This is a genomic window from Bianquea renquensis, assembly GCF_014384895.1.
Taxonomy (GTDB): Bacteria; Bacillota; Clostridia; order Lachnospirales; family Bianqueaceae; genus Bianquea; species Bianquea renquensis.
Genome location: NZ_JACRSQ010000001.1, coordinates 1 through 230,686 on the forward strand (window position 1 = coordinate 1; position 230,686 = coordinate 230,686).

The 230,686-nt window shown below is 51.2% G+C and carries 200 protein-coding genes and 2 other annotated features (1 of these 202 cut by a window edge); of the genes, 166 read left to right on the top strand and 34 right to left on the bottom strand.

Annotation, left to right across the window (positions count from 1 at the left end):
• Positions 1–141 (bottom strand): helix-turn-helix domain-containing protein (locus H8730_RS17500; RefSeq protein ID WP_249289791.1); only part of this gene is annotated, 141 nt, incomplete at its 3' end.
• 214 nt (positions 142–355) lie between these two features.
• Here H8730_RS17500 and H8730_RS00005 point away from each other — a divergent pair.
• The 3 genes from H8730_RS00005 to H8730_RS00015 all read left to right on the top strand — a co-directional run bounded on the left by H8730_RS00005 (position 356) and on the right by H8730_RS00015 (position 2,773).
• Positions 356–1,543: a pyridoxal phosphate-dependent aminotransferase gene (locus tag H8730_RS00005; protein ID WP_249289073.1), complete on the top strand. Its 1,188-nt coding sequence runs from the start codon at positions 356–358 to the stop codon at positions 1,541–1,543.
• A 79-nt stretch (positions 1,544–1,622) separates the two neighbouring features.
• Positions 1,623–1,973, top strand: coding sequence for a hypothetical protein (locus tag H8730_RS00010; RefSeq protein ID WP_249289075.1), 351 nt, complete (start codon positions 1,623–1,625; stop codon positions 1,971–1,973).
• Positions 1,974–2,248: 275 nt separating this feature from the next.
• The gene (locus H8730_RS00015) at positions 2,249–2,773 is read left to right on the top strand and encodes a DUF6512 family protein (RefSeq protein ID WP_177719508.1); all 525 of its coding nucleotides are present in this window, start codon (positions 2,249–2,251) and stop codon (positions 2,771–2,773) included.
• Here H8730_RS00015 and H8730_RS00020 read toward each other — a convergent pair.
• Genes H8730_RS00020 through speD form a run of 7 tightly spaced genes read right to left on the bottom strand, consistent with a single transcriptional unit; the run spans position 2,770 to position 10,348 of the window.
• The gene (locus H8730_RS00020) at positions 2,770–4,023 is read right to left on the bottom strand and encodes a cytochrome c biogenesis protein/redoxin (protein ID WP_177719509.1); all 1,254 of its coding nucleotides are present in this window, start codon (positions 4,021–4,023) and stop codon (positions 2,770–2,772) included. The genes H8730_RS00015 and H8730_RS00020 overlap by 4 nt on opposite strands.
• Before the next feature lie 38 nt (positions 4,024–4,061).
• A complete protein-coding gene (gene nspC, locus H8730_RS00025; protein ID WP_177719510.1) occupies positions 4,062–5,189 on the bottom strand; it encodes a carboxynorspermidine decarboxylase in 1,128 nt (375 codons plus the stop codon).
• A 2-nt stretch (positions 5,190–5,191) separates the two neighbouring features.
• The gene (locus H8730_RS00030; RefSeq protein ID WP_177719511.1) at positions 5,192–6,394 is read right to left on the bottom strand and encodes a saccharopine dehydrogenase family protein; all 1,203 of its coding nucleotides are present in this window, start codon (positions 6,392–6,394) and stop codon (positions 5,192–5,194) included.
• Between the two features lie 23 nt (positions 6,395–6,417).
• A complete protein-coding gene (gene speB / locus H8730_RS00035; protein ID WP_177719512.1) occupies positions 6,418–7,272 on the bottom strand; it encodes an agmatinase in 855 nt (284 codons plus the stop codon).
• The gene (gene speE, locus H8730_RS00040) at positions 7,262–8,113 is read right to left on the bottom strand and encodes a polyamine aminopropyltransferase (RefSeq protein WP_249289077.1); all 852 of its coding nucleotides are present in this window, start codon (positions 8,111–8,113) and stop codon (positions 7,262–7,264) included. Before speE ends, speB begins: the two co-directional genes overlap by 11 nt.
• A gap of 4 nt (positions 8,114–8,117) precedes the next feature.
• A complete protein-coding gene (locus H8730_RS00045) occupies positions 8,118–9,572 on the bottom strand; it encodes an aminotransferase class I/II-fold pyridoxal phosphate-dependent enzyme (RefSeq protein WP_177719445.1) in 1,455 nt (484 codons plus the stop codon).
• A gap of 14 nt (positions 9,573–9,586) precedes the next feature.
• On the bottom strand, positions 9,587–10,348 hold the full coding sequence (gene speD, locus H8730_RS00050; RefSeq protein ID WP_177719444.1) for an adenosylmethionine decarboxylase: 762 nt from the start codon (positions 10,346–10,348) through the stop codon (positions 9,587–9,589).
• Positions 10,349–10,923: 575 nt separating this feature from the next.
• Here speD and H8730_RS00055 point away from each other — a divergent pair.
• Together H8730_RS00055 and H8730_RS00060 are read left to right on the top strand one after the other, a co-directional pair.
• The gene (locus H8730_RS00055; protein WP_177719443.1) at positions 10,924–11,784 is read left to right on the top strand and encodes a serine hydrolase domain-containing protein; all 861 of its coding nucleotides are present in this window, start codon (positions 10,924–10,926) and stop codon (positions 11,782–11,784) included.
• Positions 11,785–12,077: 293 nt separating this feature from the next.
• Positions 12,078–12,830: a DUF1266 domain-containing protein gene (locus H8730_RS00060; protein WP_249289079.1), complete on the top strand. Its 753-nt coding sequence runs from the start codon at positions 12,078–12,080 to the stop codon at positions 12,828–12,830.
• A gap of 85 nt (positions 12,831–12,915) precedes the next feature.
• Here H8730_RS00060 and H8730_RS00065 read toward each other — a convergent pair whose 3' ends face one another.
• Positions 12,916–13,560: a cyclase family protein gene (locus tag H8730_RS00065; RefSeq protein ID WP_249289080.1), complete on the bottom strand. Its 645-nt coding sequence runs from the start codon at positions 13,558–13,560 to the stop codon at positions 12,916–12,918.
• A gap of 213 nt (positions 13,561–13,773) precedes the next feature.
• On the opposite strand from H8730_RS00065, the gene H8730_RS00070 reads away from it, so the two are divergent.
• The 16 genes from H8730_RS00070 (at position 13,774) to H8730_RS00145 (ending at position 33,782) form a co-directional block, all read left to right on the top strand.
• Positions 13,774–16,020 (top strand): substrate-binding domain-containing protein, encoded by a 2,247-nt coding sequence (locus tag H8730_RS00070; RefSeq protein WP_249289081.1) that lies wholly within the window; start codon positions 13,774–13,776, stop codon positions 16,018–16,020.
• 3 nt (positions 16,021–16,023) lie between these two features.
• Positions 16,024–16,908, top strand: coding sequence for a hypothetical protein (locus H8730_RS00075; protein WP_249289082.1), 885 nt, complete (start codon positions 16,024–16,026; stop codon positions 16,906–16,908).
• 70 nt (positions 16,909–16,978) lie between these two features.
• Entirely contained in the window at positions 16,979–17,524 is a 546-nt protein-coding gene (locus H8730_RS00080) for a DUF2284 domain-containing protein (RefSeq protein WP_177719857.1), read from the top strand.
• Between the two features lie 30 nt (positions 17,525–17,554).
• Entirely contained in the window at positions 17,555–18,586 is a 1,032-nt protein-coding gene (locus H8730_RS00085) for a GDSL-type esterase/lipase family protein (RefSeq protein ID WP_249289084.1), read from the top strand.
• A 78-nt stretch (positions 18,587–18,664) separates the two neighbouring features.
• Positions 18,665–19,807 carry a sialidase family protein gene (locus H8730_RS00090; protein ID WP_177719855.1) on the top strand — a complete coding sequence of 381 codons (1,143 nt, stop codon included), beginning with the start codon at positions 18,665–18,667 and terminating at the stop codon, positions 19,805–19,807.
• Positions 19,808–19,984: 177 nt separating this feature from the next.
• Positions 19,985–20,614 carry a hypothetical protein gene (locus H8730_RS00095; RefSeq protein WP_249289085.1) on the top strand — a complete coding sequence of 210 codons (630 nt, stop codon included), beginning with the start codon at positions 19,985–19,987 and terminating at the stop codon, positions 20,612–20,614.
• Positions 20,611–21,144 (top strand): hypothetical protein, encoded by a 534-nt coding sequence (locus H8730_RS00100; protein ID WP_177719853.1) that lies wholly within the window; start codon positions 20,611–20,613, stop codon positions 21,142–21,144. The genes H8730_RS00095 and H8730_RS00100 overlap by 4 nt, the downstream gene beginning before the upstream one ends.
• 72 nt (positions 21,145–21,216) lie before the next feature.
• Positions 21,217–22,230 (top strand): LacI family DNA-binding transcriptional regulator, encoded by a 1,014-nt coding sequence (locus H8730_RS00105; protein ID WP_177719852.1) that lies wholly within the window; start codon positions 21,217–21,219, stop codon positions 22,228–22,230.
• Positions 22,231–22,289: 59 nt separating this feature from the next.
• A complete protein-coding gene (locus H8730_RS00110) occupies positions 22,290–24,245 on the top strand; it encodes a pyruvate formate lyase family protein (protein WP_177719851.1) in 1,956 nt (651 codons plus the stop codon).
• Complete coding sequence (locus H8730_RS00115; RefSeq protein ID WP_249289087.1) at positions 24,242–25,009, top strand: glycyl-radical enzyme activating protein; 768 nt, start codon at positions 24,242–24,244, stop codon at positions 25,007–25,009. The genes H8730_RS00110 and H8730_RS00115 overlap by 4 nt, the downstream gene beginning before the upstream one ends.
• A 417-nt stretch (positions 25,010–25,426) precedes the next feature.
• Positions 25,427–27,352 carry a Sip1-related alpha-galactosidase gene (locus H8730_RS00120; RefSeq protein ID WP_177717448.1) on the top strand — a complete coding sequence of 642 codons (1,926 nt, stop codon included), beginning with the start codon at positions 25,427–25,429 and terminating at the stop codon, positions 27,350–27,352.
• A 286-nt stretch (positions 27,353–27,638) separates the two neighbouring features.
• Positions 27,639–30,002 (top strand): YfhO family protein, encoded by a 2,364-nt coding sequence (locus H8730_RS00125; RefSeq protein ID WP_177717446.1) that lies wholly within the window; start codon positions 27,639–27,641, stop codon positions 30,000–30,002.
• A complete protein-coding gene (locus tag H8730_RS00130; protein WP_249289089.1) occupies positions 30,002–30,442 on the top strand; it encodes a GtrA family protein in 441 nt (146 codons plus the stop codon). The genes H8730_RS00125 and H8730_RS00130 overlap by 1 nt, the downstream gene beginning before the upstream one ends.
• Positions 30,439–31,386, top strand: coding sequence for a glycosyltransferase family 2 protein (locus tag H8730_RS00135; protein WP_177717445.1), 948 nt, complete (start codon positions 30,439–30,441; stop codon positions 31,384–31,386). Before H8730_RS00130 ends, H8730_RS00135 begins: the two co-directional genes overlap by 4 nt.
• A gap of 281 nt (positions 31,387–31,667) precedes the next feature.
• Positions 31,668–33,014, top strand: coding sequence for a magnesium transporter (gene mgtE / locus H8730_RS00140; protein WP_249289091.1), 1,347 nt, complete (start codon positions 31,668–31,670; stop codon positions 33,012–33,014).
• A gap of 12 nt (positions 33,015–33,026) precedes the next feature.
• On the top strand, positions 33,027–33,782 hold the full coding sequence (locus H8730_RS00145) for a DUF4886 domain-containing protein (protein WP_177717443.1): 756 nt from the start codon (positions 33,027–33,029) through the stop codon (positions 33,780–33,782).
• 104 nt (positions 33,783–33,886) lie between these two features.
• Here H8730_RS00145 and melA read toward each other — a convergent pair whose 3' ends face one another.
• A complete protein-coding gene (melA, locus tag H8730_RS00150) occupies positions 33,887–35,197 on the bottom strand; it encodes an alpha-glucosidase/alpha-galactosidase (protein ID WP_249289093.1) in 1,311 nt (436 codons plus the stop codon).
• A 155-nt stretch (positions 35,198–35,352) separates the two neighbouring features.
• Here melA and H8730_RS00155 point away from each other — a divergent pair, with 155 nt between their 5' ends.
• The 6 genes from H8730_RS00155 (at position 35,353) to H8730_RS00180 (ending at position 42,399) form a co-directional block, all read left to right on the top strand.
• The gene (locus H8730_RS00155; protein WP_177716377.1) at positions 35,353–36,237 is read left to right on the top strand and encodes an AraC family transcriptional regulator; all 885 of its coding nucleotides are present in this window, start codon (positions 35,353–35,355) and stop codon (positions 36,235–36,237) included.
• Positions 36,238–36,424: 187 nt separating this feature from the next.
• The gene (tgt, locus tag H8730_RS00160; RefSeq protein ID WP_177716379.1) at positions 36,425–37,561 is read left to right on the top strand and encodes a tRNA guanosine(34) transglycosylase Tgt; all 1,137 of its coding nucleotides are present in this window, start codon (positions 36,425–36,427) and stop codon (positions 37,559–37,561) included.
• A 9-nt stretch (positions 37,562–37,570) separates the two neighbouring features.
• Positions 37,571–38,161 (top strand): DUF3267 domain-containing protein, encoded by a 591-nt coding sequence (locus H8730_RS00165; RefSeq protein WP_177716381.1) that lies wholly within the window; start codon positions 37,571–37,573, stop codon positions 38,159–38,161.
• Positions 38,162–38,351: 190 nt separating this feature from the next.
• Positions 38,352–38,825 carry a preprotein translocase subunit YajC gene (yajC, locus tag H8730_RS00170; RefSeq protein ID WP_177716383.1) on the top strand — a complete coding sequence of 158 codons (474 nt, stop codon included), beginning with the start codon at positions 38,352–38,354 and terminating at the stop codon, positions 38,823–38,825.
• A 122-nt stretch (positions 38,826–38,947) separates the two neighbouring features.
• Entirely contained in the window at positions 38,948–40,675 is a 1,728-nt protein-coding gene (locus H8730_RS00175) for an ABC transporter ATP-binding protein (RefSeq protein ID WP_177716385.1), read from the top strand.
• Entirely contained in the window at positions 40,672–42,399 is a 1,728-nt protein-coding gene (locus tag H8730_RS00180; RefSeq protein WP_177716387.1) for an ABC transporter ATP-binding protein, read from the top strand. Before H8730_RS00175 ends, H8730_RS00180 begins: the two co-directional genes overlap by 4 nt.
• Positions 42,400–42,433: 34 nt before the next feature.
• On the opposite strand, the gene H8730_RS00185 is transcribed toward H8730_RS00180, so the two are convergent.
• Positions 42,434–43,489 carry a hypothetical protein gene (locus tag H8730_RS00185; RefSeq protein WP_177716389.1) on the bottom strand — a complete coding sequence of 352 codons (1,056 nt, stop codon included), beginning with the start codon at positions 43,487–43,489 and terminating at the stop codon, positions 42,434–42,436.
• Positions 43,490–43,750: 261 nt separating this feature from the next.
• Here H8730_RS00185 and rpsU point away from each other — a divergent pair, with 261 nt between their 5' ends.
• The 17 genes from rpsU to ilvB all read left to right on the top strand — a co-directional run bounded on the left by rpsU (position 43,751) and on the right by ilvB (position 62,118).
• Entirely contained in the window at positions 43,751–43,927 is a 177-nt protein-coding gene (rpsU, locus tag H8730_RS00190) for a 30S ribosomal protein S21 (protein ID WP_177716391.1), read from the top strand.
• Positions 43,928–44,036: 109 nt separating this feature from the next.
• Positions 44,037–45,323 (top strand): thymidine phosphorylase, encoded by a 1,287-nt coding sequence (locus tag H8730_RS00195; RefSeq protein WP_177716393.1) that lies wholly within the window; start codon positions 44,037–44,039, stop codon positions 45,321–45,323.
• Positions 45,324–45,331: 8 nt separating this feature from the next.
• Entirely contained in the window at positions 45,332–47,491 is a 2,160-nt protein-coding gene (locus tag H8730_RS00200) for a DNA topoisomerase III (RefSeq protein WP_177716395.1), read from the top strand.
• Positions 47,492–47,615: 124 nt separating this feature from the next.
• Positions 47,616–48,677 (top strand): branched-chain amino acid aminotransferase, encoded by a 1,062-nt coding sequence (locus H8730_RS00205; protein ID WP_488153844.1) that lies wholly within the window; start codon positions 47,616–47,618, stop codon positions 48,675–48,677.
• A gap of 14 nt (positions 48,678–48,691) precedes the next feature.
• Entirely contained in the window at positions 48,692–49,366 is a 675-nt protein-coding gene (locus H8730_RS00210) for a P-loop NTPase family protein (RefSeq protein WP_177716399.1), read from the top strand.
• Between the two features lie 123 nt (positions 49,367–49,489).
• A complete protein-coding gene (locus tag H8730_RS00215; RefSeq protein ID WP_177714314.1) occupies positions 49,490–49,696 on the top strand; it encodes a 4Fe-4S binding protein in 207 nt (68 codons plus the stop codon).
• A gap of 39 nt (positions 49,697–49,735) precedes the next feature.
• Positions 49,736–50,797, top strand: coding sequence for a 3-methyl-2-oxobutanoate dehydrogenase subunit VorB (locus H8730_RS00220; RefSeq protein WP_177714348.1), 1,062 nt, complete (start codon positions 49,736–49,738; stop codon positions 50,795–50,797).
• The gene (locus tag H8730_RS00225; RefSeq protein ID WP_177714315.1) at positions 50,798–51,553 is read left to right on the top strand and encodes a thiamine pyrophosphate-dependent enzyme; all 756 of its coding nucleotides are present in this window, start codon (positions 50,798–50,800) and stop codon (positions 51,551–51,553) included.
• On the top strand, positions 51,550–52,098 hold the full coding sequence (locus H8730_RS00230; protein WP_177714316.1) for a 2-oxoacid:ferredoxin oxidoreductase subunit gamma family protein: 549 nt from the start codon (positions 51,550–51,552) through the stop codon (positions 52,096–52,098). Before H8730_RS00225 ends, H8730_RS00230 begins: the two co-directional genes overlap by 4 nt.
• 145 nt (positions 52,099–52,243) lie before the next feature.
• Positions 52,244–52,517: a binding site (T-box leader), on the top strand.
• A gap of 123 nt (positions 52,518–52,640) precedes the next feature.
• Positions 52,641–53,162 (top strand): acetolactate synthase small subunit, encoded by a 522-nt coding sequence (gene ilvN, locus H8730_RS00235; RefSeq protein ID WP_177714317.1) that lies wholly within the window; start codon positions 52,641–52,643, stop codon positions 53,160–53,162.
• A gap of 5 nt (positions 53,163–53,167) precedes the next feature.
• Positions 53,168–54,157 carry a ketol-acid reductoisomerase gene (ilvC, locus tag H8730_RS00240; RefSeq protein WP_177714318.1) on the top strand — a complete coding sequence of 330 codons (990 nt, stop codon included), beginning with the start codon at positions 53,168–53,170 and terminating at the stop codon, positions 54,155–54,157.
• Between the two features lie 121 nt (positions 54,158–54,278).
• The gene (cimA, locus tag H8730_RS00245; RefSeq protein ID WP_177714319.1) at positions 54,279–55,877 is read left to right on the top strand and encodes a citramalate synthase; all 1,599 of its coding nucleotides are present in this window, start codon (positions 54,279–54,281) and stop codon (positions 55,875–55,877) included.
• Between the two features lie 14 nt (positions 55,878–55,891).
• Positions 55,892–57,166 carry a 3-isopropylmalate dehydratase large subunit gene (gene leuC / locus H8730_RS00250; RefSeq protein ID WP_177714320.1) on the top strand — a complete coding sequence of 425 codons (1,275 nt, stop codon included), beginning with the start codon at positions 55,892–55,894 and terminating at the stop codon, positions 57,164–57,166.
• A 3-nt stretch (positions 57,167–57,169) separates the two neighbouring features.
• Positions 57,170–57,667 (top strand): 3-isopropylmalate dehydratase small subunit, encoded by a 498-nt coding sequence (gene leuD / locus H8730_RS00255; protein ID WP_283243804.1) that lies wholly within the window; start codon positions 57,170–57,172, stop codon positions 57,665–57,667.
• 4 nt (positions 57,668–57,671) lie between these two features.
• Positions 57,672–58,754, top strand: a complete 1,083-nt coding sequence (leuB, locus tag H8730_RS00260; RefSeq protein ID WP_177714321.1) for a 3-isopropylmalate dehydrogenase — start codon at positions 57,672–57,674, stop codon at positions 58,752–58,754.
• Entirely contained in the window at positions 58,751–60,421 is a 1,671-nt protein-coding gene (gene ilvD, locus H8730_RS00265) for a dihydroxy-acid dehydratase (RefSeq protein ID WP_177714322.1), read from the top strand. Before leuB ends, ilvD begins: the two co-directional genes overlap by 4 nt.
• Before the next feature lie 14 nt (positions 60,422–60,435).
• Positions 60,436–62,118 (top strand): biosynthetic-type acetolactate synthase large subunit, encoded by a 1,683-nt coding sequence (gene ilvB / locus H8730_RS00270; protein ID WP_346726526.1) that lies wholly within the window; start codon positions 60,436–60,438, stop codon positions 62,116–62,118.
• Between the two features lie 78 nt (positions 62,119–62,196).
• Here the strand turns inward: ilvB and H8730_RS00275 are convergent, their stop codons facing one another.
• Positions 62,197–65,880 carry a multicopper oxidase domain-containing protein gene (locus tag H8730_RS00275; RefSeq protein ID WP_177714324.1) on the bottom strand — a complete coding sequence of 1,228 codons (3,684 nt, stop codon included), beginning with the start codon at positions 65,878–65,880 and terminating at the stop codon, positions 62,197–62,199.
• 129 nt (positions 65,881–66,009) lie between these two features.
• Between H8730_RS00275 and H8730_RS00280 the strand changes: the two genes are divergently transcribed.
• The 3 genes from H8730_RS00280 (at position 66,010) to H8730_RS00290 (ending at position 67,289) form a co-directional block, all read left to right on the top strand.
• Entirely contained in the window at positions 66,010–66,579 is a 570-nt protein-coding gene (locus tag H8730_RS00280) for a hypothetical protein (RefSeq protein ID WP_249289097.1), read from the top strand.
• Between the two features lie 75 nt (positions 66,580–66,654).
• The gene (locus tag H8730_RS00285) at positions 66,655–66,933 is read left to right on the top strand and encodes a hypothetical protein (RefSeq protein WP_177714326.1); all 279 of its coding nucleotides are present in this window, start codon (positions 66,655–66,657) and stop codon (positions 66,931–66,933) included.
• 41 nt (positions 66,934–66,974) lie between these two features.
• Entirely contained in the window at positions 66,975–67,289 is a 315-nt protein-coding gene (locus H8730_RS00290; RefSeq protein WP_177714327.1) for a hypothetical protein, read from the top strand.
• Between the two features lie 59 nt (positions 67,290–67,348).
• Here the strand turns inward: H8730_RS00290 and H8730_RS00295 are convergent, their stop codons facing one another.
• From H8730_RS00295 to H8730_RS00305, 3 genes are all read right to left on the bottom strand, one after another.
• Positions 67,349–70,882: an immunoglobulin domain-containing protein gene (locus H8730_RS00295; RefSeq protein ID WP_177714328.1), complete on the bottom strand. Its 3,534-nt coding sequence runs from the start codon at positions 70,880–70,882 to the stop codon at positions 67,349–67,351.
• 302 nt (positions 70,883–71,184) lie between these two features.
• Positions 71,185–71,574, bottom strand: coding sequence for a hypothetical protein (locus tag H8730_RS00300; RefSeq protein WP_177714329.1), 390 nt, complete (start codon positions 71,572–71,574; stop codon positions 71,185–71,187).
• Positions 71,575–71,635: 61 nt separating this feature from the next.
• The gene (locus H8730_RS00305) at positions 71,636–72,976 is read right to left on the bottom strand and encodes an MFS transporter (protein WP_177714330.1); all 1,341 of its coding nucleotides are present in this window, start codon (positions 72,974–72,976) and stop codon (positions 71,636–71,638) included.
• Positions 72,977–73,131: 155 nt separating this feature from the next.
• Between H8730_RS00305 and H8730_RS00310 the strand changes: the two genes are divergently transcribed.
• From H8730_RS00310 to H8730_RS00320, 3 genes are all read left to right on the top strand, one after another.
• Complete coding sequence (locus tag H8730_RS00310; protein ID WP_177714331.1) at positions 73,132–74,241, top strand: GntR family transcriptional regulator; 1,110 nt, start codon at positions 73,132–73,134, stop codon at positions 74,239–74,241.
• A gap of 87 nt (positions 74,242–74,328) precedes the next feature.
• Positions 74,329–76,014 (top strand): alpha-L-rhamnosidase-related protein, encoded by a 1,686-nt coding sequence (locus tag H8730_RS00315; protein WP_177714332.1) that lies wholly within the window; start codon positions 74,329–74,331, stop codon positions 76,012–76,014.
• The gene (locus H8730_RS00320) at positions 76,014–76,982 is read left to right on the top strand and encodes a small ribosomal subunit Rsm22 family protein (protein WP_177714333.1); all 969 of its coding nucleotides are present in this window, start codon (positions 76,014–76,016) and stop codon (positions 76,980–76,982) included. The genes H8730_RS00315 and H8730_RS00320 overlap by 1 nt, the downstream gene beginning before the upstream one ends.
• A 49-nt stretch (positions 76,983–77,031) precedes the next feature.
• Here the strand turns inward: H8730_RS00320 and H8730_RS00325 are convergent, their stop codons facing one another.
• The 3 genes from H8730_RS00325 to H8730_RS00335 are packed head-to-tail and all read right to left on the bottom strand — an operon-like array spanning position 77,032 to position 79,978.
• The gene (locus H8730_RS00325; RefSeq protein WP_177714334.1) at positions 77,032–77,775 is read right to left on the bottom strand and encodes a DUF1638 domain-containing protein; all 744 of its coding nucleotides are present in this window, start codon (positions 77,773–77,775) and stop codon (positions 77,032–77,034) included.
• 13 nt (positions 77,776–77,788) lie between these two features.
• Positions 77,789–79,321: an ASKHA domain-containing protein gene (locus H8730_RS00330; RefSeq protein ID WP_177714335.1), complete on the bottom strand. Its 1,533-nt coding sequence runs from the start codon at positions 79,319–79,321 to the stop codon at positions 77,789–77,791.
• 15 nt (positions 79,322–79,336) lie between these two features.
• Positions 79,337–79,978, bottom strand: a complete 642-nt coding sequence (locus H8730_RS00335; protein WP_177714336.1) for a corrinoid protein — start codon at positions 79,976–79,978, stop codon at positions 79,337–79,339.
• Between the two features lie 185 nt (positions 79,979–80,163).
• Between H8730_RS00335 and H8730_RS00340 the strand changes: the two genes are divergently transcribed.
• From H8730_RS00340 to H8730_RS00355, 4 genes are all read left to right on the top strand, one after another.
• Entirely contained in the window at positions 80,164–81,441 is a 1,278-nt protein-coding gene (locus H8730_RS00340; protein WP_177714337.1) for an AraC family transcriptional regulator, read from the top strand.
• A gap of 14 nt (positions 81,442–81,455) precedes the next feature.
• Positions 81,456–82,343, top strand: a complete 888-nt coding sequence (locus H8730_RS00345) for a sugar phosphate isomerase/epimerase family protein (protein ID WP_177714338.1) — start codon at positions 81,456–81,458, stop codon at positions 82,341–82,343.
• A gap of 165 nt (positions 82,344–82,508) precedes the next feature.
• On the top strand, positions 82,509–84,020 hold the full coding sequence (gene malQ / locus H8730_RS00350; RefSeq protein ID WP_177714339.1) for a 4-alpha-glucanotransferase: 1,512 nt from the start codon (positions 82,509–82,511) through the stop codon (positions 84,018–84,020).
• Positions 84,021–84,045: 25 nt separating this feature from the next.
• The gene (locus tag H8730_RS00355) at positions 84,046–86,394 is read left to right on the top strand and encodes a glycogen/starch/alpha-glucan phosphorylase (RefSeq protein ID WP_177714350.1); all 2,349 of its coding nucleotides are present in this window, start codon (positions 84,046–84,048) and stop codon (positions 86,392–86,394) included.
• Positions 86,395–86,401: 7 nt separating this feature from the next.
• Here H8730_RS00355 and H8730_RS00360 read toward each other — a convergent pair whose 3' ends face one another.
• On the bottom strand, positions 86,402–87,772 hold the full coding sequence (locus H8730_RS00360) for a hypothetical protein (RefSeq protein WP_249289099.1): 1,371 nt from the start codon (positions 87,770–87,772) through the stop codon (positions 86,402–86,404).
• 154 nt (positions 87,773–87,926) lie between these two features.
• Between H8730_RS00360 and H8730_RS00365 the strand changes: the two genes are divergently transcribed.
• From H8730_RS00365 to H8730_RS00375, 3 genes are all read left to right on the top strand, one after another.
• Positions 87,927–89,480, top strand: a complete 1,554-nt coding sequence (locus H8730_RS00365; RefSeq protein ID WP_249289101.1) for an extracellular solute-binding protein — start codon at positions 87,927–87,929, stop codon at positions 89,478–89,480.
• 91 nt (positions 89,481–89,571) lie between these two features.
• Positions 89,572–90,465 (top strand): carbohydrate ABC transporter permease, encoded by an 894-nt coding sequence (locus H8730_RS00370; protein WP_177714342.1) that lies wholly within the window; start codon positions 89,572–89,574, stop codon positions 90,463–90,465.
• The gene (locus tag H8730_RS00375; protein ID WP_249289103.1) at positions 90,465–91,325 is read left to right on the top strand and encodes a carbohydrate ABC transporter permease; all 861 of its coding nucleotides are present in this window, start codon (positions 90,465–90,467) and stop codon (positions 91,323–91,325) included. The genes H8730_RS00370 and H8730_RS00375 overlap by 1 nt, the downstream gene beginning before the upstream one ends.
• An 87-nt stretch (positions 91,326–91,412) precedes the next feature.
• On the opposite strand, the gene H8730_RS00380 is transcribed toward H8730_RS00375, so the two are convergent.
• Positions 91,413–92,402 carry a D-alanyl-D-alanine carboxypeptidase family protein gene (locus H8730_RS00380; RefSeq protein WP_177714343.1) on the bottom strand — a complete coding sequence of 330 codons (990 nt, stop codon included), beginning with the start codon at positions 92,400–92,402 and terminating at the stop codon, positions 91,413–91,415.
• A gap of 413 nt (positions 92,403–92,815) precedes the next feature.
• Between H8730_RS00380 and H8730_RS00385 the strand changes: the two genes are divergently transcribed.
• From H8730_RS00385 to yihA, 15 genes are all read left to right on the top strand, one after another.
• Positions 92,816–94,582, top strand: a complete 1,767-nt coding sequence (locus tag H8730_RS00385) for a phosphoenolpyruvate carboxykinase (GTP) (protein WP_177714344.1) — start codon at positions 92,816–92,818, stop codon at positions 94,580–94,582.
• 156 nt (positions 94,583–94,738) lie between these two features.
• Positions 94,739–95,929: a MalY/PatB family protein gene (locus H8730_RS00390; protein WP_177714345.1), complete on the top strand. Its 1,191-nt coding sequence runs from the start codon at positions 94,739–94,741 to the stop codon at positions 95,927–95,929.
• 207 nt (positions 95,930–96,136) lie between these two features.
• Positions 96,137–97,621: a DUF1846 domain-containing protein gene (locus H8730_RS00395; RefSeq protein WP_177714346.1), complete on the top strand. Its 1,485-nt coding sequence runs from the start codon at positions 96,137–96,139 to the stop codon at positions 97,619–97,621.
• 258 nt (positions 97,622–97,879) lie between these two features.
• Positions 97,880–100,114, top strand: coding sequence for a RelA/SpoT family protein (locus tag H8730_RS00400; protein WP_346726528.1), 2,235 nt, complete (start codon positions 97,880–97,882; stop codon positions 100,112–100,114).
• Between the two features lie 187 nt (positions 100,115–100,301).
• A complete protein-coding gene (dtd, locus tag H8730_RS00405) occupies positions 100,302–100,757 on the top strand; it encodes a D-aminoacyl-tRNA deacylase (RefSeq protein ID WP_177717566.1) in 456 nt (151 codons plus the stop codon).
• Between the two features lie 17 nt (positions 100,758–100,774).
• Positions 100,775–101,440, top strand: a complete 666-nt coding sequence (locus H8730_RS00410; RefSeq protein ID WP_177717564.1) for an MBL fold metallo-hydrolase — start codon at positions 100,775–100,777, stop codon at positions 101,438–101,440.
• Complete coding sequence (gene hemZ / locus H8730_RS00415) at positions 101,441–102,880, top strand: coproporphyrinogen dehydrogenase HemZ (RefSeq protein ID WP_249289106.1); 1,440 nt, start codon at positions 101,441–101,443, stop codon at positions 102,878–102,880.
• Complete coding sequence (locus tag H8730_RS00420; RefSeq protein ID WP_249289108.1) at positions 102,877–103,722, top strand: hypothetical protein; 846 nt, start codon at positions 102,877–102,879, stop codon at positions 103,720–103,722. The genes hemZ and H8730_RS00420 overlap by 4 nt, the downstream gene beginning before the upstream one ends.
• 81 nt (positions 103,723–103,803) lie before the next feature.
• Positions 103,804–104,028, top strand: coding sequence for an alpha/beta-type small acid-soluble spore protein (locus H8730_RS00425; RefSeq protein ID WP_177715204.1), 225 nt, complete (start codon positions 103,804–103,806; stop codon positions 104,026–104,028).
• Positions 104,029–104,306: 278 nt separating this feature from the next.
• Positions 104,307–105,593 carry a trigger factor gene (tig, locus tag H8730_RS00430; protein ID WP_177715202.1) on the top strand — a complete coding sequence of 429 codons (1,287 nt, stop codon included), beginning with the start codon at positions 104,307–104,309 and terminating at the stop codon, positions 105,591–105,593.
• Between the two features lie 107 nt (positions 105,594–105,700).
• Positions 105,701–106,288, top strand: coding sequence for an ATP-dependent Clp endopeptidase proteolytic subunit ClpP (gene clpP / locus H8730_RS00435; RefSeq protein ID WP_177719137.1), 588 nt, complete (start codon positions 105,701–105,703; stop codon positions 106,286–106,288).
• Positions 106,289–106,302: 14 nt separating this feature from the next.
• Entirely contained in the window at positions 106,303–107,598 is a 1,296-nt protein-coding gene (gene clpX / locus H8730_RS00440) for an ATP-dependent Clp protease ATP-binding subunit ClpX (RefSeq protein WP_177719138.1), read from the top strand.
• A 150-nt stretch (positions 107,599–107,748) separates the two neighbouring features.
• Entirely contained in the window at positions 107,749–109,440 is a 1,692-nt protein-coding gene (gene lonB, locus H8730_RS00445) for an ATP-dependent protease LonB (RefSeq protein WP_249289110.1), read from the top strand.
• Positions 109,441–109,480: 40 nt separating this feature from the next.
• Positions 109,481–111,772, top strand: a complete 2,292-nt coding sequence (gene lon, locus H8730_RS00450) for an endopeptidase La (RefSeq protein WP_249289112.1) — start codon at positions 109,481–109,483, stop codon at positions 111,770–111,772.
• Position 111,773: 1 nt separating this feature from the next.
• Positions 111,774–112,367 (top strand): ribosome biogenesis GTP-binding protein YihA/YsxC, encoded by a 594-nt coding sequence (gene yihA / locus H8730_RS00455; RefSeq protein WP_177719141.1) that lies wholly within the window; start codon positions 111,774–111,776, stop codon positions 112,365–112,367.
• A gap of 108 nt (positions 112,368–112,475) precedes the next feature.
• Here the strand turns inward: yihA and H8730_RS00460 are convergent, their stop codons facing one another.
• Positions 112,476–113,003 carry a DUF4364 family protein gene (locus H8730_RS00460; protein WP_177719142.1) on the bottom strand — a complete coding sequence of 176 codons (528 nt, stop codon included), beginning with the start codon at positions 113,001–113,003 and terminating at the stop codon, positions 112,476–112,478.
• A 179-nt stretch (positions 113,004–113,182) separates the two neighbouring features.
• Positions 113,183–113,387, top strand: a binding site (T-box leader).
• A 43-nt stretch (positions 113,388–113,430) separates the two neighbouring features.
• Here H8730_RS00460 and hisS point away from each other — a divergent pair.
• Positions 113,431–114,690, top strand: a complete 1,260-nt coding sequence (gene hisS / locus H8730_RS00465) for a histidine--tRNA ligase (protein WP_249289115.1) — start codon at positions 113,431–113,433, stop codon at positions 114,688–114,690.
• Positions 114,691–114,707: 17 nt separating this feature from the next.
• Positions 114,708–116,501: an aspartate--tRNA ligase gene (aspS, locus tag H8730_RS00470; RefSeq protein ID WP_249289117.1), complete on the top strand. Its 1,794-nt coding sequence runs from the start codon at positions 114,708–114,710 to the stop codon at positions 116,499–116,501.
• An 84-nt stretch (positions 116,502–116,585) separates the two neighbouring features.
• Here the strand turns inward: aspS and H8730_RS00475 are convergent, their stop codons facing one another.
• Positions 116,586–116,819, bottom strand: a complete 234-nt coding sequence (locus H8730_RS00475) for an HPr family phosphocarrier protein (protein ID WP_177720060.1) — start codon at positions 116,817–116,819, stop codon at positions 116,586–116,588.
• A gap of 237 nt (positions 116,820–117,056) precedes the next feature.
• Here H8730_RS00475 and mtaB point away from each other — a divergent pair, with 237 nt between their 5' ends.
• The 9 genes from mtaB (at position 117,057) to H8730_RS00520 (ending at position 127,121) form a co-directional block, all read left to right on the top strand.
• Positions 117,057–118,403 carry a tRNA (N(6)-L-threonylcarbamoyladenosine(37)-C(2))-methylthiotransferase MtaB gene (mtaB, locus tag H8730_RS00480; RefSeq protein ID WP_249289119.1) on the top strand — a complete coding sequence of 449 codons (1,347 nt, stop codon included), beginning with the start codon at positions 117,057–117,059 and terminating at the stop codon, positions 118,401–118,403.
• Positions 118,400–118,681 carry an IreB family regulatory phosphoprotein gene (locus tag H8730_RS00485; protein ID WP_177720061.1) on the top strand — a complete coding sequence of 94 codons (282 nt, stop codon included), beginning with the start codon at positions 118,400–118,402 and terminating at the stop codon, positions 118,679–118,681. Before mtaB ends, H8730_RS00485 begins: the two co-directional genes overlap by 4 nt.
• Entirely contained in the window at positions 118,678–119,484 is an 807-nt protein-coding gene (gene ruvX / locus H8730_RS17800) for a Holliday junction resolvase RuvX (protein ID WP_177720062.1), read from the top strand. Before H8730_RS00485 ends, ruvX begins: the two co-directional genes overlap by 4 nt.
• A gap of 257 nt (positions 119,485–119,741) precedes the next feature.
• Entirely contained in the window at positions 119,742–121,406 is a 1,665-nt protein-coding gene (locus H8730_RS00495) for a ribonuclease J (RefSeq protein ID WP_283243806.1), read from the top strand.
• Positions 121,407–121,461: 55 nt separating this feature from the next.
• Positions 121,462–122,553: an endolytic transglycosylase MltG gene (mltG, locus tag H8730_RS00500; protein ID WP_177720063.1), complete on the top strand. Its 1,092-nt coding sequence runs from the start codon at positions 121,462–121,464 to the stop codon at positions 122,551–122,553.
• Positions 122,554–122,565: 12 nt separating this feature from the next.
• Positions 122,566–123,237 carry an O-methyltransferase gene (locus H8730_RS00505; RefSeq protein ID WP_249289121.1) on the top strand — a complete coding sequence of 224 codons (672 nt, stop codon included), beginning with the start codon at positions 122,566–122,568 and terminating at the stop codon, positions 123,235–123,237.
• Entirely contained in the window at positions 123,234–124,478 is a 1,245-nt protein-coding gene (locus H8730_RS00510) for a peptidase U32 family protein (RefSeq protein WP_249289123.1), read from the top strand. Before H8730_RS00505 ends, H8730_RS00510 begins: the two co-directional genes overlap by 4 nt.
• Before the next feature lie 87 nt (positions 124,479–124,565).
• Positions 124,566–125,279, top strand: a complete 714-nt coding sequence (gene sigK, locus H8730_RS00515; RefSeq protein WP_177720066.1) for an RNA polymerase sporulation sigma factor SigK — start codon at positions 124,566–124,568, stop codon at positions 125,277–125,279.
• 117 nt (positions 125,280–125,396) lie between these two features.
• The gene (locus H8730_RS00520) at positions 125,397–127,121 is read left to right on the top strand and encodes a glycoside hydrolase family 2 protein (RefSeq protein ID WP_249289124.1); all 1,725 of its coding nucleotides are present in this window, start codon (positions 125,397–125,399) and stop codon (positions 127,119–127,121) included.
• 71 nt (positions 127,122–127,192) lie between these two features.
• On the opposite strand, the gene H8730_RS00525 is transcribed toward H8730_RS00520, so the two are convergent.
• Positions 127,193–128,515: a sensor histidine kinase gene (locus H8730_RS00525; protein WP_249289126.1), complete on the bottom strand. Its 1,323-nt coding sequence runs from the start codon at positions 128,513–128,515 to the stop codon at positions 127,193–127,195.
• Complete coding sequence (locus H8730_RS00530; protein WP_249289128.1) at positions 128,508–129,218, bottom strand: response regulator transcription factor; 711 nt, start codon at positions 129,216–129,218, stop codon at positions 128,508–128,510. Before H8730_RS00530 ends, H8730_RS00525 begins: the two co-directional genes overlap by 8 nt.
• 154 nt (positions 129,219–129,372) lie before the next feature.
• Here H8730_RS00530 and H8730_RS00535 point away from each other — a divergent pair, with 154 nt between their 5' ends.
• Positions 129,373–130,050, top strand: a complete 678-nt coding sequence (locus H8730_RS00535) for a DUF3990 domain-containing protein (protein WP_177720070.1) — start codon at positions 129,373–129,375, stop codon at positions 130,048–130,050.
• Entirely contained in the window at positions 130,031–130,675 is a 645-nt protein-coding gene (locus H8730_RS00540; protein WP_177720071.1) for a helix-turn-helix domain-containing protein, read from the top strand. Before H8730_RS00535 ends, H8730_RS00540 begins: the two co-directional genes overlap by 20 nt.
• Before the next feature lie 111 nt (positions 130,676–130,786).
• Here the strand turns inward: H8730_RS00540 and H8730_RS00545 are convergent, their stop codons facing one another.
• The 3 genes from H8730_RS00545 to H8730_RS00555 all read right to left on the bottom strand — a co-directional run bounded on the left by H8730_RS00545 (position 130,787) and on the right by H8730_RS00555 (position 133,768).
• On the bottom strand, positions 130,787–132,199 hold the full coding sequence (locus H8730_RS00545; protein ID WP_177720072.1) for a flotillin family protein: 1,413 nt from the start codon (positions 132,197–132,199) through the stop codon (positions 130,787–130,789).
• A gap of 64 nt (positions 132,200–132,263) precedes the next feature.
• On the bottom strand, positions 132,264–132,860 hold the full coding sequence (locus H8730_RS00550; RefSeq protein WP_283243807.1) for an NfeD family protein: 597 nt from the start codon (positions 132,858–132,860) through the stop codon (positions 132,264–132,266).
• Positions 132,861–132,904: 44 nt separating this feature from the next.
• Positions 132,905–133,768 carry a DUF6062 family protein gene (locus tag H8730_RS00555; protein ID WP_249289130.1) on the bottom strand — a complete coding sequence of 288 codons (864 nt, stop codon included), beginning with the start codon at positions 133,766–133,768 and terminating at the stop codon, positions 132,905–132,907.
• A 218-nt stretch (positions 133,769–133,986) separates the two neighbouring features.
• On the opposite strand from H8730_RS00555, the gene pta reads away from it, so the two are divergent.
• The 3 genes from pta (at position 133,987) to H8730_RS00570 (ending at position 137,471) form a co-directional block, all read left to right on the top strand.
• Entirely contained in the window at positions 133,987–134,988 is a 1,002-nt protein-coding gene (gene pta, locus H8730_RS00560) for a phosphate acetyltransferase (RefSeq protein WP_346726529.1), read from the top strand.
• A gap of 37 nt (positions 134,989–135,025) precedes the next feature.
• A complete protein-coding gene (locus H8730_RS00565) occupies positions 135,026–136,219 on the top strand; it encodes an acetate/propionate family kinase (protein ID WP_283243816.1) in 1,194 nt (397 codons plus the stop codon).
• Between the two features lie 295 nt (positions 136,220–136,514).
• Positions 136,515–137,471 (top strand): SH3 domain-containing protein, encoded by a 957-nt coding sequence (locus tag H8730_RS00570; protein ID WP_177718546.1) that lies wholly within the window; start codon positions 136,515–136,517, stop codon positions 137,469–137,471.
• A 232-nt stretch (positions 137,472–137,703) separates the two neighbouring features.
• On the opposite strand, the gene H8730_RS00575 is transcribed toward H8730_RS00570, so the two are convergent.
• Complete coding sequence (locus H8730_RS00575) at positions 137,704–138,363, bottom strand: HAD family hydrolase (RefSeq protein WP_177718547.1); 660 nt, start codon at positions 138,361–138,363, stop codon at positions 137,704–137,706.
• A gap of 104 nt (positions 138,364–138,467) precedes the next feature.
• Between H8730_RS00575 and H8730_RS00580 the strand changes: the two genes are divergently transcribed.
• The 33 genes from H8730_RS00580 (at position 138,468) to H8730_RS00735 (ending at position 170,095) form a co-directional block, all read left to right on the top strand.
• Positions 138,468–139,166, top strand: coding sequence for a 4'-phosphopantetheinyl transferase family protein (locus tag H8730_RS00580; protein ID WP_177718548.1), 699 nt, complete (start codon positions 138,468–138,470; stop codon positions 139,164–139,166).
• A 55-nt stretch (positions 139,167–139,221) separates the two neighbouring features.
• A complete protein-coding gene (locus tag H8730_RS00585) occupies positions 139,222–139,740 on the top strand; it encodes a YceD family protein (RefSeq protein ID WP_177718549.1) in 519 nt (172 codons plus the stop codon).
• A 53-nt stretch (positions 139,741–139,793) separates the two neighbouring features.
• Entirely contained in the window at positions 139,794–139,982 is a 189-nt protein-coding gene (rpmF, locus tag H8730_RS00590; RefSeq protein WP_177718550.1) for a 50S ribosomal protein L32, read from the top strand.
• A gap of 273 nt (positions 139,983–140,255) precedes the next feature.
• Positions 140,256–141,542, top strand: a complete 1,287-nt coding sequence (gene hisZ, locus H8730_RS00595; RefSeq protein ID WP_177718552.1) for an ATP phosphoribosyltransferase regulatory subunit — start codon at positions 140,256–140,258, stop codon at positions 141,540–141,542.
• On the top strand, positions 141,539–142,195 hold the full coding sequence (gene hisG, locus H8730_RS00600) for an ATP phosphoribosyltransferase (protein ID WP_177718554.1): 657 nt from the start codon (positions 141,539–141,541) through the stop codon (positions 142,193–142,195). The genes hisZ and hisG overlap by 4 nt, the downstream gene beginning before the upstream one ends.
• Entirely contained in the window at positions 142,192–143,478 is a 1,287-nt protein-coding gene (gene hisD / locus H8730_RS00605) for a histidinol dehydrogenase (RefSeq protein ID WP_249289132.1), read from the top strand. Before hisG ends, hisD begins: the two co-directional genes overlap by 4 nt.
• The gene (hisC, locus tag H8730_RS00610) at positions 143,478–144,551 is read left to right on the top strand and encodes a histidinol-phosphate transaminase (RefSeq protein ID WP_177718556.1); all 1,074 of its coding nucleotides are present in this window, start codon (positions 143,478–143,480) and stop codon (positions 144,549–144,551) included. Before hisD ends, hisC begins: the two co-directional genes overlap by 1 nt.
• A complete protein-coding gene (gene hisB / locus H8730_RS00615; protein WP_249289134.1) occupies positions 144,548–145,132 on the top strand; it encodes an imidazoleglycerol-phosphate dehydratase HisB in 585 nt (194 codons plus the stop codon). The genes hisC and hisB overlap by 4 nt, the downstream gene beginning before the upstream one ends.
• A 10-nt stretch (positions 145,133–145,142) precedes the next feature.
• Positions 145,143–145,874, top strand: coding sequence for a 1-(5-phosphoribosyl)-5-[(5-phosphoribosylamino)methylideneamino]imidazole-4-carboxamide isomerase (hisA, locus tag H8730_RS00620; protein ID WP_177719203.1), 732 nt, complete (start codon positions 145,143–145,145; stop codon positions 145,872–145,874).
• Positions 145,871–146,494, top strand: a complete 624-nt coding sequence (hisH, locus tag H8730_RS00625; RefSeq protein ID WP_177719202.1) for an imidazole glycerol phosphate synthase subunit HisH — start codon at positions 145,871–145,873, stop codon at positions 146,492–146,494. The genes hisA and hisH overlap by 4 nt, the downstream gene beginning before the upstream one ends.
• Positions 146,488–147,303, top strand: a complete 816-nt coding sequence (gene hisF, locus H8730_RS00630) for an imidazole glycerol phosphate synthase subunit HisF (protein ID WP_177719201.1) — start codon at positions 146,488–146,490, stop codon at positions 147,301–147,303. Before hisH ends, hisF begins: the two co-directional genes overlap by 7 nt.
• Positions 147,300–147,623, top strand: coding sequence for a phosphoribosyl-AMP cyclohydrolase (gene hisI, locus H8730_RS17805; RefSeq protein WP_177719200.1), 324 nt, complete (start codon positions 147,300–147,302; stop codon positions 147,621–147,623). The genes hisF and hisI overlap by 4 nt, the downstream gene beginning before the upstream one ends.
• A gap of 68 nt (positions 147,624–147,691) precedes the next feature.
• The gene (gene hisE, locus H8730_RS17810; protein ID WP_177719199.1) at positions 147,692–147,982 is read left to right on the top strand and encodes a phosphoribosyl-ATP diphosphatase; all 291 of its coding nucleotides are present in this window, start codon (positions 147,692–147,694) and stop codon (positions 147,980–147,982) included.
• Between the two features lie 75 nt (positions 147,983–148,057).
• Positions 148,058–148,990: a prephenate dehydrogenase gene (locus H8730_RS00640; protein ID WP_177719198.1), complete on the top strand. Its 933-nt coding sequence runs from the start codon at positions 148,058–148,060 to the stop codon at positions 148,988–148,990.
• The gene (aroA, locus tag H8730_RS00645; protein WP_249289136.1) at positions 148,965–150,269 is read left to right on the top strand and encodes a 3-phosphoshikimate 1-carboxyvinyltransferase; all 1,305 of its coding nucleotides are present in this window, start codon (positions 148,965–148,967) and stop codon (positions 150,267–150,269) included. The genes H8730_RS00640 and aroA overlap by 26 nt, the downstream gene beginning before the upstream one ends.
• Positions 150,262–151,383, top strand: coding sequence for a chorismate synthase (gene aroC / locus H8730_RS00650; RefSeq protein WP_249289138.1), 1,122 nt, complete (start codon positions 150,262–150,264; stop codon positions 151,381–151,383). Before aroA ends, aroC begins: the two co-directional genes overlap by 8 nt.
• Positions 151,384–151,404: 21 nt before the next feature.
• The gene (gene pheA, locus H8730_RS00655) at positions 151,405–152,523 is read left to right on the top strand and encodes a prephenate dehydratase (RefSeq protein WP_249289139.1); all 1,119 of its coding nucleotides are present in this window, start codon (positions 151,405–151,407) and stop codon (positions 152,521–152,523) included.
• A gap of 20 nt (positions 152,524–152,543) precedes the next feature.
• Positions 152,544–153,035, top strand: coding sequence for a ribonuclease HI (rnhA, locus tag H8730_RS00660; protein WP_177720314.1), 492 nt, complete (start codon positions 152,544–152,546; stop codon positions 153,033–153,035).
• A gap of 559 nt (positions 153,036–153,594) precedes the next feature.
• Positions 153,595–154,008 (top strand): hypothetical protein, encoded by a 414-nt coding sequence (locus H8730_RS00665; protein WP_177720304.1) that lies wholly within the window; start codon positions 153,595–153,597, stop codon positions 154,006–154,008.
• Positions 154,009–154,117: 109 nt separating this feature from the next.
• Positions 154,118–155,254, top strand: coding sequence for a hypothetical protein (locus tag H8730_RS00670; RefSeq protein WP_177720306.1), 1,137 nt, complete (start codon positions 154,118–154,120; stop codon positions 155,252–155,254).
• Between the two features lie 119 nt (positions 155,255–155,373).
• On the top strand, positions 155,374–156,144 hold the full coding sequence (locus tag H8730_RS00675; RefSeq protein WP_177720308.1) for a hypothetical protein: 771 nt from the start codon (positions 155,374–155,376) through the stop codon (positions 156,142–156,144).
• Positions 156,137–157,000 carry a hypothetical protein gene (locus H8730_RS00680; RefSeq protein ID WP_177720310.1) on the top strand — a complete coding sequence of 288 codons (864 nt, stop codon included), beginning with the start codon at positions 156,137–156,139 and terminating at the stop codon, positions 156,998–157,000. Before H8730_RS00675 ends, H8730_RS00680 begins: the two co-directional genes overlap by 8 nt.
• Before the next feature lie 18 nt (positions 157,001–157,018).
• Positions 157,019–157,681: an ABC transporter ATP-binding protein gene (locus tag H8730_RS00685; RefSeq protein WP_177720312.1), complete on the top strand. Its 663-nt coding sequence runs from the start codon at positions 157,019–157,021 to the stop codon at positions 157,679–157,681.
• A 333-nt stretch (positions 157,682–158,014) separates the two neighbouring features.
• On the top strand, positions 158,015–158,737 hold the full coding sequence (locus H8730_RS00690) for a M23 family metallopeptidase (RefSeq protein ID WP_249289141.1): 723 nt from the start codon (positions 158,015–158,017) through the stop codon (positions 158,735–158,737).
• Between the two features lie 189 nt (positions 158,738–158,926).
• Positions 158,927–159,736, top strand: coding sequence for a GTP pyrophosphokinase (locus H8730_RS00695; protein WP_177720158.1), 810 nt, complete (start codon positions 158,927–158,929; stop codon positions 159,734–159,736).
• A 31-nt stretch (positions 159,737–159,767) separates the two neighbouring features.
• Complete coding sequence (nrdR, locus tag H8730_RS00700; protein WP_177720159.1) at positions 159,768–160,235, top strand: transcriptional regulator NrdR; 468 nt, start codon at positions 159,768–159,770, stop codon at positions 160,233–160,235.
• 12 nt (positions 160,236–160,247) lie between these two features.
• A complete protein-coding gene (gene addA / locus H8730_RS00705) occupies positions 160,248–163,877 on the top strand; it encodes a helicase-exonuclease AddAB subunit AddA (RefSeq protein WP_249289214.1) in 3,630 nt (1,209 codons plus the stop codon).
• 98 nt (positions 163,878–163,975) lie between these two features.
• Positions 163,976–164,329: a sulfite exporter TauE/SafE family protein gene (locus tag H8730_RS00710; RefSeq protein WP_177720161.1), complete on the top strand. Its 354-nt coding sequence runs from the start codon at positions 163,976–163,978 to the stop codon at positions 164,327–164,329.
• Positions 164,329–164,844, top strand: a complete 516-nt coding sequence (locus H8730_RS00715) for a sulfite exporter TauE/SafE family protein (protein WP_346726530.1) — start codon at positions 164,329–164,331, stop codon at positions 164,842–164,844. The genes H8730_RS00710 and H8730_RS00715 overlap by 1 nt, the downstream gene beginning before the upstream one ends.
• The gene (locus H8730_RS00720) at positions 164,765–166,522 is read left to right on the top strand and encodes an ATP-dependent helicase (RefSeq protein WP_283243817.1); all 1,758 of its coding nucleotides are present in this window, start codon (positions 164,765–164,767) and stop codon (positions 166,520–166,522) included. Before H8730_RS00715 ends, H8730_RS00720 begins: the two co-directional genes overlap by 80 nt.
• Positions 166,523–166,772: 250 nt before the next feature.
• Positions 166,773–168,320: a VanW family protein gene (locus tag H8730_RS00725; RefSeq protein ID WP_177720163.1), complete on the top strand. Its 1,548-nt coding sequence runs from the start codon at positions 166,773–166,775 to the stop codon at positions 168,318–168,320.
• A 132-nt stretch (positions 168,321–168,452) separates the two neighbouring features.
• Positions 168,453–168,935, top strand: coding sequence for an Lrp/AsnC family transcriptional regulator (locus tag H8730_RS00730; protein ID WP_177720164.1), 483 nt, complete (start codon positions 168,453–168,455; stop codon positions 168,933–168,935).
• Complete coding sequence (locus H8730_RS00735) at positions 168,932–170,095, top strand: aminotransferase class I/II-fold pyridoxal phosphate-dependent enzyme (RefSeq protein ID WP_249289143.1); 1,164 nt, start codon at positions 168,932–168,934, stop codon at positions 170,093–170,095. Before H8730_RS00730 ends, H8730_RS00735 begins: the two co-directional genes overlap by 4 nt.
• Before the next feature lie 52 nt (positions 170,096–170,147).
• Here H8730_RS00735 and perR read toward each other — a convergent pair whose 3' ends face one another.
• The gene (perR, locus tag H8730_RS00740) at positions 170,148–170,582 is read right to left on the bottom strand and encodes a transcriptional regulator PerR (protein ID WP_177719727.1); all 435 of its coding nucleotides are present in this window, start codon (positions 170,580–170,582) and stop codon (positions 170,148–170,150) included.
• Positions 170,583–170,673: 91 nt separating this feature from the next.
• Here perR and trmL point away from each other — a divergent pair, with 91 nt between their 5' ends.
• The 25 genes from trmL (at position 170,674) to H8730_RS00865 (ending at position 201,586) form a co-directional block, all read left to right on the top strand.
• Positions 170,674–171,183, top strand: a complete 510-nt coding sequence (gene trmL, locus H8730_RS00745; protein WP_177719726.1) for a tRNA (uridine(34)/cytosine(34)/5-carboxymethylaminomethyluridine(34)-2'-O)-methyltransferase TrmL — start codon at positions 170,674–170,676, stop codon at positions 171,181–171,183.
• A gap of 22 nt (positions 171,184–171,205) precedes the next feature.
• Complete coding sequence (locus H8730_RS00750) at positions 171,206–173,602, top strand: endonuclease MutS2 (RefSeq protein ID WP_177719725.1); 2,397 nt, start codon at positions 171,206–171,208, stop codon at positions 173,600–173,602.
• Between the two features lie 25 nt (positions 173,603–173,627).
• Positions 173,628–174,320, top strand: a complete 693-nt coding sequence (locus tag H8730_RS00755; protein ID WP_177719724.1) for a response regulator transcription factor — start codon at positions 173,628–173,630, stop codon at positions 174,318–174,320.
• 3 nt (positions 174,321–174,323) lie between these two features.
• Complete coding sequence (locus H8730_RS00760; RefSeq protein ID WP_177719723.1) at positions 174,324–175,841, top strand: sensor histidine kinase; 1,518 nt, start codon at positions 174,324–174,326, stop codon at positions 175,839–175,841.
• A 134-nt stretch (positions 175,842–175,975) separates the two neighbouring features.
• On the top strand, positions 175,976–177,550 hold the full coding sequence (locus tag H8730_RS00765) for a trypsin-like peptidase domain-containing protein (RefSeq protein WP_177719722.1): 1,575 nt from the start codon (positions 175,976–175,978) through the stop codon (positions 177,548–177,550).
• A gap of 67 nt (positions 177,551–177,617) precedes the next feature.
• On the top strand, positions 177,618–178,175 hold the full coding sequence (locus tag H8730_RS00770) for a topoisomerase DNA-binding C4 zinc finger domain-containing protein (protein WP_177719721.1): 558 nt from the start codon (positions 177,618–177,620) through the stop codon (positions 178,173–178,175).
• Positions 178,176–178,322: 147 nt separating this feature from the next.
• Entirely contained in the window at positions 178,323–179,276 is a 954-nt protein-coding gene (locus H8730_RS00775; RefSeq protein ID WP_177719728.1) for a 3'-5' exoribonuclease YhaM family protein, read from the top strand.
• On the top strand, positions 179,273–180,973 hold the full coding sequence (gene rlmD, locus H8730_RS00780; protein WP_249289146.1) for a 23S rRNA (uracil(1939)-C(5))-methyltransferase RlmD: 1,701 nt from the start codon (positions 179,273–179,275) through the stop codon (positions 180,971–180,973). The genes H8730_RS00775 and rlmD overlap by 4 nt, the downstream gene beginning before the upstream one ends.
• A 39-nt stretch (positions 180,974–181,012) precedes the next feature.
• The gene (locus H8730_RS00785; RefSeq protein WP_177719719.1) at positions 181,013–183,031 is read left to right on the top strand and encodes an ATP-binding protein; all 2,019 of its coding nucleotides are present in this window, start codon (positions 181,013–181,015) and stop codon (positions 183,029–183,031) included.
• 194 nt (positions 183,032–183,225) lie between these two features.
• Positions 183,226–183,417 (top strand): DUF1016 N-terminal domain-containing protein, encoded by a 192-nt coding sequence (locus H8730_RS00790; protein WP_249289148.1) that lies wholly within the window; start codon positions 183,226–183,228, stop codon positions 183,415–183,417.
• Positions 183,418–183,449: 32 nt separating this feature from the next.
• Positions 183,450–183,641: a recombinase family protein gene (locus tag H8730_RS17815; protein ID WP_346726531.1), complete on the top strand. Its 192-nt coding sequence runs from the start codon at positions 183,450–183,452 to the stop codon at positions 183,639–183,641.
• Between the two features lie 119 nt (positions 183,642–183,760).
• On the top strand, positions 183,761–184,717 hold the full coding sequence (locus H8730_RS00800; RefSeq protein ID WP_249289149.1) for a hypothetical protein: 957 nt from the start codon (positions 183,761–183,763) through the stop codon (positions 184,715–184,717).
• Between the two features lie 303 nt (positions 184,718–185,020).
• Positions 185,021–185,692 (top strand): response regulator transcription factor, encoded by a 672-nt coding sequence (locus H8730_RS00805; protein WP_177719717.1) that lies wholly within the window; start codon positions 185,021–185,023, stop codon positions 185,690–185,692.
• The gene (locus tag H8730_RS00810) at positions 185,689–186,744 is read left to right on the top strand and encodes a HAMP domain-containing sensor histidine kinase (protein ID WP_177719716.1); all 1,056 of its coding nucleotides are present in this window, start codon (positions 185,689–185,691) and stop codon (positions 186,742–186,744) included. The genes H8730_RS00805 and H8730_RS00810 overlap by 4 nt, the downstream gene beginning before the upstream one ends.
• Positions 186,745–186,979: 235 nt before the next feature.
• The gene (locus tag H8730_RS00815) at positions 186,980–187,489 is read left to right on the top strand and encodes a flavodoxin family protein (protein WP_177719715.1); all 510 of its coding nucleotides are present in this window, start codon (positions 186,980–186,982) and stop codon (positions 187,487–187,489) included.
• Positions 187,490–187,528: 39 nt separating this feature from the next.
• Positions 187,529–189,343, top strand: a complete 1,815-nt coding sequence (ftsH, locus tag H8730_RS00820; RefSeq protein ID WP_249289151.1) for an ATP-dependent zinc metalloprotease FtsH — start codon at positions 187,529–187,531, stop codon at positions 189,341–189,343.
• 13 nt (positions 189,344–189,356) lie between these two features.
• Positions 189,357–190,256 carry a DegV family protein gene (locus tag H8730_RS00825; RefSeq protein ID WP_177719713.1) on the top strand — a complete coding sequence of 300 codons (900 nt, stop codon included), beginning with the start codon at positions 189,357–189,359 and terminating at the stop codon, positions 190,254–190,256.
• Positions 190,257–190,292: 36 nt separating this feature from the next.
• On the top strand, positions 190,293–191,867 hold the full coding sequence (pckA, locus tag H8730_RS00830; RefSeq protein WP_177719712.1) for a phosphoenolpyruvate carboxykinase (ATP): 1,575 nt from the start codon (positions 190,293–190,295) through the stop codon (positions 191,865–191,867).
• Between the two features lie 44 nt (positions 191,868–191,911).
• A complete protein-coding gene (locus H8730_RS00835) occupies positions 191,912–193,432 on the top strand; it encodes a phytoene desaturase family protein (protein ID WP_177719711.1) in 1,521 nt (506 codons plus the stop codon).
• Positions 193,419–194,636, top strand: a complete 1,218-nt coding sequence (locus H8730_RS00840; protein ID WP_177719710.1) for an iron-sulfur cluster-binding domain-containing protein — start codon at positions 193,419–193,421, stop codon at positions 194,634–194,636. The genes H8730_RS00835 and H8730_RS00840 overlap by 14 nt, the downstream gene beginning before the upstream one ends.
• A 15-nt stretch (positions 194,637–194,651) precedes the next feature.
• Positions 194,652–196,301, top strand: coding sequence for a DAK2 domain-containing protein (locus tag H8730_RS00845; protein ID WP_177719709.1), 1,650 nt, complete (start codon positions 194,652–194,654; stop codon positions 196,299–196,301).
• A 12-nt stretch (positions 196,302–196,313) separates the two neighbouring features.
• A complete protein-coding gene (locus tag H8730_RS00850; RefSeq protein ID WP_177719708.1) occupies positions 196,314–196,961 on the top strand; it encodes a glycerol-3-phosphate acyltransferase in 648 nt (215 codons plus the stop codon).
• Complete coding sequence (locus H8730_RS00855; protein WP_177719707.1) at positions 196,958–197,686, top strand: lysophospholipid acyltransferase family protein; 729 nt, start codon at positions 196,958–196,960, stop codon at positions 197,684–197,686. The genes H8730_RS00850 and H8730_RS00855 overlap by 4 nt, the downstream gene beginning before the upstream one ends.
• Positions 197,687–197,704: 18 nt before the next feature.
• Entirely contained in the window at positions 197,705–198,520 is an 816-nt protein-coding gene (locus tag H8730_RS00860) for a phosphatidate cytidylyltransferase (RefSeq protein WP_177719706.1), read from the top strand.
• Positions 198,521–198,550: 30 nt separating this feature from the next.
• Positions 198,551–201,586 carry an ATP-binding cassette domain-containing protein gene (locus tag H8730_RS00865; RefSeq protein ID WP_177719705.1) on the top strand — a complete coding sequence of 1,012 codons (3,036 nt, stop codon included), beginning with the start codon at positions 198,551–198,553 and terminating at the stop codon, positions 201,584–201,586.
• A 126-nt stretch (positions 201,587–201,712) separates the two neighbouring features.
• Here the strand turns inward: H8730_RS00865 and H8730_RS00870 are convergent, their stop codons facing one another.
• Genes H8730_RS00870 through H8730_RS00880 form a run of 3 tightly spaced genes read right to left on the bottom strand, consistent with a single transcriptional unit; the run spans position 201,713 to position 204,443 of the window.
• Positions 201,713–202,408 (bottom strand): P-II family nitrogen regulator, encoded by a 696-nt coding sequence (locus tag H8730_RS00870; RefSeq protein ID WP_177718972.1) that lies wholly within the window; start codon positions 202,406–202,408, stop codon positions 201,713–201,715.
• A 6-nt stretch (positions 202,409–202,414) separates the two neighbouring features.
• The gene (locus tag H8730_RS00875) at positions 202,415–203,950 is read right to left on the bottom strand and encodes a DUF1538 domain-containing protein (protein ID WP_249289216.1); all 1,536 of its coding nucleotides are present in this window, start codon (positions 203,948–203,950) and stop codon (positions 202,415–202,417) included.
• A 37-nt stretch (positions 203,951–203,987) separates the two neighbouring features.
• On the bottom strand, positions 203,988–204,443 hold the full coding sequence (locus tag H8730_RS00880; RefSeq protein ID WP_177718976.1) for a MarR family winged helix-turn-helix transcriptional regulator: 456 nt from the start codon (positions 204,441–204,443) through the stop codon (positions 203,988–203,990).
• A gap of 403 nt (positions 204,444–204,846) precedes the next feature.
• Here H8730_RS00880 and H8730_RS00885 point away from each other — a divergent pair, with 403 nt between their 5' ends.
• Positions 204,847–206,226, top strand: coding sequence for an MATE family efflux transporter (locus tag H8730_RS00885; RefSeq protein WP_177718978.1), 1,380 nt, complete (start codon positions 204,847–204,849; stop codon positions 206,224–206,226).
• Positions 206,227–206,504: 278 nt separating this feature from the next.
• Here H8730_RS00885 and H8730_RS00890 read toward each other — a convergent pair whose 3' ends face one another.
• Positions 206,505–207,362, bottom strand: a complete 858-nt coding sequence (locus H8730_RS00890) for an AraC family transcriptional regulator (RefSeq protein WP_177718979.1) — start codon at positions 207,360–207,362, stop codon at positions 206,505–206,507.
• Between the two features lie 126 nt (positions 207,363–207,488).
• Between H8730_RS00890 and H8730_RS00895 the strand changes: the two genes are divergently transcribed.
• Both H8730_RS00895 and H8730_RS00900 read left to right on the top strand, forming a co-directional pair.
• Positions 207,489–209,909, top strand: a complete 2,421-nt coding sequence (locus H8730_RS00895) for a glycoside hydrolase family 31 protein (RefSeq protein WP_249289153.1) — start codon at positions 207,489–207,491, stop codon at positions 209,907–209,909.
• Positions 209,910–209,962: 53 nt separating this feature from the next.
• On the top strand, positions 209,963–211,036 hold the full coding sequence (locus tag H8730_RS00900; RefSeq protein WP_177718981.1) for a uroporphyrinogen decarboxylase/cobalamine-independent methonine synthase family protein: 1,074 nt from the start codon (positions 209,963–209,965) through the stop codon (positions 211,034–211,036).
• A 99-nt stretch (positions 211,037–211,135) separates the two neighbouring features.
• Here H8730_RS00900 and H8730_RS00905 read toward each other — a convergent pair whose 3' ends face one another.
• The gene (locus tag H8730_RS00905) at positions 211,136–211,795 is read right to left on the bottom strand and encodes a Crp/Fnr family transcriptional regulator (RefSeq protein ID WP_177718982.1); all 660 of its coding nucleotides are present in this window, start codon (positions 211,793–211,795) and stop codon (positions 211,136–211,138) included.
• A gap of 91 nt (positions 211,796–211,886) precedes the next feature.
• On the opposite strand from H8730_RS00905, the gene H8730_RS00910 reads away from it, so the two are divergent.
• The 17 genes from H8730_RS00910 to hemC all read left to right on the top strand — a co-directional run.
• Positions 211,887–212,588, top strand: coding sequence for an ATP-binding protein (locus H8730_RS00910; RefSeq protein ID WP_177718983.1), 702 nt, complete (start codon positions 211,887–211,889; stop codon positions 212,586–212,588).
• A 71-nt stretch (positions 212,589–212,659) separates the two neighbouring features.
• Positions 212,660–213,523, top strand: coding sequence for a GNAT family N-acetyltransferase (locus H8730_RS00915; RefSeq protein ID WP_177718984.1), 864 nt, complete (start codon positions 212,660–212,662; stop codon positions 213,521–213,523).
• A 59-nt stretch (positions 213,524–213,582) separates the two neighbouring features.
• Positions 213,583–214,029 (top strand): metallophosphoesterase family protein, encoded by a 447-nt coding sequence (locus H8730_RS00920; protein ID WP_177718985.1) that lies wholly within the window; start codon positions 213,583–213,585, stop codon positions 214,027–214,029.
• A gap of 18 nt (positions 214,030–214,047) precedes the next feature.
• Positions 214,048–214,392, top strand: coding sequence for an MmcQ/YjbR family DNA-binding protein (locus H8730_RS00925; RefSeq protein ID WP_177718986.1), 345 nt, complete (start codon positions 214,048–214,050; stop codon positions 214,390–214,392).
• A gap of 78 nt (positions 214,393–214,470) precedes the next feature.
• Positions 214,471–215,472 carry an NYN domain-containing protein gene (locus tag H8730_RS00930; protein WP_177718988.1) on the top strand — a complete coding sequence of 334 codons (1,002 nt, stop codon included), beginning with the start codon at positions 214,471–214,473 and terminating at the stop codon, positions 215,470–215,472.
• 11 nt (positions 215,473–215,483) lie between these two features.
• Positions 215,484–216,815: a replication-associated recombination protein A gene (locus tag H8730_RS00935; protein ID WP_177718987.1), complete on the top strand. Its 1,332-nt coding sequence runs from the start codon at positions 215,484–215,486 to the stop codon at positions 216,813–216,815.
• Positions 216,816–216,907: 92 nt separating this feature from the next.
• Complete coding sequence (locus H8730_RS00940) at positions 216,908–218,074, top strand: 5-bromo-4-chloroindolyl phosphate hydrolysis family protein (protein ID WP_249289155.1); 1,167 nt, start codon at positions 216,908–216,910, stop codon at positions 218,072–218,074.
• Between the two features lie 63 nt (positions 218,075–218,137).
• Positions 218,138–220,315: a family 78 glycoside hydrolase catalytic domain gene (locus tag H8730_RS00945; RefSeq protein WP_177717792.1), complete on the top strand. Its 2,178-nt coding sequence runs from the start codon at positions 218,138–218,140 to the stop codon at positions 220,313–220,315.
• Positions 220,316–220,539: 224 nt separating this feature from the next.
• The gene (locus H8730_RS00950) at positions 220,540–223,071 is read left to right on the top strand and encodes an AMP-binding protein (protein WP_177717794.1); all 2,532 of its coding nucleotides are present in this window, start codon (positions 220,540–220,542) and stop codon (positions 223,069–223,071) included.
• A 307-nt stretch (positions 223,072–223,378) separates the two neighbouring features.
• Positions 223,379–224,548: a cobalt-precorrin-5B (C(1))-methyltransferase CbiD gene (gene cbiD / locus H8730_RS00955; RefSeq protein WP_177717796.1), complete on the top strand. Its 1,170-nt coding sequence runs from the start codon at positions 223,379–223,381 to the stop codon at positions 224,546–224,548.
• Positions 224,541–225,236 (top strand): precorrin-2 C(20)-methyltransferase, encoded by a 696-nt coding sequence (cobI, locus tag H8730_RS00960; protein WP_177717798.1) that lies wholly within the window; start codon positions 224,541–224,543, stop codon positions 225,234–225,236. The genes cbiD and cobI overlap by 8 nt, the downstream gene beginning before the upstream one ends.
• Before the next feature lie 27 nt (positions 225,237–225,263).
• Positions 225,264–226,019, top strand: a complete 756-nt coding sequence (cobM, locus tag H8730_RS00965; RefSeq protein ID WP_177717800.1) for a precorrin-4 C(11)-methyltransferase — start codon at positions 225,264–225,266, stop codon at positions 226,017–226,019.
• A gap of 47 nt (positions 226,020–226,066) precedes the next feature.
• A complete protein-coding gene (locus H8730_RS00970; RefSeq protein WP_177717802.1) occupies positions 226,067–227,062 on the top strand; it encodes a cobalt-precorrin 5A hydrolase in 996 nt (331 codons plus the stop codon).
• Complete coding sequence (locus tag H8730_RS00975) at positions 227,059–228,093, top strand: glutamyl-tRNA reductase (protein WP_177717804.1); 1,035 nt, start codon at positions 227,059–227,061, stop codon at positions 228,091–228,093. Before H8730_RS00970 ends, H8730_RS00975 begins: the two co-directional genes overlap by 4 nt.
• The gene (gene cobJ / locus H8730_RS00980) at positions 228,053–228,784 is read left to right on the top strand and encodes a precorrin-3B C(17)-methyltransferase (protein WP_177717806.1); all 732 of its coding nucleotides are present in this window, start codon (positions 228,053–228,055) and stop codon (positions 228,782–228,784) included. The genes H8730_RS00975 and cobJ overlap by 41 nt, the downstream gene beginning before the upstream one ends.
• Entirely contained in the window at positions 228,777–230,021 is a 1,245-nt protein-coding gene (cobK, locus tag H8730_RS00985; protein WP_249289157.1) for a precorrin-6A reductase, read from the top strand. Before cobJ ends, cobK begins: the two co-directional genes overlap by 8 nt.
• Positions 229,993–230,686 carry the 5' portion of a hydroxymethylbilane synthase gene (gene hemC / locus H8730_RS00990; RefSeq protein WP_177717596.1) on the top strand. Its footprint extends 191 nt past the window's final position, so only the first 694 of its 885 coding nucleotides appear in the window; the start codon lies at positions 229,993–229,995; the stop codon falls past the right edge of the window. Before cobK ends, hemC begins: the two co-directional genes overlap by 29 nt.

Consider the following 230,686-nt stretch of genomic DNA (forward strand, 5'->3'; position numbering starts at 1 on the left):
GTAAGAGATGGTGGTGGGGTCTTTCTGGACGAGTTGGGAAATGGCCTTGAAGGTCATGCGCTTTCCGAGGCAGTCCTCAATCACCTTGCGCTCCTCCAAAGTAAGATGTTTGTTTTTTCGTGGGTTCGATTTTTTAGCCATATGTGTGGCCTCCTTTCTGAGAAATAATTTCCCAGATTCAATTCAACCACAAATGACGTATCAAAGTAAATCCCATTTTAAATCCCACTGTGGCACTTACTTTGGGAATTTACACATGCGGAATTCCTTCCCTTTTCAATTAAAGTAACCCTTCCCTTTTCTAGGGAAGTGTTGTATAATGTACTGTAGCATAGAAAAGCGGAGGCGATTATACATGATTTCAGAAGAGATGATGGCGCTGGGGAAGAAGCGCTCTGTCATACGAGAGATATTTGAGTATGGTAAGATTCGGGCCGGCGAGATTGGCCGCGAAAATGTATTTGATTTCAGCTTGGGCAACCCCAATGTTCCACCACCGGATTGCGTGAAGGAGGCGATTCTGGATCTGGTCAATACAGAAGATTCTGTGACGCTCCACGGGTATACATCGGCGCAGGGAGATGCCAGGGTGCGACAGGCTATCGCGGACTATATCAATGCTACATATGGAACGCAAGTGGACGCGGATAATCTCTATATGACCGCAGGGGCAGCGGCCTCCCTGAGCATTTGCCTAAAAGCTTTGGCGGTGCCGGGGGATGAGTTCATCGCCTTTACCCCTTTCTTTCCGGAATATCGAGTCTTCACAGAGGCTGCGGGCGGAAAGCTGGTCGTGGTGCCATCCCGAGAGGGAGACTTTCAGATTGACATTCCTAAGTTCGCAGAAGCGTTGACTGAGCGGACTAAGGCGGTTATCGTCAACTCACCCAACAATCCATCCGGCGTCGTGCTGTCGGAGGACAACATCCGTCAGCTCTGCGATGTAATGCGGGAAAAAGAAGCGCAGTTTGGCCATCCCATTTATCTTATCACGGACGAGCCATACCGGGAACTGGTCTATGAGGGCGTCAGCGTTCCCTACTTGCTCAATTATTATGACAATACTTTTGTCTGTTATTCTTTCAGTAAATCTTTATCCTTGCCCGGTGAGCGAATCGGCTATGTCCTCGTCTCCAACAAAATGGAAGCCGAGCGGGATGTGTACGCCGCCGTCTGCGGAGCTGGCCGGGCTCTTGGGTATGTCTGTGCTCCCAGCTTGTTCCAGCAGGTCGCCGCGCGGTGCGTCGGTCAGACATCCGATATATCGGTATATAAGAAGAATCGGGATCTGTTGTATAACCAGCTGACAAGTTTCGGATTTGACTGTGTGAAGCCGGCGGGTGCCTTCTATCTCTTTGTCAAATCCATGGAGCCAGACGCCAATGCCTTCTGTGAGAGGGCAAAGCAGTATGAGCTTCTGTTAGTTCCGGGGGATGATTTCGGTTGTCCCGGATACGTGAGAATCTCCTATTGTGTGAGCACGGAGCAAATCTTGCGGGCTATGCCGGCATTTGAAAAATTGGCGAAAGCGTATAAAGCGTAGTGTGAAAGGCGGTCGCTGTCCATGGAGCAGCGGCCTTTTTTTATTGTAGAAGAAACCGCCGCTAAAAGAGAGACACGGGATGGAAGTAAGCAAAAATGTCGCCGCAAAAAGTCGAGCGAGCGCTGAAGAGTCGGAGGCGAAGAGGAAGAAGAGGAGGAAACCGCCGCTAAAAGAGAGACATGGGAAGGAAGTAAGCAAAAATACTGCCGCAAAAATTCTAGGGAAAGCCGAAGGACCGGGGGCGAAGAGGAAGAAGAGGAGGAAACCGCCGCAAAAACTAAAGACACGGGATGGTAAAAACAAAAAAAACGCCGCAAAAAGTCGAGCGAGTGCTGAAGAGTCGGAGGCGAAGAGGAAGAAGAGGAGGAAACCGCCGCTAAAAGAGAGACACGGGATGGAAGTAAGCAAAAATGTCGCCGCAAAATTCTAAGGGAAAGCCGGAGAGTCGGAGGCGAAGGGAAAGAAAAGGAGGAAACCGCCGCAAAAACTAAAGACACGGGATGGTAAAAACAAAAAAACGCCGCAAAAAGTCGAGCGAGTGCTGAAGAGTCGGAGGCGAAGAGGAAAAAAGGAGGCCACTCCTGAAGAACCAAAGACAAAAAATTGAGCCATCCGCCACTAAAATATTGGGGATGGCCTTTTTTGAATAAAAGTGGATAGTTTGCTGTCCCAGCCGCATAGGATGTTGGCGGAAGGGGGAGTTATATGAATCGTGTAAGACAATGGGAGATAGCCGGCCTCTTTTTGGTGATAGTGGCTGGCGCTGCGCTGCATTTTGTGTATAATTGGACGGGCAAGTCTATTGTAGTTTCAGCCTTTGTTCCCGTCAACGAGAGCACATGGGAGCATCTAAAGCTTCTGTTTATGCCCTATTTAGCGTACAGCAGTATTCAATATCTGGCTGTAGGAAAGAGAATAGACGGATTTTGGTACGCGAAGGCGGCCGGAGTCATACTGGGGATGGCCGCGATCGTGATTTTGTTTTATACCTATACCGGAATCGTTGGACGGAACTTTTTGTGGGTTGATATTGGGATTTTTATTCTGGGTGTTCTAGTGGCATTCCAAGAGTCGTCCAGGCGTTTGCACCGCCACGCAGACCGAATATGGCAAGAACGGGCAGGGATCCTCTGTCTAGCACTTTTATTTCTCGCTTTTGTGATGTTCACCTTTTTTCCACCTCACATCGGGCTCTTTCTCGATCCGGTAACAGGAGGGTATGGGATCTAAGACCGTTTTCCCTCCTGCGTCTGGCGAATAATATCTTCCATAATATCGTAGGTCAGCATACCAACGCCGTAGCCAAATACATTTCCCTGGGCATCAATCATAAAGGTCGTCGGATAAGCGCTGATGCCATAGGCGGCATAGGTTTCACCGGTACGGTCCATAACCACAGGGTAGGAGTAGCCTCCACCGGACAAAAAGGATTTTACAGAGTCCTCCGAAGTGTCCTGATTATGAGGATAGGCATCTGTCTTTGGGTTCGCCACGCCCAGAATAATGACATCCCCCTCGTTCTTCCCATAGGCCTCATACAATTTTTGAATATCGGGCATTTCCTCTTTGCAGGGATCGCACCAAGTCATCCAGAAATTCAGGAAAACAACCTTCCCTTTATAGTCTGACAGGGTATGAGTATTGCCGTACTGATCCGTCAAGGTGAAATCAGGGGCAGAAGCTGAGGAAGTGCTATCGCTTTCCGGCGCGGTGGAGGATTCATCTGCCTCCAGGCTCGAATCCGCAGCGCCAAAATCGGATAAGTAGCTGGTGATTCCGTTCATCCACCCCGTCAACATCATGATCCCCATGAGGATCATCAGCACGCCGCCGGCCTTTACTGTATAGCGGACAATGCGCTGATGGTTTTTGAGAAATGTAAGGAGCGTCCCGGCAAACAACCCGACGGCGAGAAAAGGGATGACAAAACCGAGTGTATACACGCCGATCAGGGCGAATCCAGCGGCAGAGGAGTTCGCGGATGTCGCCATCAGCAGGACACTGGCCAGGGCTGGCCCTACGCATGGCGTCCATGCGAAGCTGAAGGTAAATCCGAATACCAGGGCCAATAGAGGGTTCATGGCGAATCGGTCTAGCCGCAGGGGAAGACGCCGTTCTCGGCTCAGCAAGCGGGAGGAGCCAAATATCCCTAGCTGATAGAGACCGAATAGGATAATCAGGATTCCCCCTATGCGGGCAAAAAGGAGACGGTGTGAGTTAAAAAAGCGCCCGGCCGCCGTAAATCCAAGACCAAGCAGAAAGAAGGCGAAGCTAATCCCAATGACAAAAAAGAGGGTGTTGAGCATGACAGTTCGCTTGCGATACTGAACTTCGCCGTTCGCGTCCACAGTTTTGGCGCCACCCGATAGATATCCGATGTACAGCGGCACAAGAGGCAGCACACAGGGAGAAAAGAAGCTTAGGATTCCTTGTAGAAAAACAGTAATGAATGGAATGCTGGTTTCAATCGTAAAGCCCATCGTGTTCCTCCTTCAGATCACGTAGCCGCAGCCCAGCATTAGGAAAGCCGAGTGCGAAAATCCTCATAGTCAAACTTTCGGACAATGTGACAGTCGCCGCGACTATCCCGCACCGCGATGGAAGGAAGGGCCATGCCGTTAAAGGTATTGGTCTTAACCATGGAATAGATCGCCATATCCTCAAAAAGTAGCCGGCTTCCCAGTTGCAGTGGCTCATCAAAAGAATAGTCTCCGATCACGTCACCTGCCAGGCATGTGTTCCCGCCCAACCGGTAGGTGTGCGCCTTCTCGCCGGCTTCTGCGGAGTGCCGCAGGGGAGGGCGGTAGGGCATCTCCAGCACATCAGGCATGTGGCAGGCAGCGGAGGCATCGACGATGGCAAGATCCATCCCGTTATGCAATACATCCAGCACGGAGCACACAAGGAAGCCTGCGTTCAGCGCCACTGCCTCGCCGGGCTCAAGATACACCTGCACACCGTATCGCTCCTGCACCCGTGCAATGCAGGCCTCTAACAGAGGAAGATCATAACCGGGCCGCGTAATATGATGTCCGCCGCCAAAATTAATCCACTTCATCCGGGAGAGGTAGGAGCCAAAGGAGACTTCCACCGCATCCAATGTCTGAGACAGGGCGTCGGCGTCCTGCTCACAGAGCGTGTGAAAATGCAGACCATCCACACCGTCGAGGCGGTCGGGATCAAAATTTTTCGCCGTAACCCCGAGACGGGAGAAGGGGGCACAGGGATCATAGATCGCATGTCCCTCCTGCGTGGAGCACTCCGGATTCACGCGGAGACCGACGCTGCGCCCTGCGCTGCGGGCTTTTGCCCCAAAACGGTCAAGTTGGGAGAAAGAATTAAAGACGATATGATCGCAGAGGCTGACGACCTCATCAAACTCCGAATCCCGGTAGGCGGGACAATAGATATGGTTTTCCTTCCCCATTTCCCTTGCGCCCAAACGGGCCTCATACAGACCGCTAGCGGTGGCACCACTCAGATATTGACCAATAAGGGGATAGAAATAGAACATGGAAAAAGCTTTTTGGGCCAACAGAATACGGCAGCCAGTCCGCTCCATAAGTTGTTGCAAGATCTCCAGATTCTGAACCAAAAGGCCCTCGTCCACAAGAAAGCAGGGGGTGGGCAGTTCTTCAAAGCGCATGGTCAGTCCACCAAGTCCGGCGCGGCGGATTCCTTCCAGGGAAGGCCCCAGCGATTCAACGCCTCCATAAAGGGATCCGGGTCAAATTCCTCGATATTATGAACACCGGGTGTGTTCCAACGGCCAGTCAGAAGCATCATCGCCCCGATCATGGCCGGTACGCCGGTGGTGTAGGCGACGGCCTGAGAACCCACTTCCCTGTAACATTCCTGATGGTCACAGACATTGTAGATATAATGGACGCGATCCTGTCCATCTTTTTTGCCCTGGAAGATGCAGCCGATATTCGTCTTTCCCTTGGTGCGAGGGCCAAGAGAGGAAGGGTCTGGCAGCACAGCCTTTAGAAATTGCAGCGGAACGATTTTGTGCCCCTCAAAGTCAATGGGCTCGATGGAGGTCATTCCCACGTTTTCCAGGCATTTGAGGTGTGTCAAATAGCTCTGGCCGAAGGTCATAAAAAAGCGAATGCGCTTGATGCCCGGAATATTGAGGGCCAGCGATTCCAATTCCTCATGGTGGAGCAGATACATATCCTTCTCACCAATTTCCGGAAAATTATATACACGCTTGATTTCCATGGGCTCTGTCTCGACCCAGTGGCCGTTCTCCCAATAGCTGCCCTTGGCGGACACTTCCCGGATGTTAATCTCTGGATTGAAGTTCGTCGCAAAGGGGTAGCCGTGATCGCCGGCATTGCAGTCCAGAATATCGATATAGTGGATCTCGTCGAAGTAGTGCTTCAAAGCATAGGCAGAAAAAACACCGGTGACTCCAGGGTCAAAGCCGCTGCCGAGAAGCGCAGTGATACCGGCCTTCTCGAATCGCTCCCGGTAAGCCCACTGCCATTTATATTCAAATTTTGCGGTATCCTCAGGCTCATAGTTAGCCGTGTCCACATAGTGGGTTTTCGTCGCTAAGCACGCGTCCATGATGGTCAGATCCTGATAGGGTAGGGCGAGATTGAGAACCACATCGGGCGATACGGATTCGATCAAAGCGATGAGCGCCTGAACATCGTTGGCATCCACCTCGGCCGTGGTGATTTTCGTTTTCGTCGTCGGCTCGAGTTTTTCCTTCAGCGCATCACACTTTGCTTTTGTGCGGCTGGCGATGCAGATTTCCTCAAACACAGCACTGTTCTGACAGCATTTATGGATGGCGACGCTGGCGACGCCTCCACATCCGATGATCAATACTTTTCCCATAGTTACCTCCATTGTCGTTTTTATTATGAAAGTGCCAACAGCATTTCACGGACGATCTTGCAAGCCGTGGCTGTGGATATGCCGCTTGGATCATAGACAGGGCTGAGCTCATTGACGTCGCAGCCGACAACATGGGCCCTTTGACAAACCATCAAAACCGCATCGAGAAGCTGCCCAAAGGTTACGCCGCCGGCCTCAGGGGTTCCGGTACCGGGAAAGACTGAAGGATCCAATATATCCAAGTCCAAAGTGAAATAGACGGGTTTCCCTTTCAGACGCTCCAGGAGCTGGGGCAGACCGTCAAAGCTAAATTTCTGTGTCTGCACATGTCCCTGGGCTCCCCAGAGGAATTCGCTGCGATCCCCAGAGCGAATGCCAAATTGAAAGATCCGGCCGTCTCCGACCAAATCCCAGCAGCGCCGGATGACGCAGGCGTGGGAGAGGGTTGCACCCAGATAGTCATCCCGCAGATCGGCGTGGGCGTCAAAATGGAGAATGTGGAGATCCGGGTAGAGTTCGACAGCAGCGCGGACGGCCCCTAAGGTGACAAGATGTTCGCCGCCCAGCATGACAGGAAGTTTTCCATCTGCCAGAATGATCTGGCTTCGCTCCTGAATCTGACCGAGAGCCATGGCGGGATCTCCGAAACAGAGCTCCAAATCGCCGCTGTCAAAAATATGAGCGTCGGTCAAATCCGCGTTCTGATAAGGACTGTAGGTCTCCAAACCGAAAGATTCACTGCGGATTGCTTTGCTGCCGAAGCGAGTTCCCGGGCGATAGGACGTGGTGGAATCGAAAGGGGCGCCAAACAGGACGATGGACGCCTCCCCATAGGGCGCGTCGCAGCCGATGAAGGTTTCAATATTGTTATTCAACATCGCGGAGCAGCTCCTCAACATAGGCTGGCAGGGCAAAAGCACCTGTGTGAAGCCGTGTAGTATAATAGCGGGTTGACAGGCCAAGGAGATTCCAGGTCACCGCCTGTAGATCATGAACAGGGTGATACTGTTTGGATGCAAAACCGAAAAGCCAGTGGCCGGAGGGATAGGTTGGAATATGTGCCTGATAGACCCGGCTGATGGGGAAGCTGTCCACGATCCGCTTGTGGGCGCGCTGCATGGCAGCGGCATCCTCCTCATAAAAAGGACTTTCATGTTGATTGACCATAATCCCATCATCCCGCAGTGCTTTAAAGCAGTTTCCGTAGAATTCTTTTGTGAAAAGACCTTCCCCTGGCCCGAAAGGGTCGGTGGAATCGACGATGATCAGATCGTATTCATTCTCCCGGGTTCGGATGTATTTCAGTCCATCCTCAAACCGAATGTGGACTCGCTCGTCGTCCAGGCGGCATGAGGTCTGGGGCAGATATTTCCGACAGACCTCCAACACCAGAGGATCGATCTCCACCAGATCGATATGATCGATTGAAGGATACCGAGTCAGCTCTCGAATCACGCCCCCATCGCCGGCGCCGATGACCAGAACTTTTCGAACAGTGGGGTGCACGGCCATAGGGACGTGGGTGATCATTTCATGGTAGATAAATTCATCCTTTTCCGTGAGCATCATGTAGCCGTCCAGCGTGAGAAAACGCCCAAATTCCTTAGATTCAAAGACATCGATGCGCTGAAACTCACTCTGGCCGCAGTATAGCTGCCGGTCCACGCGGATGGAAAATTTGACGTTGGGGGTGTGGCGCTCAGAAAACCATAAATCCATGGGGCTATTCTCCTTTCAGTACGTTCAATTGTTGGATTGTCGGGTCTTCTGGACCGGTCATGGAGCATCCCTTCTCCTTGGCATATTCGATATAGTCCAGAATTTCCACTGTAATCTGTTCCCCGGGAGCCAGGATAGGAATGCCTGGCGGATAGCACATGACGAACTCACTGCACACCCGTCCGGCCGTATGGCGCAGCGGCAAAGATTCCTTTTCCGCGTAGAATGCGCGCTGCGGCGTGGCAATCACCTTCGGCTCGATGTACTCCTGGGTCAACATACCGGTTTTATCGCGCTGATAGCGGCGACGGATTTCTGCCAGGGCGCTGATAAGCCGCTCCACGTCCTGCCGCCGGTCTCCGATGGAGAGATAGGCCAGGACGTTTCCGATGTCGCCAAATTCAATCTGGATATCATACTCATCCCGAAGAAGATCATAGACCTCAATGCCGGCGAGCCCGATATCCAGCGTATGGATCGCCAGCTTCGTCACATCAAAAGCAAAGATGCTGTCATGGTTGACCAATTCATGAGAGTAAGCATAATATCCGCCAATGCTGTTGATCTCGCCGCGGGCATACTGCGCAAGATCGACGACGTACTGAAAGATCTCCCGGCCTCGAAGTGCGAGATTGCGGCGGGAGATATCCAGACTTGAGAGAAGGAGATAGGAGGCGCTGGTGGTCTGGGTCAGATTGATGATCTGGCGGACGTAACCAGGGTTGACGCCCGGCCCAGCTAGCAGGAAGGAGCTCTGTGTTAGACTGCCGCCGGACTTGTGCATGCTGACCGAAGCCAGGTCAGCGCCGGCGTCCATAGCGGAGACCGGAAGGTGATCGCCAAAATAAAAATGAGTGCCATGTGCCTCGTCCGCCAACACCAGCATGTGATGGCGGTGGGCCAAGGCGACGATGGAGGGAAGATCAGAACAGATGCCATAGTATGTGGGGTTATTGACCAATATAGCCACCGCGTCCGGATTCTCACGAATTGCGCGTTCCACCTGGGATACCTTCATTCCCAGCGCGATTCCAAGATTCGTCTCCACGTCGGGATTGACATAGACCGGCTCTGCACCGCAGAGCACAAGAGCATTGATCACACTTCGGTGGACGTTGCGGGGCAGTATAATTTTATCGCCCTGTTTGCAGGCGGACAGCACCATGCTCTGGACTGCGGAAGTAGTGCCACCCACCATGAGGAAGGCGCTGGACGCGTGGAAGGCCGCCGCCGCCAGTTCCTCCGCCTCCCGGATCACAGAAACGGGGTGGCATAAATTGTCCAGCGGTTTCATGGAATTCACATCGATCCCCACGCACTGCTTTCCGAGAAAATCCGTGAGCTCTGGATTTCCACGGCCGCGCTTGTGGCCCGGTACATCAAAGGGGACGACCCGCATTTTTCGAAACCGCTCCAGGGCTTCAAAGATTGGGGCTCGAGTCTGAGAAAGTGCCGCCATGGCCAGGTCTCCTTTCAATATACGTTTCTCCCGCTGAAAATCTCGATCATCTCGCAGCGCAGGCTGTCGGTGATGGCCAGCCGTGTCCGCGGCGGCAGCTCGTATACATCCGTGTTGAATAGATAATTCTGTAAGTCAATCTCCTTGATCAGCATCTTGGTATGGAAGAGATTGGCTTCATAGATATTGATATCCACCGCGTCATAGCGGTGCAGGGTCTCTTCCGAAATATAGTTTTGAATCGAGGTCATGTAGTGATCGATAAACAGCTTCTTCCCCTCCATATCCCGCGTAAAGCCGCGGATGCGATAGTCCATGGTGATGATATCGGAATCAAAGCTGCCGATGAGATAATCCAGGGTCGAGAGGGGCGTGATCTCGCCACAGGTTGCCACGTCAATATCCACCCGAAAGGTCGCCAGGCAAGTGTCCGGATGATATTCCGGATAGGTATGTACCGTCACATGGCTCTTATCCAGATGCGCAACCACCGCATCTTGCCCGGCGGGAATCATAGAACCCTCCGCGATCAAAAACGTGACGCTGGCCCCCTGTGGATCGTAATCCTGCTGGGATATGTGAAGGACTTTAGCGCCGATCATCTCCACCACGTGGGATAGAATTCCAGTGAGACGGTCCGAATTATACTGCGCATCGATGTAGGCAATATAGTCTTTTTGCTCACGGGACGATTTCGCGTAACATACATCATAGATGTTGAAACTGAGCGATTTTGTCAGATTGTTGAAGCCGTAGAGTTTTAGTTTATCTCCCATTGTTACCTCCGTGCTGCCGCTGCATAAGCGGCATGAATTGAATCCGTCTATCGTGCAAAAAGAAAACGCAAGTGCAAAGCGGTTCGCCGCTCATCACTTGCGCTGGTTCTGATCTTGTTTATCCGATGGGAAGCCGGCAGGAAAAGGCTTCTCCTCTTGTACTCAAACAGAGACTGGGGACTCAGAGTCTATATAGTAAATAGTATTACTAAGCAAATATTTTTACTTTTACTACTCTTATTGACCGTTTCACAAGTTGATGTGCCGCATGCACAATGGTTATAAGTGACCAACTTATAAAATTTGAGCTCTTAACTCAATCAATAAGGCAACAGGCGTTGCCAATCGGCAGTTGACCCGGCTGTCCGTATGGCCCTTGACTTCCTCAAAGAAAGTGGTCAAAAAATATTTGCATGGAATGACTCTGTTTCCATATCTGAATTCCATACTCTATTGGGATTATAGCATAGGGGCAAATAGAAGTCAAGCTTCTTTTTTCTGTAGACATGGCGATAGTAGTTTACAATGGTCAGCATTTATGCTAAACTACATTGGAGAATAGGAGTGAGATGAAGATGGAGTTACTGCAAAAAATGCGGCAGGCGGTTTGGGATAACCGGTGGAATCTGTATAATGCGGCGGTGATGGATGCGGAGGGGATCCACACCCTGCAGTTTCAGCCGGCCAATGCCTGTAATGACAGCTATTCCGTTGCAAAGCTGTTTACCGTGACAGCGCTGGGGATGCTCTGGGATGACAAAAAGCTGTCCTTTGATGAGCGGATCTGCGACATTTTTGCCGGGGAGCTCCCGGAAGGGCACGATCCACGGTGGGAGAAAGTGACGGTGGAGCAGGTGGTCAAGCATCGGTTTGGCACAGGTGAGGGCTACTTAGATATCGATGTGGAGGATATCCGCGATTATGGCACCAACGATTTCCTCCAGGTGGTGTTCCGCCACCCCTTGGCATTCGAACCCGGCACACATGATCAGTATTCGGACGCGGCGTACTATCTGCTTAGCCGTGTCGTGAGCAAAAAATCCGGCGTGCGGCTGGACGATTTACTCATGCAGAAGCTGTTTACACCTCTGCAATTTCAAGAAGTCGCATGGAGCAAGTGCCCCATGGGCTATCCAATGGGGGCGACAGGATTGTATATTCGCGCGCAGGATATGGTCAAGCTGGGTTGGGTCTATCTGAATGGCGGCTGTTATGAAGGTTGCCGGATCCTGTCCGAGGATTTTGTCCGTCTGGCCATTAAAAAGGGATATGAGCTGAGCACGGTCGATAAGCCGGGCCTTTATGGCAAAGGCGGGATGCACGGACAGATGTTGATGTTCTCACAGCAGGACGGAGTGGCTGTGGCCTGGCATGGATTTGATGGCGAGGGAGGCTCAGAGTTAATGCATTTAACGGCTTCGTGGCTGCACGGGTAACACAGGCGGCACTATCGTTTGGCCTGGACATACCAAAAAGGAGACTCACAGGGGAATGAGTCTCCTTTTCGGTTTAGAGGAATTATTAGTAATAAAGAAGGGGATGGTTATATAGTACAAGACCTACGTGAACTCAAGATGAAGAAAAAAATAACGTTCTGTGAAGAATTCATGACCAATTTATAAAATGAATCCACACGGGACAGGGAATTTTCCAGGTTGCAATCAGAGGGAATTGTTGGTATAATAAAGGAAACAAACCGAATCTATAAAACAAGGCAAGGAGATATCCAATGAAGAAACGAGTATGGCTGACAGGCCTGATCCTCAGTCTTTTGGCGTTTGCCGCTGTCGGCTGCGAGCAGCCGACGCCCGTCTCCGACACGGTGAAATGGATCAATACGACATACGCGCTGCTGACCGAAGCCAACCATGGCGACCGCGATTTGATTGGGGGCTTTAAGAAGACGGAGCTAAACGAGGAACAGGTGAAGGCCCTGTTGTCAGAGTGGTGGGGCGTTTCTGACAGGGCCACGGCTGACGAGAATTTGGATTGGCTGTTGACGGAGGGGCACCGGATGGTATTCCAGGAGGACATGGCGAATCTGGAGGAGATCGGATTAGTCGATCTGTCCAGCGAGGAATTGCGGAGCGCGGCTGAGAATTCGGGGTACACGGAAGAGGAAGCGGCGTGGCTTGTGGCCATGGTGGAGCTGTACCGAGACAAGGGCGGCCACGCCATCGACGCGTGGGACTACTGCCGGGCACTCCAAGTTTTGGGGTATTACTACGTGGCCGGATATTATACGGAGGAGGAGACCCTCGATGCCTCTTTGGAGGTGGCAAAGACACTGCAAGGAATGTATGGCTCCTGGGATGAATGCATGGAGAGTTATCTGGCGGGGTACCAATATTGGCAGGAAGACGATGGGCAGGACCCGGATTCCGCAACGGCAGCCCGGCGTAAAATCTACGAAGATCTACAGTCCAGTGATGAGAATCCCTACGAATTGGATTGGAACACGTCCTTAGTCAAAACCTGGTAGACTCCCCGTTAAATTGAAAAGGACCCTCATGTTATTGACAAGAGGGCCCTTTTTCCTGTAGGAAAGTCCGCGAACACAAACTTTTTTATTGTGTGGAGTCCCTGTCCAATAGAAGAACTCGGGCGGGAGCGCCCTCAGCTTGATCCAGCTTCAAGGGCAAACAGAATAGCGTATACATGCCAGGTTGGATGGAATGCAAATTTAAGGCTTCTAGGATTACCATGGAGTTGGTTTCCAGCAGAATCCGATGGGTGCGACTACAATCGGGGCCAAAGGGGCCGACAGAATTATAGTCGATTCCCAGACAGCGAATCCCCTGGGAGACGATATAGCGGGCGGCGTCCGGGGACACGCCGCAGAACGATGTGTGAAATGGGCCGTGATATGGGCGGTGGCTGTTGGGGGTCTTCAGCAGAAGGCGCTGTGTTCCACTCGGAATGTTCCCCATAAGATCTTCAACCTCTACAGTTCCATTGGAGCAGGGACAGTCCAGCACGAGACAGTCTCCGATGAAGTAGGACAGATCCATTTCTCCGAGCCGCTTTCCATTGGAAAGAAAATGGTATGGGGCGTCCACGTGAGTGCCAGTGTGAACCCCCATGGAAAGTTGATGAAGGTTAGAGTCGGAGCCACACCCGATGGTTTGAATCTGTTCCAGAGAAAAGAGGGGATCCCCCGGCCAGATGGGAACCTCTCCATTGAGGGTATGGGTAATATCGTAATAGCGCATAGCAGCATACCTCCGTGCGGCAAATTTTGGCATTGCCGATTTTGGCCATTGTACCACAGTTTTCATGTTTTGCCAAGCGGATGTGGCAACATTGCCATGGCATTCGGCCAAGGGATTTCTTGTGCAACCTGTACATTGAAAGAAACGCAAGAGAATGAGATAATCGTCGTGAAATCACCGATGATGATCTGCTAGCAGCATACGGGGGTTACCATGAAGATTACGATGGAACAAATTGCAAAAGAAGCGTCCGTTTCCCGGTCAACGGTGTCCAAAGCTTTGAACAACTGTGTCAATGTGGACAGGGAAACAAAAAGCCGCATTTTGGCCATTGCCAAGGCGTATGGCTATGCGACCCGGCATATGGAGGAGACGGGGTATGCAATCGCTGCGGTATTGCCGGTCAACCCGTCATACTTTTGGCGAGAGGCAATGGTGGGCTTGCGGGAGGCGCTGCTGGACGCCCCGGACTGCACCTGCATATACGCGCTCTATTCTGCTTTAAACCAGGAAAAGGAATTTTTGCAGTGTCTGGAGGACGCGGTGAGAAAATCAACAAAGGTTTTGATCGCGGCTGCGCCCTCGTCAGACCTTGTCCGACAGCGGTTGGAGGACATCGCAAGAGAGCGCTGTGTCATTCTGCTCAACGAGGGCCCGGCGGCTGAGAATACCTACTATGTAGGGATGAACGCCTATGAAGATGGATGGGGTTTGGCTCACCGTTGTGCTTCGCTCCTGAAAACCCATAGCCGTATCCTGATGGTCCGCTGTGCAGAGACAAATCATAGGACAGAGCGGCGAAATGCGGGATTTTGGGATGGAGTCAGGACCTTCGCCCCTCAGTCGCATCTTGTGGGCGCCATTGCGGCAAATCTCGAATCGAAGACGGTGGCAGCTGAGCTAGCCCGCGAGCTGGCAGCCACCTATGGCGGTAAAATTGATTGCGTTTACGCGGACACGGGAATTCTGCCACAGGTATGTCTAGCACTCTTGAAGACGCGATTGCCCGGTATCATCTGTTTAGGATATGAAAATCCAAAACAGAACTCCGAGTATTTTCAAGCGGGAATGCTGGTTGGGGTCATGGAGCAGGACATCCGGCAGCAGGGGCGGGCCTGCATGGAAGCGGCATGCGCCTATGTGACAACGGGACAACGGCCGATTCCGGAACAATGGGTTCCATCAAAATTTTATAACGGAGGCAAGACGATGAAGAAAAAGGTGAGGGTTGGAGTTTTTGGGGCATACCGAGGCCGGACGATGATCGAAATGCTGGCTCAATATGAGGATGCGGAATTGGTGGCCATCTGTGACAAATATGAGCCGGCGCTGGAAAACTGCCGCCGCCTCATTGAAAAAACGGACTCCAAGGTGACATTGTACACGGATTTTGAGGATTTTTTCAGCCATGACATGGATGCCGTTGTCCTGGCGAATTATGCAAATGAACACGCCCCCTACGCCATTCGTTTGCTGCAATCAGGGCGTCACGTGGCCTCCGAGGTGCTTCCGACAAAGAATCTGGCCGAGGCGGTGGCGCTGGTGGAAGCGGTGGAAACCAGCGGAAAGGTATACGCGTATTTGGAGAATTACTGCTATTTCCCGGCGACGAGGGAAATGCGGCGGTTGTACCGGGAGGGAAAGCTGGGCGAGTTCACCCACGGGGAAGGGGAGTATGTTCACAACTGTGAGTCCATCTGGCCAAGTATAACCTACGGAGAGCCGGAGCACTGGCGCAACACTATGTTTTCTACCTTCTATTGTACCCATAGCTTTGGCCCCATTGTGCATATCACAGGACTGCGGCCGAGTCGGGTGATCGGCATCGAGAATAATCCTGCGGAGCGAATGTTGAAGCTGGGGAGCAGGAGCGCAGAGGCGGCTATGGAGATCGTCGAGATGGAGAACGGAGCCATGGTCAAGAGCATTCACGGAAATCTAGTGCGGGAACCTTCCTCTATCTGGTATAGCATATACGGGAACAAGGGGATGGCGGAGTCCAACCGCTGGGAAGAGGGTGTGAACGTGGTCAACCTGTATGAGGCGGAGACGGACAAACGTACTGTTTATAAGCCGGGGGCGGCTACGGCGTCAAAGCTTGCAGAGAGGATTCTGGGACACGGCGGCAGCGACTTTTATACGGTCCATTATTTTATCCAAAAGATTTTAGGGAATCCTGAGGGTGAGGAAAGCATCGGCGTTTATGAGGCGCTGGATATGAGTCTTCCAGGGCTGTTGGCCATGCGGTCGATTTTGCGGGGCAATATTCCCCTTGCGGTACCCAATTTCCGTAATCCTGGGGAGAGGGAGATATACCGGCAGGATTCAGCGTCAACCTTCGCAGGGGCAGAGGATAGGCTGCCGGCTTGTGGGAAAGAGGGATTTGCCGTCCCAGAAGGAACCTATGAGCGGGTTCGGAAGCAATGGCTAGAAAAAGAGCGCAAGGCAGGGCAGGAGTAGGAAATGGGGTACGGCCTTCTGTTTGGCGCCATCCTCTGCTTTTCAGTGCAATCGCTCTGCATGAAGCAATATCAAGTTCAAACGGCTGGCAATAGCAGGGCGCCTTTGTGGGCGCCCTGTCTGTATGGGCTGTTTCGAAGCATTCTCTGCCTGGCCGTCAATGGCTTTCAATTCTCGATTACTTGGAATTCTGCCATCTGCGGGGTTTGGTATGCTTTTTTCAGCGTGGTCTGTAATCTAAGCACGCTGGCCGCCTTTCATCATGGCAAGATATCGGTCGTCACTATATTTTTGCTGCTGGGAGGTATGATTCTTCCTGCGCTGTACGGAGTCATAGGGCTCGGGGAGACAGTACCGCCAAAGGGCTGGGTAGCGATGGGAGTTATGATCTGTGCGCTGATCCCCTCAAAAAAGAAGAGAAGAGAACATACAAAATACCGTGTCAGCTTTTATATTCTATGTTTGGCTGTTTTCTTTTCCAATGGCTTGATCAGTGTCGTAACCAAGTATCATCAGATTATGGAGAATGCCGCCTCGGAAAATGAGTTCCTGATCTTCTCGTCGTGGATGACCATCGCCCTATCTGCGGTGACGCTTCGATTCACAGAGAGACAAAAAGGAGGTGGCACATTTTCGAGCCTTCGAATGATCCCGCCGGCCGCCATGGGCATGATGCTGGGGTATGCGGTGCTGAACACAGGGGGAAATCTATGTTCTCTGCATGCGGCTAGCAATCTGCCATCCTCTTTCCAGTTTCCCATCATAAGTGCCGGTGTCATCGTCCTGACAGCGATCCTCTCATCCATGGCGTTTCGGGAACCGGTGGCGAAGGGGGAAGTCAGAAAGATTGGATGTGCAATTGTCGGAATTGTACTCTATATAATATAATTTTACATGACTCACCCATCCGTCTGTGCTATACTATCTATACATTGATTCGATTCATACGGAGGTTGCCATGAAAAATCAAGAAGCCATTTTAGAATTTTGTCTGGAGGCGGGGGCGTATAAGGCGGCGGTGCTGCCAGTCGAGCGGATTCCATTTGACAAGAGTTTAAGAGCCTATTGCGAAGCGAACTATTGCGGTTCCTATAAGAAAAACTACGCATGTCCTCCCAGTGTGGGAGATCCAGACACGGTTATCGCCAAGGCGAGAGGCTATCAGGAGGCGCTGGTTTTCCAGACCGTTGGAAATTTGGAGGATTCCTTTGACGTGGAGGGGATGGAGGAGGCTGGCAAGCGGCATAATGCCGTAGCTGAGGCCATTCGGGGGCGGATCGAAGCCCAGGAAGAGCAATTTTTGCAGCTGACGGCCGGTGGATGTTCTGTCTGCCCAGTGTGCGCCAAGGTGGAGGACAAGCCTTGCCGGTTTCCCGAAAGAGCGATTTCATCTCTGGAAGCGTACTGCATGAACGTGTCCGAACTGGCAGGGTTGTGCAAGATGCGTTACATTAACGGTCAAAATACGGTAACATATTTTGGAATGTTTTTGCTAAGAGGTTGATTCGCATTGTAAAGTGAGGAGGAGTAGACAGTGGAGCAGAAGAAAGAGTATAGAGTTGGGTATTTAGGTGGTTCCATTACAGAGGGAGCTGGCGCCAGCTGTGATGCCGCCACCTATCGGAGCCGGGTTACAGCATGGCTTCAGGACACAAATCCTCAGTTGAAGGTAAAGGAAATCAACGCGGGAATCGGAGGGACGGGGTCGTCCCTGGGCGTATGCCGGATGGACCATGACTTGCTATGGGCCAATCCGGATTTGGTCTTTGTAGAGTTTGCCGTCAATGACGATTCCATGGAGGAGACTTTGTGCCTGCGGTCGGTGGAGGGGATCGTGCGCAAACTGCTGGCGCACAATCCAGAGGTTCATATCGTATTCCTATATACCATAACAAAGAGTTACATGGACCGGTTTTACCATAAAGGGGTTCTGCCGGATGCGGTGAAGCTACACCAGCGCGTCGCAGAGTATTACGGTATTCCGTCGATCAATGTAGGGCTTGCTCTCTACGAATATTTGCAGAGGACAGGTGCGGCGGTGACGGAGTATCTGCCGGATACGGTTCATCCTAACGATCGGGGATATGAACTGTACGCGAAGACGATCCAACAGATTTTCCCGTCCATCCAGTTTTCAATTCAAAAGCCAATAGCACCCTTGACGCCGGGAGTGTATGAGCAGGCTTGTCTGCTTCCAGCAGAGGCATTGGCGCAAGGGGCCTGGAAAGTGGGAGATCGGGACATGATGGGACGATTTGAGAGCTTTATCGCCTGTGATACCGCCGGGGCGGAGCTCACCGTACCCTTTACTGGCACCCTGATCGGGATCTACTGGACAATCGAGCAAGACAGCGGGGTGATTGAGTATTCCATCGACGGTGGACCGGTCCGGCGTCAGTCGGCTTGGGACCACTATGCCCTCTCATTTAGCCGCGCGTGCAGCATCATATTGGATACGCATTTGGAGGAGGGGACTCACCAGCTTGTTATCCGCATCGCCGGTGAGAAGGATGCGCAGTCTAATGGCCGTTGGATTCGAATCGGCGCATTTCTCGTTTGTCCATAAAAGAGCGCGCAGGATGAAAATAGTATAATAAGGCCGATTATGATGCAATGCGCTGATGCGCCGGAATGGGAGGATGTCATGAAAGAATATTCATTTCGACTGGTGGACTCAAGACGTCACGGTATCGGTAACTTTCCGTGGGCCGATACGAAGGTGGATACGCGGATCTTAGTGAGTGTCGAGGATAATCGCGGCGGATACACCCTGTACACGGATAATTTAGGTGACAGCTGGCAGGAACGGAGGGAGGGCACCCGTCCTCACATGGTGGAGATGCCAGACAAAACTTTGTTCGGGGTTGGCTTCTCCAATGTGGCGATCGGCCACTTCGATCCGAGCAAACAGAAAAAAATTCCCTATCTTATGAAAATCATGCGTGCGGAGTCTATGGACGCTCTGTTGTCGGGAGACATCCAGGTGAGCTTCGCCCAGGTGGAGATTCCGGACCTGGCGGTGGGCTACGGAGACAGCCAAGATCCAAAGGAGTATCACACCGGGGTGACGGGGCAGACGGTGATTGTAATGCCAAACGGCGATCTCATCGTGCCTATGTATGGACAGTTCAAGGCGGATACGACGAAGCTTTCGTATTTTCAGAACTACGATTTCTATCAGTACAGAGTGTGGTGTGTCATTTCGAGGGACAACGGCCGGAGTTTTTCCTATCTGTCCACTGTGGCGGACGTGCAGACATACCCCTGTGATCCGGAAGCGGAGGGGTACTGTGAGCCCGATATGCTCCATCTGGGAAACGGTCATCTCCTCTGTGTCATGCGGACTCAGGGGCACGAAGTGTATTCGGCATTGTACGCCGCCCACTCCTATGACGGTGGTATCACATGGGAGCCGCCGAAAGAGATTTGTCCTTACGGCGTACTGCCTCGGCTCGTGCGGCTTTCTGACGGGGGGATCCTTTGTGCTTCCGGCAAATGGGGAACCTTCTTCATCACATCGTCGGATGAGGGCCGAACATGGGCAAAGCCCTACGCGGTTTCCGATAACAGGGGACAGTGGGACCGAGGGCCCTCTGGCTATGTATCGGTATGGGAGACGAGGCCAGGCGAAATCCTTCTCGTCTGGGACGAGACCGAAGATCTGGAGTCAGAGGATATTAAGCCGGGAGAACGGCGGATCGTGTACATGAATCGATACCAAATCACCGCTGATGAGGCATTGCTTTCAAAGGAGAGTCCGCGTCCATATGTGTCAAATATGCAATAAGGATTAGTAAAAACTGTATCGATAATTCAGATGGAAAGCAGATTTTCTATCTGAATTATTGTTATATATAACAATAAAACCTTGATATATAGTAAAAAATATAGTATACTTTGTATACTCATCTGAAAGATGGCAGTTTGTTTTAGAGACTCACGATGAAAAGGAGGGAACGACACTATGGAAGGGGAAAAAGGGAAAGGGTATTGCGTCTATTTGCTGCTAATCCTGGCATGGTTAATGCTTCTTGTAGGAGTCTTCTGGTATATCGCCAGCAGAGAAGAAGAGCGAAAGCTTAAAAGCGAGATCATTCAGGGTTCTGTGGATATCACCCAGTTACAGACAGAGTTGTATACATTGAATGTCTCAATGCAGGAGATAAAGAAAGCTGAATCTATGACAAACGCGGTGATACGAGACATTACAAAAAGCTCCTATGCTTTGCAGACAAGCGTAGTCTACTCAATTCTAAACGACCGTGATGTTTCTCGGAGCGATGCATTTTTTGGGATGCTGGCACAGACAGCCAGTCATTTAGAGCAACAGGCCAGCGGCGGTGCTCTAAATGGAGAGATGACAGTGGAAGCGCTGGAGCAAAATCTTCAGATCGACATGGAGGAATTGTGTGCATTTCTGGCGGGGGCCTATGAGAAAACAGTGGAATTTTTCGCATGGCAGAAGGAGACCTATGGGTTGAAAGGTCTGAATCAGCGCACGCGTCAAGAGAAACGATCAGATTTAGAAATTATGAAAGACCTGTACAACAGCATATTGGATATGATACCGGCAGCGGTAGAGGAGAGGTCATGAAAAAAAGAATCTGGAGTATCGGCTGTCTCGTCGCGTTGATGGGGGTAACCCTTCTCGTTGGCGCATTCTGTCGGCAAAGACAACTTAGGACAGAGCGGGAGGAGAATTTGGTGGATGCGGTGGACGCCTTTTACAGCATGAGGGATTGGACGCGCGCCATGCAAATAGAGCTTGTGTTTATACGGGATACGCTGGGCAAGGAGACCACAAACCTTTATGGGTATGTGAAAAAAGCGGGAATGGAGATGCGGCATTTTGCGTGGCGAGTCGCAGAGGAAGATCTTTTGCAGGCAGCTAATTATCTGGATGCCTGTGCGGAGAGCACCGATTGGTATCAACTTCTAGACCTGACCCAGAGGCTGAACGGGAAGTTTTTGCAGTTTGAGGAGGCGTTGCGGGACAGTTACGGGCAGGATTTCATTGAACGGGTAGGTGCGGAGCGGGAGAGGGCCAGAAATGAGGCGCACTATCAGGAGGATATGGCTAGGCTGCGGACGTTCGCGCAGGAACTGGCAGCTGAATTTCCATAACGTATGATCACCTACGGGTTCCTGCGTTGACAGCCCTGCTAAAGTATTGTATACTAAAAAACGGTGATTGTAATGAAAAACGTAACCCTCGCAGACATAGCCAACAAGACTGGTTTCTCAGTCAATACGGTTTCCCATGCCCTTCACGATAAGAAGGATATCTCAGCGAAAACAAAAGAGCAGATTCAGGCTGTGGCGAAAGAGATGGGCTATATCCGAAACAGTTCGGCAAGCTCCCTTCGATCTGGAAAGACGAAAAGTATCGCCATCATCGTTGGCGATATTTCCAACCCCCATTTTTCGATCATGATCAAGGAGATGGAGACGCTTTTTCGAAAAAAAGGTTATACGTCGTTTATCTTGAATACCGACGAGGATGAGGAGATGGAATGGACGGCGATAACATCGGCCATCAGCAAGAATGTGGATGGTATCATTCTCTGTCCCGTGCAAAAGACAGAGGGGAACGTTCGATACCTTATGGAAACGGGGATCCCGTTTACGCTGATTGGGCGCAGGTTTGACCAGATTCCAACCAATTACGTCGTGTGCGATGACGAGAACGGGGGATACCTTGCCGCATCCTATTTGCTCTCGGAAAATCACCGCCGGATTTTGTTTTTAAACGGCGGCGCATATATCTCCAGCGCAAAAGAGAGACTTTTGGGAATTCAGAGGGCATTCGTCGAAAAGGGAACCCCCCTCGATCATCTGCGGGTGGTGACCATTCCGGTGGTCAATTCCAACCAGGAAGCGGCCATCATACAAATTTTGAAGGAAAATGCCGATTGCACAGCGATTCTATGCTTTAGCGACATTATCGCCATGCAGGTCTGTCATGGGCTTGGCCGGATGCACGTGTCGATTCCCGATCAGGTATCTGTCGTGGGGTTTGACAATATTGCATCAACGTTTTCATTCCCCATGCTGCTCTCCTCTGTCACCTCCTCAAAAAATAAGGTATCGGAGGAAGCGGTCAAAGTTTTGTTGGAGATGATGGAGGGAAGAGGGGAAGTGCACCGGCAGATCGTGTTGCCTACGAAGATTATACTGCGGGAGACAACAAAATTTACAGGCGGGTCTTGACGATCCGCCCTTTTTATAGTATCATCACATTAACGATAATGTAGAGAGGGTGGAGAACTATGGATCGGGCCTTATATGAGTTAATTCAGAAGAAGAAACATCATATGTACAGAAGAGAGTTATCGGTATCCTTAGACTTTGCCGGCAAACCGCCGGAGGAGAGGATGGCGATGCGCTTTGAGAAGCTGTGCGAGGCGGAGACGCCAGTTATCCTGCCAGGGGAAGAGATCTGTTATCTCCGCACGATTTCCAGGATTCCCGATATTTTTAGCGAGGCGGAGTGGCAGGAAATCCGGAAAACGAAATATATCCATGAACTCGGCTATATGTCCAATGTCTCGCCGGATTATGAGAGCGTCATTCGGGACGGATTGCTTAAACGGCGGGAAGCGGCGGATGAATATGGCCGGCGCGCCATCGACGCAATTTTCGGCTTAGCCGACCGGTATCGGGACGAGGCGGTAAAACAGGGGCGCCGCGACATCGCCAAAACGCTGGAGCGCGTACCCCGCTACGGCGCCACCAGCTTTCGTGAAGCGCTGCAATTTTTTCGGATTCTCCACTTTTCTCTATGGCTTGAAGGCAACTATCATATCACGGTAGGCCGGTTTGACCAATATATGTTTCCCTATCTTCAAGCCGATATGGAGAAGGGGCTTTACACGGAGGAATCGGCGCTTTCGCTTCTCGAGGATTTCTTTTTATCCTTTAATCGGGATAGCGATTTGTATCCGGGGGTGCAGCAGGGTGACAATGGACAGAGCATGGTGCTCGGGGGAATGGATTCAGAGGGCAACGATGCGTTCAATCTTCTGTCCAAGCTTTGCCTTCAAGCCAGCGAAGATCTTAAGATGATCGACCCGAAAATCAATCTGCGCGTCAGCCATAACACCCCGCTGGAAATCTATGAAATGGGAACTCGGCTGACAAGGGCGGGGCTGGGTTTTCCTCAATACTCCAATGACGATGCGGTGATCGAAGGACTGACCGATCTAGGGTACGATCTTCAGGATGCGAGGGATTACGTGGTCGCGGCCTGTTGGGAATTTATCATTCCCAAGGTCGGAGCGGATATTGCCAATATCGCGGCGCTATCGTTTCCCAAGATTGTCGATACCTGCCTTCACCGCAAACTTGCTGTCTGTCATACCTTTGAGGACTTTATGGCTGCGGTTCGGCAGGAGATTCATGAAGAATGCGGGAGGATCTGCAGCTCGATCCAAAATGTATGGTTCATTCCCTCCCCACTGTTACGCCTCTGTATGGGTGAGATTCGCTACCGCAACGAGGGAATTCACGGGACTGGAATCGCAACAGCGGCGGACTCTCTCTACGCGATTCAAAAGTATGTGTATGGTCATGAGATCGAGCCAGATGCGTTCCTGGATATGATCGACAGCGATTTTGAACATCACGGAGAATGGCTGCCCAAGCTCCGCTATGAGACGGAAAAGATGGGAAATGATGTGGACGATGTGGATACCATAGCCGTGGAGCTTCTCGATGACTTTGCAGATGCGTTAGCGGGAAGGAAGAATGATCGCGGCGGCATCTTCAGGGGAGGTACAGGCAGCGCTATGTACTATTTGTGGCACGCCGACGAGATCGGAGCCTCCCCAGATGGACGGCGGAAAGGGGAGGCTTTTGGCGCGAACTACTCGCCCAGCTTGTTTGCGAAGACAAAAGGGCCCTTCTCTCTGATCAAATCCTTTGTCAAGCCGAATTTAAAGAGGGTCATCAACGGCGGCCCCTTGACGCTGGAGTTTCACAGCAGTATGTTTACCGACGAGGCGTGCATACAGAAGGTGGCCCAGCTTGTGAAAACCTATATCGATTTGGGCGGCCATCAATTACAGCTGAATGCGGTCAATGCTGATGTGTTGCGGGACGCGCAGCAGCATCCGGAGGATCACCAGCAGCTTGTCGTCCGAATATGGGGCTGGAGCGCATACTTTGTTGAGCTGGATAAGGAATACCAGGATCATGTGCTGCAGCGAACGGAATACACGATATGATAGGGACAATCTTTGATATCAAGGAATTCTCGCTCCACGATGGTCCGGGGGCCAGAACGACAGTCTTTTTTAAAGGGTGTCCATTGCGGTGCCGGTGGTGTCATAACCCGGAGGGGCTAAAGGCGGAGTCTGAATTGATGATTAAGCGGTCTCTCTGTCGGCATTGCGGGCGGTGTCTCCAGCCATGCGAGCACCCGGAATGCGAACCCTATGAACGGTGTATCCACGCGTGTCCCCACGGGCTGATCCAGGTCAGCGGGGAGAAATATGGGGTGGAGGAGCTAGCCGAGATTTTGATGCGGCATGTGGATTATTTTCGCCGGTGTGGCGGGGGGGTCACGTTCTCAGGGGGAGAGCCGCTGATGCAATCCCAATTTTTGTTGGAGCTTGCCCGAAAGCTGGACTGCCATGTTGCGCTGCAAACAAGCGGATACGCTGACAAAGATGTATTTCAAGCTGTGGTCGGGGAGATGGACTTTGTGATGTTCGACATCAAGCTGGCCGACCGGCAACAGCACATGACCTATACGGGGGTGTTTAATGACCGGATCCTCGCCAATTTGGATTTTTTGAGGCGGAGCGGTACGGATTTTCTTATTCGAACGCCTTTGATTCCCGGAATAACGGACACGGAGGAAAATCTGGACGCCATTCAACGAATTGTGGGGGGAGACCCGTGGGAAACCCTGCCCTACAACCCCATGGCCGGAGCCAAATATCCGATGTTGGGGATGCACTATGCACTCCAGGATCGGAAATCTTAAGGACATCCGCGTCGACAAGGCCGGCTAGGCGCTAATCGCCGTCTTACATCATTTGGCAAGAATCTATAAATCCCTTACAGGCAAGGCGGAACGCAAAAACGGCAAAACAACTGCTATCGGAGTCAAATTTGCCTGTGGGAACGACCGGTAGAGTTCAGATCTGCAATGAGTAGTACTTTTCTGCCATATTGAATCAGATGCTTTGAGAGAGGCAGACCCAGCGTTATGCCTGGAAAAGTGTTTAGAACCAATCAATATCAACATTATTTCTGATTGGCAGAATTTTATAAAATATCACTGTTTATCATCATTAGGGCGTGGTCCACAATAGTATGATTCTGCCAGATCTCACATAGGGGATGGAAGCAGTATCGGCTGTAAAACGGGGCGGCGCCAGAACAAAAAGGGGGATTTTGTATGAAAGTAACTGCTTGGATACAGACAGAGGGTCACCAAAGAGAGGGAGTGGAAGCTGGGGTTCAGGTGCGGGACTGTCCCGACGGGATACAAGCGGTTTTTGCGGATGCCGTCTCGGCCGGTCCGCTATGCCCGGATTTCGGAATGGGCATTGAAATCGATGTGGAAGGAGAGGTCGAGGAATACATGGCGGATTACCGGCACAGCGAATTTTGGTGCCGGCCACACTTCGGCACAGATTTTACGCAGATTCCCGATGAGACGCAGACTCTCGTCTACCGGCGGAAGAATGGTACGTTCGGCGTAATCCTACCCGTCGTTTCGGAACAGTATAAATGTGTGTTGAAGGGGACCGAGAGCGGTTTAGTCGCCCGTTTATTCAGCTGGAGCAATGGGCTGACCACCTGCTCGGGGCTCGCCTTTGTCTGCGGGGAGGGGGAGGATCCCTTCGCTGTGATGGAGCGCTGTGTAGAGACGGCGCTGACCCTTTTGAATTCGGGCTACCCTTCCAGAAAAGACCGGCGATATCCGGATATTTTTGAGTATTTGGGGTGGTGCAGTTGGGATGCGATGCAAATCCGGGTCAGTGAGGAGGGGGTACTGGAGAAGTGCCGAGAGTTCCAGGAGAAGAAGATCCCTGTCCAATGGGCGCTGCTGGATGATATGTGGGCGGAAGTCCATGAGTTTTATGGGGCCGAGTATGCAAATTTCCGCGAGATGGTGGAACTCCAGCACAGAAGCACCCTGTATTCCTTCGAAGCGGATCCCCTTCGCTTTCCGGAAGGGCTCAAGCACTGCATCGATAAAGTCAAAGAATGTGGACTTCGGGTTGGAATTTGGCATCCCACGACGGGGTACTGGCGTGGACTTGATCCGGAGGGGGACGCATACGCAAAAGTAAAAGACTATCTACTTGAAACCCAGGACGGGCGGCACATATCGGACTATAAAACGGAAAAAGCGTACATGTTCTACAAAGCCTTTCATGACTTTCTGCGCCGGTGCGGTGCTGAGATGATTAAGATCGATAATCAGAGTATGGTCAATCGATTCTATAAGGGACTTGCGCCTGTCGGGGAGATTGCCCGCAGCTATCACGATGGCATGGAGGCCTCTGTGGGAGAGCATTTTGACAACGCCATGATCAATTGTATGGGAATGGCCAGCGAAGATATGTGGAACCGTGCCATTAGTCCAATTTCCAGGTGCAGTGATGACTTCATGCCCGAGAACAGCGAATGGTTTCACAAACACATTTTGCAGTGCTCCTATAATTCCTTCGTTCAGGGACAATTCTACTACTGTGATTGGGATATGTGGTGGAGCGACGACGGGCAAGCGGAGAAGAACAGCATTCTGCGCGGGATCAGCGGCGGACCGATCTATGTCAGCGATCCCATTGGGCGAAGTAAAAAAGAGATTCTGGACCCTCTTGTTCTGTCAGATGGCAGGATTTTGCGGTGCGACCGTCCGGCCATGCCCACGGCGGACTGTCTGACAAAGAATCCTGAGACTTCCGGCGAGCCGTTTAAAGTCCAAAATATATGCGGCGACAGCGGGATTCTGGCCGCGTTCAACCTAGACAGGGAGGACCATGCCGTTCAGGGAACGATCTCGCCCAGCGATGTGGAAGGGCTGGAGGGAGAGACCTTTGCCGTCTATGAATATTTTACAGGAGAAGTACAGATTTTGAATCGAGAGGCGCGCATTCCCCTTGCGCTTCGAAATGGAAACGAATACAAACTGTATCTGTTTGTCCCCTATGTCCAGGATTTTGCCGCACTTGGCGACGTCAGCAAATTTGTAGCCCCGAAAACCATTCGGTACAAAGAGGGGGACCGTATCCAGATGTATGAAGATGTGCCCTGCACCTGTGTAAAGAATGGAAAATTGTGCGTCTTGGCGTCTGCCAGCGGCGCTAAATAAAAATACCCAGGATTCCAGTTGGCACACGTCTCGCCTATATCGTTACTTTTTTCTGAAATCTATTGTCGATTCTGGAAAAATAGGGTATAATAGGGGCGTAGGCAATAAGCAGTGCGAAAAGGGCATTTCCGCATTTTCACTGTGCTTGCACATAAGAAAATACGGAGATGCCCTTTACTATGCGGATTGCTAAACGATGTTTTGTACATTCCAACGGATGTTACCTTGCGATCCTTTCAGGTGTTAATAGAGCAGGGACATACGAAAGGATAAGGAGAGAAAGAGCATGACACAGACGAACCAAAAATCCATGATCGGCCAGGTATTTTTAATCAGCTTGATCACGGCAATGCTGATTTTTGTGCCGGCCATGATCTGGGATAAAGGGTATTTTTTATTTTTGGGGGATTTTAACTCTCAGCAGATTCCCTTCTATAAGACAGCTCACGCGGCTGTTCGCAGCGGAAACTTTGGATGGAATTGGTATACGGACCTGGGAGCCAATTTTGTATCGTCCTACAGCTTCTACCTTCTCGGGAGTCCCTTCTTTTGGCTGACGATCCCCTTTCCCAATGATTTCGTACCCTATTTGATCGGACCGCTGTTGATCCTAAAGTTTGCCTGTGCCGCCGCGACAAGTTATGTTTATCTTGCGAAATACGTCAAGCATCGGGAATTTGCCGTGATCGGTGGACTCCTGTATGCATTCTCCGGCTTTTCGATATACAATATCTTCTTTAATCACTTCCATGAAGTGATGGTGCTGTTCCCCCTGCTGCTCATTGGATTGGATGAATTCATGGACCACAATACCAAGGGGGTGTTTGCCCTGGCGGTATTTTTAAACGCCATGGTCAACTATTTTTTCTTTTTTGGCGAGGTCATATTCGTCATCCTGTACTTTTTTATTCGGCTGGGGATGCGCAATTTTACCCTCACCTGGAAAAAATTTTTGAATTTAGCATTTGAGGCGGTCCTCGGGTTCCTCATGAGTTTTGTCCTTATGGTGCCGTCCGTAATCACGGTCCTTCAGAACCCGCGGGTGGACAATCCACAATATGGATTCGATTTCTGGCTGTACAGCAACCGGCAGCGGCTGCCCGCCATATTGGCCAGCCTGTTTTTTCCGCCGGAGCTCCCCTCCCGTCCAGTTTTGATTCCGGACGCCAATGTGAAGTGGACGTCCCTGTCCGCGTATCTGCCCTTATTCAGCATGAGCGGTGTCCTGGCCTTTATGAAAACCAGAAGCAAAAGCTGGATTAAGACGATTCTGGTAGTGCTGGTGATCATGGCTCTGGTTCCGGGACTGAACAGTTTATTTTACGCGCTGAATGCCTCGTACTACGCTCGCTGGTTCTATATGTTAACTCTGATGTTGATTTTGGCCACGGTCCTTGTGTTGGACCGCCAGCAGGAGGAGCGGTTAAAGAAAGCGCTGTCGCAGACGATGATTTTGACGGTGGTGGTGCTGCTGATCATTGGCCTTACGCCCCAGAAGGACAAGGAGGATGTCATTCGGATCGGCTTGTACGAAGATGGGTATCTCCTGCAATTTATCATCATCGGGGTGACGGCATTGGGCTCTCTGCTGTTGCTAAGCACCTTTGTGAATCAGCTCCGCAAAGACTACCGGCTCTTTGCAAAGCGCACCGTGATCTCCATCTGTATCATTTCCGTCATATATGGAAATTTCTTCGTTATCTGGGGAAAAACCCGATCCTATGACACAAAGAACTATATTATTCCCGACGCCATAGAAGGGGCAGACAAAATCACCATTCCGGATAAAGAGGAAGCCATTCGGATTGATACGGACGATTCTTTCATCAATATGGGAATGTTTTGGGAGATTTCCTGTATGCGGGCGTTTCACAGTATCATACCGGTTTCCATTATCGATTTTTATACCTATCTAGGGGAGCAGCGGTCCGTGTCCTCCAAGATATCCGAGGATAATTATGCGGTCCGGTCTCTGCTGTCCGTCCACTGGTATTTTGACCGCATCAACGTTTCCGACGAGTTTGGGGACGTGACCAGCGAGGATCCCGATACCTCCATGCCGGGATACCGATACTACGACGACATGGCGGGATATCATGTCTGGGAAAATGAGTACTATATTCCCATGGGCTTCACTTACGACGCCTATGTCACCGAAGAGCAGTGCAGCCAAGTCTCGGAAAAGCGAAGAGCCCAGCTGATGCTCAAGGCCATCGTGCTGAGCGAAGAGCAGGCGGAGAAGTACGGTTCTCTCTATGAGGCCATCGAGGACCCGAAGTTGGAGGATTACAGCGAGAAAGCCTATTTTCAAGACTGTCTGGACAGGCGGGAGGAGACAGCGTCCTCCTTCATCCGGGACAACGACGGATTTGAGGCAGTGATCACCATCCGGGAGAGAACGTTGGTCTTCTTCAGCGTTCCGTGGGAGGAAGGCTGGACAGCGGAGGTCAACGGCGAAGAGGTGGACGTGGAGCGGGTTAATAAAGGATTTATGGCGGTAGAGGCGCCTGCGGGGACAAACACGATCCGGTTCCACTACCGGACGCCGGGCTTAAAATTCGGAGGGATCGTAACCATTGCGTCCATCCTCGTGTGGGGTGCCTATGTGACCATAGACCAAACTTTGGGGAAGAAGAGGAGGAAGCTATAGTGGAGCGGAGACTTTGGGATAAAAGTCTAGCGTTGTTCCGGCGGTACAGAGAAATGATTTTGTATGTTTTTTTCGGCGGTTTCACAACGCTTGTCAATATCGGAGTCTACCTCGTCAGCACAAAAGTTTTTCACATGGATTTAGTCCTGTCCAATGGATTGGCGTGGTTTCTCTCTGTCTTGTTTGCCTATGTGACCAATAAGATATTCGTCTTTGAGAGCAAAACCTGGAAGGCCAAGCTTCTTTTGCGAGAGTTTGTATCCTTTGTCGGCGCCCGGCTCGTGTCTGGACTGTTCGATACGGCGTTCCTGTACGTAACCGTCGAATATTTCCATCTGTGGGATGTGGCCATGAAAATTGTATCGAACATCGCCGTCATCATCATGAATTTTGTATTCAGCAAAGTATTTATCTTTCGAAAAAAGGAGGCCCATTCATGATTCCCTGCCTATATATTGTGATCCCCTGTTATAACGAGGAAGCGGTGCTGCCGGAGACATCCAAGCGCATTTTGGACAAGCTGGGACGCATGATCGAACAGGAGGTTTGCAGCGACGCCAGCCGCGTATTGTTTGTGGATGATGGAAGCAAGGACGCCACCTGGGAGATGATTGCCAAGCTCCACGCCCAGGACCCGCATTTTGCCGGCTGCAAACTGGCGCACAATCGAGGCCACCAGAACGCGCTGCTTGCAGGCCTCATGACAGCCCGCAAGTACTGCGACGTATCCATCTCCATGGATGCGGACCTACAGGATGATATTGAGGTGCTGGATGAATTTATGGAAAAATATAAAGAAGGCTGTGAGATCGTCTATGGCGTCCGAAAGGAGAGAAAGACAGATACCTTTTTCAAGCGAAACTCCGCGCTGGCCTTCTACAAGCTTATGAATTTGCTGGGGACGAAGGTGGTCAACAATCACGCGGATTACCGGCTCATGAGCAAAACGGCGTTGGATGGTTTGGCGCAGTACCGGGAGGTCAACCTATTCCTCCGCGGTATTGTGCCGGAGATCGGGTACAAGACAGACTCCGTGTATTATGACAGGGGAGAGCGCTTCGCGGGAGAATCCAAATATCCGCTTAAAAAAATGCTATCGTTCGCCTTGGAAGGGATTACATCTTTCAGTGTAAAGCCTCTTAAAATCATATCAGGTCTTGGATTTGTGATCTCCCTGCTCAGCATTCTAGGCCTGTTATATGCTCTGATCTCTAAATTCGCGGGACTCGCCGTGGCCGGCTGGACGGCCATTGTCTGCTCCATCTGGCTTTTGGGTGGCGTCCAGCTTCTCTGTCTCGGCGTATTAGGCGAGTATATCGGAAAAATATACTCGGAGGTCAAGGCGCGGCCTCGCTATATCATAGAGGAGGAATTGAAGAGGTAAGTTTTCCCGCCAGGGGTTGATTTTTCCGGCGGATGGGAATATAATAAATGCGATTCTAAACAAGATTGGAGGGAAAGCAAGTGGAAATAAGCGGCCGATGTAGAAACGAGGACAGCGACGATCATGAGCGATGGGTTTCGGTCCGCCTGTGGACCGCTTGAATTCCCTTATCATATGATATTCGTCCCGCAGGAGTTGAACGTTCACCGGAGGTGAGCGTTGTTTCTGCGGTTTGTCCGTTTTCTAGGCCTTTTTGTACAACGAGAAAAGGAGGATGGGAAATGGAACCATTGAATTTTGGACTGTTAAAGGAGTGGCTGGAAGAGAAGAAGTTTTTTCGTGTTAAGGATGCGCTGACAAATCGAAACGAAGTTGACATTGCGGAATTTTTGGAAGACCTGCCGCCGGAGAAAATGGCTGTCGTGTTCCGTATGCTGCCGAAGGAGATGGCGGCCGATGTATTCGCGGAGCTGTCGGTGGAGACGCAGCAGACGATCATTGAGTCGGTGACGGATACGGAGATATCCCAAATCATGAACGATTTGTTTGTGGACGACATGGTGGACATGCTGGAGGAGCTGCCGGCCAATGTAGTAAAGCGGGTTTTAAGGAACGCAACGCCTGAAAAGCGGGCGATGATCAACCAATTTTTGCGTTATCCGGAGGACTCGGCCGGCAGCATTATGACGGCGGAATTTGTGGACTTGCGAAAGACTATGACAGTGGGAGCTGCCATTCGTAAGATTCGCAGTACGGGCCTGAATAAAGAGACGGTGTATACCTGCTATGTCACCGACGCCAACCGGCGCTTGGAGGGGGAGGTCAGTGTGAAGGATCTGCTCATGGCGGAGGACGAGGCGGGCATTGAATCCGTTATGGATGCAAATATGATATCCGTTGTCACAACGGAGAATCAGGAGGAAACAGCTAAGCTATTTTCAAAATATGGCTTGCTGTCCATCCCCGTTGTCGATGAGGAAAACCGGCTGGTGGGCATCGTGACGGTGGACGACGCGGTGGAGGTTATGGAGCAGGAGGCCACGGAGGACTTCGAGAGAATGGCGGCGATGACGCCGTCGGAGAAGCCATATTTAAAAACCAGCGTCTGGGCTTTAGCCCGGCACCGGATACTTTGGCTGCTGGTGCTCATGATCTCGGCCATGATCACAGGCGGCGTTTTACAGAAGTACGAAGCGGCTTTTGCCGCGCTGCCGCTGTTGGTCACGTTTATTCCCATGCTGACCGATACAGGGGGAAACGCTGGTTCTCAGAGCGCTACACTGATCATCCGCGGTATGGCGCTTTCGGAAATTCGGATGAAAGACGCGCTCAAGGTGCTCTGGAAAGAGCTTCGAGTGGCGCTGTTGGTGGGACTGGTTTTATCCCTGGTGAACTACCTGCGACTTCGGTGGATGTATCCGGGCAATGAGATGATCGCGTTGACAGTGGTGATTAGCTTGTTTATAACCGTGGTGCTGGCGAAAATCGTTGGCGGGCTGCTCCCCATGGCGGCGAAAATGATTCACGCAGACCCGGCTATCATGGCGTCTCCGCTGATCACGACCATTGTGGATGCATTTTCCTTGGTCATATACTTTAGCATTGCGCAGCGGTTGCTGCATATTTAGGAGGGGAATCGAGTGGAAATATTAGCCATTGGGAATAGCTTTTCCCAGGACGCGACGCGGTATCTCCGTGAGATCGCGGTCGCAGGGGGTCAACAGCTCAATGTGACCAATTTGTATTATGGGGGGTGCAGTCTGGCCCAGCATGTCGACTTTGCATCCCGGGAGGAGGCGGCGTATGAAAAGCAGGTCAACGGAGACGGAGAGAGTCATATCAAGGCGACCAGCCGGGAGGTTCTGTCCAGCCAACCCTGGGATTTTGTCACGCTGCAACAGGCCAGCCATTTCAGCGCGGACAAAGGAACCTATCAGCCGTATCTTATGACATTGGCCGAATACGTTAGACAGTACGCGCCGGGGGCAGAGCTGGTGATCCATGAGACCTGGGCCTATGAGGAGGGCAGCCAGCGCCTGACGGAGGAACTTGGGTTTGCCAACCAGCGGGAGATGTACGATCAGCTGGAAGCCGCCTATGAACAGGCGGCAACGGATCTGGGGGGAGCTTCCATCATTCCATGTGGATATGCCTTTCAATATGCGCTGGCGCAGGGCTTCTCCAATCTGCACCGCGATACCTTTCACGCGTCAATTCCCCAGGGGCGGTATCTGTTGGCAGCGGTTTGGTATGAGTTTTTTGCGCGGGAGACTGTGGTGGGCAATGCATTTCGTCCAGAAGGGCTGTCGGTGCGGGAACAGGAATTTTTGCAGCGATGTGCCCATGAGGCGCGGCTTGAATGGGAACAGAACCATTCGCCGCACGCCTGTCAGTAGAGCGAAGTGGCTATGCGAATAACGGGATTTCAAAAGCGGTATGGGCTGCCCCATACCGCTTCCTCTTCCTATAGAAAAGTCCGCCGTGAGGCGGACCTTATGGTTTAATGATACTTGGGTAGCCAATCGCCATGGGCCTCGATGAGATCGTCGCACAGCGAACGGATGTCGTCGATGGACAGCTCGGAGGTGGTGTGGGGGTCCAGCATGGCGGCCATGTAGATGTATTCCTTTTTCAATGTTTCCGCTGCTTTAATTGTCAGCAGCTGAACGTTGATATTGGTGCGATTCAGAGCAGCACACTGTTCCGGCAGATCTCCTACATAGCAAGGGTTGATTCCATTGCGGTCAACCAGACAGGGGACTTCCACACAAGCATTTTGGGGAAGGTTTGTGATTAAACCGTTGTTGAGCACGTTTCCGTGGATGCGGTACGGCTTGTCGTCTATGACAGCTTGAATGATGTAGGAAGCAAATTCATGTGTCTTTTTGTGCTCGATGTGGGAATCGTGGAGGAGGCTCTCCCGCATCTCATTCCAGCCATTGATCTGGTTGACGCAGCGGCGAGGGTACTCATCCAGAGGTATTTTGAAGCGGTCGATGAGCTCCGGATATTTATCTTTGATAAAGTAGGGGCCATATTCGGCATTATGTTCGCTGGACTCGGTGATATAGTAGCCAAAATGTTTCATAAGTTCGAGTCGAACCAAATCCTTGCCCTCTGTATTGTACGCGGGGTCGCTGGCGCGGCGCTTGATCTCAGGGTACAGATCGTTGCCAGCTAAGTCCTCGATCTTCAACAGCCAAGCCTGATGATTGATGCCGGCGATCTCCCAGCGCGTCTTGTCCTTGTATTCCTCCATGCCCAAGGTGTCCAGAAGTCCATTGGCGCACGCCTGAACAGAATGGCAAAGGCCAACGGTGCGGATATTGGTAAAGCGCTGCATATATCCGGAGAGCATGGCCATGGGATTGGTGTAGTTTAAGAAGATGGCATTGGGGCAGAGACGCTCCATATCATCCGCATACGCCTTCATGACGGGAATGGTGCGAAGTGCGCGGAAGATTCCGCCGATGCCAAGGGTATCCGCAATGGTCTGGCGAAGTCCATATTTTTTCGGGACTTCAAAGTCTGTGATGGTGCAGGGATCATACAGCCCTACCTGAATGGCGTTGACGACAAAATCAGCGCCGCGGAAGGCTTCCTCCTTGTCCAGAGTCTGGTGGATATGCGCTTTTCCCTGGGCGGTTGCATTGATATTGGTAAGGATCTGATAGGAATCATCCAGGCGTTTCGGATCGATGTCAAACAAGCATACTTCGAAATCGCCCAGCTCCGGAGTCAGAATACAGTCGCCGATGACGTTTCTCGCGAATACCGTGCTGCCGGCTCCGACAAATGTGATTTTAATCATGGTAAGGTCTCCTTGTAAATCAGATTGGGACGTATCCCTATATGCGTATCATACTATAGATTTCCTCCAATGACCAGAGAAAAATGTTGCAAAAACTTGTTTTTATGTTGCATATTTCGTATTTTATGATAAGATAGTGCAGAGAGGGTGATGCAATGGAGGAGCTTTGCAGACAGGCGAGGGACGATGACCGTTTGACGTTGACTGGAAAAAATCGTTGGGTCGTGAACAGTGCCCTCTATATTCATCAGTGTGGATTCGAGCACTGTGCGCCAGGTCACCAGTTTGGACCGGCGGTTCGAGATCACTATTTGATGCACTGTGTTTTAGACGGGGAGGGAGATTTTTATGTCGGGGATCAGCAATATCATCTTGAGACAGGCCAAGGGTTTCTCATCATCCCAAGCATGGTGACGACGTACCGGGCAAGCCACAGTGCGCCGTGGTATTACGCGTGGGTGGGATTTAACGGCGCCGACGCGAAGCCGATCCTGAATCAATGTGGGATCAAAGTCGACCGGCCAATCTTTGTCTTTGATGACGCGAGGAAGATGGAGCAGGTGATTCTGACTATGTCGGAACACTACGGCGCAGACCAGAACGGATTTACCGCTATGTCAGCCCTGTACGGCTTCTTCTCACAGATTTATCAGGCGGGCAGCCATGACAAGGGATTCCGGTATAATCTACTGGACCTGGCGCTGGACTATATCCACAAGAATTATTCCTATCCCATCACCGTTGAATCGGTGGCCTCCCACATCGGAGTGGACCGGAGCCATCTGTTCCGAATCTTTAAAAAAGAGCTGAATGTATCGGTGCAAGAATATCTCGTCAAATACCGGCTGCATCACAGCGCCTATCTGCTTGTGTCGACACCCCTTTCTATAACCGAGGTTATGTATTCCAGCGGATTTAATGATCTTGCGAACTTCTCCAAGCAATTTCGCAGGTGCTTCGGCTGTTCGCCGCGGGAGTACCGCAAGCGCGCGTCGGAGGGACCTGTCCAAATTAATGGTAGTCCGAAAAATCAGATATAAATTCTTCTCCACTTGAATAAGATAGAATTGTGTGAAATTACAGCGGGAGGAATTGCCATGGGATATATTGCTTGTTTTGTCGCTGGGGTTGTATTTGGTTTTTTGGTGGCCGCTTTGTTGAATGCCAATCACAATAACTGTGAATAATCGGGTCACCCATCAGAGGAAAAGGTAAGGAGAGACAGGTATGTACAAACTGATAAAGAAACAGGGAAATGCGAAACGAGGAGAATACCGGACACCCCACGGGACAATTCAGACGCCGGTTTTTATGAATGTCGGAACAGCGGCCGCCATCAAGGGGGCTGTTTCGTCCATGGATTTGAAGGAGATCGGATGTCAGGTGGAATTGTCCAACACGTACCATCTTCATGTGAGACCGGGGGATGAGATTATCTATCAGCTCGGCGGCTTGCATCGCTTTATGAACTGGGACCGCCCGATTTTGACGGATTCCGGAGGATTTCAAGTTTTTTCACTGACCTCTCTTCGGGGGAAAATCCGGGAGGAAGGCGTGACCTTTTCCTCCCATATCGATGGGCGAAAAATTTTCATGGGGCCCGAGGAGAGTATGCGCATCCAGTCTCATCTGGCGTCCACCATCGCCATGGCCTTCGATGAGTGTCCTCCCAGCAAAGCGGACCGGCGATACATTGAAGATTCCGTATCCAGAACGGCAAGATGGCTGGTCCGCTGCAAGGAGGAGATGGATCGGCTGAATCGGTTGGAGGAAACGCTAAACCCCAATCAGCGCCTCTTTGGAATCAACCAGGGAGGTGTTCTGGAGGATGTCCGCATCGAGCACGCAAAGCGGATCGCAGAGTTGGATTTGGATGGCTACGCCATTGGCGGGCTGGCTGTGGGGGAGACCCACGCCGAGATGTACCATATTTTGGAGGAGACGGTTCCCCACCTGCCGGTGGACAAGCCAACCTATCTGATGGGCGTTGGAACGCCGGCCAATATTTTGGAGGCGGTGGACCGCGGGGTTGACTTCTTTGACTGTGTTCTTCCAGCGCGAAATGGACGCCATGGACACGTGTACACCCGCAGGGGCAAGATCAATCTGTGGAATGCCCAGTACCAGCTGGACACCCAGCCCATCGAGGAGGGATGCCGCTGCCCAGCTTGCCGTGCTTACAGCCGGGCGTATATCCGGCATCTGCTGAAGGCCAAAGAGATGCTGGGAATGCGCCTCTGTGTACTGCACAACCTGTACTTTTATAATACGATGATGCAGGAGATCCGGGATGCCCTGGACGAGGACCGGTATCCGGCTTACAAGCGCCAGGCCCTGGCAGGATTTGAGGAGCTCGGACTGTAAGGAGATTGTATGGCAGAAATAATTTGGGAGGGAAACCAAGATTGGGAGAAGGATTTCCCCGATGGACAAGTCCCCGAAAATGCAGTCAAACTAAAGAGACCGGATGACATATTGAAAGCCTCATTGCCATATGGGATTTTCCCTCTGATCATATGCTTTGTGTGTGTTTTTATTAAGAAAAATGCAAGCGATGCGTTCATTTTTGATTTACGATTTATGCCCGCAGGCTTTATCATTGGATTTTTGTTGATCCCCATACATGAATTTCTTCATGCCGTATGCTATCCGAAAAATGCAAAAGTTTATGTAGGCGTGTGCTTAAAAAAAGTTGCGGCATATGCAGTATCATTCTGTGCGATCAGTAAAAGCCGATATATTGCTATGTCACTTGCGCCCATGGCATTAGGCATAATTCCGCTTATTATTTTTATTGTGTGTCCGTTACATTGGAAAGCTGTACTGACGATTTGTGTTGTTCCCGCTTTTATGGGAATGATTTCACCATCACCAGACTATATGGATGTAATAGCTGTCATAAAACAAGTTCCAAAGGGGGCTAAAATCCAGGCTTCAAACGAGGGCTTGTATTGGTTCAAATAAATTCCGGTTTCATTCCAATCCACGCCAGCAAGCGGTGCCAGCCCATTCTCTCCCCGTATAGTTTCCCCTATCGAATGTAACGCTACAATTTGTTCACAATAATTTCCATGCGCCCCCTTGACCTATGTTGATAAACAAGGTATAATCAAACAAGGTGTTTTTTAGAACCGATTTTAAAGGAGGATATCGAATGTTTGTTTTATTGTCCACAGATGCGGCGGCGACCGGAAGCGGAACCGGCGGTTTGTTTGGAATGCTTGCTATCTATGCGGTCTTTATCGTGATCTTGTATTTTATTTTGATTCGTCCTCAGCGGAAGCGCCAGAAGCAGACGACGGCGATGCAGAACGCCATCACCAACGGCGACTGGGTGCTGTTAAACGACGGCATGTACGGCAAGGTAGTGAATGTTGTCAATGAATGTCTGATGGTTGAGTTTGGAACCAACCGCAGCATTATCATACCGGTGCGCCGCGACCAGATTCTCTCGGCGCAGGAACCTGATTTGACACAGAAGAAGATCGAGGATGTGGAGCCGGAGCCGCAGGATGATCTGGTTGGCGGGGATCTGGAGGAGGACGGCCTGGATGATTACGACAAGTATCTTCTGGAGGAAGCCGACAAGAAATCCAGCAAGAAGAGCCCGTTCAAGAAGAAGAAATAAGTTCGATGATGGATCCCTTTTCGGGCCTTGGAGCCGGAGAAGGGATTTTTCATCCTATACGAAGGTACGCCGCGGGCGGACCTGATTATAAAATTTTCCTATACAAGGGGAAAGTATACCATATGCACTATATGAAGCAGTATCTAAAACCGTATTGGAAACAATTTCTTATTGGACCGGTCTTTAAACTTTTAGAGGCGATCTTGGAGCTATTCATGCCCATCATGATGGCGAGGATCATCAATGAGGGAGTCCTTCAGCAGGACACCGATTTTATTCTTCAACAGGGAGGACTGATGGCGCTTATCGCCGCCATCGGAATGGGAAGCGCGTGGATCTGCCAATATAGCGCCTCCGTTGCATCCCAGGGCTTTGGCACGAGGCTGCGCTCCGATATGTTCAAAAAAATCAACGCGCTCAGCTTCTCGCAGATTGAATCCTTTGGAGCCAGCACGCTCACCACTCGTCTCACCAACGATATCAATCAGCTTCAGCAGGCGGTGGCGATGGTCATCCGGTTGGTCATCCGAGCGCCCTTTGTCTGCATAGGAAGTGCAGTCGCCGCCATGATGATCAACGCGCGAATGTCCATCATCATCTTTCTAACGCTGCCGGTACTAGCGGGAATCGTATACTTTGTCTTTCGTGTTTCCGCGCCCCTGTACACGCGGGTCCAGCAGAAACTGGACGCCCTGTCGAGAACCGTTGGTGAAAATATCTCTGGCGTCCGCGTGATTCGAGCGTTTGCAAAAAATCCTCACGAAAAAGAACGATTTCGGCAGCGGAATGAGGAGCTGACCAGGGCGGCTGTCCGCGTAAATTTGATTTCGGCGCTGGTCAACCCTCTCACCACCTTCATCATGAATATCGCCATCGTCGTGGTGTTGTACTGTAGCGGCTGGATGATTCAGCGCGGCCAATTTGACCAAGGTTCTGTGTTGGCCTTTATCAACTATATATCCAGTATGCTGACAGCGCTGTTGGTGGTGGCGAACCTGGTTGTTCTCTTTACGAAGGCGGGAGCCAGCTTAAAGCGGGTCAACGAGGTTTTAGGGACGGAGTTGCCGGGGGAAGAGAGCGAAGTCAAGTGTGAACGGCAAATGAATGAGCCGGCGGTAGAGTTTTCCCATGTCAGCTTTCGCTACACTCCGGAGGCGAGTCTTGCTTTGGAGGATATTACCTTCGCCCTTCGTCAAGGGGAGACTTTAGGCATTATCGGGGGAACTGGCTCTGGCAAGACCAGTGTAGCCAACTTGATTCTCCGGCAATACCCGCTGACAGAGGGCAGAATTGAGCTCTGGGGAACGGATATCGAGGCAATTCCTCGGGAGCAGTTGCTAGAAAGAATTTCGACCGCACCCCAGAGAGCAGAGCTCTTCTCCGGCTCAATCCGGGAAAATCTACAGTGGGGCGCCCATGACGCGGAGGATGCCGACCTTCAGAAGGCGCTGAAGGCGGCACAGGCCAGTGATTTCGTGGGAGAACTGCCTCAAAAGCTGGACTCTCAGGTCGACAGAGGTGGACGAAATTTTTCTGGAGGGCAAAAGCAAAGGCTGAACATCGCCAGAGCGCTGGTGAAGAACGCCCCCCTCTTAATTCTAGACGATAGCTTCTCTGCGCTGGATTACCTGACAGAGCATAATCTGAAAACTGCGCTGAAAGAACAGTATCCAGGTACAACCCTGTTGATCATTTCCCAGAGGGTGAGCTCCATCCGAGGCGCGGATCAGATTTTGGTGCTGGATGACGGAAAGATGGCAGGGCTTGGCACCCATGAGGAATTGATGGCTTCCTGCCCCGTTTATCAGGAGACAGTCTATTCGCAGACGCGGGAGGAGGGGACGAGATGAAAAAAAAGACATCCCTAGCGCAATTTATGCCCTTTGTCCGCCGGTACTATGTCCTGTTTATCTGTATTATGCTGTGCGCGTGCGCCGTGGGGGCGGTGGATATTGCGGCCCCATATCTTATCGGCAAGGCTATCGACGAGATGGCGTCGGCAGGCGCAGTGAAGTTTCCGGCGATTTTTCGGATTCTCTGGATTTTAGTTCTCTGCTATACAGGGCATGCCATTTTCAAGTATTTGATGCAGATGCTATCGGTTCGAACCGCCTACCGCGTTGTGGAACAGATGCGGCAGAAGGCTTTTGAGCATCTACAGAGGCTTCCCCTGCGGTATTATGATACGACGGCGCAGGGGGATATCGTGAGCCGATTCATTAATGACGCGGATACCATGGTGGACGGCCTGTTACAGGGAATTACCCAGCTGTTTTACGGGATTGTCATCATTGTGGGTACGCTGCTGTTTATGCTCAGTCAAAGCGTAGCGGTCACCCTCATCGTCATCCTTGTGACATCGCTGAATTTTGTTGTGGCGAATGTGGTGACGAGGACGAGTGCAAAATACTTTGCCGGGACGCAGATGCTGGTGGGCGAACTCAATGGCTACGCTCAGGAGATCATCGGCGGATATAAAACCGTCAAGGCCTTTGGATATGAGGCGGAAGCACAGAAACACTTCGACGCCATCAATGCTAAGCTGTATCGGGCAGGACAGAAGTCCCAGTTCGCAGGCTCGCTGACCAATCCCACCACCAGGTTTGTCAACAATCTGGCCTATATTTGCGTGGGCGTCGGCGGTGGAATTTTGGCGGGGCTGAGCGCAGGCGGCATCTCCAGTTTTATCATCTACGCGACCCAATTTGCAAGGCCTTTCAATGAAATCACAGGGGTGTGGGCGCAGATCATGGCGGCCGCTTCCGCTGCGAGGCGCATTTTCGACCTCATGGAGGTCCCCCCGGAGACATCCGATGAGGTCGGCAGGATACTGCGCGATGTGCGCGGCAATGTGGAATTTCGGAATGTGGATTTTTCCTATGACCCAAATCGGCCTTTGATCCAGAATTTTAATCTTCAAGCCAAGGCGGGGCAAAAGATTGCCATTGTGGGTCCGACTGGCGCTGGAAAATCGACGATCATCAATCTTTTGATGCGCTACTATGATGTGGACGCGGGCGCCATCTATATTGACGGCGTCGATATTCGAGAGGTGCGGCGGGATGCTCTGCGGACTCAGTTTGCCATGGTTTTGCAGGAGACGTGGAGTTTTGACGGAACAGTCCGTGAGAATATTGCCTATGGCAAAGAGGATGCCACAGAGGAAGAGATCCGGCAGGCGGCAAAGAGAGCCTATGCGGATGGCTTTATCCGGAGGCTGAGCCATGGCTATGACACACTGATTCAGGAGAGCGGCGGTATTTTGTCCGGAGGGCAGCGACAGCTTCTGACCATTGCCCGGGCGATGCTCCTGGATCCTCCCATGCTGATTCTGGACGAGGCCACAAGTTCCATCGACACCTTGACAGAACAAAATATCACCAAGGCTTTCAATAAGCTGATGGAAGGGCGTACCAGCTTCATCATCGCCCACCGTTTGTCAACCATCCGCGGCGCCGACACGATTCTGGTCATGGATAAGGGCGCAGTGGTGGAACAGGGGAGCCACGGTGAACTCATGGAAAAACAGGGGTTCTATTATCGCCTGTATATGAGCCAATTTGAGCAGGAGTAAAAAGTTCGCGTTCGCGAACTTTTTTGCTATCGATCTACTCGGGATCCGCCTTGTCAATCTGAATGCTGGCGAGCATCTTCACAAAATCATCGTAGTGCTCGCCGTACTCCTCCGCGGTAGAGTAATAATCGATATAGAACAGATTTCCCTCCGCATAGAAGGCGTAGGTAGAAAAGAGCTGTTTCTCTGCGGCGGCGTATCCCTCATAGTCCGTTTGAAATGTCACGTGGACCGCGTCATACCCCTGCACCTGTGTTTTTTCCCAGACAACGTTTTCTAATGTATCGAAGGTGCTCTCCAAAGATTCTTGCAAGCTGGAGGTCAATTCATCCAGTGAGGTAGCCTCCTCCCCGGCATAGGCCTGAACCGAGACAAAGGAGGTTAAATTCGGGGCGACAAATACATTCGTATCGAGCTGCCATTTGCCGTTGTATGTCATGTGCAGACCGGTGGCGCTTTCCGTAAAGGTCTGGGGTTCAGGAGATGAGACGGGAGTTACCGAGAGAGAGTCAAGCATGGCCTCTTTTTCCGAAAGATGCCGCATATAATTTTCTTCCGGCCCCACATAGACAAAATCGATGCACAGGTCACTCTCCGGGTCCATGAGGACATAATTCTGATAGCACAGGGTTCCATAGTTCTCAGTGCTCTGCTGAAATTCCAGCAAGAAACCATCCAGCCCGGCAAGGGTGACGGAGGAAATGGTTTGGGTCTCGATGAATTCATCGCACATCTCGCTCCAGTTATACTGTAGATAGGCCTGATATTCTTCCGGGGTCTGGGTCAGATAGAACCAACGCATACTGATTTGTGCCATGCCGCCATCGCTCTGCGACATGAGATAGAGGGAGGTATCGTCCAGTTCTCTCTCATCCCACCCGGCGCTGCGGGTGAAATGAATTCCCATGTCTTCGATATCGATAGAAGCAGCTTCATTGAACACCATGGAGGATTCCTCCGAAGCATCATCAATTGAACGATCTCCAGCGCTGGATTCAACCTGGGAAGAGTCCGCGTCAGGACTCTTCGTGCAGCTGGACATCAGCATCACGAGGAGTAGACAAGCCCATGCCCATATTTTTTGCCTCATATTCGCATCCTTTCTGAAACTTGATTTTGTAGATCCCTTTCATTATACAGAAAAATGTCACAGAAAATGTGGCGAAAGGGTGAACTTTCGATGAAAATCGCGGTCCGGACCAATTCGCAAAAATTTCAAATTTTATTTCAGAAAATCTGGAAAAGAACTTGACGCGGCACGAAAACGCTAGTATAATTTACGATAGTGCTTAATAAATAAATACCCAATAGTTACAGGCACAATCTGCAGCTGGAGGGAGGGTGGAGTGACATGTCAAACGTAGTTGTGAAAGAAAACGAGTCATTAGATAGCGCTCTTCGTCGTTTTAAGAGAAGCTGTGCCAAGGCGGGCATCATGCAAGAAGTGCGTAAGAGGGAACACTATGAGAAGCCCAGCGTGAAGCGTAAGAAGAAATCTGAGGCCGCTAGAAAAAGAAAATTCAATTGATGACAACTTTGACCATGAAAAGCCTTAGTCCGATCTGTGTGGACTAAGGCTTTTGTAATCTCAACTTCGCGGTTGAGATCACGGCCGCGAGATGAAGGAGGTAAGGAGTATGCGGATGGTCGATCTGATCGACCGCAAGAGGCGCGGCGGCGCGCTGGATGGGATGGAAATCCGACAGATGATCCAGGGGTTCTGTGAGGGAACGATTCCCGATTATCAGATGTCTGCGTTTCTGATGGCGGTCGTATTTCAAGGCATGACGAAGGAGGAGACAAGCGCGCTGACCGAGGCCATGGCGGACAGCGGCGACATCATGGACTTGAGTTCGGTCCACGGCGTCAAGATCGATAAACATTCCAGTGGAGGCGTGGGGGATAAGATCAGCCTTGTCCTTGGCCCCTTAGTGTCCGCCGCCGGGATTCCGGTGGCGAAGATGTCCGGCCGAGGACTTGGATTTACAGGTGGCACCATCGACAAGCTGGAGTCCATACCAGGGTTCCGCACCCAGTTGACGCAGGAAGAATTCCTTCACAATGTCAATACCATTGGAATCGCGCTAGCGGGTCAGACTGGCAGACTTGCGCCCGCCGACAAAAAACTCTATGCGCTGCGGGATGTGACGGCGACGGTTGAGAGCCTGCCCCTGATCGCCTCCAGCATCATGAGCAAAAAGCTGGCGGCGGGATGTGACGGAATCGTGCTGGATGTGAAGGCTGGCTCCGGCGCGTTTATGAAAACTGTGGACGGCGCGCGCCAGTTGGCTATGGAGATGGTCTCCATTGGAAAGAGTGCGGGTAAGGCCATGACCGCTGTTATCTCGGATATGAGCCAACCGCTCGGATATGCCATCGGGAATCGATTGGAAGTCGTGGAAGCCATCGAGGTTCTCCAGGGAAAGGGGCCGAAGGACGTTCGGCAGCTTACCCTTCGGCTAGGCGCATATATGCTGGTCTTAGGGCGCGGGGCGGCGACTCCCGAGGAAGGGGAGGCAATCTTAGAGGAATTGCTGGATAGCGGAAAGGGAATGGAACAGTTTGAACGGTTTGTCAGGGCGCAAGGCGGAGATCTGAGCCGCATCGGGGACACTGTAATGGAGTCAAAGGAAGTCACGCTGAAGCCTGGAGTGGTGCAGGCCATGGACACAGAGAGGATCGGCGCGGCGGCCATGTGCTTGGGAGCCGGACGAAAGACGAAAGACGATCCCATTGAGTATGGGGCGGGGCTCCGTATCCATAAGAAGATTGGGGATCGGCTGGCGGAAGGGGAAGCCGCTGCTATACTGTATTACTCCCATGGCGCGGATGTGGAGGCGGCAGAGAACCTTGTGCGGCAGGCGTATCATATGGGAGAGGCCCCTGTGTCACCGCCGCCCCTGATTCACGATATCATCGCATGAGGTGGGATATGGGAAGAACATTGGTGGTTGCGGAAAAGCCGTCCGTGGGGAGAGACTATGCGAAAGTTCTGGGATGCCGGCAGGCGGGAGACGGCTGCCTGCTGGGGGATCAATATGTGATCACCTGGGCCATCGGCCATCTAGTTGAGCTGTGCGAGCCCCAGGAGTACGATCCGCGCCTGAAAAAATGGAACCGGCAGGATCTGCCCATTCTGCCGGAAACAATGAAGACCAAGGTTATCAAAAAGACAGCCAAACAATTTGCCATCATCAAAAAGTGGATGCAGGATCCTGATATTGAGGCGGTCATCTGCGGAACCGATAGCGGAAGAGAAGGGGAGTTGATCTTTCGGTATATCTACCAGCAGGCGAAATGCCGCAAGCCGTTTTACCGGCTATGGGTTTCCAGCATGACGGAAGAGGCGATCCTGGAGGGGTTCGCCGAGCTCCGGGACGGCCGTGAGTATGACAGGCTGTATGAGAGCGCTCGATGCCGAAGTGAGGCAGATTGGCTCGTAGGGATCAACGGCAGCCGGGCCTATACCATACGGTACGGCGCATTGCTGTCCATCGGCCGCGTCCAGACTCCGACTTTGGCGCTGCTGGTAAGCCGTCAGGCTGAGATCGATTCCTTTGTACCGAAGGACTACTTTGAGGTTCATCTGTCCCTGAAGACGCCTCATTCGGAGGATTCCACCTTTTCCGCCGTATGGTTTGAGCTTGAAGAGGATCAGAAGACGCGGACGACCAAGATCTGGGAGCGAGGGCAGGCAGAGCAGATTTTGCAGAACGTCATGGCGGTAGGCAAGGCTGAGGTGGAGAGCGTAACCAAAACTAAAAAGAAACAGCTGCCGCCTCTGTTATATGACCTGACGGAATTGCAGCGCGACGGCAACCGCAAGTATGGCTTCTCGGCCAATCGGGTGCTGGAGATTGCCCAGAGCCTGTATGAGCGCCATAAGCTCGTCACATATCCGCGCACGGATAGCAGGTATCTATCCAGCGACATGAAGGAAACCGTGCTTCGGGCGATCCAAGCGCTGGATGGGCCAGAATTCCATCCCTGGATTGAAGCCATGCCGGAGCCGGTTTTTACAAAACGCATTGTTGACGACAGTAAGGTGACGGATCACCATGCCCTGATACCGACAGCAAAGCGGCCCGACTTGAACCGTCTCAGCGATGACGAGACGAAGATCTACCGGCTTATCGCAAAACGGTTGCTGGAAGTTTTCTATCCCCCATACGAATATGAGATCACGGAGGCCATCCTTATTTGCCAGGAGGAACGCTTTCTGGCGAAGGGAAAGGTGGTGCTGGAGCCAGGCTACACTGTACTGTCAAAGAAAGAGGAGACCACACCGGGCAAAGAGGTGGATTCACAGCCATTGCCGCCACTTCAAAAGGGGGATATTGCCAGCATTGCGGAGGGAGCGGTGGAGACTAAGCAGACAAAGCCGCCAAATCCCTATACAGAAGCCACACTCCTCACCGCGATGGAATATGCTGGAAAGTTTGTGGAGGACGAGGAACTCCGCGAGAAGATGGGCAAGCTGTCGCTGGGAACGCCGGCAACGCGCGCATCGATCATCGAACGCCTCTTGCAGGTGGGCTACATTGTCCGAAAAAACAAGCAATTGCTCCCGACGCAGAAGGGAATGGACTTAATCCGGATTCTTCCCAACGAGCTGAAATCCCCTGAGATGACAGGAAAATGGGAGAGAGCGCTGGAGCGAATCTACCAGGGCACCATGGATCCCAGCCGTTTTATGGCCAGCATTAGCCGGTATGTGCAATTTATCGTGTCCGCTTCGGAGGACCCGTCGGAGGAGAAGCAGGTTCATTTTGACAGAGAAGCGCCCAAGGGGAAAGGGCGAAAAAGAAAGCGGCAGATTGGCATCTGTCCGCTGTGCCATACAGGACAGGTGCTTAAAAATAGTAAATCCTATTATTGCAGCAATTGGAAGGATGGCTGTCACTTTACCATCTGGCTTAACGCGCTGGAGCGGTATGGCGTCGAATTGACAGATGCCCTGGTTCGGGACACTTTAGCTGGAAAAAATCCTCAGATATCAGTTTCGCTGCCGCAGACAGGGGAAAAGGCAAAGGCAGTCTTAACTGTGACGGAAACGGGACTGCTGGAGTTTAAAAATTTAAAGCGAGAGTAGACGTTTCTTGAAATTTTGTCACAAAGAACTTGCATTTTTCTAGAAAGGGATTTATAATGAAAGACGAGCGGTGGAGCCGCTCCTTTTAAACGCTGTATTAGTATAAGGAGGGATACCCTTGAGTTTGAATATTCAAGTGACGAGAACACAGCATCCAAAAGAAAAACCGGATCCGAATCATCTGGGATTTGGTGATTTTTTCACGGATCATATGTTTGTAATGAATTATACCGAAGGGCAGGGATGGCACGATCCGAGGATTATCCCCTATGCGCCGATTTCCCTTGAGCCCGCGGCTATGGTGTTTCACTATGCTCAGGAAATGTTTGAGGGAATGAAAGCCTACAAGGCACCGGATGGACGCGTTCTTTTGTTCCGGCCGGACAAGAATATCGCGAGAGCGAACAACTCCAATGATCGCCTCTGTATTCCGCAGATCCCGGAGGAAGACATGTTGCAGGCGATCAAGGCTATCGTTGCGGAGGATAAGGACTGGATTCCGGAGGGGAAAGCTACGTCACTCTACATTCGTCCGTTTATCATCGCAACGGATGCGCATTTGGGAGTACGGCCCTCCCGCACATACCAGTTTTACGTGATTTTAAGCCCAGTGGGCGCATATTATAAAGAAGGACTGAACCCTGTCAAGATCTACGTGGAGGACGAGTACGTCCGCGCGGTGAAGGGCGGTATGGGCCATGTGAAGACCGGCGGCAACTATGCGGCCAGCATCAAAGCCCAGATGATCGCGGCGGAGCGCGGCTACACACAGGTTTTATGGCTCGACGGAGTACACCGCCGGTACATCGAGGAAGTCGGCACCATGAACGTCTTTTTTGTCATCGATGATGAGGTGGTGACACCGGCGCTGAATGGAAGCATTTTGCCAGGCGTCACGCGCGATTCGGCTATCTGTATGCTGAAGAGCTGGGGAATCAAAGTCTCGGAGCGTCAGATTGCCATAGATGAGCTGTTTGAGGCGGCGAAGGAAGGGCGCCTGCGGGAGGCCTTTGGCACAGGAACCGCTGCTGTCATTTCTCCCATCGGAGAGTTAAACTGGGAGGGCAATATTGCGCCCATCAATGGGGGCGCCATCGGAGAGATATCTCAGAAATTGTATGATAACCTGACAGGCATTCAATTGGGGCTGATTCCCGACACTTTTGGATGGACTGTTGAAATCTAAACTGTGAGGTGCGGATGAAGGAGAAACGGATTACCATATTGACAGGTCATTTTGGCAGCGGAAAGACAGAGTTATCCATACGAATGGCGCTGAACAGCTGTCAACAGCAGAAAACCATTCTTCTGGACCTCGATGTCGTCAATCCTTTCTTTCGAACCAACGAGGCAAAGGAAGTGCTGGAGAAACGGGGAGTTCAGGTGCTGGCTCCTCGTTTTGCGACAAGTCAGCTCGATATTCCGGCATTGACTCCGGAGTTGGACGGCGCGTTTGCGAGAAAGGATGGCCACCTGATCGTCGACGTGGGAGGGGATGAGGATGGCGCTCGAGTGTTGGGGCGATACCGCCGCCAGATTTTGGAGCAGGGCTATTCCATGTGGGCGGTGGTGAATCTTATGCGGCCTTTTACGCGCAATCACCAGGAGATTGTGGAGATGGTCCGGGAGATTGAAGCTGCCACAGGCCTTGTGGTGACGGATCTAATCAACAATACCCACCTCTGCAGCGAGACGACGGTGGAGCTAGTTTTGCAGGGACAGAGGGAGACGGAGGCCGCCGCCCTCGCTCTCGGGCTGGAAACCCCGGTTCGGCTGGCTGCCATGCGGCCATGGATTCCGGCGTCTATGGATCCTCAGCTGGTCATTGAGATGGACCCAGTGCTGAAAACTCCCTGGGATATGGAATCTAGGTAAGCGATGCGCAGATCTCAGCCCGAAACCCATAGAAAAGAATCAATCCGCTTTGCGGGCGGGCTCTCAATAAAGAAAGTAAAAAGCGCGGCGATGCCGCGATAATTTGTAGTAGGAGGTAGTGTGATGGCTCAAGTCGTATTTAACCCCCATGCCTGTAAGGGCTGCGGCCTCTGTGTTTCCGCATGTCCTAAGAAGATCATCGATCTGGATAGCAAGGCTCTGAATGAAAAGGGGTATGCACCGGCCTATATCAAGGACCGGGAGAAGTGTATTGTGTGCGGCTTCTGTGCAACGATCTGCCCGGACGTCGCCATCAAAATCCAAGAATAAAACCGATTGAAGGGAGGATATAGAGTGGCTAAGATATTGATGAAAGGAAACGAGGCTATCGCGGAAGCTGCAATCCAGGCGGGATGTCAGGCATTCTTTGGATACCCGATCACGCCTCAGAACGAAATACCGGCATACTTCGCTAAGAAGATGCCTAAGATAGGAAGGACCTTTTTGCAGGCGGAATCCGAGGTGGCCGCGATCAATATGATCTATGGGGCGGCGGCGACTGGGACGCGGGTGATGACGTCCTCCTCAAGCCCCGGCGTGAGCTTAAAGCAAGAGGGAATTTCCTACATAGCGGGATCAAGACTCCCCTGCGTCATCGTGAACATTATGCGCGGTGGCCCGGGGCTTGGCGGAATTCAGCCGTCTCAGTCCGACTATTTTCAGGCGACTAAGGGTGGCGGACATGGGGACTACCACCTGGTTGTCTTTGCACCCGCCACGCTTCAGGAGATGGCGGATCTGACGAAGCTGGCTTTCGACGTCGCGGAGGAATACCGGGTGCCGGCCATGATTTTAGGGGACGGCATTCTGGGACAGATGATGGAACCTGTGGAATTTAGCGACTATACGCCGAGACCAAAAGCGGATATGAGCTGGGCAGCCACGGGCAACGATGGAAGCAAACCCAGAAGCGTTATCAATTCCCTGTATATGGAGCCGTCAGAGTTGGAGTCTATGACGAGGGATTTATTTGCGACGTACGGCATCATCGCGGAGAGGGAAACGCTGGTGGAGGAGTATCACTGCGAGGGGGCTGAGATTATTGTAGCCGCCTACGGGACCGTAGCCCGCGTTGTCAAAAGCGTAATCGCGCAGTTGGATAAAGAAGAGGGCGCTCCCAAGGTGGGGCTGATTCGGCCGATTACCCTGTGGCCTTTCCCGGCGGAGACCTTTGCCAAAGCGGCGGCACAGGACAGCGTCCAATCCTTTTTGACTGTGGAAATGAGCATGGGACAGATGGTGGAGGACGTTCAGTTGGCTGTGAACGGGGCAAAACCTGTGAGATTTTTCGGCCGCACCGGCGGGATGGTTCCCACTGCGAAGGAAATCAAGGACGAAATTTTGTCCATCTGCAAAGGAGGCGCACGATAAATGGCGAAGACATTCGACAGACCTAAAGCTTTGACAGATAAGCCATTTCATTACTGTCCCGGTTGCACCCACGGCATTGTTCACCGTTTGGTGGCGGAGGCCATTGATGCTCTGGGCATCCAGGAGAAGACCATCGGCGTCGCCCCAGTTGGCTGCGCAGTTTTTGCATACGACTATTTTGATGTGGATATGCTGGAGGCAGCCCATGGGCGCGCGCCGGCAGTTGCCACGGGGATCAAACGGGTAAAACCGGAGAATATCGTTTTCACCTATCAGGGGGATGGCGATTTAGCTTCCATCGGCACGGCGGAGATCGTCCACGCAGCGAACCGCGGTGAAAATATCACGGTCATTTTCATCAATAACGCTATCTATGGCATGACGGGAGGTCAGATGGCCCCCACGACTCTTATCGGCCAGGTGACCACCACCAGCCCTTACGGAAGGGATCCAAAGGTAGCGGGATATCCTCTCCATGTCTCCGAGATGCTGGCCACGACCATGGGCGCCGCCTATATTGAGCGCGTATCCGTCCACGATGTGCCCAATATCAAAAAAGCTGGAAAGGCAATTGAAAAAGCGTTCCGCAATCAGATTGAGGGAAAAGGATTTTCCATGATCGAGGTTCTGTCCACCTGCCCGACCAACTGGGGCATGGCACCGGTGGATGCGCTGGGCTGGCTCAAGGATAATATGATACCGCAATATCCCTTGGGTGTCTACAGAGATAAGGAAGAGGAGGCGAAGGCGCAATGAGAGAGGAACGAATTATCCTAGCGGGTTTTGGCGGACAGGGAGTGTTATCCCTCGGCAAAATTCTGTGCTTCGCTGGCATGGCAGAAAATCGCAATGTCTCTTGGCTTCCATCCTACGGCCCGGAGATGCGCGGCGGCACCGCAAACTGTCAGGTCATCATATCCGACGAGCCTGTGGCGGCGCCTCTGGTCAGCCAGGCAACGGCGGTTCTCGCTTTCAATGAACCCTCCCTTGTGAAATTCGAGGCGGAGGCTATGGAGGGGGCGGCGATTCTCGTCAATACCTCTCTCATTAGCCGTAAAGTGAGCCGAAGCGATGTGCGGGCCTATTATGTGCCGGCGGGGGAGCTGGCACAGGAGGCCGGAAGCATCAAGGCGACGAATATTGTCATGCTGGGGGCCTATATGGCAGCCTCAAATCCCGTGGATCGCGATATCATGCTGGGCGTCATGAAGGACATGTTTGCGTCAAAAAGCGCAAAATTATTCGAAGTGAACAAAAAAGCGCTGGAACTTGGCGAGCAGTTCGCGCGGGAGAATGCATAATCATTCGAAATTATCATGGATTTTTTATCTATTCAACTCAAAACTTTATGAAAAACCATGAAAATCTGGAGTTTCGAATGCGCTTCTTGACAGAAGCGGCGTGATTTGATATAATTACAGATAACTTGCAAGACATTATTGCAAGCCAATGGCGATGATGGAGACATTCCCTATGTGGAGCGACAGTTTCAGAGAGCCGGTGGTTGATGCGAACCGGTACGGCACCAGATAGCGACTCACTCCTGAGCAGCAGTGCCGAACTGACAGTAAGCGCTGCCGATTAGCCCCGTTACAGGCAGGTATGACCGCATGATCTGTGGTCGGGTTTCGTAACGACCCCACGGTACCGTTTGAGCGGTCTTGTCGATCTTCCGACAGGGCAAATAGGGTGGTAACGCGCGGATGACCTCGTCCCTACAGTATGCATATCATGCAGTGGGACGGGGTTTTTATTATATTGGAAATTCCAGTGGAAGCGTTCGCTGGATGTTTCAAGATAATAAATTTCCCCACGCAAGTACGGACAATACGGAGGTGAATGAATGGAAAATAAGCGAGTCTTATCTATCCTGGTGGAGAACAATCCCGGCGTCCTGGCAAGAGTCTCGTCGCTGTTCAGCCGGCGGGGATTCAATATTGACTCTCTCACCGTCGGAGAAACCCAGGATCCACGAATCTCTCGCATGACAGTCACAGTGACGGCGGATCAGCAGATTCTGGAACAGATCAAGAAGCAGGTGAATAAGCTGGTGGACGTCATCAAGGTTATTGAGCTTCCTGTCTCTCGGTCCGTATTTCGGGAGATCGCGCTGGTCAAGGTTGAGACAACGCCGCAGACCCGCTCGGAGATTATCCAGTTTGTCGATATTTTCCGTGGCAAAATCGTGGATGTGTGCGCCCAGTCCTTGATTATCGAGCTGACGGGCGACACAGACAAGGTGAAGGAATTCATTAATTTGCTGGATACATACGGCGTGATTAAGGAATTCGTCCGAACAGGCATTACGGCCCTCGAACGAGGCAGCAAGCAAATCGATCAATACAATAAATTTGAGGAGGACTAAAGACTATGGCAATTATGTATTATGAACAGGACTGTGATTTAACTCTGCTGAAAGGCAAAAAGGTAGCAATCATTGGGTACGGAAGTCAAGGACATGCCCACGCGCTGAACTTGAAGGACAGCGGCGTTGATGTCGTTGTTGGATTGTATGAGGGAAGCAAATCCTGGGCCAAAGCGGAGGAAGCAGGCTTGCAGGTCATGACAGCTTTTGATGCTGCCAAAGTTGCAGATATTATCATGATCTTGATCAATGATGAAAAACAGCCGAAGCTCTATAAAGAGAGCATTGAGCCGAACCTGACCCCGGGCAAATACTTGGCTTTTGCCCACGGCTTTAATATTCATTTTGGACAGATTGTGCCGCCAGCGGACGTCAACGTCTTCATGATCGCGCCGAAGGGGCCGGGCCACACAGTTCGCAGCCAGTATCTGGAAGGCAAAGGTGTGCCAGATCTGATCGCGGTCCACCAGGATCCGTCGGGGGACACGAAGGAAATCGGGCTTGCCTACGCTAAGGGGATTGGCGGAGCGAGAGCTGGGGTTTTGGAGACGACCTTCAAGGAGGAGACCGAGACCGATCTGTTTGGCGAGCAGGCAGTTCTGTGCGGCGGCGTCACCGCCCTGATGAAGGCTGGCTTTGAGACCCTTGTGGAAGCCGGATATCAGCCTGAATCCGCGTATTTTGAGTGTATCCATGAGATGAAATTGATCGTAGACCTGATCAACCAGGGAGGCTTAAGCTTCATGCGCTACTCCATCAGCGACACGGCGGAATACGGCGACTACAGCGTTGGAAATCGTCTGATCACCGATGAGACCAAGAAGGAAATGAAGAAGGTCCTGGGCGAGATACAGGATGGAACGTTTGCCCGCAATTGGCTCCTGGAGAATCAGATCAATCGCCCTGGATTTAATGCCAGAAGAAAGATGGAGCAGGAGAGCCAGGTGGAACAGGTTGGCGCTCAGCTTCGAAAAATGATGTCCTGGAATAAATAATCAACGCGTGGATGCCCGCTCCTCTTTCTTCCCTAAAGGGAGAAGGGAAACGGGTTTTCTAAACGGATCACCTACTGCGAAGGTTTCGCAGTGAAATAGACCATTGGAGGGATGTGGGGATATGGAGGCCGAAACGATTGAGCTATTGGATTCTACATTGCGGGATGGGGCGCAGGCGGAGGGGATTACCTTCTCCGTGGAGGATAAGATTAAGATCTTGTTGGCGCTGGATCAGCTGGGAATCCCCTGCGTCGAAGCGGGCAATCCCACATCCAATCCTAAGGATCTGGAATTCTTCCAGAGGGCCAGGGCCTTGCAGCTCCAACAGACAAAGCTTGTGGCCTTTGGAAGTACCCGCCGGCGCAACTGCCGGGTGGAGGAAGATTCTTTTGTGTCCGACCTGCTGCTGGCGGGAACGCCAGCTGTCTCCATCTTCGGAAAAAGTTGGGATTTCCATGTGACGGATATCATTCAGACAACGCTGGAGGAAAATCTAGCGATGATCGAGGATACGATCCGGTATGTAAAAGAGCAGGGGCGGGACGTGATCTTTGACGCGGAACATTTTTTTGATGGATATAAAAACAATGCGGAGTACGCCATGGCGTCGCTGGAGGCCGCATACAAAGGTGGAGCAAGGGTATTGGCATTGTGCGACACCAACGGCGGCACCATGCCCTTTGAAATTCGAGCCATTGTGGGGGCGGTCTGTGAGAGGTATCCGGATGCGACGATTGGCATCCATTGCCACGATGACTGTGGGATGGCGGTGGCCAACTCGATAGAAGCGGTGAAAGCCGGTGCGCGCCATGTTCAAGGTACGTTTCTGGGATTTGGCGAGCGGTGTGGCAATGCGAATCTGTGTACGGTGCTGGCCAACCTGCAAATCAAGATGGAAATGCCCTGCATTCCAGAGGGAAAATTGGAGGAGCTGACCCAGACAGCACGGTATTTGGCGGAGGTCGCCAATATCGCGCTGACAGAGAAAGAGCCCTATGTAGGGCGCAGTACCTTTTCTCACAAGGGCGGCATGCATATTGATGGAGTGAATAAGAATCCCAAATCCTTTGAACATATTTCTCCAGAGCGGGTTGGGAACTCTCGCCGGTTTCTCATGTCGGAGGTGGCGGGGAGGAGCTATATGGTAAAGAAGCTTCAGCGATACGCCCCATCCCTGAGCAAGGATTCCGCCGAGACGAAGCGGATTATGGAGCGAATGAAGGAGCTGGAGCATGAAGGGTATCAGTTCGAGGGGGCAGAGAGCTCCTTTGAAATGATCATTCGCAAGGAGATGGGAAAATACCGGCCCTTCTTTGAAATCGAAGATTTTAAGGTGATCGGGGAACAGGCAAAGCGGGACGGGGAGTTTAGCGCCTACGCCCTGGTGAAGATCAATGTGGATGGGCAAGTGAAAACCACAGCGGCGGAGGGTGATGGGCCTGTCAATGCGCTGGATAAGGCGCTGCGTCAATCGTTGGAGGTATTCTTTCCCGCTATCGGACAGATCCATCTGACGGACTACAAAGTTCGGGTGCTGGACACTAAGGCGACGGCCTCCAAGGTCCGAGTCCTGATCGAGACCACGGACGGGAGAGAAAAGTGGAGCACCGTCGGCGTATCGAAGGATATCATTCAGGCCAGTCTCATCGCCTTAGTGGATTCCATTGAGGTAAAGCTGTTAAAGGATATAGAGAGCCATATCGGCTTATCGAAACCATAAGGAGGGATAGGAATATGGGTATGACGATGACCCAAAAGATTCTTGCCGCCCACGCGGGTCTTTCAGAAGTGAAGGCAGGACAGTTGATTGAATGCGATCTGGATTTGGTCATGGGGAACGATGTCACAACACCGGTTGCCATTCGAGAATTCCGCGCTGCCGGTATCAAGCATGTCTTTGACAAAGATAAGGTGGTGATCGTTCCCGATCATTTCACCCCGAATAAAGATATACAGAGTGCGACCCACTGTAAGATGGTGCGGGATTTTGTGAAGGAGCAGGGGATTACGAACTATTTTGAAGTCGGCCGGATGGGAATTGAGCACTGCCTTTTGCCGGAGAAGGGATTGGTGACGGCTGGTGATGTGATCATTGGGGCTGACTCCCACACTTGTACCTATGGGGCTCTCGGTGCTTTCTCCACAGGAGTCGGCTCTACAGATATGGCAGCGGGTATGGCCAGCGGAAAGGCTTGGTTCAAGGTGCCCTCTGCGCTTAAGTTCATTTTGAAGGGAAAGCCGGCGCCCTATGTCAGCGGCAAAGATATCATCCTGTATATTATCGGCATGATCGGCGTGGATGGCGCGCTGTACCGGTCCATGGAGTTTGCCGGAGAGGGCATCTGCCATCTGTCGATGGACGACCGGTTTACCATCTGTAACATGGCCATTGAGGCGGGTGGAAAGAATGGAATCTTCCCTGTGGATGAGCAGACGGAAGAGTATATCCGAGCTCACTCAGCTAAAAATTTCGAGGTGTTTGAGGCGGATGAGGACGCACCCTATGATATGACCTACGAGATTGAGCTGGGGGCACTGCGGCCAGTGGTCTCCTTCCCCCATCTACCGGAAAATACGCATTTTGTCGATGAAATTGATCGGATTCCCATCGATCAGGTGGTCATTGGATCGTGCACCAATGGACGGATCCGCGATCTGCGGATCGCCGCTAAGTTTTTTGAAGGAAGAAAAGTGGCGGATGGTGTGCGGGTGATCATACTGCCGGGCACCCAGGATATCTATTTGCAGGCAGTCAAGGAGGGACTGGCTGAGACATTTGTCAAGGCCGGCGCAGTCTTCTCCACGCCCACCTGTGGCCCCTGCCTAGGCGGACACATGGGAATTCTGGCGGCCGGTGAGCGCGCCGTTTCCACCACGAATCGAAATTTTGTTGGCCGCATGGGACATGTGGATTCAGAAGTCTACCTGGCCAGTCCGGCTGTGGCGGCAGCCTCCGCCATTGCAGGCTATATTGCGGACCCCGCGGATGTCATGGATGAGGAGGTATAGATCATGGTCGAGGGAAAAGTATTTCACTATGGAGATAATGTAGACACGGACGTCATCATTCCAGCACGGTATCTCAATGTGTCGGAGCCATCCCATCTGGCGGCCCATTGTATGGAAGATATCGACTCCGATTTTGTCAAGACGGTTCAAGAGGGCGATATCATTGTGGCGGCGCGTAACTTTGGCTGTGGATCATCCCGCGAGCATGCGCCCATTGCCATCAAGGCGTCCGGGATTTCCTGCGTCATCGCCGCCTCCTTCGCCAGAATTTTTTATCGAAATGCCATCAATATAGGATTGCCTATTATCGAGTGCCCGGAAGCGGTGGATGAAATTCAAGCGGGAGACACGGTTCGCATTGATTTTGCCAGCGGCCGTATTGAGGATGTGACAACGAATAAGAGCTACCAAGCGCAGCCATTTCCGCCCTTTATCCAGGAGATTATCGACGCCGGTGGGCTGATGAATCGTGTGGCGGCAAAGATTACGAAGGGAGAATGAGACAATGCAATATACAGTAACGGTTCTTCCAGGCGACGGGATTGGCCCGGATATCATCCGGGAGGCGGTCCAGGTTGTGGAGCGTGTCGGGCGGAAATTTGGCCATCACTTTACCTTTGAGGAGCGCTTGATCGGTGGAGTCGCCTACGATCAGACAGGGGAGCCTCTTCCACAGAGTACGCTTAACAGCGCGCTTCACAGCGATGCCGTGCTGTTGGGGGCTGTCGGCGGCCCCAAGTGGGATGGGTTAAAAGGAGAGGAGCGGCCGGAGGCTGCTCTTCTGGGAATTCGGAAGGCCCTGAATCTTTTTGCCAATATCCGTCCGGCGAAAATCTATCGGTCCCTTCGGGATGCCTGCCCGTTGCGGCCGGATATTATCGGGGAAGATGGGCTTGATATCGTGGTCATCCGGGAGCTCACCGGTGGAATCTATTTTGGACCTCGCAAGCGCGAAATTCGGGATGGAGTTGAGATGGCCTACGACACAATGCTCTACAATGAAAATGAAATCCGCAGAATTGCCCACGTGGCATTCCAATCCGCTAGGAAACGAAACCATCTCGTAACCAATGTGGATAAGGCCAATGTCCTGGAGGTTTCTCGTCTGTGGCGGAAGGTTGTGATGGAGGTGGCGAAGGAATACCCCGATGTCACCCTCAATCACTTATATGTGGACAATGCGGCTATGCAGCTTGTGCGGGATCCGAAACAGTTCGATGTCATCGTGACGGGCAACTGCTTTGGGGATATCTTATCCGACGAGGCCAGCCAGATCACCGGTTCCATTGGAATGCTGCCCTCGGCCAGTATGGGCGAGGGGGCGCTGGGGATGTTTGAACCCATCCATGGATCAGCCCCGGACATCGCAGGGCAGGATAAGGCGAACCCTATCGCCACCATATTGTCGGCGGCTATGATGTTTACCTACTCCTTTGGCAAATTGGAGGAAGCAGCCTGTATCGAGAAGGCTGTGGATGAGGTCTTGGAAGCGGGATACCGCACAGCGGATATTTGGAGTGAGGGCTGTACCCTTGTGGGCACCCGCCAGATGGGACAGCTGATTTGTGAAAGGATTGAAGCAATATGATCAGTGATCGAGTGAAGAACGGCTGTGAGAAAGCGCCTCACCGCTCTCTGTGGAAGGCGTTGGGCTATATCGATGAAGAGCTGGAACGGCCTCTTGTGGGAATCGTCAATGCACAGAATGAGGTGATACCCGGCCATATGCATTTGGATACCATAGCCAAGGCGGTCAAAGAGGGGGTCCGGATGGCCGGCGGAACGCCAGTGGAGTTTCCCTCCATCGGCGTGTGCGATGGCATTGTCATGGGGCATAAGGGAATGCACTATTCCCTGGCGTCCCGGGAGCTGATTGCGGATTCTATCGAATCCATGGCGGTTGCCCATGGCTTCGATGCGCTGGTCATGATTCCAAACTGTGACAAGATTGTGCCAGGTATGCTCATGGCGGCCCTTCGGGTCAATATTCCAACGGTTGTTGTCAGTGGCGGGCCCATGCTGGCAGGTCGCGTCGGCGGCCAGCGGGTCAGCCTGTCCAATATGTTTGAAGCTGTGGGCGCGGCCAAAGCCGGAACGATGGATGACGCGCAGCTGCGGGAGTATGAAGAATGCGCCTGCCCGAGCTGTGGGTCCTGTTCCGGAATGTTTACCGCCAACTCTATGAATTGTCTCTGCGAGGCCATCGGAATTGCCCTGCCTGGCAACGGAACCATACCCGCCGTCTATTCAGAGCGGATCCGTCTGGCTAAATACGCGGGACTCGCTGTTATGGAGATGGTGAAGCGGGATATCAAGCCTCGGGACATCTGTACCTGGGAAGCCTTTGAAAACGCACTGACGATGGATATGGCTCTTGGCTGCTCAACCAACAGCATGTTGCATCTGCCCGCTATCGCCCACGAAGCCGGCATTACCATTACCATGGATATAGCCGATGAAATCAGCGCCAGAACGCCGAATCTGTGTAAATTGAGTCCCGCTGGCCCATCCTTCATTGAGGATTTATACCGCGCAGGCGGAATTCCAGCGGTGATGAAAGAGCTGGCGAAAAAGGACTTGCTGCATTTAAATCAAATTACAGTAACCGGGAAGACCGTGGGAGAAAATATTGAGCCGGCGGTGAACAAAGATCCCAACGTAATCCGTCCCATCGAGAATCCCTACAGCCCCTATGGAGGCATCGCAGTGTTGAAGGGGAATCTGGCGCCGGACGGCTGTGTCGTCAAGAAATCTGCCGTGGCGCCGGAGATGCTGGTTCACTCTGGGCCAGCGCGGGTATTTGACAGTGAGGAAGCGGTTATCGAAGCGATCTATGATCAGAAAATTCAAAAGGGCGATGTGGTGGTCATCCGCTATGAGGGTCCAAAGGGCGGCCCTGGCATGCGGGAAATGCTTTCCCCCACTTCCGCTTTGGCCGGCATGGGGCTTGACCGGGATGTGGCCCTGATTACCGATGGACGATTTTCGGGGGCCACGAGAGGCGCCTGCATTGGCCATGTCTCGCCGGAAGCGGCGCGAGGCGGTCCTATCGCGCTGGTACAGGATGGAGACCAGATCGACATTGACATCGAGAAAAAAACGATTCAAGTCCGCGTCTCCGAGGAAGAACTGGCAAAGCGGCGGGAAGCATGGCAGCCCAAGGCGCCTAAAATTCAGACCGGCTATCTGGCCCGGTATGCGGCTCTGGTTACCTCGGCCAGCACGGGAGCAGTACTGGAATTACCAACTAACTAAGAAAGGGGGATGCGGTGATGCTGTTAAAAGGAGCCAGCATCCTTGTGGAATGTCTCAAGGAGCAAAAGGTGGACACGGTCTTCGGGTATCCGGGTGGCGCGGTTTTGGAAATTTATGATGAACTCTATAAGCACCAGTCGGAGATCCGCCATATCTTGACTTGTCACGAACAGGGGGCGGCACACGCAGCGGATGGGTATGCGAGGGCAACGGGAAAAACCGGTGTCTGCATTGCCACTTCGGGGCCTGGGGCGACCAATCTGGTAACGGGAATCGCCACAGCGTATATGGACTCCGTTCCCATGGTTGCCATTACGGGAAACGTGGCGGTAAGTTTGCTGGGAAAGGATAGTTTCCAGGAAGTCGATATTGCAGGCGTCACCATGCCCATTACCAAACATAATTTTATTGTCAAACGGGTGGAGGATCTGGCGGATACCATCCGGCGCGCTTTTCAGATCGCACAGTCTGACAGGCCGGGTCCTGTGCTTGTGGACATTCCCAAGGATGTCACAATTAAAAAGGCGGAGTATGAACGCCAGGAGCCCGCGTCGATTTCGCCAATGACGGAGTATATTTCAGAATCCGCTTTGGATGAAGCCGTCAAGATGATCCGAAGTGCACGTCAACCCTTTTTGTACGTGGGCGGCGGTGCTGTGATCTCCGGGGCGAACCAGGAGATCGTGAGATTTTCAGAAAAATTGAAGATCCCGGTGGGATCCAGCCTCATGGGGCTTGGCGGTTTCCCCGGCGATCATCCGAATTTTACGGGCATGATCGGAATGCACGGCACGAAAGTGTCCAACGTGTGCGTGACCCACTGCGATCTACTGATCGTAGCCGGCGCACGATTCAGCGACCGTGTGGTGAGCAATGTCTCGACCTTTGCGAAGCATGCGAAAATCCTGCATTTGGATGTGGATGCAGCGGAGGTGGATAAAAATGTGATGACGGCCCACCATGTGATCGGGGATCTGAACGCCACCTTCAAGGCGCTCAACGAGAGGTTGCAGGATTTTACCATCGACAATGGCGGTTGGCTCCGGGCGGTCCAGGAAAATAAGAAAAAATATCCGCTGCGCATTGTGGAGGATGGCCGTCTTCACGCGGACTATATTTTGCGTTCGATTTATGAGATTGCGGGCGATGACGCGATTCTGACGACGGAAGTCGGGCAGCATCAGATGTGGACGGCGCTATACTATCCAGTTCGCAAGCCGCGCACCTTGATTACCTCCGGCGGCCTTGGAACCATGGGATATGGGTTTGGAGCGGCCATGGGAGCGCAACTTGGGCGCCCGGATAAGCGGGTGTTCAATATCGCAGGGGATGGAAGCTTTCGGATGAACCTGAACGAACTGGCCACGGCGGTTCACTATCAGATTCCCATGATCCAGGTGGTGATGAACAATCAGACTCTGGGGATGGTGCGTCAGTGGCAGACACTATTTTATGAACAGCGGTACTCCCAGACGAATCTGGACGATCGCGGACCAGATTTTATGAAACTCGCGGATGCTTTTGGCCTTCCAGCGTTTCACGTCACGACCCCGGAGGAGGTCCGGCCAGCGATTGAGGCGGCGCTGCGGGAGTCAGGGCCTGTCATGATCGTCTGCGATGTTCCGAAGGATGATAAAGTGTTTCCCATGGTGGCGCCAGGCGCGTCGATCGAAGAAGTCATGTTGGATGAGGATTGAGGAATCGATTTGTGGTAGGATTGGGCCAATTGGGGGAGGAAAGCGAACTGCTTTTCTCCCCCTTGTAGCGTTTGTTCCCTATCTCTCAGTGAAGAGTTTTTCCCACCACTGGACTGTCTTCTGGCAGAGACACTCACACCGGCACCGGATTGAGCGGCGGATTACCCGAAGAATTCCCCACATCCCAGATTCAACGTCCCAGCGGAGGGAGCCGGAGCGGTATAGATAATCTCCTGGGCAGGGGGTGGTGTCGGACAAATCTATAGTATACACACCGCCGACGCTGATGGCGCCCTGTATGGTGACGGAGCGGGAGGGAAGATTCGGATAGACTTGCCAGCGATGACCATGAAGTACAAAACTGATGTTGCGAGGTTTGTCGCCCGGCATCAGGAGCCGGATGATCACGTGTTCATTGGTATAGGCTTGCAGTATGGGGGTTGCAGGATCTCCGTGGATGGCGGAATCAAAAATCTTATCGATGGAAGGTACTCGCTGTAAGCGGTTGAAGAATCGCTCGGACCGATAGTTGTAGCCCTTTTCGCCCGTATCCTCATGATCAGGCGCGCCATGCCCGTCTGGATCTCCCTGTTCCGCCGTCTTGATTAGATTTCCGGCTGCGTCAAGAAGGCGAATCCCATTTTGGGCAAAGAGGACAAATTCTCGAAAAGAGTCGATTCCGGGGGCAGCGATGACAGCTTGATCACCATGGTTCTCATCTCGTGGCCGCATGCCGCAAAAATATCGCGCTCCCGGGGGTTCAATAATGATCGCGCCAAATAGACCGTGATGCCGGTGATTGCGCAGATCGCCAAAAGAATTGATCAGGCAGGGGCCATATTCTTTGTCAGCGTGCCAGAGATATTGTATGCTCTGTCCAGGGGCGACTGTCTGTTCGATGGCATTATATCCCACGTTGAGGCCGGACGACCGGACGGGATCACAGCGAAGGAATTGTGGATTCATTGAAACTCGGTTGGAAGGAGTATGGGGGAACTCAAGAGGAACAGAAGGATATTCGTTGTGACGGATGGGAATGTTGGGGTCAAATAGGTTGTGGAGGGTTATCTCGATCCAATCGCCTGCATTTGCCCGTAGAATAAGAGGACAGGGGTCCCGCCGGCCGGATAGAACATCCTGTGCTTGCGCCAAGGGGACGAACAAGAGGCCTTCTGGATCATGGTCTCCGTGTCGATTGTAGAGGAGCTGTTTTTGAATTGCGGCGATTTCGAAGTGGCGGACTCGCGCATCTTTGGGGGGCGTGGTTGGAGGAACCATGATCTTTTTGTCTGGGCAGAGTGGCAATAGGTGGTCCTGGATTTGCCGGTAGGCCCGGATAATCCCCCAAAGACCAAGCCATAGATCATCGATGCCTCCATAGTAGTATAGATAATCGCCTGCGCCGTATGCCTCGTCGATTCGGATATTGAAGGCTTCGGATATACCGATGGTTTGTTCTTGTGCGAGGGGGGCTCTCGGATTGGTAATTTCTTTTCGCCAAGACATGCCCGCAATGTTAAAGGCGTGCTGTTCTTCGTGAGCTCCGTCCAATAGCCGAATGACCATGGGGTCGCCAGGATACGTTTCCAACACAGGGGTAGCAGGGTCGCCATATACGATGGAGCTGAAAATGTGAGACGGATCCTCTTGAATCTTTAACCGTTCTCTCATAGGCTCCGCGCGATAATTGACCCCCATTACTCCAGGATCATCGTCCGAACCGGGATGTTCCGGTGGATTTAGTGGCTGATTATCTTTATCAAAGAGCAAGGCAAAGTCATGGACAAACAGGGCAAATTCGCGGTAATAGCCGCCTGTCTTTGTTTTGATGACGGCTTTCGTGCCCTTCTTGAGTGGTTGTCCGGTTTTGGGATCGAGAAAGCTCGCTCCGGCTGGCTCGATGAGGAGTGCGCCGAACATTCCATGTTGCTGGTGGCTGTTGGCAAAGAGATGATCGTGGAAAAAGACGGTGTTCAGCTCTTCATTTGCATAGAACCGTTCGATCAGCGTTTCATACTGCCGCGCCCCAGCAATGTTGTTCCAGCCATTGGCCGAACCGTCTGAAACAATGGTGTCAAACTTTACAAGATGGATATGGTAGCCAACGATGTCGGTCAGGGTTTTGAGTTGAAAGGCGCTGGCTTCAATGAACTCCGGCAATAAATTGGTCATTCTAATCTCAATACAGTCGCCAGCATTGGCGCGGATGACCAAAGGCTCTGGTCTAATCTCACCTTCTGCAATTTTTTCCAGATAGACGTCCAAGGTTCCATATTGCGCAATTTCTTCTTTGAGGACGAAAAAGCGGCCCTGCGGGTCATGCCAGCCATACTCATTATACCGGATGTCGGCCTGGACAGCTGCCAATTCAAAGACTTTGATTGACTCATCCGTATCACAGGGACAGGTCTCGGTGTACAAGGCACCTGGAGCAAAATCAGGCACAAAATTGGCTTCCTCTAGCGGAGTAGGCGTTATTTTATTGTCCCCTTCCGATGTCAGAATCCCAAAGGGTGGCTGTGATGGCCGCTGTCCGAACTGTCCATTAATGAAATTGGGATAGCCAGGATGTTGAAGATCTTTTTGTGGTGGCGGTACTCTATCCGCCAGTGGAAGGAGCTTCTGAATGGGTGTATGGTCGGGATACTGGCCGGTTCCATCTTCCAATCGGTCAAATATCCTCCAAAGGGTCCACATTCCCTCATGAAAGTGGGGATACAGGTGACAGTGGAAAATGGCATCTCCGACCATACCGTTCAGGCTACCTGCACCATATAGGATGTCCAGTGTAAAGCATTCCTGAGGACTGATGGAGATGGAATCGATGATGATGGATTGTGGATCGTTTGGATCCAGTCGCCATTGGTGATTGTGAAGATGGAAGACATGGGTCTCTTTGACACCGCCGTGAATCAGTCGGAATTTGGCGGGGTCGCCGACATACGCTTTTGGGATAAAGGGCGCAGGGTCACCGTAAGCCCAGGAGCTCATGGAGATATCTTCGCCGGTTACAACGTGCTCTTCTGGAGGTGGGACGAGAGGGAGGCGGTTTCGCATGGGTTCGGCCCGGTAGCTGATGGCAGTGGTACCATTTGGCATTCCGGTGTGAGGATCGATGGGAGGAACGCCGTCTTTCGTATTGATTTCCAACTCGTCGTGAAAGAAGATGGCATACTCCCGAAAAGCTGGTTTGACGGGATGATAGATATCCGCGAACACGCCGCTGGTGAGAGGCGCGCCAGTTACAGGATCGTACCATGTGGACTGGGCTTCTTCAATGATCATTGCGCCAAACAGTCCGTGAACATTCGTACCGACTTCATTGCCAAGCGTGTCTCCCATGTCGGAGAAGAGATATACGCCTTCTCGATCCGCATACCAAGTGTACTGGATAAAGTTGTCGGTGGTGGAATCGGGGTTGAATCCCACATTGGCGCCATCGGACGTTTTCACATCGTAGGCCAACCCTTGTACATGAATGGAAGCTTTGCGATTCAGCCGGTTGTAGAAGTTGATGCGGATCTCATCTCCGACATTGGCGCGGATGACAAGGGGCTGTACCTCTTCGTAAGGCTGTGGAGGAGATAGAGCAAAATTCTCCCGGGCTTTCTTTTGAATTCTCTGTGAATCTTCTTTTAGCACGTACATAAGCCCATTTGGGTCGTGGTCCCCGTATTTATTATACACGATCGGCAAGGAAATGGCTTCGATGTCAAAGGTTCGGATTGGACGGGGGGTTGGACAATCTGTTTCTGCTATCATATAAATTCCCCTTTCTGACCTAAATCGGTCATTATAGTGTATGTCCAATTCTATGGATGGTTCTTGCCAGCGATTTTAACTCCAATAAAAAAAGCCATCGGCAGATGACGTGGGGACACTTCTCAAAAAGTGTGGACTAGCCCCTTGGTTGGAAGGAGGCGGTCCGTCCCTGGATCAAGTTTCCAGGTATTGGACGATGAGATGTTCGATTTGGATCATATCGATAGAGCCGTCAGGCCCATCGCGGGTGACGATCAGGTTCTTGCCCTCCACGATGCCAGCTTTGCGGTAGGTTTCCAACTTGGCGGCCCATCGCTTGCGGTATTCAGGCTTGTGGAGCAAGCCAAGGTGTTCCCAGTAGAAGACAACGCCAGGGCGGTACTTGTGGTAGACCTTGAAGTCGCCTTTGATAGGGACGCCATCGACGACGAGGGAAGGCTCGTATTCGACGGTGATGCCGTGCGCAGTGAGAAGGAGAAGGATGAGGGCTTCGGATTTGGAGGCGACGTAGGTGGGGACACCCTGGATGGCGACGAGGTGATGGTAATTTGGGCCGTAGGGTTTGGATTGAGCATGATTCCAGGCATGCTGCCGTGCAGTCTCTTCTTGTTGGCGAAGAAGTTCGTCGGCAGAGTGCTGGGAGAGAAGCTGCTGGACGTGGAGGCCGAAATGGCGGAGGGCTTTGGCAGTGCGGGATAGGATCGAGCGAAAAAGTTGAAGCTGAGCTTTGAGGTCGCGAGTGTTTTGTAGGGCCTGACGAGTGGAGTCGAGGTCTTGGAGTTTGACGTAGCGCTGAACCTGTTTGCCATTTTCCCAGAATTGACGGTAGAAATAGGTGTGAAGGCCGCGCTGTTTTTTAACGAGGTGGCCGCGAGGGGAGTTGGCAAGGGCTTTGGAGAGGGAGTCAATGTTGCGGGAGAGGAAAAGATAGGAATTGAAGAGGATGGGAGCGATGTCGAGAGGATCGACGTGAGGGACCATAGGCAGGACTCCTTTACAAAAAAATGGGATATTATTATAGCACAAAAATGGGATGAAAGCAAGAGATTTTAAGGGGACGGAGGAGTGGGCAGACCGGAGTGCAGAAGGGAGGGGTGAACGCCGGAAAGGGGAGAAGGGGAGGCGAAAAGGGGGAGGAGAGAGGAAAAACCGGAGTGCAGAAGAGAGGGGTGAACGCCGGAAAGGGGAGAAGGGGAGGCGAAAAGGGGGAGGAGATAAGAAAAACCGGAGTGCAGAACAATTGTGTAAAGACAAAGGCATACAAGCATCCCAGCCGTGAGTCCTTCTTCATCTATCCGGACTGCTTTTGCTATCAGAAAGTACAGGGGGGCATTCGTCCTTGTGGTACCGATCGCGTGGCTGTCTCCGCCGGATTGTGCAATCCAATCTGTCGGTTCTGGGTTGATTGAGTGGGTGCAAAAAAATACCGGCTCTCAAAAAGGAGCCGGTAAAAAGCCGTGTAGCTCTGTTAATAGGTCTTGCGCTTTCTGGAATACACGATGGTACCCGCCAGGCCGCCGGAGGCTAGCAGGAGCAGGGCAATCCATAGTGTGAGATTGCTGGTGTCCCCGGTCTGCGGGGTGCTGTTGCTGCTGGCAATGGTTTCCGCCACCTTGAAGCCGCAGACGGTGCAGCTTCTTTCCCGGCTTCCCGCTGTGGCAGCCGTTGCCGCCTTTGTTACCGTCCAGTCGCCATAGGTATGAGCCGCCATATCAGACTTTTCACCGCAGGCGCACTCATGCCAGTGGTTGGAATTGTCAGACTTCCACTCTGTGCCGTAGCTGTGGGTATGTTCCAGCACAGGGATTTCAGCCCTTTCAACATAGCCGCAGGCCGTGCAGGTATGATGCTGTTCGCCCGTTTCCGTCTCGGTCGCAGATTTCACAATTTCCCAATCGCCGTAGGTATGGGACGCGGTATCTGCCTTTGTACCGCAAACCGTGCATTCGTGCCAATGGCCGTCCACATCAGATTTCCACTCAGTGCTGAAAGTATGGTCGCGTATCGTGCAGACAACAGGGGCACTTTCCAAAGCCGCAGAGGTTATAGCGTCCAAAACAGCTTCAACCTTTACGGTATAGCTGCCGGACTCAGTTACTGTCAGTGTGCTTTCGTTCTTTCCATTCAGCAAAACGCCGTCCTTGTACCACGAATAGACATAAGCCGCGGTATCCGCCTCATGGACTGCCGAAGCCGTCAGGATAATGCTTTCACCCGCATGCACCGTCGTATGGTCGGCTGTCAGAGAAACCGTATCCGGCTGCTTGACGCCCCAGACGATCAGAAGCCTTTGCGAGGACTTCTCTACAGAATCGGTGTCAAAGTTCCACAAGGTCTGGGCTCCATAAGGACGCCATCCGGCGACATAGAATCCGGTCCTTTCGCCAATCTCGCTGACCGTAGGTATAAGCGATTCATCGATCTTCGAGTGCGGCATGACATAGATCCTTGCATAGACATTTTTGTCCGTCTCATCTTTGAAAGCAACACTATACTTTTTGATCCAAATCAAATCCTGCCCACTCTGGATGAGTCCCATGCTCTCCTCCGTTGATGCAAACTGGGAAGCGTCCGGGATTAATCCATTCATATAAGAGACGGCTGCCGTTCCCTCTGTTCTATAGGTGGCCGCCACGGGTACCGGCACTGCAGGGGCAAATTCGTCCACGATCTGGATAACCGGCCCCTCATCCTCACCGTCCCACAGGAAAATATCGCCGAAAATCGTGGGGGAACCGCTCAGCTTTAAAGTCGGGTAGGAATTGCTGCCAGAACCATACAGGCTGACAGCGTCTCCCCGATTCGCGCAGGAATTCCCGGAGATCTCGCCACCTGTAATTTCGACCGTAGTCCCCGCACCATATGCGTAAATACCGCCGCCGGAGTAGTACTCCCCATAAGTATTTCCTGTGATGGCTCCGTCGGTCATGGTGAAGCTGGACGTCTTATTATTGTCATATCCCCAGATAAAGACACCGCCGCCACACATACCAACAGAATTATTCTTGATTTCTGTTCCGCTCAGTGTGACATCCGCATGAAGAATAAGGATACCGCCACCGTTAGTTTCAGAGCTATTTCCGGAGATCTCACCGCCGGAGAGACGAACCGTACTATCTTCGATATAAATAGCGGCGCCATCATTGAGGGCATGATTATTGCGGATCTTGCCACCGGACATGTCTAAGCTGGATTGATAAACCTCAATCGCTCTGGCGCCATTATTTTTCAGATCTGCACCGTCTTTAATTTTAAGTGTTGATCCATTATAAACTTTAATTAAATATGCATAACTATAGCCATCATATGCGTCCTTTCCCAATTCTATATTATCACCGTCGATGACAACGTCGGAAAGGGTTAAGGTCGCTTGGCTCGTCACATAAAAGAGGCTGCTATTACTGCCGTTATAGCTTTCGGCTCGCTTAAAAACAGCGTTGTTTAACTCGGTATCTGTATCAATGGTAACTTGGCCGCAAATGTAGATCACGCCATCGTCGGCGACAAGCCGCAGAGCCGTGTCCAATGTTTTGACTGCATTGGCCACATCAGCGCCACCCTTGGTATCATCGCCGCTTTGGCCGTTCAGATAGACCTCGGATAGATGGCGTATAATGTAATTGCCATTACCATCAGAGACAACCGGTAAGCCATTGGTATAGGTGGAAATATCACTGCTGAAGGTGCCAGATGTTACCGTGATGGTCGATTGGCTGCTTGAAGACTCAGAAATAGCGGCCTTTGTACCCGTTAAAGTTCCGCCGATAATTTCAACTGTGGAATTTTCCTGCGCATAAACAGCAGATGCGACTCTGCCGTTGCCGGAAATTGTACCGGCGCTAATATTGACTTTTGCGGAATCCTCTACCGAAATACCATGACTGCCGTCAGATGTGATACTTCCGCCGTCAACATTCAGAGTCGTGGCAGCGGCATCAGACACACCGCCTTGTACCTGAATCGCAGCAGAATACCCTGCCGATTTGATTAGCGCATCCCCGCTTATGGTAATGGTCGATCCGCTGTACGCCTGAATGGCACTGCCGCTCGTACCCTCTTTAATAATGGATCCGCCTTTAATATCGAACTGAATTGCGTTCACCTGATAGCTGCTAACATATACAGCCACACGGCCGTTCGGGCCAGACGTCAAAGTGCCGCCATTAATCTCTGCCACAACATTGGATGAGCCCCGAAGGTTAAGCGGACTGTCCGCGGTTGCGATAATCTCACCTGCATTGATTTCAATGGCTACATTGCTGGAAGAATCATAAACATCAATGCTCTCCTGTGTAGTCTGGATCTTGCCTCCGTTCATAACGAAAGTGGAATTGCTGCGCAATTGAATGCCATAGCCCCACGAGGGATGACTCGCAATCAATGTACCTTCGCCAATAGAGTCTGTCAGGGTAAGGGAACCACCATCCCGTATGGTCATAAAATAATGGTTATTTTGGCCATATGTCTTTGTTACCGTATAGCCCTTTAAATCCAAAACAACATCTTTCGTGATCGTAATATCTACTTTGGAATCAATTGTGATATTACCGCCAAGCGCTACCGTACCGCCAGCTTCCAAGGCGGCCTCGAATTCTTCCGCCGTAGTAACACCTGGATCGTCCAGTGTCTGCGCAGGATAGAGGGCGGCAATCACGGCGTTTATGGTTTCATTTTCCTCCACGTCAATGCCGTTTTCTTCTGCGAAGGTTTTGATTTCTCCAATCTGATTATAGACCACCTTTACCTGCTCCTCGTCCTCCGGGTCAATGTCTTTCGGGGCGGGCAAGGACGCGATCATCCCGTTCAGCGTCTCCTCGGCGGTCGCCTCTGTAACGCAATCACCCTCATGACCGGCTTTCAGCGTACAGCCATCGGTTACAGTGCATGAATCCACCGGGCTGCTCTCAATGTCCTCTGCAAAGGCCACAGTGGGGAGCATGGTCAGCATCATGGCAGCCGTCAGCAGAACTGCCAGCAGCTTGCTATATTTTGCTCGTTTCATTTAATTGCCTCCTTTTGCAAATTCAGGTACGCATAAATTTATATGATAATTATATCGAGAATCACTGTATTTTTCAAGGCATCTATAGAATTTTTCTTTGCGTATGTTTTCCCGAAAAGACAAGATTTGCAAGGCCAGATCGGCAATAAACGTCCCCACCAGGTTGTCCGGTATCCCTGCTTACAGACAAATTTCGTCAGGCGGCGAGGCCGTGTATGCTGATCCTCATTTTGAATATAACGGAGATTGACCGCAGAATAAAGGACAGGCGATTTTTCGCCTGCCCCTTTTGCCATATGCCTTTAACCCCGCGCTTTTAAATGTAGCCCGATCATCAGGACAAAGCCGAGTCCGAGGACAACATAAGTCCAGATCATATCCCCGCCTGTAGCGGTATAGGCAATGAAACTGAAAACGAAAGCCCATACGAGTGACAGTAGAATCCCGATGATCCAAAACCCCACCTTCGTATTTTGTAGCCAAAATAAAAATATGAAGAGAGCGATTCCAATGAGCAGACAGAATGCCGGATGTATGCTCCAGAGCTGATAACAGACCACGGCCGCACCGATGGAGAGAGCGATACTGTCAAACAGGATGATTTGTCCGACGAACAACCCGATGATGGTAAGAAGGATACAGACCGCTATCCCAACTGCGGTCAAAAGCCCATACGCAAATAAACCTGCCATTTCACACCTCCTATTTATCTGTCATTATATGGAATAAAAGGAGATTTGTCAACAAAAATAGTCAATGGCTGGACTCCAACTTGCGAAATACCGCGCGAACCGCGAAAGCGGCAGCGGCCAGCGCAAACCCATATACGACAACCAGGACGCGGGCGGGAGCTAGAGTCCAGCCTTGCATCTGGGCCAAAGCGGAGTATCCCTCATAGAGTAACCGGCCAGCATAGACACCGGCTGTAGCTGCCAGATTGGCTAAAATATTATAGCTCGCCATAAAGATCGTTTTGTTCTGCTCCGGCATGTGTAGAAAGGGGATAATCTGAAAACAGATATTCACGCCGATGCACATGCACAGGTAGTAAATTTGTGCCACGGGAAAGAGCCACATTCTGGACTGGGTGACGCCAAATAGAAGAAAACCGTAGGGGGCGAGAAGGAGGATACTGATAAACAGACCAGTTTTTAAAGAATATTGATTGATAAGCCGTTTCCACAGAGGTGTTAAAAAGATGACAGAAACGATGCTAAATAGATTGATAGCACTGATGACGGTATAGCTTACATGTAGCTCTTTCAGCATATAGGTCATGTGATATTGGCTTGGAATATTGGCGGCAAAGTTCCACACTGCGGCAATCAGAATAATGCGAAGGTAGGCAGGGCAGGAAGAAATTCCGCGCAGTAATGTCACAGGTGTGACGAGGGAGTCTGACTTTGGATTCGGCGTTTCTGGCACTCGGCTTAACACCCAGAGATCCAGCACCGCAAAGAGAAGCAGTCCAAAGCGCAGATAGGAGAGGGCGCGGAAATCGCCCCACAGCGCCTTCATGGAGTCAACGCCAATGCTGATGAGGAAGATAATTCCATTCACGACGATGCAGGAGGCAACATTATAGAAGGAAAAATAGTTCAGCTGGCATTTTGGCGGGATACGGCCGATGTGCCAGATCTGCAATCCCGGGCCGATGGAATTCGTGAGAAGGCTTGAAAGCGTGACTAAAACCGTGATGACAATGAGGCGGGTCATGGAAGGGAGGGGGAGAAAGCCAACCAGCGGAACGAAGCAGAGAAGGAGGCTGTGCGATACGGCGCGGAGCACCAGGATGACCGGTTTCCGGCGGCTTACCCTTTCCATCCAAAAGGGAGAAAGAAATTGGACGAGGGAGGACAGCGACATGAGCAATAAGATCGTGTTGATGTAGGAAGGAGAGGCGCCTAAGCTCAGACAATAACCTGTTAGATAAGCAGCCGTCGTTAGATTCACAATTAACGTGTTAAAAAGGTTCGATAGGAGAATACATCCCCGAGCACGGCCGTCGGGAGTCCAGTACTCAACACAGCCGTCCGCAAGTCGATTTTGAAAATAAAGGGACAAGGATTTAGGGATGGAAAGACGTCTAGGCATAGTGCATACTCCTTGCAAAAAGAGATTGGATATGATATCATATTAGCAAGTTTTTAGCCAAAGTCAAGATACGAAAGAGCAAAATCGTAAAAATCGGGAAATTATATATACAAGTTATAGCAATAGGATGTATAATAAGAAAGGAGGTGAAAGCTATGAGAGAGGATAGGCCGCTATATAAGAAAATTCAGGACGAACTGTTGCAGAGCATTATGATCGGGAGTCTGCGCCCTGGCGAGAAAGTACCGTCAGAACATCAATATGCAGAACGACTGAAGGTCAACCGGTTGACGGTTCGAAAGGCCTATGCATCCTTAATCAAAGAAGAGATCCTCATAGCCGAGCAGGGGCGGGGGACCTTTGTCGCAACACACGCGAAACAAAAAATCCGACAATTAGATCCGTTAGAATGGGGGGACTACAGCTCCGTTCGTGAGATGAAGCTGATGCTGCTATTTCCGGACCGCTATTTTTACCCAAGGATAATCGCACGATTTATAGAGACAGCTGGCGCCCAAGGGTATATTGTCAATGCGTCGATGAATGATACGCTGGAGAAAGAATCAGAAGCGATTGACATTCTAAAACGAGAAGAGTATCTTGGAGTTGTGATCAGCCCTCTGCGGATTCCCTCATTCCATAGCTGGCGAAACTTTGAAAAGTTGGATCAGATGAGAATCCCCTATGTGATGCTGGGAAATCCACCCTTCGGGATCAGCTGCCCCAGCGTCATCTGCAACGATAGCGTATCGGTCTACAAGGCGGCGTTAAAGCTGATACAAAAAGGTCATCGCAATCTGCTGTACGTCAGCGATAGGGCGAAGGAGGATGAAGAAGCAGGGAGCGAGAGATTTGAGGGGTTCCGGCGAGCGATCGAGGAACGATTTGGGCGGGCCAGAATCTACACCATCGATATAGCAAAGGGCGGCGCTTCCGCGATTTTGTCCGCCATACGGGAGCGTCAGATTACGGCGGTGGTGAGCTCGAAAGAAAGTCTGGGGCTGCAACTGTACAGCATGTTGACATTGAGCGGATATACAATTCCCGATATGATCGAGTTAGTTGCATATGATATGGCAGAGTTCAGCGAACAGGTGAATTCCATTATCAGCACAATTGAAGTGCCGAAAGAACAGATGGCGGATGCTTGCTTTGATCTGTTGATGGAAGAGATACGCAGAGCGGATATGCTGGCGGGAGAGCTGGAAAACAAGCGAGACTATGTGAAACAGTATATTTTTGAGGCCGACTTAAAAGAGAAATGAAACTTCAAGATATAGAATTCGTGAATCTTTACTATACAAGTTAAAAAATCAAATAGATATATAATAAGAAAAAAGGAGTATATAGAGATGAGACATGATATACCGGCATTAAAGAAGACAGAAGATCGAGTCACATTGGATAACCGAGTTCGCAGTTTTATAACACCGCAGCGGATTGTGTATCAAGACGGCGATATCCAGAATGGACAGGTATTATTACAGAATAGAACGGCACAGCAAAGTCTGGGGATCGAAACGTATTGTGAATTCCCAGGAAAAGCTTCCATATTGCTGGATTATGGCTTTGAATTCCAGGGGGGAATCGGAATCAGCATATCGGGGACTTCAGAGCCAATCCAAAAGACAGTCCGGCTCCGAATTCGCTTCGGTGAATCCGTGCAGGAAGCCATGAGCGATGTGGACACATCGTCTGCGACCAATGATCATGCGGTCCGAGATCAGGTGGTGGAGGTCAGCAGCTTCTATGGATATGCAGAGATCGGCCTATCGGGATTTCGCTTCGTTCGAATTGATTCCCTTGAAGAGAATGTGGCGATCCATATAAAGAGCATCCAGGGCGTCTTTCTGTATGAAGATCTGGAATACAGGGGGAGCTTTTGCTGCGATGATCCTTTGCTGAATCAGATCTGGGAGGTGGGTGCCTATACGGTCCACCTGAATATTCAGAATTATATATGGGATGGTATCAAACGGGACCGGCTCGTATGGATCGGAGATATCCACCCAGAGGTATCGACGGTTTTATCAGTTTTCGGACAGAATCCTTGTATTCCCAACAGCTTAGATTTTATACGGGATACTACGCCGGCAGATCAATGGATGAATGAGATTCCGGCTTACTCCATGTGGTGGTTGTTGATTCATAAGGAATGGTATCTACATACGGGAGATCTGGCGTACTTGCAGGGCCAGCGAGGGTATATGAAACAGATGGCGGAGCATATCGGGTCCTTTGTCCAAGATAACGGGGACGACACCATCGCCGATTATTTTCTCGATTGGCCATCGTCCAGCGATCCTAGTGCCTGTAAGATCGGCGTTAGAGCCTTGCTGGTGATGGCTTTGGAAGCAGCCGCACTGATGTTAAACGCCATGGGGGAAGAGGAGACCGCCCCCAAATGTCAACGGTGGGCTCGGTTGGTTCGCAACCGCGAAGTCAAGTCCTATGGAAATAAGCAATCAGCCGCTCTTCTAGCCCTAGCGGGAATGGCAGCCCCCCAGGCGATCAACCAGAGCTGTCTGCAAGGGGTTGAGGATGTTTCAACTTTTTTTGGATTTTATATTTTGAAGGCAAAAGCTCTTGCTGGCGATATGGAGGGAGCGCTGGCCCTCGTTCGGAAATTCTGGGGCGGCATGCTGAGTCTTGGCGCGACCACCTTCTGGGAAGATTTTGATCTTCGCTGGCTCGAAAATGCTGCCCGGATCGATGAGCTGACGCCGGAGGGAAAAGTGGATGTCCACGCGGCCTATGGTCAATACTGTTACTCCGGATACCGACATAGCCTATGCCATGGATGGGCGAGCGGGCCTACGCCGTGGCTGAGTCAATACGTGCTGGGCGTTCAGATTCTGGAACCAGGATGCCGAAAGGTCGCGATCCGTCCACAACTCGGAGACCTGCAATGGGTGGAGGGAGCCTATCCGACTCCATATGGAAACATCTGGATACGCCATGAAAAAAGAGAGGACGGTTCCCTTCACTCTGTGATAAACGCTCCGCAGGAAGTGGAGATCGTTCGAAGTGATGCCTGATGGACATGCCAGAAAACCTGCGGGAAGCCTTAGTCACGCTGACAGAGGAAGTCTCAAGTTCTCGCCTTGTGGAGGAGGCCCGCAGAATCAGCTTTCGATATCGAGACCGGGGAGATCCGCAGCAGTTTATTCAAAGCCGCAGCGAGGCGTTGGCTTACGCGGTGGCCAGAATGCCTGCTACCTACGGAGCGGTTTCCAGCGCGCTCGCCTACACCTTGACGGCTTTGGAAGGATGGGGGGAGGAGATGGCAAGCCTGTTGGATGTAGGTGCAGGAACAGGCGCTGCAACTTGGGCGGCAGATGGGCTGGTTGCCCTACAGAAGGTGGTTTGCGTTGAGCGGGAGACAATGATGAGGCAGATTGGAACCACCATCATGGCCTTCGGATCGGAAGCTTTACAGAATGCCATGTGGATCGAGTGCGATATTGCGTCCCAGCCCATTCCCAGCCGAGGGGATCTGGTGATAGCATCCTATGTACTTAACGAGCTAAATGTGCAGTCCCAGGCGGAAGTCTCAGAGAAGCTATGGGACTGCGCGGAAAAGCTGCTGCTGATTGTTGAGCCGGGAACGCCGGAGGGGTATCGCACCATAGAACGGGTTCGAACCATCCTATTGCAACGGGGAGCCCATATAGTTGCGCCGTGTCCCCATGAAAATCCTTGTCCCATGTTGGAACAGGACTGGTGCCACTTTTCATGCCGAATTCCAAGAAGCCAGCTTCACCGCCTTTCCAAAGGAGGCGAGGCGCCATACGAAGATGAGAAATATGCATATGTGGCATTGGCCAGGGAGCGCGGGCCCTTGAACGAGGGAGGCCGAATTCTGCGCCATCCCCAGATTGCCAAAGGGATTGTCAGGATACAGCTCTGCACAGAGGAGGGCATAACATGGAAAACTTTTTCTAAACGCGATGGGGAAGCCTACAAGCGGGTTAGAAAAGCAAAGTGCGGAGATTGGGTCGAATAAAACAACACGACGCCAGCTGAGGAGTTCATCCGAACTGGCGTCGTGCATATTATTCGACACATAGAATACGCTCATCGAAGGACGGCGCGATTTTTCGGCCGGGGGGGACGACCAAAAATCGATCCTCATCCCACGAGCCGCTCAAAAATTCGCGCAACAGATCAGAAGAGCCCTCGAACAGGCGAAAAGTCCAATTCAAATAGTGTGTACAGCGTTTCGTATACTCCTCATATTGAGGAAAGGGGAGTTCCTTCCAGCGGATGTACGCGCCGGTTGTATACTTTTTATACCATCCTAATTCTAGATCGACCAAGTACTCAGCATTGTCTTCCCCATAAAGCTCTGTATAGAGTTCCATCAGCCGGTCAGTCATGGTCTCGGAGGGCATGGGGGCATTTTCCAGCCAGCCAGGCGTATACCAATAGATTCCGCTATAGGTATCAAAATATTCCCGATATCGCTCTTTTGAGCCTAGAAACAGGGTGTTACAGTCGTGGGCGCGGGGAACGACCAAAGGATATTTTTTGGAGGAGAGCCCACAGACGCCATTACTGCACAAACCATACGCCAGGAGAATCGCATCGATTGGACCACAGCTGTCCTCTGTGCCAGTATGGATGTCCTGATCGAGGTCAATCGCGTCGATTTCCTTTTGGAGTTCATTGCGGAGCGCTTCCGGCGTATTGTGGAGTCCCTGACGCATATAGGTGACATCCAGCAGATTTGGGCAAAGAGCTGATAGATAGGAAAGCTCACGGTAGAGAACCTTACAGGCCAATATTTTCAGTCGCATCGCATTGTCTCCATCAGTTCGCCAAAGGCGAGCTGCTTTCAAAGAACATGTTGTCAACAAAAGCGGCCTCAAAATCCGGTCGCCCAGAAAGTTCAATGTAGGATGCCTCCTGCGTCAAGTTCTGACAGAGAGTGAGATAGTCCGGGTTGAGAAGGCACATGGAAGCCCCCATGCCAGAAGTATTGCCGGCCACGAGGATTTTGTCCCGAAGTTCAGCGGGAAGCAGCCCGATACGGCAGGCACTTTCTTTGTTCATGAAGCTTCCGAACCCGCCAGCCAGAATGCAGAGATCGATATCCGATATGGAGATGCCCGCCTCTTTGCACAGAACCTCAACGCCGGAAGCGATGGCGGATTTGGCCAACTGGATTTCTCGAATATCGCGGGGCGTCATGACAATGTCCCCTGTGATGGAATACTCGTCTTCCAAGTAGCCGGTTTCATCCACAAGTTCCTGGTCGACCAGAGAGGCGACAATATCGACGATACCAGAACCACAGATCCCAGTTGGATTTCCACCGCCCAGCACTTCAAAGGTGGGTTCACCGTTTTCAATGGAAAATTTCGAGATAGCGCCTGTTACGCCGCCCATTCCACAAGATATCTTAGCGCCCTCAAGGGCAGGGCCGGCCGCGGTGGCGCAACAGAGAATCCGTTCTTGATTCCCAAGCGCCATCTCTCCGTTTGTTCCGATATCAATAAACAAAGTCTGAAGGGGAGACTTATAGAGTCCGCTTGCCAGGATGCCGGCTGTTATGTCAGCGCCGACGTAGGTGGAAATCGAAGGAAGAAGTTGAATCTCGCAAGGTTCAGGGAGCCTCATGTGCAAGTCGCTGGGAGTAAAAAGGCGAGCTTCCAAAAAAACAGGGGTAAAGGGCGCCACAGCCAGGGAGGCGACTGGCACTCCGGCAAGAAGATGCAGCATCGTCGTATTGCCCGCGATGCATACCTTTTGGATCGGCGCACTGGTCATGGAGGCCAGCAGATCGTCAATTTGATGGGCAATTGCTCTCTGCATGCGGCAGAGTCCGTCTTCGTTTTCTGTCGTATATTGAATGCGCGTGATGACATCTGCGCCGAAAGCGCTCTGTGGATTGAGCGCGCTCGCTTGATTCAGCAGCGCGCCAGTGGATAGATCGTACAAATATGCGGCGACGGTTGTTGTGCCGATATCAACGGCAGCACCCATGCCCTCGGAGGGATGTATAGTAAAATCCGGGTCCAGCATCCGGCCCTCTGATGCGATCCGCGCGTCTGAGGACGAGGAGAGAAGTGTTACCACCGCGTCCGTGCGGATTGTATAACCGCAAGCCAGCCGTATGGAAGCTTGCATATCCTGAGGCGACAAGAGCGCACCTTCTTCCGCGCTCATCTCTTCATACAGAGGAGGCTCAACCTTGACCTTGCATTTGCCGCAGTAGCATTTGCCGCCGCAGGGAGCGTCCAGGTGAATCCCATTTTCCGACAATAAGGCATATAGAGTAGTACCGGCCTCTGCCATCAGGCAGGGACCGGCAACTTGTGAGTGGATTTGAATGGTCGGCATAAAATACCTCGAGACTTAAGCGGTCAGAGCGGCTACAGCGGCGTCAGCAGCGCTGGCAGCGTCTACCGTATAGATATCGGCTCCGATGCTGTCACAGAAGCTCTGCGTGATCGGCGCTCCGCCCACCATAATGGTGACCTGATCGCGGATACCAGCTTCCTTGGCAGCTTCAACAACATTTTTCATCTCCGTCATGGTGGTGGTCAGAAGAGCGGACAGCGCGATGATCTGGGCATTTTCATTTTTAGCGGCCTCGATAAATTTCTCAGGGGCAACATCGGTTCCCAGATCGATTACTTCCAGTCCTTTCCCTTCCATCATCATGCGGACAAGATTCTTTCCAATGTCATGCAAGTCGCCCTTGACAGTACCGATAACAGCCTTGCCGGCAGCCTTAAATCCGCTGGAGGACAGATGAGGCTTCAGCAGCGTAGTGCCAGCGTTCATGGCACGGGCGGCGATAAGAACTTCGGGAACATAGACTTCATTGTTTTTGAATTTTTCACCGATGATGTTCATACCGTCCAACAGACCTTTTTCCAGGATTTCCGTAGCTGGAATCCCTTCATCAATTGCCTGCTGCACTAAAGCCGTCACATTCTTTGCGCGGCCTTTCTGCAAAAATTCACTAATCTGACTTAAGAGTTCTTCCTTCATGGAAAAGCACCTCCGTATAGAGAATAATTATAATCTTACTTATTATAACACGATCTGCAAGGATATTATTGTACTATCAAGTGATTTTTAGTATTCTTTTGCAGTGCTTTTCCCAAAAAAACAGACTTTTCATTCCGCCAAAATTGTAGTATAATACGAGTTGAGTAAGAAAAAAGGTGGGTGCTATGAAAAATTCGGAAGATCGAATCCAACGCGATAAGGAAATAGAAGCAATCGAGAGCTATGCCCTCTCGACGGGAATATATACAAAGCTTGTGGATAGCAACGGGGAGGTGATTGCCTCCGCGGGCCGCCCATGTGAGTACTGCCGTTTTTGTGCCGAGCACCAACCAGACAAGGACTTTCGGAGCAAGACATACCGGTACGGAAGTATGCAGGCACAGCGCTTTGGCGGTAAATATATATATTTTTGTCCCATGGGCCTTACAAACTGGGCCTCACCCATCATGAAAGACGGTATCTTAGTGGGAGCGCTGACCGCAGGCCCGGTTATGATGTTTGACATGGAGGAATACATCGAATTTGATTTGGCGCTTCGGCTCAAGCTGGAAAAACAGACGAAGGAGCAAGTTCGCACGCTGCTTCAGCAGCTTCCCTTCATGGAGCCCAAGAGGGTTACGGGATTGGCGGAGCAATTATTTTATACGGCCGCGTATCTGTGCGAGGGCGATAATGATGATTATTGGATGCGCCGGGACAACCAGCAAAACCAGTCAGACATCTCCGAGTACATTCAATGCATCAAGAATATCACGGAGGGGCTCGGACAGGAGGTCTATCCGATTGAAAAAGAAAAGGAACTCCTGGCCTACATTACGGATGGAAACAACGAGGATGCGCAGAGAGTTCTCAATGAAATCCTGGGGCATATTCTGTTTCACTCCGGAGGAAACCTGGACGTGATCAAGGTGCGGGTGTTGGAACTGGTGATCGTGCTATCCCGCGCCGTGATGGAGAGCGGCGGCGATGTGGAGATGATCTTCGGCTGGAACCTGCGGTATGTGAATGATATCAATCAGATTACCAACTTTGAGGATCTTACCGTATGGCTCTCCTCCATCATTCGCCGCTTCGGAGACATGGTGTTTGGGTTCTCCGATGTAAAACATGTGGACATCATGTACAAAGCGGATAAGTATATAAAGCAGCACTATATGGAGAAGCTGACGCTGGAGGATGTGGCGAGCCAAGTCTATCTGAGTCCCTCCTACTTCAGCAAGATCTTCAAGGAAGAGATGGGAGCCAGTTTTAATAACTACCTCAATAAAGTGCGGGTGGACAACGCGAAGAGGCTGCTACTCAAGGACGGCGTCAACCTGGTGGATATCTCCAACATGGTGGGGTATGAAGACCAAAGCTATTTTTCAAAGGTATTTAAGAAGTTATCCGGGGTCACTCCAGGAAAATTCCGGGAGACCAGAGGAAAAAACGCAAAAGGATAAGGAGGATGGTAAAGATGAAACAACAGATTGACATCGGAACTTGCATTCCAGGGGGACAAGTGGAGCAGTGGCTGCCGGCCATGGTGCAGGCGGGATTTGAATGCGTGTCTATCAACTTTCACATGTCCCTGGGAGGCGTGGATCTGAGAGAGCTGGCGTCAAAGATCAAGGAGATCCTTGGGGACAGCGGTGTGTACGTGACGAGTCTCGGCTATTATTGCAATGCACTCCAATATGAGGACCACAGGGAGACACTGGCGCACTGTATTGACGTGGCCCATCTTTTTGGCGCGTCCACAGTCTGTACCTTTGCCGGCGGGCTGGAGGGCGAGTCCGTGGAAGCGGCGATTCCGAAGTTCAGCGAGGTTTTTGGCGAATTGACGAGGCGGGCGGAGGACAGAGGGGTGAAAATCGCCATTGAGAATTGCCCCATGGGTGGCACGTGGCAACACGCCACCTGCAATATCGGATTTAACCCGAGAGCGTGGGAACTGATGTTCAACGCAGTGCCCTCCAAAGCCCTTGGGCTGGAATGGGAGCCGGCCCATCAGCTGATCCAGCTGATCGATCCCATTGCACAGCTGCGGCAGTGGGTGAACAAGGTCGTCCATCTTCATGGAAAAGACGCATCGGTGGATTGGGATGCTGTCCGGCGGCTGGGCGTGTACGGAGCCCACGATTTTGCACCAGAGCGGACGCCAGGTTTTGGCGATACGAACTGGCGGGACATCTTCTCCATCCTTTATGGAGCGGGATATGAGGGCGATATCTGCGTGGAAGGGTATCATGATCCGGTTTACTCCGGGGAAAGAGAGATGACGGGACAGCTCCATGCACTTCGATATTTAAAATGGTGCCGGGGCGGGGATTTCGTGCCGAATCCGTGGGATTCGAAGTCGTGAAATTCTCAAAAAATAAAAGGACATAGAAAAACGCCGTGTATGGCAGAGGCCATAGCGGCGTTTTTTATTTAGAATGGACCTGACTTTCATTCGAAAAAAATCCCGCTCTCAGGTATAGAACAACGGGATTTTACTATAATAACCCTATGCAGAAAGGAGGATACGATGCAGCGATTACGGAAACAAAAACCTTTAGAGCGGGCTGCCGGGATTCTATTGCCCATTAGCAGCCTACCGTCTCCCTATGGAATAGGAACACTGGGATCTAGCGCATACGCCTTTATAGATTTTTTGCACGGCGCGGGGCAACGGTACTGGCAGGTCCTCCCAGTGGGGCCCACTAGCTATGGAGACAGCCCCTATCAAAGCTTTTCGGCCTTTGCGGGAAATCCCTATTTTATTGACCTGGATATGCTCGTGGAGGAAGGAATCCTAGATAAGAAAACCATTGAAAGCGAAGACTGGGGCGATGACCCGGAGCGCATCGATTACGCAAAACTCTACAAAGCTCGGTTTCGAGTTCTGCGGCAGGCCTTTGACAGATGGCAGCCTAAGGGATCAGACTATGAGGCATTTGTTGCAAAGAATGCCCATTGGCTGGAAGACTATTGCCTGTATATGGCCATTAAACTGGAACAGGGGGGGAAAAGCTGGCTGGAATGGCCAGACGAGTTGCGGATGGGCGACAATCTTGCGCTCGACCGCTGGCGGGGACAGCATGAGACGGACATCGAATTCTGGAAATTTTGTCAGTATCAGTTTATGGCGCAGTGGAAGGCCTTGCAGGCCTATGCCCACCAACGGCACGTCCAGATTATCGGAGATATCCCCATCTATGTGGCTCTTGACAGCGCGGACGTTTGGCGAAAGAGTGAATATTTTCTGCTGGACGCGAAGAGGCGCCCCACGGTTGTGGCCGGTGTTCCGCCAGACCTTTTCTCCGCCACGGGTCAGCTTTGGGGAAATCCCCTGTATAACTGGGAAACCCTGCGTCAAGAGGAATACTCCTGGTGGAAAGCCCGAATGCAGCACTGTGCATCGCTCTTTGACCTCATCCGCATCGACCACTTTATCGGAATCGTTCGGTACTACGCGATCCCCTACGGGGCGGAGACTGCCATGGTGGGAGAATACCGCAAAGGACCAGGGGAAGAATTGCTTCAAGCCATAGCCACTGTGCTGGGAGAGAGCAAAATTATCGCGGAGGACCTTGGGCTGGTGGTGCCAAGCGTACGGCGGCTGCTGAAGCGGTCCGGCTATCCGGGTATGAAAATCATGGAATTTGCCTTTGGCAGCGGTCCAGCCAATGAGAATCTTCCATGTCACTATGACAAGAATGTTGTAGTCTATGGAGGAACCCACGATAATGAAACGCTGGCCGGATATTTCGGCAAACGGCGAGGAGAAGAACTTCGATTTGCCAAACAGTATCTGCGAGTCAAGACCAAAGCGGCTTTGCCTGGCGCCATCATTCGAGAGGCCATGGCCAGCTGTGCCGACACTGCGATATTTCAAATGCAGGATTATCTAGGGCTTGGCAACGAGGCGAGAATGAATTTTCCTTCCACCATGGGCGAAAATTGGCGCTGGCGTATGAGAGAAGGCGCGCTGACCGACGAGCTGGCCGCTAGCATCGTAGAGCTGACCCAGACTTACGGACGCGCATTAGCAGAATAGGAGGATTGTTGTGAACACAAAATCAATGGCAGAAGGTTTTCAGCGCGATATACAAGCCTATCTGGAGCTGGAAGCGAATATCAACTTACAGGACGCGGGCCTGCGGGATCTATATCAAGCCGTTTCGAAGGCTGCGATGAAGCAGATCCGAGAGAAATGGGAAAACCCGGGGAGCGGCAAAAGGGCCTGCTATTTTTCTGCGGAGTTCCTGCTTGGACGCATGATCTACAGTAATCTCTTAAATATGAAAGTTTTGGATTCGCTGCGGGAGCTCTTTGCAGACAATGGATTGAATATCGCCATGTTTGAGGAGGTGGAGGATGCTGCATTGGGAAATGGTGGCTTAGGACGTCTGGCCGCCTGTTTTCTTGATTCGGCAGCAACCCAGTCCATCCCCATGGATGGATTTGGCATTCGCTATCGCTATGGCCTATTCAAACAGTATTTTCAAAATGGGTTTCAGAGAGAGGAAGCCGATGGGTGGGAACGCTTTGGCGACCCGTGGAGTGTGCGGCGGGAGGACGAAAAGGTCAGAGTCGAGTTTGGTGACCAATCGGTGTATGCGGTTCCCTATGATATGCCAGTAATCGGATACGACTGTGCCATGATCAACACTCTTCGCCTGTGGCAGGCGGAGCCAGTGCGAGAGTTTGACTTTCCTTCATTCAATGAACAGCGGTATGAGGAAGCGTTTCGGGAGCGGAACGAAGCGGAGATGCTCTCTGACGTGCTATATCCCAACGATGATACGGACCGGGGGAAGCGCCTGCGCTTAAAGCAGCAATACTTTTTTGTCAGCGCGTCCTTACAATGCCTGATGGCACGCTATGAGGCGCGCTACGGAAGAGAATACTCTCATTTTCCAGAAGTCTACGCGGTTCAGCTCAACGACACGCACCCCACAGTTGCGATTCCAGAATTGTTGCGCTTATTTATGGAGAGGGGAGAGCTTTCCTATGAAGAGGCGTTTCCCATCGTGCGCAGCACGTTTGCATACACCAATCACACCATCATGGCGGAGGCTCTGGAGAAGTGGGATGTCGGACTGTTTATGTCCGTTTTGCCGCAAGTCTACCCCTATATTGTCATGCTCCAAAATGGCCTCTTCCGGGAACTAAAATCAGAAGCGAGTATGGAAACGGGCCGCTATGCAATCATAGAAAATGGCCGCCTTCACATGGCGCGCATGGCGATCTATGGCTCGCACTCCGTAAACGGTGTGGCTGAGCTGCACACAGAAATTTTAAAGAGAACCGCCTTGCCGGAATGGTATCGCCTCTATCCACAGCGCTTTAATAACAAGACCAATGGCATTACCCAAAGGCGATGGCTGGCGCTTTGCAACCCAGAACTTGCGGCGCTGATTACCAGAACCATCGGGGAAGGGTGGCTGACAGACCTGCAAGACCTAGAAAAGTTGCGGCCCTATGGTCAGGACTCGGAACTGCTTCGGCAATATGCAGCCGTGAAACGCCAGAAAAAGGAACAGCTGTCATCGTATCTGCAAAAAAAAGAAGGCGTCTGTATCTCGCCCGATTTCATGTTTGATATTCAGGTAAAACGGCTGCATGAATATAAACGGCAGTTGATGAATGCCCTGTCAATTTTAGACTTGTATTTTGGAGTAAAAGATGGGCGAGTCCAAAATTTCTACCCCACGGCCTTCCTATTTGGCGCGAAAGCCGCGCCAGGGTATGTCCGGGCCAAGGGGATTATAAAATTCATTCAAGAGATCGCGTTGAAAATTAACGCAGATCCACAGGTTCAGGACAAGATGAAAGTCCTGTTTGTCACGAATTACAATGTATCCTACGCGGAAAAGTTAATTCCCGCAGCGGACGTTTCCGAGCAGATTTCTGCCGCCGGCACCGAGGCCAGCGGCACCAGCAATATGAAATTCATGCTCAACGGCGCTGTCACACTGGGAACCTATGACGGTGCCAATATTGAAATCGTGGAGCAGGCCGGCATGGAAAATAACTATATTTTTGGCGCGCGTGTGGAGGACTTGGATAGAATCAAGGGACAATACGATCCGAGAGCTATCTATGAGAGGGAGCCTCGGGTGAAAGCGGTGCTGGATACATTGGTGGACGGAACATTTTCCGATGGTGGAAGCGGAGTCTTTCGGGAACTGTACGAGTCCATTTTGTATGGCGCCAGCTGGCATACGCCGGATCATTATTATATATTGCTGGATTTGCTTCCCTACTGCGATGCAAGGATGAAAGTTAACGCCGACTACAAGGACCGGGAAGATTTCACCCGCAAATGTTTTTACAATACGGCGGGAGCCGGCAAATTCTCCAGCGACCGAACGATCCTACAATATGCCAGGGAAATCTGGGGTGTGACACCCAACTTGAAGTCCTAAGCCGGCCCTATTGCCGGACTTGAATCTCGATGTCACTGTCCAGAAGGCGCACGCTTCCGCAAATGCAAGGATGGTAATCGTCTGGTGCAATGCTCGCCGCAATCTTCAAACGAGCATTCCGGCCGCCATCACAGCGGACCAGATCCTGAACACCGCTCCCTTTAAAGGTCGTCCCTGAGAGGAGAATATCCGTCTGCCCATAGACTAGACCATCGACGGGAAGTGTCCGCAAGGCGATCGTGCTATTTTGCAGGACAGAATTAAGTAACTTGATGGTATTGACGGGGGTGGAAGAGCGGATGAGATGGGGGATCTGATTTTCCATAAAGATATTCTCGAAGATCAGGTCCTCCTGGACCGGCATGGTGGAATAGGGATAGCAGCTATGGGACCAGTTATCGTTGTCAAAATGGATGGAGAAGGCGCAATCCCGTTTCTTTTGAAGGAAAATGTCGCGAAAATGAATGTTGCGGCAGCCGCAATTATAAAGTTCGTCGTCGTCCTGGACCATAACCCACCGGATGCCTCCATCATATTCCTCGATGCCATGGGCATGGGTTGGGGGCGTATAGGAGCGGTAAATCTCCCCCGTTGGTTCCATGATAACCCGGTACAGCTTGTGATTGCACACAACAGTATCCGAGTGCCGTACCTCCATTCCTGCTCGCCAATCGCACCAGGAGCCAGCGAGAATGCGGCAGAAGAATCCTGTCGTCGTCTCCTGATTCAAATCATAGCAATCCTCGATGACGCCGTCTTCAATCCATCCTAGCTGCGGATTGGAGGTGGCGTAATCGTGAGCGTTTAAGGCGATTGGATCATCGAAGGTCTTAAACACCCCATGTCGGATCACAAATTTATGGCCCTTGCCAAGATGGACTGCGTCCTTGAATCCTTCGATGAACAGATTGTCGAGAAGGAGATTTTCGAAAGTACACGCATGGATGCAGAAGCAAGAGTGCAATACATCCGGACAGTGGAAGTCGCGGATGATGAGGTCTCGGATATAGAAAAATGACAGATGGCCGCGCAATCCAGGGATCGCTCCCACCGCTTCATTTCCATTGCAGAGCAGATGCAGGCCGGTTATCTCGATGTGATGATCGCAGGAGCGGGTGTACGCACCGCGATTGACAAAAGTATAGCCACAGGGCGTTCCATCTTGAGCTGGAACTTTTCGAAGAATGACTCCAGGGCCAAAGACAAGCTTTGTGCAGCTATCCAATACGATGGTGCCACTCAGATCGTAGATGCCAACCTGATCGATGTAGATCGTGCCACCTCCTGTAACCGCATGTTGCAGAGCGAGGGTGTTAGCGTCACCATTATTGTCCGGGGAAAAGCCAAAATATGCCGCATTTTTACTTTGATCGTTCATCATAAAAACCTCCAACCGTTCACTGTAGAGTTAAGGGTATTATAGTATGAAAGGTGGCGGGAGTCAATAGATGGGTTTTATATATCTCGAGTTTGACTGGAATATTTCCCTCTAAATACGGGAAAGATATTGGACAAAAGGAGGAATTAAGCTTATGAAACCATGTAAGAAAGCACTTGCCCTGCTGTTGATGACGGTCCTGATGACCACTCTGGCAGCTGGTTGTAAATCGAAGGATCAGAATAATTCTAGCTCCGGTATAAGTGATAACTCGCAAGTTTCTGAGAACTCTGGAACTGGTACCGGCAATAACGACAAGCCAACGCTGTATATTTTTAACTCAAAAGGTGAAAACGCAAACGAATTTGAGGCTATGTGCAAAGCCTATACTGCGGAGACAGGCGTTCCGACGAAGCCGTTTTCCGTCGGCGCTGGAACGGACGCCAGCGAGCCGCTTCGCGCGCAGATGAACTCCAACACGCCGCCGGCTATTTTTTCCATCATGGGTGTCAAAGAATTGCCGGAGTGGCAACAGAGTGGAACAGCCCTGGATCTGACAACGGTGGAGGATTCGGAATTTAAGAGTATCGTGGAGGGCATTCCGGAGAATATGCGTCTGACCACTGATGGCAAAGCAAGCTACGGGATTCCTTTCAATGTAGAGGGATACGGCTATATGGTGGATTCTCAGATGTTGGACGACCTTTTCGGTGCAAATAGCCATGAGGCGCTGCTGAAAGATCTCCGTACCTGCTCTTACGAAGATTTTACAAAGCTGTGTGAAGCCATCGATCAGTATGTCGCCACACCCAGCGCAGCTAAGGTCACGGTCAACGGCAATGAATACACTTTCCAAGCGGAAAAGACAGGGCTTGCAAAGAATTTGACAGGTGTCTTCGCCTTTGCGGGATCGGAGAAGTGGACCTATGGCGACCATGCGATCAATATCGCCATCAACACAGTCTTTTCCACTCCGATCGAAGCGGCGGATGCAAAGGATGAGCAGTTGGATCAGCTGAAGGAGCCCTTCATAGCCTACGCTGAGATGCTCGACTTTGTAACCCAACACGTGGGTGGCCTGAAGGGGCACGCATCCCGCGGACGGGATCTGATCAACGCATCCAGTTTTGGGTATGATCAGTCTATCCAGATGTATGCCGATAGCAACGCGGTCTTCTTGCAGCAGGGAAACTGGGCCTCATCCAATGTAGGAAAAGTTAACCAGGACGTGGCAAACCGGTCAAGCTTTATTCCGCTGAAGTGTCCCGTGACCGATGATATGATCAAAACTGGAAAGACAGCGGAGGAGTTTAACAGCTCGATCCCCGTCTATGTGCCCAATTTTTATGCTGTCAACGCGAAGGTGTCTGAGGAGATTCAGCAGGAAGCCATCAATTTCCTGAAATGGATGCAGAAGACGGAAAACGTCAACACGTATATTGTCGGTATGTTTAAAGCCGTGCCCTATAATGCATCCGAAGATATCGAGATGGAAGATGCCCTGGGAAGTTCCATTATGAGCTATGTCAAGGAAGGCAGAACGCTGTCGGACCCATACAATGGCGCGCCAGCCAGCTGGTCCAGCGAAGTTGTGGGGAAACAGCTGATGGAACAGTATCTCATTAAAGAACAGTGGAATGAAAATGATTATTCAGCGATTGCGGATTTTGCCATTTCAAAATGGAAGGAAATGAAAAACGCCCAGTAAACAGGGGTTAGGAAAACACCTGTCCCAGTACGGTATGGACAGGTGTTTTTCCGATTTATGCGCCGCTTTTTGACGGCAGATGGAGGATACAATGGATAAATATTTTAAACGATGGTTTGGAATCCTAGTGCTGCCTGCTGTTTTGCTCTTTGTCCTGGTTATTGCACTGCCGTTTTTTACCGGCATCGTCTACTCTTTTACTTCCTGGCGAGGCACGTACTTTGCCGGCGGAACCTTATTCCAATCATTTGTCGGGTTTGACAATTATATTAAAGCTTTCACCACAGGCACATTTACCAGATCCCTGTGGTATACCGTAGCCTACACGGTGGTGGCGGTCATTGCCATCAATCTAGTTGCCCTTGCCTTTGCCCTGATGCTGGGCAGCATTCACCGCGGAGTGGGTATGTATAGAACGGTGTTCTTTATGCCCAATATGTTGGGCGGACTGGCCATGGGATATGTCTGGCAATTTATTTTTCAAGTCGTGTATACGGATTTGATTTTTAGTCCGGATGGCCTTCTGCACCTGGAATTTATGCGGTACATGACCCAGGACCCCGTCAAAGCTCTCTTTGCTCTCGTCATCATGACAACCTGGCAGAGCGCAGGCTATATGATGTTGATCTATATCGGCGGGCTTAATTCTATCCCCAGCGACCTGTACGAGGCGGCTGCCATAGATGGAGCTGGCCCTGTGCGGCGGTTTTTCAAAGTCACGCTGCCACTGTTAATGTCATCCATCACCGTAGTTCTATTCTTGACGTTGGCCAACTCCTTTAAGCTGCTGGATCAAAATCTGGCGCTGACCAACGGTGATTTTGACACGCGAATGCTGGCTTTGCAGATTCTGCGGACAACTCGGGATACGCAGCCTCCCAATTATGGAGTCGCGCAGGCGCAGGCGGTGATTTTCTTCTTGATTGTGGCGGCGATATCGCTTATCCAGGTGTACGTGACGCGGTCTAGGGAGGTGGAGTTCTAATGGCCAGGCAAGATGCATCTATGAAACCGGGAACGGGGAAAGCTGGACAGATCATTCTGTATATCGTTCTAACGGTACTCTTACTGTACACGTTGACGCCACTTTTATTCTTACTGCTCAATTCTTTTAAAAGTCAGGCGGAGATTGTACGAAATCCGCTGGCGCTTCCGGACGAGTGGACGTTCCAGTATTTAATCAATGCCTTTGCATCCATCCATTTTCCGCAGGCCATTGGCTATACACTGCTGATCACCATTATTTCAGTGCTGCTCATCGTCCTCGTCGCATCCCCGTGTGGCTGGATTATTACCCGGCACAAGTCAGGCGGTTCAACCTTTATCTATTTAATGTTCGTCGCCGCCATGCTGATTCCATTTCAGGCAGTCATGTACCCGCTGATGAATATTATGGATGCGCTGCACTTGAAAAATATTCCAGGGCTCATTATCATGTACGCGGGGTTTGGGCTGTCCATGTCCATCTTCTTGTACTCCGGATTTTTCAAGAGTGTGCCCAGGGGAATCGAGGAAGCAGCTTTGATTGACGGAGCAAACATTTTTCAAATGTTTTTCCGCGTTGTCTTTCCCCTTGTCAAGTCCACGACTGTAACCGTTATGATTCTAAATGGAATGTGGATCTGGAACGATTATCTGCTTCCCTTCCTGACCCTCGGCCTGTCGGATCAGAGGACGCTGGTGCTGGAACTCTACTATGCTAAAATGACGTCGGGACAGTTCGGCAGTCCTTGGGAGATTATCTTCCCATCCGTTCTCATCACGGTAATTCCCATGATCATTATCTTTTTATGTCTGCAAAAGTACTTTGTTAAAGGCGTTTCGGAAGGCGCCATCAAGGCGTGATATATGTGTCAAAAAGTCTCTGGGACTGCTAGCGAGTAGCCCAGAGACTTTGTGGTTCTACAGGAACAAAATGCCGAAGACGTTTCATTATGACATAGGCTCCTGTAAGGAGGAATAGGCGGTATACGCATCGAGAATATTGTATTGCTCCGTTTGATTGCTTCCAGGGGCACCAGTGGTGATCAAGATATACTCGTCGCCGTCTCGTTCGGTTAGGGTGGCAAGGCATAGACCGGCCTCGTCAGTATATCCGGTTTTGCCTCCCAGAATCGAATATCCTTCAATTTCCCCGGACTTCATTTTTTCAAAAAAGCGGCTGGTGAGCCGGAGGCCGCCTAGGTGCTGCCAGGTGGAGGAGGTGCGATAGCTTTTAGCAGTAAATACGTCCCGGAAGATGGGATTGTCCAAGGCCTTGTTTAGCAGGAGCGCTAAGTCGGCAACCGTCGTGTAATGGTCCGGATCGTGCAGACCAGTGACAGTGACGAAATGCGAATGGGTCATGCCTACTTCAGCAGCTGTTTGATTCATCATGACAACAAAGTTCTCAGTGGAACCGGCTACAGCTCGGGCCAAGGCATTGGCAGCGTCGGCGCCGGAAGGCAGCATAACCCCGTAGAGCAGATCTTCGATGGAGACCCTCTCACCTTCCGCAAAGCCTGCGACGGCGGCCCCTTTTTCTCTTAATCCGGCAAAATCATCGGGGATAAGAGTGACGGTATCGCTTAGACGAGGATTTGTGTTTAGAGCTGTGAGAAGAGTCAGGATCTTTGTCAGCGACGCTGGGTATACTCGATCGTTCGCATCCTTTCGAGCTAGCACCGCGAAATCATGGCGACGCACTAAGATGCCGTTAGCGCTATATAAATTGGAAAAGTTTGTGAGTTCAAGAGGACCACCGGTGCTGTGTGCATTGGATTGCGGAACAGAGGCAGTGTGAGCGGAAGAGCGGAACACTCCACAGGTGGAGTAGAGCAGCGCGAAGCATAGCAGGAGGAGACTGCCAAGTCTTTGGACGCCGGAGGAGCTTTTGTGTGGCGTTATCTTGTTCGGATATTTTTGAAAAATGTTGAATTTCATTGAAACATCTCCTTTCCATTCCATAGGATTCCCTGAATGGGAAAGAATCTGTATATTTCTTTATTTTGAAATATTACGATTTTATGAAAGAAATAGGAGGACAACATTACGTCAATGAAAATTTTGGTGAGTTTGCTATTTTTTAGATGAAAGTGGACATACTACCAGATAAAATCCATCATGGGGCAGAGCAAAATCTTTTGTTTTTTGCAGAATATTGCAGGATAGGATTGACAATTATCTAACAAATATTGGGCAAAGCCATAATTCCATGGTGTATTTTGCTTGAAATTGTGAATTCGATCAAGTTGTACTGACTTAACAGGAAATTCATGAAATCTGTATTGATCTTTCTGTCACGATGTATTATAATACAAGGAGTGTAAGTTTTTAAATGCTGAAAGGAGATTATTATGACGACAAACAAATCAGTTCTAGCATGGATTGACGAGATGAAGGCGCTTCTGACTCCCGACAAGGTTGTGTGGATCGATGGCTCCGAAGCCCAGATCGAAGCTCTTCGGGCGGAGGCGTGTTCCACCGGCGAGCTCATAAAGCTGAATCAAGAGAAACTGCCGGGGTGCTATCTCCATCGGACAAAGGTGAACGACGTGGCCCGTGTCGAGGATAGAACCTTTATCTGCTCTCGGAAAGAGGAGGATGCCGGCCCGACCAACAACTGGAAAGAACCGCAGGAAGCGTATAAGATGCTGTTCGACATTGCCCGCGGAAGCTACAAGGGACGTACAATGTACGTGATTCCATATTCCATGGGTCCTGTTGGCTCTCCTTTAGCGAAGATCGGATATGAGGTCACAGACTCCATCTACGTCGTGTTGAACATGAACATTATGACTCGTGTCGGCGCTGAAGTGGAAAAGGTTTTGGGCGACAGCGAGGACTGGATTAAGGGACTTCACGCAAAATGCGATATCGATCCGGAGAAACGGTACATCTGCCATTTCCCGGAAGACAACTATATCATCTCCGTCAACTCCGGCTATGGCGGAAACGTGCTGCTGGGCAAAAAATGCTTTGCACTGCGCATTGCATCCTACCTTGGCAAATGCGAAGGGTGGATGGCGGAGCATATGCTGATCCTGGGAATCGAGAATCCCCAGGGGGAAGTTAAGTATGTCTCCGCGGCGTTCCCCTCAGCCTGCGGTAAGACGAATCTGGCAATGCTGATCCCGCCGGAGGGATACACCAAGAATGGATATAAAGTGTGGACCGTGGGCGATGATATCGCCTGGATGCGCAAGGGGGAGGATGGACGCCTGTGGGCAATCAACCCCGAGTACGGCTTCTTTGGCGTTGCGCCCGGGACCAACGTAAAGTCCAATCCCAACGCGCTGCAATCTACGAAGAAGGATACCATCTTCACCAACGTAGTCCTGAACTTGGATGACAACACGGTTTGGTGGGAGGGTCTCGATAAGAATCCTCCGGAGAATGCACTCAACTGGAAGGGCGAGCCCTGGAACGGCAAGACCTCAACGGAAAAGGGAGCGCATCCCAACAGCCGTTTCACCGCACCTGCGAAGAATTGCCCCTGCATTAGCTCTGAATTCGATGCAGTTTCCGGCGTACCGATCTCGGCCATCATCTTTGGCGGGCGCCGCGCGCAGACCACGCCTCTTGTATACCAGTCCAGGGATTGGGATAACGGCGTGTTCGTCGGTTCCATCATGGCCTCCGAGACAACGGCTGCTGCCACGGGAGCCGTCGGCGTTGTCCGCCGTGATCCTATGGCTATGTTGCCTTTCTGCGGGTACAACATGGGAGACTACTTCAAGCACTGGTTTGAGATGGGCGAAGTGCTTGGCGACAAGGCGCCAAAGATTTTCAATGTAAACTGGTTCCGTTTGGATGAGGATGGAAACTTCATCTGGCCCGGATTCGGGGACAACTTCCGTGTTCTGGAGTGGATTATCAAGCGCTGTGAGGGCAAGGTTGACGCTGATGAGACCGCAATCGGCTATGTTCCAAAAGCGGAGGATATCAATCTGGAGGGTCTTGATTTCAGCATTGATACTCTGAGAGACATTCTAGCTGTCGATAACGATCTGTGGAGCAAAGAGGCGGAAGGCATCGAAGAATTCTACAAGAAGTTTGGCGATAAGCTGCCAAAAGAACTGGCGGATCAGCTGGCTTCCCTAAAAGAGCGTCTTTCTAAGTAAACACCATAAGTCGCGACCCCCTGTGGGCAGAGGTTCTCTGTTCTCGGGGGTCGTTTTTTATGTAAGAAGCCCATAGAAATTTCGTTGACAAATTGCAGGATGGGATGTATACTGGCGGAGGACAATATTTAAGGATTGTTTTAGGAGGAAAGACAGATGACCTATGATTTTACAACGCTTGTGGACCGATCGGTGCAGGGGTCTGAAAAATGGATGAACATGCGGAACATATGTCCGGAGGCGGGCTCTGATATTGTTCCCTTTACAACGGCCGACATGGATTTTGTCCATCCGCCGGAGTTAGTTGAGGGGCTGACGGACTATGTGCGATCCCAGATTTTTGGATATACCAGTCCCACGTCTCAGTATTATCATGCTGTTTGTGGGTGGATGGAGCGCCGGCATCACTGGAAGATAGAGAAAGAGTGGATTGTGACGGCGCCTGGCGTCATCAATGGATTCAACGCGGCGGTTAGAGCCCTCGTCCGCCCTGGAGAAGGTTTGCTTGTGATGCCGCCGGTGTATCCCCCTTTTTTAAACGCTTCGGAACAAGCGGGATGCCGCCGGGTTGAAGTGCCTTTGCGGAGGGGGAGGGATCGCTATGAGATGGATTTTGCCGATCTTGAGCGGAAAGCACAGGACCCAACCGTCAAAGCGCTTTTATTTTGCAGTCCACACAATCCGGTGGGGCGTGTGTGGACGAAGGAGGAACTCCAAGAAGTTGGAAGAATCTGTAAGCGCTGTGATGTGACCGTCATATCCGATGAGATTCACTCTGATATTATCATGCCAGGATTTGAGCACACGACCTTTGCCCTGGCGGCACCTTTCTGCCTGGAGAATTTGATCGTCTGCACCGCTCCCAGCAAAACCTTTAATTTGGCGGGCCTACATACTTCGAATATCATCATCCCCAATGAATCACTGCGAAATGCATTCTGTCGGGAGATGCACTCCAGCGTCAACGCGGTGGGGTATGAGGCGTGCATTCTGGCCTATACCCGGTGTGAAGCCTGGCTTGATCAGTTGCTGGCGGAGTTAAGCCGTACACAGAAAGCGATCCGTGAGTATATTCATGCCAACATGCCCGAAATCGGTGTCACCGCCCTGGAGGGAACCTATCTACAGTGGCTGGATTTTAGCAAGATTCAGCTGTCGAAGGAGGAGCGGAGACAGCTCCTACAAAAGGAAGCCATGTTCTTTACCGTTGATGGCGCCCAGTTCGGAACAGGCGGCGCCGGCTTTGAGCGCATGAATTTTGCGTGTCCCCAAAAATGTGTCTTGGAGGGCCTTGAGAGACTTAAGCGGGTTCTTGCGAGTCATCATCGTCTAAATATGACAAAATAAGATCCGATTCCGCCGTACAATTTATAATTTAGCAAAAACCGATTTTTATAGGTTGCACCTCTTGTAAAATCCACGAAAAGATGTATAATATGGAGTGGATCATTGCAGGAGGTTTTTCTTACCTATGGGAAAGTTCGCGAAGCGAACTTATTTATTTGTCAGGAATGCAATGCGCGCGAGGGATACTACGGCAACATGGAGGTAGCGATGACACAGGGATTTGACCACGATTTGTACATGAAGATGCAGACAGAGCAGATTGTAAAGCGAATTGAAAAATTTGACAACAAGCTGTATCTGGAGTTTGGCGGCAAGCTATTTGACGACTATCACGCCGCCAGGGTTCTGCCAGGCTTCGAGATGAACGCCAAAATTCGAATTTTGCAGGAGCTTAAAGAGAAGACAGAGATCATCTTCTGTATTGGAGCCGGTGATATTGAGAAAAACAAGGTTCGGGCTGATATCGGGATAACCTACGATATGGATGTGCTGCGGTTGATCGACAGTATCCGAAGGCTGGGTCTGACTGTCAGCAGTGTGGTGATCACCCGGTATACAGACCAGCCGGCGGCAGATACCTTTCGCAAGAAATTAGAGATGTTGGGATTGACTACGTATATTCATAGGCCGATCAAGGGGTATCCCACAAATGTGGACTTGATTGTCAGCCAGGATGGATATGGTTCGAATCCGTATATCGAGACGACAAAACCTCTGGTGGTGGTCACCGGGCCGGGGGCGGGGAGCGGAAAGCTGGCCACATGTCTGTCCCAGGTGTACTATGAACATACGAAGGGAATCCATGCGGGATACGCAAAATTTGAGACATTCCCCATATGGAATTTGCCGCTGAAGCATCCGGTCAATCTGGCGTATGAAGCGGCGACGGCAGACTTGAACGATGTGAATATGATCGATCCGTTCCACCTGGAAGCCTACGGCACGACCACGGTGAACTACAACCGGGATATCGAAGCCTTTCCGGTTGTGAAGACCATCCTGTCCAAGGTGACGGGCGATAAGGATGGCTACCAATCTCCAACGGATATGGGCGTCAACATGGCGGGATTTTGCATTGTGGATGATGAATGTGTGCGGGAAGCATCGAAACAGGAAGTTTTGCGGCGGTATTATAAGATACGATGCGACCATAAGATGGGGCGAGTGGACATTGATGCGGTGGAGAAAGTGGAGCTGATCATGAAGGCGCTGGATCTGGAGCCTACGGATCGGACGGTGGTGGAGCCTGCGCTGGAGAAAGCAGAGCAGACAGGAGCGCCGGCGGTGGCGGCTCAATTGCCGGACGGATCGATTCTGACCGGAAAGACATCGGATTTGATGACGGCGCCGGCGGCTATGACGTTGAACTCGCTGAAGTATCTGGCCGGCATTGCAGATGAGATTCTGCTGCTGTCCCCCGTGGTGTTGAAGCCGATCCTGCGCCTCAAGAAGCTGATGCAGCCGGGGCGAGAGCCGGTCCTCAATCTAAAAGAGGTTTTGACGGCGCTCAGCATCTGCGAGGCGACGAACCCCTTGGCCTCGCTGGTTTTGGCAAAGCTTCCCGCTATGAAGGGGTGTGAGGTGCACTGTTCCAACATTCTGTCAGTCAATGATGAGCAGAGCCTGCGAGAGCTGGGGCTGAACGTCACCTGTGAGCCGGAATTTCCCACCAAAAATCTTTATAATCTATAATTTACAATTTGTTCAAAGATAATCCGAATCATTTTCATATTTGTTTCGTATTCTATATTCATCCCCTTCTTTTTATATTACAGGACAGGCCGAGAAGACTTTGTACTTTTCGGCCTGTCCCTTTGCGTAGAAATCGAAAGCGTGAGAAAATTTTCAAAAAGAGTTGAAAAATCTGATAATTACGCTTATAATGAAAAATAGACAATTTTTTTCGCTGTTCACGGCGAGTGTCAATTCTATCTGAGGCAGGTGAATACCATGGAAAAGACCTTTGCAATCCTATTGGACAAAATACGGCTGTATCATCCGGCAAAAGACTTGAGCCGCGTAGAGAAAGCCTACCAGGTGGCGAAGGAAGCCCATGAGGGACAGCTGCGTCAGTCAGGAGAGCCCTATCTTATTCATCCGTTACAGGTAGCCATAATCCTGGCAGATCTGGAGCTGGACCTGGAGACGATCATTGCAGGGCTACTCCACGATGTTGTGGAGGACACGAAGGTTTCCCTGGAGGATATTGCTGAGATGTTCGGAGATGAGGTCGCTGGACTTGTGGACGGCGTGACGAAGCTGAAACAGCTGACTTACACCTCCACCGATAAGGTGGAAATTCAGGCCGAGAACTACCGCAAGATGTTTTTAGCTATGGCGAAGGACATCCGGGTTATTTTAATCAAGTTAGCTGACCGCCTTCACAATATGCGAACGTTAGAGTATAAGAGCAAAGAAAAGCAGATTGAAAAGGCGAGAGAGACGCTGGACATATATGCGCCCATCGCCCATCGCCTTGGTATTTCTAAGATCAAGGTGGATTTGGAAGATCTATCTCTGAAATATTTGGAACCGGAAATTTACTACGATTTGGTCACGAAGATCGACCGAAAACGCTCCGATCGAGAGCATTTTATTGAGGAGATCGTCCGGGATCTGCAGGACAATCTGGACGACGCGGGAATCCACGCAAGGGTTGAGGGTCGGCCGAAACATTTCTACAGTATTTATAAAAAGATGCAGAATAAGCATAAGTCTTTAGATCAGATTTACGATCTGTTCGCCGTCCGCGCCATTGTAGACTCTGTCAAAGACTGCTATGGGGCCTTGGGCATCATCCATGAGATGTACACGCCCATGCCAGGGCGGTTTAAAGATTATATTGCCATGCCAAAGCCCAATATGTACCAATCCCTTCACACCACGCTTATGGGGCCGGAGGGCGAGCCCTTTGAGGTGCAGATTCGAACGTGGGATATGCACCGCACGGCGGAGTACGGAATCGCCGCCCACTGGAAATACAAGGAGGGCGCAGCCGGCGCCACATCGAAGACGGAAGAAGAAAAATTAATTTGGCTGCAAAAGATTTTGGAGTGGCAGCAGGATTTATCGGACAATAAAGAGTTTATGAGCGCGCTGAAGCTAGGGCTGGATGGATTGAAAGATTCCGTGTACGCTTTTACCCCCAAAGGGGATGTGGTCGATCTGGCCGCGGGCTCAACGCCAATTGATTTCGCCTATCAGATCCACAGCGCCGTGGGAAATAAGATGGTTGGCGCTAGAGTGAACGGCAGGATCGTGACACTGGATTATGAGATTAAAAATGGGGACCGTGTGGAGATCATCACAAGCCAAAATTCCAAGGGACCTAGCCGGGATTGGCTCAACATCGTCCGCACAACCCAGGCTAAAAATAAAATCAGTCAGTGGTTTAAGCGGGAGTTCAAGCAGGAGAACATCGTCAAGGGCAAGGAGATGGTGGAAAAATATGCGAAAAGCAAAAATATCCCCTTGCACGAGGTGCTTCAGCCAGAGTGGATGAGCATTGTCCAGAGAAAGTACGGGTTTAAGGACTGGGAGTCTGTCCTGGCGGCCATCGGCCACGGCGGGTTGAAGGAAGGGCAGGTGGTCAACCGCCTGTACGAGGAGTACCGGAAGGAACACTTGCTGGATCTGAGCGACGATGATTTCGTCCAGCATTTGCAGGAGAAAATCGAGAAGCGCCCGGAACAGGCACAGGAATCCGGCCGGAAAAAGGGAAGCGCCATCACAGTCCGAGGAATCCACGATGTGGCGGTTCGATTCTCCAAGTGCTGCAATCCGGTGCCAGGCGATGAGATCATCGGCTATATCACCAGAGGTCGCGGCGTGTCCATCCACCGCACCGACTGCATCAACATTATTCAGCTGGAGGACGAGGAACGGCAGCGGCTCATCGATGCAGAGTGGGAGGTGGCGCCTGGCGAAACGACGGGAATGAAGTTCGAATCCAGCATTCAGGTGCTGACAGAGGAGCGCAAGGGCATTCTGGCCGATATTTCCAGCATCATCAACAATGAGAATATTACCATTGTAGCCCTCAATGTCCGCCTTACAAAGGATAAACGGGAGGATGTTTTCAATATAACGGTGGAGATCTCCTCTAAGGAGCAGCTGGAACAGCTGAGCAAAAAGATTTCTCAGATTCCCGGCGTCCATGAGATCGTCCGGACGTCCAACGGGTAAAAAAAGCGATACCTTTCTGTGGAAATACCATAGAAAGGTATTTTTATATAAAAAAGTCCGCCGCCAGGCGGGTGAGCAGAGAAAGAGGTGCTGGAGCGCCAATGGATAAGCGCGCAATTTCCACTTGCATTTATAAAGAAGTATGGTATGATAGAATAGAAGATTAATAGAATAGGAGATTGTACCAATGAAGGCTGTAGTACAGAGAGTGGCGGCAGCGTCCGTTGCGGTGGAGGATGAGGTCATTGGAAGCATTGGGCAGGGGCTGGCCATTTTGCTGGGGGTTGTTGAAGGCGACACGGAGCGGGAAGCGGATTTTTTGGCAAATAAGATAACACAGCTGCGAATCTTCACGGACAGTCAAGATAAGATGAACCTTTCCGTGGAGGATATGGGCGGCGAGATGCTGGTGGTATCCCAGTTTACCTTAGCTGCGGACTGCTCCCACGGGCGGCGGCCATCCTTCACCCGGGCGGCGAAACCTCAGGAGGCCAACGGCCTGTATGAATATTTTATTGCAAAGATCGACGGGTTACTGGGAAAGAAGACACAGACAGGGCAGTTTGGGGCGGACATGAAGGTCACCCTTGTCAACGACGGCCCGGTCACCATCCTATTGGATACAGATGAAATAATGCGTTGATAGACGAGGTGTTGACTATGATGTTGGAAACGATTGTTGTCGGTGCGCTGGAAACCAATTGCTATATCATTGCCGACGAAGTGACAAAGGACGCGGCGATCATCGATCCCGGCGCGGAAGGAAGGCGGATCGCAAAGCGGGTTGAGGCCATGGGCCTCACGGTGCGGTACATTTTGGTCACCCACGGCCATATGGACCATATGAAGGATGCGCCTCTTCTGTCGGAGATATACGGATGTCCCATCGTGGTGCACCGGGAGGAGATGGAGTACATCCACTCGCCGGAGGTGAAGGCTTCCCCGTATAGCGCACAGGTATTCCAGACATTTGAGACCGCAGTCCACGACAATGGAATGCTGGTGGAGGATGAACAGCATCTGCCTCTTGGAGCCCTTGACTTGCGCGTCATGAAAGTTCCAGGGCACAGCCAGGCCAGTGTCTGTTACTTTCTTGAGCGGGAGGGGACCGTCTTTGACGGGGATACTCTGTTTTGGCGGAGTATTGGCCGGACCGATTTCTACCACGGCAGTCCAGCGGATTTAGTCACCTCCATTCGGCAGAAGCTCCTGGAATTGCCAGATGAGGTGCGAGTATTTCCCGGTCACGGTCCTGCGACGACCATCGGTGAGGAGCGGGGCCAAAATCCGTTTCTCAATCTCTCAGCGGGAATGTGGGACTTTTAGATGAAGCGTGCGACAATTGACATCCGCATGGACTGCGAGCTCCAGAGATTTCAGTATGAGGTTGAAATGCTGATCCGGCAGTTTTTGCCATTTTCGGCGGTGGGGTTTGGGGGGACGCCTGGAGCTATGCGCCTAGAACTTTCGGCTCACCCTCTGGCTGGACGCTTATATGATGAGCAAGGCCGTCTGATAGGGCAGGAGCAGTGGCCGGATCAGGGCGGTAAAAATCAGGCAAAGGCGATGGTGTACCGGCTTTTTTCCGCATACTTGGGGCAAAGGCTGCCGTGGGGAATCCTGACAGGTGTTCGCCCTTCCAAAATTCCCTATGATTTTATGGAGAGCGGTATGACGCAGACGGAAGCGTCCACCTGTCTGATGAAGGAGTACTTAGTCCAGAGGGAGAAAGCAGAATTAGCAGCGGCCGTGGCCAGCAAGGAGCGCATACTGCTTGCGGACCATGATGGCATGGATGTCAGTCTCTATGTGGGAATTCCCTTCTGTCCATCCCGGTGTGCCTACTGTTCCTTTGTCTCCTATGACTTCCACTCCTATGGGACGGTGCTGCCTGCCTACGTGGAAGCCCTCCTGCAAGAGATGCAGAGGACAGCCGCACTGCTGGAAGGACGGCGGCTACAGAGCTTTTACATGGGAGGCGGAACGCCTACAGTGTTGGACGCTGGCAGTCTGGACCGGATTCTAGAGCGGGCGGATGCCCTCTACTCCTTCTCAGCTCTGAGGGAAATCACGGTGGAGGCCGGACGGCCGGACACGATTACGCGGGAGAAGCTTCGGGTTCTGGCGGATCATGGGGTTGATCGGATCTCCATCAATCCCCAGACCATGAATCAAAAGACGCTGGATGCCGTAGGACGGCGCCATTCAGTGGAGCAGGCCGAGGTGGCGCTGGAGACGGCCCGGGAGATAGGCTTTGACAACATCAATATGGATTTAATTCTTGGGCTGCCGGGGGAAACGCAGGAAGATGTCAGGAGAACTATGGAACGCATTGTTCGGTTGAAGCCGGATAGCCTGACAATTCATACGCTCGCAATCAAACGGGCATCGAGACTTCATGAGGAAGAGGAGGCCGCGGCAGATCTGCTTGCACAGGCGGACAGAATGGAATCCATGTTGCGAGAGAGCGCCGCGGCGGCCGCCGCTCTGGGAATGCAACCCTACTATATGTACCGCCAAAAAAACATGGCTGGCAATTTTGAAAACGTAGGCTACTGTCTGCCGGGGAAAGAATGCCTGTACAATGTGGAGATTATGGAGGAGCGGCAGACGATTTTCGCGCTGGGGGCCGGAGCCGTGACGAAGGTTTACTATCCGGAGCAGAACCGGCTGGAGCGGGTCCCCAATGTAAAGAATGTCGAACACTATATCAGCCGTATTCAGGAAATGATCGATAGGAAATGGAAGGGAGTGCCAAAACTGTGATGACAAGACAAGACATATCGAGGGAGATCACCCGATCAGAACTGCCCATTTCCAAAATAATACAAGGGGCGTGGAGGCTATTTTCCGAGCGATGGATCTGGTATTTGCTGCTGACAGTGCTTGTGTTTTTTCCATCAACGCTGGTGGTACAATATGCAGCGGGCCTTATCAATCCTGAGACTGCGGAGATTCAAGATTTAATTAAGGTTTACATGGCGGTGATCCTCATGTCCTTTGTCTGGATCATTGGGACATTGGTGTCAGCGGTCATGGTCAACGCACAGCTGCGGGACGAACCGTTCTCTTTTGGTACGGCTTTTTATAAGGGAATCTGCGCGTGGCCCAAAGCTATCGCCACAGTGTTGTTGCTCATGGCCATACTCATTGGGATCGCTATGGCGGGGATGTTGGCGGTTACGATCCTACCTCTTCTCGCCGTCCCTTTTATCACGGCTTTGCTCATCGGCTCCGTTGTATTTAGCGCCGCCTTGTACTTTGCCGCCATTACGGCGGCGCTGAGAAAAAAGATGTTTATGGACAATTTGAAATATGTCGTCTATATTCTGCGCGGGCACTTTGGCAAAAGCATCGGACTATTTATGCTGTTATTTCTGGGAAGCCTGTTTGTATCCTACGGTGTCGGCGTGTTGGAGGAGCCGCTGTTAGCTCTAATCGCCAATAGCAGTGTGCGGTGGATTGTACAGTCGTTTCTTGATTCCCTCCTGAGCATCACCAATATTTTCATGTTCATTGGTCTGACCATTTATTTTCTCAATCTGGAATCCATCCGGCTGGAGGAGGAAGCCGCTAGGGCGGAGGCTGACAGGTTGCCGCTGCCATAAAGAAATAGGCGTAGGCCTGTATAAAAGTTCATGAACACGGCGACACTTTTACTAAATTTCTATTTAGAAAGGGTGGAGCAGATGTCTAGTAAAAAACGGAAGATCGACTTATCGCAGGTGGATCTTAAGGAATTGCTTCCAGACCAACAATTGAAATATGAGATTGCGGAAGAGCTTGGCCTGCTGGATAAAGTCAAAGAGTTCGGTTGGAAATCGCTGACTGCTCAAGAAACAGGGCGAATCGGCGGACTGATGACGAAGAAGAAGAGACAGGATGTGCAAAAGGAAAAGGCGAAGGAACCATAATTTTTTTTACGAAATGTAAGATACTCCTTGACGATTGGCCTGTTCGTAATATATAATTAGATCTTAAGGGTACAGGACTCCCTATGCTTTCAGGAGGAAACGTCCCATGCCATTCCTGCGGCACTCCGCATAGCGTACCGGATATGCTAACCGGTATATAGTCGCGCAGCGTCTTGACAGGGCGCGTTCTTTTTATGAGGGCTCTATATACAACGAGGATGGGATTGTGGAAAGACATTATGAACCTGTGCGAATACCATTCAAGGAGGAACTTATACATGAGCAGTAAGGTAGAACACCTGGAAAACAATATGGCGAAGGTGACGTTGGAGATTCGCCCTGAAGTCTTTGAAGAAGCGATCCAGAAGGTCTATAACAAAAATAAAGGAAAGATCGCGGTGCCGGGATTCCGCAAGGGCAAGGCTCCCCGCAAGCTGGTGGAGAGAACCTACGGCAGGGAAGTCTTCTATGAGGACGCTCTCAATGAAGTTTTGCCGGACGCGTATGACAGCGCCGTCAAGGAACTGGAGCTGAAGGTTGTATCCAGACCGGAGATCAACGTTGAGAAGGTCGAAGCCGGCGAGGCGGTGGTGGTGACGGCCACAGTTGCGGTGAAGCCGGAGGTCACTCTGGGCGACTATAAGGGGTTGGAGGTTGAAAAGAACCCTGTTATCGTCACAGAGGATGATGTGGACGCGGAGATCAAGAAGACAGCAGAGCGGAATTCCCGCATGTTGGAGGTGGACGATCGCCCCGCTGCCATGGATGACACTGTCACCATTGACTTTGAAGGCTTTGTGGACGGCGTGGCCTTCGAAGGAGGAAAGGGCGAGAACCATGACCTGGTCCTGGGCTCTCACAGTTTCATCGATACCTTCGAGGATCAGTTGGTCGGCAAGAAGGCCGGCGAGGAATGCGAAGTGAACGTCACCTTCCCGGAGGATTACGGACAGAAGGACCTGGCTGGCAAACCGGCTATGTTCAAGGTCACCGTTAAGAAGATTCAGATGAAAGAGCTTCCCGCCATCGACGATGAATTTGCAAAGGATGTCTCGGAATTCGACACGTTGGAGGAATATAAAGCCGATGTCCGCGAAAAGTTGACTCAGTCCAAGCAGAAGCAGGAAGATGAGCGGATTCGCAGGGAACTGTTGGAAAAAGCGGTTGCCAACGCGGAAATGATCATTCCCGGACCGATGGTGGACGAGCAGGCGGACAGCATGATTCAAAATTTTGCGAATTCTCTTCGGTATCAGGGAATTTCTATGGAGCAGTACATGTCCATGACCGGTGGAAATATCGCCTCCCTGCGCGCTTCCGTTCGCCCGGACGCAGAGCGGCGCATTAAGGACAGTCTCGTCCTGGAAGCCATTGCGAAGGCTGAGAACTTAGAGATTACCGATGAGGACTTCGAGAAGGAAGTCGCTGATATGGCAGAGACGTACCATATGGAAGTAGAGAAGCTGAGAGAGTCTTTGACAGACGCAGATCAGGAGAACATCAGAGAAGAGATGAAATCCAAGAAGGCGATGGAATTCCTGGTGGAGAACTCGAAGGAAGCCTGATCGAGATCTAGGGTACGGCGTATGAGTCAACCGCGCCCGTTTCACAAGTTGAATCGGGCGCGAGGTGTTGAAGGACGAATCTATCAAAAATAAGGAGGTGGCGGCTAATGCGCAGCGCACTAGTCCCCTATGTAATAGAACAGACCAGCAGAGGCGAGAGATCCTTTGATATTTATTCGCGTCTGTTGCAGGAGCGAATCATCTTTTTATCGGAAGAGGTCAACGATGTGACGGCCAGTCTCGTTGTGGCGCAGCTGCTCTTCTTGGATTCCGAGGATCCGGAGAAGGACATCCATTTTTATATCAACAGCCCAGGGGGATCTGTCTCCGCAGGTCTTGCCATCTATGACACCATGCAGCATGTCCGGGCGGACGTCTCCACCATCTGTCTAGGTATGGCCGCTAGCATGGGTTCCTTCCTGCTGGCGGGCGGCAAGAAGGGAAAGCGCTTTATTCTGCCCAACGCGGAGGTCATGATTCATCAGCCCATGGGTGGCACCCAGGGGCAGGCCTCAGACATCAAGATCCAGGCGGATCACATCCTGGCGACCCGCGCGCGCCTGAACAAAATTTTGAGTGAAAATACAGGCAAGCCGCTGGAGATCATTGAACAGGACACGGACCGGGACAATTGGCTGAGCGCACAGGAAGCGGTGGAGTATGGCTTGGTCGATCAGATCATAGTGAAAAAATAAGTTGAGGTGATGGAATGGCTTCCAGAACAGGCGAGGAAAAGAAACGGATCACTTGTTCATTCTGCGGAAAAGGGCAGGAGCAGGTGCGCCGTCTGATAGCTGGCAATGGAGTCTATATTTGCGATGAGTGCGTGGACCTTTGCTCAGAAATTATCGAAAAGGAATTCTCAGAGTTTGACGAGGAGTTCTACGGAAGTGATCTATTAAAACCAAAAGAGATCAAGGAATTTTTGGACGAATATGCAATCGGACAGGACCGGGCCAAGAGGGCGCTGGCCGTGGCGGTGTACAACCACTATAAACGGATCCACTCGGTGAACCGGATCAACAATGTGGAACTGCAAAAGAGCAATATTATCATGATCGGTCCCACAGGATCCGGCAAGACGTTCTTAGCGCAGACTTTGGCCAAGATACTGAACGTCCCCTTTGCAATCGCGGATGCGACGAGCCTGACCGAAGCTGGATACGTGGGGGAGGATGTGGAAAATATCCTGCTGAAGCTGATCCAAGCGGCGGATTACGATATTGAACGGGCCGAGCACGGCATTATCTATATCGACGAGATCGATAAGATCGCGCGCAAATCGGAAAATCCCTCCATAACCCGCGATGTCAGCGGAGAAGGGGTCCAGCAGGCCCTTTTGAAGATTCTGGAGAGCACGGTGGCCTCTGTCCCTCCTACGGGTGGGCGGAAGCACCCGCATCATGAATTCATTCAGATTGACACGACCAATATTTTGTTTATCTGCGGCGGTGCCTTTGACGGCTTAGATAAAATCATCAAGAGCCGTACCAACCACAAGACCATTGGATTCAACACAGTGGAAGATGAATCCAAGGCTAACGCATCCGACACGACGATCCTGCGGGAGCTGATGCCGCAAGATCTTCTCAAATATGGGTTGATCCCAGAGTTTATCGGCCGTCTGCCTGTGATGGTATCGCTGGACGCGCTGGACGAGGAGGCGCTGGTCCAGATTCTGACAGAGCCAAAAAACTCGCTTGTCAAACAGTACCAGGCGCTATTTGCCATGGATGATGTGACACTGGAATTCGAGCCGGACGCGTTGCGGGCCATTGCCCACAAGGCGGCGGAGCGAAAGACGGGAGCGCGAGGCCTTAAAGCTATTATCGAGGAGACCATGGGGGATTTGATGTACGAGATTCCGTCCATGGAGACGGTGGAGAAAGTGACGATTACAAAAGATTCCGTCGAAAAAGCGGCGGCCCCTGAGTATGTATATAATGAAAATAAACAACCGCTTCTCCGCAAGAGCAAACCGGCCCGCAAAGGTCAGACAGCATAGAGAAAGGGCATGGCGGCGTGAGCAAGATGCGCGTCATAAAAATTTAACCGAACCGGCTGGGCAGTCGCCCGGCCGATTTGTCGTAGATTGAGTCAGAACCTCCCTCATAATTTGATTGGAAATCGGTATACTATGGGGGAGGTGAAGAGTATGACGTTTACAACGGTGTTTGTGATCATTCAATTTATATTTTCATGTATCATCGGAATCTATTTTTACACACAGCTAAAACGACAGGAATCCTCAAAAACCTCCATTGAGAAGGAATCCCGCAAAAAGATGGAGCAACTTCATAGACTGAGAAGAATTCATTTGACGGAACCTTTGGCCGAAAAGACGAGACCTCAAACGTTGCAGGATATTGTGGGGCAGGAGGAGGGGATCAAGGCATTAAAAGCTGCCCTGTGCGGCCCAAACCCTCAACACGTCCTTATCTATGGCCCTCCGGGGGTCGGCAAGACAGCGGCCGCCCGTGTCATTCTGGAGGAAGCGAAGAAGAGTGCCACATCCCCATTCCAGGAGACCGCATGTTTTGTGGAGATGGATGCGACGACGATGCGCTTTGACGACCGAGGCATTGCGGACCCCCTTATCGGGACGGTCCACGATCCCATTTATCAGGGAGCCGGGGCCTACGGGGCGGCTGGAATTCCTCAACCCAAAGAGGGGGCTGTGACCAAAGCCCACGGGGGAGTCCTATTTTTGGATGAAATCGGAGAGTTGCATCCAATTCAGATGAATAAGCTTTTAAAAGTATTAGAAGATCGCAAAGTTATGCTGGAGAGCTCCTATTATTCCTCTGAGAATTCCAACATTCCCTCCTATATCCATGAGATTTTCCAGAAGGGACTTCCAGCAGATTTTCGCTTGATCGGCGCCACCACAAGGGGGCCGGAGGATATACCACCGGCCATCCGCTCCCGATGTACGGAAATCTACTTTCGCGGACTGCGGCCAGATGAGATTCGATCCATCGTGGAGGGGGCGGCTGAGAAAGGCGGATTTACTCTGGAGGAGGGAATCCCGGCCCTGATCGCGTCCTACTGTGACAATGGACGGGACGCGGTCAATATTTTACAGACGGCGGGGAGCTCTGCTCTGTTGGAAGAGCGGACTCATATTGACAAGAGCGATGTGGAGTGGGTATTAGAATTTGGCCAGTATGTTCCCAGAGAAGCCGGTATGCCCTGCAAGAGAGAACCGTCCATCGGATGTGTGTACGGAATCGGTGTGACGGGAGGCGGACAGGGCCATCTGATGGAGATGGAAGTCCGCCTGGAGGCGATGCACCCCGGAAGAGAAGGCGTCCTGATTATTACGGGATTGGTGGAGGAAGAGGAACTGGAGCGAGGGCAACAAAAACTTCGCAGAACCAGCACCGCCAAGGCGTCTGTCCACAATGCGCTGACCTTGCTGAAGGCCAAATATGCCATTGAATACCACCAATATGACATCCACATCAACATTCCCGGTGGGATGCCAGTTGACGGTCCATCCGCCGGCACCGCGCTGTTGTGCGCTCTGTATTCCGCCTTCTTATCTTGTCCCATACCGCCGAATGTGGCGATGACAGGGGAGATCTCCATCTGGGGGGATGTTCTCCCGGTGGGAGGCGTACAGGCAAAGATAGAGGCGGCCGAGATGGCTGGCATGAAACGGGTTTTCATACCAGCCGCAAATTGGAAGAAATGCTTTGAAAAACGAAGAATCCAGGTTATTCCTGTTGATCATATCGATCAGCTATTGGCCGATGTCTTCCAGAGGAAAGGCGAAGACACAACGCGGACGCAGGCGGCAGACGCGGAGAGAGAAATGTTGAGTGCGGAGGGACTCGGCCGGTAAAGCAATGGGAAGCCGCTATGATTTGAGGGGAGATGCAAGAATGGAATTGCCGGTTTTAGTGATACGCGGATTTGTTTTATTTCCTGGACAGTTGGCGAATTTTGAAGTGGCCCGGGAAATCTCTATCCGCGCAATAGAAGAAGCCATCGCAGAGGGAGAGCATATCTTCATCGGGATTCAGCAAAACCCAATGGCAGAAGACCCCGGACGGGAGGGTCTGTACTCTACGATTTTGTTGGCGAGAATTATGAAGCTATTTCGAGTGCCGGGAGAGCAGGTTCGAGTGATGGTCGAGGCCAAGGAGCGGTGTAAGCTGGTGGAAGTGACAGGGCAGAATCCCTTCCGGGCTTCGGCGCTGGCCATCACGCCGGAGGAGGACGCTGCGCAAGAGTATGATCATGCCATGATGCGCCTTCTAAGAGAAAGCTTTGAGGAATACGCGTCCCTGGTGGAGGTGGTGCCGGAGACTGCACAAAAAATCGAGGGAATCGAAACTCTGTCCGCCCTTACGGATGAGTTGGCGTCCGACTTAGCGTTGGAATATGGGGATAAGGTTGCACTGTTCACCATGGAAGATCCCCGTGAGCGAGGGCAGCGAATACTACAGCTGCTTCAGCGGGAAAAAGAAATTTTGAGATTAAAAAAAGAGATTCAGGGCAGCGTGGTGCAGGGCATTTCAAAAAATCAGAAAGATGCGTATCTGCGGGAACAACTGCACGTGATCCAGGAGGCTCTGGGGGAGGGTAAGCATCAAGAGTTGAAAAAATTTCAGCCATTGTTGCAGGATGAGCGGCTCCCGCCGGTGGTCCGAGAGAAAATTGAGAAAGAGCTGCACCATCTCTCTGAACTGTCCATCATGTCCCCAGAATACAGCCTCTACGCGGAGTATCTGGAGCAGATTGCGGCTCTGCCATGGGGAGTCAAGAGCGAAGAGACGATTTCCATCCCGGAGGTGAGGCGAAAACTGGATGAAGATCACCAAGGACTTCAGAAAGTTAAGGGACGGGTTTTAGAATATTTAGCTGTGAGGAAGATCAGCCCATCCGCCTCTAGCCCCATCCTCTGCCTTGTTGGACCTCCCGGCGTAGGAAAGACGTCCATCGCAGCGTCCATCGCGGAAGCCATTGGCCGCCGTTATGTTCGAATTTCACTGGGAGGCGTCCGGGATGAGGCAGAGATCCGCGGGCACCGCAAGACATACATCGGAGCCATGCCGGGGCGGATTATCAATGGCCTGCGCCTGGCGAAAACGGCCAATCCACTCATGCTTTTGGATGAGATCGATAAGATGGCCAGCGATCTGCGCGGGGATCCCACCGCCGCGCTGCTGGAGGTGTTGGATACCTCTCTCAATCACGAGTTTCGGGACGCTTACATAGAGGTTCCTTTTGATCTCTCCGATGTTTTCTTTATTGCAACGGCCAATAGTCTGACCAATGTGCCAAGGCCCCTACTGGACCGCATGGAGATCATTGAGATGGAGAGCTATACGCCTTTTGAGAAGGTGTCCATCGCACAGCGCCATCTTCTGCCGAAGCTTTTAAAACGATACGGATTGAAGAAAACGCAGATCAAAGTGCGAGATGCCGTCTACACCAAGATCATACAAGGGTATACGAGGGAGGCTGGCGTTCGGGATCTGGAGCGAAATTTAGATAAGATTTGCCGCAAGGCGCTTCAATTTTTGGTTGAGCAGAATAAAAACAGTGTGACCATAACGGAAAAGAACCTGGAAACCTATCTGGGAAGCCCGATTTACTTTGGGGACACAGCGCTGTCCGGCAACGAGATTGGACTGGTCAACGGGCTTGCCTGGACTTCCGTGGGCGGGGATATACTTCGCATCGAAGCGTGCGTCATGGGCGGATCTGGCAAGTTGGAGATGACAGGCCGGCTAGGGGAAGTGATGCGGGAGTCAGCCCACATTGCCTACTCCTACTTGCGCTCCATCGCTGAAGATCTGGGATTGCAGGAGACATTCTTTAAAAAACATGATTTTCACCTGCATATCCCAGAGGGGGCGGTGCCGAAGGACGGACCGTCCGCGGGGATTACGATGGCAGTGGCGCTGATCTCGGCGGCGACAAAAAAGCCTGTCCGGATGGATACAGCCATGACAGGCGAGCTGACTTTGCAGGGGAGGGTTCTTCCCATTGGCGGTCTGAAGGAGAAACTGTTGGCGGCGAAACAGCAGGGGATCGACCGCGTGCTTGTCCCAGAACAAAACCGGCGGCAGGTTGCGAAGCTGGAGCCGGATGTGACAGATGGAATGACGATTCAATATGTGAGCAATATGGATGAGGTCACAAAACTGGCCTTCGCGGAGGAATGAGATGATAGTCAATACAGTATCACTGGAAACCGTGGCGGGCATGGCCAGCCAAATTCCAGACACGAAGCTGCCGGAGGTTGCGTTTGTCGGAAAGTCCAACGTGGGAAAGTCCTCCCTTATCAATACACTGGTTGGCAGAAAAGCCCTGGCTCGAACTAGTTCAGCGCCAGGCAAAACGCGGACGATCAACTTTTATAATGTGGAGGATCTGCTATATTTCGTAGATTTGCCGGGATACGGATATGCCAAGGCGTCAAAACAGGAGCAAGAGCGGTGGGGGAAGGTTATTGAGTCCTATTTAACCAGACGGAGCCAGCTCAAACTTTTGTTATTCCTGGTGGATATCCGCCATGAGCCGGGCGCCAACGACCGGCAGATGATGGAGTGGATCCGCTATTATCAGTTCGACCCGATCATCATTGGGACAAAGAGCGATAAGATCAAGCGCAGTCAGATCCAGAGGCAGGTGGCGGTGCTGGCTAAGTCCTTAGGCGTGGAGGACCGGTCCAGGATTATCCCGTTTTCTGCGCTGGATAAATCAGGGCGGGACGCTGTATGGGATCAGATAGAAGCCGCCCTCAGAGTGCAAGGGTGACGAGGAAGCGCGCTATGAAACAAAAGGCCGGGATTTCCCTCCCCGGCCTTTTCCCATAGAAAAGCCCGCCGGGAGGCGGACCTAATTTAAGTTCGCGGGGTGCGAAGATCACTGCGATTTTAAATCCTGCAATAGATTTCGATACAGAGACATCCCCTTTTTTAACCAGTTGTTGCGGATGATGTTGGCTTCCTCCTCCGACGAGACGTTGACTTGGAAATCCAGAATCGTGCGGTCGTAATCCTTGACGCGGCATTGAACCTGGCGCCGTTCGCCGTCATCCATTTGATGAACCTCAGCCTCGATCCGCAACATAGAGGAACTGTTGAGCCGGGATGTCTGGACATATTCGTTGATCTCCATTCGAATGCTGTGTGGGATCCGGGACTTAAACAGCTCCAGTATCTCCATACCTTGGGGGTATAGCGTGTAGACAGTCCGGTTTTCATCCTTCTGTTCACAGATGAGCTTTGCCTCCGCCAACTCATTCACATATTGCTGCAATGTAAAATAATCCATGTATCCTTTAAAAAGAATATAGTCAAAAAGATCGATACGCGTCATATCGCCTTTTTTCTGTATGAGATAGAGCACAATGAGTTTGTTGCTGGTGAGATGGTTATAGTTTGCGTTCACTCGGAGTCCCCCTTTCCTAAGGAAAATATGTTCTCCTTTTTCTATTGTACTTGATTTACCCTTAAATGTAAAGGGGATTTTTGGATACAGGGTCAATATATAAAAGACACGGAGAGGGGACGTCTTTTCAAAATGGCCTTGACATTTTCCTGAGAACAACGTATAATAGTGGACAATCAAGGAAATCGTTGAGCAGTGAGGAGTAGCCGGGGAGAAGCTTTTCAGAGAGAGGGACGAGGGTGGAAGTCTCTCAAGCGTTCACCGCGTGAAGACACCTGGGAGAGGCTCTGGACGGGCACGGTCGCCGCCGTTATGGGCGTTAAGAGGAAGAAGGCGTATGCGTTCTTTAAGCAGGGTGGCACCGCGAGATATCTCGTCCCTTTTGGGGGCGTTTTTTTATTATTTTTTTGCGAATGGAGGATATAGCATGTTAACACAAGCGCCGAGAGGTACCTATGATTTATTTGGAAGCGACATTCGGACGTGGCAGATGATTGAAAAAGAGGTTTACACCCTTATGGAGGAGTATCGTTTTCAGGAGATTCGCACGCCGATTTTTGAACATACGGAACTGTTTCAGCGGGGGGTTGGCGATACGACAGATATCGTGCAAAAGGAGATGTATACGTTTTTAGACAAAGGCGGCCGCAGTATCACCCTAAAGCCAGAGGGCACGGCTGGGGCGGCGAGAGCCTATCTGGAGCGAAGATTGTTTGCCGATGCCCAGCCGACGAAGCTCTTTTATCTGACACCGTGTTTTCGATATGAAAAGCCGCAGGCCGGACGGGACCGGCAATTTTATCAGTTTGGCTGTGAGCTGTACGGGGCTGGTGGATATATGGCGGACGCGGAGGTTATATCCATCGCCTACAGCCTTCTTACCCGTCTGGGGATCAGCAATGTGACGCTGCACATTAATTCTTTGGGAGGGCCGCAGTGCCGAAAGGCCTACAATCAAAAGCTGGCAGAGTATTTTATGGACAACAGGGAAAAGCTGTGTCCCACCTGCCAAGAGAGATTGAATAAGAATCCCCTGCGGATCTTAGACTGTAAATCGCCGGTCTGTCAGGAAGTGGTGAAAGATGCTCCGTCAACCATCGACAATCTGGGAACGGAATGCCGGGAGCACTTCGACAATCTGACGAAGCAGCTGACGGAATTGGAAATTCCCTTTGTCATCGACAGCGGCATCGTCCGGGGACTGGACTACTACACGCGGACGGTGTTTGAATTCGTCTGCAATGATATCGGGGCACAGGGGACCATATGCGGCGGCGGGCGCTACGACGGCCTGATCGAAGAGCTGGGAGGCGATCCGACGCCGGCCGTTGGATTTGCAATCGGTATCGGCCGGCTGATCATGGCGATGGAAGCCATCAGAGGGAAAACTGTCTGGAAGGAAGAAGCCGATCTGTACATCGGCCACATTGGGGACAGCGCCGGAAAGACGGCGTCCCGGCTGGCATTTTTGCTCCGTTCAAAAGGATTCCGTGTAGAAACAGATCTGATGGGACGGAGTGTGAAGGCGCAGATGAAATATGCCAACAAAATCGGCGCGCGATTCACTTTAATTTTGGGGGATACGGAGATATCGCAGAAGGAAGCCGTGCTAAAAAATATGGCGGACGGCTCCACGATGCAGGTACAGTTTGAAGACTTGGAAGCCCTTGGGGCGGCAATCCGATAATACTAGGAGGAAAGACAATGGAGGAAGCATTGAGTGGAGTGAAGCGCACCCTGTACTGTGGGGAGTTGCGGGAAGAGCATATCGGCCAGCGCGTTACGATTATGGGATGGGTACAGAAACAGCGAAACAAAGGCAGCCTCATCTTTTTGGATATACGGGACCGGAAAGGGGTCGTCCAGGCAGTTTTATCGCAGGATCAGGCCACGGAGGAGACATTTGAGAAGGCCAGCCGTATCCGCAGTGAGTATGTGGTTGCTGTCACAGGGATTGTGAAGGCACGAGATGGCGGCGTCAACGAAAAGTTAGCCACAGGCGGGGTTGAAGTCGAAGTTCAGGAGCTTAAGATCTTATCACAGGCCAAGACACCGCCCTTCCAGATTTTAGATGAGGTGGAGGTGCGGGATGAGCTGCGCTTAAAATATCGCTATCTGGATCTGCGCAGGCCGCGGCTGCAAAAGAATCTCTTGCTGCGCCATCAGGTGGCACAGTCTATACGAAATTTCTTGAATCAGGAGAATTTTCTGGAGATTGAGACGCCCATGCTGATCAAAAGCACGCCCGAGGGCGCCCGGGATTATCTGGTTCCAAGCCGCGTCCATCCAGGAGAATTCTACGCGCTTCCGCAATCGCCCCAGATGTATAAACAATTGTTGATGATCTCTGGATTTGACCGCTACTATCAGATCGTTCGATGCTTCCGGGACGAGGATTTGCGCGCGGACCGGCAGCCAGAATTTACACAGGTGGATATGGAGATGTCCTTCGTCGAGGAAGATGACGTCATGGACGTGAACGAGCGGATGCTGGCACATGTGTTCCGGGAATCCGCCGGATGGGAGATCCAATTGCCATTGCCCCGAATCACCTGGCAGGAAGCCATGGATCGATTTGGGTCGGACAAGCCGGACATGCGTTTTGGAATGGAAATTACGGATATTTCGGAGGTGGTGTCCCACTGTGGGTTTCAGGTGTTTGAAAGCGCGGTGGCGGATGGAGGAAGCGTGCGGGGGATCACGGCCCCAGGATGTGCGGGGATGCCTCGCAAGCAGATCGATGCACTGGGAGAAATCGCAAAACTCTTCAAAGCCAAGGGATTAGCGTGGATTGCCTTTCTTGAGGATGGATCGGTCAAATCCCCCATCGCCAAGTTTTTAACGGACGAGACCGTAGCCGCTATCGGGTCCGCTATGGGAGCGAAAAAAGGCGATCTGTGCCTGCTCTGTGCCGACCGCAATCCAGTGGTGTGGAGCGTGCTTGGCAACTTGAGATTGGAGATGGGCCGAAGGCTGGGATTGACGGATCCTGAGAAGCATGCCTTCGTGTGGGTGACGGATTTTCCAATGTTTGAGTACAATGAGGAAGAGGGCCGGTACACGGCAATGCACCATCCCTTTACCATGCCGCGGGAAGAGGATTTGGTCTATCTGGAGAGCGCGCCCCATAAGGTTCGCGCGAAGGCGTACGATATCGTGCTCAACGGTGTGGAGATCGGTGGCGGCAGCATCCGTATCCATCAGCGCGACGTCCAGGAGCGGATCTTTAAGGCTCTGGGCTTTACCATGGAAGAGGCGGCAAATCGGTTTGGATTCTTTATGGAAGCCTTTACCTACGGAGCGCCGCCCCACGGGGGCTTGGCCTATGGCTTTGACCGCTTGATTATGCTCATGAGCGGGGAGGATAGCATCCGTGACGTGATCGCATTCCCTAAGGTGAAGGACGCCTCATGCTTGATGAGCGGCGCGCCGGATAAGGTTGATGTGCAGCAGCTGGACGAGCTGCATCTGGCCATCGAACAGGAGAAAACGGAGTAAACCAGCGCGGCTTTCGATAGATCAAAAACGGGAGTTTATGTATCTCGACATAAACTCCCGGGAAGTGCTAAAAAAAAAGACTGCTTACTTTGCCAGAAAAGCAGTCAGTTCCGGTAATACCTTCTCCGCCACGGCGTCGTCGTGGACGTCTAGACGAATGGGCTGGCTCAGATCTAGGCTAAAAATTCCCATGATAGACTTGGCATCGATGACATATCGACCGGAGACAAGGTCAAATTCGCCCTCATAGCGACTCACAGTATTGACAAAATTTTTAACCTTGTCGATAGAGTTTAATAAAACTTCTACAGATTGCATAGGATCTACCCCTTTCAAATTGGACATAATATGTTGATTCAATCTCTCTCCCATACCTCTTTATCTTAAGTGTTTCCCGAAAATATGTCAACTATTATTTTCACTAAAAATTTATGTTGTAATTCTTTGGTTTATTAGATATAATATAGGAATAAGAGATGTTGCGGAGTAAAAGCCTGCAAGGTGGAAATGCGGTAAAATACTGTATCAGGCCTTGCTATCAATCGAGGTGTATTTGTGGACGAAAGAAAAGAGCGGCATCAGGATATGGAGATGAGAGTCGCTTGTTGCACTTTGGGGTGCAAAGTGAATCAATATGAGTCCCAAACTGTTTTGGATCGATTTGCGGAGCATGAGTATCGCATCGTGGATTTCTCCGACTTCGCGGATGTGTATATCATCAACACCTGCACAGTGACCCAGATTGCAGCTAGAAAATCGAGGCAGATGATTCATCGGGCAAGAAAGCATAATCCCAATGCGGTGATTGCGGCCATGGGCTGTTATATCCACAAGGACGAGGGACAGATTTTGGACGGCATCGTCGATGTGGCGGTGGGAAATCGGGATAAGATGAACATCCTTTCTCTGGTGGAAGACTGCCAGCGCCAGCGTGGGCTTCGAGTGCCGGGGACTCCTGAGGCTTCTGAGAACCGCAGAGGCCCTCGGCGCGGCCCAGGCAGGGAGCAGACTCGGGCGTTCTTGAAGGTGCAGGACGGATGCCGCCAATACTGTTCTTACTGCATTATACCCTACGTTCGTGGGCCCTTGGCGAGCAAAGAGCCTTATCAGGCGGTGGCGGAAGCGCGTGACTTTGCAGAGGCTGGCTATAAAGAGATTGTGTTGACAGGAATACATTTGAGCTCTTATGGCAAAGATTTAGAAAAGCCTTCGTCCCTGGCGGAGCTCATCGGGCTGCTGGGACAGATTGAGGGCCTTCACCGGATTCGGTTGGGCTCACTGGAGCCCAGAATGATAACGCAATCCTTTTTGGACTCCGTGGGTGGAACTCGTACGCTATGCCCGCATTTTCATTTATCGCTGCAGAGCGGCAGTGCTGCAACCCTGTCGCAGATGAACCGAAAATATACGCCCGACGAATATGGAAAAGCGGTGGACCTTTTGCGGGCAACCTACGCTGACGCCGCCGTTACAACCGATGTGATTGTGGGATTTCCCGGGGAGACGGAGGCAGAATTTCTTGCATCCGCTGATTTTGTGAGAACCATTGGATTCGCCCACGTCCATGTATTTAAGTATTCCCGCATGGAGGGGACAAAGGCGGCGGAGCGCCCGGACCAGATTCCAGAGGAGGAGAAGCAACGGCGCAGCGAAGAGATGCTGAGGATTGCGGATGAAGGCTCGCGGCACTATCTGACCAAGTATATTGGGGCTGTCAAGGAAGTGTTGGTGGAAGAGTATCATGTGGATGGAAAATACTGGGAAGGATATACCGATAATTATATTAAGGTACGAATACCCGCGGAGGATGGGTACGACTGGCGAAATCAATTGCTGCACATCAAGCTTGAATCCATGGATGTCAGACAGCATGACTATTATATGTGGGGGGTGACTGTATGAGCGAATTTGACACACAGTATTTCCGGATTATCAATGATTCGGAAAATATGGTACGCAATACGCTGATCGATGTGTACCGGTCTCTGATGTTTAAGGGATATAATCCTGTCAACCAGATGGTGGGGTATATTATGTCCGGAGATCCGACCTATATCACCAGCTATGATAATGCGAGAAGTAAGATTACGCATATTAATCGGGACGAGATCGTAGAAGAATTGGTGAAAGCATTTGTGGAGCATTATCAGCTGGACAAGAAAGAAGATCCCCGGCCATGAGGTACATGGGGTTGGATTTTGGCGCGAAGACCGTGGGGGTAGCCCTCAGTGATCCGTCTGGTCTTATTGCCAGCCCGCTGGAGACCATCCATAGAGCGGAGGAGGAGAATCTAAAGGCGACGATTCGAAGGATCTGTCAGCTGGTTAAAGAGTTTGAAGTTGGCGCTGTCGTCCTTGGATTTCCAAAAAATATGAATAATACCCTTGGGCCTCGAGCGGAAAAGACCCAGGCGTTTCAGAGACGGCTTAACAGAGATCTATATCAGGTGGAGGTCACCTTGTGGGACGAGCGCCTCAGCACCAGGGCCGCAGAGTCTGTATTGCAGATGGCGGATATGGGAGATAGGCGTCAGCGGAAGCAGTACGTCGACAAGATGGCCGCTGCCTACATTCTCCAGGGATATTTAGATTCTCTGCACAATAAAAAACAAAGTGAGAAAGGACATGATAGGATGGAAGAGGAGATCAAAGTTATCACGCTGTATGATCCGGTTGAGCAGGCTTGCATTGAGATGGAGGTCATCGACGAGATGGAGTATGACGGCGGCATGTATCTGTTGGCGGCGGAATTTGATGACGAGATGGAAATGGAAGACGGGGAAGAACTGGACGAGGAGGACGAAGATTCCGATACCGCATATATTTTCAAAGTCTGCCCGGAAGCGGATTCAGAGTACAAAGTGATGGCGGACGATGTGGAAGAGTACTTTGTGACCACAGCGCTGACGGAAGAAGAATTTCACAGTGTGGCGCAGCAGTTCATGGAGTCCGAAGACTATGACCTTGAAGAAGAGGACGAATAGGATTCGACAGAGAATGCAGTCCGTATACTAGTTTGCCTGCTGCCGAGGGGCTTCTTCCGCGCGGAGCACATGGCGCGCGAGAGGCAAGCGGTGGACGCCGCATGATTTCTGATTGGGTCGGGACCCAAAGGTTTGGATGGATGAATGAGTTGAGACCAATACTAGCGCTTCTCCGGCAGGGAGAAGAACATGACAGGAGCATCCAGTACCGGCGCAGGCGTGAATTACGATATATTAGAAAGAGGAGCGAGTAAGCCTTGGCATACAAAGTAAAGAGAAAGAAAGTTAGAATTATTCCATTGGGAGGATTGGACCAGATTGGCCAAAATATGACGCTGGTCGAATGTGAAGATGAAATTTTGATTATTGATTGCGGTCTGGCATTTCCCGAGAACGAGATGCTGGGAATTGATTTGATTATCCCGAATTTTGAATATCTTCGAAAGAATAAAGAAAAGATACGCGGAGTTGTGTTGACACATGGACACGAGGACCACATCGGAGCTCTGCCGTATTTTCTGAAAGAATTCTCCGTGCCGGTATACGGGACGAGGTTGACCGTAGGGCTAGTGGAAAATAAACTGAAAGAGTTCAACTTGAAGCGGTACAGCATGACGACGGTAAAGCCTGGGGACGTGATTACGCTGGGCAGCTTTAAGGTGGAGTTCATCAGGACCAACCATAGCATCGGCGATGCGGTGGCGCTGGCGATTACCACGCCGGCAGGAGTTCTGGTTCATACGGGAGACTTTAAAGTTGACTATACGCCAATCCACGGCGATATGATTGATTTACAGCGTTTTGCCGATCTGGGACGCCGCCGGGTTTTAGCCCTCATGTCAGACAGCACCAACGCGGAGCGCAAAGGCTATACCATGTCCGAGCGCTCGGTGGGGAAGACCTTTACTGAGATGTTTCCCCATGCGCCAGGACGAATTTTGGTGGCGACCTTTGCCTCCAATGTTGACCGGGTTCAACAGATAATCGATGCCGCTGCAAAATATGAGCGCAAGGTCGTGATTGTGGGGCGGAGCATGGTTAACGTGGTCAACACCGCGATTGAACTTGGGTATTTGGAAGTTCCGGAGGGTCTTATCATTGATATCGGGGATGTTCGGGACTATGCGGACGAAGAGCTGGTCATCATCACGACGGGGAGCCAGGGAGAGCCAATGGCTGCGCTGTCGCGCATGGCCTCCGGCGAGCACCGGAATATTGAGATCAAACAGGGGGACACGGTGATCTTCAGCTCGAAGCCTGTCCCAGGAAATGAGAAGACGGTGTCGAAGGTGATCAACGATCTCATGAGCCGCGGGGCGGAGGTCACCTATGAGGACGCCCATGTGTCCGGCCATGCCAGCCAGGAAGAGCTGAAGCTGATCTACAGCCTGGTAAAGCCAAAGTATTTTATACCGGTTCACGGTGAATTCCGTCACCTGAAAAGCCATGCGGATCTGATCACGGATCTGGGCCACGATGGGAGAAATTCGTTTATTCTCCACAATGGCAATATTCTGGAGTTGGATAGCTACTCCGGTAAGATTACGGGGGAGATCGATGTCGAACCTGTGCTGGTGGATGGCTTGGGAGTTGGCGACGTGGGCAATATCGTGTTGCGCGACCGGAAGCATCTATCGGAGGACGGCTTGATGGTGGTGGTCATGACGCTGAAACATCAGACGGGACAGCTGGTCGCCGGACCGGATATTGTATCGCGGGGATTCGTCTACGTTCGGGAATCAGAGAATCTTATGGATGGCTGCCGCAATGTGGTCATCAAAACCTTCGAGCGCTGTAAAGAACAGCGGGTCAATGACTGGAGCAGCATCAAGAATGAGATTCGCGATAATCTCCGCGACCATCTGTGGCGGGAAATTAAGCGAAGCCCCATGATTCTGCCGATTATTATGGAAGTTCGATGACGCAATTCGCAGCCAGCAATTTACGACTGCGGATGCAGGGTAAAGGATGATAGGAATGGATTATCTCAATAAGATACTGGCTTGGATCGCCAGAAATTTGAAAAAGGGGATTGCGCTGGTGGCGGTGGTGGTCTGCATTGCCCTGGCGACGATGTTCGCCTACGATCTGGCGTACAACTTTATTCGGAAAGATGAAAATGTGGCATATGATTCCGATGGAGAGAAGGTCACGCTGACCATTCAAAAAGGCGCGAAGTGTAAAGAGATCGCGGAGCTTTTGGAGAAGGAAGGCATCATTGAGGATTCCATGGCATTTCGTCTGAGAGCAAAGCTAAATGGAGCGGAGAACAATTTCCAGTATGGCACCTACGCGTTTGTCAAAAATATGCCGGACACGGTGGTTATGGAAGAGCTGCAGGCAGGAACTAAGGTGGAGGGAACTCGAATCACCTTGGTGGAGGGCTGGAGCATCGCGCAGATGGGGGCATATCTGGAGGAAAAGGAAATCTGTCTGAAAGAAGAGTTCATTGAGGCTTGCAACAAGACCACATACAATTTCGACTACTACGAAGGGCTTGATGATGCGGGTGAGCGGCGCAATCTTCTTGAGGGGTATCTCTTTCCGGAGACCTACGATGTGATCCCACAAAATGGCGCGGAAGGTGTTGTCAAGCGCCTGCTTCGGCAATTTGAGAAGGAATTTGAACCCGGATGGGTGACGAAGGCGGAGAGCATGGGCTATACGGTGGATGAGATCGTGACCATCGCGTCCATCATTGAGAAGGAAGCTAGGAATGACGATGAGGAGCGAAAAAATGTCGCCTCTGTCATTTACAACCGCTTAAATTCAGGGATGAAGCTACAGATTGATGCCACGGTTCTATACGCCCAGGGGCGAGACGGCGAGAGCGTCGATAAGGTGTACAATGTGGATCTGGAGTACGATTCACCGTACAATACGTACCTCTATGAGGGTCTACCGCCAGGCCCTATCTGTAACCCCAGCCGCAAGGCCATCATCGCAGCGCTAAATCCCAATACGACGGAGTATCTGTATTATGTATTGGACTCAACGACGAATCAACATTTCTTCACGAGCAGCTATGACGAGTTTTTGGCTGTCAAGAATGGCGGATCTGCGGGATAATGGAGAGAAAGAATGCTTGAAAATGATATAACGCCGTCGTATATCCTGCAATATATTCGAGGGATAACGCCGGCGGCGGACGACCTGTCGGCGGCGGTGGAGGAGCGCTGCCGCCGGGAAGAGGTTCCGATACTCGACGAAGAAGTGAAGTCGTTGCTTCGTTTCCTGCTTCTGTTAAAGCCTCCGAGGCGGATCCTGGAGGTGGGAACGGCATACGGCTTTTCTTCTATTTTTATGAGTCAATTTGTGGCTCCGGAGGGGCATATCGATACAATTGAGCGAAACCCAGCGATGTGGAGGAAGGCGAAGCCCAATATCCAGAGCGCGGGGCTGGAGAATACCATTACGCTGCACATCGGCCATGCCCAGGAAATCCTGCCAACCCTGACAGGGCCATACGAGGTGATCTTGCTTGATGCGTCCATGGGACAATACGGGCTTTTCTGGGAGGAAATTAAACGGTTGCTGTGCCCTGGAGGATGGCTCCTGGCGGATAATGTGCTACACAGTGGAATGACAGCGAAACCAAGGCTGGAGATTCCGCGGCGGCAACGCACAATTCACAGCCGGTTACAGGCATTTCTGCGGACTGTCCTCGTGGACGAAGAGTTTGCCTCCAGCCTGCTGCCCATAGGGGATGGGGTGCTGTTATCGCTGAAACAGATGAGGGGGAGCGAGGAATGATGGGAGGACAACCGGAATTGCTGTCGCCTGCCGGCAGCCTGGAAGCGCTGAAAACAGCGGTTCTGTATGGTGCCAACGCCGTATACATAGGCGGTATGGAGTATGGGCTTCGGGCGAAGGCCAAAAATTTTACAAGGGAGCAGATGCAGGAGGGAATCGACTTTGCGCATACGCGCGGGGTAAGGGTTCACGTTGCCGTTAACATCATCGCGCACAATCGCCATTTTGAAGGGTTGGCCGAGCATCTTCAGGAGTTGGAGGCGATGGGGGCGGATGCCATAATCGTAGCCGATGCGGGGATCCTTGAGGTGGCCCGGGCGGTGGTTCCCGATATGGAAATCCATCTTAGCACGCAGGCGAGCGCCACGAATTTCCGCGCCTTTCAGTTTTGGCACAGGCAGGGGGTGCGGCGGATCGTCGCGGCACGGGAGTTGACCCTGGCGGAGATCCGGCAGATTCGGGAGCAGACGGCGGAGGAACTGGTGATGGAGGCTTTTGTCCACGGGGCCATGTGTGTGTCCATCTCGGGCCGATGCCTTCTCAGCAATTACTTCGCGCATCAGGATGCCAACCTTGGGGCCTGCGTTCACCCATGCCGCTGGAAATATGCCGTAATGGAGGAAAGCCGGCCTGGCGAGTATTTTCCGGTCCAGGAGGAAGAGGATGGGACGTACTTTTTTAACTCCAAGGATCTGTGCATGATCGAGTATATTCCCCAGATGGTAGAGGCTGGCATCGGGAGCTTTAAGATTGAGGGGCGAATGAAAACCCCTCTCTACGTCGCCATGGTGACGAAGGTATATCGGGAGGCCATTGACGCGTATATGGAGGACCCAGAACGATATCGGCAGCAGATCCCATATTTCAAGGGCTTGCTATCCCTGGTAAGCCACCGCGGATACAGCACGGGCTTCTACCTCGGAGCTCCAGGACCGGAGGAACAGGTGTACCATGAGAGCGCATACACAAAAAGCAGAAGTTTTGCAGCCAAAACTCTGATGTATGATCCCCGTTCCAAGCGGGCTCTTGTAGAACAGCGGGGAAAGTTCAGCGAGGGGGAGACCGTGGAGATTCTTCTCCCCAAGGGAGAGCCGATTCCATTCAACGTGGAGGACTTGCGGGATCAAGAAGGTGAACCGATTGCAAGTGCGCCACACGCACAGCAGACGGTTTCGCTGAGGGTTCCGGTGGAGATTCCAGTGGGTGCGATTCTGATGAAAGAGGTGGAATCCTCGCGCTGATTCTGAAAGAAAGGACACAGGGAAAGGCACTATTTCTGCCGGCGCAACATATAGTATAGCAAAGTCGGCAGAAGAGGTGCTTTTTTTATGTGGATTTTTTTGCTTTTTCAGGTGACCTTCCTTGCGTGCTATCTGGCGGGTACGTCAACATTTCAAAAACCATTGTCACCGGAGGAGGAAGAGTATTATCTTAAGCGGTATAAAGAAGGAGACAAAAAGGCAAGAACAATCTTGATCGAACGAAATATGCGACTTGTTGCGCATATAGTAAGAAAATATTCGGCATCGGCGGGGCGCTGGGAGACGGACGACCTAATATCCGTTGGCGCCATCGGACTCATCAAAGGAATCGAAACCTTTGATCCAGACAAAAAGGCAAAATTAAGCACATATCTGGCAAAGTGTGTGGAAAATGAATTGCTGATGCTGCTCCGCTCCGATAAAAAGACGAAGCAGGAGGTGTCGCTGCAAGACCCTATTGGGCAGGATAAGGAGGGCAATACGATTACACTGATCGATGTGCTAGAAGACAGCGATGATACGATTATGGAGCGAGTGGACTATAAGATGAGCCAGGGAAAGTTATATCAGGCGGTGAATAAGGTCTTGACAGGGAGGGAGCGGGAGGTCATCATAATGCGCTATGGACTTGCGGGGAAAACCCCTATGACGCAGCGCGAGGTAGCGAAAGTGCTAGACATCTCCAGATCCTATGTCAGCCGAATTGAAAAGAAAGCCATCCAGAAGCTTAGCCGGGAGATGACAGGTCAGGTCATTGAGTGGGTCGATGAGGAACTGTAATGGGATTTATTTCCAGGGAAATAATGGGAATCATGCAATGCTTGAATTTTCGGGTGGGGTGTGGTAGAATTTAGAAAAGTTTGTCCAAAATACAAATCGAGTATGAAGGAGGCACTTATGATTCCGAGAAGTGAGTATCCACGTCCACAGTTTCAGCGGGAAGAATCCAGCTGGCAGTGTTTAAATGGACCTTGGCAGTTTGCCTTTGATTTTGGAAACAGTGGCATTGATAGGAAGCTGTATATGCCGGAAGCAGAATTTGACCGGGAGATTGTCGTCCCCTTTTGTCCAGAGTCCAGGCTGTCCGGAGTTGAGTACAAAGATTTTATCAGCGCAGTCTGGTACCGGAGGACCATTAGGATTGCCAAGGCGCAGCTGGAGAACCGTGTGCTGCTTCATTTTGGGGCGGTAGACTATCACGCAATCGTCTATGTCAACGGAGAAAAGGCAGGTGAGCACAGAGGCGGCTATGTGTCATTTTCTTTTGATATAACCGCGCTGCTCAGAGAAGGGGAGAATCTCCTTGTGGTCTACGCTGAGGATGATAACCGCCATGGATTGCAGCCCAAGGGAAAGCAGAGCTCCCTTTTCCACTCCCATGGATGCGATTATACGAGGACTACGGGAATATGGCAGACGGTCTGGCTTGAATTTGTGCCGAAAACATATCTGAAATCTGTGAAAACCCAGAGCGACTATCGCAATCGGACGGTGACCTTTACAGCGGCTATGGCAGGTCAGGAGGCAGACGCAACGCTGAGGGCGTGCATCTCCTTCGAAGGTTGCGTGCAGAAAGAGGTGGAGGTAGCACTGAATACGGGTAAGACCACGTTCACTGTAGAGCTTGACGCGGTGAAGCTATGGGATGTTGGGCAGCCCAATTTATACGACGTAACGTACACGCTGTATGTAAAGGGAACCGCTGTGGACACGGTGGCAGGCTATTTTGGAGTGCGCACAGTGGAACTCAGGGACCACGCCATCTATTTAAATGGGCGTCCCGTCTTTCAGCGTTTAATTCTGGATCAAGGGTTTTATCCAGACGGAATCTATACAGCGCCTACCGACGAGGCTTTGCGCAGGGACATTGAGCTATCCATGGAATTGGGCTTCAATGGCGCGCGGCTCCATCAAAAGGTGTTCGAGGAGCGATTCCTGTACTGGGCCGATCATATGGGATATCTGGTATGGGGTGAACATGCCAGCTGGGGGCTGGATCTCCATAAGATGGAGAATCTGGCGAATTTCGGGGCGGAATGGATGGAGATTGTGGAGCGGGATTTCAATCATCCGGCGATTGTGGGATGGTGCCCTTTCAATGAGACGTGGGGCGGTCAAGATCCAAGACTTCTTCAGATGATGTATGCCATCACAAAAGCCATGGACACCACCCGGCCGGTCATCGATACCAGCGGCAATTATCATGTGGTGACGGACATCTATGACATCCATGACTATGAGCAGGATGTGGATATATTTGCCCAGCGATATGGCGCCGTCACGCGGGAGAAGGTCTACGACAAATTTGAAAAACAGCAATACTATGAAGGGCAACCCTATTTTATCAGCGAGTATGGCGGCGCCTCCTGGAATGCGTCAGAGGGGTGGGGCTATGGAAGCGCGCCTAAGACGGAAGAAGAATTTATGCAGCGGTACGCGGGGCTGACGACAGCTCTCATGACCAATGAAGCGATCTGCGCTTTCTGTTACACCCAGCTTACGGATGTAGAGCAGGAGCAGAATGGATTGTACCAGTACGACCGGTCGAAAAAATTCAGCGACGCCGTGTATCAGGCGATACGGGACACCAACCGGCAGACGGCGGCGATTGAGAGGCGGTAGGAGACCCTTTGGTCCCTCTCGCGGCGGATATGATAAAAACTCCATGGACTCCATGGAGTTTTCGTCTGCAATCAGCCCATAACCGGCAGCAACAGTTCAAAGCGATAGTCTCCGTGGCTTGTCGTGCTGGTACAGCTGCCCTCGTGGCGTCTGGCAATGATTTGACAGGTTTTCACGCCGATACCGGAGCTATCCCGGACAATGGCGGTTTTGCGGATGGCATTGCTTTGTATAATGTGCAGCATCTGATTCTGCACGTAGATCTTTAGACGAATCGGCGTCTCTGTAGCCGCGTATTTGACCGCATTGGAACAGAGATTATCAAAGACACGGCGCAGTTGATGAATGTCAGCTTTGAGTTTAAATGCGGTTTCAATGGAATCCTGAAAGTCCACTGTAAAATGTTGGTCCTCCAGCAGATAGATATATTCGGAGACGAGCTGTCCAACCAGCTCATTCCCATCCACGGTTTCATACTGAAATGGAATCGCTTCATTGGATGCCAGTGTGTGTTCAAAGAGATTATCCGCCATCTCTTTCATTTGATAGGCTTTGTCCCGGGCCTTGTGGAGATAGTCCTCCATTTTTTGAGGACTGTCATAGCGCTTGTCGCTGATCAGATCCAGATAACAGATGACCGAGGTGAGCGGCGTGCGGATGTCGTGGGAGAGAGACGTGACGATTTGACTTTTTTCTTGTTTTAACGATTCCTCTGCCTCTAAACGCTCATATAACGCCTGGCTCATGTTGTTGATGCTGACGGCGAGGGAGGCGAGCTCATCTTTTCCGCGGACGGGGATCTGATATTCAAGACTTCCCGTCTCGATGATCTTCAGACCTTTTTCAATGATTTTGATATAGCGAATTTTATGATGTAGTAGCAATATAAATACAAGAATAAAAATAATGAATCCAAGGATCAGGATGCCCATGCGCAGGGCGGTTTTAAAGAGAAGAGAATAGTACACCGTGATATTCGCTTGAATGGTCCTATCTTTAAAGATAAGAGGGTACCCGCCGTCTTTCGAGTACGACAGAAAGGGGCGAGTCTGAGAATTCTGCCCGGAGGGGCTGCGCATTTCCGTATCATAGAACACACGTCCCTCCACATATAGCTTTAAATAGACATAGGGATGCTCATTATTCCATGTGCGAATGCTGTCGCTGTCCTCAGTGGTCAGCTCGTTCTCGTTGATGTAGCTCTGTAGACGCTTTAGAATCTGTAAGTCACGTTTTTGGGGGTGAATGGGCATGTCGATTGTGACGGTAATGATCGCCTTGACGATGGCACCGCCTACGACTGCAACCCCGAAGGAGAGGAACAAATAGAAGATGATAACCAAGGAAAAACGGGAAAAGATAAGGGAAGGGCTGTGAGGTTTCAGCCTAGTCAATGCAATACCCCTTTCCCCAGATGGTTTTGATGTACTGTGGATTTTTCGGATCCTGTTCTAGCTTCTTGCGAAGATTCCGGATGTGAACCATAATGGTGTTGTTGGCAGAATAGAAGTAAGGTTCTTCCCATATGCTTTCATACAGGTTTTCCGCTGAGAAGACTTTGTGCCGGTGTTGCAGCATAAGAATGAGAAGCCGGTATTCAATGTCCGTCAACGAGATGGGCCTGCCGCGGAGGAGGACTTCCTGAGAATCGAGATTGATGGAGAGCTCTCTGTAGGTCAGCAGGGTTTCCGTCTCAGGGGAGTTCACGGCCTTCCCCTGATAGACGTAGTAGCGTCTCAGCAGAGATTTCACCCGGAAGACAAGCTCCGCATAGGAGAAAGGCTTGGCCAGATAGTCATCCGCACCGGCGGAGAAGCCTATAGTCTTATCGGAGTCATGAGTTTTCGCTGTCAGAAATAAAATCGGGGCCATGGTCCGTTCCCGAATCTGTGCGCATGCGTGAAAGCCGGATTTGACCGGCATAACAACGTCGAGTATATAGAGGTCGATGGAGTCGTCCGCCAGATCCACCGCCTCCTGTCCATTCGATGCCTTTACAACTTCATACCCTTCCCCGGTCAAGAGAATATCCACAATGTCGACAATCTCTTGATTGTCGTCTGCAACTAAAATCCGTTTTTTCCCTTCGTCTCTCATAAAGCCCTCCATGACCAAAACATTCTTAGATATTGTACCATATTTCGGCCTGAATCTCAAGGTTTAGACAAAACCATTGACAGGCAAAGCGGAAATATTGACAAACTACTCCTGTAGGAGTATATTATGTATAAAGAATGGAGATGATATACCTATGATCAGAGAGCTCTATCACGGTTCCTCAAATGTCATTGATAAGCCTTTATTTGGATATGGTAGGCCCTACAACGATTACGGCCTTGGCTTTTATTGCACCGACAGCCTTGAGATGGCAAAGGAGTGGGGGGTCGGCAAGAATCAGGACGGCTATGCCAACTGTTATGAAATCGATTGTGACGGTCTGCGGATCCTTGACCTGAATGCACCAGAATACTGCATCCTGCATTGGCTTACTGTGCTGTTGCAAAACCGCGAGTTTGATATTCCCTCCGGTCTGGCACTGGAGGCGAAGGAATATATGCTTGCCCATTTTGCCGTCGATTATGAAAGCTATGATGCAATCATCGGGTACCGCGCTGATGACAGCTATTTTTCGTTTGCACAGGATTTTATTAATGGCACGATCTCTTACCGTCAGCTTAACAATGCGATGCATCTTGGCAAGCTCGGTCAGCAGTTTGTTCTCAAGAGCAGAACAGCATTTGAGCGAATCAAGTTCATCGGCAGCGAGATTGCCGAAAGCAGCGAGTGGTACACAAAGAAGATGCTGCGCGACAAGACTGCCCGCCGCGAGTATTTCAGCATGGAGCGAAACCGTCGTCAGCGCGGCGATCTATATATCACACAGATTATGGATGAGGAGATGATGCCTGATGATCCGCGCTTACGATAGAGTGTATCTGGACAAAGCCCGCACTGCCCTTGGTCGTATGCTGGACTTTGCAGTATATGATCTCAAATACGATATTGCTGAATTTTTCCATCTGTTCATCAAGTCCGGCGTTGCGGAACGCTTTGAAACCGGCGATTTCGCTGTTATTGTTGGTATGTCCGGCGTGGAACTTGCTTATGAGGTGCTTGAGCAGTCCGGCGTGGAAAGGGAGCGCATGAAACCGAACTACACCGTCAACCGCAGCGAGGAATTTTGGGTGGGCTGGGCATTAGCGTATTATCAGTGGGAAACATCCATGAGCTTTGCGGAGATTGTGCGGTATGTTCCCATCAAGGATATTATCGCTCTTTACTCACCCTATCATGAAATGGACATCCGGCAGTTTGTCGATAAGGTAAATGCGATGTATAAAGCGGCGAAACCGGAAACCAATCTCAAACTTCTGCGGCAGAAAGCCGGTCTGAGTCAACGCGAACTTGCGGAGATGTCAGGCGTCCCAATGCGTACCATCCAGCAATACGAGCAGCGGCAGAAGAACATCAACAAGGCTAAGGCGGAGTATCTTGTGATGGTAGCTAAGGTTCTGTGCTGTACGGTTGATGATCTGATAGAGAAAACGGAATAGAAAAGGGCGTGATCCTCTCATTTTCTGAGCGATCATGCCCTCTTGCTTATTCTTCTTCAATTACAACATCCGGGAGGCGGACTTTCCAACGTTTGCGGATAGCAAACGTTTTTATTGATCTTGCTCACTGGGTTCAGACTCACTGGGCGCAGCGCTGTCAACTTGGACAGGGTTCGCGGTTTTGCCCAGAAAATCAGGCAGTTCCATGCCCGCCATATTCAGCAGATCCTGGATGGGAGGCAGGCTCTTCATGAGGCTGGATACAAAATTCGCCGTGCTGGAGTTTCCGTCTTTGTCATTGCCCGAGTCCCAGACCGTGATCTTATCGATCTTAAGGTTCTGGATCGCCTCAACTTGTAGTTTTACAAGATTTTCCAGCTTGTCGCTGATCAACAGGCGAATGGCGTCGTTGGCCTCACCGCCGGCTGCGGTTACCACCTGCCCGAAGCCCTGGGCCTGCTTGCTCAGGATTTCCTGGATACCGCGGGCCTCCGCCTCCATTTTCATATAGATAGCATCCGCATCGCCTTTGGCGCGGCGGCGAGTTTGTTCGGCCTCGGCTTCGGCCGCGATTTCAAGACGTTTTTTCTCAATCTCTGCCTTGACGAGCACATCGGCTTCCAGCGTCGCCTGTTCTCGAGCGGCGCGGGCGGATTCCGCTTCCTGCTCAGCCGAATACGCTTCCTGCAGTGCCTTCGCCGTTTGGATCTTCTCGGCGGCCGTGGCGCGGCGCAGCGCCTCCGCCTCCTTCTCACGGCGGGTAGCTTCCGACTGGGAGATGGCAATTTTCGCTTCATTTTCTCCCTCGATGGCGATGGAGTTTGCGTTGGCCACGCGGATACGCTGATCCCGGTTGGCCTCCGCCTCTCCGATGGCGCCGTCCCGATTGCGCTCTGACACCTGGATCTTCGCATCGTTGATCGCCTTGGCGGCGGCTTCCTTGCCGAGAGCGTCAATATAGCCGGATTCATCGTTGATGTCGGTGACGTTGACGTTGATGAGGCGCAGGCCGATCTTTTTCAGTTCGGTTTCCACATTGTTGGAGACCGCAGCCAGGAATTTATCCCGGTCTGTGTTGATCTCTTCGATGTCCATGGTGGCGACCACAAGGCGCAGCTGACCGAAGATAATATCCTTGGCAAGCTCCTGCACCTCCGCCATTTTCAAGCCTAACAGGCGTTCCGCCGCATTCTGCATGATTCCTGGCTCAGTGGAAACGCCCACGGTAAACCGGGAGGGCACGTCGATGCGGATATTCTGCCGGCTCAGGGCGTTGGTCAGATCGACGCTGATGGAGATGGGCGTCAGGTCTAAGTACTCATAGGACTGAACGACAGGCCAAATGAAAGCGGCGCCCCCGTGAATACATTTGGAGGACCGGGAGGTTCCGTCGCTTCCATTTCCAATCCGGCCATAGATGACCATGACTTTGTCGGAAGGACATTTGCGGTAGCGGGAGAGAATGACTAGCAGCGTGCTGAGAACGAGTATGACGATGACGGCGATCAAAACAAACGGTTCCATAGAATACACCCCTTCATAAAATGATTTATTTTGTCAGGAGTAAAATCTCCTGTACAACTGTGACTTACACCGGTTCCACGATCAGTGTCTCCTGGTCCACATCGACAACGCGGACACTAGCTCCCACAGGGATTTCCTGATCCGCGGCGGTGACAGCGTCCAATTCCCGCTGCTGATCTTGGATTAGAATGGTGATCTTCCCGCAACCCTGGCGATTGGCGGGAATCCGGAGGTAGACGCGCCCTGTCCGCCCGATGGCGTTGGACATCTGCAGTGTCCCGTTATCCTGAAGTTGAAGGGACTTTTTGAAAGCCCACGCCACAAAGATCATGGCGGCGAAACCGCCGGCTATGGACAGAAGGATGGATACAAAGCTGGGGAGGGCTGTGCTCAATAGGAAAACCCCGAGCCAGCCGCTGATGCTGAAAAAGGCCACGAAACCCCGGACGGTAAAGAGTCGCAGTCCATCGAGACCGTTTCCGTCCGCTATGTCATCCACATCGTCCAAATCGGCATCCACATCCGCATCGGAATCCATGCTGTCGTGCCCCAAGCCAAATAGGAGCATGACAGTCTGAAGAATCAGGACAGCGGTTCCCACCATGCCGAATCCAGCAAAAACCTGTTGTGTCAACGTTAAATGATTCCACCAATCCACCAATTGAATCTCCTCCTCATATAGAGAATTTGTGCCGGCAGGCGTGCTCACGGGTTCGCTCTCGACGAACTCTTATCCACGAATTGCCCATTGACCTTTAAGATTGTCCGGGGCAGGGCATCCCGGCTATTTTTCCAAGGCTGATCCTGGTATCGATAGTCAAATTTTAGCGTAAACCATTCCAGCTCATCTTCCACCCGTTTCAAGTTCTCTCTCTCCTTCTCTATGAGAAGCGTTCGAAACCCATTGCAGTCTTTAGGTTTTAAATGGCTGGCAGCGCGCTCATACAACATGAGAAAATGATTGATGCAAAATCCTTTGCAGGCATCCACTGTCTGATGAAACTCGGCATTTTTTTCCCACAGCATGAAAAATGCTGTCATCATCCGCTCAAACACTTGATCAATCCGCTTGCAGATATAACAGGAATTGATGAAATTCTGACGGTATGCTTCGATGGGGTCAGACGGGGAATCCGCATCCTTTTTGCGAAAGACCTTTTTAACCGGTTTCGAAGAGTCCTGCTTTTCCAGGAGGGAAAAGAGCTCCTTCTCCTGTTCTCTCAGATGAGAGTGGAGCATCAGTGCTAGCCCCAGGGCGTTGGCCTGTGAATATAATTGGTCCATATGGTGGTGACAGAAGCCCAAGGCATTGGTCTCGCCGCGGACATCCTCTTCCATGTAGGAGGGACTCAACACGAACGAGACCGTATCGGTCTCCAGCTTGCGGCGCATGGCGCAGAATGGACATTCACAGTCCTCGTGGAAACCATCCATCACCGGTATGGTGTAAATCTCTTCTTTTATATTGATCCCATCCTCTCTATCGTATGATAAGCGGATCTCCCAATGGGAGAACAAAGCGCATCGCGGGCATGTGCAATCGTGCGGGGCGTAATGGCCAGAGGCCATAGCGAAACAGCCGAAGCTTTCTTCTATTATACTACATTTTTTCGTATTTGCCTAGACCCTTTAGCAGAATTTGAAGCGGGAGGGAGGTTCAATTCGTGAAAAAAATAACGTAAAAATTTTCCGGGAAGCTCTTGTATACAATAAACATTTCGATTATAATAAGGATTTGAAGATGGTACGTAAGATCAATCCATACAATCAGAAAGGGGACATCGTCCGTGAGTAATTTTTTGGAAACGATTAAGATGAGAGCCAAGGCACAGAAGAAAACCATTGTTCTTCCTGAGACCTGGGATAGAAGAACATTAGACGCCGCCGCCGCAGTTCTGGCGGAGGGCATAGCGGATGTCATTCTCGTCGGCAGCAAGGAGACGATCTGTCAGTCAGCGCCGGATCTTGACCTCTCGAAAGCCACATTTGCAGATCCTGAGAATTTTGAAGGAATGGATGAGTTTGTGGCAACGCTGGTGGAGTTGCGCAAGAATAAGGGCGTCGATGAAGCCAAGGCCGCCAAGCTGTTGAAGAATCCGCTGTACTTCGGCGTCATGATGGTTAAGAAGGGACAAGCGGATGGCATGGTGGCAGGTGCTGTGACGGCTACGCCGGATGTGCTGCGCCCTGCGCTGCAGATTTTAAAGACTCGCCCGGGCACAAAGCTTGTCTCCGCATTCTTTGTCATGGTGGTCCCCGACTGTGAGTATGGAGCCAATGGCACTTTCATCTATGCGGATTCAGGCTTGAATCCCAACCCAACGGCGGAGGAGCTGGCGCATATCGCGGTGAATTCCGCGGAGACTTTCGAGACATTGGTTCAGGAGGAACCGGTGGTTGGAATGCTGTCTTTCTCCACAAAGGGCAGCGCATCCCACTCGGATGTGGACAAGGTTGTGGAAGCGACGAGAATCGCAAAGGAGCTGGCTCCCAATGTGAAGCTGGATGGAGAACTACAGCTGGACGCTGCAATTGTTCCCTCTGTAGGCCAATCCAAGGCGCCGGGCAGCGATGTAGCGGGTCACTGCAATGTCCTCGTATTCCCTGATTTGGACGCGGGCAATATCGGGTATAAATTGACGCAGCGTCTGGCGAAGGCTGAGGCGTATGGGCCGATCACGCAGGGGATCGCCGCGCCCGTCAACGATTTGTCCAGGGGCTGTGTTGCAGAGGATATCGTGGGTGTTATTGCAATCACAGCGGTACAGGCGCAACAGCAGAAGAGATAAATGGAAACCTTAGACGAATAGGAGATGGAGCAAGATGATGAAGGTATTGGTCATCAACTGTGGGAGTTCATCCTTGAAATACCAGTTGATTGATATGGAAACGGAGAGCGTTTTGGCGAAAGGACTGTGCGAGCGCATCGGAATTGATGGCTCTAGACTCAAGCACACGCCGGCAGGCAAGGACACCGTTGTGCTGGAAGAGGTTATGCCAGACCACAACAAAGCGGTCCAAATGGTTCTGGACGCGCTGACAGATTCTGAGTACGGTGTAATCTCCAACATGCAGGAGATCGGAGCCGTAGGACACCGCGTCGTGCACGGTGGGGAGGCATTTTCCGGGTCGGTTCTGATTACCGATGACGTGATCAAGGCGATGGAAGAATGCAGTGAGCTAGCGCCGCTGCACAACCCGGCAAATCTCATCGGGATCCGTGCGTGTCAGAAACTGATGCCGGATACCCCAATGGTTGGCGTGTTCGACACGGCGTTTCATCAGACGATGCCGGAGGAGGCCTATCTCTACGGAATTCCCTATGAGTACTATACTAAGTACAAAGTTCGTCGATATGGATTTCACGGAACGTCTCACCGCTATGTGTCGCAGCGGGTGGCCGCTGTTTTGGGCAAGCCCATTGAAGATCTGAAGATCATCGTCTGTCATCTCGGCAACGGAGCTAGCGTCTGCGCGGTTGATGGCGGTAAGTCTGTGGACACAAGCATGGGGTTGACTCCGCTGGAAGGGTTGATCATGGGAACCCGCAGCGGGGATATCGATCCGGCGATTATGCAGTACATCATGCATAAGGAAAATTTGGACATTGATCAGATGATGGACGTCCTGAACAAAAAATCTGGGATCCTTGGAATTTCTGGTATCTCCAGCGATTTCCGCGAAGTGGAAAGCGGCTGTGAGGCGGGCAATCCGGACGCCATCCGCGCCAACAATGCGTTTGTCTATCACGTTGTCAAATACATTGGATCCTACGCTGCTGCTATGAATGGCCTGGACGCCATTGCGTTTACCGCGGGTCTTGGCGAAAATAATGGCAAAGTTCGGGCACAGATCTGCTCCTATTTTGGATTCTTAGGCTTGACCGTGGACCCGGAGCGCAACGCGGTGCGAGGAGTGGAAACGATCATCTCCACCGAGGATTCGAAAGTAAAAGCGCTGTTGATCCCGACAGACGAGGAATTGATGATTGCACGGGATACAGTGGAGATTTGCCGGTAAACATTTTATAAGGAAACAGGGTGTCGGGGAGGCCGGCGCTCGGGGAAAAATAATTTCAATGCCGCAAGGAGGCACAGCCACAAGGCTATGCCCCCTTGCTTTTTCTTTTACTCCTCGCGGCAGCCACAGAGGTTGAGGGGCGGACCCCTACATTTTTTTCGATCGCCAGCCCATAGCAATTCCTGTAAAATTTGAAATAATTTGGCCTATTGCCAAACTGACTACCGCTTGATATAATAACGCCGACAGCTCTGATAGGGCTGTCAATCGATAAAAATAAATTCGAGGTGACGAAATGAGAAAACTAGTATCTGTTATACTGACCATTGTTGTGAGTGTAGGAGCAATGGCCTTTTCCGCCCCAGTAGAGGCTGCTACCCTTCAATCAACGGCAGGAGTTGTTTCAACATCAAGCGGACGGCTGAATGTTCGAAGCAATAGCTCAACTAGCGCTTCTGTCATTGCTTCTTTAGATAAGGGAAGTTATGTCACACTGCTCTCCAAATCGGGGTCATGGTGGTATGTAGAATATGCAAAAGGCCAGTATGGCTATTGCCATGCTGATTATATCAAAACCACAGCGGGAACCGCCGCTACGGTTAAAACTCAATCTGGAAATCTGAATGTCAGGAGTGGAGCCGGAACCTCCTACCAGATCAAAGACAAGTTGGCAAAGGGAGAAACGGTTGTCGTTTTATCCACTTCCAACGGGTGGAGCCGAGTTCTCTATCACGGTACCAAAACGGGCTATGTCAGCAGCCAGTATCTGTCGCAGAATGGACAGGCAGCGATTTCGCTGAATCTGCCGAATTACAAGCAGACTGACAGCCGCTGGGCCAACGCGACTCTTGGAAACTCCGGAAAGACCATCGCGAAAAGCGGATGTACCACCACTGCGATTGCGATGATAGAGTCTTACCGTACGGGTACGACAATCTACCCGGACGCCATGGCCAAAAAACTCAGTTATACCTCATCCGGCGACCTGTATTGGCCAAGCGATTACCAGGTGGTTACCCAGTATTCTCTGAGCGCCATCTATGATCAGCTCAAGCAGGGCAAGCCTGTTCTGTTCGGCGCTAAGACATCCGCCGGCAGACAGCATTGGGTTGTGATCAATGGCTACACTGGGGGGGACGGGTTCTCCGCGTCTCAGTTCACAGTGCTTGATCCCGGCTCGAACCAGCGCACAACGTTGCAGCACTTGCTCAACGATTACCCAGTGTTTTATAAATACTTTTATTATAAATAAGAAGTACGCGATTTCTACAATTCCGCTAGAACATTCCTCTTTTGCCACTTACAAATAAGGGCCAGGCGAACTTGTCAACGATGCAATGAACGGGCAACGCCCGCTGTTGATAAGTTCGTCTGGCCTTTTCTCCATTCCAGCTGCCATTCGAGAGAATGTCAGCGCCCTCTGTATATCCGAATGGCGTAAGATATTTCAGCCATTGTCGCAGGCAAGAGGAAGCCGGATATGATTATTTCAGCAAATCCAATACTTCATATAGGGCTTGTACAGTGGTGATGCCCTCATACCTCCGATTGCCACTCCTCTGCAACAGAACCGGTTGAATGCCAGCTGAGGCCGCGCCCTGCACATCTGATTGGAAGGAATCCCCTATATGGATTACTTGATCTGCACGAAATCCGCTGACGTCCAGAGCTTTTTCAAACAATTCCTTATGCGGCTTATAGGCGCGAACCATGTCGGCACATACGATCCCAGTTGGGCAAAGACGATTGCGTTTCATAGCCTTCTCCACATATTGGATTCCATTATTGCTGATCACATAGAGGGGCAAGGGACACGTCTCATAGAACTCTCTCACATCGGGGAAGAGAGGGGCGTTAACCCAGTAGTCCTGAATTAAGCGGTGTAACTCTGCCAAGTTTTCTTTTAGCTGAAAGGTTTTGACCAAGTCGAGGAGTGCCCGGTCAACAATTTCGTCCTCCGTTAGATAGGAGTCCCCAAAACTGCTGTTTTCATATTGCTTTACCAGGCCCCACCAAGCGTTCATAACGTCTCGCGGTTGGCGCAATGTACTATTCTTGCAAATTCTTGCCACGACTTCCTTCAGTTCCATGCCGCTCTCTTGAATTGTCGTCCCTGTATAATCAATAAAAACTGCGTGAATCATTGCGTGCATCTCCTATTTTATGATATAATGTATATTATACAGCCTTCTGTGATTCCTGTCCAGAGAACAGGAGCCTTTGACTCATTAAGAAAAGGTGGATTTAGATGAATACAATCTATTTTTTACCCCTGTCTGACTCGGAAGAAAATAATTCGCTGCATCAACTTTTGCCTTTTGTATCGGAGAAGAAGCAAGAAAAAATTAAGCGATTTCGGTTCGATATCGATCGAAAGCTTAGCCTATACTCAGAGCTGATGGTGCGAGTGATCGCAAGCCAGACTCTCAAGATTCCAAATCGAGAGATCGTTTTTGGGAGCGGGGAGTGGGGAAAACCGAAAATTGAGGGCCATCCTGAATTTCACTATAACATTTCTCACACTCGGAACGCCGTGATGGTAGCGATCGCAGACGGTTCTGTCGGCGCGGATATTGAGAAGATAAAGGAAGCGGAATACGGGATTGCCAAACGTTTTTTTACGGCGCGGGAACAGGAGTATATAGTAGAATCAGACGAGGGCGCGGCAGAGCGGTTTTATGAGGTTTGGACAAGAAAGGAGGCGTACTGTAAATACCTTGGGAAAGGCTTATCGCTGCCCCTTAATACTTTTGATGTAACCGGCCCCCTGCTTTGCGCATCGATTGTAACAGGGAATTGGGGCGAGTACATCTGGTCCGTCTGTGCGCGGCAGCCCGATATGCATTTTGCAGTCCAGGAATGGACGCAAGGTCAGGTGGAGCGCATGGCATTGTCTTCCCTGAGGAAATATGAGCTAAAAAACATGACGTTTCGCGAAAATGATTGACAAACGGCAAAAGCCTATGTATAATAGGGAGAGTGACTAAAAAGGGAGGATAACCATGTTACAGGTGAACGTGCGCAGCCTGCTGCTCGATCCCCGGACCGTCATGGAGGTACAAGCCTCTGAGGAGAAGGAACCCATCACCATCGGCGGTGAGATCATTCGGTTTACCGAGCCGTGGGATGTGAGGGGAACCCTCGCCAATGTGGGAGGCGCGGTCATTGAGTTCGACGCGGCGGTCGACACGGAAGTTCATATGACCTGCAGCCGGTGCATGAAGGATGTACGCCTTCCCTTGCATATTACAGTCAGACAGCGCTTTGCGCCCGAACAGAATCCAGATGGAAATCCGGCGGAGCCGGAGGATGACGTGATGCGGTTTCACGGATATCGGATCGATCTCCAGGAGACCATCGCCGAGGAAGTGCAGCTCGCCATTCCCATGAAGGTTTTGTGCCGGGAGGACTGCAAGGGGTTGTGCCCGTCCTGCGGCAAAGATTTGAACGAGGGGCCTTGTGGCTGCCACCATGAGGAGACGGATCCCCGCTGGGACGCTTTGAAAGGCTTATTGCATTAGAGAGCCGATGACCGTCAGGTCAAGGAATCAATAGGAGCAGGAGGTGTAACATCATGGGTGCTATCGGACCAAAGAACAGAACGTCCAAGGCAAGACGAAATAAAAGAAAAGCCAATTGGAAATTGACCGCTCCCAGTCTGGCCAAGTGCAGCAAGTGTGGTGCTTTGATCATGCCACACAGAGTCTGCAAGGAATGCGGCACATATAACAAGAGACAGGTAGTGAAAGTCGAGGAAGAGTAGTCATAGGGCTACTCTTTTTTCATACCGCAGGGAAAGTCCGCCGCGAGGCGGGCACAGATCCCAAGTTTGCGAAGCGAAGTTTTTATAGATTTCCTATGGCGCGTGGACGAGACGATGGCAGATGGGGAAAATTGCCAAGAAATCCCACAGCGGCATCCAAGATTTCTACCACATCCGAAACCCAATGGGTTGACAAAAGAGGAAAGATTCGGTATAATAAGGTCAGTTTAGCGATTTACTATGATAAAGTGATAAAATGAAAGGGGCCCAGGCATGAAGGACTTGATCTATACACCCTATGGATTTCGGGATTATTTATTTGAAGACAGTCAACAGCGGATGGAAGTGCGTGGCCGCATCCACGCTGTTTTTGAGCGCTATGGATACCGCGATATTCAGACGCCGGTGGTGGAGTACTTAGAGGTTTTTGACAAGGAGCGCGGCAGTATCTCTCCGCTGGACATGTATAAATTTGTTGACCGCGATGGGGAGATGCTAGCCCTTCGGCCGGATATGACGCCGGCGCTGGCGCGGTTGGCATCGCTGTACTTTCAGGACGAGGATCTGCCATGCCGGGTGACCGCCACAGGCAGCACATTCCGGTACAACAGCCGCTATTCGGCTAAGCAGCGGGAGTTATCCCAGACAGGAATCGAGTTTTTTGGCGATGAGAGCTTTTACAGCGACGCAGAGGTTCTGGCGGTGGCGATCGAGGCCCTGAAGGCCACGGGCCTGACTGATTTTAAGATCGCTGTAGGCCACGCGCGCATCACAGCCACGGTTTTAGAGCTCCTCCGTGGAACAGACCAGGAGCGGCAGGAATTGGTTTCCTGCCTGCACAGCAAGAACTTTGCCGCTATGGAGCAGAAGGTGGAGGAGATGGCGCTATCTCGGCCGCTGAGGGAATTGATGGAGATTTTAGCGGATTCCGGCGATATCCAGCTGATTCACCGTGGCCGCGTGCTGTGTGAGACAGAGGGAGAGGCAGAGTTGGCGTCGTATTTTACCAGACTGGAAGAAGTCCATCAGCTGCTCAGCGCCTATGGACTTGACGCCTATCTCGTGTACGATCTGAGCATGACAGCGGAACTGGGGTATTATACGGGTATCGTATTTAAGGGGTATGCCTATGGCAGCGGCGATTACATCGTCGATGGCGGGCGATATGATGACTTATTGAAGCAGTTTCAAAAGGATTGGCCGGCTGTAGGCTTTGGCATCTACCAGGACAGTCTGATGACAGCGCTAAAGAAGCAGGAAGTTGTGCTCCCGAGGCCCAATTTTTTGCTGGCCGCCTGCGACAGGGCGGGGGCAGCGCAGATGATCCCGTGGATTCAGCGGTGGAGAGAGAGGGGAATCCGAATCCTTTTCAAACCCTGTGTCAAGACCTTGGATCATGTCGCGTCCTACGGGAGGAACCACCAATGCTCCCGCGGATTATTTTTTAAGGACGGCCTGTTGATAGGGATGGACTTAGACACTGAGAGGGAAATGGAATTCGAAAGCTTTGCGGCGGCACAGGATTTTGTGTCCGCCATGGGGGAGGGAGAGACGAGATGAAATATTTGACCTTTGCCCTGACGAAAGGGCGGCTTGCCAACAAGACCCTGGAGCTTTTAGAGCAGGTTGGAATTCGCTGTGAGGAAATGTACACGGATACGAGAAAGCTAGTGTTTACGGACGAGCAGATGGGCGTCAAGTTCTTTTTGGCGAAGGCGACCGACGTCCCCACATATGTGGAGTACGGGGCCGCCGACATCGGCGTGGTGGGCAAGGATGTGCTGATGGAGGAAAAGAAAGACCTGTTTGAAGTGCTAGATCTTGGATTTGGCCGGTGCCGCATGGCAGTAGCCGGATTTCCCTCCGGCAGAGAACTGTTGGATATGCGCGGCGACTTCAAGGTGGCGACAAAATACCCGGAGATCGCCAGACACTACTTTTTGACAAGGCATCAACAGCCGGAGATATTAAAGCTCAACGGGTCCATTGAATTGGCCCCGATTGTCGGGCTGTCGGATGTGATCGTCGATATTGTGGAGACCGGAAGCACCTTAAAGGAAAATGGATTGATGGTTCTGGACGAGATCTGTCCCATATCCGCCCGCATGGTTGTCAATAAAGCCAGCATGAAGATTGAGCTGGAGCGGATTCAGAAGTTGACCCGGGCGGTGAGCACGATTTTAAAGCAAAAAGAAAGGGAGACGAGGGCATGATTCGCATTGTAGAGTATACGGGAGATGCCAACATTCTAAAACGGCTGGAGATCCCCCAGGAAGACTATGACCGTGTGGTCAAGGACATCGTCGAGGCGGTGCGGGAGAGAAAAGACGAGGCGGTGCGGGAGTATACGGCGAAATTTGACAAGGTGGAGATCACGGATTTCCTAGTGACAGAGGACGAGATGGAGGAAGGTTGTCAGTTGGCCGGAGAGTCTTTCATCGAGATACTGGAGAAGGCGAAAACGAGAATTGAGACATATCATGTCACCCAGAAGCGGCAAAGCCAGATCATGACGGAAGAATCAGGTAGCCTCCTTGGACAGCTGGTCATTCCGCTGCAAAGAGCCGGGGTGTATGTGCCAGGTGGGAAGGCGCTGTATCCATCATCTGTGTTGATGAATGTCTTGCCGGCCAAAGTGGCGGGGGTCGGGGAGATCATCATGGTTACGCCCCCAAATCGGGAAGGAAAGGTGGATCCGCGGGTTTTGGCCGCCGCAAAGGTGTGCGGAGTTCAAAAGGTCTATAAGGTTGGAGGCGCCCAGGCCATCGCCGCCATGGCATATGGGACGGAGAGCATCCCCCGGGTTGACAAGATCGTAGGACCTGGGAACATCTTTGTGGCAACGGCCAAAAAGCTTGTCTATGGTCAGGTGAGCGTGGATTCTTTTGCAGGCCCCAGCGAAATTCTCATTCTGGCGGATCAAAGTGCAAATCCAGCCTACGTGGCGGCGGATATGGTATCCCAGGCGGAGCACGATGAGATGGCTGGCTCCATTCTCATCACGGACTCTCGGGAGCTGGCGGAGCAGGTTCAAGAGCAGCTGGCGATTCAGACGGCCGCCGCGCCGCGCCGGAATGTCATCGAAGCGTCTCTGAGGAATCGCGGTATGATTCTGCTTGTCAAAAATCTGGAAGAAGGGATTGAGATGGCCAACGCGTATGCCCCGGAGCATATGGAAATCTGTACCGTTGAGCCTATGAGCTTCGTATCCCGAATCCGCTGTGCCGGCGCTATCTTTGTAGGACAGTATAGCCCAGAACCATTGGGAGACTATATGGCGGGACCTAATCATGTTCTGCCCACCGGAGGAAGCGCGCGGTTTTTCTCCCCCCTTGGCGTGGACGATTTTATCAAGAAGACGAGCCTTATCTACATGACCAAAGACGGGATGATGGAACTGGCAGAGGATGTCATCGCCTTTGCGGAGGCAGAAAAGCTGTATGCACACGGACAAGCGGTTCGGCTCCGGTATTTGGACGAAAGGAATGGGCAGTGATGGATATACGAACGTTTATACGCAAGGATCTCCGCGATATGGTCAACTACCAGGTGCAGCCTGTAAGGGGAATCAAGATGGACGCCAATGAGAGTCCCTTTCCCATGAGCCGGGAGCTGCGCGGGGAGATTGCAAAGTGGATCCAGGAGGAGGAGACCCTTCGGTTTTACCCTGATACGGATTGCGTCGAGCTTCGCCGGACCATCGCTGAGACAAGCGGTCTATCCGCGGACCAGGTCCTGTGCGGAGTGGGATCCGACCAGATTATTGATTTCCTCATGAAGACCTTCCTGGAAGAGGGCGACACCATCCTCGTGCCAGAGCCGTCCTTCTCCATGTATGCTCTCAGCGCCAAAATCAATCACGGGAAAGCGGTGGCCTTTGACTTGAATGCAGAGGATTTTTCCTACCCCATTGATACGATCCTCCAGCTGTGCCGGGAGCGAAAGCCCAAAATTCTCTTCCTCTGTACGCCGAACAATCCCACTGGCAGTCCGCTGGAGCGCTGTGAGCTGGAGAGAATTTTGGAGGGCGTATCGTGCATAGTAGCCCTGGATGAGGCCTACGGTGAATTTTCTGGTCAGAACGATCTTGACCTGATTGAGACCTATCCCAATCTGGTCTCCCTCAGAACCTTCTCCAAGGCTTTTGGGCTCGCGGGACTCCGCGTGGGATATGCGCTGGGGAGCCGGGAGATGATTCAGGCGCTGGACACAGTGAAGGCCCCGTACAATTTGAGTACCATCGCCCAGATCACCGCGGCGAAGGTGCTTCGCCGGCCAGAGTACAAGGAGCACATCGCCTGGATTTTGAGAGAGCGGGACCGGATGTATGAGCAGCTACGTCAGCTGGAGGGCAAGCAGGGATTTTACTGTTATCCCTCCAGCGCCAATTACTTTTTCATGCGCTCCAATGTGGAAAATCTAGGGGCTTTGCTGTTGGAGCGAGGGCTTCTGGTGAGGGCCTACACTGGATCGCTGAAGTCCTATATTCGCGCATCCATCACGACGCAGGAGGGCAACGACCTGTTCCTGGCGTCGCTGTGGGAAATCTTGGAGGGAATTGAATCATGAGAAAAGCGACAGTGCAGAGAAAAACCAACGAGACGGATATCACGGTGGATCTTGAGTTAGATGGAAGAGGGGATTCCAATATCCAGACAGGAATCGGCTTTTTGGATCACATGTTGACTCTCTTTGCAAGACATGGCTTCTTTGATCTGCATGTGTGGGCAAAGGGCGACCTGGATGTAGACTGTCACCATACGGTGGAGGACGTGGGAATCGCCATAGGACAGGCTCTCAGGGAAGCGCTGGGAGGAAAAGAGGGGATTCGCCGGTATGGCACCATGACACTCCCCATGGATGAGACCTTGATGCTCTGTGCGCTGGACTTATCCGGGAGGCCGTACCTCAATATGGATGTAACGTTTACAGTGCCGCGGCTTGGCGCCCTGGACACGGAGATGGTGGAAGAGTTTTTCTACGCCGTGGCGGTTAACGCCGGTATGAATCTCCATTTTAAGCAGATGGCCGGGACAAACAATCACCATCTGGCGGAGAGCATGTTTAAGGCCTTCGGACAGGCGCTGGATCAGGCGGTTGGAATGGACGAGAGGATTCAAGGGGTTCGCTCGTCAAAAGGGACTTTATAGGAGGCGGCCCATGATATTATATCCAGCAATCGATATGAAGGACGGACAGTGCGTCCGCCTACAGCAAGGACGATTTGATAAGGTTACCGTTTACGAGTCAGACCCCGCGAAGATGGCGCGAAAATGGGAAAGCCTGGGCGCCTCCTGGGTTCATGTGGTGGATTTGGATGGCGCCTTGAAAGGAAAAGGCGTCAATACAGAGGCGCTGCGCGCAGTAACGCAAGCAGTGTCGATTCCGGTCCAGACCGGAGGCGGCATCCGCAGTCTTGACCACATTGAGGAAAAGCTGGCGGCTGGTGTTCGCAGGGTGATTATCGGCACGGCGGCGGTCAAGGATCCAGCCTTTTTGAAGGCGGCGTTAGCGGAGTATGGCCCGGAGCGAATCGTGGTGGGAATCGATGCAAAGGATGGCATGGTTGCGCTGGAGGGCTGGGAGGAGGTCAGCGGGACAAGGTCGGCTGATTTAGGCCGGGCTATGAAAGATTTAGGCGTCACCACCGTGGTCTATACGGATATCAGCAGGGACGGAATGCTGTGCGGCCCGAATGTCCAGGCGACTAGCGCGCTCATGCGAGAGACCGGCCTCACCGTTATCGCGTCCGGTGGCGTGTCCTCCATGGACGATCTGGCGTCGCTGTACGAAGCCGGCATACCCGGCGTCATCACGGGAAAGGCGTTATACGAAGGCAGAATCCAGCTTGAGAAGGCGATTCTGCGGTTTGAGAAAGGGGAATCGGCATGATCGCAGTCGTAGATTACCGGGCGGGAAATGGCCCCAGTGTATTGAATGCGTTGGAAACCATCCAGGCTTCTTGCAAGATGGCAAAGTCTGCGGAGGACTTCGACGGCGCGACGGCCATTATTTTGCCGGGTGTAGGGTCCGCCGACGCAACCATCGCGTCGTTGAAGGAGCAAGGCCTTTTGGAGGCAATCGAGGAGAAAGTATTGCGGGATAAGATTCCATTTCTTGGAATCTGTGTTGGCCTTCAGATCCTCTTTGATCACAGCGAGGAGGGGGATACCCCCTGCCTGGGTTGGCTTAAAGGACAGGTCAAGCGCTTTCCAGAGACGGTCCGCGTACCGCAGATCGGCTGGAACCGTGTGCAGTACAGGAAGCCGCATCCGCTGACACAGGGCTTAGGGGATGGGGATTATTTCTATTTTGTCAACTCCTATTATGTGATTCCGGAGGAAGACGATGTGATCCTCGGCACAACGGAGTATGGGCAACCCTTTTGTTCCTTTGTCGCCAAGGGCAATATCATGGCGTCCCAGTTTCACATGGAAAAGAGTGGGGAAGGCGGCCTTCGGCTGCTTCGGAATTTTGTCCGTATTGCGGAGGAGGGGATCGAGCTATGCTGACGAAACGATTGATTGCATGTTTTGACGTGCGCAATAAAATGGTGACGAAGGCCCACCAGTTTCAGGACAATATTGACATCGCGCCGGCGGAAGAAGTCGCCAGAGCCATCTATCAGGAGCAGGTGGACGAGATTATTTTCTATGATATCCTCGCCAGTGCAGAGAAGCGGCCCATCGATCTGGATATGGTTCGAAAAGTTGCAAGGGAAGTCTTCGTCCCCTTCACTGTCGGGGGCGGTATCCGCAGCCTGGAGGATATGTTTCAGGTATTAAAGGCGGGCGCGGAGAAAATCAGCATTGATTCCATGGCGGTCCGCAATCCCCAGATTATTCAGCAAGGGGCGAAGGCCTTTGGCCGGCAGTGTATGGTTCTGAGTATGCAGGTTAAGCGCGTGGCGAGATCGGAGACGATCCCCAGCGGCTATGAGATTGCCATCGACGGCGCGCGAGTCTTTACAGGCATGGACGCTGTGGAGTGGGCGAGACAGGGGGAGGCTCTGGGAGCCGGCGAGATCTGCGTCAATTCCATCGACAACGATGGGACGCACCAGGGGTATGATCTGGAGATCACGAAGCTTGTTTCCGACGCTGTGAACGTTCCTGTCATCGCATCCGGCGGAGCCGGTGTGCCAAGCCACCTGACGGATGTTTTTACTAAAACGGGTGCCAGCGCGGGAATCATCAGTTCAATGCTGTATTCTCCCAGAATTGCCCGCAATTACACAGTTCAAGAGATTAAGGATGAGCTGCTGGCCAGCGGGATCCCCATGCGGCCCTACAGGGACTATGGAAAGGAAGTGGAAGCGTGATCCCCTTTCAAGAGCTAAAGCTGCTGGAGAATGGTTTAATCCCCGTCATCGTGCAGGCCCATGATACAAAAGCGGTTCTGATGCAGGCTTATATGAATCAGGAGGCCTATGAAAAGACCATGGAAACAGGCAGGATGCACTACTACAGCCGCAGCCGTGGCTGCCTGTGGCTTAAGGGGGAAACCTCCGGCCATTTCCAGGATGTGGAGGCGCTGTACGCGGATTGCGACTTGGACTGTATTCTCGCGGTGGTGCGGCAGACAGGACCTGCCTGCCATACCGGCAGTTACAGCTGCTTTTTCAATCGGATTACCGAGTAAAACAACGTTGCAACAGATTCTATCCTGTGCTATAATACACAGAGATCATACGGAGGAGGCAAATTTAAGTGGAACAAAAAGATATTTTACAGAGAATATATGACATTGTCGTGGACCGCAGGGAAAACCCCAAAGAGGGTTCCTACACCAATTATCTGTTTGATAAGGGAATCGATAAGATATTGAAGAAAGTTGGGGAGGAGACGGCGGAAGTCATCATTGGAGCGAAGAATCCCGGAAAAGACGAGGTGGTCTACGAAATCTCCGACCTCCTATATCATCTGACAGTTCTCATGGTGGAAAAGGGCGTGGTCTGGGAGGATTTATACCAGGAGTTGGAGAGCCGGTATAAGAAGTAAGAGAACCAACATAGCAGAAGGATGGCAGCATAGTAGGGTGTGAAAGTGTTTTCGTAGCATGGAGGTAAAGTCAATATGAAAGATAGACAGGCATTGCCCGCGCTTTTACAGGGAAGAACGGTGATCGTGGGTCTGGGACTCATGGGCGCCTCCCTGGCAAAGGGGATCAAGGATTTATCCGCCGCCGCCTTCGTGGCGGGACTTGACCGAAAGGAACAGCCCATTTTTCGCGGCCTTGAGGAAAAGGTCCTCGATCAAGGGGCTGTTTTGTCCACTCAGGAGGACTCTGTTCGCTCCCTGATTCAGGAGGCGACGCTCATTATTTTATCCATGTACCCCGATGGGATTCTGGACTTTGTCTCGCGCTACCGGGAGACCTTCTCGGAGGGGACAGTTCTCATGGATATCTGTGGACTGAAAGGATTCTTCCTGGAGGAGGCGCAGCGCATCCTGCCGGAGGGGGTGGAGTTTGTGGGAACTCACCCCATGGCGGGGAAGGAAAAGAGCGGATATGAGTATGGCAACGGGGAGATTTTTCTGGGCGCCAATTTTGTCATCACGCCGACCCTGCACAACAGGAGAGAGACTCTCGATCAGGTCCGCGCCATGGCGCGAGAGCTGGGTTTTGGGCGGATTCGAGAGGTGGAACCAAGGGAGCATGACGAGGTCATAGCCTACACCAGCCACATGCCCCATGCGTTGGCGGCAGCCCTGGTCAATTCCTGGTTGGGAACGGAGGATGTCATCTCCTTTGCCGGAGGGAGTTTTCGGGATGTGACGCGGGTTGCGGATATCAACAGCGCTCTGTGGGCACAGCTATTTTGTTATAACTCGCAGGCTCTCAGCGGTGAACTGCGACGGTTCTCCGAGATTTTGGATGAGCTGGCGCAGATGGTGGAGCAGAAGGACCGGCCACAGATCGAAGCATTTCTCACGCAGGCGGCGGAAAGGAAAGAACGATGGAACAGGGAAGGAGATCGCTATGATGATGGATCGCGTACACGTTGAGCCTGGCGCTGTGGGGGGCGCCGTCAGGATTCCCTCATCCAAGAGCATCGGTCACCGGGCGATCATCTGTGCAGGGCTGACAGATGGGGTATCCACAATCCACAATGTCACCATGTCGAAGGATATCGAAGCGACCATCGGCGCTATGAAAGCCCTGGAGGCCTCGATTGAATGCGGGAAAGAGGGGGCGCTGCGGGTCGTCGGCCTTCGATCGAGGACAGCGGCGCGGGACCGGATTGTTTCCATCGATTGTCATGAGTCGGGATCGACCCTTCGATTTATGATTCCCCTTGCCGCAGCTTTGGGGATACCGGCACAGTTTAGCGGGCAGGGGCGGTTGGCGGAACGGCCCCTGGATGTGTACTATGATTTGTTCCGCAAACAGAAGCTGCGGTATGAGACACAGAGCGGCGGCCTGCCATTGGTGGTGCTGGACCCTTTACAGCCGGGAACCTTTTCTGTGGCTGGAAATATCAGCTCCCAATTTATAACAGGACTGCTCCTGGCACTTCCGCTGCTGCAACAGGATTCCGTCATTGAGGTGACGGCGCCGCTGGAATCCATTCCCTATGTGGATTTGACGCTTCAGGTGCTGAGGACCTTTGGGATCACCGTTGAACACCAGGGGTATGAGCGGTTTCAGATACCGGGGGGACAGCGATATGAGGCGCAGGAGTGCACGGTGGAGGGGGATTACTCCCAGGCTGCCTTTTTTATGGCCGCCGCCGCTGTGGCGGGGAAGAAAGAGGGACTGTGTCTGGAGGGGTTGTCCCCGTGCTCTGCCCAGGGTGACCGGGTGATCTGTGATATTTTGCAATCTATGGGGGCTCGGATTGTCTGGGAGAGGGAGGATGCCGTGAAAGTGTATCCCTGTGAAAAATTGCGGGGAAGAACGCTGGACGTATCCCAGTGCCCGGATCTAGTTCCGATTTTGGCGGTGCTGGGCGCTTTCGCCGAGGGAACGACAGCCATCATCAACGCCCAGCGGCTGCGGTATAAAGAATCCGACCGTTTGGCGGCGGTATGGGAGGAATTGTCCGCGGTTGGGGTGAACATCGAACAGACGGAGGACGGACTTCGCATCGCTGGCCGGCCCAATGGGGGATATCCCGGAGGTGAGGCGAAGAGCTGGAATGATCACCGCATTGCCATGGCCATGGCGATCTTGGCGCTGAAGACGCAAGGAGGCGTCTCTCTGACGGGAGCCGGCAGTGTAGCCAAATCGTGGCCTTCTTTTTGGGAGGATCTGACTAGGATAGGGGGAGTGCTACATGAGTGACGTTTGGGGGAATGCTGTCAAGCTGTCGATTTTTGGGGAGTCCCACGGCCCAGCCATTGGAGTCGTCCTCGATGGAATCGAGCCGGGCGTGCGGCTTGACATGGAGGAAATCCGGAGGCAGATGGCGCGCCGGGCGCCAGGGCAAAGGCTGTCCACGCCGAGAAAGGAAGCGGATGAAGTCCAGATACTCAGCGGGGTTCGGGACGGCTTAACCTGTGGCACATCCATCTGCGCCATGATCGCCAACACCAATACCCGCTCAGCGGATTATGAGCGGACGGCGGCGCTGCTGCGGCCGTCCCACGCGGATTATACAGGGCATATCAAATATAAGGGGTTTGAGGATTTTCGAGGGGGTGGCCATTTTTCTGGCAGGATCACAGCTCCCATCGTGTTCGCAGGGGCGGTGTGCCAGCAGATTCTCAGAGAGAGGCTCGGGGTCGTGGCCGGCAGCCATATTCTCCAGCTGTACAAGGCGGGGGAAGGGGCATTTGAGGATGAAGATTTGACGGAGGAAACGCTGGACAAGCTTTCCCACAGGAGGATCCCCACCCTTCGAGCGGATCTGGAGAGCCAGATCGAGGCCATTATTGAGAGCGCCAGAATGAGCCTGGATTCCGTGGGCGGCATAGTGGAGACGGCCTTCCTCAATCTTCCAGCTGGGCTGGGAGATCCCTTTTTTGATTCCATGGAGAGCCGGATCTCCCATCTGTTATTTTCTGTTCCGGCTGTGAAGGGCGTTTCCTTTGGAAGTGGCTTTGGATTTGCAAAGATGAAGGGGTCGGAGGCCAATGATCCCTTCTATCTTGACGATGGTGCAGTCCGCACCCGCTCGAACCACAATGGAGGGATTTTGGGCGGCATTACCAGCGGAATGCCCCTTGTCTTTCAGACGGTGATCAAGCCGACAGCGTCCATTGCAAGGCCCCAGCAAACGGTGAATCTGACCGCGATGAAGGAAGAGACCTTATCCATCACCGGGCGCCATGATCCCTGTATCGTCCTTCGAGCCATTCCGGTGCTGGAGGCCATGGGGGCCATCGCAATTTATGATGCGTGGAGGAGTGATAGTTTTGGGCTGACGCCGGAAACTTCACGCAACGAGAACGGTTGAAGCGGTAGCATGGAGGTAAATATGAGTGAAGAGATACAATCCCTGAGACAGCAGATCAATGAGGTGGATGAACAGCTGGCGGAGCTATTTGACCGCCGTATGACCATATCTAAGGGTGTGGCGCTCTATAAGAAGGAGCATAATCTGCCGATTTTTGATAAAGAGCGGGAGCAACAGGTTCTCGCCCGGGTTGTGGAAGCCTACCCCCACCGGGACCAAGCGTTTCACAAGTCCTTGGTCACATTTTTTCAGACGGTCATGGATCTCAGCAAGGAGAGCCAGAAGCAGTGGATCACCGACCAGGTGGCGATTGGCTACTACGGAGTGCCAGGTTCCTTTTCCAATGAGGCGTTAGAGTGTTTTTTTGGCACAGACGGAGTCTATAAAAGTTATCGCACCTTTGAGGAGGAGTTTCAAGCGCTGGCGGAGGGGGAGATCCGGTATGGCGTATTCCCCATTGAGAATTCGACCACGGGTATCATCAGCGAGGTCTACGATCTCTTGGCCGCCTATGATTTCTACATTGTACGGGAAGGTTCCCTGCGCATCGAGCAGAATCTTCTGGGCCTTCCGGGGGCGACGCTTGAGGAGATCACGGAGGTGTACTCCCACGCCCAGGGATTTGCACAGTCGGCTGAGTTTTTCAGCGGCCATCCCAACTGGACCTTGATCCCGTTCTACAGCACGGCAAAAAGCGCAGAGCGGGTGGCGAAGGAACAGGATCCGAGGAAAGCGTGCGTGGCGGGAAAGAAAGCGGCGAAACTCCATGGGCTTGAAATTTTGCAGGCGGGGATTCAAGACAATTCGCAGAATTTTACCCGTTTTGTGGTGATCAGCCCCAACATGGAGGTTCCAACTGGAGCCAATAAGATCAGCCTGTACTTTACGCTGGAGCACAAGCCGGGCAGTCTGTTCGCGGCGCTGGAGGAGATCTCAAAGCGGGGGCTCAACATGCTGAAAATCGAATCGCGTCCCATCAAGGGACAGATTTGGGAGTACAGCTTTTTTGTAGACCTTGAAGGGAATGTGGATGATCCGTCTGTGGCGGATGCCCTGCGAATGGCGCGGCAACATTGTATCGATTGGAAGATCCTCGGCAATTACGCGCTAAAGCCCGCCGGCTCCCTGTCATCCCAGTGAGAGAGGAGAGGGAGACTTTGATGAAGGATGTGACGATCTATACGGACGGTGCCTGTCGAGGCAATCCCGGCAACGGCGGGTATGGCGTGGTCCTGCAATTTCGGGATGAACAGGGGAAACTCTTTCAGAAGGAGATGGCGAAGGGATACCGCATGACCACCAACAACCGCATGGAGATCTTGGCGGCGGTGGAGGGACTGGCCGCGCTCAAGATTCCGTGTCGGGTTGCGCTGTACTCGGATTCCCAGTACCTGGTCAATGCCATTGAAAAGGGGTGGGTGGAAAAGTGGAGGCGAAACGGCTGGTATCGGGACGCGAAGCGGAAGGAGACTGCGAAAAATGTGGACCTGTGGAAGCGGCTTCTGGAGCTTCTGGCGTATCACCAGGTGCAGTTCCATTGGGTCAAGGGGCACGCGGACAATCCTATGAACAACCGCTGCGATCAGTTGGCGGTGGCGGCCGCTCTGGACCAGAGCCATTGGCTGGAGGACGAGGAATTTCGGGATGAATGAGCGGAGTTATGGGGTGTCCTATGCCCAATTTGTCGCTGCATAGGAAAGATTCATAGAAGTGTTGTTGCAGCAAAGATAGGATATTGACGATATTCTAAATTTCTGCCTAATGGATACGATGGAAGAAGTGAACTTTTTTGTGTATAGTAGGCTTGGCTGCCGTGGAGGTGCAACTCCCTGGCGGCCTTTTTTGATGTAATAGTCTCGGGAAATTCAATGTGGAGAATGACGGATGCATTTGATGCATAAGCGCGATTTTATCCATATAATGGTGTATAAAAGTTTGAATTCAATGCGATATTTAGCCAAAATTTCTATACTGTGTCGAAATATGGCATTTTTTTATCCATATATGGCAGAAAATTGGGTTGTCTGATTACGGTAAAATATAGTAGAATAAGTATATTAATTTTAGAGAGAGATACCGTTGGTAAAGCGATTATTGATTTGGATTGATTGTATACATGATTTGGGCTGTGTAATACTTTTTAATCTGTTCTTTCAAACCGATGCGAGTTCAGGTTTTTAAGAAATAAAATAATGTGGAGGTGTACTGTTTATGAAAAAAATCAAGAAAGTTGTCTCTCTAATGCTGCTGACATTTATTGTGGCCTCTGTGGTGGCGGTTCCGGTCATGGCGGCGACAGATCCGCCCTATAGTTATGGGTGGCTAATGCCGGCTGAGTTCAAGGGAAGCGCGCGGTCCACCGCTTTGATGGAAAAAACATCTGCCTATACGACGCCCTATGTCAACCCATCAATTAATACCCTTCCGACGGCCTATTATCTGTCTCCGGCACGGCTTAGCACCATCAATGCAACCGATGAAATCACGCTTAACGCGCCAGGCAAGCGGAACTTTACATGGAGGTCCGGGTATGGAGGAGTGGGACAATCCTACTGTTTGACGGCATATCCTAATATGAATGGAGATTGGGACGAGTATACGATCCGGGGAACTTGGAGTCATTGACGGTGGAGTCTGAGACGGTAGGTTGACTTTTGTGCAGAAGGGGTCCCAATACTCGCTCCGGACTCCTTCTGCGCGATAGATCCTATTTTTCAATGGGGGAGGCATTTCCATGGGAAAGTCTAATTTTTATGCGAGAAGAAAGGGGAGCTTGCGGCGAACGGTACTTCTGTGTGGTGCCCTGAGTTTTCTGTTGACAGCCTGCACAGGCAGAAATCCTTCCCAGGAGGAGCCGCTAGTATTGCCCGACAGCTTGAAATTGACGGCGGAGCTGCCCGGGGAGTATCCAGATCAGGCCAAAACGTATACGGTGGATTGGCTGGAGGTGGAGGAGGAAACAGCGGTGCAGGCCCTGTTCAAGGGAGAGACAAGAGAGTGGACTCAGTGGGCGGTGGGAAGGCAATTGCTCTCGGAGGATGAGGAAGTCTGCGAATCCTTATTAATTTATGATGGCGTTGTTGAGGGGGGATTATCGTATTCATATGATACGAAAGACTTTTCACTCGGGGGAGTTGCAAGCTATTACCCGGGATATCCGGACACTATGGAACAGCTAAATGGATATTATGGATATCATGACATGCAGGATTATGCGACAGAAGGAGATCTTTCATTTAAAGGGCAATCCGAGGCTTCAGAGGAGATCGAAGAGCTGCTGTACGCCTGCGGATTTCCCCAACTTCAATTACAGCAAGCCTATCTGTTGGACGCAAAGACGATGAATGAACATCTGGCCCTATATAACGAGTATAGGACTCAGATTCAAGAGAGTCGAGAGGAGTACGAGTTTACCCAGGAGGATGAGTGCTATCTGTTCCATCACCGGCAGGTGCTGGACGGGATTCCGTTTGCTAACTTAATCTGGACAAAGGGAACGCGGGATATGTCTACAGAAACGGTCATGTATTCCCTGTATGGCAAGAATGGTATACTACAGATAGAGGCAAGACAGTTTTATGAAATACAGGAACCGCTTTCAGCGGATGCGGTCATCAGCCCAGAAGAGGCCGTTGCGGCCTATGTGGAGGAGTACACCAAAGCGCTCCAATTTGAAGAAACGGAGATCTTTGCCGTGGAGCTCAACTATATTGTCATGTATGATGAGGGCGCCATGTATGCCAAGCCCGCCTGGATCCTCTCGTCGAAACGTAAGACGCAGTATGAAGAGGCAACCGTGGATGAATATGGGGTGACGGCAGTCTCGGCTGTGACGGGGATTCTGATTCAGAACGGGACGGATCTACGGTAATCGGATGAAAAATAAGCTCGATCCCTTACTTTTATACTGGGCTATTTGTGTTGGAGCGCCACAGATGGCTCTGGTGGCAGAATTTGCCCCATCGCTAGCGCTCCAGAACGGAGGTTAGAATGAGATTCTTGCGTCTATTGAGGGAACATCTCAGACAGGCGCTATCCTGGCGGCTAGTCGTATGCGGGGTGGGCGTCACGCTTGTCATGACAGGAGCAATTTCGGGGTTGATCGTTGATTCGTCAGAGCCTTCTGTCTGGTATATGTTGAATAAAAGCATATTGGGAAGTGGAGCATTCTCGACAGCGATCTGTATTTTGCCGGCGCTGACCTACTCGGTCACGCTGCCCATGGAGTGGAAGGCGTCCGCAACTCCCTATTGGATCGTGCGGACGGGGATTTCGCCCTACGCCATCTCAAAGATGATTGTCAGTGCCGTTGCAGGGTTGCTAACCCTTGCCGTTGGGATGCTGCTCTTTGTCGGGATTTTCAGCATCAGGTATCCTATATATATATCGTCATGCACCGACACTGCCTATGACGCATTGCTGGCGGAGGGGAAGATCGCAGCTGGTTTGGCAGGCTATATCCTGAATTACAGTTTATCCGGGGCGCTGGCGGCTGCATGTGGTACGTTTGTGGCCACCTTTATCCCCGACCCGTTTGTGGCGGCCTCGTCGCCGCTCCTTGTGTATTTTACCTTGACGCGCCTGACATCGGGAAAGAACCTGCCAGGGATCTTAAATCCCCTCTTCTGGATGGAAGGAATCGTGGCGACGTCCTCCGCTGGGCAGGCGATTTTGGAGAAGTTCATCGTGATTGCCATCCTATGTACCGGAATGAGTCTCGCAGCAATCTGGCAGATGAAACGGAGGGTGCGAAATGCATAGCGTCAAGGCAATGGTTCTCTGTGTTAGAATCAGTCTATCCAAGCTTCTATCCAATCCGAAAACCTATGTCATGTTGGCCATCATGGCGATTTTTCATTATTACAGCTATGCGCCCCTGGCGACTATCGCCAGATACTATGGGATATCCGTGACGCCGTGGGTATTCCCCTTCTACATGTCGAGGGCGCCGATGCTGACGGTGTTTGGGGGGCTGTGTATCTTACTGTTCTCCGATGCTCCCTTCCTAGACGCCTATTCCCAGTTTATCATTGCGCGCTGTGGGCGGCGGCCCTTTATCGTAGGCCAAGTTCTGTATATCCTGGCCGCTTCCTTTCTCTTTACGGTGTGTATGGTTTTGCTGTCGCTGCTGTATATCCTGCCAGTGATGGAGTGGAGCACCGACTGGGGGACGCTGCTGAATACGCTGGCGCAGTCGTCGTTAGAGGTTCGGGAGCAGACAGGCGTGACCCTGTCCATCAGTGTCAGTGAGGAGTTTCTACAGCTAGTATCGCCCATAAGGGCGATGTCGGTGGCATTCCTCTGCATGTGGCTGGTGACAGCCTTCCTCGGACTCATAATAAGCTTCTTCAATGTGGTGGTGACGAAGATGAGTGGAGTTGTAGCGGCAGGGGTGCTGGTGAGTCTCTCGTTTTTTGCCGTCTATTGGGGTGCTAACAGCATCGGGCGATGGCTGCTGTTTATATCCCCGGTGTCCTGGAGCCGGATGGGCGACTTGGATTGGACTTACAGTGGAATGTGGCCGTCGCCGACATACGCAGTGGTGGTGCTGACAGTGGGGATTGTCCTGTTGGGGACCGGCAGCGCGATCAAATTTTGCCGGCGGGATCTGAACTGAGAGAAGGGAGAGAGGAAAATGGCAACATACGCGGTGGAGGTCAAAAAGGCAGTGAAGGAGTTTAAGGAGACGAAGGCGCTGGACGATGTTACGCTGTCCTTCGAATCGGGGAAAATCCACGGGATCGTCGGGCGGAACGGCTCCGGCAAGACAGTGCTCCTGAAATGTATCTGTGGGTTCATGGAACTGACGTCGGGACAGATTCTTGTCCAGGGACAGAAGGTGGTCCCCGCCAAACCTCAGAATATTGGGATTATCATAGAAAGCCCAGGATTTATCGGGTCGCAGAGCGGATTCAAGAACTTGTACCATCTGGCTTCTCTGAATGGAAAGTTGACGCGCCAGGAGGTGGAAGGGGTGATCAAGCTGGTGGGATTGGATCCCCAAAATAAGAAGCCGGTGCGGAAATACTCCCTTGGGATGCGGCAGAGGCTGGGAATCGCCCAGGCTATCATGGAAGATCCGCCACTGCTGCTTTTGGACGAGCCCATGAACGGCCTGGACAATCAGGGGGTGGCGGACGTGCGGGTGATTCTGGCCAGACTGCGGGACGAGGGGAAAACCATCATTCTGGCCAGCCATAGCAAGGAGGATATCGACATCCTGTGCGATACAGTCTGCGAACTGGACCACGGCCGTCTCATCCACAGGCGGGAGGCGGAGAGTCAAATCGATGCATAAAGTGTCCCCCGGCGGAATAGGCTACTAACAGAATGCGTAGCCGGACAAAGGCGCAGGGGGATCCAGCATGTGGGATAGAAAACGAAACGTTGGCTTTGGAAGGCTTTCCGGAACGAAAGAGACCGGAGAGCTTTTTTGTCCATGGAAAAATCCGCCGGGAGGCGGATTAAAATGAAGAAGCGAAGATTCTTCCAAAGTTCGCGAAGCGAACTTATTTGTCCTATGGAAAAATCCGCCGGGAGGCGGATTAAAACGAAGAAGCGAAGATTCTTCCAAAGTTCGCGAAGCGAACTTTTCTGTCCTATGGAAAAATCCGCCGGGAGGCGGATTAAAATGAAGAAGCGAAGATTCTTCCAAAGTTCGCGAAGCGAACTTTTCTGTCCTATGGAAAAATCCGCCGGGAGGCGGATTAAAACGAAGAAGCGAAGATTCTTCCAAAGTTCGCGAAGCGAACTTTTCTGTCTTGTCCTGGTCTGTATAGTCTATGGATGCAGCCTGCATCAATATGGAAAGGCTTACCGTGCCGCCGCGGCGCGGGAAATCCGGGTGACGGATGAGACAAAAGCCATGGGAACCATCTATTCGGCGCTGAAAGAGGAAATCCAGATTTTCCCGGTGGATGCCAGGCAGACGGAGTATACCTTTGAAGACTCCTGGGGGGCCTCCCGATCCTACGGCGGTGACCGCCAGCATATGGGGACGGATATCATGGACACGCAGAATAGCAGGGGGCGGCTTCGGGTTCGCTCGATGACGGACGGTGTTGTGACCTGCGTGGGATGGAATCAGCTTGGAGGCTGGCGCGTGGGGATCACCTCCGACAGCGGCGTATATTACTATTACGCGCATTTGGCCTCCTACGCCTCGGGGTTGGCTGTGGGAAATGAGGTCAAGGCTGGAGAGTGGATCGGTATGATGGGGGACTCGGGATACGGGGAAGAGGGAACCACAGGACAGTTCGCTGTTCATCTTCACGTTGGCATTCTGTTGGATGAACAGGGAAAGGGCGAAGAATGGGTGAATCCCTATCCATTCCTGAAATCACTAATTTCATAGGCAAGAAAACTGAGAAATCTCTTTACGAACGAACAATCTCTTGTTATAATTGAATCAAAAGGGGAAGCAAAAGCGGGAAATGTCGGAATACGGCGTATGAAGGTTAGTGTGAATTTGTGCCGGAGCGTCACAGATAGCTCTGGGGGCAGAATTTGCCTCTGTCGCTAACGCTCCAGAATGGAGATTACTATGGAGATACAGCAGTGGAGGGAATTTTTAATCCCTTACGAGCAAGCAGTGCAAGAGCTTGTGATCAAATTTCAGAATATTATTCGCGAGTATACAAGCCTTGGACAGTATTCTCCCATTGAACAGGTAAATGGAAGAGTCAAAAAGATATCCAGTATTTTAGAAAAAGTGGACAAGAAAAATATGGAACTCAGCGACGTGGAAGAGCGGATCGAGGATATCGCCGGCGTTCGAATTATATGCCAATTTGTGGAGGATATCGGGACAGTGGTGGACCTCATCCGAGGCCGGCAGGATATGGAGATTATCGCAGAGATTAACTATGTGGCGCACAAGAAGGCGAGCGGGTACAGGAGTTATCACATCATTGTAAAGTATCCGGTTCAGACAGTCTTCGGCCGGAGAATCGTCAAAGCGGAGATTCAGATTCGAACGCTGGCCATGAATTTCTGGGCGACCATCGAACACTCCCTGCGGTATAAGTACCAGGGAGGACTCCCGCAGGATGTCCAGGATCGGCTGCAAAAGGCGGCGGAGGCGGCGTACCACATTGACCGCGAGATGTCCTCGATCCGAAGCGAGATCATCGATGCGCAGGAGGCGTTTAAGGAAAAGTCCAATCTGGTAGGCGATATTCTGAGCAATATCGAGAATATCTATCTGGGAAGCGAGAAGATCGCCATGCGGGAAGCCCAGGCAGAGCTATTTGAATTGATACGGGAAAATAATCTAGACAAGATGCGCTCCTTTGGGGCCAGAATTGACGATGTGGCGCAGCACCACGGCGTGCAGAGTCTATCGGATTTCTGACTGCGCACCGGGGCAAGAGGAGGGACCAAAGATGAAATGTCCATATTGCGGATTTGAAGATACAAGAGTCATTGATTCCAGACCGTCGGAGGATCGCTGTGCCATCCGAAGGCGAAGACTGTGCGAGATGTGCCAGAAACGGTTTACCACCTATGAAAAAGTGGAGACTCTGCCGCTGATCGTCATCAAAAAAGATAACACGCGGGAGGTCTTCGACCGGGAGAAGCTCGTGGACCGGGTTATGAGGGCATGCCATAAGAGGCCTGTTCCGGTGGCAGCGGTGGAACATCTGGCAGATGAAATCGAAAATACAGCGCTCAATTCCTTCGACAAGGAAATACGCTCCCAGGAGATCGGGGAGATGGTGATGGAAAAACTGCGAGAATTGGACGAAGTGGCCTACGTGCGGTACGCCTCCGTGTACCGGCAGTTTCGAGACATCGATACGTTTATGCAGGAGCTGGAAAAGCTTCGCACAGACACAAAGAAAAAGGAGTAGGATGGATTGGCAGTGCAGTGGACCCAGGAGCAAAAAGCGGTCATCGACCATCGGGAGGGAAATTTACTTGTTTCAGCGGCGGCAGGTTCCGGCAAGACGGCTGTGCTGGTGGAACGAATTTTGCAGATGCTGATAGACCAGGAGGATCCTGTATCGGTATCAGATCTGCTGATTGTGACATTCACCAATGCGGCCGCGGCTCAAATGCGGGATAAGCTGTACAGGGGCATTCTAGCCCGGCTTGAAGAGGAACCCTCCAACGGGCATTTGCAGACACAGCTGAACCTCATGCAGTACGCTTCCATCATGACGATTCACGCTTTCTGTTTGACTGTCATTCGCGACCATATGACCCGGATTCAGGATTTGGATCCGGGGTTTCGTGTTGCGGACGAATCCGAGGCGGAACTCTTAAAGTCCGATGTCCTGGACGCAGTGCTGGAGGAATTCTATGGAAGAAGCTTGGAGGAGCCGGATACGCCGGAGGCCAAGGAATTCGTATCCTTTGTGGACTGCTATGGGGGGGCGCGGCAGGACTGGAAGATCGAGGACATAATCGCAGACAGTACCACCTTTCTTCAAGGATTGCCCGATTGGGAAGCGTGGCTCGATACGGCGGTGGAAAGTTACCAGCTGGAGACGGAACAAGCGATCTATGAGACAGGTTGGTACAGGGTGTTGAAAGAGACAGCCAAGAGAAAACTGCTCAAGGCTAGAGGACAATACCAACAGGCGGTGCCCCTTTTCTCAGCAATGCCGGATGCGGACAAAGCCAAAAAGGGGATCGCCGTCATCCAGACGATCTGTAGTCAGCTGGACGTCATTGTATCGGCCTGGGAGGATAGCCGGTTGGACGAGCTTTCCGCGCGGTTGCAGTCCATTGACTATGGGCGTATGAACTATAGTGCGTTTAAAGAAGATCCCGATGGGAAGGAGCGGGTGAAGGCCTTAGCTGATGGCGCTAAGGCGTTGATCCGGGAGGCAGCTGCCAGTTGGACGTGGATCTGGCCAGGAGAAGAGGCGAGGCAACACATGGCTGAGCTCGCCTATCCGGCGCTGAAGGGCCTTGCCAGGGTGGTAAAGGCCTTTGACAGGGCGTATGCCGCGGCAAAAAAGGAAAAAGGCATCCTTGATTTTCACGATTTTGAGCGCTATGCCATGGAAATTTTGCTCTCCAAGAGCGAAACAGGGTACGCGCCATCCCAGGCGGCCAAAGAGTACAGAGCGAAATACCGGTATCTTGTCATCGATGAGTATCAGGACAGCAGTGACGTCCAAGAGCTTCTTTTGAGCAGTATCGCTCGATGCGACGAGGCGGGAGGCACATCCAACATTTTCATGGTGGGGGATGTCAAGCAGAGCATCTATGGGTTTCGGCAGGCCAGGCCAGAACTTTTTCTTGATAAATATGAAGCGTACCGGGAGACGGGGGTGCCCAGAAAAATCATCCTGCAACAAAACTTTCGCAGCCGGCGGGAGATTCTCGAGGGGATTAATTTTATATTCCGCGCTCTGATGTGCAGAGAGAGTGCTCAGATGGAGTATACAGAGATGGAAGCGCTGTACGCGGGACTGGAGTTTCCTCCCTGCGAGGAGGAAGGCGCCGTGATAGGTGGACAGCCGAATGTCAGCGTACTGGAATTTCCCAAGGCTGAGGAGGAGAGACAAGAGGAGGATCCGCGGACGGCGCGGCAGCGCCTGGAGGTGGAGGCGGCTTTTGTAGCGGAAAAAATTCAGGCGATGGTCCAGCCGGAATCCCGCTATCGGGTGTGGGATGATACCATTGGGCACTACCGGCGGGTTCAGCGGCGGGATATCGTTATTTTGTTGCGCTCGGTCAAAGGCGTATCCGACATTTTTCTCCAGGCGCTTTCGCAGCGGGAGATAGGGTGCTATACGGAGACGGAAGCTAGTTTTTTCCAGACCCAGGAGGTTCAGCTGATGCTGAATTTACTCCAAATTTTGGACAATCCGCTGCAGGATATCCCCCTGGTGGGAGTCTTGTATTCTCCAATCTTTGGCTTTACCGCCAGTGAACTGGCGGCCATCCGGGTCGAGAAGAGGGAGGCGCTTTTTTATGATGCGCTGTGGGAATATAGTCAACGGGGACAGGAAGCGGCGTTGCGGCAAAAGGCGGAGGCGTTTTGCCAGTGGCTAGGGAAGTGGAGAAGTCTCGCAAAATCTCTGTCCATCCACGATCTGCTCTGGTCGCTGTATCAGGATACGGATTACTATGGTTATGCGGCGGCGATGCCGCAGGGAGAGCTGCGGAGGGCGAATCTGGACCTTCTCCTTGAGAAGAGCATCGAATATGAGAAAGGCATCTTCAGTGGCCTTTTCAATTTTCTCCGCTTTATGGAGAAGATGAAAAAACGGAGCCAGGACATTGAGGAGGCCAAAATCATGGGGGAAGAGGAGGATGTGGTGAGGATTCTCAGTATCCATAAGAGCAAAGGGCTGGAATACCCAGTGGTTTTCGTCTGTGGCTTGGGGCGCCAGTTCAACGCGCAGGATTCTAGAAAGGCGCTGTTGTATCACCGGGCGTTAGGGATTGGAGCGCAAGCGATTGACCCGATTCACTATATCCGGTATGAGACTCCGGCAAGGGAGGGAATCAAGGAGCAGATCCGAAAGGAAACCCTAGCTGAGGAGATGCGAGTTCTGTATGTGGCCATGACGAGAGCGAAGGAATATTTATTTTTAACAGGGACAAGCACGGATCAGAGAGGGAGAGAGGAAGAGAAAGAGCGGGACTGGAAACTGTCGCCCTACGAGGCGTTGGACGCCAAATGTTATCTGGACTGGCTGTTGCCCATTCTGGATCACAAAGAGGGATCGGCGATCCGCACAGTCTATAGAGCCTATACAAAGCCAGCGCTGGAAGGCGAAGAGGGGGAAGAGGCGGCAGAGGACGAGACGGTCCCCGAAGAGGACATTCAGAACTGGGATGAAATATTCGAAGAAAAATTCGGATGGTCCTACCCGCGGGTGTGGAAACAGAAGATGGGGGTGCGCATCTCTGTTTCCGAGCTTAAGCGTTCTTACGAGGAACGGCAGGAGGAGTCTGTATACTGGACGGCTGCCGTGCCACAATCGCCGGAGGAGGCAAAAGGAGGCGCCAGGCGGGGGACAGCTTTTCACGATGTGATTTCGAAGCTGGATTTACAGCGCCTGCGTACAGAAGAGCAAATTCGAGAGCAGCTGCAAGGGTTGGCGGCTCGGGGGAGACTGTCGAAAGAAAGCCTTGATCTGGTCAATGTACGGCAGATCCTTCGCTTTGGACACTCTGCCCTCTGTGGGAGAATTGGCGCATCGGAGAAAATTTGCCGGGAACAACCTTTTATCATGGCGTACACAGTGGAGGAAGTGAAGGGGCTGGCGCCGGAAATATTGCCCCCTGAGGCGGACGACTCGGACACGGCGCGAATCATGGTGCAGGGAATCCTGGACTGCTGTTTTCTGGAGGACGGGCGGTGGGTCGTTGTGGACTACAAGACGGACAGAAGCTTGGATGGAAAAAAGTTAGAGGAATACGGGCGCCAGTTGTCCCTGTATGCCGATGCTCTCGGGAAAATCAGCGGCATTGCCGTGAAGGAAAAAGTTTTATATCTCGTGCGGACTGGCGAATGTAGGAATTTCTAGGAACCAGAAATTCTCGTATAGAATTCTGTACGGGAATGGAAATAATTTAGCCCAAATGGATCATACTAAGGATATTCTTTGACCAGGAGGGATAGCATTTGAGTGAGAAGTGGAAAAGCCTGCTGTTGGGAGGGATTGCGGGAATCGTCAATGGACTGCTGGGTTCCGGCGGCGGGACGATTTTAGTCCCTTTTATGGAGCGGAGTTTGAAGGTCGAGGAGCATGAGGCTCATGCGACAGCCATCGCCGTGATTCTGCCTCTGTGCGTCATCAGTTCCTTCTTCTACATCGGGAAGGGGGTCATGGACTGGGGCGTCTTTTGGTGGGTGGCCGCAGGGGGCGTTGTGGGAGGCTTGGCCGGCGCGAAGTGGCTTAATAAAGTGTCAGACCGATGGCTCCATATTATCTTTGGAGGCTTCATGGTGATCTCCGCCGTGAGGATGATTCTGTGATGATCGCGCTGTATATTGTGATCGGAGCCCTTGCGGGAGTCATCAGCGGCATGGGAATCGGAGGCGGCGTGATTCTGATACCGGCGCTGGTTTTTTTCGCATCCATTCCCCAGCACGGAGCACAGGCGATCAATCTTTTGTATTTCTTGCCGACGGCGGTGGCAGCGCTGATCGTACACATTCGGAACAAACGTATTCGCAAGGATGTTCTGTTGCCACTGATTATCGGGGGACTGACCGGCGCAGTCGGTGGGAGTCTTTTGGCAAACCGGCTGTCGGGAGAAATGTTGCAGACAATCTTTGGGTATTTTTTGTTGATCATGGGTGGCATGGAGATCTGGAAAGGCTGGAAGCAAAAAGGGGGCAAGAAGCCGGGTGGGGGAAATTCGGCAAAACGAGGAGCAGATGGCGGCGATCCGGCACGGGAAGGGGCCTATGCTGGTGCTGGCGGGCCCAGGGACAGGCAAGACCACAGTGATCACGCACAGGATCGTTCATCTGATTCAGGAGTATAAGGCGGCACCGGAAGAAATTTTAGTGATTACGTTTACCAAAGCCGCCGCTGAGGAGATGCGAGCCCGCTTTCATGCGCTGTGGAATCGGTCGAATTGTGTAGAATTTGGAACATTTCATTCTATATTTTTTCGAATTCTGCGGGAGAGCGGTGTAAGGGCCGGCGTTTTCGATGAACAGACAGGGCGTATTGTGATGACGGCGTTTTTTGAACAGAGGTTGGGACTGGAACGTGAGGAAGCGCAGACGAAGGGGGAGGAATTTCTGTGCCACCGGTCGCGGCGAATCAATGCCGGGGAGATGGCAGTCCAAGACAATGCTCTGGATGCGGCGCTGTATGAGGACGCAGATTGGTATTACGAAGAGGAAAAAAAGAAGCGAAATTGCCTTGATTTCGATGACATGCTGTTGCGGACCCGGGCGCTGCTGTGGACAGATCCGGCGGCCCTTTTAAGATGGCAGATGCGATATACGTATATTCTGGTGGATGAGTTTCAGGACATCAATCCGATTCAGTATGAAATCGTTAAGCTTTTGGCTGCCAGGACGGAGAATCTATTTGCCGTGGGTGACGATGATCAATCGATCTATGGCTTCCGAGGGGCGAGTCCCCGCTGCCTGCTGCGCTTTCCCAAAGACTATCCCCATTGTCGGATTGTGCGATTGACTGTCAATTACCGCTGCCGGGAAATCATCGTCAAGGCGGCAGGCAGCCTGATCGCCCACAATGCGGAGCGCTTTGAGAAAACCATATCCGCCAACCGCAGGGGAGGGGCTGAGATTCGCCTGTTCGTGTATGGGACGGAGGAGGAACAGGCGGCGTCCATAGCCAGACAAGTGCTCCGGCAGCACAGGGAGAAGGGGGTATCGTTCCGAGATATGGCACTCCTGGTGAGAACACAGGAGCAGAGCCGGCCCGTGGCTCGCGCGCTATTGGAGGCGTCGATTCCGTATCAGTGCCCAGGGGCGGCCTATTCTCTCTGTGATCACTGGATTGCCAAGGATTTAACCGCATATTTGAGGCTGGCAGTGGACCGCCGTGACCTGGCGGCGCTCCGGCTGATAGCCAACCGGCCGAAGCGGGGGATCCCGGGATTTTTGATAGGGCCTTCCCAGAGCACCCAGGGGTATGGTCTCCAAGATTGGCTGGAGGCGGAGAAGCTTTCCTGTTCTTTGCGGGCGGAGGTAGAAGAGTTGTCCTATCATTTGCGGAAACTTCAGAGAATGAAACCTGGCAGAGGGTTGCGCTATCTGTGGTGGACTGTTGGATACGGGCATTATGCCTACGTCTATGGCGACCAGCATTATGTGACAAGGAGACATGTGAGACAGATTTATAAACGGCTCTGTCTGGAGGCGGACGCGTGCGAAACTTTGGAGGATTGGCTGGGCCGGCAGAGGGAAAGTGGGGCTTCCGAGATGACCGAGGAGGGCATACATATTATGACGATGCATGGAGCAAAAGGTCTGGAGTTCCAGTCAGTCTGGATTCCCGATCTGTCCGAAGGAATATGTCCCCATGAGAAAGCCGTGTCGGTGGATGCGGTGGAAGAGGAACGGCGATTGTTTTATGTTGCGGTAACCAGGGCGAGAGATGATTTGTGGCTGTCCAGGACGAAAAAAGTCGAGGGATTGGCGCGCAAGGCATCGCGATTTATAGAGGATTTGGGCGATCTGTAACATCTCTGTAATAATACTTAATAAAAGTTTAGTCATAATTAATTGGATTTCCGGCGTAAAATAAGCTATAATAAAAATACTATAGGGTGGCTGAGGCCGCAAAGAAATAGAGACGTTAGCCCGACGTTTCATTCGAGGTTGAACGCAGACATAGGGATATCGGAATCTGGAGGATTTGTGCCGGAGCGTCACAAATAGCTCTGGTGGCAGAATTCGCCGCCGTCGCTAACGCTCCAGAATGGAGAGTACTATGAAGAAGAAAAGAATCGCAGTCGCGGTCTGTGCCGTCGCACTGTTGGGCGCCGCAGGCGCTGGAGCTGGCGTCCTTTACGCCAGGCAGCAGGAAGGTAGGACTGCGAAGCAGCAGGAGGAAGCACTTGCCAATGAGATGAATTCCTTGCAGGGGACATATCAGACCTTGTGCGAGGAGGTGGATCATGAGAAGATTTATGAGGGCGTCACCGTGATGGGTCTCGATCTCTCCGGCATGACCCAGGAGGAAGCGAAGACGGCTTTAGATCAGGCATTTGATGAGACCGTCCTCTCGAAGACGATTCTTCTGAAATACGGTGAGAAGTCCTGGAAATACACCTACGCGGATCTCGGCTTTACAGCCAACACGGAGGAATTGGCGGCGAAGGCCTACGAGGTGGGCAGAAGCGGAGATGTGAAGCAGCGCTATGAAGCGCTTGCGAGGTTGTCCAGCGCGAAGGTCGATTTTGAGATGACGGACCAGTACGATACAGCGAAGTTGGAGGAGATCATCACCGAAATCAAGGAGGAGTTGGATCAGCCCGCCAAGGATGCCACCATCACGCTGGAGAGCGGGAAGTTTGTCATAGAGGACGAACAGGTGGGATATACCCTGAACGCTGACGATTGCCGGTCAAAGCTGAATTCTGCACTGGATACGCGGGATTCCGCAGAGCTGGAGCTGACGGTGGAAGAGGTGCAGCCCACCCGTACGAGAGCGGAACTGAGCAAGATTCAAGATATCATTGGAGAGTTTAGCACCACATACAATTCTGGTGAGGTGGACCGGAGCAAAAATTTGCAGGTCGGAAGCAGTAAGATCGATGGCACGGTTTTGATGCCCGGCGAGAGCTTTAATTACAATGACGCGGTATCCCCAGTCAACGCGGCCAGCGGTTATCGAAATGCCTCCACCATTCTGGATGGCGAGTACGTGCCGGGGATGGGCGGCGGGCTGTGTCAAGTTTGCACCACCCTGTACAATGCGGTGATTCGCGCGGAACTTGAGGTGACGGAGCGGTATGCCCATTCCCTGAAGCCGTCCTATGTGAAGTTGGGGCAGGACGCCGCCATGAGCATTGGAGGAAAAAATTTCCAGTTCAAGAATAACTCCAGCGCGCCGATCTACATCCAGGCATACGCCAGCGGCGGAAAGATCGTGGCGCGAATATACGGGGTGGAGGAGCATGACCCGTCCAGAAGCGTTTCGTTCGAGACGGTGGTTGTCAAAGAGTACGAGAAGCCGGCGGAGAAGGTGAAAGAGGATCCCAGCCAGCCGGAGGGATACCGGAAGGTAACGCACAAAGGCTATACCGGCTGCAAGGTTGATGTCTATAAAATTGTCACGCAGAACGGAAAGACGACCCGGGAGTATTTTTCTTCCAGCTCCTATATGTCCACGGCGGATGAGGTGACCATCGGCACGGCAAAGCCTGTCAGCACGACTCCGGAGCCGGAGGAATCCTCGGCACCGGCGCCGACATCGCCTGAGACATCCGAGCCAGCGCAGAATTCTGACAGTTCCGCGGATTCTACCGCACAGTAGAGATAACACGACCATCGCATACGGCATCAGGTCTACAGAACCGGCCGTGTGCGGTTTTTTTTCAAAAACTCTTTACGAATCCCTATAAAAATGCTACAATACATAAAATGAAGCTTAACGGGAGGTCATCAGATGAGAGAAGAGATATTAGACGTTTTAGAGAAGAATAGCCGAGCGACCATAACGGACCTAGCCGTCATGCTGGCACAGCCAGAGGAAGAGATCGCCAAGGAGATCTCCGCGATGGAGAAGGAAAAGATCATCTGCGGGTATCATACATTGATCAATTGGGATAAAACGAACACAGAACGAGTTGTCGCCCTCATCGAGGTGCGGGTCACGCCCCAGCGGGATGAGGGATTTGATTCGATTGCCAAGAGGATCTACCGGTACAAGGAGGTCACCTCTGTGTACCTTATGTCCGGCGCCTTTGACCTGACGGTCATCATCGAGGGTCGGACGATGAAAGAGGTCGCGCTATTTGTTGGGCAGAAGTTGGCGGTCCTTGATTCCGTTATCAGTACGTCAACCCATTTTGTCCTGAAAAAATACAAGGATCATGGGCTCGTCCTGGATGAGGAGAAAAAAGATGAAAGGATGATCGTATCCCCATGAGAGATTTCGTCAATCCAATGATCAAATCCATCCCCCCCTCCGGGATTCGCCGTTTCTTTGACATTGCGGCGGAGATGGAGGACGTGATCTCCCTGGGAGTCGGAGAACCAGATTTTGACACCCCTTGGAATGTGCGGGAAGAGGGGATTTATTCCCTGGAGAGGGGAAAGACCACCTACACCGCAAATGCCGGCCTCAAACAGCTGCGAGATGAGATTCAACACTATACCACTCGAAAATATGGCATGGACTATGATCCAGCCCACGAAATTCTCATCACCGTCGGCGGCAGCGAGGCCATCGATATCGGGCTGCGCGCCATACTGGAGCCTGGGGATGAGGTTTTGATTCCGGAGCCGTCCTTCGTGTCCTACAAGCCCTGTACAATTCTGGCTGGGGGAGTTCCGGTTCCAGTTGCCATGAAGGAAGAAAATGAGTTCAAGCTCATGCGGGAAGATTTGGAGGCGGCCGTCACGCCGCGGAGCAAGGTATTAATCTTTCCCTTTCCCAACAACCCCACCGGCTCCATTATGACTAAGGATGAGATGGGGGATATCGCCCGATTTGTGGTGGAGCACGATTTATTTGTTATGTCGGATGAGATTTATGCGGAATTAACCTACTCGGAGGATCCCCATGTGTCCATCGCAACGCTGGAGGGGATGCGGGAGCGGACCCTGGTGATCAATGGTTTTTCCAAAGCCTTCTCCATGACGGGATGGCGGCTCGGCTATGCTATGGGGCCAGAGTCGCTTCTAAAAGAGATGACGAAGATCCATCAATTCGCCATCATGTGCGCTCCGACGACGAGCCAGTATGCGGCGATTGAAGCCATGCGCAACTGCGATGTGGCGGTGGAAGAAATGCGGAGAGAGTATAACCGCCGGCGCCGCCTGGTGGTCAACGGATTCCGGTCGCTGGGATTTGACTGCTCTGAGCCCTACGGCGCCTTCTACGTATTTCCATCCATCAAAAAATTCGGTATGACGTCAGAGGAATTTTGTAAAGCTCTATTGGAGGCGCAGAGGGTCGCAGTTGTACCTGGATCTGCCTTTGGCGACAGCGGAGAGGGATTTATCCGTGTGTCCTATGCGTACAGCCAGGAGGATCTAAAGAAAGCCATCGCCAAGATCGGGGCCTTCGTGGATACGCTGAAATAAAAGAGGGGTGCCGTGAAATCCGCCTGGAGGACGGATGACGACACCTCTCTTGTTAATCGTTGACCGCTTCTCTTTGAGAGCCTTGACAGTCAGGACAGACGCCATAAAAGTAAACTTGCTGTGAGAGAACCTGAAACGATGTCGTTTGACGGATCTCACTGCTAACGTTCTGAAGAAGCGCCGGATCCAGGTCAAACACCCGGGTACACTGAACACACTGGATATGGGGATGGGGGTGCGTATCCGCGTCATAGCGGAAGCTGTCCTCGCCCACGTTTAGCTGTTGCAGCAATCCCGCTTTTTTCAGAGAGTCCAGGGTTTTATATACAGTGGCCAGGCTCATGGTAGGATGGGATTCGCGGAGGGTGCGGTAGATAGTCTCGGCGCTGGGGTGATCTTTGGAGTCCTCGAGATACTTATATATAGCGATGCGCTGTGGCGTCGCTTTCAATCCTTTCTCCTTCAGACGGATGGCAAGAGCTTGCATGGTTTCACCTCTTTTACTAAGAATTATAGTTAGATAATAATAATTATATATTACAAATCAATATTTGTCAATTGTGATTATCCATAAGGAGATGGAATATTTGCATATTGTTTTGCATGAACCGGAGATCCCACAGAATACTGGAAATATCGCGCGAACCTGCGCTTGTACAGGAACAGCGCTGCATCTGATCAAGCCTTTGGGATTCTCTTTAGATGAGAAGCATCTTCGCAGAGCTGGGTTGGACTACTGGGATGCGCTGGATCTCCACGTGTATGAGGATTTTGGAGAGTTTCTATCTCAGCACCGAGGGGCGCGGATCTATATGGCCACGACGAAGGCGCCCCAGGTCTATACGCAGGCATCGTATGGTCCGGAGGACTATATCATGTTTGGAAAGGAGACCGCGGGTATACCGGAGGAAATTTTGGCACAGTATAAGGCATATTGCATTCGGATTCCCATGGGTCCCGACTTTCGATCCCTGAATCTGTCCAATTCCGTCGCCATTATTCTGTATGAAGCGCTGAGACAACAGGGATTTGCGGGCCTCCAGGAGACGGGGGAGTTGCGGTCATACCGCTGGGAAGAGCTAGTTTAGCCGTTGGAGAATGGAGGATAGAATGGACGAGAGATCACTTCAGAAATTAGAATATTTTAAAATTTTGGATCGACTGCGGGATGCGGCAGATTCGACGACAGGAAAAGAGCGATGTCTGGAACTTCGGCCTTCGGAGTCGATCTTCGAGATTCGGCGTTGGCAGAAGGAGACGGAGGAAGCCTTTTCCTACCTGGTTATGAAAAATAAACCGCCCTTTGGCGGGATGAAGGATATTCGCATGGCGCTGAGCCGGACTAAGATTGATGGTGTTCTGACCATGGGCGAGCTACTGGATATCGCAGACACCATACACGCTGTGCAGAAGATGAAGGCTTACGGACAGCGTGAGAAGGATACAACTTACTACGAGTGCTTAGACCCAATTTTCAATGGGCTAGCGCCCATCAGCGGAGTGGAAAAGGAAATTACCCGGTGTATCCTGTCGGAGGAGGAGATGAGCGATAACGCCAGTGCAAAGCTTTCCTCCATTCGAAAGGAAATCCATATTACACAGGAGCGTGTCCGGTCGCAGTTGCAGAGCATGATTCATTCCAATACCTATAAAACCATGCTCCAGGATGCCGTGATCACCATGCGCAATGGGCGGTATTGCGTCCCCGTAAAAGCGGAGTACCGGGGAAGTATCAAAGGAATGGTCCACGATCAGTCGGGAAGCGGTTCTACACTGTTTGTCGAACCCATGGCCGTGGTACAGCTCAACAATCGATCGACAGAGCTTTACAGCGAGGAACAGCGGGAGATTCACCGGATTTTGCAGGAGTTGAGCCGCCTCGTTGGGCAGCATCAGGAAGAATTGGCGGCGGATTATGAGTTGTTGGTGCAGCTGGATTTTATCTTTGCAAAGGGAAAGCTGGCGGTGGAGATGAATGCCGTGAAGCCAGTCTTCAATGAGGAAGGGTATATTCGGCTGCCGAACGCCAGACATCCCCTGCTGGACGACAAAAAGGTGGTCCCCATCAGCGTTTGGCTGGGGAGAGATTTTACATCCCTCGTTATCACGGGACCCAATACAGGTGGAAAAACGGTAACCCTGAAAACCTTAGGGCTCCTGTCCATCATGGGACAAGCGGGCCTTCACATTCCCACCTCGGATAAGCCGTCGTTGACCGTTTTGGACGCTGTGTTCGCTGATATCGGAGATGAGCAGAGTATCGAGCAGAGTCTGAGCACCTTCTCCTCCCATATGGTCAACATTGTGGAAATTATACAGAATGTCACAGACCGGTCGCTTGTCTTATTCGATGAGCTGGGAGCCGGTACGGACCCGGTGGAAGGCGCGGCCCTGGCCAACGCAATTTTGGAGAATCTTCGGAAACGGAAGATTTTGACGGCCGCCACGACGCACTACAGTGAGTTGAAGATGTACGCCCTGTCCACAGAAGGCGTGGAGAACGCTAGCTGTGAATTTGACGTGGAGACCTTGCAGCCCACCTACCGCCTGCTCATCGGGGTTCCAGGAAAGAGCAACGCCTTTGCCATATCCAAGCGGTTAGGGTTGCCGGATGGGATTATCGGAGCCGCCAAGGACCTTTTGGAGAGCAATGATATCAAGTTTGAAGAGATGATCACGGACCTTGAACTGCGCCGCCGGCAGGTGGAAGTGGAGCAGGATCAGATCCGAAGCCTGCGCATGGAGTTGGCGGATTTAAAGAGGCAGGCAAGCCAGGCCAAACAAAAGCTGGAGGAGCAGAAGGCTTCGATTTTGAAAAAGGCCAATGAAAGCGCAAGGGATATTCTGCGCAAGGCGAAAGCGGAAGCAGATGAGAGCATACAGGTAATGAATCGGATGATCCGCGAGGGTCAGCAGATCGATATGCGCAGCCTGGAAGAGCAGAGAACGAAGCTTCGCGAGAAGGTCACACAGATGGATCAAAAGCTGGCGGAACCCATTCAGACGCCGGTACAGCGGGTGGACCGAAAGAAAATCAAGCCCGGTGTCAAGATCAAGCTGACAACCTTCGACCAGGAATGTATCGTACTCTCGGAGCCTGACGCGAAGGGAAATCTCCAGGTGCAGGCGGGGATTATGAAGATGCAGGTGAAGTTGACCGATATCGCCAGAATCATAGGGGAGGATGCCCAGGGGAAAGCCCAGGGGCGAAAACGGGAGCGAAGCCAGAGCGCCGGTTCTTTTGGCAAAGCGCAGACCATCGGTCTGGAGGTTGATCTCAGGGGAATGACCTCGGATGAAGCGCTGGCTGTTGTCGATAAGTATTTAGACGACGCGTATCTGGCTGGAGTGCCAAAGGTGACGATTATCCACGGAAAGGGAACCGGCGCGCTGCGCCAGGCGGTTCATCAGTATCTTAAGCGGAACGCTCATGTTGCCGCGTACCGCCTGGGGGCTTTTGGAGAAGGAGAAGCCGGCGTGACCATCGTTGAAATCAAGCAGCACTAACCAATACAGAAAGGATGATGGAACCATGAGTGGAAAACAAAAGATTTTGATTGCGGACGACGATACCAACATTGTAGAGCTGATTTCCCTGTATTTGACGAAGGAAGGCTATGAGACGAAAAAAGCGTACAATGGCCGGGAGGCCCTGAAGCATTTACAGAGCTTTGCGCCGAATCTGATGATCCTGGATATCATGATGCCAGAAATGGATGGCTATGCGGTCTGCCGGGAAGTTCGCAAGATGAGTTCGATTCCGATAATCATGCTGACGGCAAAGGGCGAGACCTTTGACAAAGTACTGGGGCTGGAGTTGGGGGCTGACGACTATATGGTCAAACCCTTCGATACGAAAGAGCTGGTGGCCCGGGTGAAGGCGGTGCTCCGGCGAACGGAGAGCAAAGAGTCCAACAACAAGCGGCTTATATTTCCAGGGCTGACCATCAACCTGTCCAACTATTCCGTCACCTTTCAGGAAAAGGATATCGAGATGCCGCCGAAGGAATTAGAATTGCTGTACTTTCTGGCCTCCCACCCCAACCAGGTCTTTACGAGGGAGCAGCTGTTAAATCAGATTTGGGGCTATGAGTACTACGGCGATACGCGGACTGTGGACGTACACATTAAGCGAATTCGGGAAAAATTGGATCAGGGGGAAGAGGAGAGCAGCTGGAGTATCAAAACCGTTTGGGGAGTCGGGTATAAATTCGAGGTGAAATAGCCTATGCAGCGGAGGTTTATGTCAATCCGTTTCAAGTTTATGGGAGCCTACCTTCTCATATTGTTTGCGGTCCTCATTTTAATCGCAGGTGTTCTCCCGTCGGTTATGAGCCAGTATTTCATCGACCTGAAGACAAAGAACTTGCAGAAGACCCAGGAGATTATCCAAGCCACCCTGGAGGGCCCCAACGATTTTCGCACAGATGAAAGTGCACAGTCAAAATTAGAGACGGCGGCGCAGGCCATGGATATCAATATCTGGATCTGCACAGATACGACTGTCACCAACAATATCAGGGTGTATACCTATGGGTCGGAGAATTCCCCGCAGATTGCCAACACAGAGCTTCAACCCCAAAGTTTACAGCGGATCCAGGATGTCATTCTGAATAAGGGAATGCGGCCGACGCAAAATGCGTTTCCCGAGATTTTTACTGGAAATACACTATCCATCGGGTATTCGCAGAAATATCTGAGCCGTGTCAACGTAATGACAGGCGACGGTAGCATTCTCAGCTACAACGAAACGAAGCAGGCCGCAGTCTTCCTGCATATCTCCATGGACGACATCTCCACGCCCGTCAGCGGTATGTACCGGATCGTGCTGTTTGCCATGCTGGCGCTGACCGTTGTCGCCAGTTTGGTCATCGGTGTCATATCCAACAATATTATCTATCCGGTCAACCAGATGAAGAATGCGGCGAAAGCCATTACCAACGGAGATTTCAGCAAGGAGGTTAATATCAGCACCAATGATGAAATCGGGGATTTAGCGCAGTCTTTCAATAAGATGGCCCATGAGCTACAGGAAGTGGACAAGCTGCGGAGCGACTTTATCGCCAATATCTCCCACGACTTTCGGTCACCGCTGACGTCCATCAAAGGATTTTTGGAAGCCATGCTGGATGGAACTGTGCCCCAGGAGGACCACGCGAAATACATGCAGATCGTGTTGGACGAGACCAACCGTCTAACGAAAATGACCAACAATATTTTAGACTTGACTAAGATGGAAAACGGGCAGGAGGAACTGCACAGGTCCAATTTCGATATCAATGAGATGATCGTCAAGCTTGCCATCGGATTTGAGCAGCGGATTGAGGATAAAAAACTGAAGATGGAGTTCCAGTTTCTACAGGAAAAGTTGTATGTCAACGCGGATCTGGATAAGATTCAGCGGGTCGTGTACAATCTGATTGACAATGCGATCAAGTTCACAGACGAAGGCGATCGGATCTCCATCGAGACGAGCATCGTCGGCAAAAAGGCATATGTTGCCGTGGCGGACACAGGGCGCGGGATCGATGAGGAATCGCTGCCCCACGTCTTTGAGCGATTCCATAAGGCCGATAAGTCCAGAGGTTACGACAAGAAGGGAACGGGGCTCGGATTGGCGATCGTGAAGCAGATTATGCTCAACCACCAGGAGGATATTCAGGTGACAAGCAAGGAGGGACAGGGAACAAAATTTGTCTTTACATTGCCGCTGGCGTATAAAATCAATCTTGTTGAAAAAAAATAGAGTGGGCTGGAATCTTTTACAATCAGTTCATATTCTGTTAAAAAAACGCCGTTATACTAGTTAAAAAGCGAAGATTCTCTGAGACTCCGGCCGCTGTGCAGGCGGAGGAATGAACCAGCGAAGGAGGAAATGGTATGGATGAGCAAGATCGTACTGATTTGACAGACAATACAGAGCAAACGCCGCGGAGTGAGCAGAATCCAGGGCAGCCGGAAAGCGCTGCTGTGAATTTCGTCATGCAGGACATTCCGGCAGGTCAAAACCATGAGGAGGTGCGGCCGGCCAGCACGCTACAAGGAACTTACGCTCAGCACCGCGCCCAACAAACGCCGCCGGGTTCAGATGGGAGACAGGCGAATTATAACAATATAGGGGGCTATCCGCCACAGAGCAATACCCAATGGCGGCAGAGTACGCCTCCACCTTTCGGGGGTGGCGGGCAGGTTCCCCCCATGGGACCGCGATATGGCGGCGGCATGGGGCAGCCTATATATCCGCCAGTCAAGACGAAATCGAAAAATGCGTGGAAGGTCTGGGTCGCGCTGCTCTGCATCGTGTGCCTATGCGCATCGGTCATCGGCGGAGTTTACCTCAGCAACAGCCTGTTGCAGAGTCATTCGGCGAGCGGGGACGGCGGCGAATTTCAATTCCCTTCAACGGCCGGTGGTACAGATGGCAGAGCGGATGTGACGAAGTTACAGAATTCCAACTACGAGACGATCTCTGATATTGCGGAAGATCTGTCCCTATCCGTCGTTACCATCATAACCTCAATTGAATCAGTGGATATGTTCAATATGACCCGCTCCGGCAGTGCGCTAGGCTCCGGTATCATAATCGGTGAAAGCGGCGATGAGCTGTATATCGCCACGAATCACCATGTTCTGTCTGATGCGAAGTCCGTGAGTGTCATCATTGGGATGGACGATGCACACGCGGTCAACGCGTATCTGAAGGGCAGCGACCAGGACACGGACCTTGCAGTGATCTATCTCAAGAAGTCAGAGATTCCGGACGAAGTGAAGGAGCAGATTAAAATTGCGACGCTGGGCGATAGCGACTCACTCCGCCTTGGAGATCTGAGTATCGCCATCGGAAGCCCGGTGGATAAATCCTTTGGAAACACAGTAACGGTAGGCAGTATCAGCGGACTGGAGCGGACGGTGCAGTTTCAGAATGATGATGGCACATCTCAGTCTATGATTCTGTTGCAGACGGATGCGGCCATTAATCCAGGCAATTCCGGCGGTGCTCTGGTCAATGGCCGTGGCGAGGTCGTCGGAATCAACAATGCGAAGCTGACCAGCACGGATATTGAAGGGATGGGCTTTGCCATTCCCATCAATACAGCGAAGCCCATATTGGAGCAGCTGATCAACGAGGGAAAGATTCGCCGGCCGTATCTGGGGATCACAGGGGTTTCTGTGGAGGACTTACAAAATACGTCCCAGTATAACCTTGTATACGGCGTCTATGTCGCGACTGTTGTGGAGAATGGGCCGGCGGCTAAGGCTGGTGTGCAGGCCAACGATGTCATCATCTCCTTCAACGGGCAGCCCATCAATGTGTTTGATGATCTGACGGCTGCGATCAAAGAATTGGGAATCGGTGGTTCAGCGGAGATGGAGATTCTCCGCGGATACATTGAGGGTGACGCTCAGACGGTAACGCTTCAAGTCACCATCGAGGAAAAACCCAGCAGCTATTAAGTAATTCAGCGGCATAGCAGCCTGACAGGGTTGCTATGCCGTTTGTCATAGATCGGAGGGGGATCGCATGAAAAGAATTCGATGTCAGGAATGTGATGGAAACTATATTCTGCGGGACGGAAAATTTGGGGTTTTCGCGGGCTGCTCTAATTATCCTCGGTGCCGGTCCACGAAAAAGCTCTATGAGGTTGTGTTAGAGTACATTCGCATCTATGGAATCGGGATTTACCGCTGGGACAGGGAATGCTGGAAGTGTAAAAAGAAGACAGCCGTCTATTCCTATTATCTCGATTACGAATTGGCGGAGCTGGACGAATTTTTTAATTCCGGGCTGCCGGCAGTAGGTTTAGGCGATCTGGCATATATCGATGGCCTGCTGTCCCAAAAGTATGCGACGATCCAAAAACGGTACAGCAATACGACACATAGCTCCTACATGGCCAATACCTGTAGTCACTGCGGGGCACTACAAGGGAGAAATTACGTGGTGGAGGATCCCCATGAGATTGTGGAGGAACTGTGGCACAGCCGGGGGATGGACAAATTTTGGATTGAGACCATCGCGTGTCCAGATACGAGTCCGCTGGTGTCCGACATAAAACGGATTTACAGCCAGGCACCGTGACCGCCGGTCTAAGAAGAAATTGATTTCCATGAAATTGGAAAAAGGGCTTTTTTTAAAGCCTTTTTTTTGGTATAATAATCGCGGAACCAATTCTATGCGCCGGATGCGCAGGGAGTGGAGAACAAATATATTGATAAGGAGCGTTTCATGATCTATATCGAAAATTTTCAAGAGGGACAGCATATTATCGGCCATTACCTCTGTAAAGATAAACAGGCGATGAAGACCCGCGCCGGTAAAACATACTATAATGTTCTACTCATGGATAAAACGGGCACTGCCATGGGAAAAATCTGGGATATGACGCCACAGATCGGGGATTTTAACAAGCAGGAATTTATCAAGATCGATGCCAATGTCACGGTATTTCAGGGCGATATTCAGCTGAATATCAACCGGGTGCGCAGAAGTGATGAAGGGGAGTACGATCCCGCAGACTACATGCAGGTGACAAAAAAGGATCCGCAGGAGATGTTTTTGCAGATTCTGACCCGGATTGATGAAGTACAAAACCCCTATCTCAAACGCTTGTTGGAATCGTATTTTGTCGAGGATGAGGCCTTTATCAACAAATTCATGATTCACCCCGCAGCGAAGAATGTACACCACAATTTTGTTGGAGGCCTTCTGGAGCATGTCAGCACTGTCATGGAAATCTGTTGCTATCTCGGGACGCTGTACTCAGGAGTCAACCGCGATCTGCTGATTGCCGGCGCTCTTTTTCATGATATCGGCAAGATGGAAGAATTAGAGCCTATGCCCCACAATGAATACAGCGACGCCGGGCAACTTTTGGGGCATATTGCCATTGGCTACGGCATGGTGCGGGACCGGATTCGAACCATCGAGGGATTTCCCGCGGAGCTGGAACAGCTGCTGGAACATATGATTTTATCTCATCACGGTGAGTTAGAGTTTGGTTCGCCCAAGGTCCCATCTTCCATGGAGGCTATGATTCTCCACCTGGCGGATAACGCGGACGCCAAGATGAAAATGCTAGAAGAATTTATCGGACAGGACAAATCCGAGGGCCGCTGGACAGCGTACAATCGCTTGCTGGCACGGAATTTTTATAAAATGGAGGATGAAACCGAGGGATGAGACAGGATGCGCTTCAACCGCCGGTCCAGAAGAATCAAACCATTGAGATTGAAATCGCGGATCTGGGAAATCAGGGAGAGGGAATCGGGCGCTACGAGGACTTTACCGTCTTCGTAGAAGGGGCTTTGCCCGGAGAGCGGGTGAGGGTTTTGATGGTCAAGGTGAAGCGCCGCTATGGATATGCCAAACTTCTCAAGATCCTTCAACCATCAAGAGAGCGGGTTGCGCCGCTGTGTCAGCTGGCGGGGCGCTGTGGTGGCTGCCAGCTGTCCCACCTGTCCTATGGAGGTCAGCTTCGCTACAAGCAGAATCGGATTGCCCAGGCGCTGGAGCGGATCGGAGGTCTTTCGGTTGTCGTGCCGCCGGTACTGGGGATGGCGGAAGCAGATAGGGCGTATTACCGGAATAAAGCTCAGTTTCCCGTTCGAGATGGGGAGAACGGTCTGACCGCGGGTTTTTTTGCCCCTCGAAGTCATCGGTTGATACCGGTGGAGGGGTGCCAGATTCAATCCCGGGCCAGCCATCGTCTTATGCCGGTGATCCTGAATTTCTTTCGGAAAAAAGGAATTGCGGCTTACGACGAGGGGCGGCATACGGGTTTGGTTCGGCATGTGCTGATCCGGGAGGGATATGCCACGGGCCAAGTCCTGGTATGTGTGGTGATCAATGGGACAAGCCTTCCCCATGGGCGGGAGTTCGTCGATCTGCTCAGGGGCGAAGGGGTTCAGAGTATAAGCGTCAACCGGAATCGAGAGCGGACCAATGTAATCTTAGGCCCCGAGACGGTGACATTGTGGGGGAATGGGTATATTGAGGATCGAATCGGGGATTTGCGGTTTCAGATTTCTCCGGTCTCGTTTTTTCAGGTGAATCCCATCCAGACAAAGGTGCTGTATGAGATAGCGCTGGAGATGGCAGGACTCACAGGACGCGAGATCGTGTGGGATGCCTACTGTGGGATCGGCTCCATCTCATTATTTCTGGCCCAGCGGGCGAAGCGAGTCTATGGGGTGGAGATCGTGCCGGAGGCCATTGCGGATGCAAGGAGGAACGCAGCGCTCAATGGCATGGACAATGTGGAGTTCTATGTGGGAAAAGCGGAGGATGTGATTCCAGAATGGCACGCTAAGCAGGGCGTCCGGGCGGACGTGATCGTGGTGGATCCGCCGCGGGCGGGCTGTGACCGAGCGCTGTTGGAGGCCATGGTGGACATGGCGCCGGAGCGGATCGTGTATGTGTCCTGTGATCCGGGGACGCTGGCGCGGGATTTGGGGATTCTGTGCCAGGAGCTGGGGGCGTATAGAGTGGAGCGGGTCCAGGGGGTGGATATGTTCCCGGAGACGGTGCATGTGGAGACGGTAGTAATGCTTTCCCACAAAAAACCCGATAGCGTAATCAACGTAAAAGTGGAATTTGGCGAGGGCGAAGGTAAAGTGCCGCTTGATAATATCGCCAAGAGAGCCGCAGTATATAAGCCGAAAGAGAGAGTTACTTATAAGATGATTAAGGAGTACATAGAAGCAAAATACGGCTTCAAGGTACATACCGCATACATCGCAGAGGTAAAGCGGGATTTAGGCTTGCCAATGTACGATGCCCCTAATGCGGTAGAGGAATTGAAACAATCGAGAAAACATCTGACGGCGGAAAAAGTGGAAGCGATAAAGGATGCGTTGAAGCATTTTGAGATAATTTAAAAATGATGTGATACAATGATGATATGAGAGGCGGATATTATGATTATACCTGTAAGTGTAAAAAACCAGAGTATTGATTCTTCTGGAATCACAAGCGATTACAAAGCTGCCATAAGTGAATATATTTGGAATGGTTTTGAAGCCAATGCTACAAAAGTTAGTATAGAATATACATTTAATGAAGCGTTTGGGATTAAGGAATTAATTATAAAAGATAATGGTGATGGAATAAATTACAATGAACTAGGGGAGACATTTGGTGCATTTCTGGCATCAAAGAAGAATTTGCTGTCGTTACAAATGAAATCTAAGGCAAATAAGGGAAAAGGTAGATTCTCTTTTATTGCTTTTTCTAATAATGCAGAGTGGCATACTGTTTATAAAGACAACAATGTATATAAAGAATATGATATTACTATGTCAAGTGATAAAAAAGAGGTGATTGATTGTTCAGAACCGCAGTTGTCAGAGCAAAATGCAACTGGAACAGAAGTAAATTTTTTCAATATAAATACATTAACTGTGGAGAATATGAGTTTTGAGGTAATAGAGCCAGCATTACTCAAAGATTTCGCTTGGTTTTTGTATCTATATAAAAATAAAAATGTAGAGATAGTAGTTAATGGAGAAAAGATTGATTATGAAAAATATATAAATACTAAGTTGAGTGAAAAATTTATGGTAACAATTCATGGATATAGGTTTGAGATTAATTTGATTGTGTGGCAGGAAACCATCTCTGAAAAATTCTGCTGTTATTATTTTGATGAAAAAAACGTATTGAAGGGAAATCGAACCACGACTTTTAATCATAATACTATTAATTTTAACCACAGTGTGTTTGTAAAATCAGATTTTTTTGATGATAAAGAAAATGTTATAGATGATCATGAAGATGCACAGATTAACCTGTTTGAGTCTCAAGATGAGAAAAAGATTCTGAAAAAATTGCATAAAGAAATTCAAAAGCTTATCGAGAAGAAAATTAGCGTATATTTATCAGACAAAGCAGAAGAAGCAGTTGAAGTTATGATAACCGAAAGAAAAACTTTTCCTGAATTTCCAGATGATGTATATGGACAAATGCGTAAGAATGACTTGAAGAGGGTAACAAAGGAAATTTTTAAATTGGAACCACTAATTTTTCATAAATTAAAACAAATTCAAGAAAAATCGTTGCTAGGTTTTTTGAATTTGCTTTTGAGTTCTGAAGAGAGAGAAAATGTTTTAACTATAATAGAGCAGGTTGTGGAATTATCACCTCAGCAGAGAACTGATTTTTCAATGATATTAAAAAAGACATCTTTGGAAAATATCATTGATACTATCAAGTTTATTGAGGATAGGTATAAAGTGATAGAATTATTAAAAAGCATTGTATATGATTTGACAAAGTTTGCAAATGAACGTGATCATGTGCAGAAGATTGTAGAAAGACATTTTTGGCTTTTTGGTGAACAGTACAATTTAGCAAGCGCTGATCAAAGAATGCAAAAGGCATTGGAGCAGTATAGGAATATCTTGTATGGAGAAGAGGATATTACAGCAAAATTGAATCCAGATGCGGAAAATGAACGACGTATGGACATTTTTTTGTGCAATACGCGAAATGTCGAAACAACATTTGAAACAACGCTGGAAGAAAATATTGTTGTTGAATTGAAAGCACCGAGAGTTCTGTTAACGAAAAACGTATTACGACAAGTGGAAGATTATATGGATTATGTTAGAAGACAGCCTCAATTCAATAGTGAATTACGGAAATGGAAGTTTATTGCTGTATGTAAAGAAGTAGATGACTATGTTAAAAGCCAATATAAAGCATTTGAAGATAAAGGAAAGGTTGGGTTAGTATTCCAGGTTGATAATTGTGAAGTATATGCGCTTACTTGGGATGATATATTTAAAAGTTTTGAAATAAAGCATAAGCCGATGTTAGAACGATTGAAGTATGATAGAGAGCGGGTGGCAAATGAATTAATGACAGAGGTAAGTGATACTGAAGGGCGAGAAAAAGCGGATACTCTCACAAAAATTGCTGTTGCACAAGTGTTGTAAAATATAACTTGATAATTTTAAAGAAGAGTCAAAAATAATCTGTAAAGAAGGATGGGGTTGATAAGATGAATGCATCTTTTTATAACAAAGTCAAAGAAATTTTAATTTACGCAAGAAACAAAGTCTATCAAACCGCCAATTTTGCAATGGTGGAAGCATTTGAAATATAGGCACATCAATCATTGAAGAACAAGATGGCAGTGAGAAAAGTATTGTCAAAACAAATGAAACAGGATTTTGGGAAAGGGTTTACCGCTGCTAATTTGAAAAATATGCGACAGTTCTATTTAACATTTCCAAATGGCTACGCACTGGGTAGCGAATTGAGGGACACATTATCGGCTTTTGATGCGAGTGGAGAGGCGGAGATTACAAGGCAGCCATAGGACTTCTGTACGGGATTGCATTTAAGAAGATTATGAGTGGGCTGTCAGAGAAGCGACGGAAAAGAAAAAGCAGGATTCATCAACCTGCCTGTGTCATCCGAACCTGTCGGATAACCTGTCGAACGAATTCTCTAGATGCCCAGAAATCCAGAATGAAAGCCTTTGCCGAGTACAACGACCATGAGATTGCCGGAGAGTATGAGGATGCCGGCAAATCTGGTTAGTCCATCGAGGAGGGCAAATGGAACGGCGGTTTTACTATGGTTATCGGCTGGAAAAAGGACGATTCGATAGTAATAGCTATTTTCGTAGAATGAGAAGACAAAAGCGAGAGGGTATACACATGGGTAATGATGCATTTGTACATATTTCAAAAAAGAGTTGTTCAAAAAAGATGGTAGAAAAATTGTTAGGAATGATGGATTATAAAAAGTATGGAGAGATTTTTTATTGCGGAAATGATGAGGAATATAAATATTATTCAGGAATTAAAGTATGGCAATGTGATGAGAGTGAAAATGAAGTAGTGTATAGGGTTAGGACACAAGCGTCTGCTAGTGGCTATGATATTCAAAAGCAAAATGATACTATTAGATGTTTGAAAAAGTATTGCATGGGATATTTTGAGAGTGATGTTGGAAAAAATAGATATTTTGAAATAGGACGGTTGGTTAAAGGGGCAGAAAGCGGATGTTATTTTGCTATACAAAATTTAGATAATAGTTTTTCACTATTGTGTCATTCATTAAGTCAGTATCCAGAGGATCAAGAAGGAGAGAGAGGAATATTAGAATTGGCTGGCATTCCAACACCAAGTATCTTTAATGCGAATGTTTACTTAGCATATTTATGTTCGGTAATTGAAGAGTATTTTCGATCGACATATATTTCATTGTTGAAATATTCTGAAAAAAAAGAAAAAATATTAAATATGAAATTTTCACCCTATGATATGGTGGATATTAGTGAGAGAAGAAAAAATGTTGAAGAAGTATATGCGAGAACTCTTTCATTTCAGAATATAGGAAAAGTGACTTCAAACTTTAAAGCACTTAATAGTAAATTGGATATCAGCAAACCGCTTAAAGAGCCATATCACAGGAGAAAAGAAAGTTTATACGACCAAATAAATAGGATTTTTGAGCGTAGACATGGCATGATTCATAGAATGGAGATAGACATAAGCTATTCTGCTAAAGAATTGGAAAAAGATATTAAAGATGTTAAGGTTGCTTTGAAAAGAGTGTATTTATATATATGTAACCAATATAATTGGAAAGCTGAAGAAATTATTATTTAATATACTCATTTATTTATGGAAGAAAATGTAGTTGTTCAGAAATTCCGAACAACTGCGGCTGGTGGAAAAAACTATAATACAACACACTATAATCTTGACACGATTATTTCGCTTAGGTATAGAAATGCCCGAAACATCAACAATTGTTGATGCTCACTTGAGAAATAGTTGAAACTACCAGGTTAAAATGAATGACATGGTTTTGAGACAGATTTACAAAGCAAGCCGCAGAGGCTATAATACTATATTGATGCGCGGACATCGTATTCAAAATAATCCGAGAACGATTCTGGAGGGTCACATATGCTTAAGATATTGATTGCGGAAGACGACAGGGAGCTGCGTCAACTTTTTTCTCATGTCCTTTTGAAGAACGGATATACGGTAAAGAGTGTTACGAACGGCAAGGAGGCCTTGGAAGCCCTTGACAATGACTACTATGATTTGATGATTTCGGATATTATGATGCCTGTCATGGACGGGTATGAGCTTGTGCGTGTGCTGCGCGAGGCGGGAGATAAAACGCCGGTGCTGATGATAACCGCAAAGGATTCCTATGATGATATGCGAGCAGGGTTCCTTTCCGGGACGGACGACTACATGGTAAAACCCATCAATGTCAATGAGATGGTGCTTCGCGTTCAGGCACTTCTGCGGCGCGCACAGATGATCAATGAGCGCCGGCAGATCATTGGCAATACGGTTATGGAAGTGGATTCACTCACGGTCACTACGCCGGACGAAGCGTTTGTGTTGCCGCAAAAAGAATTTATGCTGCTTTACAAAATGGCTTCGTATCCGGGAAAAATATTTACCAGGCAGCAGCTGATGGATGAAATCTGGGGCTACGACAGCGACAGCGATCCACACACAGTTGATGTTCACATAGGGAGACTGCGGGACCGCTTCCGTGACAGCAAGGATTTTAAAATTGTCACCATGCGAGGCGTAGGCTACAAGGTGGTGAAGACATGAAAACAAGGGAAGCTTTTAACCGGATCCGCAATCAAAAAAACAATAAATTCAGTCTGCGCGTGAGGCTGACACTGGCGGTAACGGCAGAAATCGCGGTGAGCATTGCAGCCGCCTATGGATGCGCGGCGCTGCTGAACAAGATTCTGCCGGCAGGCGTCAAAGTTCCTCTTCTTCTGGAGCTGATTGTAGTCAGCCTGCTTGTCGGAGTTCTGGTCACCGGCTTTCTATCCAAGTGGTTTTTTGAGCCGATCAAAAAACTTCGCATTGCAATTGAGAAAGTTGCCGACGGTGATTTTTCTGTGCGGCTGGAAACAGAGTCATCGCTGAAAGAAGTTCAGGAACTGTATTCAGGGTTTAATTTGATGACCAATGAGCTTGCCGCGACAGAAATGCTGCAAAACGACTTTGTGTCAAATGTGTCGCATGAATTCAAAACTCCGATTAACGCCATAGAAGGATATTCCACACTTTTACAAGGCGGGGATAATCTTGATGAAGACCAGATGGAGTATGTAAACAAAATCCTGTTTAATACAAAGCGGCTTTCTGAGCTTGTCGGCAACATATTGCTGCTCTCCAAGCTTGAAAATCAATCCATAGAAACGAATCAGACGAAATATCGGCTGGACGAGCAGATACGGGAATCCATCGTGGCCCTGGAACCGGAGTGGGTTAAAAAAGATATTGATTTCGATGTGGAACTTGATGAAATAAAGTACCTCGGGAACGAGAGACTGCTGCGTTATGTTTGGGATAATCTGATCGGAAACGCCATCAAATTCAATCCGCGCGGAGGTCTAGTGCGTCTTCGCCTTACATCCAGGCAGAGCACGGTTATATTTACGGTAGAGGATAGGGGCCCGGGTATTGCAGAGGAAGAAAAGAAACATATCTTTGATAAATTCTATCAGGCGGACAGTTCCCACAGGCAGGAAGGGCATGGACTCGGTCTGGCGTTGGTAAAGCGGATCCTGACACTCACGGACGGAGACGTAACGGTTGACAATATCCCGGACGGAGGCTGCAAATTTACCGTCACGCTGAAAAGGTAATGGCGAAGGGAAACGCATCTCGAGAAATGATACAGGGGCTGATCAAAACAGCCCTTATTTTATTTCGCGATAGTTTCCCCAAAAACAGACTTTTTCCACTGAGAGCGTATAGTTTTGGCGCGCAATAGGGAAATCGATTCTCAACAATTGTTGATGTTGAATTGAGGTTTAGTTGTAGTTCGCGCTGTATACTATTTATTACAGAGCATAAATGCAACGGCAAGGAGGGAGTAGAGTGAGATATGAAATTGATTATTTAAGCCGGTCCGAAAACACGAAAAAGCTGGCCGACGCGGTGGAAAAGCTGTTTCCGGTCAGGGACACGGAAATCATTGATCTTCTTCACGAGGAGCCGACAGCTGACGCCGATGTATATGTCATCATATTCAGCTTCAATAAGGGTACGGTTCCGCTGAAAATTATGGATATGCTCGATTTGCTTGAGGGCAAGACGATTCTGTTCCTTGTTACGCTGGGAGCCAACGTTCCCTCCGACTACCAGGACGTGGTTGAGCCAAAAATCACCCTGTTTTTACCTGCGGACTGTGATTACAGAGGGGTATTTCTCTGCAAGGGAGCCTTCCCGGAAAGCGTAATTGCCGCGGCAGAAAAGCAGCTCAAAGCGGACCCGGATAATGAGTATGCCCATATGGTAAGTGAGTGCTGCCACCAGGCAAAGGGGCATCCTGACAGAATCGATATGGAAAATGCCTGTGAGTTTGTCCGCAGTCAATTACAGCTTTGAAAAAATAGCAAGATCAGACGAGGGTAGGAGGGTTCAACTATGGACGAAATAAAGAAATCAAGGAAGCCGCTCATATTTTATTACAGCATTGTGCTTGCAATTCTGCTGCTTTTTAATCTGATCGCTATGCCGCGTATAGCAGAGCATCAGATTAAGGAAGTCGATTACGGAACGTTTATGACCATGACCGAAGAAAACAATATCGGGCAGGTTGACGTTCAGAACAACCGGATTGTGTTTACAGACAAAGAAAATGAGCAAATCTATAAAACCGGACGGATGGACGACCCAGGACTGACAGACCGCCTGCACAATTCTGACGCCGTCTTCTCCAGTGAGATTATAGAGGAGACATCGCCGATTCTCAGCTTCTTGCTGACATGGATTCTGCCGTTGGTCATCTTTATCGGGCTCGGCCAGCTCATGACAAAGCAGCTTATGAAAAAAGCCGGCGGCGGTCCGGACTCTATGATGTTTAATATGGGCAAGAGCAACGCCAAAGTGTATGTCAAATCCTCCAACGGCATCAAATTCAGCGATGTAGCGGGTGAGGATGAGGCGAAGGAAAACCTTGCCGAAATCGTGGACTATCTGCACAACCCGAACAAATATTCGGAAATCGGTGCTTCAATGCCGAAAGGAATTTTGCTCGTAGGCCCTCCGGGAACGGGTAAAACCTTGCTTGCAAAGGCGGTCGCAGGCGAAGCGGACGTGCCGTTTTTCTCCATGTCCGGCTCAGAATTTGTGGAGATGTTCGTCGGCATGGGCGCGTCAAAGGTGCGCGACCTGTTTAAGCAGGCAAAGGAAAAGGCGCCCTGTATTGTTTTCATCGACGAGATAGACGCCATCGGAGGAAAGCGCGACGGACGCGTCGGCGGCAACGATGAGAGAGAGCAGACCTTAAACCAGCTACTCACCGAGATGGACGGTTTTGAGGGAAACACCGGCGTTATCATTCTGGCGGCGACAAACCGCCCGGAAACCCTTGACCCGGCGCTGACCCGCCCCGGCCGTTTTGACCGCCGGGTACCGGTCGAACTGCCAGACTTGAGAGGAAGAGAAGAGATTCTCAGAGTCCACGCTAAGAAAATCAAAGTCGCTTCCGATGTTGACTTTGAACACATTGCCCGGATGGCCTCCGGCGCTTCCGGCGCCGAGCTTGCCAACATCGTCAACGAAGCGGCTCTCCGCGCTGTGCGCGACGGGCGAAAGGCGGCGACGCAGGCGGATCTGGAGGAAAGCATAGAAGTGGTTATTGCCGGTTATCAGAAAAAGAACGCCATTATGACCGACAAGGAAAAGATGATTGTATCCTATCACGAGATCGGCCACGCGCTGGTAGCCGCCAAGCAGACGAATTCTGCGCCCGTCCAGAAAATCACCATTGTTCCCCGCACCTCAGGCGCGTTAGGCTACACCATGCAGGTGGACGAGGGCAACCACTACCTGATGAGCAAGGAAGAAATCGAGAATAAAATCGCTACATATACAGGCGGCCGTGTGGCAGAGGAAGTGGCAGTCGGCTCTGTCACCACGGGAGCCTCCAACGATATTGAGCAGGCAACAAAACTTGCAAGAGCCATGATCACCCGCTACGGCATGAGCGATGATTTCGATATGGTGGCTTTCGAAACGGTCACCAACCAATATCTCGGCGGGGACACTTCGCTTGCCTGTTCGGCTGAAACAGCAAGCGAAATCGACCGCCAGGTGGTGGCGCTTGTCAAAAAACAGCATGAAAAAGCAAAGGCGATTATTACTGAAAACAGAACAAAGCTGGATCAGCTCGCACAGTATCTGTATCAGAACGAAACCATCACCGGTGAAGAGTTTATGAACATACTTAATTCATAAGAAGGAGAGTACCATGAATAAGGTTAAAATCATCACCGATTCCTGCGCCGATCTGAGCGGGGATCAGCTTGAACAGTATGATATCGACTATGTGAAGATGTCAACCATGAAAGACGGAAGGGAGTCTCCCGCGCTTCTGACATGGACGGATGCGGAAGCACATGAGCTTTACGAGGACATCCGATCAGGCAAGCGCATTACCACCGCGCAGGTTTCAGTGGAGGAGTTTTCCAAGGTATTCACCCAATATCTTGACGATGGGGATGATCTTGTTTACATCGCCTGTTCTTCCAAGCAGTCCGGCTCTGTCAATACCGGGCACATTACGGCGCAGAAGCTGTTGACAGACTATCCAGGTTCGCGGGTATTTTGTATTGATTCCCTGAATGCCACCATCGGTGAAGGAATGCTGGCTATAGAAGCTGCCAAGATGGCCGCTGATGGAAAGAATTCGGAAGAGATTTCTTCCTACATTCTATCGATCCGCAAAAATGTGCAGGAATTTGCCACCGTACATACCTTAGAGCATTTGAAAAAAGCCGGCCGTGTTTCGGCCTCCTCCGCTTTTTTTGGCAATCTGATGGGGGTGAAGCCGATTCTTGTGGCGGACGCAAACGGTGCGCAGGCAGCTTATAAAAAAGTAAAGGGCAGACAGAATTCTCTGCGGGAAATCGTGTCCTTGCTGAAGGAAACCATCACAGACGCTGAAAACCAAACCGTATATATCGCCCACGCCGACTGTCCACAGGAGGAAGTCGACGCACTGGTGGAACTTGTTAAGAGCGAGATTCCCTGCAAAGACATCTCGGTCGGATATATTGGACCGATTGTCGGCGCCTCTGTAGGACCTGACGCCATCGGCGTTTGGGGCTTCGGCAGAGAGGTTGCCTTCGCAGCCGATGAAAGGAAATAACAGGAATATAATTTTAATCATCATATGGAGGTCACTATGAGACAGCTTACCCCTTTTGATTTTGGTATTGCCGGAAACGGTCAGGTGTACCGAAATCTTTCAATTCCCACTTTGGTACAAAAGGCACTGGAGCGCAAGGAGGGCATCCTTTCCGACAAAGGCGCTTTGGTCGTAGAGACGGGCAAATACACAGGCCGCAGCCCCGACGACAAATTTATCGTGGATACTCCTGCGGTGCATGACAGCATTGCGTGGGGCAAAATTAATGTTCCGATTGAAGAAGGCAAGTACCGTTTGATCCGTGAAAAAATGCTGGCGTATCTGCAAGGCAAAGAGCTGTTTGTGTTTGACGGTTTCGCCGGCGCTGATCCCCAATACACGCAAAAATTCCGTATCATCAATGAGATGGCAAGCCAAAACCTTTTCATTCATCAGCTCCTCATTCGCCCTGAAGCAGAGCAGCTTGAGGATTACGTGCCGGATTACACAATTATCGCCGCACCTGGCTTTACGTGTATTCCCGAGGTAGACGGTGTCCACAGCGAGGCGGCGATCATACTCAATTATGAAGCGCATGAGGTGTTGATTGCGGGAAGTCAGTACAACGGCGAAATAAAAAAGAGCGTTTTCTCTGTCATGAACTATGTTCTCCCGCAAATGGGAATTCTGCCGATGCACTGCTCGGCAAACATTGGGGATAGCGGAGACAGTGCTGTATTCTTCGGTCTGTCCGGTACAGGCAAGACAACCCTATCCGCCGATCCGGCTCGCAAACTGATCGGTGATGATGAACACGGCTGGTCGGATAACGGCGTGTTTAACATTGAGGGCGGCTGCTATGCCAAGTGCATCGGGCTGAAACGTGAAAATGAGCCTGAGATTTACGATGCAATCCGTTTCGGAACGCTCCTTGAAAATGTAGTCCTGGACGAAAATGGAAAGCCCGATTATGATAACGGTTCGCTGACCGAAAATACCAGAGCGGGCTATCCAATCGACTATATCCCCAACGCTGCGATCCCCGGCATCGGCGGACAGCCCAAGACGATTATTTTCCTGACCGCTGATGCCTTTGGCGTCCTCCCTCCTATCGCAAAGTTGGATAAGGATATGGCCATGTATCACTTTGTTTCCGGCTATACAAGCAAACTGGCAGGTACGGAAAGGGGAATCACCGAGCCGGTGACCACCTTTTCAACATTATTCGGCGCGCCGTTCTTCCCGATGAACGCGTCGGTCTATGCAACGATGCTCGGCAAGAAATTGGAGGAAACCGGAGCCAATGTGTATCTCGTGAATACCGGTTGGTGCGGCGGAGCTGCCGGCACCGTGCCGAGAATGAAATTGAAATATACCCGTGCAATGGTGTCTGCGGCACTCGCCGGGGAGCTGAATGAGGTGGAATATGAGCTTGATCCTATCTTCAATGTATACATCCCAAAGACTTGCCCCAATGTGCCCTCGGAAATTCTGATCCCTAAGAATGTCTGGAAAGACCAAGGGGCATACGAGGAAGCCGCTCATTCCCTGGCAAAGAAATTTGCAGAGAATTTTGCAGCAAAGTATCCCGATATGCCGGATACCATTGTGATGGCGGGTCCGAGAGGCTGAAGTATAGAAACACCACTACTTTACGGAGCGAGGCAGATAAGCAAATGGATGATCGCTATGACGTGATTGTTGTGGGAGCAGGCAATGCCGGTTTATCGGCTGCCGCCGCCACATCAAAAGGCGGACTGAAAACCCTATTGTTAGAGAGAAATATACTTCCCGGCGGATGTGCCACCAGCTTTTGCAGAGGGCGATTTGAATTTGAAGCGTCCTTGCATGAGCTGGCCAATGTCGGGACAAAAGAGCAGAACGGCAGTATCCGCCGGCTGTTTGACAGTCTCGGCGCTGATGTGGGGTGGTGTACGGAGCAAACCGCGTTTCGCGTACTCGCGGACGGGCATGGCGGGTATGACGCCACGATGCCGTCCGGCATGGAAGCCTTTTGCGATGAAATGGAACGGCAAGTCCCGGGATGCCGGGATAGCGTCGTGACGGTTTTCAAACTCGCCGAAGAAATGAACGCCGCGATTGCCTATCTCTCTTCCGGCAAGGCAGACCCGAATGTTTTGATGAACGAGCACGCTGATTTTATGCGTATGGCGTCACACTCTGTGGACGAATGTCTGGAAGCTCTGCAGATGCCGGCCAAGGCACAGAATATCCTGAAAACCTACTGGCCGTATATCGGGGCGAAAACAAGCGAGCTGGATTTTGCACATTACGCTCTTTTGCTGGAGAGGTATATCCGTACCTTTCCCGCCATGCCGGAAATGCGCTCGCACGAATTGTCCCTGGCGCTGGAAAAAGCCATTCGGGACAGTGGCGGGGACATCTGGTATAACTGTGAGGTTACAGAACTTCTGTTTGACGGGGAAACGATATGCGGCGTAGCCGCAGGAGAGCGGAAGTGGTATGCCGGGCATATTGTGCTCAACTGCTTTCCCAGCACAGCCTACTCGCAGCTCATGGAGGCTTCCAAAGTCCCAGAAAAAGCAGCAAAGATTGACAGCGCAAGACGGCCCGGCAGCCTGTTTTTTACAGTCAATCTCGGGCTGAACCGTTCCTGTGACGAACTCGGTATAGGGGATTACTCCGTTTTCCTTTTTGACAGTCCGGATGCGGGGCAACAGTACGATACGCTTTTCGACACGGAGCGCAGCTTTATCATTGCCAACTGTCTGAACAAGGTTGTTCCGAATGCTTCTCCGAAAGGCACCTGCATGCTGTTTCTTACCACAATGCTTACCGAGGAAGCATGGGGAGAGGTCAAGCCTGAGGAATATAAGAGGGTGAAGAACCGCATTGCCAAGCGAATGATCGAAACCTATGAGCGCAGACTGGGCGCTTCCGTATCCCCGTATATTGAGGAAATTGTAATAGCCGCACCGCCGACCTTTGCACGCTATCTCAACACACCGGACGGGACGCCTTACGGGTATCAGATACAGCCTTGGGACACCATGATTTCCCGCATCATGAATGCTAGAAACGAAGGTTTTATTGACGGGCTGTATTTTGTGGGCGCCCACGCTGAACGCTCGGACGGCTACAGCAGTACCTATGCCAATGGCCGCTCAGTCGGCGAAAGGATTGTGAGGGAGGTGCAGAAGAATGTGGGAGCATAACCTGAATTCTTTAAATCCCGGCGAGTTTGCCAACCTTCTGAAATACAGGGAAGACAAAATAGCGGCCGCAGCGGGCAAAGGTAAGAGAGAAGAACGGCAGATAAACAAGTTGTCCAAGTCTCTCCATCCCAAAAGACAGGAGCTCCGCGTTGCTGAGGTTATTGAACACGGTGAGAACTGCAAAAGCTATATCCTTGTCCCTGACGCAGAGAGGGGGACAGCCGGCTGCGCGTATTTTTCGGCAGGGCAGTATCTTTCTGTATTTGTCGACATAGACGGAAACATCCACAGCCGCCCGTATTCGATTGTTTCGTCTCCAAAAGAGTCGCTGAGCGGAAAATATCAGATCACCGTCAAAGCGGAGGAGAACGGTCTTGTATCCTCCTATATCATTGATCATTGGCGGGAGGGAACGGCGGTGGAGGTTTCCGATCCCATGGGGACGTTTACCTACGAACCGCTTCGGGACGCGTCTCACATTATAGGAATCGCGGGCGGAAGCGGAATCACACCGTTTATGTCCCTTGGCAAGGCCATCGCGGACGGAGATGAGGATTGCAGTCTCACATTATTTTACGGCAGTAGAACCTGCCGCCATATCCTGTTTAAAGCCGAACTGGATAAGCTTCAGGCGCGCTGCCCGAGAATAAGAGTCATCCATGTGCTCAGCGATGAGCATGTCGATGGATACCTCTACGGGTATATATCCGCTCACCTGATTCGCGCGTGCGTACAGGAAACACCCTATTCGGTCTTTGTCTGCGGACCGCGGCCGATGGTCAGCTTTATGGATGAGGAAATAGAGAAGCTCGGTTTGGAACGGAAATATATCCGGCACGAGTTGCACGGTGAACTGTTACATCCAACGGAAGAAGGGGATTATCCGCAAAATGTTCCCGAAACAGTAAAAATTACCGTACTTTGCAGGGGCGTAACCACCGATATTTTCGGTTCTTCCGCAGACAGTATTTTAAGAACCCTTGAAAAAAGCGGAATCAGAGCGCCATCCCGCTGTCGCAGCGGAGAATGCGGGTTTTGCCGTACACGGCTGGTTTCCGGTACTGTCTATATCCCCAAAAGCATGGATATGCGCCGGAAAGCGGATAACAGGTACGGATATATTCATCCCTGCTGTACATATCCGCTCAGCGCTCTTGTAGTTGAAATAGCCGCAGACAATGAATTTCATGAGAGAAAGGAATAATTACGAGGAATGGAATTGACAAAAACAACAGATGGAAGTTTACTTGCCAATATGCTGCACGCCGCCGCCATAAATCTTCGGACCCACAAGCAGGCAATCAATAATCTGAATGTCTTCCCGATTCCAGACGGTGACACCGGCGATAATATGCTGCTGACCATGATGGGCGGTGTGGATGCTATAGACTGCGGTGAGACCAGCGTATGTGAAGTCTCCCGACAGGCGGCAAACGGCATGTTGCTCAGTGCAAGGGGAAATTCCGGAGTTATTTTATCTCAGCTTTTTGACGGGATCGCCGAGGGGCTTGACGGACTTGACAGCGCTGACAATGTGCAGATCGCGAATGCTATGCGCTGCGGTGTGCAGCACGCGTATAGCGCGGTGATGGAACCCACCGAAGGCACCATTCTGACGGTTGCCCGCTGTGGCAGCGAATATGCCGCAGAGCAGACGCCGCAAAATTTGGAGGAGTATTTGGATAATTTTCTCGCCGAAGCGAAACACACTCTTGACCGCACTCCTGAGATGCTTCCGGTTCTAAAAAATGCCGGCGTCGTAGACTCAGGAGGTGCGGGTTTGGTATATATCATTGAAGGAATGCGGAAAGCCTTAACCGGTGAAATAAATTTTGACGAATATAAGCTGTCTGCGGAACAGATCACGCAGGATATTGATCTGGATTTGTTTACCGAGGACAGCATTCTGGAATACGGTTACTGCACAGAGCTTTTGCTTCGCCTGCAGAAGAGCAAGACCAACCCCGAAAGGTTTGAAGTGAGTACAATCACCGAGTATCTGAAAAAAATCGGCGACTCGGTCGTTGCTTTCAAAACCGGGAGCATCGTGAAGATCCATGTACATACCATGACGCCGGACAAAGTTCTCGGTTTTTGCCAGATGTACGGCGAATTTCTGAAGATCAAAATCGAAAATATGTCTCTCCAGCATAACAATGCCGCGATTGAAGAAATACCTGTTTCAGTCAGCCCAAGACCCACCCGCCGCCGATACGGAGTGGTAGCGGTATGTTCGGGGGAAGGAATTAAAAAACTTTTCGCAGAGCGAGGAGCGGATGTTATCGTAGACGGCGGGCAGAGCATGAATCCCTCTGCCGAGGAGTTTTTAATTGCGTTTCGTCAAATCAATGCAGATACAGTTTTTGTACTGCCCAACAATGCAAATGTGATTTTGTCGGCAAAGCAGGCGGCGAGCCTTTACAGCGGTGCCGATGTCCGGGTAGTGGAGAGCAAAACCATCGGAGAAGGCTATGCCGCGCTTTCCATGTTGGATCCGAATGCTGACAGTGCCGACCAGCTGACAGAGGAGCTGCGAAACGCCATGCGCGGTGTTGTCACCGCTGAAATATCGAAATGCGTGCGGGACGCTGATATGCAGCAGACGAAGGTTCACATGGGAGACTATATCGGGTTTTCGGGCAAGGAACTTCTGACCACAGCGGATAACCGGTTTGACGCTTTGTGCGCAACAGTCGATAAACTGGATTTTGCGAAATATGATATTTGCATCCTCATACGCGGTGCGGGGGCAAGCAGCGAAGAGGCCGCAAAAGCAGAAGAATACATCCGTACACAGTATCCGGGAAAGGAGCTTTATGCGATAGATGGTATGCAGGAAGTATACGAGTACATCTTGATTCTTGAATAGCGGAGGGAAAATATGGAAATGTTGCTTTACATAGCATCGGCAGTGTGCGCCTATCTCATAGCGGGAATCAATCCGGCAATTGAGTTTTCAAAGAGGGTGTACCACAGGGATATCCGGTCCTGCGGAAGCGGGAATCCGGGGTTTACCAACTTTAAGCGTACCTTCGGAAACAAATGGGCATGGTGGGTACTTCTCCTGGATCTATCTAAAGCGGCCATTGTCACGGCTGTTTTCGCCTGGCTGTTTGGGCTGTATTTGGACAGCTATCAGTTCGGCGCCGCGTATACCGGCTTCTTTGCACTGCTCGGCCACGCCTATCCTGTTTGGTATAAATTTAAGGGGGGCAAGGGTTTCCTCGTCTATATGTCGGTCATTTGGTTCATCGACTGGAGGGCAGGGCTTGTCGCGCTGGGCATTATGCTTGTGCTTTTGGCAATCACCAGATATATGTCTCTTTCGACTGTAACGGCAATGCTCTCCTGTCCAATCACTTTGGCGGTGAGAAACGCTCCGGCCTCCGTCATCTTGCTTTGCACGGTTTCGGTATTGTATATTGCTTTTCGCCACAAAGAGAATTTCAAACGGCTGATAAAGGGCGCGGAGAGCAAATTTTCTATGACGACAAGCAAGTCGGCGGATTCAAGGGAGCAGGCGGTATGATTGTCGTATACATCATAATCATACTGATAGCCGTCCTAGTGCTATATATTGTTTTTCTGGCAATCTGTGCAGTTGTCATCGATCCAAAACGTGAATATGAGACAGACAGTCGGTTTTACCGCTTTCTGATAAACAGCGCTGCGTTATGTATTTTAAAAATCGTGCGGATTCAAGTGCAAACCTCCGGCCTTGAAAAAATACCGAACGATACGAAGCCGGTGTTTGTTTGCAATCACCGCTCCAACTTTGACCCCATCATTACCTGGTACATATTGAGAAAATGGGAACCGGCCTTTATTTCAAAGGATGCCAATTTCAAGATCCCGTTTTATGGTCGATTTATTCGAAAATGCTGTTTTATGCCCATCGATCGGGAAAATCCAAGAAAAGCCTTAAAGACCATCAATAAAGCGGCAGAGCTTGTTAAAAGGAGCGAGGTGGCGATCGCTGTTTACCCGGAAGGGACCCGCAGCAAAAACGGGGAATTGCAGCCATTTCACAACAGCGTATTCAAGATAGCACAAAAAGCGGGAGCACCGATCGTTGTCTTGTCAATTTCAGGGACAGAAGCGATACATAAGAACTATCCCTTTCATGCATCGCATGTTTTCCTAGATGTGATCGATGTGCTGCCTGCGGATGAAATCCAAGACATGAAAACAGCCGCAATCGGCGAGCGTGTATACGCTTCCATTGATCACCGGCTACAGACAATAGGGAAATAACAGGACAGGGAGATAAAAATGCTGAAAACAAGAATTATCACAGGTGCAGGTATATGCGCAGCAATATGCATTACAGTAGCGTTTTCCCATGTGACATGGTTTTTGAAGACCGTTGTGGCGTACCTTTGTCTCCAGTCGATTTTTGAGCTTTACCGGGCAACAGGGGCAAAGGAGAAACGGGCGCTCTATAGGATTACCTGCCTTGCAGCAGTGGCCGTATGCTACCTTGACATCCCGCATTATGAGACGGTTGTAAGTTTGATTTTTGTCATGGCCGTAGCAGTGTTTATATATATGCTGGTGAACATCAAACGGATACAGTCCATCCAACCGGCTATGTCAGTTGTAATAGCCTGTTTCATTGTCTGCTTCTATAAAGCAATGGTGACAATCCGCGGTGAAGAACACGGGTTTTATATTCTGACCTCAGCTATACTGCTTTGCAGCGTGACAGATATCGCGTCCTATTTTGTCGGCAGAGGGATCGGAAAGCATAAAATGGCGCCGGTTGTAAGTCCCAATAAGACCGTTGAAGGCGGCATCGGTGGAGTTGTCTGTTCCACAGCATTTTTTCTCCTGCTTGCCTTTGTCCTGGACAAGATTGGTTTGATTTCGGTTTACTACGGGAAGCTTACAGTCTATGTTGTTCTTGCGTCCCTAGTGGCGGAATTCGGGGATCTGGCTTTGTCCTGTATAAAGCGGATCGTGGGAATAAAGGATTACGGCGCGCTCCTTCCCGGGCATGGCGGGATTCTTGACCGATTTGACAGTTTATTGTTTGTGCTGCCATTTACCTGCCTGTTTTGCAGCAGCGTAGGGTTTTTCAGGATATAGGGTGAAATCTAACAGAGAGGAAGAAAACGAATGCTTGAACTTAAAAACATTAAAAAAGATTATCCCGCCGGTGACGGTGTCGTTGCCGCCTTGAAAGGAATTGATTTAAAATTCCGCGAAAGCGAATTTGTTTCCATTCTCGGCCCCTCCGGCTGCGGCAAAACGACAATGCTGAATATCATCGGCGGTCTCGACCAGTATACCAGCGGTGATCTTGTCATTAACGGAAAGTCCACCAAGGATTTCCGCGACAGAGACTGGGACAGCTACCGAAATCACTCGATTGGCTTTGTGTTCCAGAGCTACAACCTGATCCCGCACCAGTCGGTGCTGCAAAATGTAGAGTTGGCGCTCAGCCTCTCCGGCGTGTCCAAGTCGGACCGAAAGCGGCGGGCGAAAGAGGCGCTGGAAAAGGTAGGGCTGGGCGATCAGCTGAACAAAAAGCCAAGTGAGATGTCCGGCGGTCAGATGCAGCGCGTTGCCATTGCCCGCGCGATTGTCAACAATCCGGATATTATCCTGGCGGACGAGCCTACCGGAGCTCTTGATACCGAAACCAGCATTCAGGTCATGGATATATTAAAAGAAATCTCCAAAGACCGATTAATCATTATGGTTACCCATAATCCGGAGCTTGCGGAAAAGTATTCGACGCGTATCATTCGTATGCTGGATGGCGAAATAAAGGGGGATTCAGCGCCTCTCACAAAAATCGAGCTTGCAGGTGAGATGCAAAAGGACAGAGCAAGGCTTGAAAGCAATGCGCAAAAGGACAAAAAAGAAAAGAAACCGTCTATGTCCATGGGCACCTCTTTCAGCCTTTCCCTGAAAAACCTGTTTACGAAAAAAGGCAGAACGGCGCTGACATCCTTTGCCGGCAGCATCGGAATCATCGGCATAGCACTGATCTTTGCCGTGTCACAGGGCATGACAACCTATATCAATACGATTCAGGAGGAGACCCTCTCGTCCTATCCTCTGACGCTGGAAGCGAGCCATATGGATGTGGGAACATTGATGGAAACCTTTACGGGAAAAGCTCAAGCCTCCGGCAAGCATGAAAATGATGCTGTCTACCAGAAATCCATGATGTATGAGATGATGAACTCCCTCAATACCATGGAGTCAAAGGAAAATGACCTGAAAGCCTTCAAGGAATATATTGAAGCGGAACGCGCTGACGAAAACAGTACATCCGGAATCAGAGAGGCTGTCAGCGGCGTACAGTATACCTACAATATGGATCTACTGGTCTATACCAAAAATACCGACGGAACCATCATCCAATCTGATACGAAAGCGCTTTTGCAGGATATCCTTCTCGAATACTTCGGCATGGACATGTCAGGTATGCTTGGCCTCGGCGAGAGCTCTGGCGTGATGGAGAGTATGGAGGCTATGTCCAGCCTTTCCTCAAGAGGATCGTCGATTGTCCTGTGGCAGGAAATGCTTCCCGGCGATAACGGAAAACTGATCAGCCCTGTTTTGGAAAAACAATACGACTTGGTTTACGGCACCTGGCCCACACAGTATGATGAGATTGTACTGGTTGTGGACGAAAACAACGAGTTGGACGATATGACGCTTTACGCGCTGGGTCTGAAATCCAAAGAAGAGATCGACAAGGTCGTTGACGCGGCTCTGAATAAGACCGAGCTCGAAATTGAAGAGCACAGATGGACCTATGAGGAAATCTGCGATAGGGAGTTCCGCACCATTTTGAATTCTGAATGTTATAAGCTGGACGAGGGTACAGGACTGTATACGGACTTGAGAAACACCGATGCAGGACTTCGGTATCTGTATGACAGCGGCATATCCCTGAAGGTTTCCGGCATTATCCGTCCCAATGAAGATACAATTTCCACCATGCTCTCCGGGTCTATCGGATATACCAGCAAGCTGACGGAATATGTAATTGAGCAGTCCAAAGACTCTGCCGCCGTCAACGCACAGCTTGACGATCCTTCGACCGACATCTTCACAGGGCTTCCCTTTAAAGAGAGTACCGGCAATATGACAGATGCAGAAAAGGAAACCGAGTTCAGAGACTACATTGCGGCACTGGATGAACAGGGCAAGGCAGACGCGTATACTAAAATTATGAGCATTCCGTCGCAGGAGCAGGTTGACGGAGCCGTGACACAGACACTCGGCTCCATGACAAGGGCCGACATGGAGGCGCAGATGACGGCTGCGCTCACCGAACAGATGGGAATGAGCGAGGCGGACATTGAGGCGTATATCACGGCGATGAGCGATGATGAAATGAAGGAGCTGTTCGCGGAAATGATCGCCGGGCAGTTCAAAACACAGTATGCCGCCCAGGTAGAGCAGCAGTTGTCCGGTATGACTACAGCTCAGCTCGCCGGCGCTTTGGATATGGCATTGCAGGGGTATACCCCAGAACAGTGTGCTCTCTATCACGATGAGGTTTTGGAATTTTCGGAATCCAGCTATGACAGCAATCTGACAAATCTTGGATATGTGGATCTGGACAGTCCGTCAACCATCAATCTGTACGCGGCAACCTTCGAGGATAAGGACATCATGGAGGACGCTATTGCGGTATATAACGAGACAGTGGACGATTTGGAGGAAATCCAGTACACCGATTATGTCGGGATGATGATGAGTTCTGTCACTGCAATTATCAACGCCATAACATATGTGCTGATCGCCTTTGTCGCGGTCTCTCTGATTGTTTCGTCGATCATGATCGGTGTCATTACCCTGATATCGGTTCAGGAGAGAACGAAGGAAATCGGAATTCTCCGTGCGATCGGCGCATCCAAGAAAAATGTATCCAATATGTTTAATGCGGAGACAATGATTATCGGTTTGGCTTCCGGGCTGCTCGGCGTACTGATTACCTATCTGCTCTGCATACCGGTCAACCTTATACTGCATCATCTGACCGGTATCGGAAACCTGAGCGCATACCTGCCGGTCCCTGTGGCCATTGTGCTTGTATGTATCAGCGTTTTGCTTACCCTTCTATCCGGTCTTATTCCGTCGAGAAGCGCCGCCAAGAAGGATCCCGTCGTGGCTCTGCGCTCGGAGTAAATCTAGCTGTTTTGGATGCCATTTAAAAATCGGAGTGGCGATCCCGGTGGGGATTCGCACTCCGATTTTTTACAGGGGGACATATTCTATAGGCATCGAAGCATAGGCCAAACAGCGCTTGCATGGCTACTCCATACCGATAACCGTGTCGATGGGCAGAGAAAGCACAATCCCTTTCGCGTCACTGTGCATACCGCATTTGTCACCGATGGCCTGCATAATTTTCAGCTTGCTTTCGTTTTCGGCCACAATGAAAAGCATTTCCTTTTCCTCCTGGATGCTCATGCCCCAAAAGCCCATAGCCTCTTTATTTCCGATTCTTCTGCTGTGGACGACCGTTCCGCCGCCGGCACCGGCTGACCGTGCAGCCTCCATCACTTCTTCACTGTAGCCCTGATTGATAACCGCTGCTATCAGAGAATATTTTGTTTCCGCCATGTCTGTGTCATCCTTTCTGTCTTGTAGTTCGATTTTGCCGTTGTTCAGCTGTTCTAAAAGGCGCAGGATAAGAAGGTTTGCACCGGACAGCGGCAATGTAAAGGCAATCCCGCTGTTCACAGAACTAAGCTTTAGTTCATCTTTCATCTTTTTCAGCATCTCATCGGCAAACGGCTTTGGCAATGTGCAGAGCAAAATCCGTTTATCCGGGCTGCCAAGACCCAAAATGTCAATCATCTCGCTGGGTACAGTGCCTACAGCATTCCACTGGTACTGGAGTGGGATCGCGCCCCTCTGAAACATTTCAGCGGCTTTTTCGGATAATTTCGGAGTCGTTATCAAAAATAGCGCACGCAAAGGGGCATGCTTGTCATTGGGATTCATATAGGCTCACTCCTCCTCAAATTCTACGATCGTATCGATATCCTCCGGCAGCATATCGTCCGGCTTTGTCATCATTTGTTGTTTTTTCATTTTGAACTTATACTGCAACCCCATGATTTGAACGGCAATAAGCGGGGTAAGCGCAACCAAGGCAACTACGCCAAAGGCGTCAGTCATAATGTTACCGCCAAGCGCTTCACAGGCTCCGATGCAGAGCGGCAGCAAAAAGGTTGAGGTCATCGGCCCGCTGGCGACTCCGCCGGAGTCAAAGGCAATGCCGACAAATATTTTTGGAACAAATCGGGACAATATAAGGGCGATGATATATCCTGGGATAATAATCCATTGAATCGGAATCCCGGTGAGAATTCTCATTACCGAGAGCCCGATGCTGACAGCTACGCCGATGGAAAGAGCGCGATTCATTGCTTTTGCCGATACCGTCCCGTTGGTAACCGTTTGAACCTGACGGTTCAGGATTTGAATCGCGGGTTCCGCCTTCACAATAAAATAGCCGATGAGCATCCCGATAGGGACAAGCAGCCATTTTTGATTTCCGCCGGCAAGTTCACGGCCGAGCATTGTACCGACAGGGGCAAAGCCGACATTGACGCCGCAGAGAAACAGGACAAGACCTATGTACGTATAGAGAAAGCCGACCACGATTCGCCTTCTCTGTCTGCGCTGGTAGCGGTGGCTGGCTATTTGAAATACAAGGAAGACCGCAGCAATCGGGAGAACGGAGATGAAAACCTCTTTTGCATATTGAGGAATTTCCATTGCGAATGCCCTTGTCACATCCTTCATCGTGACAACATCTGCGACTTCTGCGGCGCTGTATACGGCATCTTTTGGGGAATAACAGCAGCCGAGTATCATAACAGCCAGCACGGGCCCTACACTGGAGAGAGCCACCAACCCGAAGCTGTCGCTTGATGCGTTTTTGTCGCTGCGGACAGAAGAAAGACCGACACCCATCGCCATAATAAACGGGACGGTTATAGGGCCGGTTGTCACGCCACCAGAGTCGAAGGCAACCGCGAGAAATTCCTTGGGCACGAAAAAGGAGAAAACGATAAGCACGGCATAGAGAATCATAAGCAGGAGGGATAGATCAATTTTTAGGATGATACGCAGGACGGCGAGGGAAAGAAAAAGGCCGACGCCGACCGCCACCGTAATGATGAGCACGCTGTTGGGGATAGAAGGAACCTGTTCCGATAGGATTTGCAGATCCGGTTCCGCTACCGTGATTAAAACGCCCATTATAAATCCGATTGCGGCCGCCAGCCCAATCTTGTTGGATTTGGACATTTCGACGCCGATGCCCTCTCCGAGAGGACTCATCGACATCTCAGCGCCGAGCTGAAACATGCCCATTCCCACAATCAGCATAAAAGCGCCGGCAAAGAACATGACAACGGTGCCTATTTCCAGCGGAACAAGAAATATGCTGAGCAAAAGAACAATCCCTGTGATCGGCAAAACCGCTGCGAGCGATTCCCGTATTTTTTCTTTCAGTTTAGGATTCAAAAATTGCATCTCCTTTCCGGCAAATTTTTGCGGCAACCCAATGGTCTCACGATTCACCCCTTTTTGAATGGAAGGACTCCCGCATATAATCGTTTGCATTGTCGTTCATACGTTGAATATAGCCTGCGATTGTATCTATTTCTTCTCTTGTGAAACCGCGGCTTATCACGGATAAAAATTTTTCCTGAACCTTTTTCCCCTCGCGGATGATTTCAGACGCGGTATCGCATAGCTGCAGATGAATCGTCCTGTGGTTACGGCCCTCGTAGCTGCCCTGTAAATATCCTCTTTCTTCGAGATCCCGGACCGATGCAGATACATGTGATTTCGTGATTTTAAGCTTATTCACGATGTCGGACGCTGTGTCGCTCCCCGCATTTTTAGAAAGGAAAAGTAAGACCAGCATTTCCGCCATTGTCAGCTTATACTTGTTACAGACGGGGAGTAAAAGCGACGAATACAATTCCTTGTTGACATACAAGTTCTCAATGATGCCTTCCATACAGATACCTTCCATATATTTTTCCTCAAAAGTCAATTATTGAACAGTTCGTTTATGAACTATTGTATAATATTACGTTTAAAAAGTCAATTCCAACCGCAAAAATATCATAGATTGTTTACAATTTTACAACATGTTTCGGTCCTTGTATTTTCAACAGACCGGCAGTCAAGTGACGGCAGACAATGAAACGTAAGGGCTTGACAAAAATGCCCTTTTGCGTATAATATATTGTGCTTGCTCGGAGGGCAAATCATTCAGAGGAAATGGTGAGCCGGATAAGGCAACAGGCTGAGATGCCTGTATGACTTATCCGGCTTTTTGTCCTATAGGAAAGACTGCCGCGGCAGTCCTGATAAAAGTCTCTGAGCGAAGAGGCATCAACAGGTTATGGAGGGCTCATATGTCGGAAGAAGTAATAAAAAACACCGGAAACACTGACTTTCTCACAGGAAAAATGAAACCGCTGTACTTTCACTATTTGACGGCCGCTTTCGGCAGCGCGCTGATTTCTTCCATCTACGGCGTAGTCGATATGGCGATGGTCGGTCAGTATCAGGGCCCGAACGGAACGGCCGCTTTAGCTGTAGTCAGTCCGATCTGGAACATCATATACAGCTTAGGGCTGCTCATGGGAATCGGCGGGTCTGTCCTTTTCAGTACCCTGCGCGGGGAGTCAAAGCAAAATCAAAAAAAGTCAAATGAATATTTTACAGCTTCTCTGATAGGAGTAGCGATTTTAGCGGCGATTGCTTGGATGGCAGTGATTTTCTTTGACCGCGAACTGCTGATCCTTTTCGGTGCGGAGGAAACACTGCTCCCATTGGCACAGCGCTATCTGTTACCTGTTAAATTTGCGGTGCCGAGTTTCCTTTTGACGCAGCTTTTGGCGGCTTTTTTGCGCAATGACGGCAATCCGGGGCTTGCCACCAAAGCCGTATTGTTCGGCGGTATTTTCAACGTGTTTGGGGACTGGTTCTTCGTGTTCGCTCTCGATATGGGGGTTATGGGAGCAGGTCTTGCGACCGTCATGGGTTCCGTGTTCTCTCTGATCATTATGCTTACCCACTTTTTCAGCAAAAAGAACACACTTCGGCTGGAAAAACCGGCAAAGCTGTTTTCCATGTTAAAATCGATCAGTGTGACCGGCTTTTCGACCTTCTTCCTTGACGTGGCGATGGGGATCCTGACAATGCTGTTCAACCGCCAGATCTTGCAGTATTTAGGGACAGATGCGCTGTCCGTTTACGGGATCATTATCAACATCAGCACCTTTGTCCAGTGCTGTGCTTACAGTATCGGTCAGGCGTCACAGCCGATTATCTCCACAAACTTCGGTGCGCATAAAGGGAAACGGATCCGCGAAGTTCTTCAATATGCTCTCGCAACAGCCGCCGTATTCGGTCTGATTTGGACGGCGCTCGCTGAGTTTGCTCCCAATCTCTTTGTCAGCATCTTTATGGCGCCAACAGACGGTATCCTAGAGATAGCGCCTGCCATAATACGCAGCTACGGCATTTCATTTTTATTGTTGCCGCTCAATATCTTTTCCACATATTATTTCCAGGCGCTGATGAAACCATCCATTTCCTTTGTTGTATCAGTGTCAAGAGGTGCTGTCGTAAGCGGCATTTTGATTTATCTGCTGCCCTCTATTGCCGGAGCGGACAGCCTTTGGTTTGCGATGCCCATCACAGAATTATTGGTTGCGATTTTCGTAGTGATCATGATGACACGCTATACAAAACAATTGTTGTCGGACGATAGAAAACAAAACGCATGAAAACATTTTGATGTTTGTGCTTGCGATTGTCAATTCCTTCTTCGGCGGGCCGCTGAAGGAACGGGAGATGAATCCGAATTTTGTCGGAACCTGGCCGAATATACTGCGGCAGTGCAGAGAAAAACGAAGAAAAGGGAGCTTGAGACGGATGAGCAGAAAGTCGATTTTGTGGCTTCTTTTGATTGGAACCGCATGACGGCTCAGGATGAAACGGTATGGAAGGAAATATTCAAAACATTGGCAGAACATGGCGTAAGCCTTTCGGAAGAATAGAGGATCTAATCGGCGGAAGAAAGGGACAGCTGGTACTGCTTCGGCGTCTGACCGTATTTTTTGCAAAACAGGCGGATGAAATAGCTGATGTTTGAAATGCCCACCTGCATAGCAGTTTCGGTGACGGTCATGCCTTGCCGCAGGCAGGCCACTGCCTTTTCCAGCCGAAGGTCATTTAGAAACGCAAACGGCGTCTGGCCGGTATAAAGGCGGAATACCCGTATATAGTGAGAGGGAGAAAGTGCCGCCTGCTCCGACAGCTGCCGGATGGTCAGATCCTGTCCAAAGTGGCGATTCATAAAGGTGATGCTTTCTTTAACGGCCCCGGCCTGGGGATTGTACGGGCGGATGACGGTTTTTGCCAAATGCCCATTCTTCCAGAATAATTCCAGCAAATGCAGCAGTCCCGTTTGTATCCGCAGTTCCCAGCCGGGTTCCTTTGTGCCGATACAGGAAATGCAGTCCATTAATCCCCGCGACAAATCCGAATAGCCTGCCTCGCTCCGGCCAATGCGAACCGGGAGAAGCAGGCTCCCTTTTTCCAGCTGGTTGAGGAAGAGTGATGCATCCTGTTCGAGCAGCGGCGAAAGCAGTATCCGGAGATCAAATACTAGAAGATCTGCCTTGCCCATAGGTTCACTGGTGCGATGGAGAATGCCTCTGTTGACACAGAGAATATCGCCGGCAGAATAGGGACAACTCTGTCCTTCCAACTCAATAGACCCTGCCGTTTCAGTCTGAATCAGCTCCAGCTCCCGATGCCAATGCAGCGGAATGAGGACCTCATCAAAATGATATGATGCCAGCGGTACGGCTAGAAAATCACGTTCCGAATGTTCTTCATACTGTTGTCGCGAAACCATAATCCCCTCCATGCGCATATTGTGCTAAAAATTGCGTATAAAATGCGCGCAATTTTATCCGTAAAGCGTTATACTTGTATTATATAGTGTAGGGAGATTCCTGTCAACAGAAGGGGAGTGGCAACGATGTATCAGCTTATTCAAAGACAGCCGGAACTTATTTTGCAAAGTCCTGATACCCTGCTTCGGCTCTATCCGGTCCATGAACGCGCCGTCCGCATAACCATGACCGGTCGGGATCACTTTCTGCCGGAGCCGGAACATGAAAATCTGACGCCTGTTGTTTTGAACAAAACTCCGTTTCCAGACTATGTACTGCGGGAAGAGGGGCAGACCGTCACTTTGAAATTGAAGTACTGCGCCGTGAGTGTGTGTCTGGAAACCGGAGCGATTGCATATCAGGATTCGACCGGCATGTTGCTGACCCAAGAGCCCCAACGGGGCGGTAAGCATTTGGTAGAAACGCGAGTATTGCGCAATATTTTTACCGGTGAGGGCGAACTGGTGCAGAGGCAGTCGGCGGATGGTGTGAAGGTTACCGGTGGAGAATATGAAACCGTGCTGGATCGCATGGCATATCAAGCCAAGGTGGAATTCATTTTCGGGGAAGAGGGTCTTTACGGGTTTGGGTCCCATGAAGAGGGGTATGGCAATCTTCGCGGAAAATCCCGCCAGCTGTATCAGCAGAATATGAAGGCCTGTGTGCCCTCCTTTGTTTCGACGAAAGGGTATGGATTTCTCTTCGACTGCCGCTCTCTCATGACCTTTGAAGACAATGCTTACGGTTCCTACGTCTGGATGGACACCGTGGATGAACTGGACTACTATTTTCTGGCTGGTCCGGATTACCCGTCTGTATTGCGGACATATCGGGATCTGACCGGTGCCGCCCCCATGCTTCCTAAATGGGCATTCGGTTACGGGCAAAGCAAGGAACGGTATCAGACCGCCGCAGAACTGATCGAAATTGTGGAAGAATACCGTCGCCGCAAAATTCCGCTGAGCTTTATCGTTCAGGACTGGCAGACCTGGGAGGAGGGAAAATGGGGACAGAAGAGCTTTGACCGCAGCCGTTATCCGGATCCTGCGGCCATGACGCGCAGGCTCCACGAACTGGGGGCGGCTCTGATGCTTTCCATCTGGCCTAATATGAATGGCATGGGCGAAAACCAACAGGAAATGTTGGAACACGGGTATATGTTGGGAAATCGTTCTACCTACAACGCTTTTTCCAAGGCGGCGCGCGATCTTTACTGGAAACAGGCCGACGAAGGAATTTTCCAATACGGTGTGGATGCCTGGTGGTGCGATTGCACGGAGCCCTTTGAAGCGGACTGGAGCGGTACGCTTCGCCTGGAACCCCATGAACGTCTGAAACGCAACGTGGAGGCGGCAAAAAAATATCTGGATGACGGGGAGTGGACCGCGTATTCGCTCTGCCATTCCCGCGGCATTTATGAGGGACAGCGCAAAACGTCAGAGGAAAAACGAGTGGTCAACCTGACCCGCTCCTCTTTTGCCGGTCAGCACCGGTATGGGGCGCTCACCTGGTCGGGGGATATTGGCGCAAATTGGGAGACCCTTGCCCGCCAGATTCCGGAGGGCCTCAATTTCTGTGCATCCGGTGAACCCTTCTGGAGTCTGGATATCGGCGCATTCTTTGTATCTCCGGGAAACGAATGGTTCCGCTGCGGAGAGTATCCCCATGGCTGCGAAGATCTCGGATATCGGGAGCTGTATACCCGTTGGCTTCAGTTTGGAACGTTTCTGCCGATGATGCGTTCTCACGGCGCGGATACACCTCGGGAAATCTGGCGGTTTGGCGAACCTGGCACTCCGTTTTATGATGCAATTGCCAAATTTATCCGGCTGCGGATGGAACTGTTGCCATACCTTTATTCCCAGGCTGCCGCTGTCTCCATGAAGGGAGATACCTTCCTGATGCCTCTGGGATTGGCATTCCCCAGCGATCCGGCATCATTTGATGTGACAGATCAGTTCATGTTTGGGCCGTCCATGATGGTCTGTCCGGTGACCCGGCCCATGTATTACGAAGCGGGTTCGAAGCCATTGGAAGGAGTGCCCAAATCCCGAGCCGTCTATTTGCCTGCCGGATCCGGCTGGTATGATTTCTGGACGGGAGAGTTCCATTACGGCGGTCGGAGCGTGGAGGCCGAGGCCCCGCTGGAACGGATTCCCCTTTATGTCAAAGCGGGCTCCATACTTCCCCTCGGTCCGGTATTGGAATATCCAGGTCAGGCACCGCATCCGGAATTGACGTTGCGGGTTTACCCCAGAAAGGATGGAAACTTTGACCTTTATGATGACGAAGGCGATTCTTACCGGTATGAAAAGGGAATGTACAGCTTGACACCTGTTCACTGGGATGATAGGCGCCGTACGTTGACCATCGGCCGGCGGGAGGGCTGTTACCCTGGAATGCCGCAATCTCAGGTATTCCATATTGTACTGGGGAAAATGGAAAAAACCATCCTTGTGGAACACGGTGAGGAGATACAGATTTCATTCGACAGTTTGTTGGGATAGGATAGAGGGGTAACCAGGAAAGATTGAAAACAACGGGAAGGGAAAACGGAATTATGATACACAAAGAAAACTGGGAAGAGACGAAAAAGCATTTAGAAGCGTTTTGGAACAAAGCGTATTATAAGAGATGCGACCTTGCCATACGTGTCCCGTGCGCTGTGGATAATGAGGAAGACCTCCTTCCGCTGGATTGCCAAAGCGTGGAAGAATCCTATACCTCGCCGGACTATCTGTACGCTTCCTGGAAAAATTCCAGTTTGCGCTATAAATTTTTAGGGGAGGGAATCCCGGTCTGCAATCTGAACTTTGGCACAGCCGGTCACGTGGAATATTTTGGGGCTACGCCCCACTATGCACCGGATACCATCTGGTTTTCTCCCATTTTGGACGAACCGGATGCCTCACTGCTGCAATATGACCTGGAGGGAGAGGCTTTTGAACGGCACAAAGAGATCACCCGAAGGCTCACACAAAAGGCAGCGGGGGAATTTATGGTATCAATGCCTGACAACTGCGGTATTATTGATGGCTTGGCCGAGCTGCGCGGTTCGGAAAACCTGTTGATCGATATGCTGGAAAATCCAGAATTCGTGCATGAATCCCGCCAGAAAATTATAGAGGCGTGGAAAGCCACCCAAAAAGGATTTTTTGAGATTCTCGCGGAGAACAACGAAGGCGGTTCTTCTCACAGCTGGATGCAGCTGTGGTGCCCCAAACGCCACGCGCAGATCCAGTGCGATTTTTCCGTGATGATTTCTCCGGCGATGTACGAAGAATTTGTATTGCCCGAGATTGAAGAATGTGTTCAATTTCTGGATACTGTCACCTACCATTTAGACGGACAGGAGCAGATCCGGCATTTGGACATGCTCTTATCGGTGAAAAAGCTGGACAATATACAGTGGACGCCTGTAGCTGGGCAGCCCAAAACATCCGCTTTTATCAGAGAGCTTCAGAAAATTCAAGCTGCGGGAAAAGGGCTTGTCCTGTTGCCGGAAAAGGGGGAGGTTCCATTTTTAATGGAAAATTTGTCCCACAAGGGGCTTCACCTCGTTGTCAATGATATTGCCGACCCCCGGGAAGCCGAGGATTTACTTCGGCTGGCAGAAAAGCTGGCACACGAGTAGGATCTGCGAGACTATCCAGAAAATAACCGGCATCCTAAGAAAAAGCGCCTCTCCAAAGGTGCTTTTTGTCATATCATCATAGCGGCCGCCCCTATATCTTTATTTTAGGGTAAAATGATTCCGATTAAAGGTCAAGATCCCTTCATCCCGCATTTTGCAGAGCTCATTTGACATAGCGCTCCGGTCAACCGATAGAAAATCTGCAAGCTGTTGGCGGTTGAAGGGGATGTCAAAGGATGGACTTCCGGATTGTATGGATTGCTCAGACAAGTAGGATCGCAACTTTTCACGTGTCGTGCGCTGCGACATATGACCTAGCTTTTGCGCGAGTCTCCTATTTTTGGAAGCTAAAACGGCAAATAGATTTTGAATCAGAAGACTGTGGTAATGGCATGTAGACGTGCACACAGTTAGAACATGGCGAAAGTCAAGAAATAGCGCGATGCTGTCATCGACTGCAATGGCGTTATTTACCATGGCATCGCTATCCGGCGCAGCGTAGGCCTCTCCAAAAATCTCACCCGGCAAAATCTCATGTAATATGCTGAGATTTCCCCAGTAGTCTTCTCTCTGAATGTGGACAGTTCCCTCTAATAGCAATCCTACGGCGGAGATGTGATCCCCGATACGGAAAATAGGCGCGCCTTTTGGAAAGCTGCGCTTGGTTGCCGATAGACAATCCAGCATTGTCTCAATCTCATGCTCCTGTAAACCATGGAACAGCTGAGACCGTTTCAAAATGGGCAGATAGTTTTTCATAACGTCTCCTCTTTGTTGTAAATCCAACGGATTTGTTTTTGTAATTGTACTATAATCACCTTGCAAAGTCAAATAAGGGAGGATACAATCCATGATTCGAAAAATTATACAGATTGATGAAGAAAAGTGCAACGGCTGTGGAGCGTGCGCAGAGGCATGCCATGAGGGAGCTATCGGCATGATAGGGGGGAAAGCCCGACTTCTCCGGGATGATTATTGCGATGGGTTAGGCGATTGTCTGCCGGCCTGTCCCACAGACGCCATATCCTTTGTAGAGCGGGAGGCGGCCGCCTACGATGAAGACGCTGTGAAAGCGGCGCAGCAAAAGAAAAATGATTCCATGCCCTGCGGTTGTCCGGGAACCAATATAAAACAGATTCGCCGGGAAAAAGAAGCCTGCGCCTGCTCAGACAGCGCTCCCATTGGCAGTCAGCTTTCCCAGTGGCCAGTACAGATCAAACTTGTTCCCGTAGGAGCTCCATACTTTGATGGCGCCAATCTATTGATTGCCGCTGACTGTACGGCATACGCATACGGCGATTTCCACAATCGATTTATTAAAAACCGTGTTGCCCTAATTGGATGCCCAAAGCTCGACAGCGTGGACTATACGGAAAAGCTGACTGCCATCATCCGAGAAAACAACATTCAGAGCGTCACAATCGTGCGGATGGAAGTCCCTTGCTGCGGCGGGTTGGAACACGCTGCAAAAGCGGCATTGCAGGCAAGCGGCAAGTTTATCCCATGGCAGGTTGTTGTCATCTCCACCGATGGGACGATCATAAAAGAATAGGGACACATCTTGCATTGTGGCCGTATTTCAGGTATAATGGACAGTACAAACAAACCAAAGGAAGACTTTGCATGAAGCTGATCAAACAAATCAAAGATGATCCGCAGCTGAGGGACAGTTTTAATGGATTGGCGATGAAAACCTTCGGCCTTTCCTTTTCCGAATGGTGGCGCAGAGGATACTGGACAGATTCCTATATTCCATATGTGTTCGTGGACGGGGGAAAGGTCGTGGCCAACGCTTCTGTCAATCTCATGGATCTGATGTGGCATGGGCAGCCAAAGCGCTACATCCAGATTGGGACCGTGATGACAGACGCGGCCTACCGCCATCAGGGGCTCTCGCGGACTCTGCTGCAGGAGATTATTGGAGATTGGGCGGACAAAAGCGACGCCCTCTATCTGTTTGCCAACGACACAGTGCTTGATTTTTATCCCAAATTTGGATTTCAGAGAGAGAGGGAATACCAGTACAGCTCGCCCGCCCACAGCAACCAAGGAATGGCGAGGAAGCTGGACATGGAGACAGAAGCTGACCGGCAGATATTGTTGAGACATTTTCAGATGTCCAATGCCTATTCCCAATTTCCCATGAGGCACAATGTCGGGCTGCTTATGTTTTACTGCGGCTCGTTTCTGAAGGAGACTATATATTGGATTCCAGAGTTTGATGCTGTCCTAGTGGCAGAAAAAGAGAATGACACCTTGCTGTGCTATGATGTTTTCTGTGACGGGGAGGTGCCCATGACAGATCTTCTCGGGGTTGTGGCAGCACCGGATGTCGCCAAGATTATATGGGGGTTTACGCCAAAGGACACGGCTGATTGTGCCGTAGCCCCCCTTGAAGAGGACGACAATGCCCTATTTGTGTATGCGGGAAAAGAGAATCTGTTTGCAGATCACAAGCTTATGTTCCCTTTGCTGTCCCACGCATAGGGAACTTCGATACCCAGATCGCATAGACTCGATACAATCTAGGGGAAAAAGGAGAGAGCATGAAGATCGCGGTGATATCGGATACGCATGGCGTATTGCGTACCGAAGTTATGCAGGCATTGGAAGGATGCGATTGCATTCTTCACGGCGGAGATATTGGGGACGAGGCGGTATTGATCGAACTGCGGAAGATTGCAACTGTATATGCCGTGCGCGGCAACAATGATAGAGGACCGTGGGCGGAGGAGCTTGCCAGGGAGCTGACGGTCAACCTTGGGGGATATCGCTTTTATATGATTCATGATCAAAAGGAGCAAACGGAGAAGGCGGAAGGGGCGGACTTCGCCATATACGGCCATTCCCACCGGTATGCAAGTGAAATGCGGGGGGATACCCTATGGCTGAATCCCGGAAGCTGTGGGAGACGGAGGTTTAAGCTGCCGTTGACTTTCGCCATGCTGGAGCTGACGAGGGCTGGCTATCGCCTTCAGCGGCGGGAGATCTAGGAAGGATGGAGGATTCACATGAACACGCGCCACGAGGTGATCGCCTTTTGTCTGACGCTGCCCGATTCATACGAGGATTATCCGTTCCATGACGCCAACTGGACAGTGATGCGGTATAGGAAGAACAACAAGGGCTTTGCCTTTGTATACAAGAGAGATGGGCGGATTTGGATCAATGTGAAGTGCAGTCCGGATTGGGCGGAGGTCTGGCGGAGGACATTTCCTGCGGTAATGCCAGCGTATCATATGAACAAACAACATTGGAACTCCATCATTTTGGACGGTTCCATGGACGATCAGGATGTGCAGACGATGATCGCGGAGAGTTACCGTTTGATCAGCCAAAATAAGCATCACTCATAGCAACAGGAAAGTTGCCCACTATATTCCGCACAGATCAGGCCATGTGCACAGGAAAGCAGAGGAGGAATCCATTTGGCAGTGGAAGATAAGCGATTTGCAGTGTTGATTGATTCTGATAATATCTCGTCCAAATATATCACATGTATTCTGGATGAAATGACGAAATACGGTGTGATTACCTATAAGCGGATCTATGGGGATTGGACGAGTACTCAGACATCGAAGTGGAAGAATGAGCTTCTGGAAAATTCGATTACCCCCATCCAGCAGTTCAGCAATACTGTGGGGAAGAATGCCACGGACTCCGCGTTGATTATCGACGCTATGGATATCCTTTACACGGGAAATGTGGAAGGCTTCTGCATCGTGTCCAGCGATAGCGATTTTACCCGGTTGGCCAGCCGTCTGCGGGAGTCGGGAATGGAGGTTATCGGGATGGGCGAGGAGAAAACGCCCAGATCGTTTCGCGCGGCCTGTACTGTCTTTACCAATCTGGAGATTTTGGTGGATCAGGACGACGAGGAGACAGGGGAGGAGACTGCCTATACCAATTCGGTCAACCAAGCGGCTCCTCAGGTAGGAGGACAGCAGCCCGGGGAAGATCCTCAGACCCTTCGCGGAATCATTGACCAGCGAGTTATCGAGAACGACATTACGGCGATCATCAATGAAAATAGAGACAAGGACAAAGATACCGGTCTGGGGGAGATCGGCAGCCGGCTGGTGAAAAAGTATTCGGATTTCGATGTCCGCAACTACGGGTATAGCTCTCTGTCCAAGTTTTTGGAGGAGATCGATAATTTTGAGTTGCGCAAGGCAAACAACGCCATTACAGTCCGAATCAAGGACAATAAAATTCCCAAAGAGCAGCTGGCCGACTATGTGATCCATCTTGTAAAGGCCAATGGAAAAGCGGGGATCAAGGTGGAAACTTTGGGACATAAAATTCATGACCGGTACGATCATTTCAAAGTTAAAGATTATGGCTATTCCACATTCCTCAAGTTTGTACAGAGCATCCCACAGCTGGAAGTACGAGAGAATCGCTACAAAAATAAAGTCGTGCATATCCGAGGATAAGGTGAGGACACATGCAGCAGCAATCAATCTTTGACGATCGGGCACAGAGCAATCCGCTGGCTAGCAGGCTTCGCCCTACTGCGCTGGAGGATTTTGTGGGGCAGAGTCACCTCCTAGGACAGGGCAAGATTCTTCGCCAGATCATCGAGCAGGATCAAATCTGTTCCATGATTTTTTGGGGACCTCCTGGCGTTGGAAAGACGACGCTGGCTAGAATCATTGCGGAGAAGACACGAGCCGATTTTATTGACTTCAGCGCGGTCACAAGCGGAATCAGAGAGATCAAGGACGTCATGTCGCGGGCGGAAGGCAGCCGGCTCATGGGCGGGAAAACCATTGTCTTTGTGGATGAAATTCACCGCTTTAATAAAGCGCAGCAGGATGCGTTCTTGCCTTTTGTGGAGAAAGGCAGCATTATTCTCATCGGGGCGACAACTGAAAATCCTTCCTTTGAAATCAACTCGGCGCTGTTGTCCCGGTGCAAGGTCTTTGTCTTGCAGGCGCTGTCCGTTGACGAGCTGGTTCAGCTACTAAAAAATGCACTGCAAAATCCTCGGGGATTTGGTGGGCAGGCGATTTTCATAGGGGATGAGATGCTCTACATGATCGCCGGGTTTGCGAATGGGGACGCCAGAATGGCCTTGAATACCCTTGAGATGGTTGTCCTCAACGGAGAACGGCGGGAGAGCGGAATTGTGATTGCAAAGGACATTGTGGAGCAGTGCACTAGCAAAAAGTCTCTGCTGTATGACAAAAAGGGGGAGGAGCACTATAATCTGATTTCTGCGCTGCATAAATCCATGCGCAACAGCGATGTGGACGCGGCGCTGTATTGGCTCGCCCGAATGCTGGAAGCCGGGGAGGATCCACTCTATGTGGCGAGACGGCTGATCCGATTTGCCAGCGAGGATATCGGGATGGCGGACAGCCGGGCGCTGGAAATTGCCGTGGCGGCCTATCAGGCCAGCCATTTCAATGGAATGCCAGAATGCAATGTCAATCTGGCACACGCAGTGGTCTATCTGTCCATGGCACCAAAATCGAACTCCCTCTACATAGCCTACGAAAAGGCGAAGGAAGATGCGACGAAAATGATGGCGGAGCCGGTACCGCTGGCCATCCGGAATGCGCCGACGCGGCTCATGCAGGAATTACACTATGGGGAGGGATATCAGTACGCCCATGACGCGGAGGACAAGATTACGACCCTCCAATGCCTGCCGGATTCACTGGCAGGGCGGACGTATTACACGCCGTCCGCCCAAGGGTCGGAAATCCGGGTGAAAGAGCGCCTAGATAAGATCGAGGCCTGGAAGAGAGAGCACGGTGCAGACGCGAAGTGATGTTTTCCGGCCTAACAGAAATTTGTATATCCATTTGTGTTTTATCCCAAGATCGTGTATAATAGAAGAAGACTGTTTTGGAGGGACGAAGGATGGACAACCATGATTTTTCAAATATAGGTCAACAGATTAAATCTATGGTGCAGGACGCGATCAACACGATGGATTTTAAAAAGTTGAATCAAGATATTGGCAGTACGGTCAACAGCGCGCTGAATGAGCTTCGGGAGGGGATTAAATCCGCAGGGCAGGGGGCAAGGCCGGAAGCCCAGCGCCCGAAGGAGCCGCCGGCGAAAGCAGCGCCGCCGCCTCCTGTGGCCCGCTCACAGGCCTACATCAATCCAAAGCCATCCGGAAGCGTATCGGGCGTTTTGTGCATCGTGTTCGGCGCCATCGGACTCGGACTTGCGGGGATCGCTCTGGCGGTATCCGCCATTGTGGGAGCTGTCAACAATAGCCTGGCGGCGCTGGGAGGTACGGCGCTGGGCTACATTGCTCCGCTGGCCGTCCTCTGCGGATGCCTGATGACGCGGGGGGTGTATCTGCGCAAGCGAGTGGCCAGGTTTCGACAGTATACCCGGCAGTTGCGGGGGCGAACCTACTGCCAGTTGAAAGAGCTGGCCGACCATTTGGGCAAATCAGTGAAATATGTGGCGAAGGATGTCCGCAAGATGATTCGGCTGGGCATGTTTCCGGAAGGTCGTCTGGATGATCAGCAGAGCTGTTTGATGTTGGACAATGAGACGTATCAACAGTATTTGTCTGCGCAAGAGGCACACAGGCAGCAGAAGATGGCACAGGCGAAGGAAGAGCAGGCGGTTCTTTCTCCCGAGGACAGAGCCGTTATTGAGGAGGGACGCCGTTACATCACACAGATCCGGGAGATGAACGATGCGATTCCCGGGGAGGAGGTATCGGCGCAGTTAGAACAGCTGGAGATGGTGACGTCGAAGATCTTCTCTCATGTGGAGCGGCATCCGAAGCAGATTCCCGAGATCCGCAAATTCATGTCCTATTATCTTCCGACGACGCTAAAATTGGTTAAGGCTTACCGGGAATTTGACTCTCAACCCATTGCGGGTGAGACGATTTCATCAGCGAAAGAGGAGATACAAAATACGTTGGACACGATCAACCTGGCCTTTGTAAAGCTGTTGGATAGCCTATTTGAAGATGCGGCTTTCGATATATCCACAGATATCACCGTATTACAGACGATGCTGGCCCAGGAGGGGTTGACAAAGAAAGATTTTGGGTAAGGCTTGTAGAGACGCGCGGGACAGCGCGTGTTCTTACTACGTCTTTGATTTAGGAGGATGGACATGACGGATAAAGAAATGTTTGGGGAAGCCAGATGGGTTTCGCCGGGGAGCGGGACTGATACGCCTTGTCTCCGCAAGGTATTTGAGAGCAAGGGGGGAGAGACTGGCAGGATCACCATCTGCGGGTTAGGTTTTTTTGAGTTGTATATCAATGGACATCGTGTGAACGAGGAGGTATTCGTTCCCGTCAACAGCGATTATCACCCGATGCCACACGCCCATTGTGTCCAGGCATTTGGTGAGGAGCTGCGGCATCGAATCTACTGTATGACCTTTGACATTTCAGAATGGCTTCGGGAGGGAGACAACTGTATCGGCGTCATGCTGGGACCGGGTTACTATGCCAGCGAACCGCGATACGGGGATGTCAAGGCATGCTGGACCATTGAACTCATCGATGAGGATTCCGGTGTGCGCCGTTCGGATTCTGACGAGACGGTGAAGTGGGCACAGGGGCCTGTCTTGACGAGCGATTTCTATAGAGGGGAGACTCAGGACGACAACTACCGGATGGAGGGATGGATGGAGCCGGAGTATGAAGATGCGGCGTGGCATGCGGTTGAGGTCGTGCCGGCGCCCGACAGCGAATATTATCTCCAGGATTGTCCGGCCGACCGTGTGATTCGCCACTGTGAACCGATCTTAATTCAAGAGACCGATACCCACCGGCTCTACGATGTTGGAGAAAATATCAGCGGCTATCCCATTATCCGCTGTGACAGCCGGACGCCGCAGGCTATCCTCCTTCGGGTTGGGGAGGAGCGCGCGCCGGAAGGAGGGCTAGAGGAAGCGAGGGTTCATTGGCAACAGAGCCGGTTTCAGACCGATGGAACACCCAGACGGTATCACACCCGGTTTACGTGGAATGCCTTCCGGTATGTGGAGGTCACGAAAAATGCCGTTGTGGAGGACTGTGCGGTCGTTCATTCGGCGGTGGCGGTGACGTCCACCTTTTCTTCCGGACAGGAAACGTTAAACTGGCTGTACGAGGCATATCTGAGAACCCAGCTCTGCAATATGCACGGGGGAATTCCATCGGATTGCCCGCATCTGGAACGGCATGGCTATACGGGGGATGGACAACTGACCTGTGAGGCCGCCATGTTGCTGTTGGATGGGCAAGCCTTCTATCGGAAATGGATCCGGGATATTTCGGATTGTCAGGACCGTCACTCCGGCCATGTGCAGTACACGGCGCCGTATTTTCACGCGGGCGGCGGGCCCGGCGGATGGGGCTGCGCCATCGTTGAGGTGCCCTATGTCTACTACAGGCAGTACGGCGATACGCAGGTGTTGGAGGAATTGTATCCTCAGATGCTTCGATATTTTGACTATCTGGATGCGCACAGCGAGGAGGACCTGGTCGTAAGCGATCAGCCAGGACTCTGGTGCCTTGGCGACTGGTGTACGCCGGAGCCCATCCAAATTCCGGAGCCTCTTGTCAATACCTACTATTATGTGAAGTCGCTACACAGGGTGATGGAGATTGCCACCATTCTGGATAGGCCGGACGACATTGTAGATCTTGCGCTGCGGGCGCAACAAAAATCCATTGCACTGGTGAAACAGTATTATGACCCGGAGACCGGGGATTTTGCCGGCAATGTACAGGGCGCCAATGCCTTTATGGTGGATCTGGGCCTTGGAGATGAGCGCACGCTGCACAATATGGTGTCCAGGTATGAATCCTCGGGGATGTATGACACTGGGATTTTTGGCACGGATGTTGTCACCCGTGTTCTCTTTGAGCGGGGGTATGGGCAGCTGGCCTATGACTTGCTGACCTCAGAGGGGCAGTATTCCTTTGCCAATTGGAAGCGCCAGGGGGCGACAACGCTGTGGGAATATTGGACTGGGGAGCGCTCTCACAGCCATCCCATGTTTGGAGCTGTCAGCCGGTACCTGTTCCAATACTTGCTGGGAATTCGACAGCGGCCGGAATCAGCTGGATATCAGAGCATAGAGATTGCGCCATATCCCATACCAGAATTGTCCCATATCAAGGGCAGCATTATGACACCTCGAGGGGAGATTCGGGTCGAAATCCGGCGAAAGGACGGAAAAGCGCGGTTTCAGATCCATGTTGCACCCAATGTCCAGGCGGAGTTCTCCTATGGGACAAATCGCCAGCGGTTGGAAGCGGGGGATCACACGATCTGTGTCAATGAAATCGGATAAGCTGTTTTCGTGACAGAAGCGGAGCAAATGTGGAAGCGGCGTTGCGCTGGACAGAAAAAAGGCACCTCCTATAGCAGAGTTGCGGAACTGCTATGGGAGGTTTGTTAGAATGATTTCAATGCACACTGTGCCTGCATTTTAAGGGAGTCATAAAAATAATAGTGGTAATACTGTGTCCATTATGGTACAATAGATGGAAAACACTCTATGAAGGAATGAAAAGTATGAAGCTTGCGTTTTCTACTCTGGGATGTCCTGACTTCGATTGGTCAGATATCTATTCCCTTGCAAAGGATTTCGGGTTTGATGGAATCGAATTGCGGGGGCTGGGAGATCAGATTTTTTCCATCCATGCAAAGCCATTTCAAGCGGATGTGCTGCCGAAGACGGTGGAATACCTGAATCGAATGCATTTGGAGATTCCATGTCTGTCCTCCGGATGCTGTATTAAATATAGAGAGACTGCTCAGAATACCTTGCAGGAATTGCTGGAATATATCGAGTTGGCGTCGAAGCTCCATACGCCGTATATCCGTATACTAGGGGATCTTCACGCAGCTCCTGAGGGGGATGTGGACGATGAGGTTGTGTTGAGTGCGCTGGGCGCGCTGATCCCCTATGCGGAGGAGAAAGGTGTCACATTGCTGGTGGAGACCAACGGGGTGTATTCCGATACCAGAAGACTCTGTGAGCTCTTGAATCAGATTCCCAGCGATGCGGTGGCCGCCTTATGGGATATGCACCATACATACCGTTACGGTGGCGAATCGCCTGAGCGTACCGTGCAGAATCTGGGTGCCTATATCAAATATGTGCATATTAAAGATTCTCTGGAGGTCGACGGCCACATCCAGTATAGGATGATGGGGGAAGGGGATCTGCCCATTGATGATTTCATGCGGGCGCTGCAATCTATCAACTATGAGGGCTATATTTCTCTGGAATGGTTGAAGAAGTATGCGCCGCATCTGAACAGCCCGGGAATTGTCTTTCCCCACTATGCCAATTTTATGCGCCAATACACAGGCGTCAGTCCGGAATCCCACCGTTTGTATGACAATCACGCAAAGACGGGACACTATGTCTGGCCCAAAGAGCAACTCATCGATCTCACATTTCCCCAAGTGTTGGACCGGATGGTGGAAGAATTTCCTGACCAGTACGCTTTTCGCTACACGACCCTGGACTATACGAGGACGTACGCTCAATTTCGCCATGATGTGGACACCTTCGCCAGGTCTCTGATCGCCATGGGAGTCAGAACGGGAGATCATGTGGCCATCTGGGCGACCAATGTACCGCAATGGTATATCACATTCTGGGCGGCGACGAAGATCGGAGCGGTTCTGGTGACGGTCAATACGGCATATAAGATCCATGAGGCGGAGTATCTGCTCAAACAGTCGGATACCCACACGCTTGTCATGATTGATGGATATAAGGATTCCAACTATGTGGAAATCATGAAGGAATTGTGCCCAGAGTTAGAGACGGCGTCAAAGGGAAGACCGCTGTACAGTAAGCGGTTGCCCTTCCTGCGCAACATTATCACCGTCGAATCCGTTCAAAAGGGATGCTATACCTGGGAAGAGAGCTTAGAGTTGGCGAAGAAAGTTCCCGTGGAGGAGGTTTACCGCCGCGCGAGCATGATCGATAAACATGATGTCTGCAATATGCAGTATACGTCCGGGACCACAGGATTCCCCAAGGGGGTTATGTTGACGCACTACAATGTCGTCAATAATGGAAAGGCGATCGGAGACTGTATGGACCTCTCTACGGCGGACAGGATGATGATACAGGTGCCCATGTTTCACTGCTTTGGGATGGTTCTGGCCATGACGGCCTCCATGACACACGGAGTCACCATGTCGCCCATCCCCGCTTTTTCCCCGAAAAAGGGGCTTGCCTGCATCAATCAGGAAAAGATCACAGCTTTCCACGGGGTGCCAACGATGTTCATCGCCATGTTGAGCCATGAAGATTTCTCCAAGACGGATTTCAGCTATATGAGGACAGGGATTATGGCGGGAAGCCCGTGCCCCATTAAGGTCATGCGGGAAGTTATCGACAGGATGAATATGACGGAAATCTGCATCACCTACGGACAAACGGAAGCATCGCCCGGATGCACCATGAGTAAAACGACGGATTCCCTGGATGTCCGGGTCAATACAGTTGGAAGCGCCATGTTCGGCGTGTCTTGTAAAATCGTGGATCCGGAGACAGGGGAAGATCTGCCGGACAATGTGGACGGAGAGTTTGTTGCCAAGGGCTATAATATTATGAAGGGGTACTATAAGATGGCAGAAGCCACCGCTGCGGCCATTGACAAGGATGGCTGGCTGCACACTGGCGATCTGGCAAGGCGAGATGAAAATGGAAATTATAAGATCACAGGGCGCATTAAAGACATGATCATTCGAGGCGGTGAGAACCTTTACCCAAAGGAAATTGAAGATTTCATCTACACACACCCGAAAGTATCCGATGTGCAAGTGATCGGCGTGCCCGATAAACAATACGGCGAAGCGGTTATGGCTTGCATTATTCTGAAGGATGGAGAGTCCATGACAGAGGACGAGATCAAGACCTTCGTAGAGCAGCATATGGCAAAGCATAAAGTGCCCCAGTATGTAGATTTTGTCGACAGTTTTCCCATGAATGCCGCTGGAAAAATACTAAAGTATGTCATGCGGGAGCAGGCCGTTGAAAAGCTGAACTTGCAGGACCAGAGTAAAATCGAGACGGCATAATCCGCGATTCTTTGTAATTTTTTGCGCATTTCACCGCAGAGAGTTGACGAGACATCGATTTTCCAGTATCATAGGATGAAGAGCTGGAAGTGCCGCTGGACCGCGGTGTTCTTTCGATGCGTTTTCTGCGTGAATACAGAGATGACATGGCTGCAATGCGAGACGGTTTTCGTTTTTAAATCCATGTATCGTTTGGGCTCTGACGCGAGGAAAGCGTCAGGGCTTTTTTGCTAAATACGGGAAAGCGGGGAATACTCTCTGGTAATTGGAAGGCGCCAGAGAACTGGAGAGGAGTTATAGGATCGCGATGAATGGGACGGATCGAGAGCGATATGCAATACGGGTCAAAAATGGCAGAGAGCTGCGCTGCGGATATACGACGGGAAGCTGTGCAACAGCGGCCGCAGCGGCCGCAGCCCAGATGCTATTGAGCGGAAAAAGAGTCTATACGGTCTCCATCGAACTGCCCAGTGGTCAATGTGCCTCCTTCGACATCGAAAATGCCGAAATACATGAAGATTGGGCCAGCTGTAGTGTGACAAAGGATGCTGGCGATGATCCGGATGTGACCAATGGTTTGGCAATTTATGCCATGGTGCGGTATGGAGCGAATAAGGAGATCACACTGACGGCGGGAGTTGGGATCGGAGTCGTGACGGGTGCGGGACTTCCGTGCGCGCCAGGAGAACCTGCCATCAACCCGGTGCCCCGAAAGATGATCCTTCACAACGTCAGGACTGTCTGCGAACAGCAATCCTACCGGGGAGGCCTGCTGGTGGAGATATCAGCACCCGGAGGGGAAGAGATCGCAAAGCAGACGTTTAACCCGCGACTGGGAATTATAGGAGGAATCTCCATACTTGGCACAACAGGCATTGTGGAGCCCATGAGCGAACAGGCGTTGGTGAAGACCATTCAGATCTGTGTGCGCAAAGCTAAGAGCAAGGACAGCGCCCGGATTCTGTTATCGCCTGGAAACTATGGACGGGACTATTGCCTGCGGCAGCTGGGCGTGGACCTAGAAAATGGAATTAAGTTTTCGAATTTTCTAGGAGAGACGCTGGACTATGTCGTCTATGAGGGTTTTACAGAAGCGCTGCTTGTGGGGCACATCGGGAAGCTGGTCAAGGTTGCGGGAGGCATCATGAATACCCATTCCTCCGTGGCGGACTGTCGAATGGAAATTTTGGCCGTCCACGCGGCGCTGGCTGGGGCAGACCGTTCCACCGTCGCTGCGATCATGGATTGTAAGACAACCGATGCTGCAATTCAGATTTTGGAGGAGACAGGGCTGCACGAGGAGGTGTATGCCTCTTTGCTTGCCAAGATTCAGTATCATATTGCCTATCGGACAAAGGGGCGCTGCCGCGTCGAACTGATCATATTTTCAACAGAGGACAAGCTCATTGTCAGGACGGAGGGAGCGTTGGCGCTGGCGGAATGTTTTAAGGAAAGAGAGGGAGAACAACATGAATAGACGAGGCGTGTTTTACAGCGTGGGGACAGGACCGGGGGATCCGGAGCTGCTTACCTATCAGGCGGTTAAGACCATGGAGAAGTGCGCCATCATCGCGCTTCCCAACAGCGGGGCTGCGGAAAATGCGGTGCTGACGATCGTATCCCACTATATTGAGGGAAAGACCATCGTATACTGCGATATGCCCATGGTGAGGGACAAAGCCCTTCTCGCTGCAGCCCATGAAAAGGTGGCGAAAGATTTGTCTGTCTACCTGGAGGCGGGACAGGATGTCGCCTTTCTGACTTTGGGGGATCCCAGCATCTATTCCACGGCCATGTATGTGCACCGACAGATTCAAAAGCTGGGGTACGAAACGTCCATGGTTGCAGGCGTTCCTTCCTTCTGTGCGGTGGCGGCGAAGCTCAATGTCTCTCTCTGCGAGGGAGGGCAGCAGCTTCATATTATTCCGGCTTCCTATCAGGATATCGACGGAGCTTTGGCGTATGAGGGAAATAAAGTTCTCATGAAGTCCGGAAAAAGTATTATACAAGTAAAGGAAAAGATTGATACCCAAGAGTATGACGCGTCGGCGGTGGAGCGCTGTGGCATGGAAAACGAAAAAATCCATCCGACGTTGGACACGTTGCAGGAAGACTCCAGCTATTTTAGCGTGTTGGTGGTGAAGGAGAGAAATGTTTTGGGTTGACACCCGAAACTATATGTGGAGGTCATTATGATAACATTTGTTGGGGCGGGACCGGGAGCGGCGGATCTGATTACCGTTCGGGGACTAAAGCGATTGGAGCAGGCGGATATTGTCATCTATGCCGGCTCTCTCGTCAATCCAGCGCTGCTGGATGGCACGAGAGAGGGCTGTGAGATCTATAACAGTGCCCACATGACGCTGGAAGAAGTGATCGACGTCTGTATCAGGGGGGAAAAGGAGCAAAAACAGGTGGTTCGCCTGCATACAGGAGATCCGTGTATCTACGGCGCGATCCGAGAGCAGATGGACCTTTTGGATGAAGCGGGAATCGAGTATGAGGTTATACCCGGCGTCAGCTCATTTATCGGAGCAGCGGCGTCGCTAAAGGCTGAGTTTACCCTGCCGGATGTGAGCCAGACTGTAATTTTGACGCGGATGGAGGGGCGGACACCTGTTCCGGAGAAAGAGCGCATTGAAGAGCTGGCCAGACATCAGGCGACCATGGTTATTTTCTTATCTGCCGGTATGCTGGGTGAACTGTCCCAGCGCCTTCAGGAGGGAGGCTATGCGCCGGAAACGAGTGCCGCCATTGTGTATAAGGCTACGTGGCCGGATGAAAAGATCATCTACACCACTGTTGCGCAGCTGGAGGAGGCGGCAGCCGCCAATGGAATCCACAAGACAGCCCTGATTTTCGTTGGAGAATTCCTGGGAGACCGATATGAGAGGTCCAAACTCTATGATCCCACCTTCTCCCATGAATATCGAGAAGCGTCCAAGTAGAGAGAAACTTCAAAGAATGCTGCGAGAGCGGCAGCGCGGAGGTCACGATGAAAAAGACAGCAGTCATATGGTTTACCAGTGCAGGGGCGGAGCTGGCGGAGAGGGTTGGACATCTGCCGGAGCTCGATATTTTGGAATATCGCCGGGAGGCTAAGCCGGCAAAGGATTTTGTCAGGGAAGCGTTCTCCCAATGTGATCAGATTCTCTTTATCAGTGCCGTTGGAATCGCCGTCCGGTTGATTGCGCCCTACATTCGGTCCAAAGCGGTGGACCCTGCGGTTGTCGTGATGGATGATGCGGGTCGGTATGTGGTTTCCCTTTTATCCGGTCACCTAGGTGGCGCCAATGAATTGACCAGGTATCTCAGCGCGCACCTTGGCGCTCAGGCCATCATTACCACGTCCACGGACGTCCACGGAGTATTTGCGGTTGATGTGTGGAGCCAGAAAGCAGGCTGCGTCATCGGTGAGGTGCCGCGTATCAAATGGATTTCCTCTGCGCTCCTGGAAGGAACGTCTGTGGGGTTTGTGAGCGATTATCCGGTTTCCGGTCTGCCGGAGTGCTTGCGGGAGAGCGATGGTGAGCTGGGAATCTGCGTATCATTGGACGAATGGAAATCCCCATTTCCGCGCACCTTACATATCATACCCCATATTCTCAGCGTCGGGGTCGGATGTCGAAAACAGCTGGACAGTGCCGTTTTTGAAAATACAGTGTTGGAGATCTTTCGGGGGCATCGGATCAGCCTTCGTGGGGTGAAAAGTATTGCCTCCATCGATATTAAGCGGGAAGAGCCGTGTATTCAACGGTTTTGTCAGAAATACGGGATTCCTTTCCTCACCTTCCGTGCTGAGGACTTGTCGCAGGTCGCGGGAGAATTTACCCCCTCTGACTTTGTGAAAAAGACTGTGGGGGTGGAAAACGTGTGTGAGCGCAGCGCGGTGCTGGGACTTGCGGAAAAAGGCTCACTGCTCATAAAAAAACAAGCGCGAAACGGTGTCACCGTTGCCGTCGCCTGTGAAAATTGGAGATGTGTATTTTGAATATACGGATGGCAGGAATCGATTATTCCATGGCGGGGATCGATATCCGAGAACAGTTTTCTTTAACTAAGTCCGCGCAGCGGGAGGTCTACCGAAGTCTAAAACAGGACAGACGCATTTTCGGCGCAGTGCTGGTCTCCACATGCAATCGTACGGAATTGTATCTGTCCTGTGAAGCGGGATATGAGCCCAATCCTTTCGAGATCTTGTGCCATATTGTGGGGCAAAACTATGAAGACTATACCCTTCTTCATAAAATGAGGTGCGGGGACGATGTCTTCTGGCATCTATCCCAGATGGCGTGTGGGGCGAAATCGCAGATCTGGGGTGAGGATCAGATCATCACACAGGTTAAGAACTCGCTTCTGTTTGCAAGGGAAAACCAAGGGACAGACGCATACCTGGAGGTTCTATTCCGTATGGCCGTTACGGCGGCGAAAAAGATTAAAACCACCGTTGCTTTTTCCCGGTCCGATCACTCGATTGCGGACAAGACCTTAGCCCTGCTCCGGAAATCGGCGAAGCCGGTGCGGCGGGTGTTGGTCATTGGAAATGGAGAGGTCGGAAAGCTGGTGGCGCGGACGCTGACTAAAGCAGGTTTTTCGGTGACGATGACATTGCGCCAGTATAAGCACGCGCTGGTGGAGATACCGCCCAACGTGGAGGTTATAGAGTATAGCCGGCGATATGAGAGGATTGGCGAGTTCGACGTCCTTGTGAGCGCAACGTTGAGTCCTCACTATACCATTGAGAAGGCACAGGTAGAGGGATTGGCAAAGCTCCCGCACACCATGGTGGATCTGGCACTTCCTCGAGATATCGAGGTCTCCATCGGCGAGTTGGAGGGAGTATCGCTGGCGGATGTGGATTCCATAGCCAAGGGGATCCTCGATGAAAATCATACCAGGCAGCTGGAAGAGATGAAGGGAATCATTGAGAAATATTTGGCGGATTATCATAAATGGTATCAATACAAGGAGAGGCAATGCGATGAAAAAGATCTATATCGTCGGGCTGGGACCAGGGAATGAGGCGATGATGACGGCGGCAGCCCGGGAGGCGATTGACAAAAGCAGCGTCGTCGTCGGATATGAGGTGTATGTGGATTTGATCCGGCCCCTCCTCGCGGGCAAGACCGTTGCCACAACCCCCATGAAAAGGGAGGTTGACCGCTGTCAGATGGCGTTGGAGTACGCGTTGGCCGGTGAGACGGTTTCCATGGTCTGCAGCGGGGATGCCGGCGTATACGGCATGGCTGGCGTCATGATGGAGGTGGCCAGAGAGCACCCGGAGGTGGAGATGGAAGTGGTGTGCGGGATTACCGCTGCCTGTTCTGCCGCCGCGGTTCTAGGAGCCCCGTTGATTCATGATTTCGCGGTGATCAGTCTGAGCGATCTTTTGACGCCGTGGGAGAAGATCGAGAAGAGGTTGCGATTGGCTGCCGACGCGGATTTTGTCATATGTCTGTACAATCCATCCAGCAAAAAGCGCAGCGATTATCTCCAGAGAGCCTGTGATCTTGTATTGCAGCACCAATCGCCCGAGACTTGTTGTGGGTATGTCCGCAATATTGGACGGGAGGGAGAGCAGGCCACCCTGTGCACCCTTTCCGAATTGCGGATGGCGAAGGTGGACATGTTTACGACAGTGATCATTGGAAACAGCCAGACGAAGGTGATCAACGGACGGCTCGTCACGCCTCGGGGATATAAAAATGTGTAAACTTTTGCTATTTGCTGGCACCACAGAGGGAAGGCTGCTGTATGAGCGCCTGTCTGCCAGGGGGATCGAGATGGATATCTCCGTGGCCACGGAGTACGGAAAAGAGCTAGTTGAACCGCTGGGCGGACGGATCTACGCCGGCCGCATGTCGGAGGAGGAGATGGAAAGTGCCATCCGTGCAGGCGGCTATAAGGCTGTCATTGATGCGACGCACCCCTATGCCGACATTGTGACCAAGAATATCCAAAGGGCTTGCCGGGAAACAGAGACACTCTATATCCGTCTGCTGCGCAAAGAAAGCCGTTCCTTCGGCCATCTGGTGTCTTGCCAGAATATTGGGGAAGCGGTGGAGTACTTACAGAGCCACAGTGGAAATGTGCTGTCCACCATCGGAAGTAAGCAGGTCAGCGAGCTGAAAGCGCTGCCTGGATATCAGGACCGGGTTTTTGCCAGGGTATTGCCTTTGCCGGAGGCTATCAATGCGTGTCTAGCCGCTGGTTTTTCGGCTAAAAATATCATCTGTATGCAGGGACCTTTCTCCCAGGAATTGAATACGGCGATGTTGCGCCAATATGACTGCCGCTATCTCTTGACGAAGAATTCCGGCGATGCGGGAGGATTTGAAGAAAAGCTCCGGGCGGCGGAGGAGGCGGGCGCCACGGTACTCGTCATAGAGCGACCCATTGAGGAGGAAGGGCTGTCTCTGGAGGAGACAGAGGAAAAGCTTTTGGATCTGTGTGGTTGGAAGCCTGCACCGTCGAAAAAAACACATTTCCCCCTCTATGTGTCCTTAACGGGGAGGAAGATTGTGGTCGCCGGCGGCGGCACCATCGCGCAGCGCCGCGTCAGCACTCTGTGCCGTTTTACGGGCGCAATCACGGTTATAGCGCCAGCCCTGACAGAAGAGCTGCACCGCCGGGAGCAGGCGGGAGAAATCCGGTGGGAGCCGAGAAAGTTTGTCGCTTCGGATCTGGACGGCTGCTTTCTGGCCATTGCTGCGACGGATGACCGGGCGGTCAATGCGGAAGTTGGTCGGTTGGCAAGAGAGCAGGGCATCTGGGTGAGTGTAGCGGATGCGAAAGAGGAATGCACCTTGTTTTTTCCAGCCATTGTGGAGACAGAGCAGGAAGTGATAGGAATCGTTGGGAGTGGAAATTCGCATCACCGGGTTTCCGCGTTGGCAAAGCGGTTGAGAGAGGTTGTAGAAGATGAAGATTCGAGTGGGAAGCCGAGATAGCAGGTTAGCCGTGATTCAAGCAGAAATGGTTATGGACTGTATTCAGCGGCATCATCCGGAAATGGATGTGGAGCTGGTAACCATGAAGACAACAGGGGACAAGATTTTGGACCGCACCTTGGATCAGATCGGTGGAAAAGGCCTTTTCGTGAAGGAATTGGACCGGGCCTTGCTGGCGGGAGAGGTGGACATTACAGTTCACAGCTATAAGGACATGCCCATGGAGCAGGATTCAAGACTGCCCATTGTGGCCGTATCGGCCAGAGAGATTCCCTTCGATGCTCTTGTTTTGCCTTCGGGCAGGCGGCAGATGGACCCGTCGAAACCCATCGGCTGTGCCAGCGCACGGAGACAAATCCAACTGGAGGCGCTGTTTCCCGGGACGGAAATCCGGCCCGTGAGAGGCAATGTGCAGACAAGACTGGCTAAACTTGAGAGCGGTGAGTATGGCGCGCTGGTGCTGGCCTGCGCAGGTCTAAAACGCTTGGGGTTGGAGGATCGGGTCAGCCGCGTGTTCACCCAGCAGGAAATGCTGCCAGCGGCTTGTCAGGGGATTCTGGCGGTACAGGCAAGAGAAGGCATGGACGTGTCCTTTCTGCGGGAATTTCACCATGCATCCGTGCACATCATTGCATGCGCAGAGCGCAGCTTTGTCGCAGAATTGA

What these genes read in the sequence shown, in the direction of transcription:
- H8730_RS00165 (WP_177716381.1), top strand. Translation starts at nt 37,571, where the DNA reads ATGGCAGAAATAATTTGGGAGGGAAACCAAGATTGGGAGAAGGATTTC.
- aroC (WP_249289138.1), top strand. Translation starts at nt 150,262, where the DNA reads ATGAGTGACGTTTGGGGGAATGCTGTCAAGCTGTCGATTTTTGGGGAG.
- cobI (WP_177717798.1), top strand. Translation starts at nt 224,541, where the DNA reads ATGAATAGACGAGGCGTGTTTTACAGCGTGGGGACAGGACCGGGGGAT.
- H8730_RS00215 (WP_177714314.1), top strand. Translation starts at nt 49,490, where the DNA reads ATGGCTCAAGTCGTATTTAACCCCCATGCCTGTAAGGGCTGCGGCCTC.
- speE (WP_249289077.1), bottom strand. Translation starts at nt 8,113, where the DNA reads ATGGATTTATGGTTTTCTGAGCGCCACACCCCCAACGTCAAATTTTCC.
- H8730_RS00890 (WP_177718979.1), bottom strand. Translation starts at nt 207,362, where the DNA reads ATGGTTTCGCGACAACAGTATGAAGAACATTCGGAACGTGATTTTCTA.
- hisC (WP_177718556.1), top strand. Translation starts at nt 143,478, where the DNA reads ATGGATATACGAACGTTTATACGCAAGGATCTCCGCGATATGGTCAAC.
- tig (WP_177715202.1), top strand. Translation starts at nt 104,307, where the DNA reads ATGAGCAGTAAGGTAGAACACCTGGAAAACAATATGGCGAAGGTGACG.
- leuB (WP_177714321.1), top strand. Translation starts at nt 57,672, where the DNA reads ATGCAATATACAGTAACGGTTCTTCCAGGCGACGGGATTGGCCCGGAT.
- H8730_RS00175 (WP_177716385.1), top strand. Translation starts at nt 38,948, where the DNA reads ATGCACTATATGAAGCAGTATCTAAAACCGTATTGGAAACAATTTCTT.
- H8730_RS00355 (WP_177714350.1), top strand. Translation starts at nt 84,046, where the DNA reads ATGGCAGAAGGTTTTCAGCGCGATATACAAGCCTATCTGGAGCTGGAA.
- H8730_RS00375 (WP_249289103.1), top strand. Translation starts at nt 90,465, where the DNA reads ATGGCCAGGCAAGATGCATCTATGAAACCGGGAACGGGGAAAGCTGGA.
- H8730_RS00810 (WP_177719716.1), top strand. Translation starts at nt 185,689, where the DNA reads ATGAAAACAAGGGAAGCTTTTAACCGGATCCGCAATCAAAAAAACAAT.
- hisH (WP_177719202.1), top strand. Translation starts at nt 145,871, where the DNA reads ATGATCGCAGTCGTAGATTACCGGGCGGGAAATGGCCCCAGTGTATTG.
- pheA (WP_249289139.1), top strand. Translation starts at nt 151,405, where the DNA reads ATGAGTGAAGAGATACAATCCCTGAGACAGCAGATCAATGAGGTGGAT.
- H8730_RS00100 (WP_177719853.1), top strand. Translation starts at nt 20,611, where the DNA reads ATGAAAAAAAGAATCTGGAGTATCGGCTGTCTCGTCGCGTTGATGGGG.
- H8730_RS00310 (WP_177714331.1), top strand. Translation starts at nt 73,132, where the DNA reads ATGAGAGAGGATAGGCCGCTATATAAGAAAATTCAGGACGAACTGTTG.
- H8730_RS00970 (WP_177717802.1), top strand. Translation starts at nt 226,067, where the DNA reads ATGAAAAAGACAGCAGTCATATGGTTTACCAGTGCAGGGGCGGAGCTG.
- H8730_RS00940 (WP_249289155.1), top strand. Translation starts at nt 216,908, where the DNA reads ATGGACAACCATGATTTTTCAAATATAGGTCAACAGATTAAATCTATG.
- lonB (WP_249289110.1), top strand. Translation starts at nt 107,749, where the DNA reads ATGACGTTTACAACGGTGTTTGTGATCATTCAATTTATATTTTCATGT.
- H8730_RS00575 (WP_177718547.1), bottom strand. Translation starts at nt 138,363, where the DNA reads ATGATTCACGCAGTTTTTATTGATTATACAGGGACGACAATTCAAGAG.
- H8730_RS00770 (WP_177719721.1), top strand. Translation starts at nt 177,618, where the DNA reads ATGAAAAGAATTCGATGTCAGGAATGTGATGGAAACTATATTCTGCGG.
- hisZ (WP_177718552.1), top strand. Translation starts at nt 140,256, where the DNA reads ATGAAGGACTTGATCTATACACCCTATGGATTTCGGGATTATTTATTT.
- H8730_RS00330 (WP_177714335.1), bottom strand. Translation starts at nt 79,321, where the DNA reads ATGCCGACCATTCAAATCCACTCACAAGTTGCCGGTCCCTGCCTGATG.
- H8730_RS00915 (WP_177718984.1), top strand. Translation starts at nt 212,660, where the DNA reads ATGAAGCTGATCAAACAAATCAAAGATGATCCGCAGCTGAGGGACAGT.
- H8730_RS00665 (WP_177720304.1), top strand. Translation starts at nt 153,595, where the DNA reads ATGAAAAAAATCAAGAAAGTTGTCTCTCTAATGCTGCTGACATTTATT.
- ilvN (WP_177714317.1), top strand. Translation starts at nt 52,641, where the DNA reads ATGGAAAATAAGCGAGTCTTATCTATCCTGGTGGAGAACAATCCCGGC.
- H8730_RS00275 (WP_177714324.1), bottom strand. Translation starts at nt 65,880, where the DNA reads ATGATAGCAGAAACAGATTGTCCAACCCCCCGTCCAATCCGAACCTTT.
- H8730_RS00230 (WP_177714316.1), top strand. Translation starts at nt 51,550, where the DNA reads ATGAGAGAGGAACGAATTATCCTAGCGGGTTTTGGCGGACAGGGAGTG.
- H8730_RS00520 (WP_249289124.1), top strand. Translation starts at nt 125,397, where the DNA reads ATGATTCCGAGAAGTGAGTATCCACGTCCACAGTTTCAGCGGGAAGAA.
- H8730_RS00945 (WP_177717792.1), top strand. Translation starts at nt 218,138, where the DNA reads ATGACGGATAAAGAAATGTTTGGGGAAGCCAGATGGGTTTCGCCGGGG.
- H8730_RS00385 (WP_177714344.1), top strand. Translation starts at nt 92,816, where the DNA reads ATGACGACAAACAAATCAGTTCTAGCATGGATTGACGAGATGAAGGCG.
- H8730_RS00680 (WP_177720310.1), top strand. Translation starts at nt 156,137, where the DNA reads ATGCATAGCGTCAAGGCAATGGTTCTCTGTGTTAGAATCAGTCTATCC.
- H8730_RS00365 (WP_249289101.1), top strand. Translation starts at nt 87,927, where the DNA reads ATGAAACCATGTAAGAAAGCACTTGCCCTGCTGTTGATGACGGTCCTG.
- H8730_RS00005 (WP_249289073.1), top strand. Translation starts at nt 356, where the DNA reads ATGATTTCAGAAGAGATGATGGCGCTGGGGAAGAAGCGCTCTGTCATA.
- H8730_RS00640 (WP_177719198.1), top strand. Translation starts at nt 148,058, where the DNA reads ATGAAAGATAGACAGGCATTGCCCGCGCTTTTACAGGGAAGAACGGTG.
- H8730_RS00340 (WP_177714337.1), top strand. Translation starts at nt 80,164, where the DNA reads ATGAAAAATTCGGAAGATCGAATCCAACGCGATAAGGAAATAGAAGCA.
- H8730_RS00860 (WP_177719706.1), top strand. Translation starts at nt 197,705, where the DNA reads ATGCTGAAAACAAGAATTATCACAGGTGCAGGTATATGCGCAGCAATA.
- H8730_RS00935 (WP_177718987.1), top strand. Translation starts at nt 215,484, where the DNA reads ATGCAGCAGCAATCAATCTTTGACGATCGGGCACAGAGCAATCCGCTG.
- malQ (WP_177714339.1), top strand. Translation starts at nt 82,509, where the DNA reads ATGCAGCGATTACGGAAACAAAAACCTTTAGAGCGGGCTGCCGGGATT.
- clpX (WP_177719138.1), top strand. Translation starts at nt 106,303, where the DNA reads ATGGCTTCCAGAACAGGCGAGGAAAAGAAACGGATCACTTGTTCATTC.
- H8730_RS00865 (WP_177719705.1), top strand. Translation starts at nt 198,551, where the DNA reads ATGCTTGAACTTAAAAACATTAAAAAAGATTATCCCGCCGGTGACGGT.
- clpP (WP_177719137.1), top strand. Translation starts at nt 105,701, where the DNA reads ATGCGCAGCGCACTAGTCCCCTATGTAATAGAACAGACCAGCAGAGGC.
- H8730_RS00335 (WP_177714336.1), bottom strand. Translation starts at nt 79,978, where the DNA reads ATGAAGGAAGAACTCTTAAGTCAGATTAGTGAATTTTTGCAGAAAGGC.
- rpsU (WP_177716391.1), top strand. Translation starts at nt 43,751, where the DNA reads ATGTCAAACGTAGTTGTGAAAGAAAACGAGTCATTAGATAGCGCTCTT.
- H8730_RS00555 (WP_249289130.1), bottom strand. Translation starts at nt 133,768, where the DNA reads ATGGCCTCTGGCCATTACGCCCCGCACGATTGCACATGCCCGCGATGC.
- H8730_RS00155 (WP_177716377.1), top strand. Translation starts at nt 35,353, where the DNA reads ATGGAGGAGCTTTGCAGACAGGCGAGGGACGATGACCGTTTGACGTTG.
- hisS (WP_249289115.1), top strand. Translation starts at nt 113,431, where the DNA reads ATGTTAACACAAGCGCCGAGAGGTACCTATGATTTATTTGGAAGCGAC.
- rpmF (WP_177718550.1), top strand. Translation starts at nt 139,794, where the DNA reads ATGGGTGCTATCGGACCAAAGAACAGAACGTCCAAGGCAAGACGAAAT.
- H8730_RS00870 (WP_177718972.1), bottom strand. Translation starts at nt 202,408, where the DNA reads ATGAATCCCAATGACAAGCATGCCCCTTTGCGTGCGCTATTTTTGATA.
- cobJ (WP_177717806.1), top strand. Translation starts at nt 228,053, where the DNA reads ATGAAAAAGATCTATATCGTCGGGCTGGGACCAGGGAATGAGGCGATG.
- H8730_RS00485 (WP_177720061.1), top strand. Translation starts at nt 118,400, where the DNA reads ATGAGCGAATTTGACACACAGTATTTCCGGATTATCAATGATTCGGAA.
- H8730_RS00900 (WP_177718981.1), top strand. Translation starts at nt 209,963, where the DNA reads ATGATACACAAAGAAAACTGGGAAGAGACGAAAAAGCATTTAGAAGCG.
- hisA (WP_177719203.1), top strand. Translation starts at nt 145,143, where the DNA reads ATGATATTATATCCAGCAATCGATATGAAGGACGGACAGTGCGTCCGC.
- ilvD (WP_177714322.1), top strand. Translation starts at nt 58,751, where the DNA reads ATGATCAGTGATCGAGTGAAGAACGGCTGTGAGAAAGCGCCTCACCGC.
- H8730_RS00825 (WP_177719713.1), top strand. Translation starts at nt 189,357, where the DNA reads ATGAATAAGGTTAAAATCATCACCGATTCCTGCGCCGATCTGAGCGGG.
- H8730_RS00880 (WP_177718976.1), bottom strand. Translation starts at nt 204,443, where the DNA reads ATGGAAGGCATCATTGAGAACTTGTATGTCAACAAGGAATTGTATTCG.
- H8730_RS00225 (WP_177714315.1), top strand. Translation starts at nt 50,798, where the DNA reads ATGGCGAAGACATTCGACAGACCTAAAGCTTTGACAGATAAGCCATTT.
- H8730_RS00410 (WP_177717564.1), top strand. Translation starts at nt 100,775, where the DNA reads ATGATGTTGGAAACGATTGTTGTCGGTGCGCTGGAAACCAATTGCTAT.
- melA (WP_249289093.1), bottom strand. Translation starts at nt 35,197, where the DNA reads ATGATTAAAATCACATTTGTCGGAGCCGGCAGCACGGTATTCGCGAGA.
- H8730_RS00535 (WP_177720070.1), top strand. Translation starts at nt 129,373, where the DNA reads ATGATCAGAGAGCTCTATCACGGTTCCTCAAATGTCATTGATAAGCCT.
- H8730_RS00510 (WP_249289123.1), top strand. Translation starts at nt 123,234, where the DNA reads ATGATGGGAGGACAACCGGAATTGCTGTCGCCTGCCGGCAGCCTGGAA.
- H8730_RS00120 (WP_177717448.1), top strand. Translation starts at nt 25,427, where the DNA reads ATGAAAGTAACTGCTTGGATACAGACAGAGGGTCACCAAAGAGAGGGA.
- H8730_RS00325 (WP_177714334.1), bottom strand. Translation starts at nt 77,775, where the DNA reads ATGCGACTGAAAATATTGGCCTGTAAGGTTCTCTACCGTGAGCTTTCC.
- ftsH (WP_249289151.1), top strand. Translation starts at nt 187,529, where the DNA reads ATGGACGAAATAAAGAAATCAAGGAAGCCGCTCATATTTTATTACAGC.
- H8730_RS00380 (WP_177714343.1), bottom strand. Translation starts at nt 92,402, where the DNA reads ATGAAATTCAACATTTTTCAAAAATATCCGAACAAGATAACGCCACAC.
- H8730_RS00545 (WP_177720072.1), bottom strand. Translation starts at nt 132,199, where the DNA reads ATGGAACCGTTTGTTTTGATCGCCGTCATCGTCATACTCGTTCTCAGC.
- H8730_RS00045 (WP_177719445.1), bottom strand. Translation starts at nt 9,572, where the DNA reads ATGGCGGCACTTTCTCAGACTCGAGCCCCAATCTTTGAAGCCCTGGAG.
- H8730_RS00760 (WP_177719723.1), top strand. Translation starts at nt 174,324, where the DNA reads ATGCAGCGGAGGTTTATGTCAATCCGTTTCAAGTTTATGGGAGCCTAC.
- H8730_RS00720 (WP_283243817.1), top strand. Translation starts at nt 164,765, where the DNA reads ATGCTGGTGCTGGCGGGCCCAGGGACAGGCAAGACCACAGTGATCACG.
- cimA (WP_177714319.1), top strand. Translation starts at nt 54,279, where the DNA reads ATGGAGGCCGAAACGATTGAGCTATTGGATTCTACATTGCGGGATGGG.
- H8730_RS00715 (WP_346726530.1), top strand. Translation starts at nt 164,329, where the DNA reads ATGATCGCGCTGTATATTGTGATCGGAGCCCTTGCGGGAGTCATCAGC.
- H8730_RS00115 (WP_249289087.1), top strand. Translation starts at nt 24,242, where the DNA reads ATGATAGGGACAATCTTTGATATCAAGGAATTCTCGCTCCACGATGGT.
- H8730_RS00065 (WP_249289080.1), bottom strand. Translation starts at nt 13,560, where the DNA reads ATGCGCTATTACGATATTACCCATACCCTCAATGGAGAGGTTCCCATC.
- leuD (WP_283243804.1), top strand. Translation starts at nt 57,170, where the DNA reads ATGGTCGAGGGAAAAGTATTTCACTATGGAGATAATGTAGACACGGAC.
- H8730_RS00055 (WP_177719443.1), top strand. Translation starts at nt 10,924, where the DNA reads ATGGAGTTACTGCAAAAAATGCGGCAGGCGGTTTGGGATAACCGGTGG.
- nrdR (WP_177720159.1), top strand. Translation starts at nt 159,768, where the DNA reads ATGAAATGTCCATATTGCGGATTTGAAGATACAAGAGTCATTGATTCC.
- H8730_RS00790 (WP_249289148.1), top strand. Translation starts at nt 183,226, where the DNA reads ATGGCAGTGAGAAAAGTATTGTCAAAACAAATGAAACAGGATTTTGGG.
- H8730_RS00300 (WP_177714329.1), bottom strand. Translation starts at nt 71,574, where the DNA reads ATGGCAGGTTTATTTGCGTATGGGCTTTTGACCGCAGTTGGGATAGCG.
- speD (WP_177719444.1), bottom strand. Translation starts at nt 10,348, where the DNA reads ATGGGAGATAAACTAAAACTCTACGGCTTCAACAATCTGACAAAATCG.
- H8730_RS00070 (WP_249289081.1), top strand. Translation starts at nt 13,774, where the DNA reads ATGAAGATTACGATGGAACAAATTGCAAAAGAAGCGTCCGTTTCCCGG.
- leuC (WP_177714320.1), top strand. Translation starts at nt 55,892, where the DNA reads ATGGGTATGACGATGACCCAAAAGATTCTTGCCGCCCACGCGGGTCTT.
- aroA (WP_249289136.1), top strand. Translation starts at nt 148,965, where the DNA reads ATGATGATGGATCGCGTACACGTTGAGCCTGGCGCTGTGGGGGGCGCC.
- sigK (WP_177720066.1), top strand. Translation starts at nt 124,566, where the DNA reads ATGTGGATTTTTTTGCTTTTTCAGGTGACCTTCCTTGCGTGCTATCTG.
- H8730_RS00395 (WP_177714346.1), top strand. Translation starts at nt 96,137, where the DNA reads ATGACACAGGGATTTGACCACGATTTGTACATGAAGATGCAGACAGAG.
- H8730_RS00925 (WP_177718986.1), top strand. Translation starts at nt 214,048, where the DNA reads ATGAACACGCGCCACGAGGTGATCGCCTTTTGTCTGACGCTGCCCGAT.
- H8730_RS00185 (WP_177716389.1), bottom strand. Translation starts at nt 43,489, where the DNA reads ATGAGGCAAAAAATATGGGCATGGGCTTGTCTACTCCTCGTGATGCTG.
- H8730_RS00775 (WP_177719728.1), top strand. Translation starts at nt 178,323, where the DNA reads ATGATCTATATCGAAAATTTTCAAGAGGGACAGCATATTATCGGCCAT.
- H8730_RS00950 (WP_177717794.1), top strand. Translation starts at nt 220,540, where the DNA reads ATGAAGCTTGCGTTTTCTACTCTGGGATGTCCTGACTTCGATTGGTCA.
- rlmD (WP_249289146.1), top strand. Translation starts at nt 179,273, where the DNA reads ATGAGACAGGATGCGCTTCAACCGCCGGTCCAGAAGAATCAAACCATT.
- H8730_RS00785 (WP_177719719.1), top strand. Translation starts at nt 181,013, where the DNA reads ATGATTATACCTGTAAGTGTAAAAAACCAGAGTATTGATTCTTCTGGA.
- rnhA (WP_177720314.1), top strand. Translation starts at nt 152,544, where the DNA reads ATGAAGGATGTGACGATCTATACGGACGGTGCCTGTCGAGGCAATCCC.
- H8730_RS00505 (WP_249289121.1), top strand. Translation starts at nt 122,566, where the DNA reads ATGCTTGAAAATGATATAACGCCGTCGTATATCCTGCAATATATTCGA.
- cbiD (WP_177717796.1), top strand. Translation starts at nt 223,379, where the DNA reads ATGAATGGGACGGATCGAGAGCGATATGCAATACGGGTCAAAAATGGC.
- H8730_RS00580 (WP_177718548.1), top strand. Translation starts at nt 138,468, where the DNA reads ATGAATACAATCTATTTTTTACCCCTGTCTGACTCGGAAGAAAATAAT.
- cobM (WP_177717800.1), top strand. Translation starts at nt 225,264, where the DNA reads ATGATAACATTTGTTGGGGCGGGACCGGGAGCGGCGGATCTGATTACC.
- H8730_RS00530 (WP_249289128.1), bottom strand. Translation starts at nt 129,218, where the DNA reads ATGAGAGACGAAGGGAAAAAACGGATTTTAGTTGCAGACGACAATCAA.
- H8730_RS00010 (WP_249289075.1), top strand. Translation starts at nt 1,623, where the DNA reads ATGGAAGTAAGCAAAAATGTCGCCGCAAAAAGTCGAGCGAGCGCTGAA.
- H8730_RS00695 (WP_177720158.1), top strand. Translation starts at nt 158,927, where the DNA reads ATGGAGATACAGCAGTGGAGGGAATTTTTAATCCCTTACGAGCAAGCA.
- H8730_RS00875 (WP_249289216.1), bottom strand. Translation starts at nt 203,950, where the DNA reads ATGCAATTTTTGAATCCTAAACTGAAAGAAAAAATACGGGAATCGCTC.
- H8730_RS00920 (WP_177718985.1), top strand. Translation starts at nt 213,583, where the DNA reads ATGAAGATCGCGGTGATATCGGATACGCATGGCGTATTGCGTACCGAA.
- H8730_RS00060 (WP_249289079.1), top strand. Translation starts at nt 12,078, where the DNA reads ATGAAGAAACGAGTATGGCTGACAGGCCTGATCCTCAGTCTTTTGGCG.
- H8730_RS00565 (WP_283243816.1), top strand. Translation starts at nt 135,026, where the DNA reads ATGAAGGTATTGGTCATCAACTGTGGGAGTTCATCCTTGAAATACCAG.
- perR (WP_177719727.1), bottom strand. Translation starts at nt 170,582, where the DNA reads ATGCAAGCTCTTGCCATCCGTCTGAAGGAGAAAGGATTGAAAGCGACG.
- H8730_RS00305 (WP_177714330.1), bottom strand. Translation starts at nt 72,976, where the DNA reads ATGCCTAGACGTCTTTCCATCCCTAAATCCTTGTCCCTTTATTTTCAA.
- aspS (WP_249289117.1), top strand. Translation starts at nt 114,708, where the DNA reads ATGGAGGAAGCATTGAGTGGAGTGAAGCGCACCCTGTACTGTGGGGAG.
- H8730_RS00020 (WP_177719509.1), bottom strand. Translation starts at nt 4,023, where the DNA reads ATGGGCTTTACGATTGAAACCAGCATTCCATTCATTACTGTTTTTCTA.
- H8730_RS00905 (WP_177718982.1), bottom strand. Translation starts at nt 211,795, where the DNA reads ATGAAAAACTATCTGCCCATTTTGAAACGGTCTCAGCTGTTCCATGGT.
- hisF (WP_177719201.1), top strand. Translation starts at nt 146,488, where the DNA reads ATGCTGACGAAACGATTGATTGCATGTTTTGACGTGCGCAATAAAATG.
- H8730_RS00685 (WP_177720312.1), top strand. Translation starts at nt 157,019, where the DNA reads ATGGCAACATACGCGGTGGAGGTCAAAAAGGCAGTGAAGGAGTTTAAG.
- H8730_RS00765 (WP_177719722.1), top strand. Translation starts at nt 175,976, where the DNA reads ATGGATGAGCAAGATCGTACTGATTTGACAGACAATACAGAGCAAACG.
- H8730_RS00345 (WP_177714338.1), top strand. Translation starts at nt 81,456, where the DNA reads ATGAAACAACAGATTGACATCGGAACTTGCATTCCAGGGGGACAAGTG.
- cobK (WP_249289157.1), top strand. Translation starts at nt 228,777, where the DNA reads ATGTGTAAACTTTTGCTATTTGCTGGCACCACAGAGGGAAGGCTGCTG.
- H8730_RS00670 (WP_177720306.1), top strand. Translation starts at nt 154,118, where the DNA reads ATGGGAAAGTCTAATTTTTATGCGAGAAGAAAGGGGAGCTTGCGGCGA.
- H8730_RS00675 (WP_177720308.1), top strand. Translation starts at nt 155,374, where the DNA reads ATGAGATTCTTGCGTCTATTGAGGGAACATCTCAGACAGGCGCTATCC.
- nspC (WP_177719510.1), bottom strand. Translation starts at nt 5,189, where the DNA reads ATGCGCTTTGAAGAACTGCCCACCCCCTGCTTTCTTGTGGACGAGGGC.
- H8730_RS00540 (WP_177720071.1), top strand. Translation starts at nt 130,031, where the DNA reads ATGATCCGCGCTTACGATAGAGTGTATCTGGACAAAGCCCGCACTGCC.
- H8730_RS00135 (WP_177717445.1), top strand. Translation starts at nt 30,439, where the DNA reads ATGATTCCCTGCCTATATATTGTGATCCCCTGTTATAACGAGGAAGCG.
- H8730_RS00360 (WP_249289099.1), bottom strand. Translation starts at nt 87,772, where the DNA reads ATGAACGATCAAAGTAAAAATGCGGCATATTTTGGCTTTTCCCCGGAC.
- trmL (WP_177719726.1), top strand. Translation starts at nt 170,674, where the DNA reads ATGGAATATTTGCATATTGTTTTGCATGAACCGGAGATCCCACAGAAT.
- H8730_RS00295 (WP_177714328.1), bottom strand. Translation starts at nt 70,882, where the DNA reads ATGAAACGAGCAAAATATAGCAAGCTGCTGGCAGTTCTGCTGACGGCT.
- H8730_RS00315 (WP_177714332.1), top strand. Translation starts at nt 74,329, where the DNA reads ATGAGACATGATATACCGGCATTAAAGAAGACAGAAGATCGAGTCACA.
- H8730_RS00080 (WP_177719857.1), top strand. Translation starts at nt 16,979, where the DNA reads ATGAAAAATCAAGAAGCCATTTTAGAATTTTGTCTGGAGGCGGGGGCG.
- H8730_RS00585 (WP_177718549.1), top strand. Translation starts at nt 139,222, where the DNA reads ATGTTACAGGTGAACGTGCGCAGCCTGCTGCTCGATCCCCGGACCGTC.
- tgt (WP_177716379.1), top strand. Translation starts at nt 36,425, where the DNA reads ATGTACAAACTGATAAAGAAACAGGGAAATGCGAAACGAGGAGAATAC.
- H8730_RS00840 (WP_177719710.1), top strand. Translation starts at nt 193,419, where the DNA reads ATGTGGGAGCATAACCTGAATTCTTTAAATCCCGGCGAGTTTGCCAAC.
- speB (WP_177719512.1), bottom strand. Translation starts at nt 7,272, where the DNA reads ATGTTGAATAACAATATTGAAACCTTCATCGGCTGCGACGCGCCCTAT.
- mgtE (WP_249289091.1), top strand. Translation starts at nt 31,668, where the DNA reads ATGGAACCATTGAATTTTGGACTGTTAAAGGAGTGGCTGGAAGAGAAG.
- H8730_RS00690 (WP_249289141.1), top strand. Translation starts at nt 158,015, where the DNA reads ATGAAGAAGCGAAGATTCTTCCAAAGTTCGCGAAGCGAACTTTTCTGT.
- hemZ (WP_249289106.1), top strand. Translation starts at nt 101,441, where the DNA reads ATGAAGCGTGCGACAATTGACATCCGCATGGACTGCGAGCTCCAGAGA.
- mltG (WP_177720063.1), top strand. Translation starts at nt 121,462, where the DNA reads ATGGATTATCTCAATAAGATACTGGCTTGGATCGCCAGAAATTTGAAA.
- H8730_RS00390 (WP_177714345.1), top strand. Translation starts at nt 94,739, where the DNA reads ATGACCTATGATTTTACAACGCTTGTGGACCGATCGGTGCAGGGGTCT.
- H8730_RS00570 (WP_177718546.1), top strand. Translation starts at nt 136,515, where the DNA reads ATGAGAAAACTAGTATCTGTTATACTGACCATTGTTGTGAGTGTAGGA.
- H8730_RS00850 (WP_177719708.1), top strand. Translation starts at nt 196,314, where the DNA reads ATGGAAATGTTGCTTTACATAGCATCGGCAGTGTGCGCCTATCTCATA.
- H8730_RS00370 (WP_177714342.1), top strand. Translation starts at nt 89,572, where the DNA reads ATGGATAAATATTTTAAACGATGGTTTGGAATCCTAGTGCTGCCTGCT.
- H8730_RS00835 (WP_177719711.1), top strand. Translation starts at nt 191,912, where the DNA reads ATGGATGATCGCTATGACGTGATTGTTGTGGGAGCAGGCAATGCCGGT.
- H8730_RS00805 (WP_177719717.1), top strand. Translation starts at nt 185,021, where the DNA reads ATGCTTAAGATATTGATTGCGGAAGACGACAGGGAGCTGCGTCAACTT.
- dtd (WP_177717566.1), top strand. Translation starts at nt 100,302, where the DNA reads ATGAAGGCTGTAGTACAGAGAGTGGCGGCAGCGTCCGTTGCGGTGGAG.
- H8730_RS00425 (WP_177715204.1), top strand. Translation starts at nt 103,804, where the DNA reads ATGTCTAGTAAAAAACGGAAGATCGACTTATCGCAGGTGGATCTTAAG.
- H8730_RS00735 (WP_249289143.1), top strand. Translation starts at nt 168,932, where the DNA reads ATGAGAGATTTCGTCAATCCAATGATCAAATCCATCCCCCCCTCCGGG.
- H8730_RS00895 (WP_249289153.1), top strand. Translation starts at nt 207,489, where the DNA reads ATGTATCAGCTTATTCAAAGACAGCCGGAACTTATTTTGCAAAGTCCT.
- H8730_RS00030 (WP_177719511.1), bottom strand. Translation starts at nt 6,394, where the DNA reads ATGGGAAAAGTATTGATCATCGGATGTGGAGGCGTCGCCAGCGTCGCC.
- yihA (WP_177719141.1), top strand. Translation starts at nt 111,774, where the DNA reads ATGATAGTCAATACAGTATCACTGGAAACCGTGGCGGGCATGGCCAGC.
- ruvX (WP_177720062.1), top strand. Translation starts at nt 118,678, where the DNA reads ATGAGGTACATGGGGTTGGATTTTGGCGCGAAGACCGTGGGGGTAGCC.
- H8730_RS00475 (WP_177720060.1), bottom strand. Translation starts at nt 116,819, where the DNA reads ATGCAATCTGTAGAAGTTTTATTAAACTCTATCGACAAGGTTAAAAAT.
- H8730_RS00800 (WP_249289149.1), top strand. Translation starts at nt 183,761, where the DNA reads ATGGGTAATGATGCATTTGTACATATTTCAAAAAAGAGTTGTTCAAAA.
- H8730_RS00180 (WP_177716387.1), top strand. Translation starts at nt 40,672, where the DNA reads ATGAAAAAAAAGACATCCCTAGCGCAATTTATGCCCTTTGTCCGCCGG.
- H8730_RS00855 (WP_177719707.1), top strand. Translation starts at nt 196,958, where the DNA reads ATGATTGTCGTATACATCATAATCATACTGATAGCCGTCCTAGTGCTA.
- hisG (WP_177718554.1), top strand. Translation starts at nt 141,539, where the DNA reads ATGAAATATTTGACCTTTGCCCTGACGAAAGGGCGGCTTGCCAACAAG.
- ilvC (WP_177714318.1), top strand. Translation starts at nt 53,168, where the DNA reads ATGGCAATTATGTATTATGAACAGGACTGTGATTTAACTCTGCTGAAA.
- H8730_RS00400 (WP_346726528.1), top strand. Translation starts at nt 97,880, where the DNA reads ATGGAAAAGACCTTTGCAATCCTATTGGACAAAATACGGCTGTATCAT.
- H8730_RS00200 (WP_177716395.1), top strand. Translation starts at nt 45,332, where the DNA reads ATGGGAAGAACATTGGTGGTTGCGGAAAAGCCGTCCGTGGGGAGAGAC.
- H8730_RS00210 (WP_177716399.1), top strand. Translation starts at nt 48,692, where the DNA reads ATGAAGGAGAAACGGATTACCATATTGACAGGTCATTTTGGCAGCGGA.
- H8730_RS00125 (WP_177717446.1), top strand. Translation starts at nt 27,639, where the DNA reads ATGACACAGACGAACCAAAAATCCATGATCGGCCAGGTATTTTTAATC.
- H8730_RS00090 (WP_177719855.1), top strand. Translation starts at nt 18,665, where the DNA reads ATGAAAGAATATTCATTTCGACTGGTGGACTCAAGACGTCACGGTATC.
- H8730_RS00095 (WP_249289085.1), top strand. Translation starts at nt 19,985, where the DNA reads ATGGAAGGGGAAAAAGGGAAAGGGTATTGCGTCTATTTGCTGCTAATC.
- H8730_RS00885 (WP_177718978.1), top strand. Translation starts at nt 204,847, where the DNA reads ATGTCGGAAGAAGTAATAAAAAACACCGGAAACACTGACTTTCTCACA.
- H8730_RS00730 (WP_177720164.1), top strand. Translation starts at nt 168,453, where the DNA reads ATGAGAGAAGAGATATTAGACGTTTTAGAGAAGAATAGCCGAGCGACC.
- H8730_RS00910 (WP_177718983.1), top strand. Translation starts at nt 211,887, where the DNA reads ATGATTCGAAAAATTATACAGATTGATGAAGAAAAGTGCAACGGCTGT.
- H8730_RS00075 (WP_249289082.1), top strand. Translation starts at nt 16,024, where the DNA reads ATGGGGTACGGCCTTCTGTTTGGCGCCATCCTCTGCTTTTCAGTGCAA.
- pckA (WP_177719712.1), top strand. Translation starts at nt 190,293, where the DNA reads ATGAGACAGCTTACCCCTTTTGATTTTGGTATTGCCGGAAACGGTCAG.
- yajC (WP_177716383.1), top strand. Translation starts at nt 38,352, where the DNA reads ATGTTTGTTTTATTGTCCACAGATGCGGCGGCGACCGGAAGCGGAACC.
- H8730_RS00015 (WP_177719508.1), top strand. Translation starts at nt 2,249, where the DNA reads ATGAATCGTGTAAGACAATGGGAGATAGCCGGCCTCTTTTTGGTGATA.
- H8730_RS00105 (WP_177719852.1), top strand. Translation starts at nt 21,217, where the DNA reads ATGAAAAACGTAACCCTCGCAGACATAGCCAACAAGACTGGTTTCTCA.
- H8730_RS00755 (WP_177719724.1), top strand. Translation starts at nt 173,628, where the DNA reads ATGAGTGGAAAACAAAAGATTTTGATTGCGGACGACGATACCAACATT.
- hisD (WP_249289132.1), top strand. Translation starts at nt 142,192, where the DNA reads ATGATTCGCATTGTAGAGTATACGGGAGATGCCAACATTCTAAAACGG.
- H8730_RS17815 (WP_346726531.1), top strand. Translation starts at nt 183,450, where the DNA reads ATGAGTGGGCTGTCAGAGAAGCGACGGAAAAGAAAAAGCAGGATTCAT.
- H8730_RS00320 (WP_177714333.1), top strand. Translation starts at nt 76,014, where the DNA reads ATGGACATGCCAGAAAACCTGCGGGAAGCCTTAGTCACGCTGACAGAG.
- H8730_RS00110 (WP_177719851.1), top strand. Translation starts at nt 22,290, where the DNA reads ATGGATCGGGCCTTATATGAGTTAATTCAGAAGAAGAAACATCATATG.
- H8730_RS00220 (WP_177714348.1), top strand. Translation starts at nt 49,736, where the DNA reads ATGAAAGGAAACGAGGCTATCGCGGAAGCTGCAATCCAGGCGGGATGT.
- lon (WP_249289112.1), top strand. Translation starts at nt 109,481, where the DNA reads ATGGAATTGCCGGTTTTAGTGATACGCGGATTTGTTTTATTTCCTGGA.
- H8730_RS00725 (WP_177720163.1), top strand. Translation starts at nt 166,773, where the DNA reads ATGAAGAAGAAAAGAATCGCAGTCGCGGTCTGTGCCGTCGCACTGTTG.
- hisB (WP_249289134.1), top strand. Translation starts at nt 144,548, where the DNA reads ATGAGAAAAGCGACAGTGCAGAGAAAAACCAACGAGACGGATATCACG.
- H8730_RS00195 (WP_177716393.1), top strand. Translation starts at nt 44,037, where the DNA reads ATGCGGATGGTCGATCTGATCGACCGCAAGAGGCGCGGCGGCGCGCTG.
- H8730_RS00750 (WP_177719725.1), top strand. Translation starts at nt 171,206, where the DNA reads ATGGACGAGAGATCACTTCAGAAATTAGAATATTTTAAAATTTTGGAT.